At 43.5% G+C, this 230,686-nt stretch carries 195 protein-coding genes, 3 pseudogenes, 3 riboswitches and 2 other annotated features (1 of these 203 cut by a window edge); of the genes and pseudogenes, 122 read left to right on the top strand and 76 right to left on the bottom strand.

Going from position 1 to position 230,686, the window contains the following annotated elements; all coding sequences use genetic code 11:
* Window positions 1–175 precede the first annotated feature (175 nt).
* A complete protein-coding gene (locus IWT5_RS02780; protein WP_089108431.1) occupies window positions 176–1,744 on the bottom strand; it encodes an FGGY-family carbohydrate kinase in 1,569 nt (522 codons plus the stop codon).
* 233 nt (window positions 1,745–1,977) lie between these two features.
* Window positions 1,978–2,754 carry an SDR family oxidoreductase gene (locus IWT5_RS02785; RefSeq protein ID WP_089108432.1) on the bottom strand — a complete coding sequence of 259 codons (777 nt, stop codon included), beginning with the start codon at window positions 2,752–2,754 and terminating at the stop codon, window positions 1,978–1,980.
* Between the two features lie 220 nt (window positions 2,755–2,974).
* Between IWT5_RS02785 and IWT5_RS02790 the strand changes: the two genes are divergently transcribed.
* From IWT5_RS02790 to IWT5_RS02835, 10 genes are all read left to right on the top strand, one after another.
* Window positions 2,975–4,093 carry an ROK family transcriptional regulator gene (locus IWT5_RS02790; RefSeq protein ID WP_089108433.1) on the top strand — a complete coding sequence of 373 codons (1,119 nt, stop codon included), beginning with the start codon at window positions 2,975–2,977 and terminating at the stop codon, window positions 4,091–4,093.
* Between the two features lie 307 nt (window positions 4,094–4,400).
* On the top strand, window positions 4,401–5,855 hold the full coding sequence (locus IWT5_RS02795; protein ID WP_089108434.1) for a glycoside-pentoside-hexuronide (GPH):cation symporter: 1,455 nt from the start codon (window positions 4,401–4,403) through the stop codon (window positions 5,853–5,855).
* A gap of 196 nt (window positions 5,856–6,051) precedes the next feature.
* Window positions 6,052–7,983: an elongation factor G gene (locus IWT5_RS02800; protein WP_089108435.1), complete on the top strand. Its 1,932-nt coding sequence runs from the start codon at window positions 6,052–6,054 to the stop codon at window positions 7,981–7,983.
* A 425-nt stretch (window positions 7,984–8,408) separates the two neighbouring features.
* On the top strand, window positions 8,409–9,353 hold the full coding sequence (locus tag IWT5_RS02805) for a Dyp-type peroxidase (protein ID WP_089108436.1): 945 nt from the start codon (window positions 8,409–8,411) through the stop codon (window positions 9,351–9,353).
* A 164-nt stretch (window positions 9,354–9,517) separates the two neighbouring features.
* Window positions 9,518–10,231 (top strand): glycosyltransferase family 2 protein, encoded by a 714-nt coding sequence (locus IWT5_RS02810; protein WP_089108437.1) that lies wholly within the window; start codon window positions 9,518–9,520, stop codon window positions 10,229–10,231.
* 33 nt (window positions 10,232–10,264) lie between these two features.
* Window positions 10,265–10,771: a plasmid pRiA4b ORF-3 family protein gene (locus IWT5_RS02815; RefSeq protein WP_089108438.1), complete on the top strand. Its 507-nt coding sequence runs from the start codon at window positions 10,265–10,267 to the stop codon at window positions 10,769–10,771.
* 193 nt (window positions 10,772–10,964) lie between these two features.
* Window positions 10,965–11,246, top strand: a complete 282-nt coding sequence (locus IWT5_RS02820; RefSeq protein WP_089108439.1) for a hypothetical protein — start codon at window positions 10,965–10,967, stop codon at window positions 11,244–11,246.
* A 278-nt stretch (window positions 11,247–11,524) separates the two neighbouring features.
* Complete coding sequence (locus IWT5_RS02825; protein WP_089108632.1) at window positions 11,525–11,914, top strand: GNAT family N-acetyltransferase; 390 nt, start codon at window positions 11,525–11,527, stop codon at window positions 11,912–11,914.
* A gap of 12 nt (window positions 11,915–11,926) precedes the next feature.
* Window positions 11,927–12,268, top strand: coding sequence for an iron chaperone (locus IWT5_RS02830; RefSeq protein WP_089108440.1), 342 nt, complete (start codon window positions 11,927–11,929; stop codon window positions 12,266–12,268).
* A 145-nt stretch (window positions 12,269–12,413) separates the two neighbouring features.
* On the top strand, window positions 12,414–12,875 hold the full coding sequence (locus tag IWT5_RS02835) for a DUF8821 family protein (protein WP_089108441.1): 462 nt from the start codon (window positions 12,414–12,416) through the stop codon (window positions 12,873–12,875).
* Between the two features lie 50 nt (window positions 12,876–12,925).
* On the opposite strand, the gene IWT5_RS02840 is transcribed toward IWT5_RS02835, so the two are convergent.
* The 9 genes and pseudogenes from IWT5_RS02840 to IWT5_RS02875 all read right to left on the bottom strand — a co-directional run bounded on the left by IWT5_RS02840 (window position 12,926) and on the right by IWT5_RS02875 (window position 25,568).
* Complete coding sequence (locus tag IWT5_RS02840; RefSeq protein WP_089108442.1) at window positions 12,926–16,315, bottom strand: LamG-like jellyroll fold domain-containing protein; 3,390 nt, start codon at window positions 16,313–16,315, stop codon at window positions 12,926–12,928.
* A gap of 182 nt (window positions 16,316–16,497) precedes the next feature.
* Entirely contained in the window at window positions 16,498–18,120 is a 1,623-nt protein-coding gene (locus tag IWT5_RS02845; RefSeq protein ID WP_191981271.1) for an ABC-F family ATP-binding cassette domain-containing protein, read from the bottom strand.
* A gap of 176 nt (window positions 18,121–18,296) precedes the next feature.
* Window positions 18,297–19,700: a sugar porter family MFS transporter gene (locus IWT5_RS02850; RefSeq protein ID WP_089108443.1), complete on the bottom strand. Its 1,404-nt coding sequence runs from the start codon at window positions 19,698–19,700 to the stop codon at window positions 18,297–18,299.
* A 470-nt stretch (window positions 19,701–20,170) separates the two neighbouring features.
* Window positions 20,171–21,280: a 2-aminoethylphosphonate--pyruvate transaminase gene (gene phnW, locus IWT5_RS12365; RefSeq protein WP_225360211.1), complete on the bottom strand. Its 1,110-nt coding sequence runs from the start codon at window positions 21,278–21,280 to the stop codon at window positions 20,171–20,173.
* Between the two features lie 39 nt (window positions 21,281–21,319).
* Window positions 21,320–22,066: pseudogene (gene phnX / locus IWT5_RS12370) on the bottom strand (phosphonoacetaldehyde hydrolase); the annotation flags it as partial.
* 40 nt (window positions 22,067–22,106) lie between these two features.
* Window positions 22,107–22,961 (bottom strand): PhnE/PtxC family ABC transporter permease, encoded by an 855-nt coding sequence (locus IWT5_RS02860; protein ID WP_225360195.1) that lies wholly within the window; start codon window positions 22,959–22,961, stop codon window positions 22,107–22,109.
* The gene (locus IWT5_RS02865) at window positions 22,958–23,758 is read right to left on the bottom strand and encodes an ABC transporter permease subunit (RefSeq protein WP_089108446.1); all 801 of its coding nucleotides are present in this window, start codon (window positions 23,756–23,758) and stop codon (window positions 22,958–22,960) included. The genes IWT5_RS02860 and IWT5_RS02865 overlap by 4 nt, the downstream gene beginning before the upstream one ends.
* Complete coding sequence (gene phnC, locus IWT5_RS02870; protein ID WP_089108447.1) at window positions 23,748–24,518, bottom strand: phosphonate ABC transporter ATP-binding protein; 771 nt, start codon at window positions 24,516–24,518, stop codon at window positions 23,748–23,750. Before phnC ends, IWT5_RS02865 begins: the two co-directional genes overlap by 11 nt.
* A gap of 24 nt (window positions 24,519–24,542) precedes the next feature.
* On the bottom strand, window positions 24,543–25,568 hold the full coding sequence (locus IWT5_RS02875; RefSeq protein ID WP_089108448.1) for a phosphate/phosphite/phosphonate ABC transporter substrate-binding protein: 1,026 nt from the start codon (window positions 25,566–25,568) through the stop codon (window positions 24,543–24,545).
* A 223-nt stretch (window positions 25,569–25,791) separates the two neighbouring features.
* Between IWT5_RS02875 and IWT5_RS02880 the strand changes: the two genes are divergently transcribed.
* From IWT5_RS02880 to IWT5_RS02915, 8 genes are all read left to right on the top strand, one after another.
* Entirely contained in the window at window positions 25,792–27,129 is a 1,338-nt protein-coding gene (locus IWT5_RS02880; RefSeq protein ID WP_089108449.1) for a dihydrolipoyl dehydrogenase family protein, read from the top strand.
* Between the two features lie 90 nt (window positions 27,130–27,219).
* Window positions 27,220–27,804, top strand: a complete 585-nt coding sequence (locus IWT5_RS02885) for a uracil-DNA glycosylase family protein (RefSeq protein ID WP_089108450.1) — start codon at window positions 27,220–27,222, stop codon at window positions 27,802–27,804.
* A gap of 163 nt (window positions 27,805–27,967) precedes the next feature.
* A complete protein-coding gene (locus IWT5_RS02890; protein WP_089108451.1) occupies window positions 27,968–28,912 on the top strand; it encodes an ABC transporter ATP-binding protein in 945 nt (314 codons plus the stop codon).
* Between the two features lie 7 nt (window positions 28,913–28,919).
* Window positions 28,920–30,431 (top strand): ABC transporter permease/substrate-binding protein, encoded by a 1,512-nt coding sequence (locus IWT5_RS02895; protein ID WP_089108634.1) that lies wholly within the window; start codon window positions 28,920–28,922, stop codon window positions 30,429–30,431.
* A 292-nt stretch (window positions 30,432–30,723) separates the two neighbouring features.
* Complete coding sequence (locus tag IWT5_RS02900; RefSeq protein WP_089108452.1) at window positions 30,724–32,097, top strand: Nramp family divalent metal transporter; 1,374 nt, start codon at window positions 30,724–30,726, stop codon at window positions 32,095–32,097.
* A gap of 71 nt (window positions 32,098–32,168) precedes the next feature.
* Entirely contained in the window at window positions 32,169–32,774 is a 606-nt protein-coding gene (locus tag IWT5_RS02905; RefSeq protein WP_089108453.1) for a TetR/AcrR family transcriptional regulator, read from the top strand.
* Between the two features lie 299 nt (window positions 32,775–33,073).
* Window positions 33,074–33,847, top strand: a complete 774-nt coding sequence (locus IWT5_RS02910; protein WP_191981272.1) for a sulfite exporter TauE/SafE family protein — start codon at window positions 33,074–33,076, stop codon at window positions 33,845–33,847.
* Between the two features lie 180 nt (window positions 33,848–34,027).
* Complete coding sequence (locus tag IWT5_RS02915) at window positions 34,028–34,648, top strand: LysE/ArgO family amino acid transporter (RefSeq protein WP_089108454.1); 621 nt, start codon at window positions 34,028–34,030, stop codon at window positions 34,646–34,648.
* A 108-nt stretch (window positions 34,649–34,756) separates the two neighbouring features.
* On the opposite strand, the gene IWT5_RS02920 is transcribed toward IWT5_RS02915, so the two are convergent.
* A complete protein-coding gene (locus tag IWT5_RS02920; protein WP_089108455.1) occupies window positions 34,757–36,643 on the bottom strand; it encodes a heavy metal translocating P-type ATPase in 1,887 nt (628 codons plus the stop codon).
* A gap of 140 nt (window positions 36,644–36,783) precedes the next feature.
* Between IWT5_RS02920 and IWT5_RS02925 the strand changes: the two genes are divergently transcribed.
* From IWT5_RS02925 to IWT5_RS02940, 4 genes are all read left to right on the top strand, one after another.
* Complete coding sequence (locus IWT5_RS02925; protein ID WP_089108456.1) at window positions 36,784–37,119, top strand: ArsR/SmtB family transcription factor; 336 nt, start codon at window positions 36,784–36,786, stop codon at window positions 37,117–37,119.
* Window positions 37,120–37,285: 166 nt separating this feature from the next.
* Window positions 37,286–37,657: a cupredoxin domain-containing protein gene (locus IWT5_RS02930; protein WP_089108457.1), complete on the top strand. Its 372-nt coding sequence runs from the start codon at window positions 37,286–37,288 to the stop codon at window positions 37,655–37,657.
* 35 nt (window positions 37,658–37,692) lie between these two features.
* Window positions 37,693–39,621, top strand: coding sequence for a copper-translocating P-type ATPase (locus tag IWT5_RS02935; protein ID WP_089108458.1), 1,929 nt, complete (start codon window positions 37,693–37,695; stop codon window positions 39,619–39,621).
* A gap of 290 nt (window positions 39,622–39,911) precedes the next feature.
* Window positions 39,912–41,228 carry a Na+/H+ antiporter NhaC family protein gene (locus IWT5_RS02940; protein ID WP_089108459.1) on the top strand — a complete coding sequence of 439 codons (1,317 nt, stop codon included), beginning with the start codon at window positions 39,912–39,914 and terminating at the stop codon, window positions 41,226–41,228.
* Between the two features lie 81 nt (window positions 41,229–41,309).
* Here the strand turns inward: IWT5_RS02940 and IWT5_RS02945 are convergent, their stop codons facing one another.
* Window positions 41,310–42,716, bottom strand: coding sequence for a C69 family dipeptidase (locus IWT5_RS02945; protein ID WP_089108460.1), 1,407 nt, complete (start codon window positions 42,714–42,716; stop codon window positions 41,310–41,312).
* 196 nt (window positions 42,717–42,912) lie between these two features.
* On the opposite strand from IWT5_RS02945, the gene IWT5_RS02950 reads away from it, so the two are divergent.
* Together IWT5_RS02950 and IWT5_RS02955 are read left to right on the top strand one after the other, a co-directional pair.
* Entirely contained in the window at window positions 42,913–43,764 is an 852-nt protein-coding gene (locus IWT5_RS02950) for a YitT family protein (RefSeq protein ID WP_089108461.1), read from the top strand.
* 105 nt (window positions 43,765–43,869) lie between these two features.
* A complete protein-coding gene (locus IWT5_RS02955; protein ID WP_089108462.1) occupies window positions 43,870–44,100 on the top strand; it encodes a hypothetical protein in 231 nt (76 codons plus the stop codon).
* Between the two features lie 142 nt (window positions 44,101–44,242).
* Here IWT5_RS02955 and IWT5_RS02960 read toward each other — a convergent pair whose 3' ends face one another.
* Entirely contained in the window at window positions 44,243–46,984 is a 2,742-nt protein-coding gene (locus IWT5_RS02960) for an HAD-IC family P-type ATPase (protein ID WP_089108463.1), read from the bottom strand.
* A 343-nt stretch (window positions 46,985–47,327) separates the two neighbouring features.
* On the opposite strand from IWT5_RS02960, the gene IWT5_RS02965 reads away from it, so the two are divergent.
* The 7 genes from IWT5_RS02965 (at window position 47,328) to ribH (ending at window position 55,106) form a co-directional block, all read left to right on the top strand.
* Window positions 47,328–48,899 carry an Nramp family divalent metal transporter gene (locus IWT5_RS02965; RefSeq protein WP_089108464.1) on the top strand — a complete coding sequence of 524 codons (1,572 nt, stop codon included), beginning with the start codon at window positions 47,328–47,330 and terminating at the stop codon, window positions 48,897–48,899.
* A 13-nt stretch (window positions 48,900–48,912) separates the two neighbouring features.
* Complete coding sequence (locus IWT5_RS02970; protein WP_089108465.1) at window positions 48,913–49,350, top strand: universal stress protein; 438 nt, start codon at window positions 48,913–48,915, stop codon at window positions 49,348–49,350.
* A 281-nt stretch (window positions 49,351–49,631) separates the two neighbouring features.
* Window positions 49,632–51,437 carry a heavy metal translocating P-type ATPase gene (locus tag IWT5_RS02975; RefSeq protein WP_089108466.1) on the top strand — a complete coding sequence of 602 codons (1,806 nt, stop codon included), beginning with the start codon at window positions 49,632–49,634 and terminating at the stop codon, window positions 51,435–51,437.
* A gap of 71 nt (window positions 51,438–51,508) precedes the next feature.
* Window positions 51,509–51,665, top strand: a riboswitch (FMN riboswitch).
* A 124-nt stretch (window positions 51,666–51,789) separates the two neighbouring features.
* Window positions 51,790–52,833, top strand: coding sequence for a bifunctional diaminohydroxyphosphoribosylaminopyrimidine deaminase/5-amino-6-(5-phosphoribosylamino)uracil reductase RibD (gene ribD, locus IWT5_RS02980; RefSeq protein WP_089108467.1), 1,044 nt, complete (start codon window positions 51,790–51,792; stop codon window positions 52,831–52,833).
* A gap of 2 nt (window positions 52,834–52,835) precedes the next feature.
* Window positions 52,836–53,438 carry a riboflavin synthase gene (locus IWT5_RS02985; protein ID WP_089108468.1) on the top strand — a complete coding sequence of 201 codons (603 nt, stop codon included), beginning with the start codon at window positions 52,836–52,838 and terminating at the stop codon, window positions 53,436–53,438.
* Window positions 53,435–54,643 carry a GTP cyclohydrolase II gene (gene ribA / locus IWT5_RS02990; protein ID WP_089108469.1) on the top strand — a complete coding sequence of 403 codons (1,209 nt, stop codon included), beginning with the start codon at window positions 53,435–53,437 and terminating at the stop codon, window positions 54,641–54,643. Before IWT5_RS02985 ends, ribA begins: the two co-directional genes overlap by 4 nt.
* A 1-nt stretch (window position 54,644) precedes the next feature.
* Window positions 54,645–55,106: a 6,7-dimethyl-8-ribityllumazine synthase gene (ribH, locus tag IWT5_RS02995; protein WP_089108470.1), complete on the top strand. Its 462-nt coding sequence runs from the start codon at window positions 54,645–54,647 to the stop codon at window positions 55,104–55,106.
* Window positions 55,107–55,207: 101 nt separating this feature from the next.
* Here ribH and IWT5_RS03000 read toward each other — a convergent pair whose 3' ends face one another.
* Window positions 55,208–55,897 carry a GTP pyrophosphokinase gene (locus IWT5_RS03000; protein WP_089108471.1) on the bottom strand — a complete coding sequence of 230 codons (690 nt, stop codon included), beginning with the start codon at window positions 55,895–55,897 and terminating at the stop codon, window positions 55,208–55,210.
* 50 nt (window positions 55,898–55,947) lie between these two features.
* Window positions 55,948–56,262, bottom strand: a complete 315-nt coding sequence (locus IWT5_RS03005) for a winged helix-turn-helix transcriptional regulator (RefSeq protein ID WP_159459269.1) — start codon at window positions 56,260–56,262, stop codon at window positions 55,948–55,950.
* A gap of 197 nt (window positions 56,263–56,459) precedes the next feature.
* Between IWT5_RS03005 and IWT5_RS12170 the strand changes: the two genes are divergently transcribed.
* From IWT5_RS12170 to IWT5_RS03020, 4 genes are all read left to right on the top strand, one after another.
* Window positions 56,460–56,627 carry a hypothetical protein gene (locus IWT5_RS12170; protein WP_159459270.1) on the top strand — a complete coding sequence of 56 codons (168 nt, stop codon included), beginning with the start codon at window positions 56,460–56,462 and terminating at the stop codon, window positions 56,625–56,627.
* A gap of 162 nt (window positions 56,628–56,789) precedes the next feature.
* Window positions 56,790–59,540 (top strand): cation-translocating P-type ATPase, encoded by a 2,751-nt coding sequence (locus IWT5_RS03010; RefSeq protein WP_089108636.1) that lies wholly within the window; start codon window positions 56,790–56,792, stop codon window positions 59,538–59,540.
* 434 nt (window positions 59,541–59,974) lie between these two features.
* Window positions 59,975–61,177 carry an SAM-dependent methyltransferase gene (locus IWT5_RS03015; RefSeq protein ID WP_089108473.1) on the top strand — a complete coding sequence of 401 codons (1,203 nt, stop codon included), beginning with the start codon at window positions 59,975–59,977 and terminating at the stop codon, window positions 61,175–61,177.
* A 153-nt stretch (window positions 61,178–61,330) separates the two neighbouring features.
* Window positions 61,331–62,143: a hypothetical protein gene (locus IWT5_RS03020; RefSeq protein ID WP_089108474.1), complete on the top strand. Its 813-nt coding sequence runs from the start codon at window positions 61,331–61,333 to the stop codon at window positions 62,141–62,143.
* A gap of 89 nt (window positions 62,144–62,232) precedes the next feature.
* Here IWT5_RS03020 and IWT5_RS12175 read toward each other — a convergent pair whose 3' ends face one another.
* Both IWT5_RS12175 and rpsN read right to left on the bottom strand, forming a co-directional pair.
* The gene (locus IWT5_RS12175; RefSeq protein ID WP_089108475.1) at window positions 62,233–62,355 is read right to left on the bottom strand and encodes a putative metal homeostasis protein; all 123 of its coding nucleotides are present in this window, start codon (window positions 62,353–62,355) and stop codon (window positions 62,233–62,235) included.
* An 18-nt stretch (window positions 62,356–62,373) separates the two neighbouring features.
* Window positions 62,374–62,643: a 30S ribosomal protein S14 gene (rpsN, locus tag IWT5_RS03030; RefSeq protein ID WP_089108476.1), complete on the bottom strand. Its 270-nt coding sequence runs from the start codon at window positions 62,641–62,643 to the stop codon at window positions 62,374–62,376.
* 220 nt (window positions 62,644–62,863) lie between these two features.
* Window positions 62,864–62,961: riboswitch (TPP riboswitch) on the top strand.
* Window positions 62,962–63,036: 75 nt separating this feature from the next.
* Here rpsN and cytX point away from each other — a divergent pair.
* Together cytX and thiW are read left to right on the top strand one after the other, a co-directional pair.
* Entirely contained in the window at window positions 63,037–64,221 is a 1,185-nt protein-coding gene (gene cytX / locus IWT5_RS03035; protein WP_225360196.1) for a putative hydroxymethylpyrimidine transporter CytX, read from the top strand.
* Window positions 64,222–64,266: 45 nt separating this feature from the next.
* Window positions 64,267–64,773 (top strand): energy coupling factor transporter S component ThiW, encoded by a 507-nt coding sequence (thiW, locus tag IWT5_RS03040; RefSeq protein ID WP_089108477.1) that lies wholly within the window; start codon window positions 64,267–64,269, stop codon window positions 64,771–64,773.
* Between the two features lie 59 nt (window positions 64,774–64,832).
* On the opposite strand, the gene IWT5_RS03045 is transcribed toward thiW, so the two are convergent.
* Window positions 64,833–65,777, bottom strand: a complete 945-nt coding sequence (locus IWT5_RS03045; protein ID WP_089108638.1) for an FAD:protein FMN transferase — start codon at window positions 65,775–65,777, stop codon at window positions 64,833–64,835.
* A gap of 495 nt (window positions 65,778–66,272) precedes the next feature.
* Here IWT5_RS03045 and IWT5_RS03050 point away from each other — a divergent pair, with 495 nt between their 5' ends.
* From IWT5_RS03050 to IWT5_RS03070, 5 genes are all read left to right on the top strand, one after another.
* The gene (locus tag IWT5_RS03050; RefSeq protein WP_089108478.1) at window positions 66,273–66,707 is read left to right on the top strand and encodes a GNAT family N-acetyltransferase; all 435 of its coding nucleotides are present in this window, start codon (window positions 66,273–66,275) and stop codon (window positions 66,705–66,707) included.
* A 158-nt stretch (window positions 66,708–66,865) separates the two neighbouring features.
* Window positions 66,866–67,468: a hypothetical protein gene (locus IWT5_RS03055; protein ID WP_089108479.1), complete on the top strand. Its 603-nt coding sequence runs from the start codon at window positions 66,866–66,868 to the stop codon at window positions 67,466–67,468.
* Window positions 67,469–67,868: 400 nt separating this feature from the next.
* Entirely contained in the window at window positions 67,869–69,545 is a 1,677-nt protein-coding gene (locus IWT5_RS03060; RefSeq protein WP_089108480.1) for an alpha-glucosidase, read from the top strand.
* Window positions 69,546–69,571: 26 nt separating this feature from the next.
* On the top strand, window positions 69,572–70,957 hold the full coding sequence (locus IWT5_RS03065; RefSeq protein ID WP_089108481.1) for an SLC45 family MFS transporter: 1,386 nt from the start codon (window positions 69,572–69,574) through the stop codon (window positions 70,955–70,957).
* A 64-nt stretch (window positions 70,958–71,021) separates the two neighbouring features.
* Window positions 71,022–72,029, top strand: coding sequence for a LacI family DNA-binding transcriptional regulator (locus IWT5_RS03070; protein WP_089108482.1), 1,008 nt, complete (start codon window positions 71,022–71,024; stop codon window positions 72,027–72,029).
* 52 nt (window positions 72,030–72,081) lie between these two features.
* Here the strand turns inward: IWT5_RS03070 and IWT5_RS03075 are convergent, their stop codons facing one another.
* The gene (locus IWT5_RS03075; RefSeq protein WP_089108483.1) at window positions 72,082–72,903 is read right to left on the bottom strand and encodes a hypothetical protein; all 822 of its coding nucleotides are present in this window, start codon (window positions 72,901–72,903) and stop codon (window positions 72,082–72,084) included.
* Window positions 72,904–73,108: 205 nt separating this feature from the next.
* On the opposite strand from IWT5_RS03075, the gene IWT5_RS03080 reads away from it, so the two are divergent.
* Both IWT5_RS03080 and IWT5_RS03085 read left to right on the top strand, forming a co-directional pair.
* Entirely contained in the window at window positions 73,109–74,533 is a 1,425-nt protein-coding gene (locus IWT5_RS03080; protein WP_089108484.1) for a class II fumarate hydratase, read from the top strand.
* A gap of 1 nt (window position 74,534) precedes the next feature.
* A complete protein-coding gene (locus IWT5_RS03085) occupies window positions 74,535–75,932 on the top strand; it encodes a flavocytochrome c (protein WP_089108485.1) in 1,398 nt (465 codons plus the stop codon).
* 124 nt (window positions 75,933–76,056) lie between these two features.
* Here IWT5_RS03085 and IWT5_RS03090 read toward each other — a convergent pair whose 3' ends face one another.
* Together IWT5_RS03090 and IWT5_RS03095 are read right to left on the bottom strand one after the other, a co-directional pair.
* Entirely contained in the window at window positions 76,057–76,440 is a 384-nt protein-coding gene (locus IWT5_RS03090) for a hypothetical protein (RefSeq protein ID WP_089108486.1), read from the bottom strand.
* Window positions 76,440–76,661: an AbrB/MazE/SpoVT family DNA-binding domain-containing protein gene (locus IWT5_RS03095; protein WP_089108487.1), complete on the bottom strand. Its 222-nt coding sequence runs from the start codon at window positions 76,659–76,661 to the stop codon at window positions 76,440–76,442. Before IWT5_RS03095 ends, IWT5_RS03090 begins: the two co-directional genes overlap by 1 nt.
* Before the next feature lie 217 nt (window positions 76,662–76,878).
* Window positions 76,879–77,116, top strand: a binding site (T-box leader).
* A gap of 161 nt (window positions 77,117–77,277) precedes the next feature.
* On the opposite strand from IWT5_RS03095, the gene brnQ reads away from it, so the two are divergent.
* The 5 genes from brnQ to IWT5_RS03120 all read left to right on the top strand — a co-directional run bounded on the left by brnQ (window position 77,278) and on the right by IWT5_RS03120 (window position 84,386).
* The gene (brnQ, locus tag IWT5_RS03100) at window positions 77,278–78,684 is read left to right on the top strand and encodes a branched-chain amino acid transport system II carrier protein (protein WP_089108488.1); all 1,407 of its coding nucleotides are present in this window, start codon (window positions 77,278–77,280) and stop codon (window positions 78,682–78,684) included.
* 189 nt (window positions 78,685–78,873) lie between these two features.
* Entirely contained in the window at window positions 78,874–80,193 is a 1,320-nt protein-coding gene (locus tag IWT5_RS03105; RefSeq protein ID WP_089108489.1) for a replication-associated recombination protein A, read from the top strand.
* Between the two features lie 45 nt (window positions 80,194–80,238).
* Window positions 80,239–80,538 (top strand): hypothetical protein, encoded by a 300-nt coding sequence (locus IWT5_RS03110; RefSeq protein WP_089108490.1) that lies wholly within the window; start codon window positions 80,239–80,241, stop codon window positions 80,536–80,538.
* Between the two features lie 585 nt (window positions 80,539–81,123).
* Window positions 81,124–83,418: an SH3 domain-containing protein gene (locus tag IWT5_RS03115; protein WP_089108491.1), complete on the top strand. Its 2,295-nt coding sequence runs from the start codon at window positions 81,124–81,126 to the stop codon at window positions 83,416–83,418.
* Between the two features lie 128 nt (window positions 83,419–83,546).
* A complete protein-coding gene (locus tag IWT5_RS03120) occupies window positions 83,547–84,386 on the top strand; it encodes a hypothetical protein (protein WP_089108492.1) in 840 nt (279 codons plus the stop codon).
* Window positions 84,387–84,489: 103 nt separating this feature from the next.
* On the opposite strand, the gene IWT5_RS12375 is transcribed toward IWT5_RS03120, so the two are convergent.
* The 5 genes from IWT5_RS12375 to IWT5_RS03145 form a co-directional block, all read right to left on the bottom strand.
* The gene (locus tag IWT5_RS12375) at window positions 84,490–84,666 is read right to left on the bottom strand and encodes a hypothetical protein (RefSeq protein WP_225360213.1); all 177 of its coding nucleotides are present in this window, start codon (window positions 84,664–84,666) and stop codon (window positions 84,490–84,492) included.
* Entirely contained in the window at window positions 84,591–85,256 is a 666-nt protein-coding gene (locus IWT5_RS12120) for a hypothetical protein (protein ID WP_225360215.1), read from the bottom strand. The genes IWT5_RS12375 and IWT5_RS12120 overlap by 76 nt, the downstream gene beginning before the upstream one ends.
* A gap of 126 nt (window positions 85,257–85,382) precedes the next feature.
* Window positions 85,383–85,928, bottom strand: coding sequence for a helix-turn-helix domain-containing protein (locus tag IWT5_RS03135; RefSeq protein WP_225360197.1), 546 nt, complete (start codon window positions 85,926–85,928; stop codon window positions 85,383–85,385).
* Between the two features lie 130 nt (window positions 85,929–86,058).
* Window positions 86,059–87,000, bottom strand: coding sequence for a hypothetical protein (locus tag IWT5_RS03140; RefSeq protein WP_089108494.1), 942 nt, complete (start codon window positions 86,998–87,000; stop codon window positions 86,059–86,061).
* Window positions 87,001–87,228: 228 nt separating this feature from the next.
* Window positions 87,229–88,074: a hypothetical protein gene (locus IWT5_RS03145; RefSeq protein ID WP_089108495.1), complete on the bottom strand. Its 846-nt coding sequence runs from the start codon at window positions 88,072–88,074 to the stop codon at window positions 87,229–87,231.
* A 355-nt stretch (window positions 88,075–88,429) separates the two neighbouring features.
* On the opposite strand from IWT5_RS03145, the gene IWT5_RS03150 reads away from it, so the two are divergent.
* The 4 genes from IWT5_RS03150 (at window position 88,430) to IWT5_RS03165 (ending at window position 90,897) form a co-directional block, all read left to right on the top strand.
* Window positions 88,430–88,873 carry a hypothetical protein gene (locus IWT5_RS03150; RefSeq protein WP_143443077.1) on the top strand — a complete coding sequence of 148 codons (444 nt, stop codon included), beginning with the start codon at window positions 88,430–88,432 and terminating at the stop codon, window positions 88,871–88,873.
* 17 nt (window positions 88,874–88,890) lie between these two features.
* A complete protein-coding gene (locus IWT5_RS03155) occupies window positions 88,891–89,277 on the top strand; it encodes a hypothetical protein (RefSeq protein ID WP_089108497.1) in 387 nt (128 codons plus the stop codon).
* A gap of 25 nt (window positions 89,278–89,302) precedes the next feature.
* Window positions 89,303–89,902 carry a GH25 family lysozyme gene (locus tag IWT5_RS03160; protein ID WP_159459271.1) on the top strand — a complete coding sequence of 200 codons (600 nt, stop codon included), beginning with the start codon at window positions 89,303–89,305 and terminating at the stop codon, window positions 89,900–89,902.
* A gap of 92 nt (window positions 89,903–89,994) precedes the next feature.
* Window positions 89,995–90,897 carry a hypothetical protein gene (locus tag IWT5_RS03165; protein WP_089108499.1) on the top strand — a complete coding sequence of 301 codons (903 nt, stop codon included), beginning with the start codon at window positions 89,995–89,997 and terminating at the stop codon, window positions 90,895–90,897.
* Between the two features lie 214 nt (window positions 90,898–91,111).
* Here the strand turns inward: IWT5_RS03165 and IWT5_RS03170 are convergent, their stop codons facing one another.
* From IWT5_RS03170 to IWT5_RS03180, 3 genes are all read right to left on the bottom strand, one after another.
* A complete protein-coding gene (locus tag IWT5_RS03170) occupies window positions 91,112–91,804 on the bottom strand; it encodes a hypothetical protein (protein WP_089108500.1) in 693 nt (230 codons plus the stop codon).
* A gap of 62 nt (window positions 91,805–91,866) precedes the next feature.
* A complete protein-coding gene (locus tag IWT5_RS03175; RefSeq protein ID WP_225360214.1) occupies window positions 91,867–92,229 on the bottom strand; it encodes a helix-turn-helix domain-containing protein in 363 nt (120 codons plus the stop codon).
* Between the two features lie 211 nt (window positions 92,230–92,440).
* Window positions 92,441–93,622, bottom strand: coding sequence for an MFS transporter (locus tag IWT5_RS03180; RefSeq protein ID WP_089108640.1), 1,182 nt, complete (start codon window positions 93,620–93,622; stop codon window positions 92,441–92,443).
* Window positions 93,623–94,252: 630 nt separating this feature from the next.
* Here IWT5_RS03180 and IWT5_RS03185 point away from each other — a divergent pair.
* Window positions 94,253–95,761 carry a KxYKxGKxW signal peptide domain-containing protein gene (locus tag IWT5_RS03185; protein WP_089108502.1) on the top strand — a complete coding sequence of 503 codons (1,509 nt, stop codon included), beginning with the start codon at window positions 94,253–94,255 and terminating at the stop codon, window positions 95,759–95,761.
* A 41-nt stretch (window positions 95,762–95,802) separates the two neighbouring features.
* The gene (locus tag IWT5_RS03190; protein ID WP_143443078.1) at window positions 95,803–97,068 is read left to right on the top strand and encodes an LPXTG cell wall anchor domain-containing protein; all 1,266 of its coding nucleotides are present in this window, start codon (window positions 95,803–95,805) and stop codon (window positions 97,066–97,068) included.
* 114 nt (window positions 97,069–97,182) lie between these two features.
* On the opposite strand, the gene IWT5_RS03195 is transcribed toward IWT5_RS03190, so the two are convergent.
* From IWT5_RS03195 to IWT5_RS03205, 3 genes are all read right to left on the bottom strand, one after another.
* Window positions 97,183–97,749 (bottom strand): ferritin-like domain-containing protein, encoded by a 567-nt coding sequence (locus IWT5_RS03195; RefSeq protein ID WP_089108504.1) that lies wholly within the window; start codon window positions 97,747–97,749, stop codon window positions 97,183–97,185.
* A 13-nt stretch (window positions 97,750–97,762) separates the two neighbouring features.
* Window positions 97,763–98,008 (bottom strand): heavy-metal-associated domain-containing protein, encoded by a 246-nt coding sequence (locus tag IWT5_RS03200; RefSeq protein WP_089108505.1) that lies wholly within the window; start codon window positions 98,006–98,008, stop codon window positions 97,763–97,765.
* Between the two features lie 80 nt (window positions 98,009–98,088).
* On the bottom strand, window positions 98,089–100,005 hold the full coding sequence (locus IWT5_RS03205) for a heavy metal translocating P-type ATPase (protein ID WP_089108506.1): 1,917 nt from the start codon (window positions 100,003–100,005) through the stop codon (window positions 98,089–98,091).
* A 160-nt stretch (window positions 100,006–100,165) separates the two neighbouring features.
* Between IWT5_RS03205 and IWT5_RS03210 the strand changes: the two genes are divergently transcribed.
* From IWT5_RS03210 to IWT5_RS03220, 3 genes are all read left to right on the top strand, one after another.
* Complete coding sequence (locus IWT5_RS03210; protein ID WP_225360198.1) at window positions 100,166–101,332, top strand: DUF998 domain-containing protein; 1,167 nt, start codon at window positions 100,166–100,168, stop codon at window positions 101,330–101,332.
* Window positions 101,333–101,670: 338 nt separating this feature from the next.
* Window positions 101,671–103,290 carry a peptide ABC transporter substrate-binding protein gene (locus IWT5_RS03215; protein ID WP_225360199.1) on the top strand — a complete coding sequence of 540 codons (1,620 nt, stop codon included), beginning with the start codon at window positions 101,671–101,673 and terminating at the stop codon, window positions 103,288–103,290.
* A 346-nt stretch (window positions 103,291–103,636) separates the two neighbouring features.
* Window positions 103,637–104,563: a DMT family transporter gene (locus tag IWT5_RS03220; RefSeq protein WP_089108508.1), complete on the top strand. Its 927-nt coding sequence runs from the start codon at window positions 103,637–103,639 to the stop codon at window positions 104,561–104,563.
* A gap of 33 nt (window positions 104,564–104,596) precedes the next feature.
* Here the strand turns inward: IWT5_RS03220 and IWT5_RS03225 are convergent, their stop codons facing one another.
* Together IWT5_RS03225 and IWT5_RS03230 are read right to left on the bottom strand one after the other, a co-directional pair.
* The gene (locus IWT5_RS03225) at window positions 104,597–105,964 is read right to left on the bottom strand and encodes a uracil-xanthine permease family protein (protein ID WP_089108509.1); all 1,368 of its coding nucleotides are present in this window, start codon (window positions 105,962–105,964) and stop codon (window positions 104,597–104,599) included.
* A gap of 910 nt (window positions 105,965–106,874) precedes the next feature.
* Complete coding sequence (locus tag IWT5_RS03230; protein WP_089108510.1) at window positions 106,875–107,714, bottom strand: aldo/keto reductase; 840 nt, start codon at window positions 107,712–107,714, stop codon at window positions 106,875–106,877.
* A 183-nt stretch (window positions 107,715–107,897) separates the two neighbouring features.
* Between IWT5_RS03230 and IWT5_RS03235 the strand changes: the two genes are divergently transcribed.
* From IWT5_RS03235 to IWT5_RS03245, 3 genes are read left to right on the top strand one after another with little or no spacing between them, the layout of a single operon-like run.
* Window positions 107,898–108,818 (top strand): ABC transporter ATP-binding protein, encoded by a 921-nt coding sequence (locus IWT5_RS03235; RefSeq protein WP_089108511.1) that lies wholly within the window; start codon window positions 107,898–107,900, stop codon window positions 108,816–108,818.
* Window positions 108,805–110,424, top strand: coding sequence for an ABC transporter permease (locus tag IWT5_RS03240; RefSeq protein WP_089108512.1), 1,620 nt, complete (start codon window positions 108,805–108,807; stop codon window positions 110,422–110,424). The genes IWT5_RS03235 and IWT5_RS03240 overlap by 14 nt, the downstream gene beginning before the upstream one ends.
* Before the next feature lie 16 nt (window positions 110,425–110,440).
* The gene (locus tag IWT5_RS03245; RefSeq protein WP_159459273.1) at window positions 110,441–111,094 is read left to right on the top strand and encodes a TetR/AcrR family transcriptional regulator; all 654 of its coding nucleotides are present in this window, start codon (window positions 110,441–110,443) and stop codon (window positions 111,092–111,094) included.
* 216 nt (window positions 111,095–111,310) lie between these two features.
* On the opposite strand, the gene IWT5_RS03250 is transcribed toward IWT5_RS03245, so the two are convergent.
* Window positions 111,311–111,973 carry a DUF6198 family protein gene (locus IWT5_RS03250; RefSeq protein WP_501193765.1) on the bottom strand — a complete coding sequence of 221 codons (663 nt, stop codon included), beginning with the start codon at window positions 111,971–111,973 and terminating at the stop codon, window positions 111,311–111,313.
* An 835-nt stretch (window positions 111,974–112,808) separates the two neighbouring features.
* Between IWT5_RS03250 and IWT5_RS03255 the strand changes: the two genes are divergently transcribed.
* From IWT5_RS03255 to IWT5_RS12180, 7 genes are all read left to right on the top strand, one after another.
* A complete protein-coding gene (locus IWT5_RS03255; protein WP_439959077.1) occupies window positions 112,809–113,873 on the top strand; it encodes a methionine ABC transporter ATP-binding protein in 1,065 nt (354 codons plus the stop codon).
* Window positions 113,873–114,544, top strand: coding sequence for a methionine ABC transporter permease (locus IWT5_RS03260; RefSeq protein WP_089108515.1), 672 nt, complete (start codon window positions 113,873–113,875; stop codon window positions 114,542–114,544). The genes IWT5_RS03255 and IWT5_RS03260 overlap by 1 nt, the downstream gene beginning before the upstream one ends.
* A 12-nt stretch (window positions 114,545–114,556) precedes the next feature.
* Window positions 114,557–115,417 (top strand): MetQ/NlpA family ABC transporter substrate-binding protein, encoded by an 861-nt coding sequence (locus IWT5_RS03265; RefSeq protein WP_089108516.1) that lies wholly within the window; start codon window positions 114,557–114,559, stop codon window positions 115,415–115,417.
* 27 nt (window positions 115,418–115,444) lie between these two features.
* A complete protein-coding gene (locus IWT5_RS03270; protein WP_089108517.1) occupies window positions 115,445–115,918 on the top strand; it encodes an S-ribosylhomocysteine lyase in 474 nt (157 codons plus the stop codon).
* Between the two features lie 21 nt (window positions 115,919–115,939).
* Window positions 115,940–116,710, top strand: coding sequence for an acetoin reductase (locus IWT5_RS03275; protein WP_089108518.1), 771 nt, complete (start codon window positions 115,940–115,942; stop codon window positions 116,708–116,710).
* Window positions 116,711–117,192: 482 nt separating this feature from the next.
* Complete coding sequence (locus IWT5_RS03280; RefSeq protein WP_089108519.1) at window positions 117,193–118,044, top strand: NmrA family NAD(P)-binding protein; 852 nt, start codon at window positions 117,193–117,195, stop codon at window positions 118,042–118,044.
* A 453-nt stretch (window positions 118,045–118,497) separates the two neighbouring features.
* Window positions 118,498–118,662 carry a hypothetical protein gene (locus IWT5_RS12180; RefSeq protein ID WP_159459274.1) on the top strand — a complete coding sequence of 55 codons (165 nt, stop codon included), beginning with the start codon at window positions 118,498–118,500 and terminating at the stop codon, window positions 118,660–118,662.
* Between the two features lie 180 nt (window positions 118,663–118,842).
* Here the strand turns inward: IWT5_RS12180 and IWT5_RS03290 are convergent, their stop codons facing one another.
* Complete coding sequence (locus tag IWT5_RS03290; protein ID WP_089108521.1) at window positions 118,843–119,739, bottom strand: 3-hydroxyacyl-CoA dehydrogenase; 897 nt, start codon at window positions 119,737–119,739, stop codon at window positions 118,843–118,845.
* A 142-nt stretch (window positions 119,740–119,881) separates the two neighbouring features.
* On the opposite strand from IWT5_RS03290, the gene IWT5_RS03295 reads away from it, so the two are divergent.
* Window positions 119,882–120,580 (top strand): FadR/GntR family transcriptional regulator, encoded by a 699-nt coding sequence (locus tag IWT5_RS03295; protein ID WP_089108522.1) that lies wholly within the window; start codon window positions 119,882–119,884, stop codon window positions 120,578–120,580.
* A 237-nt stretch (window positions 120,581–120,817) separates the two neighbouring features.
* On the opposite strand, the gene IWT5_RS03300 is transcribed toward IWT5_RS03295, so the two are convergent.
* Window positions 120,818–121,282 carry an RrF2 family transcriptional regulator gene (locus tag IWT5_RS03300; RefSeq protein ID WP_089108523.1) on the bottom strand — a complete coding sequence of 155 codons (465 nt, stop codon included), beginning with the start codon at window positions 121,280–121,282 and terminating at the stop codon, window positions 120,818–120,820.
* Between the two features lie 217 nt (window positions 121,283–121,499).
* Here IWT5_RS03300 and IWT5_RS03305 point away from each other — a divergent pair, with 217 nt between their 5' ends.
* Together IWT5_RS03305 and IWT5_RS03310 are read left to right on the top strand one after the other, a co-directional pair.
* Window positions 121,500–122,663 (top strand): alpha/beta hydrolase, encoded by a 1,164-nt coding sequence (locus tag IWT5_RS03305; RefSeq protein ID WP_089108524.1) that lies wholly within the window; start codon window positions 121,500–121,502, stop codon window positions 122,661–122,663.
* Window positions 122,663–122,968 (top strand): YciI family protein, encoded by a 306-nt coding sequence (locus tag IWT5_RS03310; RefSeq protein ID WP_159459275.1) that lies wholly within the window; start codon window positions 122,663–122,665, stop codon window positions 122,966–122,968. The genes IWT5_RS03305 and IWT5_RS03310 overlap by 1 nt, the downstream gene beginning before the upstream one ends.
* A gap of 154 nt (window positions 122,969–123,122) precedes the next feature.
* On the opposite strand, the gene IWT5_RS03315 is transcribed toward IWT5_RS03310, so the two are convergent.
* Complete coding sequence (locus IWT5_RS03315) at window positions 123,123–124,289, bottom strand: ISL3 family transposase (protein ID WP_225360200.1); 1,167 nt, start codon at window positions 124,287–124,289, stop codon at window positions 123,123–123,125.
* Between the two features lie 372 nt (window positions 124,290–124,661).
* Here IWT5_RS03315 and IWT5_RS03320 point away from each other — a divergent pair, with 372 nt between their 5' ends.
* A complete protein-coding gene (locus IWT5_RS03320) occupies window positions 124,662–125,099 on the top strand; it encodes a hypothetical protein (RefSeq protein ID WP_089108527.1) in 438 nt (145 codons plus the stop codon).
* A 615-nt stretch (window positions 125,100–125,714) separates the two neighbouring features.
* Here the strand turns inward: IWT5_RS03320 and IWT5_RS03325 are convergent.
* Both IWT5_RS03325 and IWT5_RS03330 read right to left on the bottom strand, forming a co-directional pair.
* On the bottom strand, window positions 125,715–125,855 hold the full coding sequence (locus IWT5_RS03325) for a terminase small subunit (RefSeq protein WP_089108528.1): 141 nt from the start codon (window positions 125,853–125,855) through the stop codon (window positions 125,715–125,717).
* An 86-nt stretch (window positions 125,856–125,941) separates the two neighbouring features.
* Window positions 125,942–126,649 carry a hypothetical protein gene (locus tag IWT5_RS03330; RefSeq protein WP_089108529.1) on the bottom strand — a complete coding sequence of 236 codons (708 nt, stop codon included), beginning with the start codon at window positions 126,647–126,649 and terminating at the stop codon, window positions 125,942–125,944.
* 571 nt (window positions 126,650–127,220) lie between these two features.
* On the opposite strand from IWT5_RS03330, the gene IWT5_RS03335 reads away from it, so the two are divergent.
* Window positions 127,221–128,312 (top strand): zinc-dependent alcohol dehydrogenase, encoded by a 1,092-nt coding sequence (locus tag IWT5_RS03335; protein WP_089108530.1) that lies wholly within the window; start codon window positions 127,221–127,223, stop codon window positions 128,310–128,312.
* 56 nt (window positions 128,313–128,368) lie between these two features.
* Entirely contained in the window at window positions 128,369–129,838 is a 1,470-nt protein-coding gene (locus IWT5_RS03340) for a DASS family sodium-coupled anion symporter (protein WP_225360201.1), read from the top strand.
* A gap of 63 nt (window positions 129,839–129,901) precedes the next feature.
* On the opposite strand, the gene IWT5_RS03345 is transcribed toward IWT5_RS03340, so the two are convergent.
* The 4 genes from IWT5_RS03345 to IWT5_RS03360 form a co-directional block, all read right to left on the bottom strand.
* The gene (locus IWT5_RS03345) at window positions 129,902–130,735 is read right to left on the bottom strand and encodes a helix-turn-helix transcriptional regulator (protein WP_089108532.1); all 834 of its coding nucleotides are present in this window, start codon (window positions 130,733–130,735) and stop codon (window positions 129,902–129,904) included.
* A 170-nt stretch (window positions 130,736–130,905) separates the two neighbouring features.
* Window positions 130,906–131,997 carry a recombinase RecA gene (recA, locus tag IWT5_RS03350; RefSeq protein ID WP_089108533.1) on the bottom strand — a complete coding sequence of 364 codons (1,092 nt, stop codon included), beginning with the start codon at window positions 131,995–131,997 and terminating at the stop codon, window positions 130,906–130,908.
* 192 nt (window positions 131,998–132,189) lie between these two features.
* Complete coding sequence (locus tag IWT5_RS03355; RefSeq protein ID WP_159459276.1) at window positions 132,190–132,621, bottom strand: hypothetical protein; 432 nt, start codon at window positions 132,619–132,621, stop codon at window positions 132,190–132,192.
* Between the two features lie 68 nt (window positions 132,622–132,689).
* Window positions 132,690–133,190 carry a DUF2798 domain-containing protein gene (locus IWT5_RS03360; RefSeq protein WP_089108535.1) on the bottom strand — a complete coding sequence of 167 codons (501 nt, stop codon included), beginning with the start codon at window positions 133,188–133,190 and terminating at the stop codon, window positions 132,690–132,692.
* A gap of 211 nt (window positions 133,191–133,401) precedes the next feature.
* Here IWT5_RS03360 and IWT5_RS03365 point away from each other — a divergent pair, with 211 nt between their 5' ends.
* Window positions 133,402–135,534, top strand: a complete 2,133-nt coding sequence (locus IWT5_RS03365; protein WP_089108536.1) for a hypothetical protein — start codon at window positions 133,402–133,404, stop codon at window positions 135,532–135,534.
* Between the two features lie 152 nt (window positions 135,535–135,686).
* On the opposite strand, the gene IWT5_RS03370 is transcribed toward IWT5_RS03365, so the two are convergent.
* Window positions 135,687–136,208, bottom strand: coding sequence for a hypothetical protein (locus IWT5_RS03370; protein WP_089108537.1), 522 nt, complete (start codon window positions 136,206–136,208; stop codon window positions 135,687–135,689).
* A 190-nt stretch (window positions 136,209–136,398) separates the two neighbouring features.
* Here IWT5_RS03370 and IWT5_RS03375 point away from each other — a divergent pair, with 190 nt between their 5' ends.
* From IWT5_RS03375 to IWT5_RS03405, 7 genes are all read left to right on the top strand, one after another.
* Window positions 136,399–137,877: a coiled-coil domain-containing protein gene (locus IWT5_RS03375; protein ID WP_089108538.1), complete on the top strand. Its 1,479-nt coding sequence runs from the start codon at window positions 136,399–136,401 to the stop codon at window positions 137,875–137,877.
* 105 nt (window positions 137,878–137,982) lie between these two features.
* Entirely contained in the window at window positions 137,983–139,455 is a 1,473-nt protein-coding gene (locus tag IWT5_RS03380; RefSeq protein ID WP_089108539.1) for an McrB family protein, read from the top strand.
* A gap of 12 nt (window positions 139,456–139,467) precedes the next feature.
* Window positions 139,468–140,823, top strand: a complete 1,356-nt coding sequence (locus IWT5_RS03385; RefSeq protein ID WP_089108540.1) for a 5-methylcytosine restriction system specificity protein McrC — start codon at window positions 139,468–139,470, stop codon at window positions 140,821–140,823.
* 153 nt (window positions 140,824–140,976) lie between these two features.
* On the top strand, window positions 140,977–143,844 hold the full coding sequence (locus IWT5_RS03390; RefSeq protein WP_089108541.1) for a type I restriction endonuclease subunit R: 2,868 nt from the start codon (window positions 140,977–140,979) through the stop codon (window positions 143,842–143,844).
* Window positions 143,845–143,862: 18 nt separating this feature from the next.
* A complete protein-coding gene (locus IWT5_RS03395) occupies window positions 143,863–145,458 on the top strand; it encodes a type I restriction-modification system subunit M (RefSeq protein ID WP_089108542.1) in 1,596 nt (531 codons plus the stop codon).
* A complete protein-coding gene (locus IWT5_RS03400) occupies window positions 145,455–146,654 on the top strand; it encodes a restriction endonuclease subunit S (protein ID WP_089108543.1) in 1,200 nt (399 codons plus the stop codon). Before IWT5_RS03395 ends, IWT5_RS03400 begins: the two co-directional genes overlap by 4 nt.
* A gap of 141 nt (window positions 146,655–146,795) precedes the next feature.
* Window positions 146,796–147,713, top strand: coding sequence for a site-specific integrase (locus IWT5_RS03405; protein ID WP_089108544.1), 918 nt, complete (start codon window positions 146,796–146,798; stop codon window positions 147,711–147,713).
* 43 nt (window positions 147,714–147,756) lie between these two features.
* Here IWT5_RS03405 and IWT5_RS03410 read toward each other — a convergent pair whose 3' ends face one another.
* Window positions 147,757–148,305 (bottom strand): restriction endonuclease subunit S, encoded by a 549-nt coding sequence (locus tag IWT5_RS03410; protein WP_089108545.1) that lies wholly within the window; start codon window positions 148,303–148,305, stop codon window positions 147,757–147,759.
* 5 nt (window positions 148,306–148,310) lie between these two features.
* On the opposite strand from IWT5_RS03410, the gene IWT5_RS03415 reads away from it, so the two are divergent.
* Together IWT5_RS03415 and IWT5_RS03420 are read left to right on the top strand one after the other, a co-directional pair.
* A complete protein-coding gene (locus IWT5_RS03415; RefSeq protein WP_089108546.1) occupies window positions 148,311–148,901 on the top strand; it encodes a restriction endonuclease subunit S in 591 nt (196 codons plus the stop codon).
* A gap of 109 nt (window positions 148,902–149,010) precedes the next feature.
* A complete protein-coding gene (locus IWT5_RS03420) occupies window positions 149,011–149,997 on the top strand; it encodes a restriction endonuclease (protein WP_089108547.1) in 987 nt (328 codons plus the stop codon).
* Window positions 149,998–150,125: 128 nt separating this feature from the next.
* Here IWT5_RS03420 and IWT5_RS03425 read toward each other — a convergent pair whose 3' ends face one another.
* Complete coding sequence (locus IWT5_RS03425) at window positions 150,126–150,959, bottom strand: DNA-binding domain-containing protein (RefSeq protein WP_089108643.1); 834 nt, start codon at window positions 150,957–150,959, stop codon at window positions 150,126–150,128.
* Window positions 150,960–150,962: 3 nt separating this feature from the next.
* Entirely contained in the window at window positions 150,963–152,261 is a 1,299-nt protein-coding gene (locus IWT5_RS03430) for a sensor histidine kinase (RefSeq protein WP_089108548.1), read from the bottom strand.
* A gap of 106 nt (window positions 152,262–152,367) precedes the next feature.
* Here IWT5_RS03430 and argF (IWT5_RS03435) point away from each other — a divergent pair, with 106 nt between their 5' ends.
* The 9 genes from argF (IWT5_RS03435) (at window position 152,368) to IWT5_RS03475 (ending at window position 162,584) form a co-directional block, all read left to right on the top strand.
* Window positions 152,368–153,366, top strand: coding sequence for an ornithine carbamoyltransferase (gene argF, locus IWT5_RS03435; protein WP_089108549.1), 999 nt, complete (start codon window positions 152,368–152,370; stop codon window positions 153,364–153,366).
* 12 nt (window positions 153,367–153,378) lie between these two features.
* A complete protein-coding gene (gene arcC / locus IWT5_RS03440; protein WP_089108550.1) occupies window positions 153,379–154,329 on the top strand; it encodes a carbamate kinase in 951 nt (316 codons plus the stop codon).
* A 93-nt stretch (window positions 154,330–154,422) separates the two neighbouring features.
* A complete protein-coding gene (locus IWT5_RS03445; RefSeq protein WP_089108551.1) occupies window positions 154,423–155,964 on the top strand; it encodes a YfcC family protein in 1,542 nt (513 codons plus the stop codon).
* A gap of 489 nt (window positions 155,965–156,453) precedes the next feature.
* Window positions 156,454–157,689, top strand: coding sequence for an arginine deiminase (arcA, locus tag IWT5_RS03450; protein ID WP_089108552.1), 1,236 nt, complete (start codon window positions 156,454–156,456; stop codon window positions 157,687–157,689).
* 16 nt (window positions 157,690–157,705) lie between these two features.
* Complete coding sequence (argF, locus tag IWT5_RS03455) at window positions 157,706–158,734, top strand: ornithine carbamoyltransferase (RefSeq protein ID WP_089108553.1); 1,029 nt, start codon at window positions 157,706–157,708, stop codon at window positions 158,732–158,734.
* A 167-nt stretch (window positions 158,735–158,901) separates the two neighbouring features.
* Window positions 158,902–159,864 carry a carbamate kinase gene (arcC, locus tag IWT5_RS03460; protein ID WP_089108554.1) on the top strand — a complete coding sequence of 321 codons (963 nt, stop codon included), beginning with the start codon at window positions 158,902–158,904 and terminating at the stop codon, window positions 159,862–159,864.
* Between the two features lie 41 nt (window positions 159,865–159,905).
* Complete coding sequence (locus IWT5_RS03465) at window positions 159,906–160,595, top strand: Crp/Fnr family transcriptional regulator (protein ID WP_089108555.1); 690 nt, start codon at window positions 159,906–159,908, stop codon at window positions 160,593–160,595.
* 31 nt (window positions 160,596–160,626) lie between these two features.
* Complete coding sequence (arcD, locus tag IWT5_RS03470) at window positions 160,627–162,099, top strand: arginine-ornithine antiporter (protein ID WP_089108556.1); 1,473 nt, start codon at window positions 160,627–160,629, stop codon at window positions 162,097–162,099.
* A 17-nt stretch (window positions 162,100–162,116) separates the two neighbouring features.
* On the top strand, window positions 162,117–162,584 hold the full coding sequence (locus IWT5_RS03475) for an arginine repressor (protein WP_089108557.1): 468 nt from the start codon (window positions 162,117–162,119) through the stop codon (window positions 162,582–162,584).
* A 236-nt stretch (window positions 162,585–162,820) separates the two neighbouring features.
* Here the strand turns inward: IWT5_RS03475 and IWT5_RS03480 are convergent, their stop codons facing one another.
* Genes IWT5_RS03480 through IWT5_RS03495 form a run of 4 tightly spaced genes read right to left on the bottom strand, consistent with a single transcriptional unit; the run spans window position 162,821 to window position 166,303 of the window.
* Window positions 162,821–163,480: a methionine ABC transporter permease gene (locus IWT5_RS03480; protein ID WP_089108558.1), complete on the bottom strand. Its 660-nt coding sequence runs from the start codon at window positions 163,478–163,480 to the stop codon at window positions 162,821–162,823.
* Window positions 163,473–164,519 carry a methionine ABC transporter ATP-binding protein gene (locus tag IWT5_RS03485; RefSeq protein WP_089108559.1) on the bottom strand — a complete coding sequence of 349 codons (1,047 nt, stop codon included), beginning with the start codon at window positions 164,517–164,519 and terminating at the stop codon, window positions 163,473–163,475. Before IWT5_RS03485 ends, IWT5_RS03480 begins: the two co-directional genes overlap by 8 nt.
* The gene (locus IWT5_RS03490; RefSeq protein ID WP_089108560.1) at window positions 164,513–165,334 is read right to left on the bottom strand and encodes a MetQ/NlpA family ABC transporter substrate-binding protein; all 822 of its coding nucleotides are present in this window, start codon (window positions 165,332–165,334) and stop codon (window positions 164,513–164,515) included. The genes IWT5_RS03485 and IWT5_RS03490 overlap by 7 nt, the downstream gene beginning before the upstream one ends.
* 12 nt (window positions 165,335–165,346) lie before the next feature.
* Entirely contained in the window at window positions 165,347–166,303 is a 957-nt protein-coding gene (locus IWT5_RS03495; RefSeq protein ID WP_089108561.1) for a ketopantoate reductase family protein, read from the bottom strand.
* Between the two features lie 77 nt (window positions 166,304–166,380).
* Window positions 166,381–166,603, bottom strand: a binding site (T-box leader).
* A gap of 345 nt (window positions 166,604–166,948) precedes the next feature.
* Here IWT5_RS03495 and IWT5_RS03500 point away from each other — a divergent pair.
* Window positions 166,949–167,941: a D-2-hydroxyacid dehydrogenase gene (locus IWT5_RS03500; RefSeq protein ID WP_089108562.1), complete on the top strand. Its 993-nt coding sequence runs from the start codon at window positions 166,949–166,951 to the stop codon at window positions 167,939–167,941.
* Between the two features lie 161 nt (window positions 167,942–168,102).
* On the opposite strand, the gene IWT5_RS03505 is transcribed toward IWT5_RS03500, so the two are convergent.
* Window positions 168,103–169,260: an ArgE/DapE family deacylase gene (locus IWT5_RS03505; protein WP_089108563.1), complete on the bottom strand. Its 1,158-nt coding sequence runs from the start codon at window positions 169,258–169,260 to the stop codon at window positions 168,103–168,105.
* A gap of 286 nt (window positions 169,261–169,546) precedes the next feature.
* Window positions 169,547–170,086 (bottom strand): PAS domain-containing protein, encoded by a 540-nt coding sequence (locus IWT5_RS03510; RefSeq protein ID WP_159459277.1) that lies wholly within the window; start codon window positions 170,084–170,086, stop codon window positions 169,547–169,549.
* Window positions 170,087–170,239: 153 nt separating this feature from the next.
* Here IWT5_RS03510 and IWT5_RS03515 point away from each other — a divergent pair, with 153 nt between their 5' ends.
* From IWT5_RS03515 to IWT5_RS03525, 3 genes are read left to right on the top strand one after another with little or no spacing between them, the layout of a single operon-like run.
* Window positions 170,240–171,541: a Y-family DNA polymerase gene (locus IWT5_RS03515; RefSeq protein ID WP_089108565.1), complete on the top strand. Its 1,302-nt coding sequence runs from the start codon at window positions 170,240–170,242 to the stop codon at window positions 171,539–171,541.
* A complete protein-coding gene (locus IWT5_RS03520; RefSeq protein WP_225360204.1) occupies window positions 171,534–171,854 on the top strand; it encodes an acetyl-CoA carboxylase in 321 nt (106 codons plus the stop codon). Before IWT5_RS03515 ends, IWT5_RS03520 begins: the two co-directional genes overlap by 8 nt.
* Window positions 171,847–172,233, top strand: coding sequence for a hypothetical protein (locus tag IWT5_RS03525; protein ID WP_089108567.1), 387 nt, complete (start codon window positions 171,847–171,849; stop codon window positions 172,231–172,233). The genes IWT5_RS03520 and IWT5_RS03525 overlap by 8 nt, the downstream gene beginning before the upstream one ends.
* A gap of 387 nt (window positions 172,234–172,620) precedes the next feature.
* Here IWT5_RS03525 and IWT5_RS03530 read toward each other — a convergent pair whose 3' ends face one another.
* A complete protein-coding gene (locus tag IWT5_RS03530; RefSeq protein WP_089108568.1) occupies window positions 172,621–173,601 on the bottom strand; it encodes an aldo/keto reductase in 981 nt (326 codons plus the stop codon).
* A 292-nt stretch (window positions 173,602–173,893) separates the two neighbouring features.
* Here IWT5_RS03530 and IWT5_RS03535 point away from each other — a divergent pair, with 292 nt between their 5' ends.
* Window positions 173,894–176,026, top strand: a complete 2,133-nt coding sequence (locus tag IWT5_RS03535; protein ID WP_089108569.1) for an AAA family ATPase — start codon at window positions 173,894–173,896, stop codon at window positions 176,024–176,026.
* A gap of 62 nt (window positions 176,027–176,088) precedes the next feature.
* Here the strand turns inward: IWT5_RS03535 and IWT5_RS03540 are convergent, their stop codons facing one another.
* On the bottom strand, window positions 176,089–177,447 hold the full coding sequence (locus IWT5_RS03540; protein ID WP_089108570.1) for a glutamate--cysteine ligase: 1,359 nt from the start codon (window positions 177,445–177,447) through the stop codon (window positions 176,089–176,091).
* 67 nt (window positions 177,448–177,514) lie between these two features.
* Window positions 177,515–178,660, bottom strand: a complete 1,146-nt coding sequence (locus IWT5_RS03545) for an MFS transporter (protein ID WP_159459278.1) — start codon at window positions 178,658–178,660, stop codon at window positions 177,515–177,517.
* A 234-nt stretch (window positions 178,661–178,894) separates the two neighbouring features.
* Between IWT5_RS03545 and IWT5_RS03550 the strand changes: the two genes are divergently transcribed.
* Complete coding sequence (locus IWT5_RS03550) at window positions 178,895–180,508, top strand: FAD-dependent oxidoreductase (RefSeq protein ID WP_089108572.1); 1,614 nt, start codon at window positions 178,895–178,897, stop codon at window positions 180,506–180,508.
* A 144-nt stretch (window positions 180,509–180,652) separates the two neighbouring features.
* Here the strand turns inward: IWT5_RS03550 and IWT5_RS03555 are convergent, their stop codons facing one another.
* The gene (locus IWT5_RS03555; RefSeq protein ID WP_089108573.1) at window positions 180,653–181,501 is read right to left on the bottom strand and encodes a hypothetical protein; all 849 of its coding nucleotides are present in this window, start codon (window positions 181,499–181,501) and stop codon (window positions 180,653–180,655) included.
* 134 nt (window positions 181,502–181,635) lie between these two features.
* Window positions 181,636–182,736, bottom strand: coding sequence for a YdcF family protein (locus tag IWT5_RS03560; protein WP_225360205.1), 1,101 nt, complete (start codon window positions 182,734–182,736; stop codon window positions 181,636–181,638).
* A 180-nt stretch (window positions 182,737–182,916) separates the two neighbouring features.
* Between IWT5_RS03560 and IWT5_RS03565 the strand changes: the two genes are divergently transcribed.
* The 7 genes from IWT5_RS03565 to IWT5_RS03595 all read left to right on the top strand — a co-directional run bounded on the left by IWT5_RS03565 (window position 182,917) and on the right by IWT5_RS03595 (window position 196,051).
* Window positions 182,917–184,320, top strand: coding sequence for a DHA2 family efflux MFS transporter permease subunit (locus tag IWT5_RS03565; RefSeq protein ID WP_159459279.1), 1,404 nt, complete (start codon window positions 182,917–182,919; stop codon window positions 184,318–184,320).
* 341 nt (window positions 184,321–184,661) lie between these two features.
* Window positions 184,662–185,225: a LemA family protein gene (locus tag IWT5_RS03570; protein WP_089108575.1), complete on the top strand. Its 564-nt coding sequence runs from the start codon at window positions 184,662–184,664 to the stop codon at window positions 185,223–185,225.
* A 16-nt stretch (window positions 185,226–185,241) separates the two neighbouring features.
* Window positions 185,242–186,144 (top strand): zinc metalloprotease HtpX, encoded by a 903-nt coding sequence (gene htpX, locus IWT5_RS03575; protein WP_089108576.1) that lies wholly within the window; start codon window positions 185,242–185,244, stop codon window positions 186,142–186,144.
* Window positions 186,145–186,455: 311 nt separating this feature from the next.
* Entirely contained in the window at window positions 186,456–187,379 is a 924-nt protein-coding gene (locus IWT5_RS03580) for an L-lactate dehydrogenase (protein ID WP_089108577.1), read from the top strand.
* Between the two features lie 147 nt (window positions 187,380–187,526).
* Window positions 187,527–188,717 (top strand): MFS transporter, encoded by a 1,191-nt coding sequence (locus tag IWT5_RS03585; RefSeq protein WP_089108578.1) that lies wholly within the window; start codon window positions 187,527–187,529, stop codon window positions 188,715–188,717.
* A 12-nt stretch (window positions 188,718–188,729) separates the two neighbouring features.
* A complete protein-coding gene (locus IWT5_RS03590) occupies window positions 188,730–189,575 on the top strand; it encodes a methyltransferase domain-containing protein (protein ID WP_089108579.1) in 846 nt (281 codons plus the stop codon).
* 284 nt (window positions 189,576–189,859) lie between these two features.
* Complete coding sequence (locus IWT5_RS03595; RefSeq protein ID WP_089108580.1) at window positions 189,860–196,051, top strand: MBG domain-containing protein; 6,192 nt, start codon at window positions 189,860–189,862, stop codon at window positions 196,049–196,051.
* 104 nt (window positions 196,052–196,155) lie between these two features.
* On the opposite strand, the gene IWT5_RS03600 is transcribed toward IWT5_RS03595, so the two are convergent.
* The 3 genes and pseudogenes from IWT5_RS03600 to IWT5_RS03610 form a co-directional block, all read right to left on the bottom strand.
* Entirely contained in the window at window positions 196,156–197,115 is a 960-nt protein-coding gene (locus tag IWT5_RS03600) for a hypothetical protein (RefSeq protein ID WP_089108581.1), read from the bottom strand.
* Between the two features lie 9 nt (window positions 197,116–197,124).
* Complete coding sequence (locus IWT5_RS03605; RefSeq protein WP_089108582.1) at window positions 197,125–199,017, bottom strand: ABC transporter ATP-binding protein; 1,893 nt, start codon at window positions 199,015–199,017, stop codon at window positions 197,125–197,127.
* Window positions 199,017–200,750 (bottom strand): annotated as a pseudogene (locus tag IWT5_RS03610) (ABC transporter ATP-binding protein). Before IWT5_RS03610 ends, IWT5_RS03605 begins: the two are co-directional and overlap by 1 nt.
* A gap of 180 nt (window positions 200,751–200,930) precedes the next feature.
* Here IWT5_RS03610 and IWT5_RS12185 point away from each other — a divergent pair.
* Window positions 200,931–201,068: a hypothetical protein gene (locus tag IWT5_RS12185; protein WP_159459280.1), complete on the top strand. Its 138-nt coding sequence runs from the start codon at window positions 200,931–200,933 to the stop codon at window positions 201,066–201,068.
* 61 nt (window positions 201,069–201,129) lie between these two features.
* Here the strand turns inward: IWT5_RS12185 and IWT5_RS03615 are convergent, their stop codons facing one another.
* Window positions 201,130–201,690, bottom strand: coding sequence for a TIGR01440 family protein (locus tag IWT5_RS03615; protein WP_089108583.1), 561 nt, complete (start codon window positions 201,688–201,690; stop codon window positions 201,130–201,132).
* 236 nt (window positions 201,691–201,926) lie between these two features.
* Between IWT5_RS03615 and IWT5_RS03620 the strand changes: the two genes are divergently transcribed.
* The 5 genes from IWT5_RS03620 to ptsP all read left to right on the top strand — a co-directional run bounded on the left by IWT5_RS03620 (window position 201,927) and on the right by ptsP (window position 207,251).
* Window positions 201,927–203,108 carry a zinc-ribbon domain-containing protein gene (locus IWT5_RS03620; protein ID WP_089108584.1) on the top strand — a complete coding sequence of 394 codons (1,182 nt, stop codon included), beginning with the start codon at window positions 201,927–201,929 and terminating at the stop codon, window positions 203,106–203,108.
* 162 nt (window positions 203,109–203,270) lie between these two features.
* Window positions 203,271–203,711 (top strand): PTS sugar transporter subunit IIA, encoded by a 441-nt coding sequence (locus tag IWT5_RS03625; protein ID WP_369688567.1) that lies wholly within the window; start codon window positions 203,271–203,273, stop codon window positions 203,709–203,711.
* Window positions 203,712–203,754: 43 nt separating this feature from the next.
* Window positions 203,755–204,060, top strand: coding sequence for a PTS sugar transporter subunit IIB (locus IWT5_RS03630; protein ID WP_089108585.1), 306 nt, complete (start codon window positions 203,755–203,757; stop codon window positions 204,058–204,060).
* Between the two features lie 25 nt (window positions 204,061–204,085).
* Entirely contained in the window at window positions 204,086–205,465 is a 1,380-nt protein-coding gene (gene ulaA, locus IWT5_RS03635) for a PTS ascorbate transporter subunit IIC (protein WP_089108586.1), read from the top strand.
* A gap of 61 nt (window positions 205,466–205,526) precedes the next feature.
* The gene (ptsP, locus tag IWT5_RS03640; protein WP_089108587.1) at window positions 205,527–207,251 is read left to right on the top strand and encodes a phosphoenolpyruvate--protein phosphotransferase; all 1,725 of its coding nucleotides are present in this window, start codon (window positions 205,527–205,529) and stop codon (window positions 207,249–207,251) included.
* Window positions 207,252–207,305: 54 nt separating this feature from the next.
* Here the strand turns inward: ptsP and IWT5_RS03645 are convergent, their stop codons facing one another.
* The 4 genes from IWT5_RS03645 to tkt all read right to left on the bottom strand — a co-directional run bounded on the left by IWT5_RS03645 (window position 207,306) and on the right by tkt (window position 212,375).
* Entirely contained in the window at window positions 207,306–208,214 is a 909-nt protein-coding gene (locus IWT5_RS03645) for a metal ABC transporter solute-binding protein (protein ID WP_225360206.1), read from the bottom strand.
* A gap of 133 nt (window positions 208,215–208,347) precedes the next feature.
* A complete protein-coding gene (locus IWT5_RS03650) occupies window positions 208,348–209,496 on the bottom strand; it encodes a glycerate kinase family protein (protein WP_089108588.1) in 1,149 nt (382 codons plus the stop codon).
* Between the two features lie 125 nt (window positions 209,497–209,621).
* On the bottom strand, window positions 209,622–210,344 hold the full coding sequence (locus IWT5_RS03655; protein WP_089108589.1) for a transaldolase: 723 nt from the start codon (window positions 210,342–210,344) through the stop codon (window positions 209,622–209,624).
* A 21-nt stretch (window positions 210,345–210,365) separates the two neighbouring features.
* Window positions 210,366–212,375, bottom strand: coding sequence for a transketolase (gene tkt, locus IWT5_RS03660; protein WP_225360207.1), 2,010 nt, complete (start codon window positions 212,373–212,375; stop codon window positions 210,366–210,368).
* A gap of 501 nt (window positions 212,376–212,876) precedes the next feature.
* Window positions 212,877–212,973, top strand: a riboswitch (TPP riboswitch).
* An 81-nt stretch (window positions 212,974–213,054) separates the two neighbouring features.
* Between tkt and tenA the strand changes: the two genes are divergently transcribed.
* The 3 genes from tenA to IWT5_RS03675 all read left to right on the top strand — a co-directional run bounded on the left by tenA (window position 213,055) and on the right by IWT5_RS03675 (window position 215,199).
* Window positions 213,055–213,720 carry a thiaminase II gene (gene tenA / locus IWT5_RS03665; protein WP_225360208.1) on the top strand — a complete coding sequence of 222 codons (666 nt, stop codon included), beginning with the start codon at window positions 213,055–213,057 and terminating at the stop codon, window positions 213,718–213,720.
* A 65-nt stretch (window positions 213,721–213,785) separates the two neighbouring features.
* Window positions 213,786–214,271: a GNAT family N-acetyltransferase gene (locus IWT5_RS03670; RefSeq protein WP_089108590.1), complete on the top strand. Its 486-nt coding sequence runs from the start codon at window positions 213,786–213,788 to the stop codon at window positions 214,269–214,271.
* Between the two features lie 106 nt (window positions 214,272–214,377).
* Window positions 214,378–215,199, top strand: coding sequence for an HAD-IIB family hydrolase (locus IWT5_RS03675; RefSeq protein ID WP_089108591.1), 822 nt, complete (start codon window positions 214,378–214,380; stop codon window positions 215,197–215,199).
* A gap of 65 nt (window positions 215,200–215,264) precedes the next feature.
* On the opposite strand, the gene IWT5_RS03680 is transcribed toward IWT5_RS03675, so the two are convergent.
* From IWT5_RS03680 to IWT5_RS03690, 3 genes are all read right to left on the bottom strand, one after another.
* Window positions 215,265–215,681 (bottom strand): OsmC family protein, encoded by a 417-nt coding sequence (locus IWT5_RS03680; protein ID WP_089108592.1) that lies wholly within the window; start codon window positions 215,679–215,681, stop codon window positions 215,265–215,267.
* Between the two features lie 149 nt (window positions 215,682–215,830).
* Window positions 215,831–216,439, bottom strand: coding sequence for a LysM peptidoglycan-binding domain-containing protein (locus IWT5_RS03685; RefSeq protein ID WP_089108593.1), 609 nt, complete (start codon window positions 216,437–216,439; stop codon window positions 215,831–215,833).
* Window positions 216,440–216,829: 390 nt separating this feature from the next.
* Window positions 216,830–217,213 (bottom strand): hypothetical protein, encoded by a 384-nt coding sequence (locus tag IWT5_RS03690; protein WP_089108594.1) that lies wholly within the window; start codon window positions 217,211–217,213, stop codon window positions 216,830–216,832.
* Window positions 217,214–217,338: 125 nt separating this feature from the next.
* Here IWT5_RS03690 and IWT5_RS03695 point away from each other — a divergent pair, with 125 nt between their 5' ends.
* Together IWT5_RS03695 and IWT5_RS03700 are read left to right on the top strand one after the other, a co-directional pair.
* Window positions 217,339–218,022: a VIT1/CCC1 transporter family protein gene (locus IWT5_RS03695; RefSeq protein WP_089108595.1), complete on the top strand. Its 684-nt coding sequence runs from the start codon at window positions 217,339–217,341 to the stop codon at window positions 218,020–218,022.
* Between the two features lie 12 nt (window positions 218,023–218,034).
* Window positions 218,035–218,742: a VIT1/CCC1 transporter family protein gene (locus IWT5_RS03700; RefSeq protein WP_225360209.1), complete on the top strand. Its 708-nt coding sequence runs from the start codon at window positions 218,035–218,037 to the stop codon at window positions 218,740–218,742.
* A 96-nt stretch (window positions 218,743–218,838) separates the two neighbouring features.
* Here IWT5_RS03700 and IWT5_RS03705 read toward each other — a convergent pair whose 3' ends face one another.
* Window positions 218,839–220,245 carry an FAD-dependent oxidoreductase gene (locus IWT5_RS03705; protein ID WP_089108596.1) on the bottom strand — a complete coding sequence of 469 codons (1,407 nt, stop codon included), beginning with the start codon at window positions 220,243–220,245 and terminating at the stop codon, window positions 218,839–218,841.
* Window positions 220,246–220,366: 121 nt separating this feature from the next.
* On the opposite strand from IWT5_RS03705, the gene IWT5_RS03710 reads away from it, so the two are divergent.
* Window positions 220,367–221,032, top strand: a complete 666-nt coding sequence (locus tag IWT5_RS03710) for an EAL domain-containing protein (protein ID WP_089108597.1) — start codon at window positions 220,367–220,369, stop codon at window positions 221,030–221,032.
* 217 nt (window positions 221,033–221,249) lie between these two features.
* Window positions 221,250–223,367: a collagen-binding domain-containing protein gene (locus IWT5_RS03715; RefSeq protein WP_089108598.1), complete on the top strand. Its 2,118-nt coding sequence runs from the start codon at window positions 221,250–221,252 to the stop codon at window positions 223,365–223,367.
* A 168-nt stretch (window positions 223,368–223,535) separates the two neighbouring features.
* Here IWT5_RS03715 and IWT5_RS03720 read toward each other — a convergent pair whose 3' ends face one another.
* A complete protein-coding gene (locus tag IWT5_RS03720) occupies window positions 223,536–224,894 on the bottom strand; it encodes an amino acid permease (protein WP_089108599.1) in 1,359 nt (452 codons plus the stop codon).
* 313 nt (window positions 224,895–225,207) lie between these two features.
* Here IWT5_RS03720 and IWT5_RS03725 point away from each other — a divergent pair, with 313 nt between their 5' ends.
* Window positions 225,208–226,152 carry a magnesium transporter CorA family protein gene (locus tag IWT5_RS03725; protein WP_089108600.1) on the top strand — a complete coding sequence of 315 codons (945 nt, stop codon included), beginning with the start codon at window positions 225,208–225,210 and terminating at the stop codon, window positions 226,150–226,152.
* A 373-nt stretch (window positions 226,153–226,525) separates the two neighbouring features.
* Window positions 226,526–227,535, top strand: a pseudogene (locus IWT5_RS03730) (ketopantoate reductase family protein).
* Here the strand turns inward: IWT5_RS03730 and IWT5_RS03735 are convergent.
* Window positions 227,523–228,365: a prephenate dehydratase gene (locus IWT5_RS03735; protein ID WP_089108601.1), complete on the bottom strand. Its 843-nt coding sequence runs from the start codon at window positions 228,363–228,365 to the stop codon at window positions 227,523–227,525. The pseudogene IWT5_RS03730 and the gene IWT5_RS03735 sit on opposite strands and share 13 nt — an antisense overlap.
* A 135-nt stretch (window positions 228,366–228,500) precedes the next feature.
* Between IWT5_RS03735 and IWT5_RS03740 the strand changes: the two genes are divergently transcribed.
* A complete protein-coding gene (locus tag IWT5_RS03740; protein ID WP_089108602.1) occupies window positions 228,501–228,875 on the top strand; it encodes an iron-sulfur cluster biosynthesis family protein in 375 nt (124 codons plus the stop codon).
* 191 nt (window positions 228,876–229,066) lie between these two features.
* On the opposite strand, the gene IWT5_RS03745 is transcribed toward IWT5_RS03740, so the two are convergent.
* Together IWT5_RS03745 and IWT5_RS03750 are read right to left on the bottom strand one after the other, a co-directional pair.
* A complete protein-coding gene (locus IWT5_RS03745) occupies window positions 229,067–229,810 on the bottom strand; it encodes an amino acid ABC transporter ATP-binding protein (RefSeq protein ID WP_089108603.1) in 744 nt (247 codons plus the stop codon).
* A protein-coding gene (locus tag IWT5_RS03750) for an amino acid ABC transporter substrate-binding protein/permease (protein WP_089108604.1) crosses the window boundary here: on the bottom strand, window positions 229,807–230,686 show its 3' portion. The gene runs 560 nt beyond the window's last position; 880 of the gene's 1,440 nt are visible here — the last part of the coding sequence; its start codon lies beyond the right edge, outside the window; its stop codon occupies window positions 229,807–229,809. The genes IWT5_RS03745 and IWT5_RS03750 overlap by 4 nt, the downstream gene beginning before the upstream one ends.

The following is a 230,686-nucleotide window of genomic DNA, read 5'->3' on the forward strand; positions in this document are numbered from 1 at the left end:
GGAAATTTAGAGTAAGAGTACTTTATACCTTGCACATCAAAACTAAAAAAGTCCTAATCACAAAATAGTGATTAGAACTAATTTAAGAAATTTACCAACAACAGTTGTCAAAGAGCCGTTTTTTAATAGTTAAGTTAGTTACGGTTAAAATCGTGCTATAACTTTATCGTTTAAATTAAACGGTTTGTGGTTCTTTTTTGAGTAACTTTTCTGATTCTTTAGTGATTTGGGTGAGCGTGTGCATGTCACCTTCCAGATCGCCGTAGAGTTGACGATAAAGCTTGTAGAACTTGTTGTAGGCTTCGTGCTTCTTTGGATCTGGTTCGATCTTGTCACCAAGGACTTGCCACTTCTGAACGTCGTTAACGTCTAGGATACCAGTACCAAGGCCTGCCAGCATGACATCACCTAAGTTAGCTTCGGCATTGTCGATTGGTGTCCGTACAGCGTAGCCAGTAACGTCAGCAAACATTTGTACCCAGTCAGGTGAGTTCGTTACACCACCGGCAATGACGACGTAATCGCCAAGGTCGCGGCCAGTAGCTTCCATACTGTGACGCAGAGCGTAGCAAACGGCTTCTTGGAAGGCGTGGAACAGATGACCCTTGGTGTGAACTAATGACAAACCAAAGATGGTTCCTTTAGCGTCAGAGTTCCAAACGGGTGCCCGTTCACCCATGAAGTATGGCAAAACAACTAAACCTTCACTGCCAACAGGGATGTCATGTGCTTCCTTGCCTAATGCGACATAAGCGTTATCACCGCCAGCGTTTTGGGCAGCAACTTCTTCTTCACCAAAGGTATCACGGAACCACTTCGTAATGGCACCGGCAGTAGCTGAACCAGAGAAGTTGTAAACTAAGTCTTTAGACTTGTAAGGATATGGCCATACGATCAGGCCTTTACCTTTGATAGGGGTCTTGCTGACAAGAGCAGCGTTCATTGATGAACCAATAGCGGCAACGTAGCGGCCCGGTTCAAAGACGCCCATCCCAACGTTAGCAGCACCAACATCGACACCACCAGAAACAACTGGGGTACCAGCCTTAAGGCCTAAGTCAGCAGCAGCTTCGTTAGTAATGTGGCCAACGATCGTCGTTGAATCAACGATTGGTTCTGGCATCATGCTCTCAGGAATACCCATTGCGTTCAGTAATTCCTTTGACCAAGTATGCGTGTTGATGTCGTACAAACCACCTAAGTTACCAGCAGCAGTATGGTCGATGCAAACAGCACCAGTCAATTGATAGATAGCGTAATTGCTCGGTGGTAAGAACATGTGGATCTTACGCCAGTTTTCTGGTTCGTGGTTCTTGATCCACAGAATCTTCGTGTAACCGTAGTATGGGTCAACTACATCGTCACCAGTGATCTCTGTCAGTTTTTCAGTAGAGATGTTAGCTTTAACCCAGTCGGTTTCTTCTTGTGCACGACGGTCCATCCAGATCAAGTCTGGACGTACAGGTTTCATATCTTTGTCAACTGGTACACCAGAACCACCATAAAGACCGCTAATACCAAGGCCTTTGATGTCTTCTGGGGCAACGCCGGACTTTTTAACAACTGCACGAATTGAATCTTTTACACCTTTAACCCAAACGTCTGGCCATTGTTCAGCCCAAAGTGGCTTTGGGGTTAAAACATCATATTCTTCAAGATCTTGGGCAATTAATTTACCAGTTGTATCCATTAAGATACTCTTGGTACCTGAAGTCCCAATATCTGTACCGATTAAGTATTGCATAGGAATACTTCCTTTCGTTTGTTCAATCATATTTGATAGAGTAGGGAACGCGGGATTAAATGGTTGGGCAAGTGAGAAGTGACTTCCCACTATGCATTTAATCGCTGATATTCCTCAAGGCTAAGACGCGTCCATAAGGTACTTCCGGCAGAAACACCCCATTGCTGGGATGCTGCCGACGCGAGCACCTTATATTTCGGTCCTTAAACGCCTTGTTATAGACATTGTTCTGATTACCAAGCGGTGAAGGCACCGTCAACCAGGTAATCGTCACCAGTTGAGAAGCTGCTGGTATCGCCGGCCAAGTAAACAGCCATACCTTGTAATTCATCAGGACGACCTAAGCGGCCAAGTGGTGCCCAATCGTTCCATGTCTTGATCAATGGCTTCAATGATTCAGAGCTCAAAGTCAAGTCAGTGCCCATGTAACCTGGGCTGATGGTGTTAACACGAACACCCTTTTTAGCCCATTCAATCGCCATTGACTTAGACAATTGGATAACACCGTTCTTAGTAGCGTTGTATGAACATTGTGGTTGTGGACGGTTAACAATGTGAGCAGACATTGAAGCGGTGTTCACGATTGAACCTTTGCCTTGCTTGATCATGTAACGGCCAGCGGCTTGTGAGCAAAGGAAGACGGAGTTCAAGTTCAAGTTAACAACTTTTAGCCAGTCTTCATATGACATTTCTTCGGCTGGAATGTTTAAGCACATGCCAGCGTTATTGAATGCAGCATCAAGGCCACCTAATTCAGAAACAACTGTTTCAACCATCTTTTTAACTTGGTCAGGGTCAGTAACATCAGTCTTAATACCGATCACTTTACGACCAGTGTTCTTTGCGATTTCATCAGCAGTTGTTTTTGCCTTGTCACCGTTGATATCAACGATAGCGACATCAGCACCGGCCTCGGCCAATGCTTCGGCCATTGCTTTTCCTAATCCTTGTGCACCACCGGTAACGTAAGCTTTCTTACCGGTAAGGGCCATACGATCTAAAATACCCATATTTGTTCCTCCTCAGGAATATATAGTTTGATTAAAATTTCGCGGATTTAAAAACGAAAACTATTAAACAAATTCATTTTGTAAAAGTGCTTTATTTAATTCGCGACTAATGTAACCCCTTACAAAATAAATGTCAACACTTTTTGAAAACGTTTTAAAAATTGCAATTTTACCACCATAATGGTAGATTTTAACTATGATGTTACTGGGGGATGAGTGAATGAAACGTGATAATAACAGGCCGTCTGGGCATTATCAGGCGATGTATAAATTAATTTATGAATCCGGTAAAATTTCTAAACAAGAGATTGCAAAAGAGATGGATTTAAGTTTGCCGACTGTAACTCAGACGTTGCATCAGCTAATGGAAGACGAACAAATTATGACGGATGGCAAGTTTTCATCCAGTGTGGGCCGGCGCGCGGTTGTTTATTCGCCAAACAGTGACAAAGCTTACGCAGTGGGGTTAGAGTTATTTGCCAACCATGTCACCGCAACGCTGGTTAACGTTTTGTACGAAGATCTGGGATCAGCTACGATCAACTTACCATTCACCGTTGAACTGGGTTATTTTCAGCAGCTAGGTGACTGGCTACACCAGTTCATTGCCGCACAAAAAATTCCCATGGAAAAAGTTGAAGGTGTGGGGATTGGCATTCAAGGTTTAATCTCTTCCGATGGTAGAACGGTGCTCTATGGTAAGATTTTGAATTGTACGGGACTCACAAGCGGACAATTTGAACGTTCTTTTGGCATTCCGGTAACGCTATTTCATGATGCGGACTGTGTTGCATTGGCAGAACAAACGTTATCCCATAACCATGAGGATGCTATTTACTTGTCAATTGGGGAACATTTAGGTACGGCAATTGTCATTAATGACCGTATCTATACCGGCGAAAAAGGACGCAGCGGCACGATGGAACACATCACGCTTAACACACAAAACGGCCACAAATGCTATTGTGGCAGACGCGGTTGCTTGGAAACCTACAGTTCGCTTAGCGCGTTATTGAGAGGTAACGAGACCATTCAAAGTTTTATGAACCAGTTGAAAGAAAACGACCGGGAAACCGTCCAGCGCTGGCGCAACTATCTGGCTAATTTAGCCGAGGTCATCAATAACCTGCACATGTTCGTTGATAATCGGTTGGTTATTGCCGGTGAACTAGTCAAGTATTTAGATGACGGTGCCATCGAATTTATTAACGATCGCATTAAAAGCATTACTGCCTTCCCTGAAGATCAGCCCTATGTCGAACGAGGAACAGTGCAGGCTAGAGCAGTTTCTTTTGGCGCAACGTTGCCAATTATAAAAAGTGTTTTAGATAATATATAAGTTTTATTAAGCACCATTTTCATTTGGAAAATGGCGCTTTTTTTGTTAAATTAAAAGTTCAAACAATCACAATAATAGGAAATAAAAAAGTTTACTTAAAGAAATTATTGATGATTTTACTGATATAAAGCGCTTTCAAAGGATAGTGAACTGATCACTGTACAAGTGAAGAATAAATCTAACTTGCGATTTGTAACCGGTTACAACTATAATGTAAACCATTAAGTAATCTAGTTTTATAAAACTGGTTATTTGATTGGGCTGCAATAATTAAATTGACATTATCAGTTCGCTAGGAGGGTTTCCTTTGAAAAAATATATTTCTTACGCGCTTGGTGCCTTTGGCCATGATGCGTTTTACAATACGTTAAGTATATATTTTATGATGTTTGTCACCAGTCAGTTATTTACCAATGCTAGTGATGCTAAAATGGTTGGCTTCGTTACAACCCTAATCGTTGTTATTCGGGTTGGTGAAATTATGTTTGACCCAATCATTGGGGGTATTGTTGATAACACGAATACCCGTTTTGGAAAGTTCAAGCCTTGGCTTATGTTTGGATCGATTGTGGCTTCAATCGGTTTGATTTTAATTTTTTCTGATTACTTCGGCTTAACAACCAGTAATCCAATGTTATATCTCATTATCTTTGGGGTAACTTTCTTGATGTTGGATGCTTGTTATTCATTTAGTGATATTGCGTTTTGGTCAATGTTGCCGGCTTTGAGCATGGAAGCAAAGGAGCGGACAAAATTTGGTACGTTTGCCCGTTTTGGTTCAACACTGGGTGCGCAAGGCGTTATTATCATTATCACGCCAGCCATTATGTTATTCTCTCAGCTGTTTTCCGGTGCTAAACCCGGTCAGCAGACGCAAGCCGGTTGGTTAGGCTATGCGATTGTTGTTGCGCTGTTGTGTGTTGGTGGGGCAACGATGACTTGCTTGAACACCAATGAACAGCACAATAAGATTCGCAGCAATACGAAGCATACAGGTGTCCTTGAAGTCTTCAAGGTGATAGCGCAAAACGATCAGTTACTATGGATCGCGTTAGCCTACTTCTTGTTTGCCTTTAGCTACGTCGTTAATAACTCACTACTGATGTACTACTTCCGTTATCGGTTAGGCAACGCCAATGCCTATACTTGGGTTGGGGTCATTACCTGTATCTTGGGCGTTATTTCAGTTGCTTCATTCCCAGCACTTGAAGTTATAGTCCATCGTAAAGCCATTTTCTGTGGTGGTATTGGGGTCATGTTATTGGGTTATATTCTCTTTCTCACTGCCGGAACAAGCTTGCCATTGGCTCTTGTGGCAATTGGTCTGTTATTCTTCCCATACCCGCTGATTTTCCTAGCAACGTTGATGGCAATTACCGATAGTGTTGAATATGGTCAATTAAAGAGCGGTTCCCGGAATGAATCAGTCACACTATCTGTTCGACCCTTGATCGATAAGCTGTCTGGTGCAATTTCAAATGGTGTTGTTGGTATCGTCGCGGTGATGACCGGGATGACCGGGAATGCAAAACCAAGTGATATTTCAGCATCAGGTGTTTTCCATTTCAACATGTTTATGTTCTATATTCCGATGGTATTGCTGGTCATTTCAGCCATCATCTTCTTTAACAAAGTTCAATTGTCCGAAAAGAAACATGCTAAAATTGTTCAAAAACTTGAAGAAAAGCTCGGTGTTGATGATGATACCGATACTGATGCTGATGTCAATATTGATTCCAGCGTGGTTCCCAATCACTCATAAAAGTTAACTTAAATATTAAATTGAAAGCGGTCTCTATTATGAAAGTAGTGGGGACCGTTTTTGTGTATCCAATACCTGACCATGGTAATCATTACCTGGGAAATAATCGGGTTTTAAATCGGGTGGCTCAGCCAGGTTGATTATTAGTGAGAACATGGAATAATAGACTCATTGAGTAAATACAGGAGGAACACGAATGAAGCACATCGTAACGGGAATTATTGCCCACGTGGATGCGGGAAAGACCACGTTATCTGAAGCCATGCTTTATCAGTCTGGCGAACTTTCACAGTTGGGAAGAGTTGATAACGGTGATGCGTTTCTTGATCCTAATGACTTAGAGAAAAAGCGCGGTATCACGATTTTTTCTCATGAAGCAAATCTGCAGTATCAGCAGTTGTCGCTGACCTTACTGGATACACCTGGGCACGCTGATTTTGGTGCTCAGACAGAACAAGTTTTGAGCGTGTTAGATGACGCTATTTTGGTGGTGTCTGCGACCGATGGTGTTCAAGGATATACCCGTACATTATGGCGGCTGTTATCCCGCTACCAGATCCCCACTTTTATTTTTGTGAATAAAATGGATGCGCCTGGTGTTGACCGGGAGGCACTGTTGGCACAGCTTCAGTCTGAATTATCGGCTGGCTGTTTGGCATTTGACGGTGAAAAACTGGCTGATAGCTACGAAGATATTGCCTTGCAGGATGATTCTGCGCTAGATAGTTACATGGCTGACGGCAAGCTGAGTGACGATATGATCCGACAATTGATCGCTCAGCGGAAGGTTTTCCCCACTTATTTTGGTGCTGCGCTCAAATTGGCTGGGGTAGAAGCTTTGATGAGCGGTTTGGAAAACTGGACGATGCCCATGGTACCGGAGACGGCGTTTGGTGCTCGTATATTCAAGGTGTCTCATGATGAAAAGGGTGAACGGCTGACGTGGGTTCGTTTGACTGGCGGTGAACTGCATCCTCGTGACGAGGTTTTACCGGAACAAAAAATTAATCAGTTACGCCAGTATAATGGGGTGAAATATCAAGTCAGCCAGTCGGTAGGTGCTGGCGAAGTGTGCGCCATTACCGGGTTAACGGGAACTCGTCCCGGTCAAGGGTTAGGTCATTTAGCCAATGGCGATGAGCCTGTTTTACAGCCCGTGCTGACCTATAAAGTTGATCCTAAGGGTAATGATCTGCATGCATGTTTGAAAGCTCTTCAGCAGTTAGAAGACGAAGACCCACAGCTTCATGTGACTTGGTCAAATCAGTTGCAGGAAATTCGGGTACAGCTGATGGGAACGATGCAATTAGAAGTTATTCAACAGTTGTTGCAGCACCAATTTCAATTAGATGTGGGGTTTGATGAAGGCAGCATTCTTTATAAAGAAACCATTAGTTCACCAATTGAGGGTGTTGGTCATTTCGAACCTTTGCGGCACTACGCCGAGGTTCATTTGCTCATGGAACCTGCAGAATGTGGCAGCGGGGTCAGCTTTGCGGCTGATTGTTCCCTAGAAGTTCTGGGTAAAAACTGGCAGCATCAAATTATGACAAATTTGTCAGCTAAGCAGCATTTAGGTGTTTTAATTGGTGCACCGATTACTGACATGAAAATGACCTTGATCGGTGGTCGTGGCAGCATTGTGCATACGGTGGGCGGTGATTTCAGGGAAGCAACCTGGCGAGCTGTCCGACAAGGACTCATGATGGCTAAGCAACAAGGTGAGGCTCGGTTGCTGGAACCGTGGTATCAATTCCGGCTTACGGTGACGCAGGATCAGGTTGGTCGGGCAATGAACGACATTCAGCAAATGAATGGCCAGTTTGACGCACCGGAAAACACTGGTGGAGCTATAGTCACATTGAATGGCAGCGCACCAGTTTCTGAGATGCAGGGGTACGCCCAAACGGTGAACGCCTATACTCATGGACAGGGTGCGCTGGAGTGTGTGTTCGATGGCTATCAAGCGTGCCATAACACCGATGAGGTGATTGAGGCAGCCGGCTATGATCCAGTAGCCGACTTAGAGAACACGCCGGATTCTGTATTCTGTGCTCATGGTGCGGGTTATCCAGTCAAATGGGACCAGTTACCGGTTATGGCACACTATCCCTATATGGAAAAATGATTAAGAAAGGGCACCCTTGAGCAATCAGCTTAAGGGTGCCCTTTGAATTGTTTTAGGCTTCTACCCTACATTGAGGGGACGAGTATAAGAAAGATCCACGTAGCAAAGCAGCAGATGAGTAGCAGCATTCCAAAAGCAATCCAAAATAAAGCTTTGTGATGATATTTTTTGCCGAAGTACATCAAGACTAGCATGATCAACGCAACAGTGAAAATAGATGTCGTCATAGGTTTATTCCTCCATTTTAAAAGCGTATCAGCCAGTATTTTTTTGTACAACTCAAAGAGATAATGTTGAGGTATTTTTAAGTTTTAGAAAACGCTTTTATCGTCTTAAAAATGTGGTAAAATAAAATCAGTTAATAATTGTTCTAAAGTAGAACACTTTTTAAATAATGTTGTGTGCTATCGAAGGAGGGGTTCCGTATGGGAATTGATTTAACTGATGTACAGGGTGTTTATAAGGATGCGGGGAGCAATATCATTTTTTCAACCATGGAATTAAAGCGCGAGGATCACGATTCGGATCTGGAAATGGTCCAAGATCTCGCTGAGCACTTGCCAGCTTTCGAAAATTCACTGAATATTCGTTACCCAGATGCCGGGTTAGCCGTGGCGTTTGGTTTCTCCCGTAAGGCTTGGGATTATCTTTTTCCGAACGCTAAGCGGCCTAAAGAACTGGAAGAATTTGAACCAGTCGTTGGGCCGAAATACACGGCACCAGCTACACCTGCGGACCTTTTCTTCCATGTCCGGGCAAAGGATTCGGCCGTTCCTTTTGAGTTAATGACCATGGTTATGGATCGAATTAAAGATAACGTAACGGTACTTGATGAAACCCATGGCTTCCGTTACTTTGAAGGCCGAGCTATTATTGGTTTTGTGGACGGTACGGAAAATCCTAGTGCGCTAGATACCCCGGAATACGCTGTTATTGGTGATGAGGATCCCAATTTTATTAACGGCTCATACGCGTTCGCTCAGAAGTATGCCCACAACATGGCAGCCTGGAACGCACTAAAAACCGAGCAGCAGGAGCAGGCTATTGGCCGAAAGAAGTTCAATGATGTGGAGCTTGAGGATGATCAAAAAGCGCCGAATGCCCACAACATTGCTTCCCAGGATAATGAGGGTGGTGTAGAACACAAAATCGTGCGGATGAACGTGCCGTTTTCAAACCCAACGAAGGATGTCAACGGAACTTACTTTATCGGCTATGCGCGTCATTGGACGGTTACCAAGCGGATGCTGACAAATATGTTCACCAAGTCTGACCGGTTATTAGATTTCTCAACCCCTGAAACTGGTGAAGTCTTCTTTATCCCATCATTTACTGTGCTTGGTAAGATTGCAGACGGTGAGGAATTTTAAATTTTGAAATGAGTTAGGGCCTGTCAATCTGACAGGTTTTTTTTGTTGAAGAAAAGACGTTGGGACATTTGCAGTAGTCATTTGAGGAAGCGAGTGAAGATAGTTGACTATGTCGTGCATTCTGCCATAATGACGGCAAAAACAAAGTATCGGGGTGACCTATCATGACTAAGCTGACATTAGTTGTACCAACTTATAACTTGAGTCATTATTTCGATGAAACGTTGCAAACCATCGCTGATCAAACGGCAGACTTTGAACTCTGGCTAGTGGATGACCATTCAACGGATGGAACGGCGGCCAAGGCGGCAGAATTTGTTAAGGGCATACCAACGTTTCACGTGGAACAATTTGATCGCCATCGAGGTGTCTCGGTCGCACGGAACTTTGGAATTGAACATGCTTCCGGCGATGTGGTTGCCTTCGCGGATGGTGATGATCAATTACACCCAGACTTTGTAAAAACATTGATCAATGGGTTCCAGACGGATACACCTGCGGTTACGGTTGGCTATCGATGGTGGCATTCACCAATGAATCCGCGAGATCAATATGAAACACTTTCTCAGAGGACCATGTTTCAGCAAGCGAGTCAACGGGGTTCCGAAATTGGTGGTTACATTTGGAATAAGGCTTATTCCTTGCCAGCGATTAAACAGATACATTTAAGGTTTGATGAGTCGTTGACAATTGCCGAAGATTATTTGTTTACGGCGACCTTCGTGGTCAATAATCCCGGTGTATATGTCTACGACCCAGCCATTCGATATACGAAGATCAATCGGCCCAACAGTACACTGCGTTCACGAGGATTTTCGGAACGCCGAGTTGAAGATCAGGTATTTGATCAAATCTACCGAATGGGCGAGCGTTTATGAACATTTGTTAGGTGAATTAAATGGGGGTGCATCATGACAGAGAGTAGTATTATGCAACTTAAAGTGACATTAAAAAACGTTAAACCGGATACATGGCGTCGGGTATTAGTTCCCACGAGTATTCGATATGATCAGCTTCATGCTATTATTCAAGTTTTATTTGGTTGGACAAATAGTCATTTGCATAGCTTTTCGCCAGTTGATGATCCAGCTATTGAATATGGGATTGTCATGCAGGATTTAGATATAAGTGATGAAATGTTAAATGAAAATGAAAACTTTGCTTACCCAGATCTTGAGAAGGGTATGGTGACGTACGTTTACGATTTTGGCGCTAGTTGGACGCACCAAATTGAGCTGGAAAAAATGATTACCATGAAGGCATTTCTGCAAGCCAAGCATCACCAGCTCCCAGTGGTGTTGTCAGGGAGGGGTCCGGAACGAATAGAGGCAACGGGTGACCGGGGCAGTGCCTTTAACGCTGAGAAAATCAATGGCTTATTTGGAGAATTTGCTGGTAGTTGGGACGAAGCCTATTAAATTAAGTACGGTAGCATTTTGAAAACGTATTTTTTATTGTTATTAAAGCCAAAATTGTTTCAAATTTTTCTGAGTCGTTAATTCACCTAATTTCTCAACGCTTTCTTAACTCTTTTTCAACGTTCTGTTTAGCTTTCTTTAAATTCTAAGGTTTAAACTGAATGTAGTTTTAAGGATAAGGAGTGTGAGAGACATGCTGCTAGATCACGATTCTAAAATAATTAATATTACTGCTGCGCAAATTACCAAGGTCTTCTATCCTTTTGTCGTAGCAAAAACAGAAAGTGGAAAATATCTCCACATCAATCTTTCAGAAAAAGAGCGTGAGGATCCCTTATTTTGGGATGAATTGCGAAGCATTTTAAAAGCTAAGCTATGGGTACCAATTGGTCGAAAGTATCACCAGTTGTTAGATAATGGTTGGCTGGTCTCAGAGCCACCAATAGCAGACGGCTGGTTAGTACCAGAGTTGTAGTTAAGCAGTCAAACTAGATGAACGGATTGTTAGCAGAGAAGCTGATAATCCGTTTTTTTAGTCTGATACGGTAATGCCATTCAGTTTAGTGATAAGCTAGAAATATCGATTATGATATAATGCTTTTAAATTTAAAGTCAGGATACTAAATTCCAACGCAGTTTAAAATCTAAAAGCTGTTAGTCAATCAACCTAAATCAGATTTGAATGGAGGGGTCACTGTGAAATTAAGTGTGAAGAAAACGTCAGAACTATCAGTTCTCGAATTATTGGAAATTATGAAGGCACGGGTCAAGGTATTTGTTGTTGAACAAGAATGTCCGTACCAAGAAATCGATAATCAAGATGATGACGCGGTCCATATGATTTTGCGTGTGGATGGCGAATTGGCTGCCTATACACGGATTGTTGATAGCCCCAGCCAGGGCTACATTAGTTTTGGCAGAGTATTAGTTGTAAAGAAGTTTCGGAAACAGCATCTAGGCCGTGAAATCGTGAGTGCAACCATTGAAGAAATTAAAGAAGATTTCCCGGGAAATGATATTAAAATTGCTGGCCAGAGTTATTTGTTAAAATTCTACGAATCGTTTGGTTTTAAGCCGGTTTCTGATGTGTTTTTAGAAGACGGGATTCCTCACATTAATTTAGTGCTGAAGGTACAAAGTTAGGGGCTTAAGTAGATGAATGTCATTACAGCTTATATTGCAGAACAACCACAAGAAGTCCAGGGACAGCTGACTAAGTTGTATCGATTATTAAAGCAGACGCTGCCTGAAGCTGAGGAGAGAATCTCGTATAGGATGCCTACTTTTTATGAAAATAAACCCATTATTTACTTTGGTGCTAATAAACACCATATCGGAATTTACCCAACTAGTGAAGGGATAGCATTCTTTGCTGATAAATTAGCTGGTTACGAGACTACAAAGGGGAGTTGGCATTTACCATATGATGAGCCATTACCCGATCAGCTAATTATGATGATGGCAAAGCATCGTTTAGCAGTTGTGCAACGAAGATGAGAAATATTTGAGCACAATTGATCAGTTATAATGGTTACGTCGATGCTGCTATACCGACTGTTATTACGATAGGCATGGACGCTTTAAAGTAAAATCAGTATACTTTGACTTAACCTAGAAAAATCAGATTAAATGGGGGATAAGTATGAGTTATAAAGTCGATTTTAAAAATGTTGAACAGGTAGGCCTTGAGAGCTCACCTGTTGCACCAGCCTTAGCTGGATTACGTGCTAATGAAGCCCGTTATTTTTGGAATAAGTATAAGCATGAATATGTGACTGAACCTGCCAGTGATCATCCTGAATTAGTGGATTATGTAAACGATGTTTTGTCAGAACGTGATTTAAAAATCCAATCCAAACCACTGGAAGTCTCTCAGTTTGAGGTTGAAGGAACTAAATGGACCTATGTGTTTTATGAGAGTGGCCTAGCGATTAACGTGATGTATGCGTTAGATTCTGAAGGCAAGCGCGCAGTTGGTTTTAAGTTGTCTGATGGTATGGAAATACCAGCAGAATTAGCTGATAAATTTAAGTTCGCCCGCCAAAGATCTAAGCTAGCTGGGACCATTCGCGGTAGTTATTTCAAAATCAAACGGGAACATTAAAAAAAACGTCATCTCAATTTTGAGATGGCGTTTTTTACTATAACCCTGAGTTAGCTAAGGGCTTTAATATCGTGTTTATCAGCCGTGATAAAGGTACCGTTTGCTAATTGTAAACGAACTTGATTGTTGCGAACAGAAAGTGTTTTGATTTTCAAGACTTTGTTGGTGCGATAATGTTTGGCTTTGTGATGGGCATTGAAGTCACGGTAAGCATTGATTCCGTGTGCGTTGATCACTTTAATGCGGTTAGGCTTCTTCGTGTATTCAGCAGCGGTGACATAATGCTTGTTAGCTGTGATGTAGCCCACGTGGTTGAAGGTAGCAGACTTCTTGTTAATATCTTTTACTTGATAGCGATATCCTTGTTTAGTATGAACGCGTTTCAAGAATGTAAATTGAGCCCATTTTTGCTGCTTTACAGTCTTAAACCAGTGGAAACGAGTGTTTTTGGAGAAGACTGCTTTCTTATAAAAGCCAATCTTCTTCATCGCGTACCATTTATGACCCTTTACTTCGGTTTTTGCATGGGTAATGTTAGAGTGTGATGAACCTGGCTTGGTCGCATTTGTATTTTCAGACTGGTTAGGTTTATTGACGTCCGTATGATTGTCGCTGTTAGAGCCATTTGAATGGGAGTTATCAGAATTTTCCTGACTGCTGTTATGATGTCCATTGGTATCACCGTGGCCATTACCCGGCTTGGTATCATTGCCGTTTCCTGACTGATCAGGTTTGTTTACATCAGAGTGATTATCGCCATCAGTGCCAGTGGAATTATGATTATCAGAGTGGTCTTGGCCGCCGTTACTATTTTCATCAGTAGTATCATGTGGTGATACTTTGTTGATCAAATCAACCAAAATCTCTTCGCCGTTATCGCTTCCTACCATGGCTTCGCTGATTTTTACCGGATTATCAGCCTTTTTAACTTGTTTAAATTTGATTTTGGCTAAATTGCCGGTATCAGGTTGCTTACTAAAGCCTAAAGTAAGTTTGAGAACGCCATTTTCAACTGTTTGCCGGAGGACTTCAGTACCCTTAGGCGTGTTAATTTGATCAACGGTTCTTCCTGCTAAGTTAATTCTTAAATCTGCAGAACGGAGTTGGTGCTCTGACTTGGTCTTTAATGATAGTTGGGCTTGATGAGGGGTTGATTTTAGTGTGATAGATTCAACATGACGATGCTTTTTCACCAATTCAGTTTGGGGCAAGAAGGCTGAAGAATCGAAGACTTTACCAGTCATTGATTTAGGCTGTTTAACTTGAAGAGCGTGCAGAATTAGAGAACTGATATCTGCGTTGCTGCCACCGTGTAAACGCCGGCCGTTATCAATCGTTTCACCACCAAGGCCGATAAAGATATTGGTGTTAGGTGCTTCGGTATTTTGACCGTGATCTGTTCTCCAGCCACCGTGGTCAGCGTTGGCGATGACTAATGTATCATGTGAATGACCTGTAGCCTCAAGCTTGTCCATGACTGTTTTGAACATATCATCGTATTTGGCATAGTTTTCCCAGTAAGCATCGTTGAACCAGCCGTGGCCGTGGCCTTGATGATCCATTTGGTCACTTTGCATGTAAGTGAGAGCGGTATTGCTAAAGTCATCAGTGTCAATGTAGTTGGCGACATCATCAAAGGATTTCCAGGCTTGTGAGCTGTTTTTATCAACGGTTGCGTCAGGTTCTGTAATCCCGTTTAAGATGTTACCCCACTCAGAAAAAGCGGCCGCACTTTGATTAGGATTAGCAGCCTGTAATACCTTAAAGACTGAAGGGAAAAGGGGCGTTGCTTTGCCAAAATCGTTAAAATAAAACTGTCCTGAGGTTGCATTGGTGTATTTGTAGTCGTCTGGTAAATCACCCCAGGTCAGGCCATGTAACATGGAAATGTAGTTTTGAGCTGAAATGGTTGGGACTACCGCTTCAGCTGTTGTACTCATTGCAAATTGTTTATTAAATAAGTTCATGGTGTAAGTGTTTTGTCGCTTTTTCAAAATGGCTGGATTAGTCGTCCATTCCGGATCCGTATCATTGTTTTTAGCGTAATACATGCCATTTGGATCCCATGGGTTACCACCGCCGTCTGTTGTCAAAACGATCACATGCTTGTATGGCCGAATGACTGATTCTTTAGCGACTTCAGCTTTTTTATCGGCTGGTGCCATGGCGATATCCCCAGCACCGATGATGCCATCGCCGTTGTAGTCATCGGCTTCTCGACCTCGGATTGTGACGGATTGTGTATTACTATCCATTTTAATACCTGAAAGCTGTTTGCCGTCCATAACACCTTTGGTATTCGTAATCTTAAACTGAGCCGTGGTTGTATTACCTGGAGTTAGCGACTTAGCTTTGAACTTTAAGTTAGCCAAACGAGTTTGACTGTAGTCTTTAAAATCGGCAGTTGAAAGTCCCATATAAGTTGTGACATGTAAGAGGCCATCTTTCACTTTTGTCACGAACGAACGTTGCGAATTGAGATTTGAAACATAATCAAATTTGCTGGCATCGTAGTTTATGTCATAGTTAAGAACTTTGATGTCACCCGAATATTCTTGTCTAGTATGGACGTTTAAGTTGTAAGCATGGCCAGCTACTACTTCAGATGGCCCCACTAATTTTGATTCAAAAGGCTGCTCCACATGGTCGGATGATGAAGTGACTTGTGACTGAGCTTGGTTACTAAGTTGAGCGATTTCGCTATCAGTTAATGCGTGATCGTATAATCTTGCAGTGCGAACTTGCCCCGTCATATACGATTCCACGCCGTCACGTGAGTTACTATCACCACCGATAACTAGATTATTGGTATCCTGCGCCCACTTGATTGAACCATTTGTAAAGTCAACTTTCTGGGCGAATTTCCCGTTAACGTAAAGTTTAACTGTTTTATCTTCTTTGTTGATAACACCAACAGCGTGAATCCATTTGCCTTTTTGCAGTGGAACAGTGGGTTGTCGGTATTTCCCGTCCACATGTGCAAAGAAGATTAATTGATCATTTTCAACACCGATGCCAATACCACCGCTTTGTTGATTAGAAAAGATATCGTGTTCACCCGAAGTGTTAGCACTAGGATCATACTTAAAGAAAGTTTCCATAGTTAATCCGTTCGCTAATTTTTTGTATTGATCAGATGAAACAGGTATCTTAAACGCTGATGAGCCGTCCAGAGTTGCAACGTTACCCTTAATATCATGACCTTGGCCGATTTTGGGTTGACCAACGGTTTTAATGGTATTAAAACCACCTTGTAAGTCGGTTACCCGATTATCTTCAAAACTAAAATCAGCATAGCTTTTCGGTAATTCGTTAGGTTTCGACGCTTGTGTAGTAATAGTCACCGATTCAGTTGCTGCAGCTGCAGTAATTGAGGGAACGGCTACCGACATCAAAGTTGCTGAACATAGTAGGACGCTTGCAATAACTCGAGGTTTCAAAAAAATCAACTCCATCTCTAATTTTGTAACGCGTTCGTTACTCATTTAGAGTATCAAGTGCTTGTAAAAATTGGGTTGAGTGTTGTAAAGCTGCTGTATGGATTTCGTTGATTTTGCGTTCAGTTATCGTGTATACGTAATAAAAAAGGCTCAGCCACCTTGAAGGCAGTTGAGTCTTGAGTTTAATAAATATTAGCAACTTGTGCTTGCGCAACTTCATGAGCCATAAAATCATCATACGTCGTGTCAGCGCGGTCAACAACACCTTTAGGACCAACTTCAACGATGTGGTTAGCAATCGTCTGAATAAATTCGTGGTCATGACTGGTGAAGACCATAGAACCCGAAAAATCAATCAAGGCATCGTTTAAGCTGGTGATGCTTTCCAGGTCCAAGTGGTTAGTCGGATCGTCCAGTAAGAGGACGTTAGCCTTGCTCAGCATCAATTTAGAAAGGTAGCTACGTACCTTTTCGCCACCGGAGAGGACAGGGACTTCTTTGAGGACTTCGTCACCCTTGAAGAGCATTTGACCGAGGAAACCGCGAAGGAAGGTATTGTCGCTTTCTTCTTTGCTAGCGTATTGCCGCAGCCATTCTAGAATGTTCAAGTTATCATTATTGAACTCTGGATTGAGATCCTTTGGCATATAAGCGCGATTAGTCGTGACGCCCCAAGTGATTGAGCCGGTATCAGGTTCCATCGTACCTGCCAGTAACTGCATCAGAATACTGGTCGTCACATCGGAACGAGAAATTAAGGCTGTTTTATCACCAGGTCGGAGGATAAAGTTGACGTTATCGAGAACTTTACGACCATTGATGGTCTTGCTGACGTTTTCAACTCGCAGTAAATCATTACCTAGTTCACGGTCCGGCGTAAACTTAATAAATGGGTATTTACGTGAGCTTGGCTTGATGTCATCCAAGGTAATCTTATCTAATTGTTTCTTCCGGGAAGTTGCCTGCTTAGACTTTGAAGCGTTAGCTGAGAAACGGGCGATAAAGTCCTGCAGTTGCTTGATCTGTTCTTCTTTTTTAGAATTAGCTTGATTACGAAGCTTCAGGGCGAGTTCTGAGCTTTGGAGCCAGAAGTCGTAGTTGCCCACGAAGAGTTGGATTTTACCAAAATCAACGTCACACATATGGGTACATACGGCGTTTAAGAAGTGACGGTCATGGCTGACAACTAAAACGGTGTTTTCATAGTCGGCAAGAAAGTTCTCAAGCCAGCTGATCGTTAATGGATCCAAACCATTGGTTGGTTCGTCCAAAAGCAACACGTCTGGTTTTCCAAACAGCGCTTGTGCCAACAACACCTTGATCTTTTCGCTTTCTGGTAAATCTTTCATTAATGCTTGATGGCGATCTTCAGGAATACCCATTGATTGTAGTAATTGACTCGCATCGCTTTCAGCGTTCCAGCCGTCCATTTCAGCAAATTCACCCTCAAGTTCAGCGGCCTTGATGCCGTCTGCATCAGAAAAGTCGGCCTTTGCGTACAGCGCATCCTTTTCGGTCATGACTTCGTAAAGGTGTTCATGTCCTTGGAGAACAGTATTTAAAACGGTTTGCTCATCAAAGGCAAAGTGATCTTGTTTTAAGCTACTCATCCGTTCGTTAGGGCCTAGTGAAACATTCCCAGTAGTAGGGGTCAGCTGGCCCTCCAAAATTTTAAGAAAAGTTGACTTACCAGCCCCGTTAGCACCAATAATGCCGTAGCAATTGCCGGGAGTAAACTTTAAATTAACGTCATCATACAGTTTGCGGTCCGAAAAGCTCATGGACACATTGGTTACAGTTAACAAGTTAGTACCTCACTTTATGGTTGTCGAAATCAAGAAATGTGAATCCGTCCCTACATAGTATCAGATTTATAAGGTATTTTCCATCTAAGGATGATAGGAAATGAATTTCGGACAAAAAAATCACCTGCTGAACGTTTGAATTCAGCAGGCGACTTTGTATTCAAAGGAAATGATGACTAATCTATTGCTTTTTCAGCAGCTTTCTTAGCTTCTTTAGTGGCTTCCTTATGACGCATTTCCATTTCAATTTCTTCCAGCGTCTTTCCACGGGTTTCAGGCACAGCGTAGAGAACGAAGAAGATTGAAACGATAGCGAAGAAACCAAAGACAGCGAATGGTCCGCCAACATTGTTGTGGAAGGCGTTCAGCAGTACTAAGAAAAATTGGGAAACAATGAAGTTACCGATCCAGTTAGCTGCAGATCCAATGGAGTTACCAATACCACGCACATTCAATGGGAAAATTTCACCAATCATTAACCAGCAAATTGGCCCCCATGAAACGGCGAAACCAAAGATATAAATTGCAATCAGAATCATGGTTGGTACCGCAGCTGCTTTAACACTCAATGTGAAGTTCAAGAATGACAAAATGATGATTGAAGTAGCCATAACGACGGAGCCGAAAAGTAAGATCGTGCGACGGTTAAATTTATCCATGATGTTGTAAGCAAGCACCGTGCACAAGAAGTTCACAATACCGATCCCAACTGAGATCCAAATGGCATCACCATCAGCGAAGCCAAACCCTTTGATAAAGACTTGTGGCAAGAAGTAGATAACGGAGTTGATCCCAACCAATTGTTGTAGCAGCATTAAGCCGATTGCAACGAAAACAGCTGGTCGAGCAAAGGTCATTAATTCATGTAAACCGCCTTTAGGTTGGTTGGCAACTGCTTGAATCCCAGCTAATTCTTTATCAGGATCTTCATCAGTTTTTGCACGTAAATCGTGTAAAACTTCTCTAGCTTCATCAATTGATCCCTTTTCAACCAAATATCTTGGTGATTCTGGTAAAACAATTGAACCGATGAACAGCGCAACGGCAGGGATCAAAGCTGATCCCAACATCCAGCGCCAATCACGGATGCCTAAAAGGTTATGACCTAAAAAGCCTAAGTTGGATACGTAAGCAAGTAAAATACCTAAGGTAACCATTAACTGGAACATAGTCCCTAGGGAGCCACGGTGAGGGGCATCAGCAAGTTCCGCCAAATAGGCGGGCGTTAATGCTGATGCAGAACCAACGGCAAATCCTAGGATAATTCGGGCAATAATCATGGAAACAAACCCGGAAGCTGCCATTGACAGGCCGGACCCAAGTAAGAATAGGAGGGAAGCAACTAATAATAACCGTTTTCGTCCAAACTTATCTGATAGAGATCCAATTGATAAAGCACCAACTGAGGAACCAATCAGAACAGATGAGGTAATAAAACCAGTCTGTTCAATGTTTAGCTTGAAACTGGATTCAATCAAAGATGAAGCACCTGAAATAATCCCAGTGTCAAAACCAAATAGTAGGCCACCCAGTGCGCCAAAAGTAAATATAAAAATGGTACTTAAATGACGAACACGCATGACAATCTCTCCTAACTAGTAATTCGTATAATAGCTTCTTAGCAACCCCCATTGTAGTGATTTAGCCAAAAAACGCAAACGTTTACATCCCCTTTATAGCTTGATATAAAGCGTTTTCGCGCTTTGGATAGGGAGGCAATTTTGAGATAAGAGAAAAGTAATCGTTCATGTTAATTTTGTCACATAGGCGCCACTACGCCCATTGTGTTCACAAGTCAACGTTGGGTGTTGTTTAGATCATCAAAAATTATAAAAATTGGTATACACCATAAAAAATAATTTAATTTTTTTATGGATGAGGGGACTAAATTACTTCAACTATGGTTTTGTTTCACGTGAAACAATTTTTTGAGCGATTAATGCTTGGTAAATAAATAGTACCAGCATGGCCTTTAATTAAGACTATGCTGGTACTATTTGAAATTTGTTTTCCGCTGAGGGATTTTTGAATTGCTAACGCGTTAATGGCGTTACTTTTGAACCTGCAATTGCAATTCTTCTGCTGTGTACGTTTTGATTAAATCTAGTAAACGCGAGATATCGTCAGCCGATATTTCACCAATATTGCCAATTCTAAAACTGTCGCATTTTGAAACCTTGCCTGGGTAAATAATGAAGCCACGGTTTTTCAGATATTCGTAAAATGCACGGAAGTTAAAATCAGCTGTCGGAAATTTAAATGACGTGATGATGGGTGATTGCACACTTTCATCAATGACCAGTTCGTAACCGAGTTCCTGCATACCCTTACGTAAGAGCGTTTCATTATTATTGTAGCGGTGAGTTCGGGCGGTGACACCGCCTTCTTGTTCAAGCTCACGTAGCGCTTCTGCGAATGCATAGACAACGTGAGTAGGGGATGTAAAGCGCCATTTACCCGCCTGATTTTCAAAGGTTTGATATTGGGCATATAGATCAAGTGCCAAGGAACGCGCATTACCTTCAGTAGCTTGTAAGGTGTGCTTCTTAGCTAACACAATACTGAAACCAGGAACGCCTTGAACGCATTTATTCGAACTGGTGACGAGGTAGTCGACACGGAGTTTTTCCAAATCAATTGGCACACCACCAAAGCTCGACATCGCATCAACTAGTGTGATGATTCCTTTATCCGCTAAAGTGGGGATGATTGTTTCAATAGGATTTAATATTCCCGTAGTGGTTTCACAATGGACGACTGCAAAGTGGGTGACTTCAGGATGTGCAGCTAACGCTTCCTCGACGGCCGCAAGTGTGACGGTTTGATCCTCGGGCACTTGTAGAACGACATGTGGAATAGCCAGATAATCAGCAATTTCAATCATTCGTTCGCCGTAGGCACCGTTTGCAGCGATTAATAGAGTAGCGTTTGTTTTAGGCACAGCGGTTCCGATAGCAGCTTCTACACCAAAGCTGCCGCTACCTTGCATCAAAACAGCCGTATAATCTTTTTCCGTGGCATTGCCAATGGTGACTAACTCATGACGAACCCATTGAGTGAGCTCTTTATAGTCATCATCCCAGGTGCCGTGATCGACCAGCATCGTTTCCTTAACGGTTTTGCTAGTCGTTAGGGGACCAGGTGTGAGTAGTAAAGGCATGTCATGTTGTTGGTCTTCGATTGATTCAATGAGTGGAATTAAGTCGCCAATGTTATTAATGATTTCGTCGGCACCAGCTTCTTTCAAAGTAGCCGCGGCAATAGTATGATAACGATCGCGGTGTTCGATATCCAACTGACTGAATTCTTCTTCTGATAAGCCGATTAGGTTACCACCGTCCACAACACCAATGGAGATGGTGCCAGCGTTCTTGCCTTCAAGAATGTCGTTAACCGTATCGCCCACTTTGATAACATGAGATGGGTCAGTGATGTTCATCTTCTTCATCGCAAGTTCAACCATGTCCGGTTTTGGCCGACCGACGTGGTTGGTCTGTTCGGAGGTAATATTATAAGCTGGTTTATAGCCTTGTTCAGCGGCTAAAGGTAGCACCTGATCCAGCATAGCTTGTGTGTAGCCTGTGGTGGTCGCCAGTTGGATATGGTGAGCATTAGCAAACTTAATTAAGTCGGTCATACCTGGTTTTAATTGAGCCGTCTCAGCTAATACTTTATTAATTTCGATTTGAAATTGAGCGTAAATTTCTGCCGCAGCTTTTTCCAGTGGCGTATCGGGATGGTTAGCTATCCAGGAGTTTGAGATTTCAGGTTCCTGCAGCATTTTTCGCACGTGAGTCAGTTTATCTAAACCAACATCCTGACGAATAGTATCCTCGCTCAAGTCAATGAAGAAATGGGCAAAGGCATTTTTAAAGGCAATGATGGGGGCTCGACTGCCGTAATCAATCGTCGTGCCTGCCCAGTCTAATACAATGGCTTCAATCATTAGGATCCCTCCAGAATTTATTAGTCAATAGCATTAAAATTTACTGATGTTTCACGGCTCGTAAGCGGTAAGAAATGATTTCCAGCACGAGTGCAAAGGCTAGAATCATATAGACCATGACACCAACTTCGTGGAAGTTAAAATAGAAGCTGCTTGACATGAATAATTGATAACCGATACCGCCAGCGCCCGCTGCTGCGCCGACTGCAATGGCATCAGCAAAGTTGATTTCAAAACGGATAAACGTCCAACTGAGGTAGCTTGGAATGAGGTTAGGGATGATTGCCTGGCGTATAATGGCGCTCTTTTTAAGTCCCATTGCCTGCATCGTTTCGATGATTTCTGGTGATAATTCATCCATGCTATCGGCATAAACCTTTGTTAAATAAGCGACGCTATGGAATGTGATACCAACCACAGCAGCGTTAGCACCTAAACCAAAGACGACACTGTAAATGAGTACCCAAAGAACAGTCGGAATGGCACGAATAACGGCCATAAAACTTTGAATTCCTAGAACTAGGGACGTAGGTGCGAGTCGCCTAGTACTTGCCAAAGCAAAGAAAAAGGCCAGTACGGAGCCAATCAAAGTTGTCAAAAAGGCGAGTAAGATACTTTGCCCTAACACACCTAACAAGGAAATAAAAGTGGTATTGACTAAGCGTGGCTGCAGAAACATAATTTTGATGTTTTCTGCGAAACTCATTAGTGCCTCGGTTAATTTAAAGTGACTGGGTATCATTGTTGGCAAGGTCATTAGGGTGATATAGCCTAGCACAGCCAGTGTTAGCAAAATTGTGACGCGCCGGCGATCCCGAAAACGTAAGGGAATTGAAAGTCTTGGTCCGGAAGGTAATTGGGTGGGAATTGAGATTTGATTTTCGGGTTTGATCATGATAATAACCTCCCAATCAGATTAGAGATAAGCTCAACTGTGACAACTAAAATGATGACTGATAAGACGACGAGTCCAGCGGCGCCATATCTTAGACTTTTAAAGTAGAGGTTGAAGATGAAACCAACACCAGTCCCCGTTAGCAAGCCGACTAAAGTGGCATCACGAACGTTGTTTTCAATCATATAAAGAATCCAAGACATGAGCGCAACAGCAATCTCAGGTAGTAGCCCCTGAAAGATCACTTGCAGATAGGTAGCACCAGTGGCTTGCAACGCCTGGATCTTTTCGGTGCCAAAGTCCTCAATTGTTTCCATAAAAGCTCGGGTGAGAAATCCCAAGGTCATGAAGAAGAGTGCCAGAAAGCCGGTCAGATCATTTTGCTTGAATGAAAAGAGCAGGATCATGGCCCAAGCAACGATTGGAATATTTCGTAACAAAGAGGAGAATCCCCGAATGACCCAGCTGATTGTAATGGCAGGCGTGAGCGTTTTTGCACCGATAACTGCTAAAAAGAGTGAAATAACAGCTGCACAGCTAGTTGCGGCTACTGCGACTAGAAAAGTCCGCAAGAGCTGCTGAACGATTTCATGCCAATACCCCTTGGAGGCCTCATTAGGAATGAAGTTTTGAATTAACCATGCGATACCGTCTTGAATATTGAGGAGTGAATGGGACTGGAATCCTAATCCCATTGAAGCGCCAATGTAGGCAGCACCAAGGATGACGATTAATAGTGTCAGCTTAAAACGCTTTTTGGTGAAGAAGTCGTTCATCTCTTCAACGTTAGAATTCATGAACAAGGCTCCTTTCTGGGACAGCACCTTTTTGATAGATTCCAGTGATAGCAGCATCAGAAAGGGCTTGGGTCCGATCGTCAAAGACGACTTGCCCATTATTGATGCCAATAACGTGATCGGCATATTCTCTAGCAATATCGACTTGGTGGAGATTGATCAGAACTGAAATACCATCATTTATGGCGAGATCTCTCAGGATATCCATGACGGTAATGGTTGATTTAGGGTCTAGCGAGGCAATTGGTTCATCGCACAAGATGATTTTGGGATGTTGCATTAATGCACGGGCAATACCAACGCGTTGCTTTTGTCCACCACTAAGGTTACGGCATTGCTGGTAAGCAAAATCTTTAAGGCCAACTTTTTCAAGCAGTTTCAAAGCCGTTTCCTTTTCTCGGTTGCTATAAAGAGAAAAGATACCGGCTAGATTAGACTTCGTTCCTAAGCAGCCATGAAGGACATTCTCAATGGCAGTTAAGGGTTCAATCAAATTATAATTTTGGAAAATCATGCCGATTCGGCAACGAGCTCGCCGCAACTGCGACCGGTTTAATTGACGCATATCAGTGTCGTCGAACAAAATCTCACCATCATCATCACGAATCAGTTGGTTGATACTACGTAAAATTGTGGTTTTACCGGCACCAGAAGGCCCGATAATGACGGTTACTTCACCAGGATGAACGCTAAAGGAAACATCAGTTAACGACTTTTTTTCGCCATCGTAACTCTTAGCTAAGTGATTCACTGTTAACATAGGGGACCCTCCTTTTGCCAGGGACTATTCGCCGAGTACTTTATGAGTAGGTGCGTACCATTTGTCGGAAATGGCGATGAATTGGGTGTCACCATCTTTTGGCAGTAAACTGTGGACTTTGGCAGTAGATGGCGCAAAGAATTTTTTATCCTTAGCAATTCGAGATGAAGTTAAAGCTTTAATGATCTTCTTAGTATCTGTTTTGCTGAGCATTTTGGCGTTCACAGCAATGGGTTCGTTTTGTACGGGGTATGCTGCTAAAGCGATGCTTTCCTTGCCACGGACACTGTTGAATGGTGCTGGTGCGTTGGCATTGATCTTGAAGTCGGCACCTGCCTTAGTTGAATCGTTGGTGAATTTACCGTAGGAAACCAGATCCATATCATCAAAGGCAGCCACATCGGCGTCACCCTTAAGCAGGTTCACGGCTGAACCCTGATGTGATCCGCCAAACAGTACCTTAGAGAAGAACTTGCCGCTTTGTTGCAGATCGTCCTTGTTTTTAAGCTTGAAACTAGTTTGAATAGCGCCTGCTGGAATAGCAAAACCAGAAGTTGAAGTGTTGGAAACAAATGACATCTTTTGACCCTTGATCTTATCGAGACTGTATTTGCCATTCACTTTGTATTGATTTGCTTTATCCTTTGGTACCATGATGTAACTATGATACTGGGCATCTTTTAGTGTCCCTGATTTACCAGAGTAGGTTAAGATTGGCTCAACGGCAGCGTTTTGCTTATGGGCCTGAATGTAACTGTCTGGTCCCATTAAAGCAATTTGCGCTTTACCCGAGGAAATGGCTTGAATGGCAACGTTATAGTCAGTGGTTGTTTTAACTTCGACCTTTTTACCGGTTGCTTTGTGAATCTCGTTAGCAAGTGCTGTTCGGGCTGGCCCTGCTTCTTTGGCTGAGTCGCCAGGGAGGAAGACAACCGTGAGGGCTTTCGCCTTTTGGTGTCCCCCGTTAGCATTGGAAGAACTGCATCCGGCTGCAGCTAGTGATAAACCTAAGATTCCGGCGGCGAATAAACTTGTCTTTAAAATATGCATGTTAAATAACCCCTATCTAATTTGATAGGCTTAATACTACTGGTTAAATGTAAATACAGGATAAATCCTTCGTAAATGTTTATTCATATCGTGTAAATGTTTGGTAAATAAGTACCGGTATGATATTGGCAGATACTAGAAAAGGGCATAATTTTGGTGTCATTTTACATTTTGTAGTATGTTTGAAAGTGAAATGATAATCAGTAGACAGGAGGAAATCAATATGGCTTTTGATTACGATACGATTGTAATTGGCGGCGGGCCTGGTGGGCTAGCCGTTGCGTATGGTTTGAATAAGCATCAGAAGGTTTTGGTAGTCGAGGGTAATTTATGGGGCGGAACCTGTCCTAATTTTGGCTGTGATCCAAAGAAAATGCTCTACGGTGTTGTTGAAGCAAAACGACAGGTGGCACGTTATCAAACCAGTGGTCTCCCAGCGGAACCAAAAGTGGATTGGTCGGCGATGATGGCCTTCAAACGCGGTTATACTGAAAAAATTCCGACTGGTACTGAAAGTGGTTTAAAGGGTGCGGGGATAGACCATATCAATGGCATAGCGAAGTTTATTGACGGTCACACGTTAAAAGTTGGCAGTCAGCAAATTACAGGTCAGCAAATTGTGATTGCTACGGGTGAGACGCCTAATATACCTGATATTCCCGGTAATAAAGCTTTTAAGACGAGCACCGATTTCTTGGACATGGACCGGTTGCCGCAAAAGATTGGTTTTGTCGGCGCTGGGTATGTGGCAATTGAATTGGCGAATATTGCGGCAGAGGCGGGCGCTGAAGTCCATATTTTCCAGCACAATGACCGGCTGCTTCGAAATTTCCCCCAAAGTTACACTGAACGATTGAAAACCATTTTGACCGATAAAGGAATTCATTTTCACATGAATACCAATGTCACCGCCTTAGAGGCTGGTGCTGATGATCAAGTTAAAGTGGTAACAGACAACGATGATCCGTTAGTCTTAAATGCCATCTTTGCGGCTGCGGGTCGGCGGCCAAACTTAGACCAGCTGAATTTGGATGGCATTGGCATTACTGTAGCGAATCAGGGCGTTAAAGTAGATGAACATTTAAGAACCAACGTACCTTCCGTTTATGCGATTGGGGATGCGATTGCTAAATCGGTGCCCAAATTAACACCTGTTTCAGGTATTGAAGGCCGCTATGTTGCCTCGTTTATTCAAGGTGAAACAACGGCACCAATCCACTACCCAGCAATTCCGCATACGGTGTTTGCTGGACCAGAATTGGCACAAGTTGGGGTGTCACTGGCGGAAGCTAAGAAGGAACCAGAGCGCTATGTGATTAGTGATCATTCTGTGGGTGCATGGTATACCTACCATCGCATTCAGGATAAGGATGCCCATGTGACAACGATCATGGATAAAGCTTCCGGTAAATTAGTTGGGGCGATTGTCCTGGCAGTCAATGCCGAAGAGCTGATCAATGATTTTTCAGAGTTGATTACGCACGGGACTTCAGCCAAGGATGCGACGGATTGGACACCAGTTTATCCCAGTGTGACGAGTGACCTTGGTTACTTTTATTAATCTATTAAGAATAAGAAAACCCCTCGTATGCGTATGCATACGAGGGGTTTGTCATGTTAAAATGAAGTATCAAAAGTAGGAAGTGGAAAAATGGGGAAAGCAGAAGAGATTTACCGGGAAATTATGGCAGATCCACAAAATGCGGCATTTACTCAGCAAGGCATTGAACCGCTATATCATGTGGAACCTGAGGCGAGAATATTGATTATTAGTCAAGCGCCAAGCCGAAAAGGGCAAGCCTCTATGACGTACTGGGATGATCCTAGCGGTGATCGCTTGAGGTCGTGGATGGGCATGAGTCGCGATGAGTTCTACCATTCTGGAAAATTAGGCGTAGTTCCTTTGGACTTTTATTTCCCGGGAAAAGGCAAACAGGGTGACTTGCCACCTAGAAAAGGTTTTGCTGAAAAATGGCATGAACCAGTCCTGGAATTAATGCCAAAGGTTTCGCTGACGTTATTAATTGGCGCATACGCTCAGAAATACTACCTCAAAAAGCGGCGGCAAAAAACGTTAACGGAAACGGTGGCACATTATCGTGATTATTTACCCGAATATTTTCCAATCGTTCATCCATCGCCACTCAATTATGGCTGGATGCATCAGCACCCATGGTTTGAAGATGAGGTTGTCCCAGACCTGCAGGCTAAAATTCGGCAGTTACTTGAAGAATGAAATGACAGAGATTAAAAGGATATCGCCAACAGGACTTTTGATAGTGAGCGATTTGCTGGCGTAAAAAAATCATTAGGTTAATATGGATAACGGCATTCTTTTTAATTAGAGATAAAGAAGACGCCGAATATTAGAAATTGACAGATAAATCGAGGTGATTTTAGTGATTGAACTGCTTAACGTCAATAAGGAGTATGAAGGCCAGCACGCGCTTGATCACTTGAATCTCACCATTAACGATGGTGAACTATTTGTATTAGTTGGGCCATCTGGCAGCGGTAAAACGACGATCTTGAAATCGATCAATCGCTTGGTTGTCCCAACTTCTGGGCAGGTTAAAATTAATGGTAAGGACGTTGCCAACGAAAACTTACAGCAGCTGCGTCGTCAAATTGGTTATGTTTTACAGACGGGTGCGCTATTCCCTAATATGACGGTGGCTGAGAATGCCAGTGTGCAATTAGATAGTTTAAAGTGGCCAACGGCAAAAAAACACGAACGAATAGCCGAACTGATGACTGCGGTGGGGCTTGACCCCGACCATTTTCTTAGGCGGATGCCAAGCGAACTCTCTGGCGGTGAGGCACAGCGTGTTGGGATTGTGCGGGCCTTAGCTTGCAAGCCGGAGCTAGTTCTGATGGATGAACCCTTTAGCGCCTTAGATCCCGTTTCAAGAAGACAATTACAGCAGATTGTCATCAATTTACACCGCAATTTAGATAGTACGATTGTTTTTGTGACCCATGATATGCATGAAGCACTGCGTTTAGCCGATCGAATTGCCGTTGTGCATAATGGCCAGTTGCAGCAGATTGGGACGCCCAGTGAGATTCTAACCGAGCCTGCCAATTCGTTTGTCAGTAATTTCTTTGCGGATGAGCAGCAGACTGACCAGCTATTAGGCCAAGTTTTGGCTTCCGGCTTTGGCAGGCCAGCTCAGCCTGATGAACCAGGAACCAGAATGGTTAAGGGCCAAAGTATTTTTGAGTGGGCGACTGCACTGAAGCAATCGCAGCTGGATCAAATTATTGTGGACAATCAGGTGCTTACTGATCACGACTTGATTGATTACTTAGCATCACTTGGAACGGAAGGTGACAGTCATTAGTCAGTTGATGAGTTATATCAATAAGAATCACAGTGACTTATTACAAGCTTTATGGCAGCATATTTCGATTTCCTTGATTGCTATGATCATTACGATTTTAATTGCTATTCCGCTTGCAATTGCACTTATCGATCATCGTCGCATCGGTGAGGTTTTTCTTCAAATTACCGGTGTCATTCAGACGATTCCAAGTTTAGCCGTTTTAGGGATTTTAATTCCCTTTGTTGGAATTGGCACGGTTCCCGCCATTATTGCGCTCGTGTTGTACGCTATTATGCCGGTTTTTCAAAATACTTATGCTGGATTGACCAACATTGATCCGGTTCTTTTGGAAGCGGCGGATGCACTCGGTGTTTCCCCGCGATTTAAACTCTTCAAGGTGGAACTTCCCTTAGCAATGCCCATGATTTTGTCAGGTATTCGAATTGCAACCGTACTTGTGATTGGGACTGCTACGCTGGCTGCTTTGATCGGTGGTGGCGGTTTAGGGACTTATATTCTTTTGGGGATCCAAACCAATAATAATACAGCGCTTTTAGTGGGGGCTGTCCTTTCAGCTATACTGGCGCTACTGGCTAATTGGCTGATTGAAGTGTTATCCAAAGTACCATTGAAACGTCTTGGAATTGGGACCTTAATACTGGTCATGATTGGCCTTGGTGGTACTTTAGGTTATCAGCTGTTAAAACCGCAAACTGAAACGGTAACGATTGCGGGTAAATTGGGCGGTGAACCAGAAGTTCTGATTAATATGTATCGGGATTTGATTGAAGAACATGATCCAAATGTAAAAGTGGTGCTGAAACCTAATTTAGGCGGTACCAGCTTTCTGTTTAAGGGACTGCAAAGCGGTAAAATCGATGTTTATCCCGAATTTACAGGAACTATTTTGCAGACGCTTGTTAAAGGTGATCGGCACGTCAGCCGAAATCCGCACGTCGCTTACCAAGATGCGCGAGACCAGCTGAAGCAGCAGTTCAAGATGACTTATTTGAAGCCAATGGCCTATCAAAATAACTATGCTGTGGTGGTTCGACAGGATACTGCCAAACGGTACCAGTTAAAGACCATTTCTGACTTAGCTCGAATTGCAAACCAGCTTTCAGGTGCCTTTGATCCCGACTTTTACCAGGAAAGTAACGGTTATCCTGGCTTAAAAAAGACGTATGGCATGCACCTGCAATCGGCAAGGACCATGGAGCCATCGCTACGTTATGAAGCACTGAATAACCGACGAGTGGACGTGACGGATGGCTACACAACTGATCCGCAAATCAGGAAGTATCATTTCGTCGTTCTCAAGGATGATAAAGCCTTTTTCCCAACGTATCAGGGTGCACCATTGATGAAAACGAGTTTTGCTAAGCAGCATCCCGGAATCGTTAAACAGCTGAGTCGTCTAAGTGGTCAGATTTCGGTTACTGACATGCAGACTATGAACTATCAAGTTACCGTTAAACATAAAAGAGCGTCGGCTGTCGCTAGAGCGTATTTAAAAGCCCATCATTATTTGAAATAACGAAAGCACTACCAAATACTGATCCATAGTAATTGGTAGTGCTTTTTAATTTTAGGGAGTCCAAATTAATTCTTCTGATGAGTCAAGTTTTGCTTGTAATTTTAATTTATGGTGGTAATATATGGATTGGAAATTGAGCGGGCGCTCAGTCGAATTTAGTGAATTGCTTTGAATGTTTGGATCAGAGAAATGATAACTTGATATGGAATTAAACAAGTCGCTTAAGTTTATATCAAATTTGGTTTTCTATGACCAACCGAATTTCTAAGCCAATAGAAAAGAAGTTTTAATGATGAAAGAAACAGAGACAGAGAAACACAGCTTCGTCGAAGGGTTAGACAGTGAGGGTAAGAGCCTTGATGAAGTGAATGGTACGGTTGAGGTCCCGAAAAACGCTGGCTTTTGGAAGACTTTAATGGCCTACACAGGGCCAGGAATCCTGATTGCAGTTGGGTACATGGATCCTGGTAACTGGATTACTTCTATTGCCGGTGGTGCACAGTTCAAGTACAAATTACTGGCAGTTATTCTGATTTCTAGTTTGATTGCGATGCTGCTTCAAGCAATGTCAGCAAAACTAGGGATTGTGACTGGTAAAGACTTAGCTCAGCTTACTCGCGAACGCACGAGTAAGGGGATGGGAATCGTTCTTTGGGTGATTGCCGAATTGGCCATCATGGCAACTGATATCGCTGAAATTATTGGGTCTGGTATTGCGTTGCAACTGCTATTCCACATTCCACTAGTCATTGGTATTTTGATTACCGCAGCTGACGTTTTACTGTTGCTGGTACTGATGAAATTAGGCTTCCGAAAGATTGAAGCCATCGTAGCAACGCTGGTAACCGTCATTTTATTGGTTTTCGCATACGAAGTTGCACTCTCGAATCCAAGCATTGCTGGTATTATTGGCGGTTATGTTCCTCGAACCGAAATTATCAGCAACCACTCGATGCTCTATCTATCATTGGGGATCGTCGGTGCCACAGTGATGCCTCATGATTTGTACCTGGGATCATCCATTTCACAAACCCGTCAGCTTGACCGGTCTAATCCCAAGGATATTGCTAGAGCGATTAAGTTCTCAACCATTGATTCTAACCTTCAATTGTTCATCGCCTTCATCGTGAACAGTTTACTGTTGATCCTTGGTGCCGCCTTATTCTTCGGTACTGACAGTTCATTAGGCCGATTTGTCGATTTATTCAACGCGTTAAGTAACAGTCAAATTGTTGGTGCGATTGCAAGCCCAGTGTTAAGTATGCTGTTTGCCGTTGCACTGCTATCTTCAGGCCAAAGCTCAACAATTACTGGGACCTTGGCTGGGCAAATTATTATGGAAGGCTTCATTCGCCTTCGAATCCCACTTTGGGCACAACGGTTAGTTACTCGGTTATTGTCTGTAACGCCAGTGCTGATCTTCGCCATTATCTATCATGGTAATGAAGCTAAAATTGAAGACTTGCTGACTTTATCGCAAGTATTCTTAAGTATTGCCTTGCCGTTTGCTGTGATTCCGCTTGTGGTATTTACCAGCAGTAAAAAGATTATGGGTGATTTCACCAATCGGGCATGGGTCAAATATAGCGCCTGGATCGTAACTGCTGTTCTGATTATTTTGGATGTGTATTTATTGGGACAACAATTAGGACAGATGTTTAGTTAAAAATTTTGAGGCAGATTTCAGTGAGAAATTCAGAAACTGTCTCTTTTTTATACCAAAGCGGGGGCCAAATCATGAGTAAGAGTGAAACTAAAAGCGATCAACATAAAGATAAGATTCTAAAAATTTCCCGGGAAATGTTTGCTGAAAAGGGTTATGAAGCGACTACGACGCGGATGATCAATCAGGCAGCTGGTACTGCTGAAGGATTAATGTACTATTATTTTCCGCACGGGAAACATGAAATATTAGACACGATTGTTTATCAAGGGATCATTAACCGAGCCAATCAGCTTCAGGCTAAGTTTGAGGACTGTACGACTAAAGATGACCTTGAGGAACGTTTAATGCAGATCTTCGAGAATATCTGGCAGGTTTTCCAAGATAAGGAAAACTACCAATCGTTTGTCATTACGATTCACGAACGAACGCTTTTATCCGATGATCAAGCTGACTGGTTATTACAAGTTTTAGAAGGGCTTGTTGATCAGATTGCTGAACAATTACAGACAGCACCGGTTTTAGACGGGCTGTCAAAGGACCAGTATCGACCATTAGCGCGAGTCATTGTTTCTATTTTTCAAAAAGTGATCTACGATGAATTGCTGATCAAAGATAACTGTCAATTGACTGATCAAATGAAAAACCGTATTCGACCGCAATTAGAGGTCGTGCTTTGAAAGCAAAAATGGGGATGTGACACAACTCGGTAGATTCCAGAATATAACCGCAAATAACGTCATTCCGATGGGCTTTATCGGGATGGCGTTATTTGCGGTTATATGGCCGGAATCTGAGTTGTGGAACAGGTTAAGGCTATATTCAAGTAATGGAACTAAAGTAAATTTTAGGCTGTGTAAGTCGAGAAATCAGATTAAATCCTTGTCGACATAGACTTATGTCACAGCCTCATTTTTTTGACTTTTACGTCAGTTTTCTGCGCTATACTAATAGGTAATCGCATTTTTGGGAGGACACTATGCTGCACGTTATTTTGATTACCATTTATCTTGTTTTCGCTGGGGCCGTTGCCGGCTTTTTAAGCTCGGTTGCTGGGCTTGCCTCTTTGGTTTCCTACCCTGTTTTGTTAAGCGTTGGCGTTCCGCCAGTCAGTGCCGACGTCACAAACACAGCAGCGCTGATATTTACGGGTTTAGGGTCGACCTTATCTTCTACCAAGGAACTGAAGGGTAATCGTGCAACAATGTGGCACGTTGGCCTTTTAGCCTCTTTTGGCGGTATTATTGGGTGCTTGATTCTAGCTTTCTTGCCGTCCTCCAGTTTTGAACACGTGGTGCCGTTTTTAATTTTGCTAGCCGCGCTCATGATGATGGCTTCAGGAAAGAAAAAAGCAGTTAGGAAAGCATCGCAGTCAACCAATCTATTGATTTGTGTCTTAAAAAATATTGCCATCTTTTTGGTTGGTATCTACATCGGCTACTTTGGGGCTGCGGCTGGTATTTTAATGCTAGCTATTTTAACGGTCACATTATCGAAACCATTTGTGGTCAGTAATGCTATCAAAAACTTCGCTGCATTACTGACCAATATCATTTCACTCGTGGTTTATGCGTTGACCATTAAAGTTTATTGGTTAATGGCAGTTCCCTTGGCTGCCGGCATGTTTGTTGGCGGTTACGTCGGGCCAGTCGCTATTCGCCACGTGCCCGTTAAACTACTCAGAATTTTGATTACGCTTGCGGCCTTTGGCTTATCAGGCTATCTTTTTTACACGACTTATTTTGGTAAATGACGCCAACTTGACATTTTTACTGGCTTCACGTATGCTTTTTCAAGTTAATTAAATCGCTAATAACTTGGCCATCGTCGGGTGGTCTTGATAGGCAGCTACTCCTAGTCGCAGACGTGGTGTCCCAGAGGCACTTAAGACTAGAGCAGGTGCTTTTTCTTTGCGGGTAAAGGGGAATTAAACATGACGTCAGTCGTATTACGAGGGATGTTGATTAGTATTGCACTGGTCTCGTCAATTGGGATGCAGAATTTATTTGTTTTTAATAGTGCTATGAGTAATCGTTTTCGCCGAGCAATGCTCATTTGTTTATTTGTTTGGCTAGCGGATACGACTTTAACAACGGTCGCTTTTTTGGGTGTTGGTGCGTTTATCAGCCATTATTTGTGGCTCAAGATAGTGATTATGCTGTTGGGTGGTCTCATTGTGATTTGGATGGGATTTGGCATCCTTCGCTCAGCCAGTCAAATTGAATTAGGTAAGAATAATGCACAGCTGCCACTGAAAGAGGCTTTTGCCAGTGCCTGGATCGTGACTTTTGCTAACCCGCAAGCCATCATTGACACGAGTATCACAATGGGCGCTTTGCGCGGACCGTTAAGTGATAATGAAGTTCTGCCCTTTTTCTTCGGTATTATTTTGGCCACTGCAATTTGGTTCTTTGGCATCACACTGATCGTGAATATTCTTAAGAATCGTTTGCCTAAGCGAATTCTGATGTGGATCAATATTATCTCCGGCGTCATTGTCATGGGTTATGGTGTTTTGCTGCTCGTTAATGCAGCGCGCTTAATTCTTGGCTAAAAACAGCTGGTTTCAGCTATTTAAATTCGAAAAGAAGCCTATTCCGACAGCTAGTCAGAATAGACTTCTTTTTGGTTAGTTTCTCGTTTAATCCAAGTTTTTTTGTGGTCAATGTTGGAGTCGCAAAGCATTGAGAATAGCAATCATTGTCACACCAACATCGGCGAAAACGGCTTCCCACATGCCAATCATACCCAATGCACCAAGGATTAGAAAGATGACTTTGATACTGAGCGCAAAGGTAATATTTTCCCAGACGATTCGCTTAGTGGCTTTGGCAATTTGAATGATGGTGGCCACTTTAGAAGGCTTATCGTCCATAATCACGACGTCGGCGGCTTCAATGGCCGCGTCAGCACCAAGACCACCCATAGCGATACCAACGTCGGCACGAGCTAACACGGGCGTATCGTTGATGCCATCACCAACGAAGGCAACCCGATGATTGGTTTGATGAGCGGAATGCGTTAATTTTTCCATTTCGGTCACTTTTTGAGTTGGCAGTAGGTCAGCTTTCACTGTACTTAGTCCAAGTTCGCAGCTGATTTGGTTAGCCACAGCTTGATTATCACCCGTTAGAAGAACGGTCTGCGCAATGTCCAGTTGATTAAGGGTGCGAATGGCGCCCTTAGAATCTGGTTTGGGTTGATCAGCGACTTCAATACTGCCGGCAAACTGTTGATTGATAGCAACGTAAACGGTCGTACAGGCGGCATGTGCTGCGGGCATTGTGACCTGATTTTCCGCCATTGTCTTGGCGTTACCAACGATAATCTGTTGGCCATCAACTACTGCTTTGATGCCGTGCCCAGCAGTTTCGGTGATATCATGGACTTGGAAATGACTTAAATCGGCCGTGAAAGCTGAAGTGATGGAACGGGCAATCGGATGATTAGAGTGCTGTTCAGCTGCTGCCGCGATACCTAATAATTGATGGCTGCTAAGTGGCACTTGAGGACTGATTTTGTTGACTGTGAAGTGACCTTGCGTCAACGTTCCCGTTTTATCAAATGCAACGGTAGTTACCCGTGTCAAAACCTCCAAAAAATTACTGCCTTTGACGAGAATACCGTGTCGGGAAGCCGCACCTATGCCACCAAAGAAGCTAAGCGGTACAGAGATGACCAGAGCGCAGGGACAGCTGATGACTAGGAAGACTAGTGCACGGTTGATCCAAGTCGCCCAGCTACCAAATTGAAGTAAGGGTGGAAAAAGGGCTAGTACTACGGCGAACCCAACAACGACTGGCGTATATATTTTGGCGAAGCGGGTAATGAATTTTTCAGTGACCGTCTTTTTTTGAGCCGCGTTTTGGACAAGATCCAAAATACGGGCAATGGTCGATTCTTGATAAGGTTTGGTGACCTGGATGTCGATGACATCAGTTAAGTTAATGGTGCCGCTTAACACAAGATCGCCGCTTTGGACATCACGCGGCAATGATTCTCCCGTTAATGCTGAGGTATCTAGGCTGGTCTTGCCACGCTTTAATTGACCGTCTAAGGCGACCCGTTCTCCTGGTTTCACCCGGATGGTTTGACCTGGGATAACCTGTTCAGGATCAACGACGTGTTCACCAGTATTGGTAACCACTGTTGCTGTGGTTGATTTTAGCTTTAACAACGCTGAAATCGATTGTCTGGACTGTTGGACAGCAACGTCTTCAAACAAGTCACCAATTTGGTAAAATAGCATCACTGCAATGGCCTCAGGGTAGTCACCCAGTGCAATCGCACCAACTGTTGCCACCGTCATCAAAAAGGTCTCATCAAAGAAGTTGCCATGGATAATATTGGTAAGCGACTGCCAGATAATGGGATAACTAATAATCATATAAGAAGCTAAATACAATATAATTTTTAATGCGGAGACTGGTAAACTGACCGCAATTAATAATATAATAGTTGAACTGGATATCAACAGTAAATCATTTTTATGAGCTAGCAGTCCACGGAACGTTTGACGCGTTCGAGCGGGAACGGTTGCTAATTTCATGTCATCACCTCGATACATATTAACACATGCACATATCTCAATATGTATTGTACCTACTGTTTTAAAAAAAAGCAAATAGACCTGCCATATCGGCTTTATCCGGTTGTGGCAACGAGTATTATGGAGGCACTGAGTAACTAATGGAAGATCCCAAACATTTAGAAATTGTTGAACAGCTCAAAAACCATTTGATCGTATCATCAGAGTTAGAGAACGTGGTCGGACTATTCAAAACTCTGGGTGATGTGACGCGCGTGCGCATTATTTTAGCTCTGGCTGAATCAACCCTCAGCGTGACCGAGTTAACTGAAGTTTTAGACTTGAATCAATCGACGGTATCACATCAATTGAGCTTACTGAAGCAGCAAAATTTGGTTAAGGGAACACGGAATGGCAAAAACATTCATTATGAGCTGTCCGACAGACATATCATGACGATTGTTGATCAAGTCAAGGCCCATGTTTCTGAGCACTAGCCTTAACAATTGAATTTGAAAAAGGGTTTAACCCTTTAAAACTAGGGTCATTTGCGATTTGCAGATGGCTCTAGTTTTTTGTTGACAATTGTAAACGAAGCATTTAAGATATAGTCAGGTTTACAAATGTAAACGAAAAAAGTGAATCCGTCTGGAGGCTGTAAAAATGCTCAAAATAATTGTTTTACTCATTGGCTTAGCGCTGATCAGCTTTATTGCTTGGTGGTTTTTTGGTAAACATGCAGTGGCAACGGAAACGGCGAATGTCACTGACGACATCCAGCAAATTGATATTGATGTTAACGGCGGTTACTCACCTGAAAGCGTCGTTTTGAAGCGTGGGGTACCAGCCGTCATGAACTTTACCCGTCGCGACCCATCAAGCTGCCTAGATCGGGTAGTCTTTCCTGATTTTGGCATTAACCGAGAGTTGCCTAAGGGCGAAAAACAGGCGATTCAGATTGATACAACTAAACCTGGTGAGTTTCATTGGGCTTGCGGGATGGACATGTTCCACGGCAAGCTGATTATTAAGTAAGTTTAACGAAGCAATTTAGAAAGGGGTGAGTAAGCATGTCAATTATGAGTCGGTTTTGGATTTCATTGATCCTGTCATTGCCCATGCTAGCAGAAATGATTTTACATCCGTTTGGTTGGATGCTGCCTGGCGGTGAATGGACAATGTTAGTGCTGACGACGCTGATCATGGCCGTTTCAGCTGGTCCGTTTTGGCAAAGCGCCTGGGCTTCCTTTAAAAAGCATCATTCCAATATGGATACGTTAGTGGCAATCGGAACGGCGACAGCGTATTTTTACAGTGTTTATGCCATGATTACTCATCAAGCGGTTTTCTTTGAGAGCGCCGCTTTTGTGACCACCTTTGTTTTATTGGGACAGGTTTTCGAAGAGCGGATGCGTCATAATGCTTCTAACGCCGTTGAAAAGCTGGTTAATTTGCAGGCGAAAGAAGCCGAAGTTTTGAGAAATGGCGAACTGGTTAAGGTACCGTTGAGTGAGGTTGCAGTGGGCGATTTGATTCGGGTCAAACCCGGCGAAAAAATTGCAGTGGACGGTGTGATTACCAAAGGCAGTTCAGCGGTGGACGAGTCAATGGTGACGGGTGAAAGTATGCCCGTTGAAAAACACGCCGGCGACCATGTGATTGGCTCGACGCTCAATAGTAACGGCACGTTTATGTTCAAAGCCGAAAAAGTTGGCGATGAGACGATGCTGTCACAAATTGTGGCGTTGGTTAAAAAGGCTCAAAACAGTCACGCACCCATTCAAAAGTTAACGGATCAGGTTTCCAATATCTTTGTGCCGATTGTTTTAATCCTATCAGTCCTCACTTTCTTGGTCTGGTACGTTTTCCTCGGAACGAGTGTTGCTAGTGCCTTGATTTTCGCTGTTTCAGTTGTCGTGATTGCCTGCCCATGTGCACTCGGGTTAGCAACACCGACTGCCTTAATGGTGGGAACTGGCCGTTCAGCTAAGATGGGAATTCTCATCAAAAATGGGGAAGTCCTCGAGGCTGTGAATGACGTGACGACGGTGGTTTTTGATAAAACGGGTACCATTACGATGGGGAAGCCTGAAGTGACCGATATCGTCGGAAATCAGGCGCAAGTCTTATCACTAGCTGCTAGTCTTGAAGCTAATTCTGAACATCCGTTGGCTTCTGCGATATTAGCTCAAGCTAAAGCGAAAGGGATCGTTCCCGCTCCCGTAGCCGACTTTCAGGCTATTGAAGGGCAGGGTGTTCAAGCTAACGTGGATGGTCAGCTAGCATTCGTGGGTAATGATAAATTACTGGTAGACTATTCAATCGATGAAGCGTTAAAGAAGCGTGCAGTTAACTTGCAGTTGGCGGCTAAAACGGTTGTTTTCGTTGGTCGAGGTCATCAAGTGATTGGTTTAATTGCTATTCAAGATGCACCCAAGCCAACTTCCAAAGAAGCCATCGCGGCACTCAAAGCCCGCGGGCTGAAAACGGTCATGCTGACGGGTGATAACAAACGGGTGGCAGTGGCAATCGCGGAGCAGGTCGGTATTGATGCTGTGATTGCGGATGTGTTGCCAGCTGATAAAGCGGATCATGTTGCTGAACTTCAAAAGACGGGGAAGGTTGCCTTTGTGGGTGATGGTATTAATGACGCCCCGGCGCTGACCGTTGCGGATGTCGGTATTGCTATGGGGTCTGGTACGGATATCGCCATTGAATCTGGTGGTATTGTATTAGTTAAAAATGACTTACGTGATGTTGATCGGGCACTGGCCATCAGCCAGAAAACCTTTAAAAGAATTAAACTTAACTTATTCTGGGCGTTTGTTTATAACGTTTTGGGAATTCCAGTGGCCGCGGGAATCTTCTATGGTATTGGGCTAACGTTAAGCCCAGAATTAGCGGGTCTTGCCATGGCCTTTAGTTCTCTGTCAGTGGTGACAAGCTCCGTGTTACTGAATCGGGCGAAAATCACCAGTCACGTTAATGAAGCTGTTTAATTGAATTTAATGAATAACGTCATTTCGATGGGTTTTATCGGGATGGCGTTATTTGCGGTTATATGGCCGGAATCTGAGTTGTGGAACAGGTTAAGGCAATAGAACTAAAGTAAATTCTAGGCTGTGTGTGAGTCGAGAAATTAGATTAAATCCTTGTCGATATAGACTTATGTCACAGCCTCGCTTTTACGATTCAAGACAATGTGACAACTCTCAGGATTCTCCCATTTTTCTCAAAAAGCCGACCGGTATAATAGTTTAAGTAAACTTTTTGAAAGCAGGAATCGATCGTGAAATCAAATGAACCATCACCAAAAGGAAATTTTGTCGGTTTACTGCCGCTTATCTTTTTCCTTGTTCTCTACATTAGTTCAGGTATCCTGACCGGCAGTTTTGATAACATGCCACTGCTGGTCGCCATGATGCTGGCTAGTATCGTGGCCTTTTTACTGAAGGGTGACCACCATCAGGAAACTTTTAACGAAAAACTAAGTGTGTTTTTTAAGGGTGCTGGTCAAGAGACCATGATCCTGATGATCATCATTTTTTTGTTAGCAGGTGCCTTTTATTACGTGACTAAATCCATGCACGCGGTGGAGACGATTACTGATATTGGTTTAACCTACTTACCTAAGTCTTTCTTAGTTCCTGGTGTGTTTATCCTTGGCTGCATTCTTAGTTTTGCAATGGGAACTTCTATGGGAACGGTAGCGGCTTTAATGCCAATTGCGGCCAGTATTGCACAGATGGCTCATATCAGCATGCCGCTAATGGCTGGCGTAGTTGTTAGTGGCGCCATGTTCGGCGATGATCTATCGCTCATCTCTGGATCGGCAATCGTGTCGGCTAAAACGCAGGGGGTGACCATTTTTGATAAATTCAAAACCAACGCGATCATGGTTGTGCCAGCGGTGTTGATGACCATTGCGCTCTTAATGACGGTTCACGTTGGTCATGCGGATGTTGGCGGTTTAGGGACAATTCACTGGCTGAATATTCTGCCGTATATCGTTGTTATCGCGTTATCGTTTATGAACATCAACGTCCTCATTGTTCTTTTAATGGGGATTATCACAGCAACCGTGATTGGCATCAGTTCTGGCAGCTTTGATTTTATTGGCGCTCTAGATGCCATTCATAAAGGGATGCTGTCAATGTCAGACATTTCACTCATTTCAATTGTTGTCGGTGGCTTAGCTGCGTTGATGACCCATATGGGTGGCATTCAGTGGCTTTTAAATAAGATAACGAAGCATGCCAATGGTGCATTGGGTGGGAAATTTGCAATCAGTTTTCTGATTTTATTGTTGGATCTAATTACCACCAACAATACCGTTTCAATTATGATTGCCGGCCCGATATCAAAAGATCTATCGGATACCTACCACATTTCAAAGTCGTATACAGCCAGTATTTTGGACGTTTTCTCCTGTGTTGGACAAGGCTTAATTCCATATGGCGGTCAATTGTTAATGGCAGGAGCGATTGCTCAGGTTTCAGCAGCCTCAATTGTGCCGTATAGCTGGTACTGCATGGTCTTAGGCGTTGTTTCAATCGTTTTCTTGATGACCCGCTTTTCACCGAAAGACGAACGTGTCAGAATATAGAATTTAAAAAAAAACGAAAATAGCCTGATTTCCTAATCATTATTGATTAGAAAATCAGGCTATTTTGATATTAATTTAAAATTAGTCGTTCAACTGGAACTTCAATTTCATTTGCGGTTCACCCAAAGCTAACATCTGTCCAAGTAAGATGTTAGAGTTCTTCTGGGCAATATCAGCCATTTGACGGTTAACCTTTTCAAGGTAAGCCGGTAAGTCAGATTGGCTGACGGCCTTTTGATCAGCTTTAATTTGAAGGTTTCGGCACTGTGCAACAGTGTGTCCTTCAAATAAGTTTTCCTGGTCCTCATATAAGGCAAAGTTGTTGTCGCCGATTAACGCTAAAACGTTTGGCAACCAGTACATATTGGTCGGGTCGCAGTCGCCAGTGGTATTCTTATAAGCCGTTGGTGTGTCCGTCACGTTAGCGTAGAAAGGCACCACTGAATTGAAGGTGTTAGGACCGAATGCTAACCAATGAATCCCGGCAATTTCGGCTGGGACGTCATTGCGAATTTGGAGAATGTGCAATTCTTGATTCCGGTTAATACCGATTGGACGGAACTGCTTCTTTTCCGCTTCAGTACCAGTGCCATAAGGATCATATGGTGTGTTTTGGTAATGAGAACTCAAAACAAACTTCATGTCTTCAATGGTGATTTTCTTATCAGTTCGGCAAATGAAGGGGAGGTCCTGATCAATTGGTGTCGTATCAAATTCTGGATTGAAGTACTTTTGACCATACCAAGCTCGTGGGTTGTTGTAACGGGTATCCTTGATCGTTGCGCTACCAAAGATGTGCCGCAGATTAACCTGATCCTTATCAGGATTCATGTGGTATCTGCTAATTAGATGAGAAAGGTCTTTTGAGCACAGCGTATTATCTGAATTAAAGTTAAATTGATCGATGTTTAAACGGTTAGGTGCGATCACATAGGCGTCATCAGGGATACGAACGGCTGCCCAGTGATGGCCGCCGATTGATTCAAAGTACCAAACTTCATCTTTATCGGAGAAGGCCATGGCGTTCATTTCATAAGTGCCATACTTTTCCAATAGGCTACCTAATCGCTCAACGCCTTCGCGGGCCGAGTGACTATAAGGCAGGGTTAAAGTGGTGATGTCTTCTTCACCAATACCGTTCTTAACGAGTGGATCCACACCAAGGATACGGGAATTAGAGGTAATGGTTTCAGTAGCAGTCATCGCAACGTTAGCACTGTTGATACCAGCAGCAGCCCAAGTACCGTGACCGTCAGTTGCTTCTGGTGTTGAGGTGTAACGCAGTGGATCATCGGGTAAGTCGATAGCAATTGAGCTTAAAACTGATTTGTAATGGCGAGGTTGGTCTTCCGGGTTAACCACGACAAATTTTTGTGGGTTCAGTGGACCGGCGCCGTCCTCATTTCTTGCAATTATCGTGGAACCGTCGATTGAGGCCTTTTTACCCACTAACATTGTGGTACAAGAGCCCTTGATTCGTTTAGTCATGCAAACACTCCCTTTAATTTGATTACTTTTCCATTGTATCACGTTCGTTGCCAGCGGCTTTGATTAATGGCAGTAGCAGTGAGTGTTTCACGTGGAACATTTATTGTGAACAACAGGTTGTTTGACAAAGCAACGTAGAGTTATTTTAATTGAGGTTGCTTTCAATTATTGTTATAGCGTAGAGTATATGATAAAGATGTACAAGGAGCGCTTTAAATTGAAATCAATCGTAAAAAACGGCCTGGAAATTATTGCTGGTGCCCTAATCTATGCGCTAGCAATCAACTATTTTTTGATTCCCAATCGAATCGGTGAGGGTGGCGTGACGGGTTTAACCGCACTAGGATACTATACGTTCAGGATCCCACCAGCGTTGACTAATTTTGTCTTGAACGGCATTTTAATTTTAGTTGGCTTCAAATTTTTAAAACGGGAGACGGTTTTCTATTCTCTGTGGGCGGTACTCTGGATCAGTCTTTTTCTACGGGTTCCGGTGTTCTTGCCGTATCATACCAGCCAGACGGTGATTGCGGCAATTGCTGGCGGTGTGCTGATGGGAATTTCTATGGGCCTGATCTTTCGTGCTCAGGGGACGATTGCCGGGAGTACGATTCTAGCCAAAATTGTGAACCGTTATTTAGGGATTCGAAATGGTTCAGCAATGCTGTTTTTTGATTTGATCGTCGCCATTCCATCCGGGATGGTGATCGGCTTTCAAAATATGCTATTAACGGTACTTGAACTTTATATTTCCGCCGTTGTTTTGAATAAGTATTTGGATGCATTAGGGGCTAAACGTTCCGTACTGGTGTTTTCAAAGCATAATCAAGCCATTGGCAAAGCGCTATCGACTAATTTAGGCCAAGGGGTCACAATGCTGAAGGCTACCGGCTTTTATAGTCAACAAGAGATGGACGCGCTGTTTTATATTTGCAGTAATCGTGATTGGACCGCAGTCATGCCCATTATTATGTCAGTGGATCCGGAGGCTTTAGTGGTGACGGATCAAGTTCGAAGCGTTCGCGGTTTTCATTTGCCAGAGCTGTAAGTAAAAATATTTTCGGAAGCGTTGTTGAAAAGACAACGCTTTTTATTGTCAATTAGTTTTAGGCACTCCTAAAATATGTTAGCATATAAGTTGGAGGTGGAAATAATGACAACTATTTACATGCATCCAACGAAAAATGCCGAAATGGTCAATCTATCTGATGGTAGTGAGGCAGTTGTTGAAGCTGTGAAGACAGCTAAAGGACAGCGTTATCTCTTCCGGTTCAATGAGCATAAGCATGCCAATTTCTGGTGTGATCAGCCCATAGAAAATGGTCAAACAGTTAAGGTCACATCAATCGATGGGCCAGAAAAATTTAAAATAGAATTACGTTGATAAGTTGAAACATCGTCATATGTTTGTTGATAATATGTGGAAATATTTCAGATTAGCAGCTAAAGAGTGGGATTATGTCCCGGGAAATCAAAATAGCAGACATATCGGAATCAACCGATACGCCTGCTATTTTGTTGCACTATTAACGGATACGGTTCTTATGAAGGTGATCCCAGTGAAGCCGGAATAGCTTTACCATCTCAGTGATAACAAGTACGATAAAGCCCATGATCATTGGAATACCCCAACCGTACTGGAAGTTAATGGCAGTCGTGTGGAAGACACCTTGCATGAATGGCAGGTAGATGATTGCCAACTGTAGGAGAATCAAAAGGCCAATGATGTAAAAGGCCATTTTATTTTGGAAGAAATATTTTGAAACGATCGGATGGTTATTTCGCAGATTGAATAGGTAGAAAATTTTACCAAAGATGACGATATTCAGTGTCATGGTGCTACCCATCAAAGCTGTAATGCCGTTACCCACCAGCAGATCGTAGGCGAAGATGCCCAAGCCGGCAATCAACAATGAAACGTAGACGACCTCGACGACATCCATTTTTGATAAAATACCGGCTTTGACATCCCGAGGACCGCGGAACATGATCCCTGACTCGACAGGCTCAAAGATGAAGGCAAATTGAATCGTCAGTGCCGACACCATGTTGATCCACAAAAGCTGTGTTGGGTACAGGGGTAGTGACTGGTCCAAGGCAATACTTAAAACGACGATTAAGCCTTCAGCAAAACTGGTTGGAAGTAGGAACCGAATGGTTTTACGAATGTTATCAAAAACGTGACGGCCTTCCTTAACAGCAGCTAAGATCGTGGTGAAATCATCATCTGCCAGTACCATATCAGCAGCACCTTTGGCAACGTCAGTCCCTTTAATGCCCATAGCAACACCAATGTCTGCCTGCTTCAGTGCGGGGGCATCGTTGACACCATCTCCAGTCATCGAGACGACATGGCCGATGGCTTGCTGAGCCCGAACGATACGGAGCTTATCAGCAGGAGTTGTTCTGGCAAATACGGTGTAATTATCAATCACATCGGCTAATTCATCATCTAAGAGCTGGTTTAATTCAGGACCCGTGATGGCTCTTGGTGAATCAGCCAAATTTAGTTGTTTGGCTATGGCTGCAGCAGTTTCTGGATCATCACCGGTAATCATTTTAACTTGAATCCCTGCGTAACGAAGTTTCTTAATAGCGTCAGCAACTTCGGGACGTGGCGGGTCAATGATACCGACTAGGCCAACTAAGGCTAAGCCTTGACCGATCATATCAGGGTCAATCTCACTTATTTCCTGGGAAATAACCTGATAACCCAGTGCAACTACCCGTTTGCCTTGACGTGTAAGTTGACTCATCTGTTCAGCCATGACGCCAGCGTTGACTTCACCACCATGTTTCTGAATCAGCTTGGCTAACGTCTGCGGCGCACCTTTAACCATCAGGACCCGTTTACCGTTATGGTCGACCAAGCGAGCAGAATAACGAAACGCCGAATCGAATGGCAGTGAATCAATTTCATTAACCACTGGATCCGCATGGTTGAGCTTATGAAATAGTGCAGTTAATGCACCATCCGTTGGTTCTCCAGTCAAAACCCACTGACCGTCTTCCTCATTAAAGACCGCGTCTGAAGTTTGGCCAGCAATTTGAACTAACCAGTTCAAATGCTCATTGTGCTGCCAATCAACGGTTTTACCCGCGGTATTTTCAATCTGACCCTCTGAATCATAGCCAACTCCGGAAACTTGGTATTGATGTTCTGGCGTTAAAATATCGGTGACCGTCATTTCATTTTTAGTTAAAGTACCCGTTTTATCGGTATTAACGATATCGACGGCACCAAGCGTTTCAACAGCAGGTAATGTTTTAACGATGGCGTTTTGTTTGGTCAGCTGCCGGGTTCCCATTGCTAGCACAACCGATGTACTGGCTGGCAGGCCTTCGGGCATTGAGCCCACAACCATTGTAATAACGGCGATTAGAAGGGTTGGCAAACTGTAAACGTGAATGACCGCGCCCAAGAGAAAAAGTAAGATTGCGGCAATCACAATGGCGACTGACAGGCCAAAGCCTAAACGGTTTAAGTTTTGCATCAGCGGGGTTGACTTGGCCTTTACTTCTGCGACATCTTGCTGAATCTTGCCGATTTCTGTGCTAGCACCGGTGGCAATAACGACCCCTAAACCGGAACCGCTGGTCACCGCAGTAGAGGCAAAAGCCTGATTTTGTCGTTCAGCTAGTGGGAGATCTGTGGCGTCGATTGCTTCCTCAATTTTTTCCACTGAGTCGGTTTCACCAGTTAAGACCGATTCTTGAATATTTAAATTATCAGCTTCAACTAACCGTAAATCAGCTGGAACTGAATCACCGGCTTCAAGCCGGACAATGTCACCAGGTACCAATTCTCGGGAAGGCAGAGTGATTTTTTGACCATCACGAATCACAAAACTCTCTGAGACGAGTAAGTCTTTGATTTTCGCTAACGCGTTGTCGGCTGAAATTTCCTGGAAATAACCAATAAAAGCGTTGGCTATGATGACCAGGCCGATAACGATTGAATCTGAATAGCGGTGCAGCGTAAAGGTAATAATGGCCGCCGCTAATAAAATATAGATGATACTATTGTTAAATTGTTTGATAAACCGCAACAAATTTGATTCTTTCTTAGCTTCCAACTCGTTGGGGCCATGTTCTGCAAAGCGTTTTTTAGCTTCCACTGTACTGAGTCCGTCTTCACAGTTGGTCTGCCATTTCTGTTCTAGTTCAGAAGTTGATTGGCGCCAAATTTGTTGCTGGTTAGGTCCGGCGTCTTGTTTTTCGTCGGTTGCCGTGGTTGTCGTCTGATTATTATCTGATTGAGTTGCCATAAAATAGTCTTCCTTTCGTGATCAATTGGTAATTAACGGTCTGGTAATGCCAAACTGATAAATAGAGCCCTCAATTGTAATCCCTTCTTTCGTTGTTGTTACCTATTAGATTAAAGATTAAGAATGGAAAATACAAGCTTAAACACCTTAAAATCGGACTAATTATCTAGATTGAAAAAAAAGTTTTAAATTATTTTAGGGATGGCTAAAACGCTTTAACTCATGTATGAAAGCGTGCACATAAGTAGTAGAAAATGTTAAGGAGTGCCTAAAAAGTGTTTTACAAATCCAAAATAAATTGTACAATGAACACGCTTAACAAATCTAAGAAGGGTGGCAATTAATTTTGAAGGATCAAAAAACACCACGCAAACACCATTTGATCGAATATGCCAACGGGAAATCGTTGGAAGAGATCAATGGTTCAATCGATGTTCCAAAGGGGAAAGGCTTTTGGAAAACATTATTTATGTACTCAGGACCTGGCGCACTAGTCGCAGTTGGTTACATGGATCCAGGTAACTGGTCAACATCGATCACCGGTGGTCAAAACTTCCAGTACTTACTGATGTCTGTTATCTTGATGTCAAGTTTGATTGCGATGTTACTACAATACATGGCAGCTAAACTTGGCATCGTGACACAGATGGATTTAGCACAAGCCATTCGGGCACGTACAAGCAAGTCTTTGGGGATCGTTCTTTGGCTCCTAACTGAATTTGCGATTATGGCGACTGATATTGCGGAAGTTATCGGTGCCGCTATTGCGCTGTATCTTTTATTCCATATTCCACTTGTATACGCTGTTTTCATTACCGTATTTGATGTTTTGATATTGCTATTATTAACCAAGATTGGGTTCCGTAAGATTGAAGCAATCGTTGTTTGCTTGATTCTGGTTATTTTACTTGTATTCGCATACGAAGTTGCTTTGTCAAATCCTAACTGGGCCGGCGTTTTTGGCGGCTTAATTCCTACTAAGGATACGTTCTCAAGTTCAATTAAAGCCGGTGGCAGTACACCATTGACTGGTGCCTTAGGGATCATTGGTGCCACCGTTATGCCGCATAACTTGTATTTGCACTCTGCTATTTCACAAACGCGTAAGATTGATCACGCCGATGAAGACGATGTGGCACGTACCGTTCGTTTTACGACTTGGGATTCAAACATTCAATTATCACTGGCATTCGTTGTTAACTCTTTGCTGCTGGTTATGGGTGTTGCCGTCTTTAAGACTGGTGCTGTTAAAGATCCTTCGTTCTTCGGTTTGTTCGAAGCTTTATCTAATTCTTCAATGTTAAGCAATCCTATATTGATCAGTGTTGCTAAGTCTGGGGCACTGTCAGTGCTGTTTGCCGTTGCACTGCTTGCTTCAGGTCAAAACTCAACTATCACCGGGACTTTAACTGGTCAAGTGATCATGGAAGGTTTCATTCACATGAAGATGCCTCTATGGGCACGTCGGTTAGTTACCCGTTTGATCTCAGTTATTCCTGTTCTGATCTGTGTTGGTATGACTAGCGGTGAAACCCCTATTCAACAACACGAAGCGCTCAACACGCTAATGAACAACTCACAAGTCTTTCTGGCCTTTGCCTTACCATTCTCAATGCTGCCGTTGTTAATGATGACGGACAGTAAGATGGAAATGGGTGAACGTTTCAAGAACACTTTAGTGATCAAAGTTCTTGGCTGGTTCTCAGTTATTGCTTTAACCGTCTTGAACATGAAAGGTCTGCCAGATAACATCGAAGGTTTCTTACCTGCCAATGCCTCTGCTGCCGATTTTGCAATGGCTGACGATATTGCCTACTTCCTGGTCGCATGTGTTGTTGCTTTGCTGGTTTGGATGATTTACGATCTGCACCAAGGTAACAAGCGGCTTAAAGCTAAGCTTGGTGTAGTAGATTAATCGGAGGTTTGTGATGACTACAAAAACTGAATTTAAACATATTCTAGTTGGTGTTGATGACTCTGAAGATGCGCTGTTAGCCTTTCAGTACGCCATCGATATGGCTAAACGACGACACGCGGAATTGACCATTGTATCCATTCTTGAAAGCCACGAGCTCAGCGTCTATGAAGCGTTGGATAAAGATTATATCCATGGGGAACGCAGCAAACTTGACGCACATATCAAAACGTACGTTAAGCGAGCCATGGACGCCGGTGTCGAAAAGGTTAATGCACTGGTTTCAGAGGGGAAACCAGGCGAAGTGATCGTCAAAGATGTCATTCCACACGCCAATCCAGATGTGCTCATTATTGGTTCAATTGCTAAAAAAGGGTTTAAACGCCGCTTTGGGTCACAAGCTGCCTATATGGCTAAATATGCACCCATCTCAGTTTTAGTTATTCGTTAAAATTGCGCTGCTTGTAAAAGCTGTGACACGACTCAGCAGATTCTCGAGCTGATGTAAATAATGTCTATTCCGTCATTGTGCGGAATAGGCATTATTTGCGTCTAGAACAAAAAAAGGTAACAATCAATGCTGGCTAATATAGACTTATGACATAGTCGCCGTTGATTTGTGATGAAAATGAGACTTTTCTTCTAATTAATATCACTTTTTGCTTAATTACCAACTGAGCAAACGCCAGTTAATGTATAATAAAGGTAAAACAAACATTGGGAGGTGGCAGCATGCATAAGCTTTCTAATTATCGGCGATTATGGGCAGTGGTTGGTGTTGGTACAGTGTCTTTGGTTTTAGCCTTCGGTCTTCATCAAGCGACTTGGGCGCAACTATTAGTGACTGTTCTCGGTTCCTTAATTGCACTGCTGATGTTTATTGATATGGTTAAAACACTGCGGTCTGGTAAGTTTGGCGTGGATCTGCTGGCCATTACCGCGGTGATTGCGACCTTGGCGATTGGTGAGTACTGGGCGGCATTGATCGTGTTGCTGATGCTAACGGGTGGTGATGCGTTAGAAGATTACGCTGCCCATAAAGCCAATGCAGACCTTCAGTCGCTCTTGGATAAATCGCCCCAGCAAGCTCATTTAATGATTGATGGCACAATCAAATCCGTTTCAGCAGACCAAGTTGAAATTGGTGATCGTTTGCTGGTTAAGCCGGGTGAAGTGATCCCTGTTGATGGGACGGTTGTTGACGGCAGTACTACTTTAGATGAGTCATCACTAACGGGTGAGTCTCGGCCAATCGATAAAGCAACAGGTGACACAGTGATGTCAGGGTCAGTCAATGGTGACGCCTCAATTCAAATGGTAGCCGATCAAAAAGCAACGGACAGTCAGTTTCAAAATATTGTCCGGTTAGTTAAACAGGCGGAAGCACAACCGGCTCATTTTGTTCGGATGGCTGATCGCTATGCACTGCCGTTCACCATTTTAGCTTATCTGATTGCAGGGACTGCTTGGTTCGTTTCGGGCGACCCAGTTCGGTTTGCTGAAGTACTCGTAGTGGCCTCGCCCTGTCCGTTAATTCTAGCGGCACCAATTGCGCTGGTTGCGGGAATGAGTCGGGCAAGTCAAAGCGGGATCATCGTTAAAACGGGGACGACCCTTGAACGACTGGCTAAAATCAAAACGATGGCCTTTGATAAAACGGGTACGATCACGAAAGGGCATTTAAAAGTCAATGAGATTATTACCCAGCCCAACGTGGACCAAAAACAGTTACTAATGCTGGCTGCGGCAACTGAACAGCAGTCAAACCATATTTTGGCACGGTCATTAATGCAGGCAGCACCCGATCAATTGCCAACGGTAAGTGATGTTAAAGAAACCACTGGTGGTGGTGTTCAAGCTAATATTTCCGGTCAGCTGATTCGGGTCGGTAAAGCGGATTTTGCGATGCCTGACGGGTCGATTCAAAAAGTTGAGGATACCGCTGTGTACATGTCCGCTGATGATCACTATTTAGGTTGTGTGACCTTCACGGATGAATTACGTCCCGAAGCAGTGACGACAATGACGGAGTTACATGACCTTGGTATCAAGCAGCTGATGATGATTTCTGGTGATCGTCAATTGATTGCAACCAAAATTGCCAAAGCGGTTGGTATTGACCAAGTACACGCTGAATGCCTGCCTGGTCAAAAAATTGAAGTGCTGAAACAGGTACCGGAAAATGGTCGGCCGGTTGCCATGGTCGGTGACGGGGTAAATGATGCGCCATCACTGGTAACTGCGGATGTAGGAATCGCTATGGGCGCCAGTGGTGCGACCACTGCCAGTGAGTCTGCGGACGCCGTTATTTTAAAGGATGATTTGCGCCGCACCGTGATTGCCGTGAGAATTTCTCGCGCGACGATGCATGTTGCCCGTCAGTCGGTCATGGTGGGGATCATTATCTGTACGGTACTGATGCTGATTGCCAGTTTTGGTGTTATTCCGGCAATCTTCGGGGCAATGCTACAGGAAGTTGTCGATACCGTGGCGATCCTATGGGCACTGCGGGCACGCAGCATTGCCATTAAAGAATAGCTTTACTAAGTCCAGTAATGTTGCTTGCATTTTAAAATCATTCATTGTACGATTACACCTGAAAACTGAATAGATTTCTTCGGGGCAGGGTGTAATTCCCGACCGATGGTGACAGTTAGATTGAACAAGCAATCGCTACATGGCTGAAGTCCGTGACCCACGTTATTCGTGGTTGACCCAGTGAGAGTCTGGGACCGACAGTTAAAGTCTGGATGGGAGAAGAAAAGAACTATTTCGTACCATTGGTGTACACTTTTTTGTGTACCATTACCGTATGAAATCTTGTTTAGCTTATCAATAAAGTAGGCCCCGCATATTAATGCGAGGCCTTTTTTCGTGAGGTGAATAAGGTTTGATCGATTCAAAATTCATGCAACTGGCAGCGGATGCTGCTAGAAAGGGCACCGATACTTGGAGCAATCCTCAAGTTGGCGCGGTCATTGTTAATCAGCACCAAACGTTAGCGGTTGGTTACCATCACCAGTATGGTCATCGGCACGCGGAAATTGATGCGCTTTCACAACTAGACGAAATTAGTCAGGCCAAGGGTGCCACTATGTACGTCACCCTTGAGCCATGCAGTCATTACGGTAAGACGCCGCCCTGTGCCAAACGGTTAGCCGAAGTTGGGATTGCCAGAGTGGTGATCGGCCAGCTGGATCCAAACCCAATCGTCAGTGGTAAGGGAGTCAGAATCCTGCAAGACCACGGGATTCAGGTTAAGGTGCTGAATGATTCACTGGGATTAAATGTGGCCTATAACTTTTTTTATCAGTATCAGCGGCCGTTAGTGACGCTTAAGTACGCCATGTCGTTGGACGGTAAAACAAACGGTCCCAAAAACGAGCGAACCATGTTAACAGCAACCGCCGCACAGCAAGACGTACAGCAGTTAAGAAGCCGTCAGCAAGCTATTTTGGTAGGTGAGCATACCCTCTCAGTGGATGATCCGCGGTTAACGGTTAGGACCTCAGAAATGGTCTTTCCGCCCATTCGAGCAGTGTTAGTTCACCACGTCGATGAGATAGAGCGGCATCGTCATTTGCTGGATCAAGCCGCACCGACGTGGGTCTTCAGCGAGACGCCCTCGACGAGAGAACTGCCGGTCAACGTGCAGGTCTTTACGGATCCGCACTGGACACCAAGAGGGATTGTTCAGTTCTTGGCTAACAAGGGGATTCAATCGCTGTTGGTAGAAGGGGGCAGCCACCTTCAAGCTGACTTTATTGCGGCCAACTTGGTTGATGATGTGGTGATTTACGTTGCGCCTAAGATGTTGGGTGGAACCGGGTTACCAGCAGCAATTGGCCAATCATTAACCGCCCAAACCCACTTTGAAAAACCAACGATCTCGCTGCTGGGTTCTGACGTTCGGATTCAGACAAGGAGGGTGTAGGCATGTTTACAGGCATTATTAAAGGTATCGGCCACGTTGTTTCAATCGAAAGACTGGCAGATACGGCAAAATTAACCATTAAGGCACCGCTAATCAGTCAATTAAAGCCGCAACTGGGCGATAGTTTGGCGATCAACGGTATTTGTTTAACGGTAACGGATGTAGCACCAGACCAGCTCTCCGTTGAAGTGATGCCAGAGACCACCCGGTTGACGAATCTCGGTCAGCTTAAGCAAGCTGACCGGGTTAATTTAGAACCTGCGCTAAAGGCTACCGAACGCTTAGATGGTCATTTCGTTTTAGGCCACGTCGATACGACGGCAAAGTTAATTCAGCAAAGTACGGATCAAAACGCGACCCGATTAACTTTTGAAATCGCACCAGAATACGATGATTACATTGTCAAAAAAGGTTCAGTTGCTATCGATGGTGTCAGTTTAACGGTGACTGAAAGTTCGCCACGGCAGTTTTCAGTGGGTCTCATTCCCTATACGCAAGCTCAAACCACGTTGGGAGACCGACGAGTTGGTGATTTAGTCAATATTGAAACGGATTTTTTAGGCAAGTACATTGTGGGCGCACAGCGAAAGGAAGCAGTCCAATGACAAACCAAGACTTAATTCAAAAAATCGAAGCAGCAGTTGAAACCCTTAAACAGGGGAAATTGATTATTGTGGCAGACTCACTTGACCGAGAAGCAGAAGGTGACATGGTTGGATTGGCTGAATACGTGACGCCTGAAAACGTGAATACCATGGTCACAAAGGCTCGGGGACTTTTGTGTGTACCGATGAGTGAGACTGTCGCAAACCGCTTAAAATTAAAACCGATGGTGACAGACGCCACGGATGCGTACGGTACGGCGTTTACTGTTAGCACGGATGTACGGACGACCACAACCGGCATATCAGCGTTTGATCGTTCAGACACGATTGCAGCTTTAGCTAAAAGTGATAGTGGTTTTGACGATTTCTATCATCCAGGGCATATTTTCCCGTTGATTGCCCGTGAAAATGGTGTGTTAGAGCGCGATGGACACACGGAAGCGGCGGTAGATTTAGCCAAGCTGGCGGGTGTCCAGCCGGTAGCTTATATCTGTGAGATCCTTAAGAAGGATGGCACGATGGCCCGGCGTAAGGATCTTAAGGCCTATGCGGAGGGAACTCAAACCCCGTTGATCACTATTCCGGAGTTGCAGCAGTATCGTCAGATCAAGACGATTGAAACCATTGCTAACGTTGATTTGCCGACGATTTATGGCACGTTTAAATTAAAGGCATTGAAAACGAGTGCGGATGGTGAACCAACCTTACTGATTACTAAAGGGGACATTCGTGGTCAAGCACCGGTTTTGGTCAGACTTCACTCTGAATGCCTCACTGGTGATGTTTTTGGATCAAAACGCTGTGATTGCGGCGCGCAATTAGCGGAGTCATTAAAGCGAATCGAACAGGCAGGCCGCGGAGCCGTATTGTACTTACGTCAAGAAGGCCGCGGCATTGGCCTGGCCAACAAACTAAAGGCGTATGAACTGCAAGAACGAGGCTTAGATACGGTTGAAGCCAACCTTCACTTAGGCTTACCAGCGGATGAGCGCAACTATGGCTTAGCTGCTGCAATCTTAAGGCAAGAGGGCGTCACGACCGTTAATCTCATGACGAATAGCCCAGATAAAATTCAGCAGTTAGAACAATACGGCATCAAGATCAACCATCGAGTTCCGCTTGAGGTTGGCTTGACACAAGAAAATGAAGCTTACCTAAAAACGAAGAAAAACAAGTTTCAACACCTATTAAGGGAGGTAAATTAAAATGGTCATACTCGATCATTCAAGAATCGCCAGCGGATTTAAAGTTGGCATCGTGGTGGCACAGTTCAATGAGCTGGTGACGGATAGATTACAGCAGGGGGCGATCCTACAATTAAAAAAGTATGGGATTAACGATGAAGCGATAACGATTGCTAAAGTCTCTGGTGCTCTGGAATTACCACGAATCGCTAGAAAATTAGCGGACAGTGGCAAAGTAGACGGTATTATTGCCCTGGGTGCGGTGATCCGTGGTGAAACATCCCACTATGACTATGTTTGTGCGGAAACGGCCAGCGGGTTAGCACAGGTTTCGTTGAATGGCCCCGTACCAGTGATGTTTGGCGTGTTAACCACCGATAATCTGGATCAGGCCATTAATCGAGCTGGTGGTAAGGGCGGTAATAAGGGCGCTGATTGTGCTGACGGGTTAATTGAAATGATTAATTTAGAGAAGCAAATTTAACGTCAACAAGCGCTGCTCCCATGTTTTTGCGGAGCAGCGCTTGTTAACCACTTATCATTTAAGAAAAAGTTTCACGTGAAACATTTTGTAGAAGCTAAGTCTTATTCTGTTTGTAAATGATCAAAAATGGCCTGCATATGAGTTTCAATTTGGTTCAGTTCAACAGCGTAACCCTTGAGCTCATCACCATATTTTGCGACTTTGGCTTGATCAACATCAGTTTTATAGCGTAACTTATGTTCCAAGCTGGCCCACAGATCCATACCAACGGTTCGCAGTTGAATTTCCACGGGGGTTGCAACTGGCCCCTCGGCCCGGAAAACGGGAACGGAGACAACCAGGTGTAAACTGCGATAACCACTAGGCTTGGGATGGGAGATGTAATCCTTGCGTTTTAGTAAGGTGACGTCTGACTGATTAGTTAACGCTTTTTCAACGGTGTTAATGTCTTCAAGGTAATTAGTAATGACACGGATACCCGCAATGTCAAAGATGTTGTTCTTAATGGCGTCAAACGAGAAGTCATATCCCTTCCTAGCTAATTTACGGATAAGACTTCGAGGCGATTTCATGCGGGTTTCGATGTGATGAATGGGGTTGTGGTTATCGAGCATTTCAAACTCAGTGTCGAGATTTTCCAACTTAGTGCCAAACTCCTTGGCCCCAGCTTGACACTGCTGATAGTAAACAAAAAATTGACGTAGTTCAGTTGCATCGTAATCACCTAATACGCGGCTCATTTCCTCAGAGATTTGATTAATATTAGGTAAGTTATCACGTTGTAGAATCATGGTCGGACTTCCTTTGATAAGACTATTTGACTTGTTTAACATGATGGTTATTATGAATGGGGTTTTACTGGCAGCGTACGGGTCAGCTGCCGATCTCCCCAGGCACTGAGATTTAGCAGCATTTGCTGCAGGTACTGTCCGTCCAGACTGAGCTGGTACTGGTAATCAACGGCTGAAACAACTAACTTCAAATCAACGAGTTCGTTAAGTTTGATCAGCAAGTTAAACGTTGAAATGCCACGAACAGCGCGGCGTAACTGCATAAAGTCCCGTTGCGAATCCGTTAAGTTGAGTAAAATCAGCGCGTACCATTTGTCTGAAATGACAGCTAATCCTGCTTTAGTGCCAATATTTAAATCTTGCATAGACAATCTTTTCACCACGCCTATTTTGAATTTAATCTCCATTCTAGTGGGTTTGTACAGTGGAGACCAGCATTTACACTTCACCTATATTATAGTAGAAATATGAAAGTGCTAAAAGTAAAGTACTGGGCTTGACTTAATGGGAATTAAGCGTAATATATTCTCCAATTAATGCATGCTTGAAGGGAGCTGGGCATATGAAACGCACTTGGATGATTACAGGAATGAGCAACAATTTTGGACAGCGCTTGATTCAAAACTTGATCAAGAAGGGTAAGCAGGCAACAACGAATGCCCAGAACGAATTAAAGATTAAATCACGTGACCAAGGTCAAGTTGATTTAATGATTAACTTACGTGGCTAACCATTTCATTTGAAGATAATAGTAAGGTTGAATCTTTTAAGGTTCAACCTTTTTTTATTTATCGGAAATGGTGAACAAAGGGTGGTTAAGATGTACTATGTATGTGAATAAGTAAACAATTCAGTATAGGCTCAATGAGTGAAAGGAAAGTCGGTGATCATCATGAAGAGCGAAAATAAGGCGGCAACGATGCCCTTAACCCAACTTTTAAGTGATTTGAAAACGAGCGATCAAGGTCTGAGTGAAGACGTGGCAGCTGCGCGATTGAAGACGGTTGGTCAAAATACGATTCACCGGCAAAAACAGCAATCGCAATTACTGATTTTCTTGAAGAATTTTACGAGTTTAATGGCGATTTTACTATGGGTCAGCGGCATCATTGCGATGTTAAGCGGCTCGGTCGAACTGGGAATAGCGATTTGGGCGGTCAATATCATCAATGGTGTTTTTAGCTATTGGCAAGAACACCGAGCCGCTAAGGCAACTGATTCACTAATGGCAATGCTGCCAACCTACACGCGCGTTCATCGGGATGGTAAAGTCAAGCAGATCAATGCGTTAGACCTTGTCCCAGGCGATGTATTTGACTTGCAGGCCGGTAATGCCGTTCCGGCAGACGCCCGGTTACTAGAAGCAACTTCGGTACAGGTCGATCAATCGGCACTGACGGGTGAAACCGTTCCGGAATCAAAAAGTGTTGAATTTACCCCTGGAGAGGGAAAGTACGCCGAATCGAACATTGTTTATGCAGGTACTGCTGTTGGTGCAGGGACAGCGAAAGCCGTGGTCATTGCCACGGGAATGGCGACCGAATTTGGTAAAATTGCGTCGTTAACTGAAAAACAGAGTAATCTGACGAGCCCATTAACTTTGGAACTGAATCGATTGACGAAGCAGATTTCGATCATCGCCATGATTATTGGGTTGCTGTTCTTCCTAACGGCCACTTTCTTCGTGCACTATCCAGTCAATCAATCGTTTATTTTCGCCCTGGGAATGATCGTCGCGTTTATCCCAGAAGGACTGTTACCCACCGTGACACTTTCGCTGGCTAGGGGGGTCCAAAAAATGGCCAAGCGGCATGCATTAGTCAAAGATTTGAATAGTGTGGAGACCCTCGGCGAAACAACGGTGATTTGCTCAGATAAGACCGGGACGCTGACTCAAAATCAGATGACGGTTAACCATATTTGGGTGCCCACGGGAGAGTTCACCGTTTCTGGTCAAGGCTTCGTTAATAATGGTCAAGTTGAGAAGGACGGCCAGCCGGTTTCAAAGGTGGGTACACCAGACTTGAATCGGCTGATTTCGATTGCAGCGTTGAATAACGACACCCAAGTTGAAAATAATGGGAAATTAAAAAAGCCCAAGATCTTGGGGACACCGACCGAGGCGGCATTGGTCATCCTTTGCCAAAAAGCCGGTTTCGATACGGCAGCACATTTGAAAATTATGCCACGGGTTAAGGAGCTGCCCTTCGATTCCCGCCGTAAAATGATGACCACGGTTCATCGTGAGGGTAACCAGCTTGATATTTACGTTAAGGGGGCGTTAAGTGATCTGCTTGGACAATGTACCCAAATTCAGGTCAATGGCATTTCCCGGGAAATAACGGCTGCAGATAAAGAAAGTATTGATGCTGCTAACGAAAAATACGCTGCTCAAGGATTGCGCTCCCTCGCTTTTGCCTACCGGTCAATTCCGTTTAAAAATCAGACTCAAGTTGATGGGTTGGAAATTGCTAATGCCGAGAAACAGCTGATTTTTGTGGGCTTAACGGCAATGTCAGATCCGCCACGGCCAGAAATTTATGGCGCCGTGAAAAAATGTCACGAGGCTCAAATTAAAATTATTATGGTTACCGGTGATAGTCAGTTAACTGCCAAGTCAATTGCGATGCAGATTGGTTTGACCTCTGATAAAGCACGGGTGATCACTGGTGCTGAGTTGGATACCCTAAATGATCATGACTTGAAAGAAGCCCTGCAGGAGGAAATTATTTTTGCCCGGGTCGCGCCAGAACAGAAGTATAAGATTGTTTCGACGTTACAGAGTATGGGTGAAGTGGTGGCCTCGACTGGTGACGGGGTCAACGATGCCCCAGCTTTGAAGAAGGCCAATATTGGGGTAGCCATGGGGGTCACTGGTACGGACGTTGCAAAAGACGCGGCCAATATGATCCTAACCGATGATAACTTTGCTTCGATTGTGGCAGCCATTGAAGAAGGCCGGGTCGTCTATAGTAATTTGCAAAAGTTTCTGCTTTACATTCTCAACTCTAATATGCCAGAAGCGGTCCCCTCAGCACTGTTTCTGTTTAGTCGAGGATTGATCCCGTTACCATTAACGATTATGCAAATCCTAACGGTTGATTTAGGCACTGATTTGCTGCCTGCTCTAGGACTAGGGTCTGAGGCAGCAGAGCCTGGCGTGATGCAGCAACCGCCACGTGCTAAAACCGCGCACTTATTGAGTAAGCGGATCCTTTGGAAGGCTTTTGCGTGGTATGGTGCCATTGCTTCCGTCATTTCGACGTTGGCCTACTTCTTTGCTAATCTGCAAGCAGGATGGCCGAACCGTGCTCTGCTTTCAAGTGGTGTTGGGTACAGTCGGGCGACTACGATGACATTGGCAGCCATCATTTTTTGCCAGATTGCAGCGGCTTTGAACTGCCGAACGGAAGAAGAGTCGATCTTCAAAGTGGGGATTTTCAGTAATCATATTATCTGGGTAGGAATCGTTGTTGAAGTGCTCCTCTTGATGATTCTCTCTTACACGCCGGTATTACAGAGCGTCTTCCATATGACACCGTTATTAGGCCAGGATTGGTTATTCTTGTGTGTGATCCCGATTCCCATTGTCTTAGTTGAAGAGGGCCGTAAGTGGGTTCAGCGGAAACGAAAACGAAGCTAGATATTTTGACAATAACTGAATCAGGGACAGCCTAACTCAAATCTGAGGATTGTTAGGCTGCGGTTGTGCCATAAAGCGATATCGACAAGGATTTAATCTAATTTCTTGACGTACACACAGCCTAAAATTTGCTTTAGTTCATGACTTAAATATAGCCTTAACCTGCTCTACAACTCAGATTCCGGCCATATAACACCAAACAACGTCATCCCGATAAACCCATCGGAATGACGTCGTTTGGTGTTATATTCTGGAATCTACCGAGTTGTGTCACAGCCTCAAATAACACGTCGCTGTCGCTAGTAATCAGAGGGCGTAACGGTTGACAAACCCTTTATTGACTTGTAGTCTAATCAATTAGTTAGGTAACTTGTCAATTAAGTTAACAGTGACAACTAACGATGGTTAATTTTTGTAAGAGAGAAGGCAGTTACGTGTTAGAGAAAACCGTGTACCGACAATTATTGAGCCGTGCATTTGATATTCCCGTTTCAGTAACATACTGGGATGGTAAGGAAGAAACTTATGGTGACGGCGAACCGGTTGTTAAAATCCGGTTTAATGAAGAACTTCCGTTGAAGAGCTTTACTGACGAGCCAACTTTAACATTAGCCGAAGACTATATGAAGGGTGCCATTGAGATTGATGGCAGCATTCAAGAACTGGTGGCTTCAGCCTTCCGTTCAACTGATAGTTTTTTGACCAATAATCCGTTTATCAAGCATTTTCCGAAAATGTCCCATTCTGAAAAGAAAAGTCAAAAGGACATTCAAAGTCATTATGATATTGGTAACGACTTTTATAAAATGTGGTTAGATAAGACGATGACTTATTCGTGTGCTTACTTTAAACACGATGATGATACGTTGGAAGAAGCCCAGGTTAACAAACTGCACCATATTTTAAATAAACTAAAACCAGAACCTGGTAAACGGCTGCTGGATATTGGTAGCGGCTGGGGGACACTGTTGATCATGGCCGCTGAAGAATACGGCCTCCATGCTACTGGTATCACCCTTAGTCAAGAACAATACGACTACACCCAGCAACAGATCAAAGACCGTCACCTTGAAGGCAAGGTTGATGTCTTGCTGGAAGACTACCGTGAAGTCCATGATCAGTTTGATTACGTGACTTCCGTTGGGATGTTCGAACATGTTGGTAAGGAAAACCTTGGCCTCTACTTTAAAAAGGTTGCCGATTTCATGAAGCCAAACGGCCGTGCTCTGATTCACGGGATTACCGGCCAGCATGAAGGTGCCGGAGTTGATCCATTTATTACGAAGTATGTTTTCCCTGGCGGATACATCCCGAATGTCGCAGAAAACTTACAGCACATTATGGACGCTAAGCTGCAATTTTCTGATATTGAACCGCTGCGTCGCCATTATCAAAGAACGCTTGAAATGTGGTTTAAAAACTACCAAAAAGTTGAAGATAAGACGGCCGAAAAGTATGGGAAAGAATTTGCCCGGATGTGGAGCATGTATCTTCAAGCCTGTGCCGGCTCATTTGAAGGCGGCAACATCGACGTCATGCAGTACTTACTGGTAAAAGCACCCAGTGGCACTGGCCTGCCGATGACCCGTCAGTATGTGTATGATGCTGATAATAAAGAGATTGCGCAAAATGCCTAGCATGCGATAAAGGCTAGAATTTAAAGTTAATAAAGCCTATTCCGGGAAACGTTGTCGGAATAGGCTTTATTTGGATTAAATGGATCGAATCAGTTAACAAACCCACTTTAATATCGCTATGATAGACTTAGGATTATTAATGGAGATGGTAATTTGGTTTCAGTTCAGGTGGTTGAAGCATTTATTCGGGGAAAAGTGAGCGATGAAAAGTGTGAGGACACCATTGTTAATACACCAGACTTTATTGGCATTGTTGATGGTGTCACGAGTAAGTCGAACTTTACGTATCAAGGGAAGACAACTGGCAAGTTGGCTTCCACGTTAATTGCGGGTGTTTTAGAACGGCTGCCAAGGGACGCCAAGCTGACCGCATTGATCGAACAGGTGAATCAAGAATTTGCTGCGTTTTATGACCGAATTCATTTTACAGCTGATCGACGCAGTCAGGGCCTTCAGGCAGTGGCGGTCGTTTATTCACGGTTCCGTAATGAACTGTGGCAGATCGGTGATGCGCAAATTAACTTGGATGGCCGACTACTGACTAATCCTAAACCAAGTGACCTTGTCCTATCGAATATGCGTAGCTTGATTTTGCGCTTGTCTGCAGACGGCCAGCAACAAGATCCCGGTCGTCAGGCCATTTTACCCTGGATTTTAAAGGCCACCCAATTTGCTAATTCAACTGATCGTGAGTGGGGATACGCCATCTTTAATGGCCAATCAATCCCAGCTTCATTGCTGAAGATCTACCCGTTAACTCAAGAGCCACATGAAATCGTTCTAGCCAGTGATGGTTATCCCAGAGCTGCGACCAGTTTAGCTGAATCAGAGGCGGAACTCAGAGCTGTCCTGCAAAATGATCCAGAGTGCAGTCATCAGTATCGGTCAACGAAGGGAGTTGTACCCGGTAATCGCTCGTTTGATGATCGCAGTCTGATTCATTTCAAAGTGACACCAGCAGAATAAACCAAAAAAGCCGCCGGAATATGGCGGATGAACTCAGGGTTCATCTTTCATATCCCAACGGCTTTTTTGGCCTTGAACAGGCTTAAAGGTTATTTTTTGGTGTTAGCTGCGGTGCGCTTAGCATCCCGGATGACTTTCATCGCCCGTTTTCGGGTCTTTAAGCTGGGACTCTTAAGACGACGGTAAGCGCTAGCCAGATCACTTTTTTCCATAGGTAATCTCCTTGTGTTTTACCAAGATGCCTTACGGACGCCAGGAATTTGACCAAGGTGCGCGTATTTCCGAAAATTCAAGCGAGACATATTGAACTTACGCATGTAGCCACGCGGTCGGCCGTCTAAACCATCCCGGTTACGTAACCGGTTAGGATTAGAATCCTTGGGTAGTCGTGCTAAGGCCTCGTAGTCGCCCTGAGCTTTTAATTCACGCCGAATAGTTGCGTATTTGGCGATCAGCTCACGCTGCTTATTGTACTTCGCAATCTTTGATTTCTTTGCCATATTTCCTCCAATGACTTAGTGATGTAGGTGTAACCAACCATTAAGTAATTACTCGGTTAATAGCGTTAGCAGTATTATAATCTGTCACAACAACGGTTCTAATCTACCAATAATTGCTTCGAATTACTACTATTTTGACTTGGTTTAATTAAACTGTAATAATTACGCTTTGCAGCTGATACAGAGCAGCAGTAATTATGGTAAAATGATAACTGAAAATTGAATGCACTAGGGGCGCCATTTGGCTGAGATAGATGAATCTAGTCCCTTCGAACCTGTATAGTTAATACTTGCGAAGGAAAGTGTACGTGAACATCAAAGAAATGATGATCTTTCAGTGCGCGGAACCAACTGCGGCTGGAAGATTTTTTGTTTGGAAAAGGGGCTTTTAGATTGGGTAATACGAAACCGAGCGGGCTATTTCTGCTCTGGATGGGTGCAGCGATTTCAATCGCTGAAATTGTGACGGGGACGTTGATTGCACCATTAGGTTGGAAAAGTGGGCTACTCGCCATTTTGATTGGTCATATTATCGGCTGTTTTGTCTTTTTGTTGCCAGCCGGTTACTTGTCAGCGCAACAGAATCGGACAGCGATTCAAGCCACTCGAACGGTTTTTGGACAACCAGGTGTCTGGCTGTTTTCGTTGCTGAACGCGTTGCAGCTGCTAGGTTGGACGGCGGTGATGATTGTCAACGCCCAGCTGGCGATGAACGGACTTTCGAAGGCGCTGTTCAACTACCGCTCCGTATTAGTAATGTCACTAGTCGTAGCCGTATTGATCGTCGTTTGGCTGTTAATGGATCATAAATGGCTCTTTAAGGTGAACAACGTGATCGTGGTGCTTTTAGCTATCGGAATGGTACTGATGCTTTGGACCATTATTAAAGAGGGCCGGCTGCAAAACAGTGCCAATTTGGCACCATTAAGTTTTGGTGCCGCGGTTGAATTAAACGTCACCATGGCACTTTCGTGGTTACCACTGATCGGCGACTACACCCAGCATACTGATCAACCCTTTAAAACCAGTATGGCCAGTGTTTGCGGCTACTTTATTGCCAGTGTTGCCATGTTTTCCCTGGGGCTGTTCACGGTGATTTTAACTGGGCAAGCCGACTTTACAACGGTGCTGTCCCATTCCAGCATGGGGATGATTGCTTTACTGGTGATTGTTTTTTCAACGGTGACAACGACTTTCATGGATGCCTACTCTGCTGCTACTAACATTGCTAACTTGGTGAAAACCAAGGCCGTGAATCTGGTAGCTATCGGTGTGACGATTTTAGGCTTATTGATTGCGCTATTTGTATCAATGGCCTATTATCAAAACTTCTTAAATGCCATTGGCGCAGTTTTCACACCCTTGTTTGCAATTTTATTTGTCAGCGTCTTTTTGATGCATCAACGGCTTTCATTACCGCTGAACTTTATTTGGTGGCTGATTGGTGTCGTTGGTTATTCGTGGTTGCAAAAGTTAGATTTCTTCTTGGGGACGACCTTCTTCTTGCTACTGGTTCTGGGATTAGGGGTTTATCTGACCGGATTAGTGACGAAGAAATACCCGTTGATGACGGATTAGTTGAGTGAGAGTCGCTTAAGAAGAGCATAGAGAGGAATAACAGTTATGAACAAGAAAGTTTATTATTTAACCTTAACGTCCGTTCTTGTTGCTTTAGGGGTTATCGGTGGCAGTTTGTTTGAGTTCACAGTGGGTGTGGCAAAAGTTGCTCCGATGCAGCATTTGATCAACGTTGTTTCGGGTGCTTTATTAGGCCCGTGGTGGGCAATGACGCAAGCCTTTCTAACGTCATTGATTCGTAATCTGTTAGGAACTGGCACGATTTTAGCCTTTCCCGGTAGTATGTTCGGTGCCTTTTTGAGCGGCCTACTGTTCAGATACACGAAGCGGCTGATTGCGGCGGTGTTCGGTGAATTGATTGGGACTGGTATTATCGGCGCTATTGCAGCTTATCCGATTGCGGCTTGGCTATTAGGCGCTAAGGGGGCCCTCTGGCTATTTGTGCCGAGCTTCTTCCTCAGTGCACTCGTGGGTTCAGTTATTGCCTATGTGTTATTGAAAAGTATCTGGGCAACGGTTATTCAGCCGCAGTTGAATCGAATTAATAAGTAGTGTGAAAAAATAGCGTGCTGACCAGTCGTGAGACTGTCAGACACGCTATTTTTTTGCAGTTAAATAAGGTGGTAATGATCGTCGGTTAACATAAAGCTGTCCTTCAAACCGGATGTAATGGCAACTCTGAAGTCGCGGGTGACAAAAATAGCGTCCAGCCCGGGCTGCTTTTCAATCATGGGAATCCCCTTTTCGATATCTTGGTAGAAAGCTTCAGTAGTCCAAATATCGCCATCAATGGAGAGGTCACTCACAATAGTGACACTCTCCAAATCGTTTTGAATCGGATAACCGGTCTTAGAGTCAAACATGTGATGGTAGTTGTGACCGTTGATAACCAAGTAGCGCTCATAGATGCCAGAGGTGACGATCGATTTTGCGGGGGTGGTTAAAACGCCCAGTGCAACGTGACGTTCTTTTAAAGGGTTCTGAACGCCAATTCGCCATTGGCCATTTGTATGCGCACTGTCACCCACTAACAGGATGTTACCGCCAAGATCGATGATGCCGCTTTTGACACCGCGCGACACCCATAAATCCTTGATAGCATCTGCAATGTAGCCTTTAGCAATGCCACCCAGATCGATTTCCATTCCCGGCTTAGTGAGGAAAACGGTTCGATTCTGATCGTCTAGCTGGATATCGGCAGGATCAATGAGCTGCAGGCGTTCTTTAATGTCTGCATCAGACGGCAGGTTAGCACCATCAAAACCAATTTTCCAGAGCTTGACCAGTGGTCCAATGGCGGTATTAAAGCCCAAGTGCCAATTGCTGACTTCCACTGCACGTTTAACCAGTTTGTAGGTGATTTCTGAGACCTGAACGGGTTTTTGGCCCGCAGCATGGTTGACCGACATCACTTCAGAAACGGGGCGGTTAACCGTCAAAATATCTTCATAGTGCGCAATCAAGTCATTGCCTGCATCGAGATCTGCTTCGGTTGCTGGTTCGTTCACCGAGAGGGTTATGGCTGTTCCTAAGCCATAGTATTTTTTTTGAATCATCAAGGAGTCACGCCTTCCATAAAAAGTCTTATTAAAAGTCTTATTAGTTTAAGATAACACAAAACCGCGTTGACTGAATATAGCAGTCAACGCGGTTCATTACTATCTGAAAGGTCTAACAATTGTGAGAATGAATTTGCATTTCATGAGATACGCGTGATTAGGTGTTACAAAGCTACATGCTTGATGAGGTAAGACGCTCTAGCGGCTCGTAACACCCAAGGACCCTATTGAGTAGTTTCTTTCATACACTATTCCTCCATTTCTACTGTGATGAAAAACTTATGTATACCAATTACGGATGGACAAGGTCACTTCCTTTAATTGGATTGCCGTTACTATAACATTAAATTAAAATGAGTGCAACATTAAGATAAAATTAGATAAAGGTATCAGATCCATACTCAGCCAATGACTCAGAGAACTTGCCATTTAGCCGAGAGCAGCGTAATTTAAAAGGTGTATCAAAGAGATAGAGAGAAGAGAGGGTCAAAATTGAAAGTTGAAAAACTGACAAAGCTGACGGAAACAAATGAGCAGGCACTGATGGCGATTTGGCTTGCGGGAAATTTGGATTCTCACCCGTTTATCGCTGCAAAATACTGGCAGGATCGCGTCTCTGCAGTTTCAAAGCAACTGGCGAAGGCGACGATTTATGTTGTGCTGCAAGACGATCAGATCATTGGTTTTGCGGGAATGATGACGAATTATCTAGCTGGTTTATTTGTTAAACCGGGTTTCCGTGACGAGGGGATCGGCAGTCTTTTGCTGTTCGCGCTGAAATCAGATTATAAACAAATTCGTTTAAGTGTCTATGAAAAAAATAGTAAAGCAGTTCGGTTCTATGAGCGCCAAGATTTCGACAAAATTGACCGTTCATTAAATCCAGAAACCAATGAAGTTGAATTAAAAATGAAATGGAAAGAATAACCGTTATTTGGTCAAAACTAGATGTTGCTGGCTGCTGCTAATATCGCTTTCTCCTAGTCTTACCAGGTGTAAAAGGCTTATAATAGACGTGTGATTTAAAGAGAATTGAACAGTTCAGTCTTGAATTGATAATCTTATGTTTAGGGGGGCACTATCCAATGGGGATTATTTTGGTATTTATATTTGGCATCATGACTATCATGGGGGGATTATCATGGTGGTATGCAGCACATTATAATGGCTTGGTCGGGACAACTGCGATTTTGACCATCATCAGTGTGGCTGGTTTGCTATTCAGCTTTGGTTACGTTTATAAAAATGGTTGGGTGAAGCCAAGACAGGATCAGACAGTTGCTCAAAAGGCCAACGTTAAATCGAACCAATATTTTGCTCAAAAGAGTTCGGAAGCTGCTTCAATTGCTCTGCAGCATAAGGCAGAACAAAACGTCTTGCAGCAGTTACAGAAGTCGTACAGCGAAAAGGTTGGCGATGTTAGTTTTGATCAGGAAACTAAGACGTATACGATCACGCCAACGAATGCTAAGTACGTTAAAGCGGTCAAGACAATGTGGCAATATCCGAAAACCAATGCTAAATCGATCAAGACGATGTCAGACAACTATTTAAAGATGTCACAGTCAATCGACAAATCATTAAAGAGCAGCTACACCCTTCAAGTCAAACAATCAAAGAGTGGACCTGTCATTTTATCAATAAAGGATGGCAAGGCCAGCATCATGAATGAGAGTCAACAGAAATAGAATTACGGTTTTGAAAAGTAATCTGCGAAGCATGGCATAAAATTCAACTGAATTTTATGCCATGCTTTTTTGATGCCCCAAAGTGGACATCCCCTGAAACGGTGGTATGTCTAGCCCAATTGTGCCTTTTTTCACGATCAGCAGGAAGTCATTTAAAAATTAAATAAATTTAGAAACAGCTTGACAGTCTAGATGGAAGGGCTTACATTTAGTTATGCAAACGTTTGTGCAAACGTTTGCACGAAATAACTTCGATTTAATTTGAAACGGAACAGCGACATTTGATTGATTGCAATTATTGATAGAAAGGCTGTTCTGATAAAAAGACACCACTTAATGCCTATCTGGCCAATACCGTTAAGCGATGTTACAAAATCATTTTGTAAAGGGATGTATTGAGATGGAAAAATGGTGGGAAAACGCAGTTGTTTATCAAGTTTACCCTGCAAGTTATCAAGATAGTAACAATGATGGGATTGGCGATTTACCTGGGATCACTGAACGACTAGACTACATCAAAAAGCTGGGTGCCGACATTGTTTGGCTAAGCCCAATTTACAAATCACCACAGGTTGATAACGGGTACGATATTGCGGATTATCAAGCAATCAACCCTGATTTTGGGACGATGGCAGATTTTGATGCGCTGCTGGCAAAAGCCCATGATTTAGGTTTGAAGATTATGATGGACATTGTTGTTAACCATACTTCGGATCAGCATCAGTGGTTCAAAGAAGCCTTAAAGGGTAAGGATAACCCCTATCGTGATTACTACATCTGGAAAGATGGTAAAAATGGAAGCGCTCCCAACAACTGGGGTTCCTTCTTCACCGGTCCTGCTTGGGAAAAGGATGATCAATCTGATCAGTACTACCTGCATTTGTTTGCTAAGGAACAGCCAGATCTTAACTGGGAAAATCCTAAATTACGCCATTCCGTTTACGACATGATGAACTGGTGGGCAGATAAAGGGGTTGATGGTTTCCGGATGGATGTCATTAACTATATTTCTAAGCCAGAAGGTTTGCCAGACGCCAAGAAGAACCCCGACGATCTGTACGCTAACCCTGAACCAATGGTTGCAAACGGCCATCGGATTCATGAATTCCTGCAAGAAATGAATCAAAACGTAATGAGTAAGCACGATGTCGTAACCGTTGGTGAAGCACCATCCGTTACCACTGATGAAGCCAAGAAATACGCCAACTTAAACAACCAAGAGCTGAACATGGTCTTCCAGTTTGAACACATGTGCTTGGATGGCAATGATAATCCAGCTCTAGGGCGTTGGGCTGATAAAAAGGCGAGCTTAAAGGATTTACGGGCTAACTTGTCAAAATGGCAAGAAGCTTTAGCTGGTAAGGCCTGGAACTCTCTCTATTGGAACAACCATGACCAACCTCGTGTTGTATCACGTTTTGGCGATGACAGTACCGAAGAATACCGGGTATTAAGTGCCAAAATGCTGGCAACCATGCTGCACATGCAGCAAGGAACCCCATACGTCTTCGAAGGTGAAGAAATCGGTATGACCAACGCCTACTTCGATAAACTGGATGATTACGTTGACCTTGACTCCATTAATTCTTATCACCAAATCGTTGATCAGCAAAAGCTGGTTGATGGTAAGACCATGATGAAATACATCGCTAAGCACAGTCGGGATAACGCACGGACCCCAATGCAATGGGACAGCAGTAAAAACGCAGGCTTTTCTGACCATCAAACTTGGGAAAAGATGAATCCGCGGTACCACGACATTAACGTCAAGCAAGCTCTGGATGATAAAAACTCGGTTTTCTACTACTACCAAAAGCTGATCAAGTTACGTCATGAGTTACCGGTCATTACCAATGGGACTTATGCGCTAGTTGACGGCAATGATCAGGATGAACAAGTTTATGCCTACACCCGGAAGAATGCTGATACGACCTTGCTGGTGATCTTAAATTACACCAAGGAAAACGTTCAGCGGCACTATGATGTTCCAGCCAATGCCAAAGTGCTGATCAGTAATTATTCAGATGATCAGGGCGATAATATCCGTCCTTATGAAGCAAAAGTCTATCAATTTTAACGGATTAAATGAGGAGTGTGACAAACATGGAAAAAGCTTCAACGGTTTCTTTAAAGAAGGGTAAAAAACCGGAATCAGAACCAGTCGAAACGGTTGCTGACGCCAATTTACCAACTTTACCAATGAAGACGATTTTAGCCATGACGTTTGGCTGTATTGGGGTCAACATGGCGTTTACGTTACAAGGATCGCAAATGAGCCGGATTACCCAAACGATTGGTGTTAATCCTAATAGTTTAGGCTTCTTCTTCCTGTTGCCCCCATTGTTAGGGATGTTGGTTCAGCCATTGTTAGGTAAGTATTCTGATAGTACTTGGACTAAGTTTGGCCGGCGGATTCCTTACTTGCTGGTTGGTGCCCCAATTACCGCCATTGTGATGGTGATGTTACCATTCACTGGATCCTTTGGTTTTGGTTATGGTTCTCTAACGGCGCTGATCTACGCCGCGGTTGCCATTGCCCTGATGGATATGTTTAGTAATATCTGTTTGGCACCATTCCGGATGCTTGCTGGTGACATGGTTAACAACAAGCAAAAGAACTCAGCTTGGTCATGGCAACAGATTTTTGGTTATGCAGGTGGTATTTTAGCTGCACTGCTGCCATACTTACTGACTAAAGTTGGTTTGGCCAACACTGCTGCTAAGGGTAAGGTCCCAGATACCGTTATTTGGGCTTACTTGATTGGGGCTGCTATTCTGTTAGTGACCTGCGCAGTGACTATTTTCAACGTCCATGAATACGATCCAGAAACTTACGCTAAGTATCACCAAATCGCCGTTAAGACGAAAGCAACCTCAGTTAGTCTGTGGCAATTAGTTAAAAAAGCACCACGCTCATTCTGGGAATTAGCAGTTGTTCAATTATTCAGTTGGATCGGGATCATGTACACCTGGACTTACGCAACGGGTGCCATGGCTAAGAACATTTGGAACACCACCAACCCAACTTCAGCCGGCTTCCAAGCCGCTGGTAACTGGTATGGTGTCATGACGGCCTTCTACAGTGTTGCCGCATTGCTTTGGGGCTTCGTTTATGCTAAAACTAAGCCTAATCAGCGTAAATTCTGGTACTCATTTGGCCTATTTGCGGATGCATTGAGCATCATCATTGTTGCCCTGACGCATAATCAGTGGATCGCACTGGCTGCGTTTGCCCTTTATGGTATCGGGAACTTTACCATTAATACTTTACCATTCACAATGCTGACCTCTTCATTGCATGGTGAAAATGAAGGTTCTTACTTGGGATTATTCAATATTGCGGTCTGCATGCCGCAAATCATCGGTTCTTTGCTCAGCTTCTGGCTCTTCCCACTGTTAGGAAACAGTCAACCAATGATGATGATCTTTGGCTTCATTGCAATGATCATCGGTGGACTCTCAGTCGCCATTGTACATGAAGGTAAGTAGACGCGACTTTTAAGTGATGAAGTTGTAAAATTCAAGTGATGACAGGAAAGAAGGGACGGTACCAGTGATTACCATTAAGGACATCGCCAAAAAAGTGGGTGTTGCACCCTCAACGGTTTCACGGGTGCTAGCCAATAAAGCTGACTTTTACACGGCGGAAACCGTTGCGAAAGTCAAAACAGCCGCTCGGGAATTAGGGTATAAAAAGAACCAGTCAGCTGCCGATTTAGTTAAACAGCACAGTAATGTGATTGCGGCGGTAGTAAGTTCCGTTAAGACTAATTTCGCGGGTGAAATCATCGAAGAAATCCAAAAGAAGGCTGCCGAGTACGGCTACAAGTTAATCGTGGTTTACTCGCACAGTGCTGATCCCGTTGAGCAAAAGAGTGCTTTGATGACGGTGATTGAACGTCCTGTCATGGGTGTTTTGCTCTTATCGATGGCGCTGTCAGATGATAACTTAAAGTTGCTGGAAGAAGCACAGACGTCGTTTTGTTTCTTATCAATGGGCTTTGACGACGATCGGCCATTCATTAGTTCTGACGATCTGGCCATCGGTTACCAAGCAACGAAGTACCTGATTGATAAAGGCCATCGGCGGATCGGCTTTGCCGGGCTCGACCGGTACCCCAATACGGGTCGGTTGCGGTTAGCGGGGTATCAAAAAGCGCTAGCTGAAATTGGCGTGACGCCTGAGGATCATTGGGTTCAGTCGGGTGATTACAGCTATGAATCAGGACTTAGAGCCATGCAGCAATACGGCGCAAAGACTGATTTAACGGGTGTGGTTGCCGCCAGTGATATGGTAGCCATCGGGGTTTTAAATCAGGCCCACTTGTTTAAACTAAGCGTACCAGACGACTTATCGGTCATCGGGATTGACGGTACCGAAATGTGTGAAATCGTTCAGCCCCAGTTGACCAGTATCTCGCAAGACTTCTATAAAATGGGCGTTGCGGGTGTTGAACGGCTTCGGCAATTAGATTTGAAACAGCAAGTCGTTAAGAACAAACAAGAATTTGTCCCCACTAAACTGATAGAACGTGGCAGCGTGACTTATGCTGCTGAATAGCTTAAAAGCTCACTGATCGTTAATTTGATCAGTGAGCTTTTTTATACTTCATTTATTCAGCTGAGACGGGTTTTGAGACACCAGCCGTTTTTTGGTGATCATAAATAATCCGGGTGTGCTTGCTGACTCGCGTCAGAATCAAGTAGTGATTAGCGTTTACGGTAGATCGATAACCGCCATAGTAGTGGTAGCCAATTCGACGTGGCTGGACCCGCTTATTGAAGCTGTAATTGGTGAGCGGCAATTCGTTTGCCGTAATAATGTTAGCGTCGCCGTATTGAACCGTTTTGACCGGGTAGAGTTTGAGGCCAAATTGCTCACCGTGTGCCTGTTCAGTGGCTGTGAGCGGGTAGGAGACTGGTTTCGTATATTTGCTAGGATTATTATGGATAGCTTCGTTGATTTTTAAATATTGCTGCAGTGCTTTGATCTGTGATGGATCGCTTTTCGATTTTTGCAGGCGTTTTAAGTCGGCCTTAATGCCGGTGATGGTGTCAGCAACCCGACTTTGCTGTGCCGCTACTCCCGAACGAAAGGCTGTTCGATCTTGCTTCTTGGCCCATTTGATTTGTTCTGCCGTGGACATTTGAGCCAGGTCGCTTAAAGTGACGCGATGTTTCCCCGTTGGCAGCATATAAGTCATTGCCTGACCGTTTTTGAGAACAAATAACGCGCTAACAGTATCCTTATTTGTCACTTGAGTGTGAGATTGCGCAAAATGATACCACACGCGTGGCTTAGACGATTGACCGGATTTAACTAAAGCCAGTTTATGGCTAGGCTGGACCTGGGTTTGTTCATTACCGCAAGCGGTCAGGAAAAGACCAGTTAATAAAATTAATAGACTAAATAATAAGGGCTTAAAGCGGAACAACGGAATTCCTCCTAGAATTAATGCATTAAGACGCATGACGTTAAGCATTCATTTTACTATACTATGGGGAATAATAACATGAATGCAGTTAAATGAAAGCTAAATACTAAAAACAACCGGCTTTTGTCACAACTCCGGCATTTGAGTATACTGGTGATATTAGCACGAGAGTACATAAAGCCACAAACGTAATGGAGGCCAAAATATGACAGATTTTCGAATTGAATCAGACACGATCGGTGAAGTTAAGATTCCCGCTAAGGCACTGTGGGGCGCGCAAACAGAACGCAGTCGGCAGAATTTCCCAACGGGTGAGAAGATGCCGCTAGAAATCATTAAGGCGTTATTGCAAATCAAAAAAGCCGCGGCAACCGCAAATAAGGCACTAAAGACGATTGACGGGGCCAAAGCAGATTTGATCGTGGCAGCTATTGACACGTTACTGGCGCTGAGTGACACGGCCTTACGCAAAGACTTTCCGCTGGTGGTTTACCAGACTGGTTCAGGGACGCAAACCAATATGAACGTCAACGAAGTCGTGGCTCATCAGGCAGCCAAGCTTAATCCTGAGCTGGAGATCCTACCCAATGATGATGTGAATAAGGGTCAAAGTTCTAACGATCTTTTCCCAACGGCCATGAACATCACGGCGGCCAAGGCCGTTAGTAGTCTGGAAACGGCCACGCAACATTTGATTGATGAACTCAAAACTAAGCAAGCAAAATATTGGCGAACGGTAAAAATTGGCCGGACTCACCTGCAAGATGCGACGCCGTTGACTTTCGGCCAGGAAATTTCTGGCTGGGTCAGCGCGTTGACCCATGACCTGGATTACCTACAGACGTTGGGTAAAACGCTGAGTGAGTTGGCAATCGGCGGCACTGCGGTTGGCACTGGTTTGAACGCGGCTCCTGGTTTTGCCGATCGGATTGCTGCTAAGATGAGTGAGATTTACCACTTGCCGTTCACCGCCGACACCAATAAGTTTTACGGCTTAGCTCACCATTCAGGCCTAAATGTGGTCCATGGTGCCATCAAGACGTTAGCGGCCGATTTGATGAAAATTGCTAATGACGTGCGGTTCTTAGCTTCGGGTCCTCGTGCGGGTTATGGGGAATTGAACATCCCGGCCAATGAACCAGGGTCGTCGATCATGCCTGGTAAAGTCAACCCAACGCAAGCTGAGGCCATTACGATGGCTGCTGTCCGGGTCATGGGTAATGACGTGGTGGTCGGCTTAGCCTCAAGCCAAGGTAATTTTGAAATGAACGTTTATAAACCCGTCCTGATTTCAGCCTTCCTCGAATCAGCTGAATTATTAACGGGGACCATGAACGGGTTTGCTGATAAAATGATTCACGGTTTAAGCGTCAACTCAGAGCGGATGGCAGAATTAGTCCACCGTTCATTGATGACCGTGACGGCGCTGTCGCCGCACATCGGTTACCACGAAAGTGCTGCGATCGCTCAAGCAGCTTTGGCAGCAGGCACAGATTTAAAAACAGCTGCTTTGAAGTCCGGTTTGCTGACAGAAGAACAGTACGATGCGTGGGTCGTGCCGATTAAGATGACCAATATTGACCAGCAGAAAGCCACCCATGACGGAACAGATCAAGGACAGGAGGGATAAGATGGCAGCAAAATTTCATTTTCAACCCACCTCGCTGACGAAATTACGGAAGCACTACGACGTCATCGTCATCGGCTCAGGTGCTGCTGGCTTAACGGCTGCTATCCAAGCCCACGAATTAGGTCTATCACCCGTCATCCTTGAAAAAATGCCTCAGTTGGGCGGCAACACCAACCGGGCGTCATCCGGGATGAACGCTGCTGAAACGACAGTTCAATTGAAGCATCGCGTGGTCGACAGTTACGCGGAATTCTACAACGAAACGTTAAAGGGCGGCGGTGGCCGCAACAACGTTGAGTTGCTGAAGTACTTTACGGAACACGCTGTGTTAGCCATTGACTGGTTAGCTGATCACCACATTGTGTTGGATGAACTCACCATTACGGGTGGTATGAGTAAGATGCGAACCCACCGGCCCCATTCTTTAGCGGCTATCGGTGGCTTTTTGGTCACGGAACTGCTGAAGCAAGTGCAGCTCGCCCATATTCCGCTGTTTGCTGGCTTAAGGGTCACCGAGCTGACCACTGATGCAGCTGGTACAGTTACCGGCGTGCGTGCCACGACGGGCAAGCAGAGCGGGCCGCTGACAGCGGATGCCGTTATTTTGGCTACTGGCGGGTTTGGCGCTAATCCAGAGATGCTGACCAAGTACCGGCCGGATTTAAAGGGCATGAAAACGACTAATCAGCCGGGAGCTACCGGTGACGGCATCAAGCTAGCGCGGGCATTAGGCGCCAAGCTGGTGGACATGGATCAAGTGCAAGTGCATCCTACGGTTCAGCAGGATACGCCGCACGCTTATTTGATTGGTGAAGCGGTTCGTGGTGAAGGTGCCATCTTAGTTGATCAACACGGCAACCGGTTTGTTAATGAACTGGACACGCGCAAAAACGTGACAGCAGCCATTGATCAGTTAAATGAAAATGGTGCCTACCTGATTTTTGATCAGGGTATTCGCAATCGCGCTAAAGCCGTTGAGTTTTACGATTCAATCGGCTTAGTCCACACGGGTACGACCTTGACTGAACTCGCTGATCAGTTGGGCTTTGATGCGGCTACACTTCAGCAGACGGTTGCTAATTGGAACCGTGCTGTCGCCACTCAAAATGACGCAACGTTTCATCGGACCACTGGGATGGTACGCGCTATCGCCACCGCACCATTCTTCGCGATTCACATTGCGCCAGCTGTTCACTATACGATGGGCGGCATCGCTACTGATCATCAAACGGAAGTGCTTAACGAGAACGGTGCAGTGATCAAGGGGCTCTATGCCGCCGGTGAAATCGTCGGCGGCCTTCACGGCAATAACCGGATCGGTGGCAATTCCATCGCTGAAACGGTGGTATTTGGCCGCCAAGCTGGCGAGCAGGTTTTTAAGTATGTGAGTGAAAAATAGCCTAATCGTGCTTCAAAGCTCAGATTCCGGCCATTTAACGCAAATAAGGCCCATTCCGGAAGTTCATTGGAATGAGCCTTATTCACGTTAAATTCTGGAATCTACCGAGCTTTGACGCACACTGTTATTTTTGCTTCAAATGCCCATTAAAAATGGTAAACAACTCGGTTGCTTCAACTTCATTCGCATCTACTCGATTAACTAACTCAACCAATTCATCGTTGGTAAAAGTCAGTTCATAATCGTTTAAATCGGCTAAGGTCGCTACGGCAATCGCGGCTGTTTGTAAGTTCATATTCACAAACGGTTTACCGGAAATAATGGCGTCCAGCAAAAAGCCGGTTTTATTGGCGACCATTTCCCGCAGGTTTTGGTCATAGGCGTTAGATTGGGGAACCGCGATCACTTTGTCTAATTGTTCAGAGTGATTGATGCCGGGCTGTTGCCCGCCTCTGATGGCTAAGCGACTGTTGATAGCGACTAATTCATCTGCTGTTAGATAACGCATTAATTGTCACCCCGCATTTGGTTTAACGCACCTTCGAATTGATCGATGACCGTTTCCAAGCTTTGAAAAAATTGAGCATCGAGTTGAATATCATTTCGAAAAGAGACGTCGATGGCATCTCCCTTTTGAACAGCCAATTTACGAGCAATATTTGCGGGAATCGTAATGGCTAATGAATTGCCAACCTGGATGATTTGACGTTGTGATTTGATTTCATTCATGTGCTCAATATTTCCTTTCGTTATAACAAATTCATGATTTTATAGGTAGTATAGCATATTTGAACTATTTCGGCATAATAAGTTGTAAAGGTTACCGCGAACTAGGTAAAAATGAGACTATTTTGAGGAATCAAATCATTATAATGGCAAAAAGATTAAAAAATAATGTTGACATCCTCATTTGAAATGATTATGATTGGTTTTGTTAAATAAATTGCAAAACGCTATGAGAAAGTTAAGTAGCTGTTCAGCACCTGTAAGCGAGCTTCGTTAGGTGAGAGGAAGCCAGAGTTGAACAGTGAACATCCCTTTTGAGCGACGTACCGAAATAAAGTAACGTACGTTGGGCACTCCCATTATCGAGTTAGCGTATCGTCCTTGCGACCGTACGTGAAGAGGTTATTTTAGCGATAAAATAACAAAATAAGGTGGTACAGTGCAGAAGCACCCTTAGTTCACACAGAATGTGGACTGAGGGTGCTTTTTAGTTTTACATAGCGTATCAAACACATAAAGGTGGTGGTTTCCGTGGAAGGTCAGATTGAACACATTAGTCAGCTTCAAATGAATTCTCAATTATTTAGCTATCATACACATATTACGGAGGTCTTCAATCATGGAACAAGTCAAAGATTTAAATCCAAAGCCGTTATCAGTTAAACAATATCTAGTCGTCAGCTCAATGCTATTCGGTCTCTTCTTCGGTGCTGGGAATTTGATTTTCCCCATTCACTTAGGTCAATTAGCTGGTGCTCACTGGGGCATGGCTACGCTTGGTTTCCTAGTTACCGCGGTGCTCTTGCCAATGCTTTCAGTGCTGGCAGTGGCCGTTACCCGTTCAAAAGGGGTTTATGATATCGGTCGTCCCCTTGGTCCAGCGTTCGCACTGGTCTTCATGGTCATGATCCACGCCACTATCGGACCATTGTTCGGGACACCCCGGACAGCCACAATTCCATTTTCAGTTGGGGTTCAGCCACTGCTGCCTGCTAACATGGCACACGTTGGCTTGCTGGTTTTCTCAGTCCTTTTCTTCGGAACCGCTTTTCTCGTTTCGTATAAGGAATCTAACGTCATGACCAGTGTTGGTAAAGTGCTTAATCCAGTCTTTCTGTTGATGCTGTTTGCAGTCTTTGTTATGGGCTTTGCTCATCCAATGGGCACCGTTAGCAAAATGGCCGCTACCACGGCTTACCAGCACGCGTCATTCTTCAACGGTTTCTTACAGGGTTACAACACAATGGATGCTTTAGCCGGCTTGGCCTTTGGGGTTACCGTTGTGACGGCCGTTAACCAACTGGGTAAAACCACACCAAAGAGTAACGCTAAGGTGACGGCTCGCGCAGGGGTCCTTGCTACCAGTATGATCGGTTTGATCTACGTTGGGTTGATCCTATTAGGTGCCACAACTTTAGGTAAATACAAAGTTTCTGCAGATGGCGGGGTTGCTTTTAACCAATTAGTCACTTACTACTTAGGTACCCTTGGTCACGCTTTGCTAGCAACACTTTTGACAGTGACCTGCTTAACCACTGCTATCGGTTTGGTGGCAGCCTTTGCTCAAGACTTCCACAAACATTTCAGCCGTGTTAGTTACCGTCAATGGCTTGCCTTCATGTGTGCCGCTTCATTCTTGACCGCTAACTTCGGCTTGGATACCATCATCGCATGGTCGACACCAATGCTCATGTTCCTTTATCCATTTGCCATGGTACTGATCTTATTGTCAGTCTTTTCACCACTGTTCCATCGTGACGGGGTTGTCTATGCCTTCGTTGTTGCCTTTGCTTCAGTGCCTGCCTTCTTTGATATGATCGGTGCCTTCCCAGCTGTTGTCAGTCAAAGTGCCTTTGGTAAAGCGCTGACTGGTTTCCAGCAAAGCGTTTTGCCATTCGCGAACCTGGGTATGGACTGGGTCGTTCCAGCTGTAGTTGGTTTGGTATTGGGCTTAGGTGTCCACTTCTTACGGCCAGTCTTTGCTGCCCGTCGCAGTGTTGTTTCAGAACAAGTGCATAATCGTTAGAGCGTTTGACATAACTTGGTAGATTTCAGAATGTAACGTAAAAAGCCATTTCGACGTTTTTGGTCGGAGTGGTTTTTTATGTTATCGCTGATGTAGCGTAATATAATAGTAAGGAAATGAAGTAGATTTTGATCCGACGCGTATAATTAAGTTAGCAATGAGTTAAATGAAGGGCAGGTGGCATGAACGATGCATCAAGAATCGCTCTTTTCTAATCAATCGCAAAACGTCCCGCTTGCCAGCCGAGTGCGGCCTAAAGACTTGGACCAGTTTGTCGGTCAGCAGCATCTGTTGGGTGAAGGGAAGATTTTGCGTGAAATTATCGAAACGGATCAAGTTTCCTCCATGATTTTCTGGGGGCCACCGGGTGTCGGTAAAACCACGTTAGCTGAAATTATTGCTCATCAAACACACTCCAGCTTCTTGAGCTTCAGTGCTGTTGACAGCAGTATCAGTAAAATCAAGAAGATCATGAAACAGGCTGAACTAGACCGTGAAGTGGGGCAGCGCACGATGGTCTTCGTTGACGAAATTCACCGGTTCAATAAAGCCCAGCAGGATGCCTTTTTACCCTACGTTGAACGGGGCAGTATTATTTTAATTGGTGCTACGACTGAGAATCCTTCATTTGAGATTAATTCAGCGCTGCTTTCCCGCTGTAAGGTGTTCGTGCTGCATGAACTGAAGCAAGACGACATTGTGACGCTGCTCAATAACGCGCTCAGTAATCCAGCTGGTTACGGTAATCGAACAATTAAGATTACCAAAGATGAGATTCAGGCGATTGCGAACTTTGCTGATGGGGATGCCAGAACCGCTCTCAATACGTTAGAGATGGCGGTGCTGAACGGTGATAAGCAGGGTAATGAAACCACTGTTACGATGGCTGATCTCAGTCAGTTAATTACCAGAAAATTCTCCCTTTATGATAAGAATGGCGAGGAACACTACAACATTATTTCAGCCCTGCACAAATCCATGCGGAATAGTGATGTGGATGCTGCGATTTATTGGCTGTCACGGATGCTGGCAGGTGGCGAGGACCCGTTATACATTGCCAGGCGATTGGTGAGATTTGCCAGTGAAGATATTGGCTTAGCGGATACCAACGCCCTTAACGTGGCCATTAACGTCTTTCAGGCCTGTCAATTTCTTGGCATGCCAGAATGTGATGTTCATTTGGTAGAAGCCGTGACCTACCTCTCATTAGCGCCGAAATCCAACGCCATCTATAAAGCACGGCTGGCAGCGGCTAAGGATGTGAAACAAACGGCCAATGACCCAGTGCCGTTGCACATCCGCAACGCGCCAACTAAGCTGATGAAGGACCTAGGTTACGGTGAGGGTTACGAACTGGCGCATAACGCCAAGGATAAGCTGACCACAATGAAGACTATGCCGCCATCTGTGGATGGGCATGAATATTATTTGCCAACTAGTGAAGGCCATGAAAAACGGTTTAAAGACCGCCTGAATCAAATTAAGGCTTGGCACAAGCAAAATGGGTAAAAGGTTGTGTATAATAGACTTACTCATTACAGGGAGGGGTAGCCGATGCCACTGTTAGCCATTATCGTCGATGTGATTACCGCTTTTACTTATTTGTTTCAGGTCAAGTCAGGCTCAACGGGAGTTTATGTATTGGGAATCATCGTTCAAGCCGTCGCAACACTGCTGTTACTCGTTTGGGCTTTGACGTACCGACGGAAGAAGTATCGTAATCCCGTTATTTTTGGTTTTTTCACGGCCACATTTTCTTACGGCATCATCTTAATTTCCGTTGTGATCAATGCGTTAGTCTTCGTCTTATATCTGATGAACATTCTTGGGATCAATGGCGTTATTTTCAGTTAAAATAGTATAATTACCGCAGTTTTAAATGAATTGCTTATGAATCATATAACTAAATAGAAACGTGTACTAAAAGGGTTAACATTCATTTGTTAGGCCTTTTATTAGTGTTTTAAAATATTTTTAATAGGAACAATAACTGATATCTAAATCTAGTCAGTAAAGTCCGTGTTATAATCAAAGTGTAAGCGCTTTACTAAAAACGCTTAGCCTATCGTAAAATCTCTCTGATAAGACTATTTGTAATTAGGAGATCTACACGCATAGCGATTTAAATGCTATCTAAACTTCCTTTCATACCACAAACTTATACGCGTGCTCAACTACAACTCTTAATTGTGAGTCGTTTTGCGGGGGGATTTTGCTGTGTCAATAACGGATGATTAAGAGATAAAAACGCGGTAGATTTTCATGAATAATGCCTATTCCACGAAGTTTGTGGAATAGGCATTATTTTCGTGAAATGGCTGGAATCTACCGGTCTTGACGTTGCAACAAATCCGGGACACGGGCAGCGTAAACCTTACTAGAATGGTCACTGTAATCGCGATTGCAGAACCACAATAAAAATAAAGTGAGGTAAAAATTATGCCTATTGATGTTTCAAATACACCTGATATGTATGAAATTGATGCTACTGGCTCATTTACTTTCAACACTAAGGTCGGGGTCCGTAATGATCCCAACATGGATGCCACTCCGATCATCTATTATGAGCCTGGTGAAAGTGTTAATTATTCCCAAAAATTAAAAAATGGTAACCATCTCTGGTTATCCTACGTTGCAGCTTCCGGTGAAACGCATTATGTACCCTACGTCAACACGGATACCGGCGAGTACTTTGGTACTGACAGCAATGCCAGTGTTCAACCTATCGTACCACCAACTAGCACCGGTACAGGAACCGGTACAGAAACTGGTGAATTAGGTAGTTTAACCGGTCAAGCAGGTGCTGATGTTGCTGATCAAACGCCTGATGGCACAACGCTAACTGAATCTGGTCAGTTTACCTTTTCCGAACCCGCTGCAGGCCGAGCCTCAACGGACATGGATGCTGAGCATCTGGATTCATGGTCAATTGGAGAAACGGTCTACTACAATGCCAAGATTAAAGCTGACGGGCATTACTGGTTCCAATACGTAAATACTAACGGATCCACGTATTATGTTCCATACGCAACTATTAGTCCATTCCGTTACTATGGGACGGACTCCAATCCTGGCGACCCAGTTATTCCGCAAAAGGATACAGGGACTACTACAACTGGAACACCACGTTCACATACTGGGGTCGATACGGCCATGCCGGCCATGGATTCTAATCCTGAGCGTGAATATATTGGTGAAGGCGATCAATATATCTATCCAACAGTAGGTTCATTAACGCTTTTGTCTAATGCTTGGGGCCGTGCTAAACCAGTCATGGATCCTAATAATAAAGCTAATCAGATTCGTTTATATGAGAAAAATACTCTAATTAATTATACGGGGAAACTCTTTAACGATAATCATTTATGGGTTGTTCTCCGAAACGGTCAATATTTGCCTGTAAGTACGTATGCTAATGCTGAAGGTAACAACATGCAAGATGATGATGACCCTAAAAATTCATCTTCTTATGGTTATGTTACTGGAGATACAGGAAAAGTTCAACCAATTGAAGAATACTGGCCATACACACTTGTAATGAAACATGGCATGACCGATGTAGCATCGTGGGAAACCGCTGATGAAACTATTACTAATATTGATGCTACACAGGAAGTAATCCCTTCTAATGAAGAAATACAGGCTATGAATCAGTTTGCAGCCGAAATTGATGCGACAGCTACCGATGACAGTGTGTCAATTGCTTATATTACCGATACTCATGTCGATAGTTACAAATCATTAGCATCTGCACGAGTTTTACGTAGTATGCAATTAATGAGTTATTTTGCAAATCATTATGGTGTTGATTTAATTGTACATGGCGGTGATTTAAATGACGGTGTTAAACCAAAAGATCTTTCTGAAGCCGATATTAAACGCGCCATGGATACTTTTAAGCTGTCACATCGACCTTTCATTGTTTTACAAGGGAATCATGATGATAATTCAGGTTATGCACGTGATGAAACCCACTACAATGGCAATCAAGTTATCACCAATAATGAAGCTAAGCCATTACGTTTAGACCAATTTTCTCAATGGCTAAATGTACCTACAGGCAGTGCTAATCCAAACAATGCAATTTTTGGTAGCTATGATGTTCCTAATAGTGATGTTACCGTTCTTGTTTTGGATGGATTTGATATGCCAGATTATACAGATCCAACTCGCGAACAGTTTCGACATGGGCACACGGACTATTCTGATGCTCAACAAAATTGGTTAACTGAAACCCTCGCAGGAATCCCTTCGAATCGAAAAATCGTAGTCTTCGATCATATCGGTTTAGCTGGTATTGGCGCAGACAGCTCTTATGAAAGTCACTGGGAAAATGATATCGATGTTGATACAAGATATGAAAACACACACGCCAAATCTTACCAAGACGGAATTAAACATAGTCGTGCTATGTATGACAAATTAACCAATTATCAAAGTAGTCATCATAATATTTTAGGCTTTTTCGCTGGGCACACACACCGTGACAACTACAAATTATCTGGTAGTATTCAATTTGTTACATCACTATGTGGCATAGCAGATCGTGGCGATGGTAGAGAAAGTCGCCCTCTTGGATCCCTTACGGAGAATGGTTGGGGCGTTATTCAGCTAAATCCAAGTAAAAATCAAGTTATTCGACACCGGTTTGGTCCTATTGGTGAAGATAATCAAATTGCACCTTATACTGATCCTAATTACTTCTTAAAACAGTGGACTATTCCAGATAACTAATATCGCCTAGGTATGCTAAGGCATACCTAGCTACATAAATTCTTATTTAATCTCTTTTAGAAAATTTTACTAAATTGTTTCTCCAAAATAATCTGCTTATAATAAAAGAGCAAAGGGAGGATATTGAAATGAATTTAAAGAAACAACTAGGCTTGTCATTAGTTATCGTCGGTGGTTTGCTATTTGGTTTATCAACCACGCAGACAACGGCCCATGCCAGCACTTATTTACGTTATTACGAGAACATTCCTAATAAGACGGTCTCAGTAACTAACAAGAACGCCTACGTTTATAACAATGGTCGCTTATCACGTAAGGTCGGCACGATGCGTTACTACGGTTCAAAGGTTGAAGAATACTATGCTGCTCACGTAGTTAAGAACGGTAAGGCTTCAATCTACTATAAGTTCCGCATTGGCCACCGTACTGGCTGGGTATGGCATGGCTACTTGAAGTCAATTGCCTCAGGGACTGGGAATACAACTACCACCACGCCAACAAATACTGGTACAACGACTAGCGGTAAATCAATTGCCCCTGGTACTACAGTTGAAAATGAAGACTGGAATGCAATTGCAAGGAGAGATGGAGTCTATTCAGACACAGCTACTATAATGCAAATGTTCCCTGGAACTATTTATAATCGCAAGTTAGACTTTGTAACTGGTGCTTGCTGGAACACGAATGATGAGGCAGACTTTGACGATAGCGATAATAATATAAAGGAAATGTCACTTAGAGAGGGCGTAAATCCCACTGGTTTTGTTGCTATTAGATTCGATGCTTCTACCAATAAACTGGATGATTACGCCGCAATCGAAAAAGCACTCGACCAAGCTGGTTATGACGCTAGCGCGCGTGCTAAGTTTGCTGGCTGGTCAATTGGTGCTCAGTATGAAGAACCAGGAAATACAGATGAAGGCCCACAAGGCGGTATGGGCTTAGTTTTGTTGGTACCAAATCCATAAACTGAATAATTCATTTAGCAATTAATAAATTAAACAAAGATGACCTAATTGCACTTGGCCCTGTCAAGTTGACAGATGAAATAATATAAAATTCTGTGTATCTCTAAACGGCTTCACTCCAGTACTCATCTGGGGTGAGGCCGTTTCTTTGTGCTGAACGATTGTGATGATTGAAATATTCGATTCCCTTCTCAACCATCCTTACTAGATCCCGATACGTTTTCGGCATTGGCTGGCGTTCCATCCAACGCAATTTAAATTCATTCCACCAACGCTCCATTGGTGCGTTATCGTAAGGCGTTCCTGGTCGAGACATACTTCTGCTGCTGAGGTTTCTGTGGCACTCAGATTATATGCCAACAGGCGGCGTCCATAGAGATCAAGTACACCACTGAACCGTATCTTGTACTCACCATTTACACCGTAGGTTAATTCAGTTGAGTCCGACAACCAGACTTGGTTGGGCGTCTCTACATCAAAGTTTTGATTTAAAATGTTGTCCAGAATATGTTGCTCACTTTCCTTGCGACGCTTTCGTTTCTTAACGCGAATCTGACAGTGAATGTCCAGTTCTTGTTGCACGCGACGAACCATCTTGACGGTGACTGGAAACTTGATCTCATCGTCATGCTGCAGGGCAATGAGCAGGTTATCAGCTCCAATGCCTTGGTGATGAAAGTCGTACCAGTACTGCGTGCGTTTCTTAAGCAACACATCGTGTTGCTCCCAAGTTGTTTCGGTACGGTTCAGTCCCTTGTAGTACGCCTGTCGGCTTACACCGATCAACTTTAAGAGTGTGGCAACTGCGCCACGTTTACCTTGACTGACCTCTCTGATTGCGATGTAGGCCAGACGATGTCGTTTGTTCACCCCCTGCGCTGAAGTTCCTGCAATTTTTTTGCGAATTCCTCAATGAGTTCTTTATCTGCCAGCTCGGCCTTAAGTCGTCTGACCTCTAAGCGGAGACGTTCGTTCTCGGTCAGCTCTGACTCATGCTTATGGATGGCCACGATTATCTACTAAAGCTTCGTAACCACCATTTTTGGCCTTGAGTACCCAAGAACGGGCCTGCTGATAGGAAACCTGAAAGTATTCTGCTGCCTCGGCATAAGAGTGTCTGTCTTGAATCACATACTCAACTACTTTAATTCGCTCTTCAAACGTTGTCTTTCGACTCATAGTGGGGACCTGCTTTCTCGACGGCGATACCGTCAAAGGTTTGTCCTCATTATACTTGATAACCCAGTTTTGTAGTTGTGTTTCTGAGCGTAGCCCAAATCGGAGACTTAACTCACCGAGAGTACCCTCACCGGCTAGATAGGCAAGCACTGCTGCTTGCTTAAGTGCCACGGGGTATTTCTTATTCTTAGTTGCCTCATTGAGACCCTCAAGGCCATCGCAATCATATCGTTCCTGCCACCGCTTTAAGCGACGTCGTTCAAGGTTGTGTAGTTTCGAAAATTTACTGGCAGAGAGACCCGAGTGTTTGAACTGTTCAAGCAGATCCAGTTTCTCTAGTGCTGTGTACTTAGATCTAGGCATACAAAAAATCCCTCCATAGTCATCAGATGAATTATTGTATTTCATCTGACAACCCTAAAGGGATTATCGCAAATCCTGATAGTGAAAGGATTAGGTCATCTCTGTTTAGATAATTACTGATTTGATTTTATTATTGTACATCAGGTGGTAATAATAGTACTACAAATGAACCATAGCCCATGGTATCAGATTCGCCTGCGCCCTTAGGGTAACTACCAATACCAATCTTCCAACCCGAGTACTGAGTCGGGAAGTTATTAAGTTCATAGTACTTTGAGACATCATACTTGTGTACGAATGTTGTACCAGGATTCAATGCAGGATCGACCGCTTTGGCGTTATCGTTCATTTCCTGCTTAAAGTAATTCAGCCAAGAAGTCTTTCCAGATTGTAACTCGCTTAAGATGTCACTGTCATTGCTGAAAGAAGGATCAATTTCTAAAAGTTGAGCCTTCTGATTTGATGATAACTGCGACATGATTTCATCATTGATGTTATCACGAGTATCCATATCATCAGTAGTGTTAAGTTCAGTTGAATTCATCAGCTGATCAGCCATTTTCATTAGCGTTGGATCTTGGACTGAATTTGGGAACAGTGCCAAAATCTGATTATTTTGTGCAGTTGCCTCCGCCCGTAACTTAGCATCGCTTGAGGTCGAAGTTGGGATGCTATTGTCGCTATTGTTAGTTGTATTATTTGTTGTGGTACTGGTTGGTGTAGTACCCGTGCTTGAAGCGATTGACTTCAAGTAGCCGTGCCATACCCAGCCTGTACGGTGACCTACACGGAACTTGTAGTAGATCGAAGCCTTACCGTTCTTAACCACGTGAGCGGCGTAGTATTCTTCAACCTTTGAACCGTAATAACGCATCGTGCCGACCTTACGGGATAAGCGGCCATTGTTATAAACGTAGGCGTTCTTGTTAGTTACTGAGACCGTCTTATTGGGAATATTCTCGTAATAACGTAAATAAGTGCTGGCATGTGCTGTTGCCTGAGTGGTTGATAAACCGAATAACAAACCTCCGCCGACAACTAACGACAAGCCTAGTTGTTTCTTTAAATTCATCTCAATATCCTCCCTTTAGGAACTACTACATTATAGTCCTTTCATAAACCTTTCGTATTTTACGAACTTTTTTAAAACAACAAAATTTCGTAAAACTAAAGACTCATGGCTAGAATCAAAAATGACCCAATCTGACGTGTACCCCCAAAGTTGTTTCCAACTTTGGGGGTACACGTCAGATTGGGTCATTTTTGTTTAATTCATTAAATATTAAATGAGTAACTTAGTTTATGGGTTTGGTACCAACAAAACTAATCCCATACCGCCTTGTGGACCTTCATCAGCATTTTCTGGAGACATGTATTCAGCACCAATTGACCAACCAGCAAACTTAGAACGGGCATTGGCATCATAACCAGCCTTTTCAATTGCTTTTTCAACTGCAGTTTTGTCATATGGTGCAGCGGCATCAAAAGTAATGGCCTTGAAACCTGTTGGATTCGCACCGGCAGAAGTTAACTGGCTCTTCCAACCTGCCATATTATACCAAGAACTAAAATCAGCTGAGTCATCTGTATCCCAAGCATATTCAGCAGCCTTTTCAACCTTTGTATTGTAAACAGTACCAGGGAATAGTTGCATAATATAACCTGCCATCGGATCTACCCCTTCAGTTTTTGAAAGTGTTGGGATATTAATGTTTTCTACGGGAGTTCCTGTAGGAATTTTACCGTTAGTCGTTGTACCAGTATTTGTTGTGGTATTAGTTGGCGTGGTAGGTGTAGTCCCTGTGCTTGAGGCGATTGACTTCAAGTAGCCGTGCCATACCCAACCTGTGCGGTGGCCAATGCGGAACTTATAGTAGATTGAAGCCTTACCGTTCTTAACCACGTGAGCGGCGTAATATTCTTCAACCTTCGAACCGTAATAACGCATGGTACCCATCTTACGGGATAAACGACCATTGTTGTATACGTAAGCGTTCTTGTTAGTTACTGAGACCGTCTTATTAGGAATGTTCTCGTAATAACGTAAATAAGTGCTGGCATGGGCTGTTGTCTGAGTGGTTGATAAACCGAATAACAAACCTCCGCCGACAACTAACGACAAGCCTAATTGTTTCTTTAAATTCATAATAATATCCTCCCTTTAGGAACCACTACATTATAGCCTTGTTATTAAAACGGAACAAGATAACTGCAATTTTTGCTTAGCGGTTCTTCCTAGATTAATGATTTCTCAAATTAACTATCCAAAACATTAAACATTTATCGTAAAATGGCTTGAATTAAAGGGAACGTGTGTTCTATAATCAACCTTGAACACCCGTTATCTAAGAACCTTTTAGTAGCAATACAATCATGTTTACTATAAATGTTTTAGAAATATAAGGGGACCTATAAGGAGACCGAAAAATCAATATATATTGCAACAAATCCGAAACGCACTGTTTCCCCAATTAATTAAAATAGGTTTTGAGTTCAACGTAATGCATGAATGGATTGCTTTTATAAACTATAAATTTGAGGTGATTTTGATGAATGACTATGAACGTCAACATTTAGAACGTATTTTATGTGATTACCCAAAGATTGATAAATATATGACTGTGAGAATGGCTGAACTTTCATATCCTTATCAAGGACACAGTCACGTATTATCTAAACTAGCAGTGGGTACCATGCTGTTTGATGATTGTATTGGTACTGATCGCTGTTTGGCTCAACTGGAGGTTAATAAGAAGTGTATCCAGTTTTGTTTGAAACACTCTGATAAGGAAACACAGACAATTATCGATCGACTATATTTTAGCCATGAGAGGAATCTGACTTTAGAAGGCGTCGGAATGGTTTTAAATATGAGTAAGTCCACTGTCAGCCGTAAGCGAGCAGCTTTCCTAGAATTTTTAGGTCAAGAATTGGGTTATTTTTAGTGAAAGGAGATTTTAACATGACGACAGGAACGTTAGATTTTGCGTCAATCGTAACTTTAATTTGTACCACTATTCCAGCGGTTTATAAGCTTTTACATCCTTTTATTACCGAAAAAGTGGCTACTGAAAAGAACCGACAAGTTCAACAGTGCTTGCAGATTGCTGATAATTTAGCTTATTCAGCCGTAGCTGCGATGGCTAATTACGCGGCATTATCTAAGAGTGAACGAAAAGTCCAAGCAGTAGACTATGTATTACAGCATATGGCAAAAACAGCTGGGAATATTTCTAAAGACGTTGTGGCCGATAAGGTTGAACTAGCTTATCAGGAATACAAGCACGTCACTTTGGGTGATAATCACGAAGCGGTTAAAGTTGATGAAACTGCTGCTGATCCAGATTGATTAACTGCGAATGGGGGTAAATGAAATGACAACTGAATTTGCTGACATTAGTTCGTTTCAGCCAGATACTTTAGATTACATGCGGAAGCTACATAACCACGCAACGGGTCTATTCGTTAAGCTAACTGAAGGTTCTGAAAATGGCTCACACTATTTGAATCCTAAGGCTGGTATGCAACTGTTAAACGGTTTTGAATTTTTCAAGTCGATTGGTGTCTATCACTATTTTAGAGGTAACAGTCAGCGCTATGGAATGAACGACCCTGTAAATGAAGCTAAATGGTTCGTTAAAAACATCATTAAACTTGGTCTAAACAGGGATACTGTGTGTGCCATTGATGTTGAGGATCAGTCTTTACAGTATAATGTGACCGCTGATATTAATCTATTTTTAGATTACGTGTATCAGCAAGGATTTCATTACTTGGTCGTCTATGCCTCAGCCAGCTGGTTTAATAGTCAGCGAATTAAACGTACGCAGCTAAAGTATCAGCCGGCAATTTGGGTTGCTTCTTACGGTGTCAATCAGCCCGGAGTAGATAATGCCCAGGCTTGGCAATATACTAATAACGGGTATCAGTTAAAAACGGATTTTAATTATGATTTTGCTGGAATCTTACAATAAAAAAGTTGTCGAATTCTTCGGCACATTGACTTTATTGTTTTACGAATGGGGGAGACTTATAATAAGTTTGTACATAAAGGGAGGATATTGAAATGAACTTAAAGAAACAGCTAGGCTTGTCATTAGTTGTTGGCGGTGGTTTGCTATTCGGTTTATCAACCACTCAGACAACAGCACATGCCAGCACTTATTTACGTTATTACGAAAACATTCCCAACAAGACAGTCTCAGTAACTAACAAGAACGCCTACGTTTATAACAATGGCCGTTTATCCCGTAAGATGGGTACCATGCGTTATTACGGTTCAAAGGTTGAAGAATACTATGCTGCTCACGTGGTTAAGAACGGTAAAGCTTCGATCTACTACAAGTTCCGTGTGGGTCACCGTACTGGCTGGGTATGGCATGGCTACTTGAAATCAATTACTTCAAGCACTGGGACTACACCTACTACCACGCCAACTAGTGGTGAAACCACTCCTACTAACACTACAACAGTTGGTGGCAAGTCAACTGCACCTGGCACAACAGTTGATAATATGAATTGGTCGGCTATTGAAAAACGTGATGTTTTAGATAGTACACAGGAATACATTATGCAATTGTTCCCAGGCACCATATATAACCGTTCAGTTGAACTGGCTGCTCAACAACTTTGGAGTGCCGGGTCAATAGATGGCGTAGATTTTAACGAAAGTCAGCAATCCTTACAGAGATGGCTAAGTACCACTCATTTCATAAGTGGAGACTATGGTCATATTGTTAGTTCATCTAAAACAATTAACAGTACCGGCTTTGTTGGGATTCCCTTCACGGTCAAAGCACCATATGATCATGCTGCAATTTTAAGAGCACTCGACCAAGCTGGTTATGATGCTAACGCCCGTTCTAAGTTTGCTGGTTGGTCAATTGGCGCTGAATATGAAGAACCAGATAATACAGATGAAGGGCCACAAGCGGGTGATGCTTTAGTTTACTTGGTGCCAAATCCATAAACTAAGTTACTCATTTAATATTTAATAAATTAAACAAAGATGACCTAATCCTTTTACTATCGGGATTGGGTCATTGTTTGTCTAACTAGAGTTATAAAATATTCTTAGTATGTGAGAGCAAAAAGTAACTGCTAAAATTCAAAAAAGCGCCTCAACCAGATTGGTTGAAGCGCTTTTGCGTAAACAAGTACTTATTTTGGGTTCAAATTAGATATTAAGCAAAACCTGCGGGTGTATAGAAAAAGTTGTTGCTGTTACCAACTGAGTATTTAAGCGCTGAATTGTTGGTATCTACACCAAGGCTACCAGCTGATGAACCATAGAAATGAACCGTTAAACGATAGCGATAATTACCCTTATTGCTGATTTTCTGATCAGGTAATTTGAGCATGTTGTTCTTAGCGTAAACATAAGTTGTTTCACCAGCAGCACTTGATTTTGTGACTTTAGTTGATGAAATCGGTTTTGTATTCGCCTTGTCATTCTCAAAATATTCTACATAACCATCTGTGGTAAAGCGAATCGTGGCATTCTTATATTGAGTGCCTTTCACAGTCGTTTTGGGTTTTGACATGAAATCCAATCCATCCATTGCAACCTCTTTGGATGCTTTAAAATTATGGTTGACACGAACTTTAAGATATTTTGCTGATGTTTCATGTCGAATACGATAACGTAAAGTGCCTAATTCAATGTTAGCATATTGCTTGTTATTTTTCTTTGAAAAATATGAAACATATACACGCGTATTGGCAGGAATAGTGACTTTGCCAACTTTAACAGTCTTTGTGACTATTCTGTAATTACTTTTAGCAGGTGTTTTAGTAGCCGCGTTAGCAGTACCAGCAAAGCCAGCTACTCCTATTGCTAAGGTCAGACCGGTAATGATTAATTTGGTTAATTTCATTGTCCTCTCCCCCTTCAAACAAAGTATACCCCCCAATAAGAGTTGTTAATAGTGTTATTCATTTAAAAGAAGAAGATACCGATTATAGTAATGAGTGCGATAACAGTCCACCAGTATTGTGCCAGAAAATCCCAAAAGTTCATCACACCGCGGCGACGCTCATACAGGCCAGTGGTTGGATTATAGACGAAAACTGAAGAATCAATGTGATCACCGTTGGCTGGTTTTGTGCCGAGAACCAAGGTATCTAAGCTAACATTCAATACCTCAGCTAATTTAACTAGCGTTTTAAGATCGGGTGTTCCATCGCCATTTTCCCATTTTGAGACAGCTTGGCGGGAGACAAAAAGCTGCGCTGCCAAGTCGTCCTGTGATAAATGTAACGCCGTGCGTAGCGTTTTAAGTTGTTCTGCAAATTTCATGATCAGGCTCCTCTCTGTTTTGACTAGTTTGATTATGCTCGTAAGTGAAGTTAAAAACACGCAAAGAAGGGATAAATCATGCTCGAATCAACCCATATTTGCGCAACCTGGGGTGGCAAAACGTGTGTAATTCCCGATTATATAAGGAATGACGTAGTTGCGACGAAAAACTCGCGCTAATCTGCCATATCGACAAGCAAGCGCGAGTCTATTTTTAATCATGCAGTTTTTCGGGTTCTTTCAAAGTTAAGTGACCAAGCAGTGCGATAACTAAGAAGACGACAGCCACGAGGCAAACGCCATTCCATTTGGCAACACTCCAAGCCCAAGTCGCGGACAAGGTTCCCAGCGAACCACCAAGGAAGTAGCTGAACATGAAGATGGAGTTGTTGCGGCTGCTTTCTTTACGGTTCAGTGATTGGACAATGGCCTGATTGGAAACTTGGCTAAATTGGGTCCCCAGATCCAGCAAAATAATGCCGATGATCAAGCCAATCATCCAGTGGCCGATGAGCCAGAATAGCAGGAAGGCTAAACTGGAGAAGAAGACTGATAGCCCAATCGTTAACCGTGGTGAACGATGATCGACTAGATCACCAATGTATGGCGCAGCTAAAACGCCGGCAATTCCGAGTAGGCCTAAGAGTCCGGCAACGTTGCTGCCTAAATGATATTGGTCAGCAAGGTAGAAGGCGATGGTTGACCACATGACGTTAGAGACCGCGAACATGGTAAAGCCATTGAGGGATGAACCTTGAAGTCGACGCTGAGTCACGAACAGGCGGGGGAGTGATTTAATCACGTTGAGATAGCTCAAGTTTTGATGACCACGAGGATCTCGTGGCATTGCCCGATGGACGATGAACAGTAGCATGAGGTCCATGATTGCGGCAATTAAATAGATATATTGCCAGTCAATGACACTACCAAGCAAGCCGCTAAAGGACCGTGATAGCAGAATCCCAGTTAGGAGACCACTTAAGACGGTGCCCAGGACTTTTCCGCGTTGCATGGCAGGCGCCAGAAAGCCGGCATACGGAATAATGATCTGCGGTGCCACGGAGGTAATGCCAATTAAGGTAGTGGCAATGGCGAAAATCATCGCGTTGGGTGACAGAAACGCTGCTAGTAGAGCGATGATTGACAGTACCATCATGAATTGAATCAGGTGATAACGGTCAAAAATATCACCAAGTGGCACGATGAGCAACAGTCCCACGGCATACCCCATCTGGGTCAGCATGGCCAGCACACCGACAATGGCTTTTGAAAGGTGGAAATCGTTGGCGATTAACCCTTCAATGGGTTGGATAAAGTTCAGGTTAGCGACGATTACACCAGTGGCAATCGCCATAAGTAAGACGGTTTTGCGTGAAATTGATTGTGGTTCTTTCATCATATAAAGAAGCTTCTTTCAAATAGAATAGAGTGCGAAAGCGGGCGTTAAGGGACTGGAGCCTAAGAGCGGACTGACAAAAATCCCGATTCTGGATTTTAGTCAGTTCACCCTTAGGTGCAAGTCTCTGCCCGCTTGAGCACGTTTAGGCTAGGGAGCAGGAAAGCTGTGACAAAAATCCCGGTTTTGGATTTTAGTTAGTCCGTTCTTAGGTGCAAGTCTCTGCCTGCTTGAGCACGTTTAGGCTAGGCAACAGGCATCTCTATTCAAAATAAGAAAGGACTCTCTGTCCTCACAATCAACCAATGGAAAATTTGGTATGTCATAGTTAGCTTCCTCAATTCTCTCATTCTGATATGTTGAACACGAATAGCAGGTTAGCTATGTTTCATGTGGAACAATTTCTTTACCTACTTTTAATTAGTGCCCAATTGTTAATTATACGACAACCAGCTATTATTTTAAAAATAGAAAAAATCCCACACCATTTCTGGTATCGGATTTGGTTACTTATTCTGCTTGAATCGTCAATCATGCATTATTAGAGCATTATGAGTATAATTGACACAATTACAAGTTTAAGATTATTGAATAATCTTTTTATACTATATAGTTAAAGGAGAATGTCTTATGTCTAGTAATAATCAAGGGTCCCCATTCATAAAATCAACGTATCGAGTAAAGATGTACAAAAGAGGTACTCAATGGGTAGTAGCCGGTATCACAGCTTTTTCTTTAGCAGGCATACTAAGCATTGCCTCAACGAATACAGCGGATGCGGCGACCGAATCAACGGCTTCCCCTGTTGCAGCTGTGTCAAATGCTGAAGGTAGAGATGCCTCTCAAGTTAAATTACGAAGTGCTCAAACAGTGTCAACAGCTCAGCCTAACACTCAGCAGGCTGATGCAGCGGTGATTACACCTACGAAGACGACTGCTCCTGCTTCAAATAGTACTGCCTCAGCAAATCCCGTGGAGACCCAAACGTTATATGAGCCTACCAACGAAGAACTGACCACTGCTAAGCAGCAAGCAAGTCAAACTTATCAGCAAACTGGTATTCCTCAAACAATCAACGCAATAGCTGATACTGCACCAGTGACCCAGTTACCTGATGAGACAACGAACGTTGAGTTGTTTCTCACTGCAGTTAAGGGTGATCAGCCAATTAATCTACAATCTGAGATACAATCTGATTTTAGAGATCCTAATATTTCTGGTACTGAAGTTAATCAACAAGTTAAAACCGTTAATGATCTGTTTAAGTACTTTGACCACTACAATGTGCAAGATGAATTACGTCCGTGGCGCTCTGGTGACGAGTCTTCTATAGACAATTACCGATACAATGGTACCCTTGGAACATTAGCACAGGATTTTGTCCGTGCTAATGATAGTAACTATGCCTCGAATAACACCTTTATTACTAACTTGAAAGGTTACAGTATCGATGAGCAAGCTCTGCAAAACGAAGTGGATCAACCCGTTAACTATCAATTTGATGATGCAACTCAGACCTATCGTGCTACTATCAATATTCCACTCGTTAAAAACGACAGTACAATAACGATTAAATACGTTTATACAGCGGATGCCGAAGAGTATGCGCAACAGAATCCTACTTATACTTTGCCGTCTTTACCAGCTGATAAGGTTCTTAGTGGTTTGAAAGGTAACTTTGTTCGGACTGATTTTGACGATGTTGATTCCTCACAATTGCCTCTTGTCCCTGCTCAGCAGGCTTGGGCTGAGGGTGTATTCAATGGTAGTAATCAAATTATTACAGTGCCACTGAATATTACTAATGCTGTTAGTTACACGGAATCAAATGATGGTGAAGTAGAAGCTAAGACTCAAGTTAATGGTTCCTCAGCATTGAATGATGTTTATCGAGATGATTATGGTAGTAATAATTCTCTATTTAGTTTATCCGATGCCCCAGTTTATCCAGGGAAAACAACGTATCGTGATATTGTTCAATATCCTATGTTCTTACCAGAAGGGATAAGCCCAATTGCATTAGCTGAAAACGAGGACAAGGGTATTTTGGGCAAAATTATGTCATTGAATCAAATGGTCAGCTTGCACCGCAGAGTAAGACAGGTATTCCCCAGTATTTGCAAGTTGTTGTGGCCTTAAATGATTATAAAACAGGGCGAATTACTGCAAACGAATTAGCAATGGATTATGCGAATTTGGGTGCTAATTTGGACTACTCCGCTGTGACTGGGGCCGATCAGCAAATCTTTCATGATTTTTACAAAAAGTATTTTAACGTGGATAATACTCGCCAGCTCAATGACCTGATGGCACAGGAAATGATTAATACTTATCATCAGCAACCAGGTGCAGCATTGGTTGGTGCTTCTACCATGCAAAATTATTTCCCCGGCACTGAAGGCATGACCATTGATTATCAGAAGTTGCAGCAAAACCTTGATCAGCCAATTCAATTTATTAATTTGACTAAGCAAGCTGATGGCACATATTCTGCCGATGGCGTGAAGCCATTAGTGATTCCCTTTACCAACATCGACTCAGATGTCACTATCCATTACGCCATCGCCGGTGGCAGTTCATTGCCAGCTGGTGAGACGTTACCAGCGGATCAAACGGTTAAGGGTTATTTAGGTGAACCCGATGTAACCGTTGATGTTCCCGCAATTCAAGGACTCACACCTGATCAAAATAGTGTTCAACTAAAATTTGACGGGACTATTGGCAAGCAAAAGATTACGGTCACGTACTATGGCCCATTAAGCCTCACCGTAAAATTTGTTGATAATGATAATCAAGGGGCTACTGTTGGTACTCCTCAAAAGTTAACCGGGACGATCAATACGAGTGTTGACTGGTCAGCAGGAACAATTCCGGCTGGCTATCAGCTGGCACCGGGACAAGTCACCAGCGGCCAATATAGTTTCACGGGATCAACTAATCCCGAGATTAATATCCATCTTGTTCACAAGAATGCGCCTACCGGTGGTGTCAGCGATGGCGGACATAGTTCTAATCAGACTGGGCAGCCAACCAATAACGTGCCAACTCCTAACACTCCTGAACAATCTCAGGAGCCTAGCCAGGCAGTAGTAACGACTCAGCCTAACCAAGTGGCAGCCGTCAATGGAACAGCCACATCAAAGACTGCGAATACAACGTTAACGGAAAGTACACCACAAGAAACACGTGCGAGTGGGACGTCAAAGAATCAACAGCAAAAGGTAACCAGAGTGGCTAATAGCGCCAATTCAGTGGTAGGTAATTCTGCTAATGCTAAGCCGGTTTCAGTAGCCAACTCAGCAACGACCGAAACGACCTCAAGTAAAAACCAATTACCGCAAACGGATGAAAATACTCAAGCCACTCGCAATCTTAGTTTCTTAGGCATAGTGATGACGAGTCTGTTAGGCTTACTTGGTATCACCAAGAAACGCCGTCACAATTAATAGAAAATAGGTTATAGAAAAAATCCGACACCATTTCTCTGGTATCGGATTTTTCTTTAAAGCAGTGATTAAATCGGCCACTCGCGGTCAGCCATTTAATTTAATCGGCTTTTTTTAGTCATCGTCATCATCATCGTCTTCTTCAACTAAGCCTTCCCAGGCCGTCTTGCCTAAGAGAGCTTGCAACTGTTGAATGGCGTGGTTGTTTTGCTTTAATAGGGTGGTTAACGTAGCAGCTAGTGCTGGCCGGTCTTCCTTTTCGGCTAACTTGATGGCCCGGGTTACGAATAAGTTCTCAGTGTTGTAATCGTGAGCGGTAATGTCGACCATTTCGGAAGTGGTGAGGTACTTGTTACGGCCGTCTTCGTCCAGCATCTTGTAGTTGCTGTATTCTTCAGTTGTCGAAGGTGGCAGCTCGTTTTCGTCTAAGAGGGCTTCAGCAACCATGTCATAATCTTTGCGGGCTTGATCGATCAAGTCGTCATACAATGGGCGAACAGCAGCAGCCTCAAAGCCCTTCATGAACCATTTTGCTTGGTGAAGTTTCACATCCAAGATGCGTAAGTTGGCAACGATGTGGCCGGTCATAGCACCCGCGGTTGGGGTGTGGTGATCTATGTCAGCTTGCTTAACTTCAGCTTGGTACTTTTCTTCTACTAAATCTTTAACATCTGTCGTCATATCGTTATTCCTCCTAGTTGGCTGCTACTTCGTCTTTAACTTTGATCTTCTTAACTTCGTAACCTAACTTATCAACCACTTGGCCTAACTCTTCAGCGGAGACCTTGCTGTCGTCGAAGTCGGCTTTAGCTTTGCTGGCGTTGAACAATACCTTAACCTTTTCAACACCTGGTTGATGTGCCAGAGCACTTTCAATCTTGGTCATGCATGATGGGCAGGTCAAACCATCTAATTGTAAAATCGCACGTTTGTTTGTCATAATAATGATCTCCTTTTGAGTTATTCTTGTTTGCTTTGATTATCTATAGTTTAGTCGCTTTATCTGGATTTGAAATTGATCTAAATCAAGTGAGCGGAAGTTTTTTGAGTTGCCGCTTGTTGTGCTTGAGTGGGCATCTTGCCGTAGCTGATCAGACGCATTGCGTTGAAGATAACGACTAAGATACTTGCTTCGTGGACGAACATCCCACTGGCCATGTAAATGAAGCCGAGAATCAAACCAATCAGCAGGAAGATAACGACGCCAATAGCAATGGCGATATTTTCCTTCGTGTTAATAACGGTCTTCTTAGATAGTGAGTAAGCGTGAACTAACGCTTCAAAACTGGACTGCATGAGGACAACGTCAGAAGTTTCGATGGCAACGTCAGTCCCGCTGCCCATTGCGATACCGATTTGAGCGGTGGCAATTGCTGGGCTATCGTTGATGCCATCACCAACGAAGGCAACGGTACGGCCTTGATCTTTGAACTTCTTAATGTATTCAACTTTTTCTTCTGGTAAGAGTTCGGCGTGAACTTCGTCGAGGCCGATTTGTTCAGCAACGTATTGAGCGGTGATCTTGTTATCACCAGTTAACATGACTAAGTGCTTAGCACCGTGATCACGCAATGCCTGTAACTGTGCTTTGATACCTGGACGGATGGTGTCGGATACACCGAGGATTAATTTCAATGCGCCGTCCACAGCAACCATCACCACTGAACTACCAGTGTGCTGAACGTCTGTTAAATCAGCTTTTTGCGTGTCGGTCAAAGCAATGTTGTTAGCGTTCATCATCTTCAGGTTACCAACAAGTACGTGGTGATCATCGATGGTAGCGGTGAGGCCTTGACCTTTAACCGTGTCGTTGTCAGCGACGTCTAATTGCTCAAAAGAAACTTTTTCATGCGTTGCGTAATCGGTAATCGCTTTGCCCAGTGGGTGATCGGATAACCGTTCAGCCCGGGCAACCAATGCTAATGCTTCATTAGAATCATCGGCGTAGTTCTTAACAGCAGAAACGGCGGTGTTACCAAGGGTCAACGTACCGGTTTTATCGAAAACAAAGGTATCAACTTTAGCGAAATCGTCCATGACGGCACCACCTTTAAGCAGGATGCCGCGCTTGGCACCGTTACCGATACCAGCCACGTTAGAAACGGGAGCACCGATAACCAGGGCACCAGGGCAGCCAAGCACTAGAACGGTGATGGCAGTTGGAAAATCACGGGTGAAGATGTAAACCAAGGTTGCAATAATTAAAACGGCTGGCGTGTAGTACTGTGCGAATTTATCAATGAAGGATTCAGCAGGGGATTTGGCATCCTGAGCGTCTTCAACCAATTCAATAATTTTACCGAACGTTGTGTCTTCACCAACTTTAGTGGCTTCAACGGTCAACGTCCCGTTGCCTAAGATTGAGCCAGAGAAGACTGAGTCGCCAGTGGTTTTGGCAACTGCCTTAGATTCACCGGTGATGACGGATTCGTCCAAATAACCTGAGCCGGAAACAACTTTACCATCGACTGGAACGGATGCACCGGTCTTCACCATGATGTGGTCGCCTTCGTCAACGTCATCGATATCGACTTCTTCTTGGGTGCCATCTTCATGGAGGATAACGGCCGTTTCAGGTGCCATTTGCGTTAATGACTTGATGGATTCACGGGTCTTGGATAAGGTCCGCTGCTCGAGGTAACTCCCGAATAAGAAGAGGAAGGTCACGATAGCAGATTCGTTATATTCACCAATGATGAATGCACCGACGACCGCGATGCTGACAAGCAGTTCAATGCTGATCACCTTTACGCGAAGTGACTGGTAAGCATGAATCATAATTGGTACGGCTGCAATGATTGAGGCTAAGATAAACGCCCAGTCGTAAACCACCGTTGAGTTTAGGAGATACTTACCTGCAAAACCAAGTGCTATCAGAATGGCACTGGCTAGTGTGATTTGATTTTGGTGTTTTTGAATATACCGTTGAAACTTCATATCGATCGCTCCTTTAATCATTTGATTATCTATAGTTTAGAGCGAATTGGCCTAGCGTTAATTGACAGAGGTCAAGTTCGGTAAAAAAATTAAAAGAACTTGCCAATTATTCCGAATTATCCCAAAATGAATGAAGATAATAAACTTTGGGAGAATGAATATGAAAATTGAGTTACCAGATAAGGTAGTGGAACAGCTTCAAGTCAAAGGTGCTGATAGCGTCAAAATAGAGCTGCGCAATAATGATGCATTATTGACCACTAAGGCCAGTGAGATGTCGTTGTTTCAGCAAATATCGCTGTGGTGGTATCTAGCACCCGCAGTCATCAGTGCGCTTGCCTTTAACCTCTTTTTTGCGATGAAAAATAAGAATCAAATCCCATTGAGTGGGAATACCTCGTTGGGGACCACTGTGATCTTGGGTGGGGTTGTGATTGGGACGCTGCTGTTCGCCGTTTTCTTCATTCGCGAACGGCGCAATCAAACCAATACCTTTTCGGCCAATATTTACTGGCGGAATTTCCCAGTAGTGATCCTTTCCTTCGCGGTTATTCTAGGCTTAGCACTGCTAGGTGTTTTTTGGCTTTTAGGAACGATCTTTACCGGCGCAACGTTTGATCGCCTAACGTCCACCATTATTTTCTTTATTTTTGAGAGTATGATCAATTATCTGATGATTTACGCCGCTTTCTCGATTTCCTCGCGGACACTGGTCCAACTCTTCACGCTGGTGATCATTAGCGGCGCGGTGATTGCAATGGCAACGAACAGTACTCATAGATGGTGGCAGTATAATCTCAGCTTTTTGGGAACTGATTTAGCTAGCAATAGCTGGCAGTTTAATATTACGTTGATGTTTTCAGCTTTGATCTTGATAGCGTTGGTCGACTATATCTTCGTTTCATTAAATGCCATTTACCCGCGTTCGCCACGCTTACTGATTTTGCGGGTATTGCTAACGGCGATGGCTGTTGACCTGGGTGCGGTAGGCTTCTTCCCGAATAACGCGGCATCACACGTAATCCATGATCGGCTGGCTTCGTTTTTGGTGTACTTCATCATTGCTTTAATAGTAGGCATTCGCTGGCTGCTGCCAAAGATTCCAAGCGCGTTTTTACAGATGTCGTATGCAGTGGGCCTGATTTTAGTGGTTGCTGAAGTCCTGTTTAAAGTAGTAGGTTATTTGTCGTTGACTGCCTACGAAATTATTGGTTTCACCTTAGCCTTTGGCTGGGTCATTTTGCTGCTGCAATTCTTGCAGGAACTGATTGATCGGGGGACGAGGGTGTTTTATGTGAAGGTAAAGAGTGCGGATCAAGGCGATTAGAGAGAGTGTGAACCAAGGCGTTTAGAGACCGGAGTATAACAGCGCCCCACCATAAATCCCGAACCTGGATTTGTGGTGGGGCGCTGTTATATGCAGGTCTCTGCCTTGGTGAGCACGTTTAGGCTAGGTAACAGCAAGGCGCAAAATCCTGAACTTGGATTTATGGCGGGGGCTTGTTCTGTGCAGGTCTCTGCCTTGGTGAGCACGTTTAGGCTAGGTAACAGCAAGGCACACACTAAAAAGTGATGATTTAATAAACGTTCTTCTAGCAATTTACCCCCAAATTACGTACTATAAGAGCAGTCGAACCGAATGCCTTAAGAAATGAGGGGATTCAATTGAAGAATAGATCTAGGTGGTTGCTGGGCACCTTTGCTTTGGTGACCGCAATTGTGTTAGCTGGCTGCGGCAACAGCAGTAGTCAGGGGAGTCAAAAGAGTATTTCGCTGATGCAGACTTCAGATTTAACGAGTCTGGATAATACGAATCAGGCCACGATGCCTGAATTCAATACCCTAACGAATATTTCCGAAGGCTTGTACCGGTTGAATGCCAAGGATCAGCCGGTGCCTGCGATGGCGACTAAGCTTGAGAAGCCAACGGATAATGGCACTAAGTACACGTTCCAAATTCGTAAAAATGCCAAATGGAGTAACGGTGATCCCGTTACTGCTGCGGATTTCGAGTATTCATGGAAGCGGTCATTAAACCCGAAAAATAATCCGGTTTATACCTATGTCTTTAGTGGTATTAAGAACGCGGATGCGATAATTGCGGGTAAGAAGTCTTATCAAACATTGGGGATCAAAGCGACTGGTGACAAAACGTTGACCATTACGCTGGATCATCCAATGGCTTATTTCAATAAGTTAGTTGCCATGCCAGTTTTCATGCCGCAAGATAAGAAGTTTGTGGAGAAAGTCGGTACCAAGGCATACGGCACCTCTGCTAAGAATACGGTGTCTAACGGGGCCTTTAAGATTACTGGCTGGACTGGGACTAATTCTCAATATACGCTGAAGAGGAATTCTCATTACTGGGATCAAAAGGCCATCAAGTTGGATGAGATTAAGTATCAAACGGTAAAAGATGCCAATACGGCGCACAATCTGTTTACCAGTGGTAAGCTGGATGATGCCACGATTTCAGGTGTTACGGCTAAGAGTTTGCAGAAGAATAAGAATCTCAAACGTGTACCGAAGGCCTGGACGTACTATTTACAGCTTAACCAGCGTAACGGACAGCCAATGGCCAACCAGAAACTGCGTGAGGCTATTTCATTAGTGATCGATAAGCAGCAACTGGCTACTAAGGTATTAGCCGATGGCTCAACACCAGCCAGCAGTTTCGTGAGTCCGGGAACGGCAACTGACCCGACGACTGGTCGTGATTTCAGCAAGGAGACCAGCACAACTTATAAGCCAAACGTGAAAAAATCCCAGCAGTTATGGACTGAAGGCTTGAGAGAAACGGGTGCTAACGGCACTGTCAAAATGTCGATTATTGGCGATGATCAGGATGTGACCAAGAACGTGGCGCAATTTGTTCAAAGCCAGATTGAGGAGAATCTCAAAGGTGCCAAGGTCGATATTAATAATTTGCCAGATAAGGGCTTTGCAGATCGCAAAACCAATGGAAAGTTCACGATGAGTCAGTGGTACTGGCTGGCGGACTTCGCGGATCCAATCAACTATCTGGGAATTTTGACTTCCGGAAATGCAATGAATCCGGGGCACTATAACGACAAAACTTACGATAATTTAGTCAATAAAGCAAAAACTGCCTCCACTCAAGCAAGTTACTGGAAGTATCTCCGTCAGGCGGAGGAGCGGGTGCAGAGTCAAACGGGCATCATCCCACTGTATTACGTTAAAGAATCCCACTTAGTGAATCCCAAACTGAGCGGCGTGGAATATCATGTTGCGGGGTTTGCGGATTATACGAGAAGTGCGAAGTAGAGAGTGCGGATCAAGGCGTCTAGAGACCGGCGCGTAAGGGGACCCCACCATAAATCCCGAACTTGGATTTGTGGTGGGGTCCCCTTACGCATAGGTCTCTGCCTTGAGGAGCACGTTTAGTCTAGATAACAGCAAAGCGCAAAGCCCCCGAACTTGGATTTGTGGTGGGAGCTTCTTCTATGCAGGTCTCTGCCTTAGTGAGCACGTTAAGGCTAGATAACAGCAAAGCACGGACCCCCCAATCTACCAAACACTTCTCCGCAGATTAAATGCCCCACCTATTTACATTAGCCCCCAACTTCTCTAAGATAATATTCAGTAACTTTTAATCTGAGGAAGAGGGTCAATGAATGTGACCGATAAGCATAAGGGGTTAACTTTTGTCATTGCCGGCACTACGTTGTGGGGGATGTCCGGTGTTGGTGCACAATACTTATTTTCTCATCAAGCAGTTGAACCAGGCTGGCTAGTCGGTGTCAGGTTAGCGATTGCTGGCGTTTTACTCGTCATCTGGGGAGCTTTCAGTAATTTTCGCGCACTGATTTCAATTTGGCGGGACCGTTCGGATTGGCTGTTACTGATTGTGTTCGCGTTATTCGGGATGATTCCGTCGCAGTTCTCCTATTTTATGGCGGTCAAATATGGCAATGCACCAACGGCAACGATTTTGCAATTCCTTGGCCCAGTTTTCATTATCATCTACCTTGCGTTGCGACATTGGCGACTGCCACGGCGAATTGATGTTATCTCCATGTTGATCGCACTGCTGGGCACCTATTTGCTGGTGACTAAAGGCCGGTTTGACAGTTTGCAACTCGCACCAGCTGCAGTGTTCTGGGGAGTCATGGCTGGGGTGGGTCAAGCGCTATACACGCTGATTCCCATTCGATTGCTCAAAAAGTATGATCCTAAGATCATCACCGGTTGGGCGATGCTGATCGGCAGTTTAGTTTTCATGCCGCACATTGTCACCACGCCGATACCAAGGCTAGATGTTCTGGAATGGTCCGCGGTGTTATTCGTGGCAACTTTCGGGACCATGTTTGCTTATTTGCTGTATCTGACGAGTTTAAATTACATTCGGCCAACCACTACGGGGATGTTAAGTTCTTTTGAACCCCTAACGGCAACCTTCCTATCCATTATCATTTTACATACTGCGTTTGGTTTGCCCGAAATGTTAGGCGGTGCCATGATTTTAGCCACTGCCTTCTTGCAGGCGTTCGCCGTTCGACGACCCCGGCAAGCAATCAAAAAAGCGTCCCACCAATAAAGGTGAGGCGCTTTTGACGTTTTTAGTCCACGGTTACCGGCCAGTTGGAGCTTGTGCAGCTTCAGAATGCTTGGCTGGCACCGTTTGTCTTTTTGACATTAATAGATTTAAAATGATCGCGCTAATGGCAGCAATCGTAATCGGTGACCCGAGCAGATATTGCAGCATTTGCGGTGCTTCACTGGTGACCTTGGATGGTAATAAGACCATCGCCATGGTTAAGACGATTGGCACGCCAATGATATAAATGGCACTTTCGCCAGTCTTTAAGTAACGAACCACGTTAAGGCCATTCAGCATAATAATGACACAGATAATGGAATAAACACCGCCGATGACTGGAGCAGGGACCGCCGCGAAGAACGCTGACAGCTTGCCGCAGAAACCGAGGATGATGAACCAGAAGCCAGCTGAGATGAAGACCCGTTTGCTGGCAACACCAGTAACGGAAACCACACCAGCGTTGGTTGAATAGCCGGTCATCGGGGTGGCACCCAGTAGCGCTGCGAGCAGGCAGCTGAGTCCTTCACCAATGATCCCCATGTTCCATTGTTTCTTAGTGATCTTTTCACCCGTAACGGCACTCATAGCAAACCAAGTACCAGTCGTTTCAGTTGTTAGCACTAAGTAAATGACAACAAACGTTAAAATAGCGGGAAGTGAAAAATGCATACCATAGTGGACCGACGTAAATTGAGGCAAGCTAAACCATGGTGCGGCTTTAACAGTTGACCAATCGAAGCGGCCCATTAAGGTGGCCACTGTAGAACCGATGATCAGTGCAATGATGATTGAACTGACCTTCAAAGCCTTCCTTAACTGCGGTACCTTGGTACTTAAAATAATTGCGATCAGCATGGTAATCCCCGTTGCTGCGGCAATGGTCATGTTGGCATTAATATTGCCTGGGGCATCAAAGATATTGTCGTTTAAAGCGCCTGGTAACAGCGATAAGCCCACACAAGTGATAATCGTACCGCCAACGATGGCGGGGACTAACTTAGAGATGACTTTCTGAAAGACACCAGTTACGCCTAATGCAATCAGTAAAAATGATCCCACAACTAACGACCCTAAAACGGTCGCCATCCCACCGTGCGCACCGCCATTTGCCAGATAAATCCCAGCAACGGCGCCGACAGGAACGAAGGATGGCCCCTGTGAAACGGGCAATTTTAGAAAGAACCGAGTTTGTAGAATAGTTCCCAGCCCACAGGCGATGAAGGCTGCCTGTAAAAAGCCGCTCTTTTGAGCCACGGACATCGATAATAAACCGGCCATGATAATGGGTGCCACGTACACGTCCATTGCAAGCACGTGCTGCAAACCTAAGAAGCCAGCCTGCGTGTAGGGTACTTTATCTTCTGGGCCGTACAATAAGCCATTTTGTTTGCGATCCATAATATTGGTTATTCTCCCTTTGAATTGACTTGAGTTCCTTGAACATCATCAACCGTCTGCTTAGTCGTTTGATATATCGGTTATGTCAAAGATTGGCAACACTGTCAGGTGGAATAGAGGGTGGGCAGTGAAACCAGTTTTAAGGCGGCTAAGTAGCCAAGTATGATTTTCCTCCTTGGCATTTAGGTAGTGGCTGTTACACCATACCTAGTCAATACTTCGCTAAGTTTGCGACAAATGTAACCACCTCACTTTACGATTTAGTTTTCAAAAAACGTTGAAAAAGAACGAATGTTGTATATTAAACGGTTCGCATTATTCGTCTCAATGTCTTGTCAGTTATTATAGGCACTTCAGACCGGCGTTTCAATGGAATTTTACGAACTATTTAAACTTTAATGTGGGGCATGACAATATGCAGGTTGGCAAAAAGATTGTTACCGGTTTCGTTACTGCTAGTAAGGATTTGGCCAGTATGCAGTTGGATGATAAATAATCGCTGGATGAATGATTATTCAAATTAGATTATAGAAAATCCTCATTGAAATCTAATTATTGGTCTACATAGCCGAATCGTGCTCAGCAACTCAGGCTCCGGCCATATAAGCAACAAAAAAACAGGTATTCCAAGTGCAGGAATACCCATTTTTTTGTTGCTTATATTCTGGAGCCTACCGAGTTGCTTCGCACACTACACAAAAAAGCCCCACGAATAGATTTCGTGGGACCCTCTCTTAAGTATCAGCTAGTTAACTGAAGTCTCCGTAGCTGATGCTTTAAGACTTATTCCGTAACTCAAAGCATCACCCCCTTTTTTGATTGTGGCTATAATACAATGATATTTGCGAAATGTCAACACCTTGCGTAAATCGCTTAACAGCGGTGTTTGTAGCCAATCTTAAAATTGAAATTAATCGAACTCCTCGTACTCATTCGGGTCTTGGCTTTCGGTTCTGCCATCTGGTTTATCCAAGAAATTGATGGCCTGAATTTCAGTATCCGTTAGCTTAAAATCGAAAATATCCAGGTTTTGCCGTTGATGAATCAGACTGCTGGACTTAGGAATGGGGACGACACCCCGTTGCGTGTGCCAGCGTAAAATAATTTGTCCCGTATTCTTATCGTACTTTTTGGCCAACTTTTGAATAATCGGTTCCTTTAGCGAGTTGCTGCCACGGCCCAGCGGACTCCATGCTTCGGTGGCGATTCCCCGTTCTTTATCAGCCTGTAAGTTCGCTTCGTTGATCCAGTACGGATGAATCTCAATTTGGTTCACAGCAGGAGTAACACCGGTTTCGTTGATCAAACGATCCAAGTGTTCAGGCATGAAGTTGGACACGCCAATCGTATGAATTAAACCAAGCTTTTGCGCGGTAATCATAGCCCGCCAAGCCTCCACGTAGTGATCACGCTTAGGCAATGGCCAGTGAATTAAGAACATGTCGAAGTAGTCTAATCCCATCCGGGCCAATGATTCGGTAATGGCGTTCAGCGCGTCATCATACCGGTGATACTTGCCAGGTAATTTAGAAGTCACAAAGAATTGGCTGCGAGGGATACCACTTTGGCGAATGGCTTTACCCACGATCCCTTCATTGTCATAATTCGTGGCACTGTCCAGTGACCGGTAACCATCGTGAATGGCCGACAGGATTTGGTCGAAACCTTGGGCACCGCGAATTTGATACGTTCCTAGTCCCAACATTGGCAGCTGGTGACCATCATTTAGTAAGACGTTTGGAATTGTCATTAACTGATCCTCCTTCATGATATTGCCTTTATTATAAGGGTTAGAGTTTGCTCTAAGTCAAACATTAACCGTTATATTTTATATTGACCCGCTAGTCATTGACTTACTGGTCAATAGGGGATATACTCTGTGTGAAATTAAAAGCAGCCCATATTGAGAGTCACTGATAAGGAGGGGACAACGATGACACAAACAGTCGTAAGCATCAATCATTTACAGAAATCGTTTGGTAAGTTTCAGGCATTAAAGGACATCACTTTTGATGTGAACGCCGGGGAGGTATTTGGCTTCATTGGGCCAAACGGGGCTGGTAAATCTACCACGATTCGGGTATTACTGGGGATTCTAAAAGCCAGCGGCGGGCAAGCCACCGTGTTTAACGAAGACGTGTGGCAGCAGGCCGTTTCCATCCATAATCGGATCGCCTATGTGCCAGGTGACGTTTATCTGTGGCCTAACTTAACCGGTGGTGAGATGATTGATTTTCTGCTCAAACTGAATCATCAAAAGCACACGGCTAAAACCGATGAGCTGATCAAAGAATTTGAGCTGGATATTAAGAAAAAATCACGGGCGTATTCGAAGGGGAATCGCCAAAAGGTGGCGTTGATTGCGGCACTATCTACGGAGGCTGATCTATACATCTTTGATGAACCGACTAGCGGGTTGGATCCCCTCATGGAAGAAGTCTTTCAAAAGCACGTGTTAGCTTTAAAACATTTAGGCAAGAGTGTCTTACTCTCAAGTCACATTCTGTCCGAAGTGGAACGGATGTGTGATCGAATCGGCATTATTCGAGCCGGTGAAATTGTTGAAACTGGGACGCTGGATCAGATGCGGCAGCTAACACGAACGCAGGTGATCGTTCAAACCAAACAGCCGCTATCAGGTGTTGAATCATTACCAGGGATTCACGGCTTCAAGCGCGATGAACAGCTGGAAAACAAAGCGGTGTTTGCTGTCGATACGGCCCAAATCGGTGCGGTGATGGCTGAACTGGCTAAGTGCGAAATCGTGGCCTTACAAACCACGCCGCCAACCTTGGAAGATCTCTTTATCCGTTACTACAATACAGAGGGGGCGCAGGGTGATGACACAAAGTAATCAAACTGCTCAAACTGGTTATCTGACACGGATGTATCTGCGTCACGACCAGTTTGCGATTATCATTTGGCTGCTGGGTATTGTGAGCATGGTGGGCTCCGGGGCCAGTAAGATTATTGGCCTGAGCGGCAGTGACAAGCAGGTCGCTTCGCTGGTAACGACCCTTGATACACCATCAATGGCTGCCCTGTTCGGACCCTTCACCGCGGTGAAGCCTTATACGACGGCGGCTATCTTTGCGGCCACCATGATGGTGTTCACCGGGTTACTCATGGCCATCATGAACATTTTCTTTGCGGTTCGTAACACGCGGACGCAAGAGGATAACGGTGTGTTGGAAATGGTCAGAGCTCACAGTGTCGGCCGTCAAAGTCCTCTGCTAGCCACCATTTATGAACTGCTGCTGATCAATTTATTTGCCGGCATTCTTTCCGCTGTGACGCTGCAAGCCATCAATATGACTGGCGCGGATGCCACTGGTGACTGGCTGTTTGGCATGGGCCTCGCTGCGGTGGGGATCATGTTTGGGGCCTTTACCCTGTTTTTAGCTCAGCTGGCTAGTAACGCGCGCGGCGCCACGACTATGAGTTATGGTTTGTTGGGCCTGCTATATATATTGCGGGCGTTGACGGATGTTCAAAACGTGAAGTACACGTGGTGGACCATTTTTGGCTGGGTAGAAAAGGTGGATCCTTATGGTAAAAACCGTGTATCCTCAATTTTATATATGGTGGGTTTAGCGGTGATCGTGCTCGGACTGACGTTGGTAATCAGCGCTGAACGTGATCTTGGCGCTGGTCTGTTACCAGATCGGCCGGGACGGGCACACGCGAGCGCGATGCTTGCTGGGCCAACCACGTTAGTCTTTCGGCTAGAACGAACCAGTATGCTTGCTTGGTTCGTAGGCTTGGCAGTGTATGGGGCTAGTATGGGAACGTTATTTGATACTGTTGGTGACATGATGAAAAATAGTCCAATGGTTGCTAAAATTATTGGTCCCGCGGCGGCTGCTTCAGCGGGCCGCACCGCTACCTTGCAGTTTGCTGCCATGATGAGCGTGGTCATGGCAATTGGTGCCAGCGTTCCCGCCATTGCCACCATGTTGCGGCTCAACAGTGATGAACGGAAGGGCTGGCTGGAATCAGTCCATGCGCGCAGTGTCTCCCGGTGGCACTTATTCAGTGCGTACACCTTAGTCAGCACGGTTGCTGGCCTGCTCACCTTATTCGCTGGTACGTTTGGCATGGCGCTGGGGAGTCAGGAAGCCAAACAGGCCTTTGATATTGGTCGGCTCATGCGGTCATTTTGGGCTTTTGCCCCCGCCGTGTTGGTTGTTGTCGGTGTGGTTGCTGTCGTGCTTGGTCTACTGCCACGTTATCAGCAAATTGCTTGGATCATTCCCATCTACGCTTTGCTCTCGATTTACCTTGGCGGGTTACTCGATTTTCCAGAGTGGACTAAAAAATTGACCCCGTTTGGCTGGATCAATAAAGTACCGTTAAAAACCGTTCAATGGAATCAAGCCGGTTGGTTAGTGCTCCTGAGTATTGTGTTAATATTAGTGGGTTATGCTTTATACAAGCGACGTGATTTGGTTGAAAATTAAAGGGAGGGAGACTTATATGCTTGAATTAAATCCCGACATCCCAAAGGATCCGGAAAAAGTAGCGCGGATCATGGCCAGTGCGGTTAAAATTTTTGCTCAGCACGGTTATTTACAGGCGAAAACCGCCGAAATTGCGAAGAATGCTGAGGTGTCAAAAGGGATCGTTTTCCGCTATTTTGGCGACAAAGGCCACCTCTATTTAGCGACTGTCGCTTACGTCATCGACCTGCTGACTAAACGCGCCGATTTTAGTGTTTGGACGGAAGCTAGGGATCTAGGTGATATGATCGAACGGGCAGTTCGGTATAAGATTCAGTTGCAGCTGGAATATCCGGACGAGTTTCGCTTGTCCGTGCAGTCATTTGGTGAAATGAACGTGTTGCCGGAGGAAATCCGGCCAGCAATCGGTGAACTTTGGCAAAAACAAACAACGACTTCGATCGCCACACTAGAGAAGCCAGTATTGGCGCGGATGAAATTACGGCCAGGCGTGGACAAAGCAGTTTTGGAGAAGCTATTGACGGCGATCGGCAACGCGGTGTTTGCGGATGCCCAAGTCTTTATGAAAGCTCATCCGGACGCCAAGATAGAAGATTTTGAGCCGATTATCAGTCAGATACAAGCGGAGTATGATATTTTGGAACATGGTTTTGAAGCTGAGAGTGTGTGACAGAACTCGGTAGATTACAGAATTTAACGCAAAAAAGACTAATTCCGGCGAACTTTGTCGGAATTAGTCTTTTTTGCGTTAAATGGCCGGAATCTGAGTTCTGGCGCATGATTGGGCTATATTGAAGTGTCGGACCAAAGGCTAATCTTAACGAATTTTGTTAATAGATGGATTGAAATACTGACCAATATAGCCTTGTGGCACAGCTTCTTTATTTTATACTGCTGTTTTCGCTTTAAAGTTATGCGTGAGGTGCGGCCAAATATAGCGGTCGGCTGCAGCAATGATGACGCCGTTGAACAGGATGGAGAAGAGGGTCGCCAAATTAATGGAGTCAACTCTGCCCGTTGGGAAATAAGCGATGGCACAAACAATCAGCGGTGGCAGGAAGTCCAGCAGTTGTGACGCCGTGGCGTTCCCTTTCAGATACATGAACCGCAAGATGTTAGTGGTGTCATCGTTAGGGTGCATCACGATGTTAGCCCGCTGGTAGAGTGAGATGCCCACGCAAAACAGGCTGATACCCGTACAGCTGAGGACTAGGCGCCACATGATGGGCGCGGTGTTCACACCGATGGAATCAAACCAGCGCACGAAGTACTGTACGAACGTCCCAAAGAACATGACGAACAAGACTTCACCGAAGAACCGCTTGGCATCCCAATGGTGAATCAGAACTTGGTTGGTCGTCGCGTTGATCACACCAATGCAAAATAGCAGAACCCCTAGACCAATACCGGTCCAGTTATGTAAGTTAACCGCGGAAGCTGACCAAACGCCGCTTCCCATATTGCCGGCAATGGATAGCGCATTGCCAAAAGCATTTAAAATTAGACCGGCAATCAAGCCGATCCACCGTTCCTTCAAAGTATTCTTCACTTTCTCCGCCTCACTTCTTGATTAGTTTAGCATGATTTAGCAAAGAATGTAATGGGGGCGATTTAATTAGGAAGGCTGATCCAGCAGACTTCTTGGTAGAATCGAACTAATGACTTGTGAAAATTAATTGGTTGTTAAGGATCGGGCTGCGAGTTATAGAATCAATTTATGAATCACTTGTTTTAAAATGGTGAAAAGTGAGTACCAAATGATAATTTTATTAGCATATTTTTTGATTGACTATAAACGCCTAGTTGTCGGTGTTTGCAAGCAAGAATAATTAACGGAAAATGAGAATAACGGTTAAAAAATACTCATTTAATCTTGACAGCCGTTATTTTGAGTTTCATACTAGGCACCAGTTATTAATACGAAGCAAGCGACAAGATGAGTAAGTCTTGCGTGGCCTTAAGAGAGTTATCGGTTGGTGAAAGATAACGGCGGCGCAGTGCTGAATATGGTCTTGATAATCGCTCTACTGCTGAGCCAGTTGGCTAGGTGGTGGCGGGAACTCCCGTTATAGAGTTAGGGTATGCACTGATAGCAGTAAGTACTGAACCGCCGTTAGTTAGTACCCGATGAGGAATATTTCCGCGAGGGGTATTCGAACTAAGGTGGCAGCACGATTAAATCGTCCTTTTATTTAGAGATAAATAGGGGGCGGTTTTTTTTATACCTAGGTGCGGAAGCAGGCGGTTAGAGACTGAAGTGTAACGAAGTCTGGGCAGAAATCCCGAACTTGGATTTGGGACCGGAATTCGTTACACGCAAGTCTCTGCCTGCTGGAGCCCGATTAAAGAAGTAGCGAAGGAGCGACAGACATATGAGCGAAACAGTGACAAACGCAATTGAACTAAATAATATTTCAGTGAACTTTCAAAACCATGATCAAGAGATTGACGCCGTAAAGAACGTCGACCTGCAGATCAAACGCGGTGACATTTACGGTATTATCGGCTACTCCGGTGCCGGTAAGAGTACCTTGGTGCGGGTGATCAACCTGTTGCAGCAACCGACTCAGGGTTCAGTCATCGTCAACAACCAGGAGATCCTCAAGTTAAAGCCGGTTGAATTACGGCAAGCGCGTAAAAAGGTCAGCATGATCTTCCAGCATTTTAACCTGATGAAATCCCGCACGGTTCAGGGTAACGTGGAATATCCGCTGCTAGGAACCAAGATCAGTAAGGCTGACCGGCAGGCGAAAGCTGAGAAATTGCTGAGACTGGTTGGCCTCAGCGAATACGCGGGAACTTATCCCAGCCAGCTATCCGGTGGTCAAAAGCAGCGGGTGGCCATTGCTAGGGCATTAGCTAGTGACCCGGAAATCCTTATTTCAGATGAAGCGACCAGCGCCTTGGATCCGAAAACCACGAAATCAATTTTGGAGCTGCTCAAACAGCTGAATCGGGATTTAGACCTTACCATCGTACTGATCACCCACGAAATGCAGGTCATCAAAAGTATCTGTCATAACGTAGCGGTCATGGATGCCGGTGAAATTATTGAACGCGGGCCCGTGGCGAAAGTCTTCACGGAGCCGCAGCAAAAATTGACCACCGACTTCGTGGAAACCTCGACTAACGTGAAGGAAGCCATTGAACGCATTACCAGCACGATTAAGATCAGCGAGTTTAAGGACAATCAAGAGCTGATGTACTTCAACTTTATCGGTAATTCAACTAAGCAAGGAGTTGTATCAGAGTTCTCACAGAAGTATGGCATCGACGTGAACATCCTGTTCGCCAATATCGATCAGATCGATGGTGAAAACGTCGGCTATATGATTGCCGTCATTACAGGTGATTTAGCCGTTTTCAACGCCGCAATTCAAAGATTAAGCAGTGAAGGCGTTAAAACTAGAATCTTGACGAATGATGTTTTGGAAGGGGGTGCGGCTTAATGACAGCGATCATACCAAACGTCATCGCGATGAAGGGTGAGTTTATTCAAGCCACTTGGGAGACCATCTACATGACGTTGATGTCAGCCATTGTTTCAGCGGTGCTGGGGCTGCTGGTGGGGGTGTTGCTGGTGGTGACTCAGCCAGGCGGCATTCTGGAAGATAAGCTGACCTATTCAGTAGTTGATAAATTAGTGAACCTGCTGCGATCCATCCCGTTTATCATTTTGCTGGCGGTGATTTCACCACTGACGAAGTTCTTGATCGGGACAACGGTTGGGACGACGGCTTCACTAGTACCATTGATTTTCGGCATCTTCCCGTTCTACGCTAGGCAAATTCAAAACGCTTTGCTGGACGTGGATCACGGGGTCATTGAAGCAGCCGAATCGATGGGCTCCAGCCCCTTGGAAATTATTTTTCGAATCTACCTTCGCGAAGGGCTGGCCGATATTCTCCGGGTCTCCATCGTGACGGTTATCAGTCTGATCGGGCTAACCACAATGGCTGGTGCTATTGGTTCAGGTGGTCTCGGGGATGTGGCCATTAACATTGGCTACGCCCGTTTCGAAAATGATATTACGTTTACAGCCATGATTATTATTTTAGTGTTAGTGTTTGCAGTCCAGCTGTTTGGGGACTGGGTCGTCAGAAGAGTTGAACATCAGTAAGGAGTGTTGTATATGAAGAAAAGCGCTTATTGGTTAATTGGTATCGTGGTCGTGGTGGTTCTAGCCGGATTTGGGATTCACAGTATTTCCAGCTCGCAGGCTTCTAACAAGAGTCATTCGAGTTCAATCTTGATTGGCTCCGAAGGCTCTGATATTGATATCTGGCAACACATTGCCAAGACGGATGACGCTAAGAAATTAGGGTTGAAGATCAAGGTAAAAAATATCGCGGATGGGGTTCAGCTGAACAAGGCAACCGCGGATGGTGACGTCGACGTGAACGCCTTTCAATCCTGGTCATACTATTTGACCTATAACCAGCAGAATAAGGCCAACAAGTTAACGGCGTTAGGGACCACCTACTTGGAACCGATGGGGATCTATTCTAAGAAGTACAAGAACGTTAAGGATATCCCAGCTGGTGCGACAATTGCGATTGCCAATAATCCGTCACAAGCTGCTCGTGGTTTGATTCTTTTACAAAAGGCCGGTTTGATCACGCTGGATAAGAACTTTGGTTACGTTGGGACGCTCAAGGATATCAAGAGTAATCCGAAGCACTTTAAGTTCAGACAGATCGATGATACGACTGGTCCACGAATCATTAACGATGTGGACGCCGTGCTCATTTCCAACACGGTGGCACTGGAAGGCCATCTGCACGTGCTGACGGATTCCATTTACCACGAAAAAGTGGATCAATCCACCAAGGACAACATCAACATTCTGGCTACTTCTGAGAAGAACAAGGATAACGCCAACTACAAGAAGCTGGTTAAGCTCTATCACCAGAAGGATATTCAGAAGTACATCAAGGATAAGTATTATGGCACCAAGATAGAAGTTAACAAGCCACTCAGTTATTTGAAATAACAGACAATACAAAGGAGATCATTGATTATGGCTAAAGTTGAAAGTTTTACATTGGATCACACAAAGGTTAAAGCACCCTACGTTCGGTTGATTACTGAGGAACACGGGGCAAAGGGCGACACCATCAGCAACTATGATTTACGGCTCGTTCAGCCTAACGAAAATGCCATTCCAACTGCCGGGCTGCATACCATTGAACATCTATTGGCTGGCCTGTTGCGTGACCGGTTGGACGGTGTGATCGACTGTTCACCATTTGGCTGCCGGACGGGATTTCATTTGATCACATGGGGCACGCATTCCACCACGGAAGTTGCCAAGGCCTTGAAAGGGTCGTTGGACGAAATCGCAAATAAGATTGAATGGAAGGACGTACAGGGGACCGACATTTATAGTTGCGGTAACTACCGTGACCACTCGCTGTTCTCAGCAAAGCAATGGTCTCACGATATTCTGGAAAAAGGAATTAGCGACGATCCTTTCGAACGGCACGTCATTTAGGTTAGCAAGGGGGTTGTTAGCATGGCTAAATTAGCGATTGTAACGGGTTCAGGACAAGGTATTGGTGAAGGAATTGCGCACCGCTTAGCGAAGGATGGTTACGCTATTGCCGTAGCTGACATCAATGACACAACGGCCGCAAAAGTGGCACAGGATCTGCAGAGTGCGGGGTATAGCGCCAAAGCCTACCACGTGGATGTGGCCCATCGCGACGAGGTGTTTGACCTTGTGAATGCAGCGGTCAAAGATTTAGGGGAATTGGCTGTGTACGTCAACAACGCAGGGGTTGCCTTTATTGAAAGCTTTATCGATTCAGATCCAGCACAGGTTGAACGATTATTAGATGTGAACTTAAAGGGGACTTACTGGGGCATTCAAGCGGCTGGTAAGAAATTTAAGGAACAGGGACACGGCGGCCGAATCGTCAACGCTGCTTCACTGGCAGGGTATGAAGCTTCAGCTCTGCAAAGTGCCTATTCGGCATCGAAGTTCGCCATTCGCGGACTGACGCAGTCGGCAGCCAAGGAATTCGCCAAGGATAAAATTACCGTGAACGCCTATAATCCAGGCATTGTCCGCACGAAAATGCGTGACGCTATCGATAAAAAGACGGCGGCAATCAAGCACAAGACGATCCCGGAGCAGCAGGCCGATTGCCTGACAGAAATTGCCATTGGCAGGGAAGCCACCCCAGCCGATGTAGCGGAAGTGGTTGCCTGGTTTGTGAGTCCGGGAGCTGGTTATGTCACCGGACAGAGTTTGCAAGTTGATGGGGGAATGAGATTTCATTAGAGTGTGAGGCGAGGCGGTTAGAGACCGGAGTGTAAGGGTGCTTTACCAGAAATCCTGGTCTTGGATTTGTGGTGAAGCACCCTTACATGCAGGTCTCTGCCTCGGCGAACACGTTTACGCTAGGTAAAATCAAATAGCTTGAACCAAATACCAATAATAACAAGGCAACCAATTGCCACTCCAATTCGAGTGACAATTGGTTGCCTTGTTGTCTCTGTTCTAAATCTGCTTACACGTATTCATAAAAATTCACAATCTCGTTGATCTAGTAAACTACTTATCTGATTTAGAGCAGAACAATATTAACAGAAGTTGCCTATATCACTCAAACACAGTCAAATCATACTTTTAAAGCGGAATTCAAATAAACTGAATATTTTTCACAAGACGTGACACTTTCAAGCCAAATGTAACTAAATCTAGCACGGAAAGCGGTTACAATATAATTGTTAAATCAAATACATCTTGATGGAGGTATCATTATGATTTTAGTAACTTCTGCATGTGGTCATTCTGGTTCAGCAATGGTGAAAGGGTTAGTAGACGCTGGTTATGATGTGATTGCATCAGATATCAACCCTAAAGTTAAGGACTTGCCTGGAATCAAAAAAGCAATGGTTGGTGATCTGACCAACGTTGATTTCCAAAAGGAACTGATTGATAGCTGTGATCAGATTGTTTACGTGCCACCGCTGTTCAACGCTCAAGAAGAATATATTGGTAAAGCAATGATTGATTTGGCCGTCAAAGCACATTTGAAGCAGTTCGTCTTTGTTTCAGTTATTCACCCAATCTTGACGACGTTGTTACAACACGTGGACAAGCGAAACATTGAGGAACACCTGTTATACACTGCGATGAATGAAGACCTGCCATACACCATTTTGCAACCAACTCACTACATGCATAACTTTACACCAAAAGAAATCATGAAGAACGGTGAATATAAGATGTTCTTTGATTTGGATAAGAAGAGCGTAGCGTGGGTTGATGAAGCGGATGTTGCTGAAGTTTGTGCCAAAGTAGTTGGCGATCCTCAAAAGTATAACAAGGCTGACTTAGAGTTGGTAGGGACTGAACGGCTGACACTTAACGAATGCATGGATATCTTTAACGAAGTTACGGGTAAGGATTACAAAGCGATTTACCAACCAATCGATGAATGGCTCGATGATCTTGGTGCCAAAGATCTATACTTCCGTGAAGGGTTCAGACACTTAGCTAACACCTATAACAACTGGGGATTAGACGGGAATACCAGCGTGCTTGAATGGCAATTGGGTCGCAAACCAACGACGATGCATGAGTATATCAAACGCGAATTGAATCTATAATCATTAAAAACGTAAAAAACCTCTGATTTTTAAAGTCAGAGGTTTTTTAGCGCCAAGCTTAAATTGGGTGAATTTTGAAGCAACCATATTCTGGTTGAAATCCTTTGTGACAGGCTTAATTAGAGCGTAAAATAATACACGTAAGAAATGCGATAGAGAGAAGCCAGTTAGATGACCGTTCAGTTAAAATCGGCAAGACCGTCAAAACAGATGTATCAAAATAACGAAGTATATGCATCGACACACTATAAATACATGAGTGGCGCGACTACTAAAGTTAAGCACCCACTAGTTGAACCTCAGGAGAAAGCCAGTGTAGAGACACGTACTGTCAAGAAGAAAAAAAGCTCTTGGTGGGTTACTATAGGGACAGGCTATCTATTCTTAAAACTTGGTATTTGGGTGTGGCCGTACATAGAGTCCTGGGTGATAGCTCTGGGAATGCTATTCTTCATGTTATTGGGGTTGTTCTTACTGTACCTATTCTGTGTATGGCTCGACAACAAAACAGGTGGTGGCGGTGGCTACTCGGGTGATCCGTACGATGATAGTTACGATGCCGGCTGGTTTGATTCGTGGGCATTTCATAATGATGATCATAATGATAATTTGTATTAGAGCGTGTGAAATAAGTCAAAATCAGTGAGCAAAATAGACTAACTTAAAATTAATACTTCATAAATAATAAAATGGCTCTATCCATAATAAATACCGGGATAGAGCCATTTTGTTCATAATAGTTAGACAGAAATCTAACTTGCTTGCTGCACCTCACAATGGTGTTGTACTTAAAGAAAGCTACTTAGTTAAAAAATCGGGCGCCATAAATTCAGGATTCGGCCAGTGATAAAAGCCTTCACCAGTAGTTGGTCCCAATTTGTTTGCATCAATCCGTTCCTTCATCTTCTTAGCAACTAACCGTAAATCATCGTTATCAGTGGCTTCAGCTTCGGACACAACAATGTTGTAATGCGTCTTCATACCGATAGCATCCAAGACAGCAAATGGTCCCACTTGAACGCCTAAATCAATCATCCACGTTTTATCAATCGTGGTTGGCTCTGCGACACCTTTAGCCCACAGAACTAAAGCTGAATTTAGCCACGGAATCAGCATCGAGTTTAGCACATATCTTGGCTGTTCCTTTTTCAGTGGGATTGGAACCATGCCAATGGTTTTGGCAAAATCAACGACTTGATCAAACACATCTTTTGAAGTTTCAGGCGAGCCCATAACTTCAGCAGTATTGCGACTCCAAATCTGGTTTGCAAAATGAATGTGTAAGTAAAGTTCTGGTCGACCAGTAAAATCTTTTAACTGACTAGGTAATAGGGTTGATGAATTGCTGGCAAAAATTGTTTTTGCTGGGGCAACTTTAGCTAATGATTCATAAAACGTTTTCTTGATGTCTAATTTTTCTGGAATGGCTTCAATGACTAAGTCTGCATTCTTAGCAGCGGTAGCCAAATCAGTTGTATAACTCAGCTGTTGGAGTCCTTTTTCAAAATCTTTATCGGTAATCTTCAAATCGCGCTGATAAGCTGTTCTTAACTGTTCAATATGTTTCTTTGCAGTTTTCATCGCATCATCATTAATATCGTAAAGGACCACTTTTAGGCCTTTAAAGGCAGTTTGATAAGCAATTTGGCTACCAAGAACTCCGCCGCCAATTACAGTAACATTCTTAATTGTCATAATTAATCCCTCCAGATTTTATAGGTTATCTAAAGGGTATAAAATTTCTGCTTGTGCGTAAATACACAATAATCCTTTTCTTGAATTCTTGTGATAAAATCATCTTTGGTATCTGGTATGACCAGTACAAGGAGGCAAAATAATGAAATTCAAACCGATTGAAGCACCTAGCGCTACAGAATTATTAGTCACACAAATCAAGAATGCTATTATCACAGGACAATTAAAGCCAGGTGACAAGCTGCCTCATGAACGTGAATTGGCACGGCAAATGAATGTCAGCCGATCCGTCATTAATAGTGGTTTAAACCGATTACAGCAGCTTCACTTCATCCATATTCGTCCGCGCCAAGGTGCTTTTGTTGCTGACTATCACAGTGAAGGTAACCTAGAAACACTCAATCAGGTGGTTGATTTTGATGGGGGTTATTATCAGACCTCATTGCTTCAATCGATTTACGAATTTCGTCTTGTTACTGAGGAAAACATCGTGACCTTGGCAGCACAAAGGCAAGATAAGCCCAGTTTGAAATTAGCACAGCAAGCCCTGAATCAATTTAAACAAGCAGTCAACGTTCAAGAATGGTCTACTACAACTTTCAACTTTTTTCATGCCCTCGCGTTAGCTTCCCAAAATCAAGTTTATCCGCTGATTATTAATAGCTTCCGGCCAATGTACCTAAAATTGGCGGAATGGAATAGTAAGGATGGCGGCAATTCTGAGATTATTCAGCGTAATCAAGATTTGCTAGAGGCTATCAGTCATGGCAACGTTAAACTGGCCGTTGACCTTGATCACGCTTTGATTGAATGGAGCTTTCGAGATCTCATGCGGGCTTAATTCCATAGGCTAGTTTACTTAATAGAACATAAAAAAGTGTGGTTCATGTGTACCAGATTTGTTAAGTAAATAGCTAAAGTACTACAACTTCTTTAATTTTCAAATAATGTAACAAATGGCATCGAGGCAGAACTGCCACTCAGATAAGTACCATTTCAAAATGGGTTTTTGGAACCACTAATTGAATAAACCACTGGCGAGCTACTTTAAATGAGTAGCTCGTTTTTTTGGTCTTCTTTATTTGTCAGCAAGCGTTCGCCAGTCCACATAAGCGGAAGCCTCGTCGCTAAGCAAATCAGCGATGGACAATCGGCTCAAGGTTTCTTTGTATTTAGCCTCAGCACGTTCAAACTGTAGACTGACCTGGTCGAATTTTTGATCAAATGCAGCCTGATCAAGCCGCAGTACTTGATCGCGCAAGTTATTCCAAGAGGCAAACGACTCATCGCCTTCAATTGCAGTAAAAATATCCAGCAGCGAAATCTCACTAGTTGGCCGTGCTAAGGTGATCCCACCGGTTTTGCTGGCATCAGTAGCAACGATGCCATGTACGGCCAGCTGATGCGTAATTTTATGCAGATAAGAATCAGATACTTGTAGGATTTGACTAAGCAATTTACTTTTTAGTGGCTGTTGATCCTTTTGACGCGCTAGAATTACTACCACGTAGATTGCTTGTTCTACTCCAATTTTAAATTTCATGTTATTCCTCCTACGGCCATTCAGCCGGTCATAATAGTCTGTAAAACAACTTTAAAACTAGTCTCGCCTAGATGCAAACAGCACCGTCAAACTCCAAAACCTTGTCTTTGGTAAGCTATTAAACTTTTTGATTATCAGTTGACTTTCTCGGAGCAAGTTGTAAAATAGCTTTAATCTTTGGATAATTATTATCTATAGATAAAAGGAGATTTTAAATATGACAGACGACTCAACCATTGTTGATAAAAAAGTATCAGAGTTAGCACGCTTAACACCGCAGCTCAGCCGAGCAATCACTAACACTGGTAAAGAACTGAACGATAACGCAATCATCGGCGACCGCCAGTGGGCAATGAATACCTTGGCAATGCTGATTGGCATGGGCGATATGGACGGTCAGCTTCAAGTTTATACAAAGGCTGCTCAGCAAGCCGGCGCAACAGATGATGAGATTCAAGATGTGATCAATTTAGCTAGCATTTATGCCGGCAATCCCCGCGCCGTTAACGCCGCCCGGTTAATTGCGCCTTACCTGCAAAGTGAACAGCAACGCTTACGGCCAAACGTCACTGAAGAATTAGTAAACGTTGGCGATCATGAAACGATGGTTTGGGACAACCACGGTGAAGGCTTCCCTATCGTCTTGATTCACTGCTTGGCACTGGATCACCGCACTTGGCGTGAAGTTTACCCCCAACTGGCTAAAACTGGTGCGCGGGTCATCGCGTATGATATTCGTGGTCACGGTTGGGCTCGCAATGCGCCAATCACTACGAGTTTGGATCAATTAGCTGATGATTTGCACAAGTTGTTGGGTAAACTTGGTATCAAAAAAGCGGATATTTACGGTGCTTCATACGGCGGTGCGGTTGCACAGGCCTTGGCTGCCGACTATCCTGAAGACATACGCTCATTAGCTTTAATTGCCACTGGTCTTAAAGGATTCCCAGTGTTGGCTGCCCGTGCTGATGCTGCTGAAAAAGAGGGTATGGAAGCACAAGTTGCAGTATCCTTGATTCGCTGGTTCACACCTGAAACCATTGCCCGTAATCCTTGGGAAGTCCGCTATGGTCGCGAGTGCGTTCGCCATATTAGCGTGGCTAACTGGGCCGCAGCTTGGCGTGCAATGGCCGCAGGCGATGCAATGGAAACAGCACCGAACATCAAAGTGCCAGTATTGGCTTTAGGCGGTAAACAGGATGCTTCTGCGGTCCCTGCCCTCATGCAGCAAATGGCAAATGCCTATCCAAATTCTAAGCTAGTCACCTTGGACCCCGGTACCCATATGATGCCGATGGAACAACCACAGGCTGTCTCTGATGCGTTAGCCGCATTTTACCAATCAGTTGATGCCCGAACTTTTAAAAAGGATGAAAAATAGTGACCAAAAGACAATACTTTGTGGTGACTTACACCCATGATAATATCGTTGGCTGGACCAAGTACGTTCTGGCCCACGTAAAATATCTCAAAGAACAAATTAAAATCGGCAATTTAGTAGTTTCCGGCCCAAGTCAGGGTGATCACAAGCGCCAGGCAATTTTGATTTTTCATGTAGCAGACCGCGATGCTTTGATGACCATTATCAAGCAAGATCCATACTATATCCATGACTTGATAATTTCGATGACCATCACGCCATGGAAGCCACAGTTTGGCGATTTAGATGAAAGCAATTTTGAATGAATTTATCAACAACAGTTGCCAAAGAACCGTCATTTACTGGATTTGAGAAAAACATCATCAAACTAAAAAAGGGAGTGCTGAATAAATGGGTCATCGTCAAATCGTATTGGTGATGCCTTATAAGAACAGTCACATTTTGTGGCTGTTCTTTTTTCTATTTATGGATTAGTGAAATGCGGTTAAAGAAATTATTGAGATTACGGAAGCCATAACAGTTACGTTTTAACGTCTTAATCTTACGATTAATACCTTCTAAGGGACCATTTGAGTTTTTACATTGACAGGCATTCAAGATGGCCTGACGATTCTTTCTAAAAGTGTTCATGACAGTATCCATACTGGTTCGATTACGTTGATAATGGTCAATTAAGGCAGCTAATTGGGTAACATTTCGCTGTTTAATTGCAGTTAAAATCGTTTGATAAATCGCATAAACGGCAGCGAAGCGTGGAAAAGCTGATAGAATTAAGTCGATGGCGTTCTGTTGCGTCATATATTCGTTAATACCACGTAAATAGACAGATTTAACATCGTTGATGGTGTCCTGATTTTGGTGGAATAAGCGCCAATGAGATTTCAATATGCGATAGAGGCGTGAGCGGTGATCGGGAATGGTCTGAAAAGCTTGAATACGAGCTTGATCAAGTGCTCGTCCAGCCAGTTGAATAATGTGAAATCGATCGATTACGATTTCAGCATTGGGAAAGATCCGCTTAATAAAGTGACAGTATTGAGCGTTTAAATCAACTACCACACTTTGAACTCGCTGACGCTCAGTTAAAGAATACCGGTTGATGAAGTAATCCATGATTTGAGTCGTTAACCTACCTGGCAACGTCGTTACCAGGTGGTGAGCCAGTGCAGCGCAACAGATAAATGACATGTGATGATTAGCTGAACGAAATTCGTCAAAACAGAGTTGAGTTGGCAACTCTTTAAGGCGATAAGGACGCTGGGCGTGTTCATTAATGATCCGACTTACACTCGCATCAGAGATCCCCAGCAGTTTAGCTATTTCGGTGGCCGTTAATGAGTCTTTAGCCAGTTCCATCACTGCTTGGTGAACCGCCGGAGTCAATGTGTGATTAAAGAATAAATTGGATGATGTGGCACCGCAAGTGGTGCCACAAGTTTTACACAGATAACGCTGTTTATGAAGCTTTAACACGTACTTACCGCCGTTAACAGGTGTCAATCGGGCATTAACCTGATGAGTACCATTCTTAATTAAAGTTGGATACCCGCAATTAGGGCAATGACTCAAGGGATAAGTTAGTTCCGCCTCAATAACTTCAGTAATGCGAGTCAGTTGTTTAACCACCGACCTTTCTTCATAAATCTGGGTAATCTGGATATTAGGGTCTGTTATTTTGAAGAGCTTTAAGATAGAATCATTACTTAGGGACACGCTGTTTTCCTCACTTTCGGTTATCTTTGGCGATTTAATCGTAACATGTGAGGACCTCGTGTCCTTTTATAATTTCCTAAAACCAATCAAAAAAAATGGCATTGGTTATTCACCAATACCAGAAATTGTAGACCCGGTAAAATCAAAATAAAGCATATAAAACGCTTGATAAACTGTAGCCAATAACAGCCTATCAAGCGTTTTATTTTGAATTATTTATGTAACAACTTTAATAAGAGAGTAAAATTAGAAAAGCAGAGAATAAATCGGAAAGAAGCAGGCCAGATGACCGTTCAGTTAAAATCGGCAAAACCGTCACAGCAGACGTACAAAAAATTAGCTTCGCCCGCACCAATTCATTATAAATACGTGATTGGTGCCACAACTAAAGTGAAGCACCCGCTGGTTGAACCGCAGGCACAGCAAGAAGCGAAGCGCCCAACTAAGAAAAAACGGTCATGGATCGCCACGATTGGTACGTGGCTACTCATTATTAAGGTTGTGAAGTGGGTCTGGCCGTATGTGGAATGGCCAATCATAGATATTCTTATGATAGTCGGTATGCTATTGGCACCATTTCTGATGATTGCATTCTTTACCTGGCTTGATAACAAATTAGGTGGTGGCGGCTACTCAGGTGATTCATATGATGATAGCTACGATGCCGGCTGGTTTGATTCTTGGGCGTATCATAATAATGACCATAATGATAATTTGTATTGAACTATGCAAGGAGAGTACAGGATTTGAACCTGCAGTCGTTAACCACAGTATGACGGTGCTTTAACATGGGAAATGCTAGTTGTACACCATTTGTGCACTATGTAAAAATAGGTGTGTTTGCATATTTTCCAGCTATTGTGTGTAGTATTTAAACATCTTTCCTTTAATTTCATCCCTTGAGACTTCGTTATTTGCATGCTAATGATTTCATCTACTTGTTCATGAGCCAGTATTCCAAAACGGGTTAATCGGAATATACTATAATTTTGCCTTTCCCCTTCAAAGCAGTCTACATACACGCTATTAATTGGGGGAAATTCATAAAACGATGGGCAATAGTGACAGTATAGCTATCAGAAACATCGACTGTAAAACCGCTTATCTCTTGTTTGTGGTGCCTCATCAGGGACATCATCAATAATTCTTACTGTTTCAGCAGTTTTAACTCTGTCAGTAATTTTAGCCGGCACTTCAACAATCATTCCTGATGGCGTTACTATTTTTTTAATTTCGCCCCGGCGAACTGATGATAAAAGCTCAATAATAATATCTTAATGTGAATCGACCTTTACAGATTGCAGCTCTTGAGTTCTTCTTTCAAGAGCTTTCATAATATCAGGTTTTATAAAACTTTTCATTTCCAGTTTGTGCAGCTGCCTTCTTAGAATAGCCTGCTTCAATGGCTGCCTGTGTAGCATTACCACTGACAATATATGATTCAATGAATTTTCGTTGTTTGATTGTTAGTTTTGCCACCTCACAGGCCTTTTTTCAGTTTACAGATTAAAAAAGTTCAATAAACAAATGATAAAAAAACGTCATCTTTAACTCAAAATCGGTTCCTACAAAAAGCGATGCATTGAATGAAATATCTGAACGTAATAGCTTTTTTTATTACTACTTGGCTTTAATATCAATTCGAGCTTATATATTTTACCAGCGTACCTCATAAACGTTGCAATAACTTTTAACTTCTTTTTTGACAAGAATTTATTTACAATCCTAGTATTTTCAAAAGCCATTCTGGCTAAATTATCGATTAAATAAGCTTGTGGAAATTGTTGAATTTCTAAATTTTCGTAAGGATCTACCTTTTTTATTCTACCGTCTTTTGTACCAAACATTTCTTCAGGAGTGGTCAATAACATATTCATTAAATTATCTCTTACATTGACCATTTGAGGTTTAAAGCTTTCGATGATCCACTTCCGAGAAGGAATTAAATAGTTTAAAAAATTAATAAACAATGTTTTTATTAAACTTTCTTTCCATCGAATTCCCATAAATACAAATGCACTAGGAACCGCACTAATATTCAAAGCCGAGAAAGTCCATCCGTTTGAAACTATCGTTACACCTTCACTCTCTTTGGTAATGCTTTGTGAAACATTTATGCCTAAGTCAACTCTATTATCTTTGTTATAGTATCTAATCGTGAAAAAAATAGCCAAAATGGTGCCAATGGATCCGACCCACTCCGCCAAATCACCTATCGCTATACCTGTAATTCCGAATTGCATTTCATTCACATCCCCTAACCCTAAAAGCATAACAAAACCCCGGTATTACTGCTAGGACTTCATCCGGTTAATTTAGTAATTCAGGAAGACGAAAAAATATATTTGGAAATATCTTTAGTTCGGACATTTGAGAACTGCTTTAGGACATTATTTGGAAATATCGTTTAGCCCATCAATGCAAAAAATCATTACGCTTAGTTCATTGATAGCCTTACGTTCGTCACGGCGAATAGTCTTCTCATCGTAGTTGAACCGTTTAGTTAATTTTAACCGAGTTATTGATTGTAGTTGAATGTAGAATCTTTTTTTCAAGTTTATGAAATGTGATTATTTGCTCAAACTTTTTTATGGAGACTAATTTATCGGTATTCTTAGTTGCTAAAATGAAATAATTTTTTGGCTTTTTAAAGATATACTAATAGGTGTCAAAGGGGAAAATCCTTAAAGACGGCACGTTAACGTGATTTTAGCTTAATCCAATTGTATTCAGTAAATGTTTTAAAAAACAGTTTATTTTTAAAATTACATGCTCATTATTGAGCGAACAAAGTGACGATTAATCAGATTATGGAAATTAAAATACACGATAGGAGACGATCTTATGACTAAGACTAGTGAAAAATTTAAAATTCCAGAAACGATGAAAGCAGCAGTTTTGTTTGGCCCTGGAGATATGCGGGTCGTTGATAAACCAGTTCCAACTCCGGCTTCAGATCAAGTATTAGTTAAAGTGGCCGAATGTGGTATGTGCGGTACGGATTTGAAAATCTATGATGGACATTTTCCTCTAACCCCTCCATTTGGGAAATTCACACCTGGACATGAATGGACTGGAACAATCGTTGGCTTAGGAGACTCAGTTGATGAGTTTGAGATTGGAGATCGTGTTTGTATCGAGGCTCATCATGGCTGTGGGAGATGCGAAAACTGTTTAGCTGGTAAATATACAATGTGTCTGAATTATGGTAATCCAGAAAAGGGCCAATGGGCTTCAGGTATGACTGCCGATGGGGGCTTTGCAGAGTATGTAGTTCACTCAGTTTCTTCTGTATACAAAATGAATGACAGTTTAACCTTCGATGATGCAGTGGTTTTAACTACTGCTGGTACTGGCTTGTTTGGAATTGATACAATTGGCGGTTATCTACTCGGAGAGGATGTTTTGATTTTCGGTGGCGGTCCTGTGGGCCTGATGACTGTACAACTTGCTAAGCAGTTAGGTGCTAAAAAGGTTATTTTAGCTGATTTAATTCAGAGTCGTCTGGATTTAGGCAAAAAGTTAGGTGCCGATTACGTGATTAATTCTGGAGAAGTGAAAGACGTTCCGAAAAAAGTCAAAGAATTAACTGGTGGCGAAGGTGTGCATGTAGCAATTGATGCTGCCGGAGCAACAATGATTCCACAACAACTTATTGAAGCCACACGTCGGGGCGGGCAAATTTTGTTAATAGCATTTTATGGCAAGCCTGTAACCTTAGATTTAGCTTCTGCTATTCGTCAGGGTATTCAGATTCATACGAGTAGAGGAGAAGGCGGAGGTAATGTTGCACGGGCAGTCTCCCTTGCTGAAATGGGTCGTTTGACCTGTGGTGAATTAGTAACCAACCGATTCCCGCTAGAAAAGATAAACGAGGCTTTAGGCATCGTTCGCTCACATGAAGGTGATCCAATTAAAGTAGTTATTCAATTTTAATAATTTACTTTCACTTTTGAGTAAGCGTGATTAAGCTTCACGAGGAGATGGTTATTTTGGATGAGAATGATAAAGTAAGCCAAGATCCAATTATCAGCTGGATAGCAACCTTTAAACATAATCCAAAGTTATGGGTAAAGTGGTTAGTACCCATTATAGTTGGATTGATTATTTGGTTTATTCCTGCACCAGCTGGAATTAAAATTCAAGCTTGGCACCTATTAGCGATCTTTATTGGAACTGTTGTTGGCATCATTACAGGGCCCTTACCAATGGGTGCCGTTTCAATGCTTGGTTTAGTACTGGTATTAGTGACCGGAACATTGACAACAGATGTTGCATTCACAGGTTTCTCGCAAAGTACAGTGTGGATGATTGTAGCGGCATTCTTTATTGCCCGAAGCATAATTAAGTCGGGGCTGGGTTCACGGATAGCTCTCTTTCTGGTATCCAAACTTGGTTCGCGCGTGCTAGGTGCATCATATGCACTAGCACTTACTGATTTAATTCTTGCACCAGCTACGCCAGCGGCAGTTGCCCGTGGTGGTGGTGTAATCATGCCTATTCTTCGATCAGTGTCGGGTGTTTATGGCAGTGAGCCAAACTCACCGTCATCAAAGAAAGCAGGGGAGTTCTTAACAATCACGGCCTTTCAGGTAAACGTCATTACTCCAGCGATGTTTTTAACGGCGTTATCGGCGAATCCTTTAGCTGCTCAATTGGCTGGGCAGCAGGGAGTGGTGATTACCTGGGGAAAATGGGCACTAGCAGCATGTGTACCCGGAATTGTATCGCTACTGGTTATTCCATTTCTTTTATATAAATTATATCCACCGACTGTAAGCAAATCTCCTGAAATTGCTGCTCATGCAAAAGATGAATTGCATAAAATGGGAAAAATTACACCTTCTGAATGGGTAACAATCGCTACAGTTGTGATTGTCTTAGGGCTATGGATGATTGGTGATCCACTATTTGGACTTGATTCAACTACGGTTGGCTTTATTGGAATGGCGGTCTTAATTCTCAGTGGTGCCTTAACTTGGAACGATGTTAAGTCTGAAAAGCAAGCTTGGGACACATTCTTTTGGATGGGTAGTCTGGTTATGATGGCTACTGAATTAAGTAAACTTGGCCTGATTCCTTGGATTAGCAAACACATTGTTGGGCTAATCGGCGGTATGGGCTGGATCCCAGCGTTCTTAATTCTTTGCGGTGTTTATTTCTTCAGTCATTATTTAATTGCATCAAACGTTGCTCAAGTTTCAGCAATGTATGCAGCTTTCTTAGCGGCAGCAATTGCAGTAGGAGTACCGCCTCTATTTGCTGCTTTAATTTTAGGCTTTATTTCATCGCTTGATAGTGGGATTACACATTATTCAAATGCTACTGCACCATTAATGTTTGGTATGGGATATGTTTCAGTTGCAAAATGGTGGGTTGCAGGTTTGATTTGTGCTATTGTAAATATTGTTATTTGGATGAGTGTTGGGAGCCTATGGATGCATGTGATTGGTCTTTGGTAGATAGCCAAAGGAAGATGCTTTAATAACAAAAAAACGGTAAGCCGACGAGCTTACCGTTTTTTGTTAGAATTGGCGTTCTTCGAATTCTTTTTTATCAATTTTAATACGAAATTGTTGTGGCGATACACCTGTAAATAATTTAAAGTTGCGTTGAAAATAGTTGGGGTTGTTGATACCAACATGCATTGCTACCTGCGTGATTGACCAATCAGGATTTTCCAACAATAAACGTTGTGCCTCGCCCATACGTCTAGACATTAGATATTTAATTGGAGTAGTCCCTATATTTTCTCTAAATTTTTTATCTAAGTACGTATGACTAACTGATAGATTTTTACAGATATCTTGAACGTTGATAGATTTTTCAAAGTTCTGATTGATAAATGATTCGGCACGACTAACGATGGCTGGTGTTGTTTTTTTAATATGTTCATGAGCAGATACCTTTTCATTTATGAAGGGCATCAGACTAGCTATAATCAGATTGTTAGCCAGTTCATGTGAGTCAATATCCTCACGTTTCATTAATTCAAAGGCGGTTTTAGTAATTCTTTCCATGATTGAAAATACTTTTGAATCGAAATGGAAAACGGGGATGGTTGCGGGATCAATTAGAGAGGGTATATGAATGCCTATAATTAGCGATGGTAAAATATCACCTAAAGAGTGCAGTTTCTGAGCATTTATTACAACAAGGTCATGTGCATGAACCTCATAAAAATTATCATCGATGTAATATTTGCTGGATCCAGACCGAATTAAAGACACTTCAGTAACTTTTTCATGTTCATGAAGACCACGTCGGTATACTTCATCAATAGTTCGAAAATTTTCAATGTAATCTAGGGATATAGTTGTTGAGTCATGTGGTTTCCATTCGCATGTAATTTTTCGCATTTATATCCTCCCCTAAAAATGAACTGAATGATTGCGTTGATAATTTAATTATACTGTATTTTTTTATTTGTACCTATGATATAAGGAGAAGCTTTCTTAAAGAGTTGAGTTCTTAGAATAGACGAAAGAGCGCCGATTAATTCGATCAGCGCTCTTTTACGTACAATGGATTAAACAGTTTCCGTATGCTTGCCGATTGACTTATCATCCTTATCAACCGGTGCATCCTTCTCCTCGTCGCTCCACATTTCTTTAATGTCTCTTTCGATTTTATCCTGAATATCTTGGTGTTGTTCCAGATATTCAATTACTTTCGGCTGGCCTTGGCCAAGCCGTTCGTCTTTGTAGGAATACCATGAACCGGATTTTTGCACTATATCATTGTCCACAGCAATGGTCAGCAAATCACCCGCATGAGAGAGTCCCTTACCAAAGAAGTTTTGAACTTCGACTTGTTTGAATGGTGGGGCAACCTTGTTCTTAGTAACCTTGATCTTAACGTTGGTTCCAATGATATCCTGACCCTCTTTGATGTTATCGCGGCGACGAATCTCTAGTCGAATGGTCGAATAGAATTTCAAGGCACGGCCACCAGGAGTGACTTCCGGACTACCAAACATCACACCAACTTTTTCACGAATTTGGTTGATGAATAATAGGGTGGTTTGCGTTTGGTTGGCCAAACTCGTCAAACCACGCAGTGATTGTGACATTAAACGTGCCTGCAACCCCACATGGTTGTCACCAATTTCACCATCAATTTCAGCCTTTGGCAGCATCGCAGCAACGGAATCGAAGACAATCATATCCACCGCGCCACTTTGAATCAGTTCGTGAGCGATGTTGAAGCCATCTTCGGCAGTTCCTGGCTGTGACAGTAACAGTGAATCCAAGTCAACACCGAGATTTTTGGCATAGGTTGGATCCAGTGCATTTTCAAAATCGATGTAGGCCACAATGCCATTTTCCTTTTGAAGTGCAGCAACGGCGGTTAACGCCAACGTTGTTTTCCCAGAAGATTCGGGCCCATAGAGCTCCATGATTCGGCCGTACGGATAACCGCCACCGATGGCGTGATCCAGTGATAATAAACCGGATGAAAAACGTTTAAGGTCAAGGTTGGGCTTGTCACCCATGCGCATTAAGGCACCTTTACCAAATTTTTTATCAATCTTTTTTAATGTTTCGTCTAACGCCTGTTTGCGTTCCTTGGAATCATTCCGCTGTGACGGATGACCGGGTTCGAATAATTGTAAGGCCATACGGCAATCCCCCTTATTTCGAACGTACGTTCCTAAACTACATTATCATTGTAGTCTTCTTTGCCGGATAAACAAAGCGAAAGGGCAGAATTACTGTCGATTGTTCCATGTGAAACAATTAGTTCGTTCACAATTAAAATTAAAAACGCTCTCACAGCAATTAAATACTGTGAGGACGTTTCCGTTCGAATGTCACAAACTAATCAAAATATAGCCACAAACCACGCCTAGCGCGATGACCATGTTGAGCTTGTCTAATTGATGCCCACGGTCATAGTAGCTCTTACATTTATCGTACAGAGGTTGATCTGCTTGCGATAGCTGCTTGTTGTCTTTAGCCATGAATAGTTTAAATTGTGCCAATGCTCTGTTTTGCCGATTAACTTTGCCAAACATTAAGATGATGGTGATTCCAATAACGGTAAGCACCGCATAAAACAGCCAGTTCGAGGCTTGCACTGATAATAAGTCTTTGCCGCCAATCAGGCCGTTGACCACCGTACCGCCCAATGCTAATACGAAGATAACGGTGTTAAAGATTTCTGATCGCCAGTACGAACGCAGATAGCGATGATAATAGTTTAATTCTTTTTCCATAGTCGTTAAGTCCTTTTTAAAATTCAAGGTTACTCTGACATTATAGTCGATTATCTGATTAATGGAAAAGTAATTAAAATGAGTGCTGATTGGATTTACAGATTAGTTTCTTCTGCTTCTTGGCGCAATGTCGCTGCATTATCAGTTGCAGCCTGCATTTTACCCAGAATAAATCTGGCAATGGGACCCACAATCAGGAGTTGAAGTGGTAATGCCACGATGATGTTGAACAGCCAAGCGTGACCATACGCGCCCCAGCTGACGCTACCGGCCATGAAGATGCCGAAAAGCGACATGCAAGTGACCATACCAATTACCATCAAAACTGAGATGGTGAGGCCAATCAGCAAGACATTTTTCTTCATATAATCAGTGATGATGTATTTGAACGCAACACTTTTAGCGATGTTGCCCACAACCAAGAGGTCAAGGATGACGGCGACAGCTAGGCCACCAGGATACTCAGTGAGGGTGTGCAGCAGAAAGTTATTAGTGAAGCCTTCAGCTAAAACAACGTTGTAGCCAACCATAACGAGGACCATTAAACCCGCCATGATGGCGGTAAAAACAATTTCTTCTTTAAAATTACGAGGCATTTTGGATCTCCTTTTCTATTCACAATGTTGGTTAGCATAGCAAATAAGAAGGGTGCTTCGTAAGTTACGTTTTGGTTACGAAATTGGAAGCGGTTGAATGGTTTATGTCTGAGAACAGACTGTCCATTTATTATTCAATTGTTTCTAACTGTTTACGCAATTTATTTTCAAGTATAATAGTCCTATCAAGCAATCGAGGGGGCACATCGAAATGCCGAAACGAATCACAAGAGAATCAGTTCTTGATAAAGCGACTATAGATATAGACAATTTTATCAAAACCAAGTCTTTTCTCAATTACCACGTTCATAATCAGGATAGCAAGCGACTTGCACCAGAATACTTGCAGACGTTTTGTACCCAAATGTATGATATTTGGGGCCAACATCCCCGTAAATGGACGCAGAAATCAATCAGCACTACTTTGCTTATTTCAAATCCATATTGGCCGTTAGTAACAGCCAAACTGCAGTCAACCGAATGGTTTAACATTCTTACTAAATATGTCTCATATCTCATTGCTAATGGGGAAATCACGACTAATCCTAATCTTGCTAAAAACATAGAACATTATCTTGGTGTTCGCTTAAATCTTGGGGAACCTTTTTCAAGCAGATACTGGTTAGCCAAACTTCGTGAGCTACAAAAAGCACCTGATATCACCTCAAGTGAGCAATTTGAAGACTACGAAATGCAACACGTTAGCGACGTATTACTATTGGCGAATAATACCTCTTTTGCAGAACTTTTCAAACTGTATCGGGAATTGACGGTTTTCCAATTTGATCTTAGTAATGTTGCTGATTATCTGCTTGAGGGTCTTATGAGTATTTATCCCAAAAATAAGACGATCAGAACGTCAACTTTTGAAGATGATTTAGTAGCCCTCTTTGATGGGACCCAAAATCATATCGCTAGTTTACTGGATCGAATCATTATTGTTGCTGATCGAGATAATGTGAACTTACGGCAAAGCGCTTCTAGAAAAGCGTTTTTCAAAAGATACCAAGCAATTCTTGCCTCAATAGCTTCTATTGACCAAATCCAGTCTGAACTCCAAGAAATCCTTAACGGGAAACCAGTTCATGTTATGTCTTTACTCACCCAAAAGACTCCCGTTACTACTACGGCCATGGGTGGCTATAACAGTGGCGACTTTCGCTATCATTTTATAGATGCCAAAAGCGGTAAGCCTAGCTACCTAGCTCCCAATACTATGGAAACCATCACGCACTTGTTTACGGCAAACGAGAAACCTGCTAAAGTTCTTGAAACAACCAAGCAAGTCTTACAGGCCCACTCAAACATCAAATATGCAACTGATTACGCATTGCAAGAAGATATTTTAGTGCCATTTTTATCAAACGAACAGTTTATTATCGAAGTTTTCTTAACCGATTTTCGAAAACATTTTCCTAGCAAGTTGTCTGGCTTCAAAATGGAAATGGACGAAGTTGCCGCCACAATTTACCGTTTCTATAACGATTTATTCATGGAGACGGGGCGTTTACGACGCAAATGGACGGGCAGATCAGTTGCACAAATACTAAACGATCCGAAACTAAAATGGATCAACATGACGCCTCAGCAAGCAAGTGACAGTTACGAAGTTCTAGCACCCTATATTGATTTTCTGATGGAAAACTCGTATTTAACGCCAAGTGAAGCTATCCAGAATGTCCTTTCCGATTACGTCGAGAAGTTAAGCCCGCTACTGGATGATGATAACGACGAGCCCACAGATCAGGATAAACTATTGCGGTTAATGCTCAAGATGACAGCTATCTTTGACGCCTCCGGTCTCACTAATGAGACTGACTTAACTGAATTTTTTGCTACCCATGAAATTGAAGCCACCTTGCTCGCGGAGAATTTCCGTTTGAATGAAATTATCAACTTCAAAGCAAACGCAATCGAGTTCTATTCTCAAGAAGCTTATGATAATTTTTGCTTCAACTGGTTTACATCCTTTGTAAAGCCAACCTACACAAAACCTGTCGCCGCAAAATTAACCGGTATTCCTAGTGTATTGCAGGACGATATTTTCTGGCCACAGGTATTCGAAAAATTAATCACGGCTGAAGACCCATTTCCACGTCAAAAACGGCTTCAGGTTGCACTCCAAATCTACTTAGGACAGTCTGAATCACCCAATAATAAACAGATTCAAGCTTTTGCCACAGAGTTTGATAACTGCCGAAAAATATTGGAAATATCCAAAACAGAGTTTAGAAACCTTTTGGCACCTGATCCGCAATTAGCACAGAAATCAATGCTTACTAATAACATTATTTCTTTAGATGAGGCTCGTAAATTAGCCAAAAAGCGTCATAAAAAACATTAACCATCAAAAATCAGGTACCTAACGTTGAAACTATCATTGCTTTGTTTACGAAAGCCTAGATATTAGCGCGGAAAATTAACCAGTAAATACAAAAACCGTATCTAAACTAGTTTGTTAAAAATTAGCTTAGATACGGTTTTTGAAATCTATGATTATTGATAATAGTGTTCCCCAGAGAAATGATGATTACCTAGTTTATGAGCGGTTCCCTTGCTAGTGTAGAAGTGGTTACCAATCCAGAATTCTGCACCGCCGCCTTCACTTAGCACACGCACTTTTTTATGATGATAAGTTTTAGTTTCAATCTTATATGAACTGCCGTCACCGGCTGATTGGTTCCAACCCATTACGTTAGTCCAAGTGGCTTTACCAATCTGAAAAGTATGACCAACTACCCAAGAATTATGACGTTTTATTTTATCAGGATCCGTGTTGGCATTCCGATAATGTAACGTCGCTGTGGAATGGTACCATTTATGATCGTAATACTGCGCACAGCTCACCTTCTTAGAAGAAAAGTGAACGGTGTCGTATCGACCGTGACCATCATAATGATACCAAGTTCTGTGTAACGATGTTGGAAATGATTTTAGAGTCGTTTTTGCCGATGCCTGTGCTGGTAGAGCGACTAATGATAAGCCCAATATCGCAATAATACTAAGTATAAATTTCATGATTCTTTTCCTGAACATTTAAACATCCCCTCTACCTAAAAAGATTACACTTAACTATCATAGAATTCCATGGCAAGTTAGGTAGATTACCGGTATTAGTTAGTAATGAAAGCAAAACATCCTTTAAAAGCAAACGTATGTTCTTTACAATGGAAGGTAGTAAGATACTTTTGAGAAAGTAGGGGTTGTTATGAACTCTAAAAACTTTATTGCTGGCTATAATCGAGGATTTGAAAACTCACAAAAAACAGAAGATAACCGTAAATCACGTTTAGCAAAATTACGCAAAAAATACAAGAAGCAGGCAACGGGCAAGTCCGTTTCATCACCTAAACAATCACGCCAGTCTGATGGAGATTCAACAACTCACCAACAGGTTAGGACCATTAGGCAGTTGCGCAAGGAAATTAATGAGCTGAGTAAAAAGCGGAAGGCTGATCAACAGAGTCTCAAATCGATTCAACAAGATAATTTTCGACTGAAAGGCCAAGTAAAACGGCTACGTTCGGAACAAGTTGAAACTAATAAACACCTTCAAACTTTGATTGATGAATTGGAACGAGCGAAAGCGGATGTAAGGCAAAACTATATTCCCAAAACAGTTTATACGCAGCAAATTGAAGGAGCGAAAACTAAGGATCAGCAACAACGGACTCAAATTAATAATTTGAAGCAAGGTAATCGTGATCTTCGTAAACGAAATCGGCAGCTATCACACGTTAATGAGGAGACCCGAAAACATTTACATACTAGCCGGGAAGTATTGAAGAACAATCAAGTTGCTACCGATTTACTTCAAGAGCAGAAAAAGAATCAACGGTTGAACTCAGAGTTGACTGATTTTAAAGAAAAAGCCGCTAAAATGGAATCGCAACTCCAATGGTATATGCGTGCCAATGATAATTTAAAGCATAAGTATAGTCGATATAAAATTAAAAAATTGACGAAACACAACAGTGAAGAATTATTGGATTCGGTTAGAGATGATATCTTAGATCAGTATATTAAAGACAATATTACGCTAAGTCAGGCAATTCATGGATTGAATCAGCGAGTTTCAGCCGAGAATGCTAAGCAGACGGAACGCTTACTAGAACCAGTGTTGGACCGGATGAAGGCTTATTTTGATGTCGAAAGTAGCAGATATGTAAATGAATTAACCAAGTTAAATAATTACCGTGAAAAACAAGAGAAGAAGATTGATTTGCAGAAATCACTAGTCAAGCAGCGAAAAGATCGGTTAATCTATTCTACTAACTCGAAAAAGCACAAAGTAAATGCGGAGCAAGCGGCAGCTCGATTAAATATCAGTGTTAATCAAGAATTGGCCAGAAAAGTACTTAAAGGTGCCAAGATAGTTATTATTGACTGGCAGAAGACTTATCCAGTAACCAAAGATTTAACTCGATACGGTGCTGAGGTGATGGCCTTCAATGACGGTAACTATCACTATAACCGGTTGCAGACTGTTTTAAATCGTGAGGATCTTGACCTGATTGTCATTAATCCCAATGGTATGCACCATGAGGTTGGCCTGATTATTAATAATCCCAGTTTTCAGTATCGTAAGCGGGTGTTGAATTTAAATCAATTGAAGGATAGTCATCGAAATGCTTTTGATGAGATTGTCTGGTGGTTGAATGGGATGAGATCGAGGGGAGAAAAGTGAGCATCATTTGTTCACCAAAATAGTTGTGAATCTTTAGCAAGTAATCAACATCTGTCATTGAATTCATAATATAATTGCATTACTAACTATAGAGGAGCTATAAAAATGTCTTTAAAAGAAACATTTGTGGCAGAATTGGAAAATGCTTTGAACGTTGTTGGAGGCAAAGATAGTTCTAAGGATAAGTTGTATATTACGCGCAAGAATGTCAGCGAAAATCTATCTAAGGGTGAAAAAGGGTTCGGATTCATTTCCTTTATCCGTAGCGATCAAGCTACCAGTGGACGTTATTCAGGGCTGTCAGTTAAAGTGAATCCAGGAGAAAATCATTATCGAATTTCTTTAGATATTGGTAATGAGGGATTTGGTGACGATTATCAATTAGCGACTTTGCCAGGAACCCGGCGAAGGTTTTTGAATCTTCAGAAGAATATCATTAGCTATTCGAAAGAAAATGGTGCTGACATAAAGTCGTTTTGTTCACTGGATTACGGCGATGATACACCTAAACGACAATTAAAAGAGCTTGAAAAAGAGTACAAAGGCGACAATATTGATTCACATGCGCAAGATTTATTCGTCGCATTTGTGCCAAATCCTGCTTTAAAAGATGAAGTGCAGGATGAATCTGATAACCAAGAAGATTTTTGGCTGATTTTCAAAGCTGTTGCAGCTATTTATGCTGAATTACGTCAGTGGCCTAACAAGGGTGAAACTAAGGTAGCTGATAAGTTTATCAGTGCACTCTATGGTGATCATGATGAATCCCAAGATATCACGGGAAATATTCAGAAATTATTAGATGATCGTCAATACGTCGTTCTACAAGGTGCACCAGGTACTGGAAAAACGTATTTAATGAATCAACTGAGTCAAAATTATCACTCGATTTTTACACAGTTTCATGCTGAGACATCTTACTCAGATTTTGTGGGTGGGTACCGGCCAGTGACTGATGAGAAGGAGCAATTAAGCTACCAGTATTTTAATGGACCGTTATTGGAGGCAATCAGTGCAGCACAGGAAGATGCTGATCAAAAAGTTCTTTTGATGATTGATGAAATCAATCGGGCTAATCTAAGTAATGTGCTAGGTGAAGCTTTCTACCTATTTGAAAAACAGGATGGTCAACAACGAAGAAAAGTGAAACTAGGTGATCCACAAAAGCCAATTGAGATTGAGGCTTTACCGACTAATCTATATGTTATTGCATCAATGAACACAGCTGATAGATCTCTGGCAGTTGTTGATTTTGCTTTAAGACGACGTTTTGCCTGGTATACGATGTATCCACATTCACTTAAACCATCTGTTAATCAGACTTTTCATTCCAAACAATTTGAAGCTATGGACCGTATTTTCCAAACATACGCCACTAGCGAGGAGCTCATGTTAGAGCCCGGACAAGCTTATTACTTAACTGATTCTGAAAGTGCTGAAGACTTAATGAAGGATCGGTTGGAGTATGAACTCCTGCCACTTATTCGTGAATACCTGGAGAACGGCTTAATGACACAGGCAAAAGATGCTTTGAATCAATTCTTTGTTGACGAGTTAAATCAGACCTTGTTTATTTAAGGAGGTTGTAAAGTGGGAAAAGACAAACATATTTCAATTGTCGAGACTTCAACCTTTACTGATCTGATTTACCATCTACCCAATACGATTCTTAGTGATCGCCGGAACCCTTCAGATTACCAAATGGCTTTTATTGAACTGAATAGAGAGGCCTTCGCATACTTAAACATAGAGGCTTTTCAACTCAGAGAGGAATTGCATTTGATTACTAATGGGTATGTAGGAGCTGTTCCATTACGGATGCCGCAAAAAGGTAGTGGTAAAGCGAGCACTGATCTAATTGTTAAACCCCGATATGGTGCTCAGGAAACTAATTGGTTTGCATGGATGAGCGAACTGTCTGATTTTTCTGGCGTGAACTTAACGCCAGAAACTGATTCAAGATTAAAATTGACTCGTTCTGAAGGTACACCTACGCCGCGTTACTTAATGGCTCAGGAAGTTATTAAAAACATGGTGGCAGTCGTGAAGTCGCGTGATTGGCAAATGTTTAAGAATGAACGAAAACAACTTGAACGGCCAGTGGGTAATGTTGATTGGTCACGGTATGCGCGACAGTCGGCTGACCCACAGAAAAGATTGTTATTTCCAACAAACGTGAATGTGATGACTCAAAATCATACTGAATTTGAGCGAGCTTTAAACGTCCTTTCTGAAGCTGTTCAAATTATCAATAGTCGTCTGACACCAAACCGAATTAAACAAAACTGTCATGAGGATCTGGCTTTCTTGCAGCATCAGATCGCTGTTAGTGGTCATGTGAAACATGAATCAGAACCTTTTCACATTCAGAAGCGTGAAAGCGCGGATGTTCAACAATTAAAAGGCGCTTTAAATGCTTTTATTCAGCAGCAGACGAAAAGAGAATATAGCTGGCGAATTGATTTCTCGATGTTATTTGAGCGTTATGTTCAAAGGTTGCTTGCCAATACAGTAAACCAAGTAGACAACAACATGAGAATTAGTCATACATTAACGCCTCACTATGGTCATCAAGTTTCACAGTTAATGCCGAAATACCTAGAACCAGATATGGTTGCCGAATTTGCAGGTTATAAAATTGTATTGGATGCCAAATATAAATCTTATTTTTATGTACGATATGGTGAAGATTACGAAAGTCAAAAGGAGCGAATCCGACACGATATCCATCAAATCATCGCATACACGAGTTTAATAAATGCTCAAATTGCGATTATCATGGCCCCTGTTGATGGTGATGAAGTTGTTGAGGAAGTTTCTACGTATGACCAAGTAATTATTGGAGTGTTGGGGATACCATTGGATTATAGACATGTTAGGGACTATGAGAATAACATACGATTATTTCTTGAGAAGATTGTGGAACAGAAGATAACAACTAATTAGTGCTCGTTTGCGATGGCAATTCTGTGAGATAATGTTGAAGAATACATTTGTGCTCAGAAGTGGATAAAAGAACTGCTGTTCTATGGAACTCAGATTTAAATATGAGAAAATAAACGTTGTATAAATAATTTAAAATCAAAGGGTTTGAGGAAAATGACAAGAGAGTATCAATCCGAAGCCGAGCTTGAAGACCAACTCATGAAGCGATTGAATGCACTAGGATATCAGACTATCCAGTTACACGATGAAAAAGCAGTTATTTCTCACTTCAGAGATGTTCTTAATCAACGTAATCGAGATCGTTTAAAGGGGAAGGTATTAACTGATACAGAATTTATTCGAGCATTAAATGAATTAACTGGTTCGAAGACAATTTATCAAATGGCTCAGTTATTAAGAGGATCGGATTATCAACCTCACGGGAAAATTGTTATCACCAGGGATGATAACTCAGAATTATATTTGGAATTCTTCGATGGTATCAATTTTGAGAATAATACGTTTGAAATTGCCCATCAAATTACAGTTAACGCAAAATACACTAATCGGTATGATGTGACAATTTTGATCAATGGCCTGCCGGTCGTCCAGATTGAACTAAAACGGCGTGGTGTTGAGTTACCGCAGGCGTTTAATCAAATTATTCGATATCGAAATGAATCTTTCCGTCAACTATTTAGATTTATTCAAATATTTGTCATCTCAAACGGTGAGGATACACGATATTTTGCTAATAATGATGGTAAACTAAATTCAAATTTCATGTTTTATTGGACGGATCAGAAGAATCACTGGTTAAATGAAATCAATGCTTTTGCGGCTTCCTTCTTTAGTCGTCAAAGACTCCATAGTTTAATTGCTCGATACACTATTTTTGATAGTGATGAGCAACGAATGCTAATTATGCGACCGTATCAGGTATATGCGGTAGAAAAAATTATTGATCGCGTGCAAAATCATCCCGGTGAAAACGGGTATATTTGGCATACAACCGGTTCAGGAAAAACCATAACTGCATTTAAGGCTAGTCAGCTTATCGCACGGGATACAGATGCCAAAAAAGTAATCTTCTTGATTGATCGTTCCGATCTAGATACACAAACTGCAGATAACTTTAATGCTTACCTACCTCAAATTAAAACTGAGGGTCGAGCACTAGACCGAATTGATAGTACTGAAATGCTCGTAGAACAGTTACAAAGTAAGAGTAATCCATTAATAGTGACAACAATCCAAAAGCTTAACTATGCTATTAAGAATAATCAGTATAAAAGTCTATTGACTCCCTATCATGATGCTAAGGTGGTATTCATTGAAGATGAAGCTCATCGAAGTCAATTTGGTGAGATGAGAAAGGGTATTAATCGGTGGTTTAAAAACGCTCAGCATATAGGTTTTACCGGGACACCAATTTTTGCGGAGAACGTTGGTCAAGATGGTCGTACTACTGAAACACTTTATGGTGAGTGTTTGCATCAATATTTGATTAAAGATGCCATTAGAGATCGAAATGTCTTAGGCTTTTCCATGCAATATTTGAATACTATTCACGGCAAAGATGTTTTTAAAGATGGCGATGAAATGGTGTCAGGTATTGATAAAAAAGAGGTTATGGAAGCCGATGACAGGTTGAAAATGATCGTACAACATATTTTGTTGAATCACGGTCAGATTACACATAATCGACACTATAACGCTATTTTAGCGGTTTCTAGTACTCGTGTAGCTTTAAAGTACTACAATCTGTTTAAGAAGCTAGATCCAGAACACCAACTGCACGTTACAACCATTTTTACTTGGAAAGCGAACGAAAAAGATAATGAAAAAAAGCAAGATAAAAAAGAAGCACTAACGTCGCGACATGGCCTTGAAAGTGTTATTAAAGATTACAATCAAATGTTTGAAACAAACTTTAGTACAGAAAAATTCAAAGACTACTTCAATGATGTATCAAGAAGAATGAAGCAGTTTAATTATCAGACGCCAGAAAATAATATTGATGTTCTCATTGTTGTTAATATGTTCCTAACCGGTTTTGATTCTCCTAAGCTATCGACGTTATACATTGACAAAAAATTACAATGGCACAATTTAATCCAAGCATTTTCTCGAACTAATCGAATAGAGTTGGATTCTAAACCGTTTGGTAATATTTTGGCTTATCGAAATATGAAACAGGATACTGATGATGCCGTTCGACTATTCTCGGCTGGTTCTTCAAAGTCGCTCTTTGTACCAAGTTATGATGAGTTGCAGAAACAATTTGACGATGCTGTGAAAGACCTCAGACAGATTTCGCCAACCCCACAAAGTGTTGATAGCCTTCATAATTTAGGTAAGGAAGCACTGCAAAAGTTTGTGTTGGCGTTTCGAGAAGTCCTTCGAGTGTATAACAAGATACGTGTTTATGATGAGTTTGATTTTAGTAAAATGATAAACTTTACTCATCAAGATTTGGAATCATATAGAAGCAAATATGCAGATGTTTATCAAGAAATAATTGACGACCCAGAAGACCCTGCTTCTGTACTCGATGATGTTGATTTTGAAATGGAACTCATTGCCGCTGATACAATTGATGTGGGTTATATTGTAAATCTGATTCATGCAATCAATCTGAAAGATGAAGATCAACGTGGACAGGATACTCGAAGAATCAAGAAGATGCTAGTTAATGCAGCTGATCCTGAGTTGAAATTAAAATCAGATCTATTACAAGCGTTCTTGGATGAGATTGTTCCCAAGTTGAAGCCAGAGGACAACGTTGGTAACGCACTTAATCAGTACCTTATTAGGAAACGCGAGGAATCCGTTAAAGAATTCTCTGAGCAGGTTCATCTGCCTGAAGAAGTCATTAGAAAAGAAATGGACGACATTAATTTCTATGGAGAAAACGCGAACACCAAAGCATTGAATGAAGCCTTGAATGCTAATGGTTTGAAGTTCATGGAGAAACGTACAGTTAAGAACCGAGTTAAAATGTTTGTCACTAAAGCATTGAAAAAATTCGTGTTGTCATAGAATAGGAGAATTATCTTAATGTCAGAAACACATATTGAACAAGCACAGCAACAGGCAGACTTACAAAAGCGTCTATGGGCGATTGCAAATGATTTGCGTGGAAATATGGACGCAAGTGAGTATCGGAATTATATGTTGGGACTAATTTTCTATCGTTTCTTATCAGGTAGAGTTGAGGATTATGTTAATAAGCAATTAGCTAATGATGAAATCACTTTTGCCCAAGCATATGCAGATAAGGAGATCGGTCCTGAGCTTACGGATGATGTTACCCAGACACTGGGGTTCTTTATCCAGCCTGATTATCTCTATAGCTCATTAGTTAGTGATATTGAGTCGGGTAATTTTGATATTGAAAAGTTACAAATGGCAGTTAATGAAGTTGAAAATTCAACGATTGGTCGCGAATCAGAAGACGATTTTAGAGGACTATTCGCAGATATGGATCTTACTTCCAATCGACTAGGTTCAACTCCCGCACAGCGTGGCGACCTTATGGCGAAAGTAATGTTGAACTTAGCTGACATACCTTTTGGTGTCAGTGATTTACAAATCGATGTTCTTGGGGATGCATATGAATATTTGATCGGCCAATTCGCTGCTAACGCCGGGAAAAAAGCCGGTGAATTCTATACGCCACAGCAAGTATCTAAAATTTTAGCTAAAGTGGTTACACTGGGCAAGGATAAGTTGAAGACTGTCTATGACCCAACTATGGGGTCTGGCTCCTTACTTTTGCGAGTGGGTAATTCTGCAAAAATTGGTTCTTACTATGGTCAGGAATTGAATGGGACAACTTATAATTTGGCTCGGATGAACTTACTCATGCATGGTGTTAATTACAGTCGTTTTGATGTCTATAACGGTGACACTTTAGAAGACGACCATTTTGATAGCAAAACTTTTGATGCGGTGGTTGCCAATCCGCCATACTCTGCCAATTGGAATCCGGACGGCAAGTTGGAAGATGAACGCTTCCGTAAATACGGTAAAACGGCTCCAAAATCAAAAGCTGATTTTGCCTTTGTTGAGCATATGTTATATCACCTTTCAACTGATGGTACTATGGCGGTTGTGTTACCTCATGGTGTTCTTTTTAGAGGTGCAGGAGAAGGAAAAATCCGTCAGTATATGATTGAAACCGATAATGTCTTAGATGCTGTGATTGGCTTACCAGCCAACTTGTTTTATGGCACATCTATTCCAACTGCCATCCTTGTTTTTAAGAAGAATCGTCAAAATAAGGATATCTTCTTTATCGATGCATCCAGTGAGTTTGAAAAAGGAAAAAATCAGAACAACCTGACCGATGATCAGGTACAAAAAATTGTTGATACGTATGCTAAACGCGAAAATATTGATAAATTTGCACATAAAGCAACTTATGATGAAATTGTTGAAAATGAATTCAACCTTAATATTCCTCGTTATGTAGATACTTTTGAAGAAGAACCACCTGTTGATGTTGATAAATTAGTAGATGATATGAAGAAAACAGACTCTGAAATTGATCAGTTAGAAGCAGAATTTAGTGATATGCTAGGTGATTTAATTGGCCAAAATGCTGACGCTCAACGGCAGCTTACGAAAATTAAGGAGCTGTTTGGTAAATGAGTGATAAAATGACGCCAAATGTGCGATTTAAGGGTTTTGCGGATGCTTGGGAACAGCGTAAGCTTGGAAAACTAATTAAACAATATAGAAGGAAATCTACTAAAAATAATCAATTCCCAGTGTTAACCTCCTCAAGACGCGGTATTTTTCTCCAGAAAGAATACTATGATGGACATCAAGTGGCCTCTAAAGATAATACTGGTTATAATATTGTGCCATTTGGATATTTCACATATCGACATATGTCAGACGATACCACTTTTATGTTTAATATAAATAATATCGTTCCATTTGGGATTGTAAGTACACTTTATCCAGTATTTACTACGAACGAAGAACTAGATTCAGAATTTTTGCACTATGAACTAAATTATGGTGTAGAATTTGCGCGGTATGCAGTTATGCAAAAACAAGGTGGTTCTAGAACTTATATGTATCTAAGTAAACTTGAAAAACTATCCTTGACGATGCCAATAGAAGTAATTGAGCAACAAAAAATTTCAAAACTCTTATGTAGAGTGGATAGCCTTATCGCTCATCATCAGAAAAAGCTTGAAGATTTACAACAGTTGAAAAAGTTATTTCTTCAAAAAATATTTGATCAGGAATGGCGTTTTCAAGGATTTACTGATCCTTGGGAACAGCGTAAGTTAGGAGATATCTCAAGAATCACAAGGGGAGCTTCTCCAAGACCTATACAAGATCCAAAGTGGTTTTCTAATAATTCAGATATTGGATGGTTAAGAATCACTGATGTAACAGAACAAGATGGTAGAATTCGACATCTTTCCCAGCATATTTCAAAACTTGGACAGCAAAAAACGCGAGTATTATTGACACCTCATCTATTACTCAGTATTGCTGCAACAGTTGGTAAGCCGGTAATTAACTATGTAAAGACTGGAGTACATGATGGGTTCTTAATTTTTAACGATTTACAGGCTAATAAAGAATTCATATATCAGTGGCTAGAAATGTTTCGACCGAAATGGAAGCGTTATGGCCAACCAGGTAGCCAGGTTAATTTAAATTCAGAGCTAGTCCGAAATCAATGCGTAATGTTGCCAACGGCGACTGAGCAAGACACTATTGTTAAATTATTAACTGATGTAGACCAGCTTATCGCTCATCATCAGAAAAAGCTTGATCAACTACATCAACTCAAAAAGTGGCTTTTGCAAAATATGTTTGTCTGATTGGAGTTGGTATAGACTTATCCCTTCGCATGTGTTTAGCGAAATAAATTAAGTGAAAATACTAGTCAAACTATTAATATTTCTGTATCAATTAATTAGATAATCTGCAGATTGTCTAATTTTTTGTATGGAGGTGTCATTATGGCACAAGAATTGAAACTGTATGAGTACTTCTTCCAGTGGATTCATCTGTATAAGAAGGATGCAGTACGACCAGTTACGTATCAGAAGTATGAAATGACATATCGCCAACTTGTGGATTTAGCTCCGAATTTATATTTAGCCGATATAACTCGATTAACATATCAACAATTATTAAACGATTATGCAGAAAGCCATGAAAGACAAACTGTAATGGATTTTCACAGGCACGTAAAAAGTGCATTAGTAGATGCTCTTGAGGATAATTTGATTAGTCGTGATCCGACACGAAAAGCGACTATAAAAGGTGTCCAACAGCGTCAGCATAAAATAAAATTTTTGAATCAACATGAAATGCAAAGCCTTTTAAATATACTGAGATTAGATGAGGGAGTTAATTGGGATTATTTTCTTCTGTTGATCGCTAAAACTGGACTACGCTTTGCAGAAGCTTTGGCATTAACGCCCAACGATTTTGACTTTGCTCATCAATATTTGAACGTTGACAAGACATGGGATTATAAGTCAGTTCAAGGTGGTTTTGCTCCAACTAAAAATAAATCATCAGTTAGAAAAGTTCAGTTAGATTGGCAAACAGTGATTCAATTTTCACAATTAACCAAAGGACTGCCTGAAGATAAACCCATTTTTGTCCAAAGAAAGGTATATAACGACACAGTTAATCACTATCTGGAGAGATTATGTAAAAAGGCAGAGATACCTGTAATTTCAGTTCATGGGCTTCGTCATACGCATGCGTCGTTGTTATTGTATGCGGGTGTTAGTATTGCATCAGTAGCCAGAAGACTTGGACATTCAGACATGACGACTACGCAACACACGTATTTGCATATTATTCAAGAGCTAGAAAACCAAGATAATGATAAAATCATGAAGCATTTGGCTAGCCTAATATAAAAGAAAACTTATAAATCATGGATTATATTATATCCATGATTTTTTAATGTCGTTGATGATGAACGATAAGGTCATCATTTTTCTGTAATAGTTGTGCAATCTTATTTTGTTCTTTAATTTGAGGAATGCGTATTCTTATATTCATAAAACTATCATAATTAATATTTAAAAGACCATCCATCCTTGCACCTGAAGAAACCAATTTAGCAAGTTCCTTATCAGGTAATTTAGTTTTAAATAGTAATTCTATAAACTTAGAATTAGCATGATTTTTAACAGTGAAACTATGATAAACCCTGGGGACTAACGCTTCTTCATAACCTTCGAGTTCAAAAACAGTTCCATATTTTGCTAATTTCGAGTTTCCATGATTGTATGATAATTGTCCTTTTTTCAAAAGGGTATAATTCTTTTTTTCTTTTCCTGCAATGCTTTGTGAAAATCTATTTTTTTGATCTAGCCAACCAACACTAGCTGATATTGTTAATGTTGGTAAATTCATTCTTCCATCATTCCCCCGAACTCTTTCTGATACATCCTGCAACTTACGCTGTTCCCAAACAAAAGTATAATTTTTAGTGGAATTTTTAATATTTAATGTATCTTTTTAAGGGCCATGTTTGGGAACAGCGTAAGCTTTCAGAATTGAGTAAAATATTTGATAGTGCAAGAATTTCTAACAGTCTTTGGACAAATAAGGGGGTACCATATCTTCGCTCCAGTGACATCAACACAGAAAGCCGACAAGATGTGTTGAATATTTCTCTCGAACTATTTCAGAAGCTAGATAAACAAACAGGATCACCTAAACAGGGTGACCTTCTGATAGTCAGTGGTGGTACTCCCAAGAGCGTCGGACTAACTTTCTATAAAGACGATAATTCGCCAATATATGTACAGGGCGGTGCGATTCTGTATGCTCAGACATCAAAATCCTCGATAGTAGACGGTAATTTTCTTCATTTCGAGTTTCTCACTAGACGACTCAGAAAATACGTTCATGATGTTATGACTGGCATTTCAATACGCCATTTTACAGTTGATCCAGTTTCAAAGACCTCAATTACTTTTCCTTCAATTACTGAACAACAAAATATTTCAGGGCTTTTTGATTACTTGGATAGTGCTATCGCTCATCATCAACGAGAGTTATTTTCTAGGAAAATAATGGGAATAAAGATATATTAAGAAATAACTTATAGATTTTCCGATAGACTAATCGTTTAGTTTCTGAATTAAATAGTAATCAATATGCTAAAGTATGTAGTAGAACGAAAAGAATAGGTTGGCTAAAAACATGACAAGTATAGATTATCATCAACTTAAGACATCAAAATATGGATTACCAGCTTGGGGTAGCTTAGTAGCACCTGCTATAGAGATAGGTTTACAAAAAGAAGAGTGGCACATTAAAGAATTAGAAGCTAGTGTTGATGATGCGCTGAATCTCCCTGAAAAACTAAGCCGTTTAACTTATGAAAAATACCCTGATACCAGGATTATTATTGATCGAATAGGTTGGGCTCTTTCGGAGGGTGCCACTGCGGGGATATTCGTCAGGCCTAAAAGGGGTGTATATAAAGTTACTGAATTGGGAAAGACGCTTTTTGAACAGTACGGTTACAAATTAGATAGCAAAATTGTCCATACTCAACCGCAATACATTGCCCATAAGAAAGAGGTCCAAGAGAGGAAAAAAGCAAGCGATACGGATAATTCAGAGCTTGACTCAGGAGAATTTTATGGCGTTAATGGAACGGCTCTTGTTGTTAAAGATATCGCAAAACAAATTGATAATTATAATGTCCAAGTAGCTGACGACTTACTTAACCGAATTCGTGAGGCGGAGCCTAAGTTCTTTGAACACCTGGTGGTCGACTTACTAGTAAAAATGGGATACCAAGGTGTTAATGGTAATGCGATAGTAACGCCACAGAGTCATGATGGCGGAATTGATGGTGTTATTAACCAAGATCCGCTCGGAACGAGTACGGTATACTTACAAGCTAAGAGATACCAAGCAAATAACATTGTCCAGCGACCAAGCATCGAACAATTTTATGGCGCACTCAACCGTCTTCATGCCGATCGTGGGGTGTTTATCACCACCTCTAGTTTTTCACAGCAAGCAATCCAGACGGCGAAGAGCTTTTCAATCGTATTGATCGATGGCTTAAAGCTGACAAATCTAATGTTGCAATATCGCGTAGGTGTTGAAACCAAACATCATTTTGACTTATTTACTGTCGACGAGGATTACTTTGATGCTGACGAATTACAATGATTCAGTAAAATAGAATGTCAGTTACGATTCTAGAGCAGTTAACTAATATGTATTCAAATAAGTTAGGCACTGTATCATCATTAAGTGATGATACAGTGCCTATTTTTTGTCCCTATTTCAACAATCATCTACATCTCCTGCACCAACCCATCAAAGAAATGCTGCAGCGATGTTTTACCGCCTGAACTGCGCTTACCCTGTAAATATAACGACTCATTGCGCACATTTTTGTAGCCATAGAGGGTATTAGCGTATTCAATCATGATTTCATCACCCATATCATCCAAACTGATATTCGCTAAATTCGTCAAACCGGTTTTAATCGCACGCCGGATTCGCTGAAAGAGGATCTTCTTTTCGTGATCATCGATGTGATAAATGCTATTAAAATCAATATCACGAAAGTTTACTTTTTGATCCAGCATGATCTGATTGATGGCGATAATATCGGAAGAACCAGCTTCTGAGGTAATACCGAGATACCGCAGGATGGCTAAAACCTGTTCCTTCTTGGACTGCTGCTGATCAACGGGGCGTTCTTCGGTAGCGGGGCCGGCACCCACTAATGACTGAATGTGTTTGAGTTTACCAGCCATTTGAATACTTTGAATAACTTTTTCCGTTACTGTTTTCACTTCAACGAGATTGATCGGCTTATCGATAAAAAATTCGATGCCGGCTTCATACGCCTGCGCTCTTAAGTCGCTGTCCCGTACTTGAGAAATCATGATGAATTTTAGCGCTGGTTTCAGCTGTTTCAGGGTTTTGATCAGCTCAATACCTGATATTTCCGGCATGAGTAAATCCACTAACACGATGTTAACATCGGTCAGCATGATATCTTTGATGGCGGATTTGGCGTTATTGGCTGATCCAACAACCGTGTTATCCATGTTTTGTTCAATGATTTGACGTAAAATCATTGGAATCGATGGATCATCGTCAACAATATAGAAATTCATCATTTATTCCTCCCTTTGGGTCAAGCGCTGCTTATTCAAGATGACTTGAAAGGTGGTGCCTTCGTTAGGAATAGATTGAACACTGATCTTACCGCCAAACTGTTCCTCCACAATAATTCTAACATGTGACAGTCCGATACCACGGTAAACGTCACCCGTATTCTCATCAAACTTCGTGGTAAAACCGGGCTGGAAGATTCTGGATTGTGTCTCTGCATCCATCCCGATGCCATTATCATGAATACTGATGATGATATTCTTTGAATCATCGGCGACTGTTAGTCTAATGAGGCCATTGCTGCGGTCTTTAAGTGCATCGACACTGTTAAACAGCAGGTTTGAGATGATTGAAACCAAGTAGTAATGACTGGGAACAACCAAATCGACTTGGTTATGAACCTCAATCAGAATATCTTGATGCTTATTTTTAATCGTTTCACGGACATACCCAATCACGACTTTCAAAATATCAGCAAGTTGCATATTGGCGTCGTTACTGTCACTGAAGTAATCGCCTAAGCCGCTGATGACGTTTTGATAGTCTTTTTTTATTTCGTGAACGTCTCGGGCGATACTTAATGCCATGTCCTTATCTTTCCTATCAGCGTTAGAATCTGCCTGCAGATTTTGATTGAGAAGGTAGGCGTTCTTCATGACGTTTTCGATTTCCGAAATGTTTTTGCGCATAAAGTAAACTTCACTTTTAACTGAGGCAGCTATCCAGATAAAGTTGTAATATCGTTGTTCATGGCTTTCCTGGCGCATAAGTAAGGTGAAGTAATGATAAAGAAAGGCGAGTAGACAAGCAATCACGCTACGGATCAAAGCGGCTAAGAATAATAGCTGAAAGAGTCGGTAGCTATACCCCTGAAAATTAGTGAGCAAGCCCACTTCTAAGATATTGGAGACATAGTCACAGATAACAATCGTTAAAAAGAACGAACTGTTTGTTCGCTGACCTCTTCGCCAGTAGAGCAGATAATAAACGGCGCCGTAGCAAAGGTAAAAGCCGATTTCGGCCAAAATCAGTTTGATCACTTGCGGTCCAGATTCACCGTGAGTGATCAATAACTGCACACCTCGAAAAATCGGCGATGCAAACGAGATCACCAGCATTAATTTAATGGGATTGATGTCGCCGTTATAGTAAAGAAAAATCGGCATGATCAGCGCCGAAAAAGCCAGGATAAAGCCTGGTATGTAAGTTTGAAAGTTCACTTGCGAAGCTAAAGAAATACAAATGGCAGCAACTAAAATCCGTTGCCATCTGCCGTGCGTAATGAAACGGGCCTGATTATACAAAAGAAGACCTCCATGAAATTTTTTAACAATCTTTTGAAGCTTTTTGAAGCTTTATGAAACCGTTTTCTATACTTGTCATTGTAAATAACAAAGGAGGAAATAACAAATGTTTAATTTACGTAACCGGAGTTTCTTAACTTTACTTGACTTTACACCCAGAGAAATGGGCTATTTACTGCAATTATCAGAGGACTTGAAAAAGGCGAAGTATGCCGGAACTGAACAGCAGAAATTAGCCGGTAAAAACATTGCGTTGATTTTTGAAAAGAGTTCAACTCGGACTCGCTGTGCCTTTGAAGTTGCTGCACACGATCAAGGTGCTCACGTAACTTATCTTGGGCCAAGCGGTTCTCACATGGGGAAGAAAGAAACGGCTAAAGACACGGCTCGTGTATTAGGTGGCATGTTTGACGGCATTGAATACCGCGGGTTCTCACAACGGACGGTTGAAACCTTAGCTCAGTATTCAGGTGTACCAGTCTGGAACGGTTTGACGGATGAAGATCACCCAACTCAAGTACTGGCTGACTTTTTAACGGCCAAAGAAGTATTGAATAAGCCATACAACCAGATGCACTTTACTTACGTCGGTGATGGCCGCAACAATGTTGCCAATGCCTTAATGATCGGTGCAGCCATCATGGGCATGACCTTCCACTTAGTTTGCCCAAAGGAACTGGACCCTACTGAGGAATTAGTTGCTAAAGTGAATGCCATTGCTGCCAAAACCGGTGCAACACTCCTGATTACAGATGACGTTGATGAAGGGGTTAAAGGCTCTGACGTCCTTTACACCGATGTCTGGGTATCCATGGGTGAAGCTGACGAAATCTGGGCACAACGGATTAAATTATTGAAGCCATACCAGATTACTTCGGAAATGATGGCTAAAACGGGTAACCCTAACACTATTTTTGAACATTGCCTACCATCTTTCCATAACGCAGAAACCAAGACGGGTCAGGAAATTGCTGAGAAGTTTGGTATCAATGAAATGGAAGTTACCGATGAAGTCTTTGAAAGTGATGCCTCAGTTGTTTTCCGTGAAGCAGAAAACCGGATGCACACGATCAAAGCGGTCATGGTCGCTACATTAGGCGAATAGGAGATGTCACTTATGGCGAAAATAGTCGTTGCGTTAGGCGGCAATGCGTTAGGTAAATCACCCGAAGAACAGCTGAAACTGGTTAAACATACGGCCACTTCTTTGGTTGGCTTGGTATCGGCTGGACATAAAGTGGTGATTAGCCACGGTAATGGTCCGCAAGTTGGTGCCATTAATCTCGGCATGAATTACGCTGCAGAGCATGGTCAAACAGCTGCTTTTCCCTTCCCAGAATGCGGTGCGATGAGTCAGGGCTACATTGGATATCATTTACAGCAAAGCCTGCAAAACGAACTTCATAAGCAATGGTTACAGAAAAACGTTGTTTCTGTCATCACTCAAGTTGAAGTTAACCCGACTGACACGGCTTTTCAAAATCCTTCCAAGCCCGTTGGTGCCTTTTACAGTAAAGAAGCTGCCCAACAGATCGAACACGACAAGGGATACGTTTTCAAAGAAGACGCAGGCCGTGGCTATCGGCAGGTAGTGCCATCACCGCAGCCAAAATCGATTATTGAATTAAATAGCATTAACGATTTAATTGAAGCTGGCAACTTAGTTATCGCCGGTGGCGGTGGTGGCGTGCCCGTTATTAAAACGGATGATGGTTTGAAGGGCGTCCCCGCTGTGATTGACAAGGACCGCACCAGCGCACTGTTAGCAGATAATATTGGTGCCGATCAGCTCATCATTTTAACTGCGGTGGATGAGGTTTACGTCAATTACGGCAAATCGAATCAAAAGGCCGTGCGTGATCTGACGGTTGCAGAAGCTAAGAAGTATATTGATGAAGGTCAGTTTGCACCAGGAAGCATGCTTCCCAAAATTGAAGCCTGCTTAGACTTCGTTTCAGCCAATGAGCACCGAAAAGCACTCATTACCTCACTGGATCATCTTGACGATGCTTTAGCGGGTAAGGTAGGGACAGTACTCAGCAAACAAGGTGCATTAGTAAAAGAATAGGAAGTTAATTCTGAAACGTGGTCGAACGAATCGAGATTGATGATCGGTTCTTTACGACCACGTTTTTAGTGAAAATGAGATATAGGAGTGAGTATGATGACAGTAGCAAAAAGACATTTTAAATTACGAATGCCTGGTGCGTTCACAATTTTATTTGTGCTGACGATTGTGGCCGTAATTGCAACTTGGGTAATACCAGCAGGCAGCTATTCGAAGCTGACTTATAACAAGCCCACCGCTCAGTTACAGATCAAAAAGCCAAACGGTTCTGTTGATAAGGTCCCTGCGACTCAAAATGAGCTGGATAAACTTGGTGTCAAAATCAATGTTAAACAGTTTACTTCAGGGGGCATCACGCAACCCATTTCGATTCCGAATACGTATCAGAAATTAAAGCAGCGGCCGGCAAAAATCGCCGCGATTCCAACCAGCATGGTCAACGGGGTCGTTGAAGCAATTGATATTATGGTCTTTATTTTCGTGCTTGGGGGATTAATCGGCGTGGTGAAGGCCAGCGGTGCCTTTGAATCTGGCTTAATGGCACTAACTAAGAAAACGAAGGGCCATGAATTTCTTTTGATTTTCCTAGTGGCGATTCTGATGGTTCTAGGGGGAACGCTGTGCGGTATTGAAGAAGAGGCAGTTGCCTTTTATCCGGTATTAGTTCCCGTCTTCATTGCTATGGGTTACGACTCAATAGTCTGTGTGGGGGCGATTTTCCTCGCGAGTTCCATTGGGACCTGTTTCTCAACCATTAACCCGTTCTCAGTTGTGATAGCCTCGAATGCCGCGGGGATTGATTTTACCCAAGGGTTAGATTGGCGTATTGGTGGCGTCATTGTAGCTGCCGCCTTTGTGATTGCTTATTTGCACTGGTACAGCAAAAAGGTCAAGAAAGACCCAACGGCTTCGTATTCATATGAGGATCGTGATTCCTTTGATGCTATGTGGTCGGTGGCTTCAGATGATGGCTCGAGTAAAGTATTCACAGCCCGTAAAAAAATCATTTTGATCTTATTTGCGATTTCGTTTCCAATCATGGTCTGGGGTGTGATGGACAAAGGCTGGGCCTTTCCTAATATGGCCGCTTCCTTCTTAACGTTTGCTATCATTATTATGATCATGACGGCCACCGGGAAGTTCGGTATTGGTGAAAAAGCCGTCGTCGATGCCTTCGTTAAAGGTTCATCTGGTTTAGTGGGTGTTTCGTTGATCATCGGTTTAGCTCGCGGGATCAATCTGGTTTTGAATAACGGGATGATCTCGGATACGATGCTGCAATTCTCATCCAACTTAGTCTCACATATGGATGGACCGGTCTTCATCATTGTGATGCTGTTTATTTTCTTCGTTCTGGGCTTCATCGTGCCCTCTTCATCAGGGTTGGCAGTTCTTTCAATGCCAATTCTGGCGCCATTAGCAGATACCGTTCACATTCCACGGTTTGTGGTTGTCACTGCTTATCAATTTGGTCAATATGCAATGCTATTCCTAGCCCCAACTGGTTTAGTCATGGCCACCTTGCAGATGCTTGATATGAAGTATTCACATTGGCTCCGCTTTGTTTGGCCAGTGGTTGTGTTTGTCCTCGTCTTCGGTGGCGGCATCCTAGTGGCTCAGGTCTTGATTTACTAGAAGTTTAAAAGGAGTCTCAAAGTGCTGAAATGACGGTTGCTTTGAGACTCTTTTATTGACTCGGCGGATGAAAACCAGCCCCTTGCTCAAAGAACCGCATAGACTTGGCTGCTGGCATACAATCCAGCAAAACTAACGATACTCACAATTCGATTATTCACAATTGAATTTATTAGTATACATGTATATTAAAGGGATACCATTCCCAATAGTTTTATACGATAAACGTCCTAAACATTATTATATTGGGCATTAACCAAATTTAATTTAAAATTTAACGGAAATATTATTATTTAATTTTATACATGTTTGGTCGTATAAATACTTAAATTATCCTGAATATTCAAATAAACTGTATAAATGCTCGAAGATATTCAATGTCAAATTAAAGTGTGAAAAAATGTACATTTCAGATGTGAAAGCGCTTTAGAAAACGGTTACAATACAAGGTATGATGATGTTGTTCAAATGAGATAGGAGGTAACACAGATGACAAAACCAATTCACGTCACTTCCGAGATTGGAAAATTGAAAGTTGTGATGTTAAAGCGGCCCGGCGTTGAAGTTGAAAACTTCACACCAGATATGATGCCCCGATTGCTTTTTGATGACATCCCATACTTACCTGTAGCCCAAAAGGAACATGATGCCTTTGCGGATACACTTAGGGATAACGGTGTTGAGGTCTTATATCTTGAAAAATTGGCAGCCGAAGCACTCGATGCTGGCGGTGACCAAGTTAAAGACGCATTTCTTGAACAAATGCTTGCAGAATCTGGCTACGCAGCTGGCGTTTTGCACAACGTTTTGAAAGAATACCTCAACTCAATGTCAACTCAGGATATGGTTATTAAGATCATGGGCGGTGTTCGTAAGAACGAACTTGACTTTGTGCCACGCGACCTTGTCAGTGCGGCCGAAGAAGAGGATTACCCATTCTTCATGGATCCAATGCCTAACCTCTACTTCACACGAGACCCAGCAGCCTCAATCGGTGATGGACTCAGCATTAACCACATGACATTTACGGCCCGTCGTCGTGAATCACTGTTTATGGAAGAGATTATTAAATACCACCCACGTTTTGCTAACCAAGGCGTTCAGGTATGGCGTGATCGTAACCATGATACTCGTATTGAAGGTGGGGACGAATTAGTTCTCAGTGACACTGTACTTGCAATCGGTGTTTCACAACGGACTTCAGCCAATGCCATTGAAGACATTGCTCGTAACCTCTTCAAGAACAAGAGCGGTTATGAAAAGATCATTGCCATTCGCATTCCGCATAACCATGCGATGATGCATTTGGACACTGTCTTTACCATGATCAACAAGGATCAATTCACTGTTCACCCAGGTATCTTAGGTGAAGGTGGCCACATTGATACTTGGACGATCACCCAAGGCAAAGATGGTGAATTAAACCTCGACCACAGAACTGATTTGAAGCAAGTCCTTAAAGACGCACTTCACTTAGACGATCTTGACTTAATTCCAACTGGTGCCGGCGATCCAATCGTCTCAGCCAGAGAACAATGGAACGATGGTTCAAACACGTTGGCAATTGCACCAGGTGTCGTTGTTACTTACAACCGTAACTACGTTTCCAACCGGGTACTTCGCGAACATGGCCTTAAAGTTCTGGAAGTTCTTTCAAGTGAATTATCTCGGGGCCGTGGGGGTCCACGTTGCATGAGCATGCCATTAGTAAGAGAAGATCTATAAAAGGGAGAATTTTAACATGACAGATTTCAAAAATAGTGTATTTCAGGGCCGTTCAGTACTGGCTGAAAAGGACTTTACCGCGGCTGAATTAGAATACTTGATCGATTTTGGTTTGCATTTAAAGGCTTTAAAAAAGGCTGGCATTCCACATCATTATTTGGAAGGCAAAAATATTGCTTTACTGTTTGAAAAGACTTCAACTCGAACACGTTCAGCATTTACGACCGCTGCGATTGATCTTGGCGCTCACCCAGAATTCTTAGGTGCTAACGATATTCAGCTCGGTAAGAAGGAATCTGTCGAAGATACTGCTAAAGTACTGGGAAGCATGTTTGACGGCATTGAATTCCGTGGCTTCAGCCAAAAAGTTGTTGACCAGTTGGCAGAATTCGGCGGTGTACCAGTTTGGAACGGCTTAACCGACGAATGGCACCCAACTCAAATGCTGGCTGACTTCATGACGGTTAAGGAAAACTTTGGTCACTTAAAGGGCTTAACATTAACCTTTATGGGTGATGGCCGTAACAACGTTGCTAACTCATTGTTGGTAACTGGTGCCATCTTAGGTGTCAACATTCACATCGTTGCCCCTAAGGAATTACACCCAACCAAGGAAATCCAAGACTTAGCTAACGGATTTGCCGCTAAATCAGGTGCTCAATTACTCATCACCGATGATCTCGACAAAGGTATGAAGGGTTCAAACATCGTTTATACCGACGTCTGGGTATCAATGGGCGAAAGCAACTGGGAAGAACGGGTCAAATTATTGAAGCCATACCAAGTTAACATGGCTGCACTTAAGAAGACCGGCACCCCAGATGATCAACTGATCTTCATGCATTGCTTACCAGCATTCCATGATACTGATACTGAATATGGTAAAGAAATTCAAGAAAAATATGGTATTACTGAAATGGAAGTTACTGATGAAGTCTTTCGTAGTTCATACGCACGCCAATTCGAAGAAGCAGAGAACCGGATGCACTCCATTAAAGCGATGATGGCAGCAACTTTAGGAAATCTCTTCATTCCAAGAGTTTAATCACTTGCGATAATTGGAATAAAAGACGTTTAACTCCCAATAGATGAGGGGTCGCGCTAGAATAATCTGGTTCAAAGATTATTTAAGTGCGGCCCCTTATCGTGGTGAACTCGAAATTAAACGAGCAAATAAAAATTGGCTCATATAGAAACGAAAGGATGTTTATTATGTCAGGAAGAAAAATCGTCGTCGCACTCGGCGGTAACGCCATCCTATCTAAGGATGCTAGTGCAGCAGCGCAACAACAAGCTTTACTCGATACAGCTCGCTACCTAGTGGAATTTATCAAGCAAGGTGATCATTTGATCATCGCCCATGGTAACGGTCCACAAGTAGGTAATTTATTACTTCAGCAAGCTGCAGGCAGTACTGAAGCCAACCCAGCAATGCCATTGGATACAGCCGTCGCTATGACTCAAGGCAGCATCGGTTACTGGATGCAAAATGCTTTGAGCCAAGTATTAGCTGAAAACGGGATGAATGTGGACGTCGCAACGGTGGTCACTCAAGTTGAAGTGGCACCTGATGACCCTGCTTTCACTAACCCATCCAAACCAATTGGCCCATTCTATAGTAAAGACGAAGTTACTAAGCTTCGTGCCGAACATCCAGACCAAACATTTGTTGAAGATGCTGGCCGGGGTTATCGTAGAGTTGTTCCTTCACCGAAGCCAATTGGGGTTAACGAGTCAAATGTCGTGAATAAACTTGTCGATGCTGATATTATCCCAGTGGCAGTAGGTGGCGGCGGTGTGCCAGTTGTTCGTGATGGCAACCGGTTCGTTGGCCGTGAAGCCGTTATTGATAAAGACTTCGCATCAGAAAAGCTGGCCGAGCTTGTCGGGGCTGACCTGCTGATTATCCTGACTGCCGTAGATAACATCTACGTGAACTTCAACAAACCTGATCAAAAGCAATTAACCAACGTGACTGTCAAGGAATTGAAAGACTACATCAAGCAAGATCAATTCGCTAAAGGCAGCATGTTACCTAAGGTTGAAGCTGCAATCAAGTTTGTTGAACAGCGTCCAGATGCCAAAGCTGTTGTGACATCACTGCAGAACGTTGGTCAATTTCTAAGCGAAGGCAGCGGTACGATTATCACTGCTGCTCCAGTACCCACCAAATAGTCCAGGTACGGCATAGCAAAAGATTGAAAAGGGGACTCGACATGAACAGAACAGACGAACTTGAAAAGTATCGCAAAATCATCCGGCAGCAAGCAGAATTTGCGCCCCTGACTGATAGTGAATTTAATCAGTTGGCAGATCAAATGCAGATCAAAACCTTCTCTAAGGGTCAGGTCTTATTTGATCAAGGTGATCCGCGAACCCGTTTTTACTATGTCCTAGACGGGGTCGTTCGCCTCGAACGGGTGGATGAATCCGGTAGTTTTCCGTTCATTAACTATGTGAGTCCTCACAAAGCTTTTCCGTATCGTGGGTTATTTATTGGTGAGACGTATACCTATGCTGCGATGGCTATGACGACCATCACGATCGCTTCATTTTCGATGGCAACGTTTGAAAAATTGCTGCGCGAAAATAAGCAGATGATGGCCTTACTCATTGCCCAAATGGGTCAAATTATCAACGATACTGAGGATCGGCTGCAACGGATGGTAACTTCCAGTGCTTCGCATCGCGTCAAACAGGCGCTGATACTGATTGCTGAAGATTTGGGGACTCACGAAACGCCGGATAAAACGACGATTCCATACCCCATTACTTTGAAAGAAGTTGCCAGAGTTAGCGGGACGACCCGTGAAACAGCCGGTCAAGTCGTTGGTAAGCTGGTTGATGAAGGTATCGTGAGCTATCAGCATAAGAACTTTCAGTTTAATCCAGAGTCACTGATCTAAATAGATTTTTGAACGAAAGGATGTGTTATTTTTGGAAGAATCACATGAAGGCAAATTAAATTTATTTGAGCTGATTTCATTAGTTGTTGGTTCCATCATTGGTGGTGGGGTGTTCAACCTGATGCATGATATGGCAGCTGGTGCTGGTGCCGGTGCTATCATGATTGGGTGGGTCATTACCGCTATTGGGATGTTAACTTTAGCGAAAACATTCCAAAACTTAACGATGAAACGGCCAGACCTAGATGCCGGTGTTTATAGTTATGCTGAAGCCGGTTTCGGGAAGTACATGGGCTTTAACTCAGCCTGGGGTTACTGGTTGTCAGCATGGCTGGGGAACGTTGGTTACGCCACACTGCTGATGAGTGCGGTGGCCTACTTCTTCCCAATCTTCAAAGATGGCCAAAACCTTTGGTCAATCGCTGCTGCCTCAGTTATTCTGTGGGCCTGCCACTTTATGATTTTGAAGGGTGTCGAATCAGCATCGTTTGTTAACGCTATTATTACTATCGCAAAGCTGATCCCAATTTTCATCTTCTTAGTTATCATGGTTATTTCGTTCCGATTAGGTGTCTTCAGCCACGGATTCTGGTTCACACCAAGCGGCAGTTTCCAATTTGGTAACGTTATGGGTCAAGTTCGTAACACCATGTTAGTAACTGTTTGGGTCTTCATTGGTATTGAAGGTGCCGTTGTCTTCTCAGGCCGTGCTAAGAAGCGTTCTGATGTTGGTAAAGCCACGGTCCTTGGGATCATTACCGTTATCTTGATCTACGCATTGATCACCTTGCTGTCATTTGGTGTTATGCGTCGAGCTGGCTTAGCTAACTTGAGTCAACCCGCTATGGCTGACTTGTTACAAAGTGTCGTTGGTAAGTGGGGCGCCATTGTTGTTAACGGTGGTCTGATTATCTCCGTTGTTGGTGCTTGGTTATCATGGACCATGTTTGCTGGCCAATTACCATACGAAGCTGCCAAGGTAGGGACTTTCCCAAAGATCTTTGCCAAGGAAAATGTGAATGGTGCACCAATCAACTCATTGCTCTTCACGAACGTCTGTGTTGAATTGTTCATGTTCAGTTACTTGATTACCGCATCAGCTTACAACTTCTTCTATTCAATCGCTAGTGCCGCTATTCTGATTCCATACGCATTCTCGGCATTCTATCAATTGAAGTTCACGATGCACGAATCAGCTGGCACACCTGGCCGTACTGGCAACTTAGTTGTTGGTTGGATTGCAAGTATTTACGCTGTATGGCTATTGTACGCATCTAACTTAGGTTACATTCTCTTGATGAGTCTATTGTTCGCTGTTGGTATTCCGGTTTACTTCTTGCTGCAAAAGAACGACAACCATGCCGATAAGATCTTCTCATCTGGCGAACGGATCCTTGCTATCGCAATCTTCATCGTCGCCTTGTTGACCGTCTTTGAACTCTTCCGTTTGGGTGTCAACGGTGTGACCGGTCTTGATTGGAGTCAGATGGGTAAATTATTCTAACGAGTAGGTGAGACAAGATGAAAAAGACTGTTCGCCAAAACAAAATTGAACAGCTGATTAATCAATATGTGATTTCGACGCAAGAAGAACTGATGGAACGCCTGCATCAAGCTGGCATTACCGCGACTCAAGCGACGATTTCACGGGATATCCGCGAAATGCAGATTGTGAAACAACAAGATGCTGGCGGCTCTTCTCGCTATATGATTTATAAAGCAGGTAATCAAAATGAGATGCAGCATTTGTACCGTTCTATTGGCGAAACAGTAACGGAAGTTGATCGTATTCAGTTTCTTAACGTGATTCATACTTTTCCGAGCTACGCGAATATGCTGGCAGCGATTCTTGATGACCTGGATCTCCCTGAAGTTAAGGGATCGTTAGCGGGTCATGACGCAATTATCGTTATCAGTGCAGACGAGATTGAAGCTCAAAAAGTCTATGATCTCTTTAAAAAGCATATGAATGAAACTCTTGCCGAATAAAATCGAGCTGTGACAAAACTCGGTAGATTCCAGAAGTTAACGTGAATAATGCCTATTCCGCGCTTTTTGCGGGATAGGCATTATTTGCGTTAACTGGCCGGAATCTGAGTTTTGGCACGTAATGAGGCTATATTGACGGATAGCACCAAGGTAAAATAACAACGTATTTTGTCTTAAAATTGCTCATAAAAAGGCGCCGATAGCAGCTAACTATCAGCGTCTTCTATGGTTTAAAGTTATTTCGTTAATCGCCGGCTTACAACGTTGCCAATACTTTGGATAACCTGTACTAGAATAATCAGGATCACGATTGAAGTATACATAATGTCTGGCTGGTAGCGCTGGAATCCGTATTGGTAGGCAATGTCACCAAGACCACCGGCGCCGACTAGTCCTGCCATGGCAGTGGCCCCAATCAGGCCAATGGCAGCCAGTGTTAAGCCACGGATGATTCCACTGCGCGCTTCTCTCAGTAAGACGCGGCTGATGATCTTATAATTACTAATGCCCATTGACTGGTAGGCCTCGATGATACCGGGGTCAACGTCCAGTAGGGAAGATTCAATTAACCGTGCTAAGAATGGTGCACAGTAGACAACCAGTGGCAGGATCACACCACGGATACCGATCGTTGTCCCGACCAAAAACCGCGTGATTGGTAAAATCAGAAACAGCAGGATGATGAACGGCAATGACCGCAAAATATTAACGATAGTTTCTAGAGTGGCGTGCAATGACGCATTGGGATACATTCCTTTAACGTTGGTTTCCACTAGGAGAACGCCCAAGGGAACCCCAATGATAACCGTAATAATCAACGTGATAATGGTCATTGTCAAAGTGTCGGTTAAACCGTTGACGATGGTATTACCCCATTCAGCTATGAAATTACTCAACTTGTTCAACCTCCTCTACGATAACGCCCTTATCTTTGAGATACTGGATTTCCGCATCATAACTGTCATTATTTTCAATCGAAATCAGCAGTTTACCATAGGGCTGTTCCTTGAGGTACTCAATGGAACCAGCCATGATGTTGGGTTCAACGTGGAACTGCTTGGTTAACTGTGCGATCACTGGTGTTGAGGCTTCATTACCAATGAATTTGATCAGTAAAACGTGATTGTGCTTTTGAGTCTCAGCCAGTAACGTTGCCGGGACACCTGAAAGATCGCTGGAACCCAAGAACTGACGAGTGACTGCTTTCTTTGGATTAGTGAAAATGTCGATGGTTCGGCCCTGTTCAACCAGTTCTCCCGATTCCATGACTGCTACTTTGTCACAAACGCTCTTAACAACATCCAGTTCATGGGTAATGATGAAAATGGTGATGCCTAGTTTCTGGTTAATATCTTTCAACAGATCCAGGATTGAACTGGTGGTTTCAGGATCTAAGGCACTGGTCGCTTCATCAGATAGGAGGATTTGCGGCTCATGAGCTAATGCACGGGCCACGGCCACCCGTTGTGACTGCCCGCCAGAAAGCTGTGACGGATAACTGTTACGGCGATCCCAGAGGCCCACAATTTTTAAGTATTTTTCGGCACGTTGCTTGATCTCATTTGTGGGCAGCTTTTCTAGTTTCAGCGGAATCGTGATGTTTTGGTAAATCGTGGCGGTCTTTAGCAAGTTGTAGTTTTGGAAGATCATACCGATTTTATGCCGCAACTGTGCCAACTTTTCCTTATTTAGTTTGGTCACGTCTTGATCATCAATCATCACGGAACCCTCAGTTGGCGTTTCAAGACCGTTGATCATCCGAATCAGCGTACTTTTACCAGCACCGGAGTAGCCGATGACACCGAAGATTTCACCTTGATCGACTGAAATCGAAACGTCGTGTACGGCGTGGACTTCCTTAGTTGTGGAAGTACCCTTGAATGTTTTGCTGACGTGATTAAATGTAATAAATGGTGTTTTTGCGTTTTCTACCATTGTGGCACCACAGCCCCTTTAAATTCCTTGTTGATGTAGTTTTTGATGGTCTTAGATTGGTAATACTTCTTAACTTGTTTGATCACTTTATCGTTCTTGTGGCCCTTTTGAACAACGAAGTAGTTAGCGTAAACGTTATGTTTCAAAGGTTCGTGAGCGAGGGCGGTCTTGAGGTAAATGTGGTTGGCCAGCGCGAAGTTACTATTGATAGCTGCCACGGTAATGTCGTTTAATTGCTTAGGCAATTGTGAAGCATCTAGTTCGTAAACCTTGAGGTGCTTAGGGTTAGAAGCAATATCCTTCTTAGTGGCTTTTTCACCGGCACCCTTACGTAACTTGATGATACCGTTCTTTTGGAACAGTTCCAGAGCACGGGTTTCATTAGCTGGGTCGTTTGGAACGGCAATCTTATCGCCGCTCTTCAGGTCCTTTAAGTTCTTGATGGACTTAGAGTAGAGGCCCATGGGAAGGGCAATTGTCTTGAAGGCTTCGTCGAACTTGTATTGTTTATCCTGTTCCTGTTGCTTCAAGAATTGACCTGTTTGATAAGAGTTAGCACCAATATCACCAGAAGAGAGGGCTGAGTTTGGTGTGTTGTAATCGGTAAATGAACGGACCTTGATTGTTAAGCCGTCTTTGGCAGCCAACTTCTTAACTTGGTCTAAAATTTGTTCGTGAGGGCCGGCAGTCACGCCGATCGTAATTTTCTTGGTATCCAATTGTTTGCTTGAGCTGTTGCCACAGGCGGCTAAAGTTGCACTGGTAGCTAAGACTAATCCGGCAAGGCCTAATAATTTCAGTAATCTTTTTTTCATATTAAATTCCCCCTATTTGGCGTTTAAAATGTTATTGGCATGTTCTGCTAAGTGAACGACATCTCTCAAGAAGTCATGAGTAACGGCATTGTAGCCGTTCTTTTGACCCAAATCATACAGGTAACCGTTGATGTAATCGACTTCAGTCGGCCGGTTCTTGCGAATATCTTGGAACATTGATGAGTAGTGGTTCGGTGTCAGATCACGGGTTTCGTGATAAATCAGCTCAGTGGCTTCTTCCTTGGTTTGAATTGGCTTGATACCCGCTGCATCGAAGACTTCATAAGCTTCTTTGACTAACTTATCCACCAAAGTCGGGGCAACGTCAGCTGAAATGAATTGTCCCTGACGTAATCTAAACATTGAACTTAAGGTGTTCACAACCGAGTTATAAATGACCTTGGTCAGCAACGTTCCGATGAAGTTAGTGGTTAGCCCTGGGTTAGTCCCAGCAGCGTCCCATTCGTCGATGACTTTGTGGGTAAAGTCATCTGGTTTTTCGGTTTGGTTAACCAGATGAAGTGAACCGGCGTGCTTCTTACCAATGAAGTCGACTTCGCCAGGTTTAGTCAAAACCGTACCGATCATAGCAGTTCCGGCAATGACGTACTTTGGATCAAAGTACTGGTTGATTTTTTCAATGTGGCCCATGCCATTCATTAAGGTAATGGCATATTGCCCTTCTTGGAAGAAATGAGCACAACGCGTCAGCATTTCTTGCAGGCCCATCTGCTTGCACATAATGATGTAGGCGTCTGGCTTGCCGGTGTAATCTTCTGGGTAACTGATGTTGATGTTGACCAAGTGACGGTTTTGACCATCACGGGTAACATACACGCCACCTTGTTTCTTAATGGCCTCTACTTGAGGATCCCAGTCATCAACAAAATCAACTTGTTGACCCGTTTCCTGAAGTAAAACCCCAAAACGAAGACCCATAGCACCTGAACCTAATACTGTATAATGCATCAATCCCACATCCCTCTTAAAGTTTTCAAAAAATGAAACGCCAAATAAAAAATCCCTGCATCGCATAATATATGCAACACAGGGACGATTTTTAACCGTGGTACCACCCAGATTACTAGTCAATGACTAGTCTCTCTAACACAAATAATGTTCGGGATTATATCGTATCCTCACGAATTATTGGCTTTCACCGCAAATTAAACTCCGAGCTCATCTTCGGCATCTTTCAATCACCCGTTCTCACCAATCGGGGCTCTCTTGAAATTAAAGGGTGCGTACTCTTCTCATCAACGTTTCATTTTTTAATTTATGTGTTGAATAGTAGCAGGTAAATTTGAAACTGTCAAATCTTTTTTAATTTTATTTCAGTTATAGTGGCCGAAATATAGGTGTAATTCCTTTGTACAGTGAATTAAAGTGTTATCTTGAAAAATTAGAAAAAGATTCACTTATTCTCATAAACGTTATTTTGGAACGCTGAAAATCGCCGTTTTACTTTTCGGGATATCATCAAAAACCAATTTGTTTTTAATCCTAATATTGACACTCTTTAAATACTGTTTGATAATTAACGGTATTCAATTATCAACGCATAAACTGGGAGAAATCAATTGATTAAATATTTGGGTAGGGGAATGACAAATAATGACAAAGATTTTGGCTTACAACGTTCGTGAAGATGAGCAGCCCTTTATTGATCAATGGGCAAAAGAACATGACGTTCAAGTGGATAGCACGTTAAAAGAGTTACATGATGATACGGTGGGGATGGTTCAAGGCTATGATGGTGTTGATTTCAAGCAACGGACTGTTGTGACCCAGAGCCCCGATTTTTATAAGCAATTAGCGAGTTACGGCATCATTCAGCTATCAGCTCGTTCTGCCGGTATTGATACCGTGAACTTGAAGTGGGCGAAGGAAAATCATTTGCGCGTGACCAACGTGCCGTCTTACTCACCGGAAGCGGTCGCTGAGTTAGCCTTAACACAGGCTTTACAGCTCATTCGACACATTCCTCAATTTAATGACCGGCTTAGCGACAATAACTATGTCGTGCTCGGCTTGCGGTCACAGGAATTAACTGAGCTGACCGTTGGGATCATTGGCGTCGGCCGCATCGGGGGAACGTTAGCCAGAATTTTCCATGCCCTTGGCGCAACGGTGATTGGCAACGATTTACGGGCTCCTCGAGAAGACTTGCGGGGTGTCATGACTTACGTCAGCAAGGAAGAATTATACAAACGAGCTGATATTATCTCCATGCATGTTTGGGGCGGCGAAGATAACTACCATTTGATTAACGATAAGGCCTTTGCGCAAATGAAATCCACGACTTACTTCATCAACGATTCGCGCGGGCCGGTGGTTGATACGCAAGCATTGATCCGTGCACTGAATAACCAGCAAATCGCGGGAGCAGCACTGGACGTGGTTGAGGATGAAACTAAGATTTTTAACCAAAAGTTTGATGGCCCCACACCAATCGAACATTACAATCAGTTAAAGCAAATGGCTAACGTTCTGTTAACGCCGCACGTGGCGTTCTTCACTGATCATGCGGTGAAGAATATGGTCATGCAGTCGCTGGATGATACGCTGGCGATTATTAGTGGTGGAAAGAGTGAACATGAATTTTAGAGAGCGCGGAACAACACGGATTGATTCCAGAATATAACGACAAAAAGGCAGGTCCATGAATTTGGGGACCTGCCTTTTTGTCGTTATATGGCCGGAATCAGTGTTGTGGAGCGAATTTAGGCTATGTAGCATTAACACGCTAAACCACAACCATTCCAGATTTATTTCTTATTCAATTCCTTCAAATACTTCAAAGCAACTGTCTTATAAACGTCATCCATGACTAAGAACTGGCTTAGTTCAACGTATTCGTTCATCTTGTGGGCATTTTCCCAGTCACCAGCACCCATGACGACGATTGGAAATTGATTTTCTGCTTTACGGTATTCTGAAGCATCGGTAGCGCCATGAATCACTTTTAACTCAACGTCATGTTTGAGTGCCTTGCCGGATTCAGTTTGCGCTAATTGAACCAACGGATCTTCTTTATCAGTAACCACTGGATCAAAGGACATGTCAACGTTGAAGGACAGGTCAGCACCAGGGGCAGAACTCAGGCCACGGCAAATCATGTTCAAGCGCTTGATGACCGCACCGTTACCAAATTCAGGTGTTGCACGAATGTTGCCTTGCAATTCGGCATGACCAGGAATGGTGTTAACTTGGTCGCCACTGTTGAAGACGGTGATACTGTGAACCAGCGGCCCAACTTCCTTGCTAGGCTTAACGTCAGCAAACAGGTCGGCTTCGGCATTCACAAATTTAACCAAGTTGGTCAAAGCGTTTACGCCTTGTTCTGGAATCGAACTGTGGACTGGGGTGCCTTCTGAAGTAACGGTATAATTCAGTGAACCGTTGTGAGCGTAAACCACATCGCCACTGGTTGGTTCACCAATAATCATGCCGTTAACGTCATCAACTTCACCTTGTTCAGTTAATTGTTTAGAACCCAAAGCACCGTACTCTTCACCAACTGTTGCTAAGAGGCGAATCCGGCCAGGAATTTTCGTTTTACTGTCGGCTAAGTCGATCATGGCAATCACCATGGCAGCTAAACTGCCTTTCATATCGGCACTGCCGCGACCGTACAGGCGGTCACCGTGGATTTCAGCTGACAATGGCCCATGTGCCCAGTCATCTAAGTTGCCGAAACTGACAGTATCCATGTGACCGGCAAAGGCGAAGACGGGTGTTGCGTCTGGTTCGCCAAGTTCAGCAATCAAGTTGTTGCGCCCAGTGGCTGTTTCAACTTGCTTAACTGTGATGCCGTGATCCGTGAGTAACTTTTCTAAGTAATCTGCGATCATTTTTTCGTGATCATTAGCCGAATCAATTTGCACCAAGTGCGTTAGGATGTCAATTTTATTTTCTTTATCCATGGTGACCTCCGCTTTCATTTTCAGACTTATACTTTTAGTATAAACGTTTTAACTTCACTTGTCCCCTTTTGCACCTCTAACGGCAGATATGAAAACGCGCTAGATCAGTGCTATGAAAGCTTTTAAATGAATTTTTACCGATTCATTAGTTTGAAGTAAAAGGGAGCTATTTTTAAAATTTTACGGGACTTGTTAGCCTAAAAAAATGCCTATCCAACAAAACGGGATAGGCATTATTCACGTTAAATTCTGGAATCTACCGAGTTGTGTCACACGCTTGCTTTTTCTATTTTTGTGAAGCCCCAGTCGTCGTATCGATGTTGTCTGGCATCTGTGGCTTAACGGAGGCGCTGGTCGTTGCATCAGGATGGTTTGCAGGTTTAGATGATGCGCCAGAGATTGCGTCAAACGCGCCGTTTTCGAACATGGCGATGATCTTATCGGCATTGATCGTACACTCCAAGGTGCCCAAGTAATGGCTGTCATCATCACGCAGTGCGTAGTAGGTCGTCACGATTTTGTGACCCTTTTGCGTGCTGGGAATGGTTAACGAATCACGTTTGCCAGCTTTAAAACTATCGATGACGGATTTGATAGCTGGCAGAATTTGTGCAGGATGAACTTCTGCCAGCGTCTTACCAATTTGATCTTGAGAGCGAACGTGATTGCGGTCCGGCTGATCTGAGTACCAGCCAAAGCGATCATTTGCATCGACTAAGTCTAATTCAAACGGAATCGTTTTAAAGAGTTGCTGAAGCTCAGTCAGTGTTAAAGTTCCGCTGGGAAAAGTGACGTGTGCATCTTTCATAAATGGCTCATCTGACATAAAAATCATCCTCCAATATTCACTTAATAACCCTATTATAGTACGAGCCTGAGGGGACTTCAGTAAAATGCACAAGAAATTTGGAATTAGGGCTTGCCAAATTAGAACATATGTTTGTATAATGAGTACAAACATGTGTTCGAGGTGAGCGTGATGAATTACCAAAATGAACCCCATGGGGTCTTCTTTCTAATCGATAATAAGTCGTTTTACGCCAGCGTCGAAGCAGTCGCGCGGGGGTGGAACCCATTAAAGATTGCACTCGTTGTCATGAGCGAGGCCAGTAACACGAACGGCGGTCTGGTTTTAGCAACGTCGCCGGAAGCTAAAAAGCATTATCATCTGCAAGCAAATGTTTCCCGTGCGAGGGAAGTGCCACAGGATCCGCAACTGGTGGTGGTACCGCCACGGATGAATTTATATATTAAACGTAATTTGCAGATCAACGATATTTTTCGGCGGTTTGTTGCCAACGAAGATTTATTACCGTATTCAATCGACGAATCAATCTTAGATTTAACGCACTCTTGGCGGTTATTTGGTAAAACACCGCGAGAGGTAGCGATTCGGATTCAAAAAACGGTTCGACGGGAATTAGGACTCTATACCACGGTTGGAATCGGTGATAATCCGGTTCAGGCTAAGTTGGCATTGGATTTATATGCTAAACACGATGATGATTTGATTGGTGAGATTCACTATTCAACCGTACCGGAGAAAATCTGGACGGTTGATAAGCTAACGGATGTTTGGGGAATCGCGAACCGAACTGCAACGCACTTGAACCGTTTGGGTATCTATAATATGTACGAATTGGCACACGTGGATCCCTATCAGTTAAAGGGTGAGATGGGACTGATCGGCCAGCAGTTATTTGCGATGGCTTGGGGCATCGATCGGTCTCAATTGAATCAGCGGCGCGGGCCAAAAAATGCGAGTCTGGGAAATTCGCAAGTGTTACCCAGAGATTATGTGCAGCAAAAAGAGATTGAAACGGTGATTAAAGAAGTTGGCGAACAGGTGGCTTCACGGTTGCGTCACCATCATAAACAAGCAGGCTGTGTGTCGTTAGGGATTGGTTTTTCATACGCAGCCAGTGAAGCAGACGGCCGCAGCGGTTTTCATCAAGAGATGCGCATCGCACCAACCGACCAAAACGCTGAAATTGTTGCAGCGGTGATTAGAATTTTCAGACGCAACTGGGAAGGGCAGACCGTACGTAACGTTGCCGTGTATACCAGTCGGCTTTGTGCCTCAACTGGTCTGCAACTGAACTTCTTTGAGTCCGCAAAGGCGCAGATCAAGCGCACCAAAACTGATCATGTAGTTGATGCGATTCGCGACCGGTTCGGGTTCACTCGGTTAGTCTACGCCAGCAGTTTGCAAAAGGGTGGTACCGCCATTGAACGGGCATCCTTAGTCGGTGGCCATAATGGAGGAAATGCTTATGAATAAAGATTTAAAGGTCATTATCGAACGCTTGGATGCGGGCTTTAAACGGTTGCCGCAAACCCGCTATCAAGTTCAAATTACGGATGACCCTTACGATAAAACCTACAATTTTTTTCTAAATTATCAGCATCGGGGTCGACGTTTAAAGTCGCAACCGCTGCATAGTATTCGGCAATATCGGTTAACGTATTTAGAACAGCTGGTTAAAGGGTTAAGAGAGCATACGCAGCTCAGTTTTATCTACGTGGGGTTTACCGGTCAGCGCTGGCCCTCTAATCAGCGACTTATTCAAGGGAAGCGATTGAAAGATGAATAAACTCCGGCAAATTGATGATGATCAGCTAGTTCAACGCTTTTTTGAGCATGATTACCGGGATCGCGGCATTCTCAAGTGGCAAGGCTACTATCTGTCCGACCATACAGCCGCTCTTAAAAAACAGGCCAAGCAGGAGGCCAAGAAGTATCCTGCCAGAACGCAGCAATCTCTGGAAGAAATGTCACAGTTATTAAGTCAAGCCTATGCAAATGGTCAAACGGTCAGTATCCAGTTGAACAACCGTGACTTAGATGGTCATTTCTTGCCTGATTTAGTTGGTAAAGTGATTGGTTATGAGGATGATCGGGTGTATTTGGCAGGACAGAAAGGTGTGGCGTTGGGGGATGTTAGAAATGTAGAGCGTGGAAGCAGGCGTTAAGGGACTGGCGTGTAAGGGGGCGTTTGGTAGAAATCCCGGGTTTGGATTTTTGCCAAACGCCCCCTTACACATAAGTCCCTGCCTGCTGGAGCGCGTTTGGGCTGTGTAGGAGCTGGGCTGTATAACCTCACTTATTTTATATTGCCGAAACGTGTTCCGGTAAGCAGAAACTTGCACCTAAGGCAAAACTGGCAGAATTCCCAAGTTCGGGGAATTCTGCCAGTTCTGCCTTAGGCTCCAGTTTCTAATCGCTTACCTCCACACTCTAACGTGCTCCAGCAGGCAAGGAGCTATGTGTAAGCCAATATTGGCATAAATCCAAAACCGGGATTTTTGCCAACATCACCTTACACGCCGCTCCTTAACCGCCTGCTTACACACTTCTTTCTAATCCGGATCCCTCAACGACTTACCACTCTTCATCTCTTTAAAAGCTTCAAAAGCAGCGTCGATTTGCTTAAATTCTGCATCGCTTAATTTCACATCCAAAGCCTTGGCATTGGCTGCCACCTGTTCCGGCTTCTTGGCACCTGGAATGACGACACTGATCAATGGGTTCTTGATGTACCAAGCTAAAACGGTTTGCGCCACCGTTGCATCGTGCACTTCAGCAATCGGCCGGATCGCATCGACCGCAGTGAGAATTTGGCCGTAACGCGGTTCTTGGAAGTCCGCAATCTGACTACGGATATCATCATCTGGGAAAGTGGTGTCGCGCTGATATTTACCCGTCAATAAGCCACTAGCCAACGGGAAGTACGGCACGAAACTGATGTTATTTTCCTTTAAGTACGGCAGCATATCTGCACCATGGTCTTGATGCAGCAGACTGAATTCATCTTCGACGACATCAACGTACCCGTCAGCGTTAGCTTCCTTAATTTGATCAAGGCTAAAGTTGGAAACACCAATTGCCCGAATTTTACCCTGTTCCCGTAGACGTTGCAGCGCACCCACTGCTTCGGCCTTTGGGGTGTCATGATCTGGGAAGTGCAGGTAGTAAATATCGATGTAATCGGTGCCAAGGCGTTTCAGACTATTCTCAACTTGCTGGGTAATAAACTTTGGGTCGTTACGGATAACTTGCTCACCCGTTGAAAAGTCGTGTGCACCCTTAGTTGCAATCACTAACTGGTGGCGGTCAAAGTCCTTGATTGCTTGACCCACCAGTTCTTCTGAGTGACCCAGTCCGTAAACGTAGGCGGTGTCTAACAAGGTAATGCCGTTTTCAATACCGGTTTTAACAATGTTTAAGCCGTCGTCGTCATTCAAATTAGGGAAGAGGTTATAGCCGCCAACCGCGTTGGTTCCAAGACCTAGTGGCGTTGAGGTCACGTCTGATTTACCAATTTTAACTGTCTTTGTCATCAATGAATCCTCCTTGTAAGCGTTTTAACATACAGCTTTATTATAACCAGTTTAAGTCATAAAAAAAATAAAAATAAAATTAGCACTCTACTTGTAAGAGTGCTAAAAAGGTGCTATTATATAATTGTTGACGGGGATAAGAGAACTATACCAGACATGTGTTTGATATCACTCGATTATCCGCCTCGACTGACTAGACTAACCAACTTAACAGCAATCAGCGAGGCACCGTTAACCAGACGGTGCCTTTGCGTTGCGCTTGGGCGTCAAATCACATGGGGGTGCATGAAATATGGCAAATTATTTTAACAATGATCCATTCTTTAATAACAACATGGATGACATGTTTAACAGCCTTTTTCGACAGATGGGTAACGGTGAAACCGCACGCTATGAAGTTAACGGGCACGAATTAACGCCTGATGAATTTGCCCAATACCGGGCAACGGGGAAGTTACCAGACCGCGAACACGAAATTGAAGTGAACGATGCTGGCGACCACGCCGTCAAAAAGGGCGGTATTTTGGAGAAGTTAGGCCGCAACTTAACGCAAGAAGCGCGTGACGGTTTACTGGATCCGGTTATCGGCCGTGATAAGGAAATTCAAGAAACGGCTGAAATCTTAAGCCGTCGAATCAAGAACAACCCGATTCTTGTCGGTGACGCCGGTGTTGGTAAGACCGCGGTAGTTGAGGGCTTGGCACAGGCGATTGCTGATGGCAAAGTTCCTGAAGCAGTCCAAGGCAAGGAAATTTACTCGATCGACTTGTCGTCACTAGAAGCTGGGACGCAACTGCGTGGTTCATTTGAAGACAATATCAAGAACTTAGTTAAGGAAGTAAAGGCTGCCGGTAACGTCATCCTGTTCTTCGATGAAATTCACCAGATCTTAGGTATCGGCTCAACCGGTGGCGAAGAGAACGGTGGTAAAGGGTTAGCTGACATCATCAAGCCATCACTTTCTCGTGGTGACATTACCGTGATTGGGGCAACGACTCAGGACGAATACCGGAACACCATTTTAAAGGATACGGCGTTAGCTCGTCGGTTCAACGATGTGACGATCAACGAACCATCACCAGAAACGACACTGGCAATCTTGAAAGGGGTCAAAGGCCTCTACGAGAAGCACCATCACGTTAGCTTGCCTGACGATGTTTTGAAGGCCGCGGTGGACTACTCCGTTCAATACATGCCGCAACGAACATTGCCAGATAAGGCAATCGACTTGATCGACATGACCGCGGCTCACTTAGCAGCCGGTAACGCTGGTTCCGATGAAGCGAGCCTGAAAGAACAGTTGAAGGCTGCTCAAAAGACGAAGGATGAAGCCGCTAAAGCTGAAGACTACGAAAAGGCCGCCAAAGCTAAGGAACGCGTCGAAAAACTGGCAGCGCAAATCAAGAACGCTGACGATACCGCTGAAAGTAATGTGGTGGCAACGCCAAACGACGTCGCTGAATCCGTTCAACGGCTGACTGGCATTCCAGTTGCTAAGATGGGAACCAATGATATTCAACGCTTGAAAGGGATTGCTGATCGCCTGAAGTCTAAGGTGATTGGTCAAGACGAAGCCGTTGACATGGTGGCTCGCGCTATTCGTCGTAACCGTGCTGGTTTTGACGAAGGCAACCGGCCAATCGGCAGTTTCCTGTTTGTCGGCCCTACCGGTGTTGGTAAGACGGAACTCGCTAAGCAATTAGCCCTTGATATGTTCGGTAACAAGGATGCCATTATCCGGTTAGACATGAGTGAATACAGCGACCGGACTGCGGTTTCCAAGTTAATTGGGACTAGCGCTGGGTACGTTGGCTACGAAGATAACGGCAATACGTTAACTGAACAAGTTCGTCGTAACCCATACTCAATCGTCCTTTTGGATGAAATTGAAAAGGCTGATCCACAAGTTTTGACCCTGTTGCTGCAAGTCATGGATGACGGGCGGTTGACGGATGGTCAAGGTAACGTAGTCAACTTCAAGAACACGATTATCATTGCTACTTCTAACGCTGGCTTTGGTAATGAAGCATTGACTGGCGATAAGGAAAAGGATATCAGTTTATCCGAACGGCTAGCACCATACTTCAGACCAGAATTTTTGAACCGGTTTAACGGTATCGTTGAATTCAGTCATTTAACTAAAGATGATTTAAGTCAAATTGTTGACCTGTTATTAGTTGATGTTAACAAGACATTGGCTAAGAAGGGCATCACTTTGACGGTCTCTGACGATGCGAAGAACTGGTTGATGCAAGAAGGCTACGATGAAGCCATGGGTGCACGGCCACTTCGCCGGGTTATCGAACAGCAGATTCGTGATAAGGTCACTGACTTCTACTTGGATCACTTGGATGCTAAACAGCTGCAGGCTGACCTAGTAGATGGCACGATTAAAATTAGTGAAAAAACAGCGGTTAAGGCATAATATTGACCGTTGAATAGATAAAAGACGCTCACTTTTTGTGGGCGTCTTTTTGGTCTAAAAAATTATTGTGGTTCCCAACTGCCTTTGAACAGTTCGGTCTTCAAATCTTCAGCAGAAAGTTTCCGTTTTTGGTCGAAGCCTTTAAATGGGCGGATGGTTTCCAAAGCAGAATTTTGATATCGCTTAGCACGAGTCAGGGCATACTCCTCCAATGAGTCGTTTTTAACGTGGGTCATTAGTCGCGCGCTTGGTGTTGTGTATGGATTTTCGATGCGATCTTCCAAATCTTCTAGTTCTTCTTGGTATTCAGGACCAAGCTGAATCTGGTTGGCATACATTTCCAAGCGACGCATCAAAGCCTTGGCCTTAGCTTGAAACTGAGTGACTGAAGTTGGTTCCTCAACGGAGACAATTTCATTCATTTCGTCAGCTCGCTTAATGACCTTTTCGACTTCTTCCGGATGCAGGGCTGGTGTCATGATGAAGTAACTGGCCATTAGCCGTAGGAAACGCAGTGTCCCAGTTCTAACGCCCACTGAACTGCTAGGATCAAGATCTAGCATTCGCAGTTCAAGGTACTTCACGCCGGTTTTAGGTAAGTCTTTCAAATTAGAATTACCTTTCAGCCGAACGGCACCGTGAAACTCATAATCAGAGATCAATGTGCCATCTTTTGCCCCTTTTTCGATCCGGTCGACATAACGCTGAACATTAGTGTAGTCACCGCGGAATTTGGTGCCAAAGCCATATGAACTTTGACGGATGCTTCTGACGGGATGGTGGGGACCCGCGTTTTTATCAAAGTAACCAGTTTCAGCAATCGGACTGGCACCAAAGAGGTAAGTAATCAACCAGCGATAGCGGTTAAAGCCTTGGGCAATGACCGTATAGAGGTAGTTTTCTAATTCAACCCGGGTTTCAAAGCGATCCTTTTGGTGCTCATAAACCAATTCAAACACGTGCTCATCGATACTTAGGTTTATATGGGCGCCACAGGGTGTACCGGCTGAAAAGCCGTGCCGTTTAACCCATTCTTTCAAATAGGCTTCTTTATCTGGACCCATTTTAGCCAGTGGAATAGTTGATTTGTCCTCTGGTAATCGTGGCGGCATTGAAAGCGGCCAGAGCAGCTCACCTGGTGAAAGTGCCGTCCGTAAGGCGTTATTCAAGCTAAATAAATAGTGCATCGCATCCAGTGCGTGACTGGCTGGCGGTGTGACAACTTCCGACATCGTTTCCAAAAAATCATTGGTGATCCAGGGATTAGTTCGTTCATCTCCCGCTCCGGCTGGATAGGGTTCTTGGCTTAATTCTCCAGTTTCATCGACCCGTTGCATTTCAATTTCCAACCCCATGGTAAAATCTTGGGTTTTCGCAACCGCTTCATTATCAAAAATTAGTTGACCGATATCACTAAACATGCAAATCCCCCTATATGTGTATCCAATAAGATTATTAATATTCTATGAGAAAATATTAATCATTAGTCTACACTTTTCGGCGGGCATAGTATAGGGTCAAAATTAAATAACAGCCGGTTAGGCCTAGCAAGGTTTGAAACATGGCGGCGTAACTGGTGAGATCAATGACCTTGCCCAGTAGGTAGGCGCCAATACCCATGCCGAAATCATAACAGTTTAAGAATAAGCCAGTGGCTGATTCACGTTGAGAATTGCCAGCGGTCTTCAATACCCAAGACTGGACGGTTGGGAAAATAGCGCCGTCCGCAGCACCAAAGAAGAAGCCCGCTAGAATGAGTTGCCACTGCTCGTGCAGCATGCATAGGAGTCCTAAACTGATGATCAGGCAAAGCACGCTGGGAAGCAGGACGAAAAAGGGGCCTCGTTGGTCGAACAGATTACCAACCACTGGACGCAGGGCAACGCCAACAATTGCGGCGGTAAAGAAGAACCAGACCGTGCCGTGAACGTGGCGGAGTTCAGCAAATAAGGCAACGTAGGACAGCACCCCGCTCATCACCAGACCAAGGAAGAAGATCAGCAGTGATTGCGGCAAAAACGTCCGCCACCAACCGCTGATTTTTGGCTGTTTCTTAGTCGTCACGGTCTTAGTATGCGGGGTGATAAAGACGAGCAGACTCAGTGCAATCAGCAAGATAATGATGCAGGCTGCAAAGAAGGCGTTAAATGACAGTTTTTGGGCAATGGGCAAGGCAATCAACGGCGCCAAAGAAGCCGTTAACATGCTGCTAACGCCAAAATAGCCCATGCCTTCGCCCAGCCGGCTCAAGGATAATTCGTCAGCAGCAGCCGTGGCAAAGTAGGTTGTGCCTAAGCCGTGGCCGATACCATTTAGCAGTCGAAAGGTGATCAGAACTAAAAACGGCGTAAACAGCGGGTAGCAGATTGACGCGGCCAAGTAGAGTAAGACGGCTGTGATCAATAGCGTTTTTTTATTGAAATACTGCAATAAGCGGCCCGAAAATAGCCGGACCACCATGGCGGCAAACATGATGGTTCCCACAAATAAGCCAATCTGGGAAGCACTCAAGCCCAATGATTTGCCGTAAAGCGGTAAAACGGGCACCTGCATGTTGTAGACCATGAACAACAGGGCGTTACCACCAAAGAGCAGCATAAAGTTTTTTGTCCAAAAAGTGCGTGATGACGCCATTAATAACATCCTTTCCATATAAAAAGCCAGCCAAAATTATTGCTAATCTTGTCTGGCTCATGCCGTCCGATTTTCATCTTATCTCGTCTATTCGACGCTCCGATTTAGTAATTCAAAGTTACCTAAAGTTGCCATTCTTGTCAAGTTGCAAACAGGGCGTATCACTTGCGTATCAAGTGCTTAACCAGTATGCTAAATCCGAAGAAAGCGCTTATATAGAATGGAGGGTTTCCCATGAAAGTCATCGTCATTGGTGGTATCGCCGGCGGACCGTCATTTGCCACTCGGTTTCGGCGGTTAAATGAACAAAACGAGATCATCATCCTCGAACGTGGTGAACATATTTCGATTGCCAGCTGTGCGCTGCCGTACTATCTGGGCGGGGTGATTACTGACCGTGATTCACTGATTGAACGGACGCCAGCGGTTTTGAAGCAGAAAAATAACATTGACGTTCGGGTGAACAATGAGGTCACTGCCATCGATCCAGGCCGTCACGTGGTCAGCGTGAAGGACTTAAATAGTGGTCAGCAGTACGAAGAAGACTACGATAAGCTGGTTCTAGCAACTGGGGCACGGCCAGTTCTGCCACCAATCGACGGTATCGAAAGCGCGACTAACGTGTTTACGTTGCGCAGCCTAGCGGATGGTGATCGGATCAAGGATTATCTTCAAACGGCATCGCCAAAGCAAGTCACGATTTTGGGCGCTGGTGCGGCTGGCGTGGAACTCTCAGAGAACTTCCGCCGGTTAGGGCTTTCTGTAACACTGATCGATCAGGCGGACAAGGTGATGTTACCTTATGATCAAGAACTCACTGGTTTCTTGCAGGATGAATTGGTCAAAAATGGTGTTGAAGTGAAGCTGGGTGAGACGATCGACTCGGTTGAAGACAGCGGTCGTGAGCTTCATTTGTCGGATGGCAATGTTCTAAACACGGATATGCTGCTGGTCGTCACAGGGGTTACACCCAACAGTGAAGTGGCTGAAAGGGCTGGCATTGAGCTTTCAACGGATGGTCACATCGTCGTAAATGGCCAATTTGAAACTTCAGAATCCGATATTTACGCCATTGGCGATGTGATTGAAACCACCAGCCGGATCACGGGCTTACCAATTCCGAGTCTGCTGTCCAGTGCAGCTAACCGGCAAGGACACCTTTTAGCTGACATCCTAAACGGTGAACCATTGCATTATCCCGGTTTTACAGGTGTCAGCGTGGCAAAGGTCTTCAACCTCACCGCCAGCATGGTTGGGTATTCCGAAGAAACGTTGCAGGCAGCTGGTGTTACGAACTACGCCAGCCTGTTTGTCACACCGTTTGACCACGCTTATTTCTATCCGAATGCCAAACGGCTAAATATCAAACTGCTGTACGAACCGGACACTGGGAAAATTCTGGGTGGTCAATTTGTTGGTGAAAATGGCGTGGATAAACGGTCTGGTGAACTTTCAACCGCCATTGCCGGCGGCCTCACCATTGATGAGTTGCCAGGGGTTGAATTACCGTACTCACCGCCGTTTTCAGCACCCCGTGATCCGTTAAACATGGCGGGCTACGTGGGCATTAACCAGCGCCAGCAGGCCAATCAAACGGTGAAATATAGTGACTTAACAGAACCGGAACGGTGGGATGGCACCTTCCTAGATATTCACGAAGAAGGTAAACCAGCCAGCGGCAAAATTGATTCCGATCTGGCAATCCCACTGACGGAACTGCGCGACCGTTTGAAGGAAATTCCAATCGATCACACAGTTTACATTCTCTATCGAAAAGGTCTCGGGCCGTATAATGCCAGCCGAATTTTAGCGGGTAACGGGTATGATGTGAAGATTGTGACTGAATAGATTGATAATGAAAGTACGGCGTGACTTGATACTTTGGGTCTTCTCTCTAGTTTTTTATTGAAATACACCCTAAAGAGCAACCCAATAAAAAAAGTGCTTCAGCATTTGCTGAGCACTTTTTTTGCTTTAAGGATTAATCAAATCTTATTTAGCAGGAACTAAGATTAGGGTTGTCATACCACCATATGCACCTTCATCAGCCCAGCTCTCAGGTTCGATGCTACCACCGATATACCAGCCACTGTACTTAGCTCTAGTGCTTGCATCATAACCAGCCTTTGTCAAAGCTGCGTCAATGTTAGCTTTCGTAAATGGTTCTGGTTCATTAACCTTAGCATGAACAATTACTGGCTCAGTGCCACTAGGTAAGTGCAAATTATTATCAATAGTCTTAGTCATGTCAGGACCAAAGTAACCTACCCGATCTACACCATCGTCTAAGTTGTTGTAACTCTTAGCTGTTGAGTATAGGAAATTACTGAATGTGGTGTTGGGGAACATTTGCATTAACGTTGCATCACCAGCAAAAAGACCATTTGCATTAGTCTTACTCCAGTTGATGTTCTCAACTGGTGCTAGATCGGTGCTAGTTGCACCTGTGTTGGTGGTTGTACCTGTATTTGTTGTGGTATTAGTTGGTGTAGTAACAGCGCTTGAAGCGATTGACTTCAAGTAGCCATGCCATACCCAGCCTGTGCGGTTACCGGCACGGAACTTGTAGTAGATTGAAGCTTTACCGTTCTTAACCACGTGAGCAGCGTAGTGTTCTTCAACCTTCGAACCGTAATAACGCATCGTGCCTACCTTACGTGATAAACGACCATTGTTGTATACGTAGGCGTTTTTGTTAGTTACTGAGACCGTCTTGTTGGGGATGTTCTCATAATAACGTAAATAAGTGCTGGCATGTGCCGTTGTCTGCGTGGTTGATAAACCGAATAACAAGCCACCGCCGATAACTAATGACAAGCCTAATTGTTTCTTTAAATTCATTTCAATATCCTCCCTTTAGAAACCACTATATTATAGTCTAAATTTTCGGGGGGGCAACATACCCGCTTTAAATGCTAAAAATTCATCCGCAACGTTGTGCCAAACTCTTGATTTTAGCGACTGAAATATTAGTCTTACAGATTATCCAGAAATTGCCGAACACCCTGCAGCCACTGAGCAATCCAGTCCGAGTGCAGATTTAAAACGACCAAGAACAGTGAGAAGAGAAACAGTAAAATCACCATGATCAAGTGTAATTTCCGTTGCCGCATGACAATGGCGATATATTCGCGCATCACGGCATTGGGCAGGAAGAAGCCAGCAGTTTTTGAACCAATACCATTAGCTTTTAAACCAGCTTCTTGCGCAAACATAGCTGCTCGAAACGTATGATAGTTGTTGGTGACAAAGATCGTTTTCGGTTTCTTGATGGGTGATTCGTCGATGATTTTTTTGGAAAACCGCATGTTTTCAGCCGTTGTTTTTGAAGCTGTTTCGGCTAGGGCATCGTTGGCGCCCACACCGTGAGCCACCGCGTATTGCCGCATCGCTTCACCCTCTGGCATGGTTTCGTCGCCACCTTGGCCACCGGAGAAAATCATCTTCGGCGCGTGGCCCGTTTTCTTTAGCTGACGTTGGTAGAACTGGATTCCCTTGTTGATCCGTTGTGCTAACAGCGGTGTGACTTGGTCGCCGTTCATCAAACCGGCACCTAACACAATGATGAAATCCTTGTTGTGACGGGGCCAGTAGATTTGGTAGAGCACCAGCACGGTGAGGTAGTTATAAAACCAGAAAACGGCATACAGGATACATAAAACGGGGAAAGTGGTGAATAATTCAGCCCAGAAAGCGGGCAGGTGGGTTCGAATGAGGCCCATGATGAACGGCAATAAAAAAATGACAATGCCTAAATAAAGGGTTAATAAGTTTGCCTGTGAATGGCTCTCCCGTCGCCAGACGATGGCAGCATTCCAAAACAGTAAAACGGATTGAAAGGCAAATGCTAAGCCAATACAAAACAGGACGAAAAGGAACAAGATCCCGACTGGATAAACAATGGCGGGATTTTCCGTTCTCAGGATGGCAATAGCCAGTGACAGCCAAAAACTGTAAAAAAATAGGTTGAACCAAATGCCGTTGCGTAGCCAGGTTCGGTTGTATGTATAACTGATGGCAAAGATGACAAAGAATGCCATGGTGATCAGCCAGGTGAATAAATAATCTCCTTGCAAAGCTAACTCCTCCTTAAACGTTGAATTAATTATACTCTAAAACCCCAAAATACGATGTGATGTAACATCAATTTGGCTTTTACTTCAGAGATGTCTATACTAGAAAGGCTGCTATATGAAGATAACGACATTATCCTTGTTAAAGCATTATTCAATAGGTATAAAGAGAGGATCCTTATTTTGCAAAATCAAACCATTCCGAAAAAGACCATTCTAGCAATCATTGGTGCTGGCATGATGGCGTTCTGCGGTGTTTTAACAGAGACATCCATGAATGTGACCTTCCCAACGCTGATGAAGCAGTTTAGTCTATCCATGAGTGTCGTTCAATGGCTGTCCACCGGTTATTTATTGCTGGTATCGCTAACTATGGCGACTTCGGCGTATATTCAACGACGCTATAAGATTCGCAGTATTTTTATTTTTTCCGGGGTGTCATTTATTATTGGCAGTTTTGTTTGTGCCATGGCACCGAGCTTTGTTGTCTTATTAGTTGGCCGGTTGATTCAAGCCATCGCTACAGGTTACGCGATCCCGTTATTATTTGCCATTATTTTGCAGCAAATTCCCGTTGCCCGGCTCGGTGTTTTTATGGGATTAGGCGGCATGGTAGTTGGTGTTGCACCGTCACTTGGACCGACCTATGGTGGGATGAATACCTTCTTATTTTCATGGCGCGAAATTTTCTGGTTCATTTTACCCGTTGTTGCGATTGCACTTTTACTGGGTGCTTTCACGATTCCGCAAAAAATTAAGACCCGCCGTGACACGTTTGATTTTCTGGGCCTGATTTTGTTAGGGATTTCCTTCTTCTTGATTGCGGAAGGCTTTACTGAAGCCGGTAACTTTGGCTGGCTCAGCATTCAGTTCTGGGGCTTCTTGGTTGCCGGATTGGTCGTTATCGGCCTATTTATCTACCATTCGCTTCACTCGGACCGTGATTTATTAGACCTCACGATTTTTAAATCACCGACCTTTGTGCTGAGCATTATCCCTTATTTTTTGATTCAATTGATGAATATTGGGATTTCGTATCTCCTACCTAATTACAGTCAGCTGGTCTTTGGGGCTAATTCACTGGTTGCCGGTTCTGCCATCCTATTGGGCAGTCTGATCGGCGCAATCGTTCAGCCAATCAGTGGTCGACTTCTGGATTCGCACGGTGCTGGTTACCCAATTCGGATTGGTAGTGTGCTGATCGTTGTGGCAATGGTGTTATTTGCGCTATTTGGTCTGCACTTGACTATTCCACTGATCATTGGCTTCTATTCAATCTTCGGTCTAGGTTTCGGCTTTAGCTTCGGCAACGTGATGACCAATGGGATTCAGCAGGTGCCTGGTAAATTACAGCAGGATGCCAACGCCGCCTTCAATACCAGTCAGCAATATGCCGGTTCAATTGGAACGGCGATCATGGCGGCCATTCTGACCAGCAGCCAACAGAGTGATTCGCACTTGTCACAGGCGGTGTTATCAGCTCGTGGCGGCGATCATGATTTTATTTTGCTCGCTATCTTGGCTGTAACGGCAGTGATGTTGATTTTGATTAATTTCCAAAAACAGGCGAAAACTAGCCAGGCATAATGTAATAGAACGCACAAAGAAGTTGTGATGTCAGTCTATATTGACAAGAATTTAAGCTAGTTTCTTAACTGGAATATGAAAGCCAGTTTATTTTATTCACTACTTCCACATTGTCTAAACGTGCTTCACAACTCAGATTCCGGCCATTCAAGACAAATAAACCCCATCCCGACAAAAGCATCGAGATGAGGTTTATTTGTCTTGAATTCTGGAATCTACCGAGTTGTGGCACACTCTCTAGGTTAAGAAATCCTTTCAATGCATTTCGGGATTAGGCGATTAGGCCTCGAACTGGTAAAATAGAGACAACTTTAAGGTGTCAGTGAAATGGAGGAATGAACATGATTGCAGGGATCATTATTGCAGTGGTTGTCGTTATTTTAATCATTGCTTACGTCAGCGCGTATAACGGTTTGATCAAGGGCCGGACTTACGTACAGGAATCTTGGAGCCAAATCGATGTTCAGTTGAAGCGTCGGAACGATTTAATTCCTAATTTGATTGAAACGGTAAAGGGGTACAGTCATTATGAACAAAGTACCTTGGAAAAAGTCGTCGGTTTACGAAATCAATTGGTGAACAGTTCGGGTGAGGACCACCAGAAGACGATGGCCGTTTCTGATCAACTGAGTAATTCATTGAAGAGTATTTTCGCGGTGGCAGAAGCTTATCCAGATCTGAAGGCTGACCAAGAATACACTAAGTTAATGGAAGAACTCACGAATACTGAAAACAAAATTGCTTATTCACGGCAACTGTACAACTCAAGCGTTGCCAGCTTTAACCTGAAGATTCAATCATTTCCAAGCAACATTGTGGCATCAATTCACCACTTCAAGATCAGCGAATACTTGCAGGTTCCTGAAGAAGAAAAGGCAGCGCCAAAAGTGTCTTTCGATAAATAAGCGGGGATGACAAGAGATGTTATTCGAACAAATTGCGCGGAATAAGCGGCGCACGATTTACGTCCTGACGGGGTTCGTTATTTTAGTACTAGCTATCGGGGCGGCGATTGGGTATGTCTTTTTTGATAGTTACATTGCCGGATTAGTACTAGCGTTGGTTTTTGCGGGCGTGTACGCGGCAATCATGATTGGCAATTCAACCAATATCGTGATGGCGATGAATCACGGCCACGAGATTACTAAGGCGGAACAAGCACCGGAACTTTGGCATATCGTCGAAGACATGGCATTGGTGGCGCGGGTTCCCATGCCAAGGGTGTTTATTATTGACGATCCAAGCCCCAATGCGTTTGCAACCGGCAATAACCCCCAACACGCAGCGGTAGCAGCTACTTCTGGTATCCTTGAACGGTTAAACCGTGAGGAACTGGAAGGCGTCATGGGCCACGAAATGACCCACGTGCGAAACTATGATATTCGCCTGCAGACGATTGCCTTGGCGTTAGCCGCCGCCATTACCGGTATGGTGAACTTAGCCGGTAACTTTTTCTGGTGGGGCGGTGGCAGTCGCCGACGCAGCAGCGATAGCGAGGGTGGTAACATCCTCCAAATTGTGATGCTGATCGTGTCGATCCTGCTGGTCATCTTAGGTCCCATTGCGGCAACGATGGCCCAAATGGCGTTATCAAGAAACCGGGAGTATTTGGCGGATGCCGGCAGTGTAGAACTGACGAGAAATCCCCAAGGCCTGATTTCGGCATTGCAAAAGATCTCAACTTCAGAACCAATGAAGGAAGCGGATCCAAGCAGTGCCGCACTGTATATCTCAGACCCAATGAAAAAGAAAAAGTCATTAACCCACCTCTTTGATACGCATCCCCCGATGGAGGAGAGGATCGAGAGGCTGAGGAAGATGTAGAGCACAGAGCGCAAAAAGGCTCGGGTTGATTCCAGAGTGTAAGTAAATAAGGAAGGGTCTCCCCTGAACTTTGGGGAGACCCTTCCTTATTTACTTACATGGCAGGAATCTGAGCCTTTTTGCGCGTTTCAGCTATATAAGAGGAAAAATAAACTCTTATATGGCAGGAGCCTGAGCCTTTTTGCGCGTTTCAGCTAGGTAAAATCGACCAACTCGCACTCATTCGAAATTTCCCATCGCCACCATCCCCATAACATGTTAATATAATAACAATCCGATTAACAAACAATTAGAAAATAGAGGTGTATAGCATGACAAGAAAAATTGGTGTCATCGGAATGGGTAATGTTGGCGCAACTGCTGCCCACTATATTGTGGCTAACGGTTTCGCTGATGACTTAGTTTTAATCGATATTCGCGAAGATAAGGTGAAGGCTGACGCGCTCGACTTTGAAGACGCAATGCCGAATTTACCAGTACATACTAATATTACAGTTAACGACTACTCAGCATTAGAGGATGCAGATGTGATTATTTCAGCGGTTGGTAACATTAAACTGCAGGATAATCCCAATGATGACCGGTTCGCTGAGCTGCCATTTACCAGCGATGCAGCTAAAAAAGTGGGAGCTAAAATCAAAGCTTCTGGATTCCATGGCAAGATGGTGGTGATTACTAACCCAGTTGACGTGATCACTTCGATCTATCAACAAGTGACCGGATTACCTAAAAACCACGTGGTTGGAACTGGGACTCTGTTGGACTCAGCACGGATGAAGCGAGCTGTTGCTAATGAATTAAACATCGATTCTCGTTCAGTGACTGGTTACAATTTAGGGGAACATGGGAACTCTCAGTTTACGGCATGGTCAACCGTACGCGTGTTAGGTAAACCGATTACTGAAATTGCAGAGGAGCGTCACTTGGACTTAGATGATCTTGATCATCAGGCGCGGGTCGGCGGCTACACCGTGTTCCATGGTAAGAAATACACCAACTACGGTGTCGCGACTGCAGCAGTTCACTTAGCTAATACGATCCTGAGTGGTGCTGAGACGGAAATGCCTGTTTCAAACTACCGTGAAGAATACGGTACTTACCTCTCATATCCAGCAATTGTTGGCCGTGATGGGGTTCAAGAACAGCTACAGTTGAATTTAACTGAAGAAGAGTTGAAGAAGCTTCAAATTTCAGCCGATTATATTAAGACCAAGTTTGCTGAAAGTACAAAATAATCCGTTATGAAGCGAACTAGCAGCTAATCCGTCATTGGATTGGCTGTTTTTTATTGGCCGGAAGGGTGTTAAATGATATCACTAGAGATATCGCCCGAAAACTGATATACTACAATACTTATGACTAAAATCGTGGGAGGGGTTTAGATGACGGGCAAAGTGAAACGTGCCATTCTGATTTTAATTTTAAGTGAATTCTTAGTTTGCCTCGGGATTGGGCTGGTTATTCCAGTGATGCCATTCTTGCGCAATCAACTGCATTTATCAGCTTTTGACATGGGTGTGATGACAGCTTTGTTTTCATTTGCCCAGTTTATTACCTCACCAATCATTGGCCGAATTTCGGATCGGGTCGGCCGAAAGCCAATCATCGCCATTGGACTGGCTCTTTATGCTGTCTCAGAAATTCTGTTCGCACTGACTAATTTACTGGGTATGTTTGATTTTGCCCGGGTGATCGGCGGTATTTCAGCGGCGATGGTGACACCGACCGGGATGGCTTTAGCGGCGGATATTACGACGAAACGCCAACGGGCCAAAGTCATTGGCTGGCTATCAGCAGCTTTTAGCGGCGGTTTAATTCTGGGGCCTGGGATCGGCGGTATTCTGGCTGGATTCAGCTACAAAACGCCATTTTGGTTTGCCGGTGCCTTAGGTCTATTAAGTACGATTGCGTTATTAATCCTATTACCAAAGGATTCTGAAATTGAAAAACCAACGCAAATCAGCGCTCCTGGCGAAAAACCAACGAACGCTATGAATGGCGATTGGCACGACTTGCTGATTAAACCCGTCATTTTATTGTTTGTTTTGATTCTGGTTTCGTCGTTTGGCCTGCAAGGTTTCGAAAGTATCTACAGTCTGTTCGTCAACCAAGTCTTCCACTTTAGCATTGCTAACATTGCGTTAGTTTTGACGTTAAACGGCCTGATTTCGCTCTTCTTCCAAGTTATGTTATTTGACCGATTAGTGATTTACTTTAAGGAAACAAGACTGATTCGAATTTGCTTCTTATTTGCACTGGTTGGGACGCTTTGGATCATCTTTGCCCACAGCAAGATCGAAGTGATCATCGCGACGTTACTCGTCTTCACCGCGTTTGACCTTCTGCGACCGGCGATTACAACTTTGTTAACCAAACTCAGTGCTAAGAACCAAGGCCTGATCAACGGGTTAAACATGTCTTTGACCAGTGTTGGTAACGTCATTGGCCCGCTGATGTCAGGTGCGCTATTAGATATGAACACGCATTACCCGTACGTTGTTGTGGCCGGATTCTTAGCCATCTCGTATTTCTTGGCGTTTGCTGTTAAAATTAAACCACATCATATTGCGTAATGGAGGCTCATTTTGAAGAAAGCAGAATTGGCGAGTCAGTTTGTGAGCCAACATCAACAGCAGTTCCAGTGCCCAGTGTGCGGCGGTGAAATTGATTCTGTGGTTGATCAAACGATTTATTGTGAACATGAACATAGCTTTGATATTTCTAAAAAGGGCACCTTATTTATGATTAACGCGCCCGTGAAAACGGAGTATACGGATGAGATGCTCCGCTATCGGCAACAGATGCTGACAGCCGGATTCTTTGAACCGATGCTAAAGGCGGTATCAGTACAGATCAAGCACGGTGGGTTAGTTTTAGACGCCGGTTGCGGTGAAGGAACGACCACCAAATGGTTAGCGCAGCAAAATCACAACGACGCATACGTTGGCTTAGATATTTCTAAACCAGCCATCAATATTGCAGGCTCGGGTGCAGTGAATGCCCCCCAGCCACTATTTATGGTCGGTGACTTAGCTAAATTACCGTTTGGTGATCAGCAGGTGACGACCATCGTCAACATTTTGTCGCCAGCTAATTATCAGGAGTTTGACCGGGTATTGCAACCTGGCGGTAAGTTGATCAAGGTGATTCCTAACAGCCAGTATTTAAATGAGTTGCGAGCGCTGGTTTATCCGGAAGGTGAGCACGCGACTTACGATAATTCGCCGGTGAAAGACCACTTCATTGCGCATTACGGCAACGTTGAATTTACACCGGCCCATTACCAGTTCGACCTGACGCCAGCCCTGTTTAAGGCACTGTTTGAAATGACGCCGTTGACCTGGCGGGCAGCAGAGCGAAAAGAAAGTATTTTGAAGCAAGGCTTAACGCAGATTACGGCTGATTTTGAGATTGGTGTCGTAACCAAATAAGACAGAAATAGGCTCTAAGAATCAGGCGAAAACGCTGTTGGTTCCTGGGGCCTATTTTTAATAAAGAAGTAGTTGGGATAGTTGCAATCCTAATGAAAAAAAGTAAGGAAAAGTCTGTTTATTACTGTTTTTTTAAAGCATAAATTGTTATACTTAGGGCGAACACTGGTTAGTTAATGGTTATGTTAACTTGGAAATTATTTAATGACGTTAACTGCCTTTGTCAGCATCTCGTGAAGGGGGATGCTGGGAGATAGAATTGAATTTTGCTGGGGGGCAATAAGATGAACAAGCAAGTTATGCAAGATATACAAAAGGAACATAAAAAGGTCCTACAAGATAGTGCTCAAGTCAAAGAACATTATAAGATGTATAAGGTTGGGAAAATATGGCTTTTTGCCGGTCTATTCACGATTTCACTAGGTGCCGGTCTTACGTTTGGGGATCATGTAGATGTACATGCGGCTGTAACGGAAGAAACAGCTCAGAAGGCTACTACACCAACTAATTTACAAGACCAAAACGTTGTGCTTGGCAGTAAAACACAAGCACAGGACTCTGCAACCGAAATGAAAGCGGTTGCGGATACCGCTGAAACGACAGGACAATCCGAGGTACAACCAACAGCTGACCAATCCTCAACTGATGCCAAGACACCTGCAACCAGCGATACGCAAACTGAAACAGCCACCGCTAATGTCCAAACAACTAATTTAGGTGACGTGACTGATCAAAGTACCATTGATCAAGCAAAAGCTGCTGCAGCGCAAGCTTATGCGCAGACTGGTAAAGCACAGGTTATCACAGCGGTTTCTGGCGCTGAAGGAGAGCCGGCAACTGCGGCGGATCCGGTGGAAACTGTTAGTGCAACAGTGGAAGATGCAACGAAGACGTATGACAATAAAACCGATACACCAGCAACCTTTAACGTTAAATTATCTGATAATTTAACGGCACCCACTGGCTGGTTTGTAACTGGTAATAAGGACGAATATCAGGTCGCCGCAGCTTCTGGCGATATCGATTTATCTAACATTAATCAAAACGCTGGTACTGATGACAATGTCATTACGCTAAGCGCCACTGGTTTAGCTCGGATAAATGCCGTTAAAGCTAATCAGGATAAGAACTTGGTATTGACTGCTGCGGATGTTACTGCAGGCAAATTAACGATTAGTAAAGCACCAGTAACAACTGGTTCGGTAACGATTCAGGATACTTCAAAGCTGTACGATAACGATGCCTCAACAGATCCAACTAGCTACAACGTTAAACTTGGCGACGGGTTAATTGCACCAACTGATTGGACGGCGAATAGCGATGGCACTTATACCGTTACTGTAGCTTCTGGTGATATTGAGGCTAATATTGATAGTCAAGAGGCGGGCAGTTACTTAGTTGACTTAACCGAGAGTGCTCTTCAAAAGTTGAATACGGTGAATACAAACTATAATATTACCGCTGATCATGTTACACCAGGAATCTTTAAAATCGAAAGCAACACCAAATTAAGCATTGGAGTTGCAAAGATAACAACGAATGCTTCTTTACCAACAACATTGACGGTATCCATTTCTCGCGAAGAAGTAGTCCCATCCGATTGGACTTCTGGTTATGATAATACTGGCCAGGATGATAAAGTTTATAATGTCCCAATTAACTATTTTGATACTAATTCGGTTGATAAGACCACAATAGGTAATTACACAGTTAATTTAACAGCTACGGCACTTGCTAATTTAAATAGTGCCAATCCAGATCGACAATTAGCAACAACTAATATCAAGCCTGGACAAATTTCGGTAGTAGCAACTAATCCTAGCGTGACACGTTATATATCTAACTTCGGTGGCGGTTTCCCAAGGTCAATGGACGGGAAAGTTCTGGGCGATGGTCAGGGAGTTCAGCTAACTTTGAATTTCTTTTCTGCTGACCAAGGCAATGATTATCAAAACTTTACCGATATTGTGATTGTACCGGCAGGTATGACGATTGCAGATGCATCAACGGCTACGGTGAATGGAAAAACAGTTACGACCTATACGAAATCTACGAATCCTGCTCAAAGCTTTGAGAATCAGGTCAAACCAGCTTTAGATAATAACGGTACAAATTATTACTCTGACTTTAAAGTGACACAGTTAGATAACTATAAAAATCGGCAAGCTTTTGCTGTTCAATGGGGAGACGTCAATACAGTTGGTCACACAGGTGATTCGTTTAAGGTTAACATTATGGTTGATCCTGATGTAAAAGATGTGACAACAGTTGGTTATGGTGATTTGGAGGATGAAAATGATGCAGCTATCCTGTATGCTACCGACGATACTAAATTAACTGGTGGCAAATACAAATTAAGTTATGGGGGAGCATATCCTAGTATTCAACCAGTGGCTACTGCTTTGGGATTGGATAATGCTGTAACTTTGGCAAGCTCGTATGCTGTAAATACAGACGGTTCAAGAAATACGCAATGGGCAGGTCATTTCACAATCGTTCACTACCCAGTTGAAGATACTTATAACCTAACGGATGAATCAGGAACAGTTATTGGAACGGCTGTTACCACACAAGGAAAAGTTGGTGATACGTATAATCCATCCTCAATCTTACCGCTAACAATTACTGCTACTAATGGTACTAAGTACTCCCTTGATGAATCGAGCATTCCAACTGAGCAAAGCTTTAAGGCCAGCACTGCTACTTCTCTGAAGGATGGCGAAACTTTTCTTCCAGGAGCAACTTATACTGCAAAATACAAACAGGTTATTAACACTACAACTAATCAAGCGAAAGTAAGCGACCAAACGATTACCTGGGGCGCAGCCACACCAACTAGCTACACGGTGACGTTGCCTAGCGGCTTAGCAGCACCAAGTAACTGGACAAGTACGGGAAACAACACTTATACAGTTGGTTCCAGTGATGGCGACTTAGATTTATCTAATATTAAAAATCAAGTTGGCAGTTATGATGTTTTGCTTTCAAATCAAGGATTAGCTAACTTAGCGGCTGCCAATCCAGGCTGTCTGTTTGATAACCAGATTAATGGTGTAGGTAAATTAAATGTGACAGCTCGGAATATAATTGTGACAGTTAAAGATACGGCAGGAAAGCAGCTTAAAGACCCACAAACTGTCAGCTTAGGTACGAATCAAACAGTAGCTGGTGCCGATGCAGGTCTTGGAACAGATTACCCAACGAGTCAGTTAAACACCATTACCTTTAACTACGTCGACAATGCGCAAAATACTACTGGAATCAAACAAGCTACATTAGTTGTTAATAAGGCCGATAATACAATCACCCAAACTACCACTTACTTAGACAGTAGTAAGCCAGCTTCAACTACAACAATTACTGCTGCTGAATTAGGTGGTTCTGATGCCGGTGAAGGATTAGCTCTTCTGTTAAATATGGGTGAAATTGGATCCGTCATTGGATTTGGTGTTACACCTCAAATTACGTTTGATCAAGCAACGCCACTCAGTGTTTATTCTTCAGTCAAGGTAGTGTATAACCAAAAAGCAACTGCTACTGTCACTTATGTTGATGATGATAACAATGGCAGCGTGGTTCCTGATACTGGTTCTACTTTGAATGGCTACATTGGAGATGTATTGTCTTCACAAGTGACTATCCCCGAGAACTATATTGCAGCAAGCACCGATGCATTGCCAACTACGGTTACTTTGACTGCGGATGATAGCGATAACCTTACTATTCATTTGAAGCATCAGTTAGTTACTGATGAATCTGGTAAGGTTACCAGTACGCAGACGGTTAACTATGTGATTAATGGCGGCGATTCTAGTAAGACACCGCAACCAAAGTCACAAACGATTACTTGGAATACGGTCACTGATAAAGTCACCGGGACTTCCTATGCAACAGCACAAGCAGGATATGCTGCTGTAAACACGCCTAATATTGCAGGCTATACGCCTAGCAAAACAACTGTCAATGCTGAATATCCAGGTGCGATCAAAACTAGCGATATCAAAGATAGTACTGTGACGGTCACTTATACCCCAGATCAATCTACTACCACTATCACCTTTACAGGTTTGCCAGCAACTAAGACACCTGAAAATAAGACCATTACGACTACCACGGATGAACCTTATACCTTTACTGGTATTCCGACTATCCCTGGTTATACACCAAGCACAACTTCCATTACGGGTATTGGTACATCAACTGGTACTTCAATAACGGTTACTTACAAGGCAGATAACAATTCTGCTAAAGTGACCTATGTCGATGATGTCACTGGTAAGAGTATCGATACAGATGCGATTGAAGGTGTCACAGATAAAACAGGAGATTATACAGTCGTAGTGCCTGCTAATTATGAATTGGCAAAGAATCAGGCAAATATAGTTTCTTACCACATTACCCCTGATGATACTGATAACATCACTGTTCATTTAACTCATATCGTTGACCATGGGACTAAGACCACTAGTCGAGTAATTAACTACGTCATTGATAATCCTGGTGCCGATTCAGTTCCACAAGCGCCAAAAACGGTTACTCAAACTATTACTTGGCATACGTCAACTGATAAGGTGACGGGTGAAACGGTTGCAACCGCTGATAAAGTTCCAGCTCCAGCTGTTGCCATTCAATCTATTGATGGCTACACGGCCACTATTAATGGTAAAAATGCAACCGAGGTTCCTGCATTCTTTGCGGGTGCTACGAATGCTGATGATTTAAAGGATACGGTGGTAACTGTCACCTACAAGCCAAATACTGTCACGGCTAATGTTCAGGTGCCAAGTAACAAGGGCAATCAAACCGTGACGGGTGTATCTGGTACGGTTGATAACCATGTTCAAGTTCCTGTTCCAGATTTACCAGGTTATACGAAGGATAAGAACACTGTGCCAGCAACCGTCAATCCAGATGGCACGATTACCGTGGATGGCCCAAGTGCTAAAACTGGGGATAAGGGTTATGTTGAATACACCCCAGATGCTCAATCCATTAAGGTTCAATTTGTTGATGATACTGGAGCGGATTTAGGTTCTGCCATCGTTATCTCTGGTTTCTCAGATGGTAATATTGATTACAGCAGTGCCTTTGCTAAGGAACAAGAACTGATTAATCAGGGTTACACACCACAAGGTTATATATCATCAACAAATAAGGGTGGTAATAACGGTTTAGCGGGCGCTCCTAAGACTTTTACACAGTACGGTAAAGTTCCAACTTACATTGTGGAATTAGGTCACGTGGAAAGTGTCGAAGTCGATAAAGTGACAACGGATGTCCCATATGCCAACGGTTACACAGTTAACTTTGTCACACCAAATGGCGATGTGGTCGGTAAAACCACGGTTCCGGCAAACCCAGGTGTTGATAATACAGTTGACGTCACACCAAATATCCCAGCTGGCTATGTACCAACGCCAGGTCATGATAAGGTATACGTCAACATTCCAAAGGGTACTGATCCAACTAAGCCGATTACGGTTAATGTCACGACACCAGCTGGCAAAGATGCTGACGGTAAGCAAGTTTGGATCAAAGGTGAAGTGACAACGGATGTGCCATCTACTAACCAATACACGGTTAACTTTGTCACACCAAATGGTGATGTGATCGGTAAGACAACCATAGTAGGCAATCCAGGCAATAATCTCGATATTACACCACACTTACCAAACGGATATGTCCCAACTCCAGGTAAGACTGGCAATATCACGATTACTAAGACTGATGTGCCGGGTGATAGTAAACCAATTATCTTCAACGTCACGACACCAGCCGGTCAAGATGCAGATGGCATTCAAGTTTGGACCAAGGGTGAAGTGCCAACGGATAATATGCCTTCAGCCAACCCGTATACGGTTAACTTCGTCACACCAAATGGAAAGGTGGTTGGTACGACAACCGTCGTAGGTAACCCAGGTAACCGGTTTAACGTTTCTGGTAACGTGCCAAATGGGTATATCTTAAACGGTACGGATGGTGATGTTGAGATTCCAGAAGATCCAACTACACCAATTAAAGTTAGTGTTACTGTTCCTGTAGTGCCAAATAACGGCGGGCCAACTACGGATGTTCCTAGTGGATCAACTGATGAAGGTACAGGCGAGCCAACCGACAATAACAACGAGACACCTACTGGTGATTCGGATAATAATACAATTACCACTGGTGGCGCTGATCACAATACCGTTTCTGGTGATGGTAACAATAGTCATCGGATTTCGACTGGTTCCAGCGAGAACACAGTTGGTCGCGGTTCAAGTGAAGCTAACGGCGGAACTCAAACTGGTTTTAGCCAACAAAGCGGTACTGTGGTAGCCGGCCGAACACAAAGCAACCAGAATGCTAACACTGCTAAAGCTACAACATTGCCACAAACCAATGAGCAAAATACCAGCGTTTGGGCATTGCTTGGCCTTAGTCTCATGAGCTTGCTGAGCCTATTTGGATTCAAGAAACGCGAAGACGAGAAGTAATTTGATAGCCGTTTGACGCCATGAAAATGGCAATACGGCGGATACGCAAAAATAGGTGCCATACCGATTGAATACCGGTATGGCACCTCTTACTGTCTACTGATTTAATGATGCGTGACGTAAATGTAAAGGGTGGTTTTCGAATAACCGAGGTCAAAATCAATACCATTTGACCGAATGGTACTGGTCGTAGTCTGGTTACTGTTCTTTTTGTTTGCTTTGTTAGCAAATCCCTTTAACACGGTATTAGTATCAGCACCAACACTGCCAGTTAGCACAGCGAGTTCCTTCATAAAGGTTCCCGCTGCTTTTTTGGACTTCAATGATGATGTTGGCACCATTAGCGTGGCACCAATGAGCTGACCCTTATCAACGTTACCACGAACCGTAGCGGTGGCTGTTTTCTTGAGGTTATAAACCCCAGTGCGGGCTTTAGCGGTAATGGTATCGTCAGCTACTTGCTGTTTAGCCTTCGCGAATGCGGGTGCCAGCTTAGCCTGAGTTTGCTTTAATTGCGCGCCCTGAGCTTGTAGCTTGGCGCCTTGCTGAGCCAGTGATGCAAGGGTTGCCTGAGCTGATAGATCGCCGGCTTTTAACTTAGCCTGAGCGGCCTTTGAGTCAGCCTTCAACTTGGCACTTTGCTGTTGCAGTTGGGCGCCTTGTTTTTGCAGTTTCATCGCAGCAGCCTGATCCTTTTTGGATAAGACTGAGCCCATCAAAGCCTGATTATAAGCAGCAGTGAATTTGGCGTAGCTCATGATTGCCGGGCTTTTTTTGACCACTACAGAAGCTTTACGGCCGCCGGCATTCAGTTTAACCGTCTGTTTGTAAGGCTTCGCGGGCAAGGTGATGGCATAGCCGCCATCTTTAACTGCCTGCTTCTTTTGCGACCCATTATTGATGCGGTATTGAACCTTTTTTTGATTACTGTGTCCCTTGATAACGGCTGTCATCCCACTAGGAGCGTAACTTTTATGGTCTACTGATAGTGTGGCTTTACCGCATCCCACTAGTACGACGCTAAGCAGGGCAGCGGATAAAATTAAACGGAATTTTCTATTCATAACGTCCTCCTAACTAAATGAGATGCCTTCAGTAAATTGACTGTTGTACAGGTCAGCATAAAACCCGCCCTTTTTGAGCAAGCCTTCATGAGTCCCCGTTTCAACAATCGAACCGTGATTCATCACAATGATGTTATCAGCGTTTTGAATCGTGGAAAGCCGGTGGGCCACCACGAAGCTGGTCCGGTCCTTCAGCAGTAAGCTCATGGCGTGTTGAATCTGAACCTCAGTCCGAGTATCAACGGAACTGGTGGCTTCATCCAAAATGAGAATTTCGGGATCGGCAACGAACGCTCTGGCAATGGTGACTAATTGACGCTGTCCTTGAGAAATGTTGGAGGCGTCTTCGTTCAGCACGGTGTCGTAACCATCTGGCAACTTGCGAACAAATTCGTCCACATGAGCGGCTTTTGCGGCCGCAATAACTTCTTCTTTAGTGGCGTCTTCACGGCCGTATTTAATGTTATCGAAAATACTGCCGGTGAATAGCCAGGTATCTTGCAATACCATGGCGAAGTGTGACCGCAGTTCTTCACGGTCCATGTTGCGCGTATCTTGGCCGTTCAGTAAGATAGCGCCGCCTTTAACGTCGTAAAAGCGTTCAAGCAGGTTGATGATGGTCGTTTTACCTGCACCAGTCGGACCAACGATGGCGACTTGTTGCCCCGGTTTAACCGTGAGATTATAATCCCTCATCAACATTTCGCTGTTTTGGTAGCCAAACTGCACGTGATCCATTTCCAACAGATTGTCCGTTGGCTTAACGGGTGAATCATTCGAGGTATCCTTCATTTCTTCTTGATCAAGCACGTCGAAGACCCGCTCTGCTGAAGCAATGGTGGATTGAATGGTGTTCATCAAGTTAGCCAGTTGTGAAATGGGTTGTGAGAATTGGTTGGTGTATTGCAGGAAGGCCTGCACGTTACCAAGGGTAATGTTACCGTTGGCGACTGAGATACCACCGATGATAGCAACGAAGACGTAGCCAATGTTATTCAGAAACATCATCAAAGGCATGATAATACCCGAAATAAATTGGGCTTTCCAAGCTGACTGATAGTAGACGTTGTTTTGTTTCTCGAAGGAGTCGATGGTGTCTTTTTCCTTGTTGAAACTCTTCAAAACCTGTTGGCCAGAATAGTTTTCTTCCACCTGGTCGTTCATCAGGCCTAAACTCTTTTGCTGGGTCGCGAAGAACTTTTGTGACTTTGGTGCAATGATGCCGACAATGATCAGACTGAGTGGAATGGTGACTAAGGCGATCAGCGTTAGTTTCCAACTGATTGTGAGCATCATCCACAGTGTTCCGATAAAGGTTACCGTGGAGGTTACCGCTTGAGTCAGACTTTGTTGCAGCGTGTTAGCGATATTATCCATATCATTGACCGCTCGACTCATAATATCTCCATTGCTATGAGTGTCATAATAACGGATTGGCACGACGCGCATTTTTTCTTTCATGCGACGGCGTAATTTATAGACCGTTTTTTGCGAAATTAACGTCATGATCCACTGCTGGAGGAAACTGAAAACGGCAGCAGTCATGTACATGAGTCCCACAATAATGATGATGTGGATGATTTTATCGTAATTAATTGGCAGGTGAGAGATTTCAAACCCGGCTTTTTGTTGGGACTGTCCCTTCATGACGCCGGCGAAAATCTCAGTGGTTGCCTGGCCTAAAATCTTAGGCGTCCGGATTTGGAAGACAACACTGGTAATGGCAAAGATCATGACGAGGATCAGGCCCCAAACGCGGTCAGACATGTAGCTCATTAACCGGCGTGTCGTGCCCCAAAAGTTTTTCGGTTTTTCGACGAGGCCGCCGTGACCATGACCTGAACCGTGGCCGCCACCAACGTGGGTAGGACGGGTTGATTGTTTAGATTTAGAATCAGCCATTATTCAGCGTCCCCCTCTCTGATTTGTGACTTGATAATTTCCTGATAAACTTCATTGGTCTTTCGGAGTTCATCATGGGTACCTTTACCGACTAACTAACCGTTATCAAGGACAAGGATTAAGTCGGCATCTGCCACAGTGGCGATTCGTTGTGCCACAATGACGGTGATACTCTTTTGAATGTGCTTATCTTGGCGTAATTCGGCTCGCAAGTCAGCGTCGGTTTTGAAGTCCAGTGCTGAGAAGGAATCGTCAAACACGTAAATAGCGGCTTGCTTAACTAACGCACGGGCGATGGCTAACCGTTGCCGTTGACCACCAGAGAAGTTACCGCCGCCTTGTTCAACAATCATATCAAGGCCGGCTGGATCCTCTTCGACGAACTGACGCGCGCGGGCAATTTCCAACGCGTGCCAAATTTCATCGTCAGTGGCATCTGGTTTACCATAGGTCATGTTTTCTCGCAGTGTACCAGAGAACAGGGTCGCTTTTTGCGGTACTAACGAAACGGCATCCCGTAATTTTTCCGGTGAAAGCTGTGTCGTATCGATTCCGTCAATTTTGATTTGACCCTTTTCAATATCATAAAAACGTGGAATCAAGTTGATCAACGTTGTTTTACCTGAGCCGGTTCCACCAATAATGGCAACTGTTTGGCCGCTCTTAGCACTGAAGTCGATGTCGGTTAAGGCTGACTTTTCAGCGTTACGGTAACGGTAAGAAACGTGGTCGAATTCCAAACTGTGATCAGCTTCAACGGGCAGGTCTTGAGGTTTTTCAGCAACTTTCATCGTCGATTTCAAATCAAAGACCTGCTGAATCCGTTTAGCAGAGGCTTGCGCCCGTGGAATAAAGATCAAGACCATAGAGAGCATCATGAAGGACATCAAAATCTGCATGGCATAAGTCATGAAGGCAATTAAATTACCGACTTGCATGGCCTGGTTACCGATCAAGCGGGCACCAAATAAAATAATGGCAACGTTTGTCCCACTCATGATCAGTGTCATGACAGGAAAAGCTAACGCTAGCAGGGTGTTAACGTTGATAGCGTTTTGCGTATAGTCGACGTTAGCGTCTTCGAAGCGGTCCTGTTCGAATTGGTCTTGCCGGAAGGCCCGAATGACCCGAACGCCGGTTAACCCTTCCCGAAAGATCCGGTTGATGCGGTCAGTTTTAGTCTGCATCGCTTGAAACATTGGCATGGCATACTTCAGCATGATTCCCATGAAAATAGCCAGCAGGGGCAGAGAAACGAGAAACACTGATGTCAGCGTATGATCCTTTGAGTAGGCTAAAAAGCTCGCCCCAACTAACATAATTGGTGCCATGATCATCATTCTTAACATCATGATGGCCACGTTTTGGATTTGAACCACATCGTTGGTGGTCCGGGTTATTAATGAAGAAGTTTCAATTTGATCGTATTCATCAGTCGAAAAGTTCATCACTTTGCGGTAAATATCGCTCCGTAAGTTTTGGCCGAGTTTTTGTGACGTTGTTGAAGCCAGCAGAACGTTACAGATAGCGGCAATGATGCTGAGTAATGAGAACCCAATCATCTTCATACCGACTTTCCAAATGTAGCTGACGTTACCCGTGGCAACCCCGTTGTTAACAATATCAGAGGTTAAACTGGGCAGGTTCAGGTTAGCAATAACCTGGATGGTCATGAATATAATCGCGCCGAAAACGGCTAGATAGGAGACACGACCTTTGGCAATTTTAAGCATTGCAAATCTCCTTTCATGTGTCAAAAATAAGCATGTGCAACCAACTATTGTACACCTATTTGACGAAAACACACGTAAAAAATCTTATTCAAGCTATCGTTGATTGATTGTCAGATTTAAGTTGTAATTTGGAACGTATGTTCGTATAATGAGGGTAACGAAAAGCAGGGGGCACTGATAATGACAAATGAAAACGACGTAGTGATTCATTTACCTCAATCGGTTGATATCAACGAGTTTGCGCATATTTTGGAAGCTGCCTTTGAAGAACATGGCATTGAATCCTACCATGTGAGTTATCAGGCACATGAAAAGTAGCTAAAACGGGCACCCTCATGCGAGGATGCCCGTTTTGAACTTACCTTAATAGATAGATAAATTAACGTTGGTCAGCTGGCATATCATAAACGGCTCTTGGCCCGCCAATGAGTTTTGGCCGTGACGTCAAGAACGTGGTATGAGCAGCACCAATTTCTTTAACAGAAGTTTTAACTGGAATCTGAACCCAACGCACATGCATGCCGATTTGGGTATCACCGATATCCATGCCGCCATCCGCGACGATCCGTTCAACTTCAACGGGGTCTTTGAAGGCTTTATAAGCGGCTACCTGACCCGCACCGCCTGCGTGAAGCTGCGGTACCACGGAGACGATTTCGTAACCGCGGCGATCAGCCGCCTCCCGTTCGAGTAACAGTGCTCGATTGATGTGCTGACAGCCCTGAACCGCTAGATTAAGATGGTGTGCTTTTAGAATTGGCAGCAACGTGTTGATCACGGTATCGCCAATCTCTTGATTGGAGTTTTGCCCCATCCACGAACCCATTACCTCACTTGAACTGAAACCAAGGACAAACAGGCCATTTTCTGGCAGGGTCACTTGGTCAAAGTATTCATTGAGGGCAGTTGTTAATGAGGTCTTAATGTCATCTGAAGTCATGATCGTATTACTCCTTTCAATCCATATGTAAAGTTACTTGTTCATCATACCTTCATAAAGGCCGAATTACAATCAGCCTGCTTTGGTAAGGCGAGTAAATAATAGTAGGTTTCTTTAAAAACGATCAAACGGCTGGTCAATCCGATTTTGCGCGGTCGCTGGTTAGAAATATATGGTACATTATTATTGTGAGATAATCTATAAGTAATCATTAAATCCTTGGGGGAATTCCAATCATGGCAGAAGAACTTAAATACTGTCCCAATTGCGGCGCGGAAATTGCTGCAACAGATGAATTTTGCGGTAAGTGCGGTTTTGATTTGAAGACTTTTCGAACCAGCCACGCGCAGTCAGAAACAGCATCAGTTAAACCATCGTTAGCAACTGATACCACGGCAGAACAGGGGCATCCTAGAGCAACGGTGAAGGCTAAACGAGTGGCAGGGCGTAAGCACCGCAAACGGTGGCCCTGGATTCTCTTTGGCATCGTGCTCTTGTTAGTGCTGTGCTTTGTTGGTGGTTCATGGTACTACAGCAAGGGCAATCAAGCAAGTCGATTAGCCACCGAAGTGACCTCAACGGATGATGATGACATCGCGGATGCCTTAGTTGACGATAACGGCCAAAAAGTCGATGATGATGCTGTTAAACCGCTTCAGAGCCTCTACGAAAGTGACTCAAATGCTAGGGAAACCATTAAACAAGCAGTTAAGTCGATGGATACCAGTAAGGCACCGTTTGAACTGGTGGAAGCGGGTCACCACTTCTTGTTTACCCGCTATGTGCTGCAAGCCAAGGAATATCATTTAACCATCAAAACAAACGTTAAGGATGCCACGATAACTAACAACGGTGATTCAGTCTCTGTTAAACCGGTCAGCGGGGGCTATACGGTTGATGATATGCTTCCTGGACGCTATACCATGCAGATCGCTGGTAACGTGTCTGGCAGCACTCAAAGCGTTACCAAGCTTCTGCCGGCAACTAACATTTACCAGCAGTTAGATAACACGATCAGCGTTAAGGTGAAGGCAGATCAGGATTCGTCTGATCAGGCACCTGCTCAGCAGAACAATAATAGTGATCAGACCAGCGATAGCAATGATGATAATAGCGGTGCTACGGACTATTCGTATGATACTTCACTGCGCAACGATAATACCGATGATGATATTTTAATTGGTGATTGGCGCAGCAGTGCTGGCACCTGGGAATTTAACGATGATGGTACCTATGAAGGCGAAGATACGAACGATAATGATTTAAGCGGTAACTGGGAAGTTGTTTATCATAAGGGCAACTATTGGAACATTAAGTTTGACCATGATGACGGGAAAACCGATGTTGAACCTTACCGTTATGAAAATGGCCAGTTAGTACAGTGTCAATTAAAGCTGCACTGGCATGCAGACGATTAAATCGAAGTTTAATTAGGTTTCATTAAGGTGCCAAGACGATTGTTTTGGCACCTTTTTGCGTGGAATCGTGATTGTAGTTGTGAAATAATTCCTTACCTTATATAATCAAGTCAGTATACAAGTTAGTCGTTGCGACAGGAGGCGGAGATCATACTTGAATTATTGAATGCGCGAACGTTACAAGTCACGGACGGGGCGAACCTCAGCTGGGAAGAAGCCATTGCGCTGGCGGCTCAGCCACTGGTGGATGAGAAGATCATTGAACCAGCTTACATTGATGCAATGATTGGCGTCGTCAAAGAGAAGGGACCCTATATGAATATTGGCCCTGAGATCGTCCTAGCTCATGCTAGGCCTGATAATAGCGTACATGGTATTGGCTTGTCCCTGTTAAAAACCAATTCTGCCGTTAACTTTGTTGATCGGGAACACCCAGTCAAGCTATGGTTCGTTCTGACGGCCATTGATAGTCAAAGCCACCTTGGTGTCATTCAGCAGCTGATGACACTTTTAACGAATAAAGAAGCTGTCAAGCAAGTTCTGGCGGCTGATTCAGTTGACCAGATTTTAGCTATTTTAAAGGGACTAGATGCGTCGCTTTGAGTCTTATTGTTGTCTATTGTTATCTTGATGAGGAGGAATTATCATGAAAATTCTTGCAGTTTGTCAAAGTGGTTTAGGGACCAGCTTTATGGTTCAAATGAATATTCAGGCCGTCTTAAAGGCGGAAAACGTGGATACGAGTGATATTCAAGTGGATCACTCCGATGTTGGCAGTGCCACTCCCGATGCAGCGGATTACTTCTTTGTTGAATCAACGCTGGCAAATACGGTCAGCAGTTTACCAAAAGACCGCGTTGTTTTGCTGAAGTCATTGATCGATAAGCAGGAAACCAAGGCGCACGTCAATGACATTCTTGATAAGGAAGGCATTCAGTACACTGCTGAGTAACCATCTTTAATGGGGGAACGATAATATGAAAGCTATTTTGAATTTATTTGTCAGTATTGCGTCTCAGCCGGCGATCTTAGTTGCTATCATTGCGATGCTGGGCCTCTTTTTACAAAAGAAGAAGACTACTGAAGTCATTCAAGGGACCATTAAGACCTTTGCCGGTTTCTTGGTGCTAACGGGTGGTGCCGGTATCCTGAGCAACTCCTTGCTGCCATTTGCGAAGATGTTTAAGTTTGCGCTGCACGTGCAAGGGGTGGTTCCTAGTAATGAAGCCGTGGTCGCGATGGCACTGGTAAAGTACGGCAGTACCACCGCTTTGATTATGTTAATGGGCATGATTGTAAACGTTTTATTAGCCCGGTTTACGGCCTTTAAATACATTTTCCTAACGGGTCAGGCAATGTTATACATGTCCTGCATGACAGCCGTTATTTTGGTTAGCGCACACCTGGGAACCGGCTTAACGACCATCGTACTTGGCGGTGTCTTTGAAGGCACTTTGCTGACGATCACACCAGCGCTGACCCAGCCGTTCATGCGCCGAATTACTGGCGGCGATGAAGTAGCAATGGGCCACACCGGCAATATTGGTTACGCTACGGCCGGATTAATGGGTAAGTGGTTTGGTAATCCCAAAAAGAGTACTGAAGATTTGGAAATCCCCAAGAGTCTTGGATTTTTGCGTGACTCCACCGTTTCAATTACCCTGCTGATGGGGATTGTTTATATTGTTTTAGCTATTATTGCGGGACCCGGTTTTGTTGAGAAAAATCTCAGTGCCGGATCAAATTATATTATTTACGCGTTAGTTCAAGCAGGGACCTTTGCGGCAGGTTTTGTGGTGGTCTTACAAGGTGTTCGGATGATCTTGGCTGAAATTGTGCCCGCCTTTCAAGGGATTGCCCAAAGGCTGGTACCGGATTCCAAACCCGCGTTGGATGTGCCCATCATTTTTCCATACGCGCCAAATGCTGTATTATTAGGCTTTTTTGTTAGTTTCATCGTTGGGACATTATCCATGTTTGCTATGATTGCGCTGGGAACCACCGTGATTATTCCAGGCGTTGTGGGTCACTTCTTCTGCGGTGCAGCTGCCGGTATCTATGGTAATTCTACTGGTGGCCGTCGCGGTGCGATTATCGGCGCGACTGTGAATAGTTTACTCATCAGCTGGTTGCCACTGTTTATCCTGCCAGTTCTGGGGACACTCAAGCTATCAGCGTCGACTTTCGCCGATACCGACTACTTGATTCCCGGTATTTTGTTGGGCAACCTCGGCAGTTATGGTCAAGCAGGGATCATCACGGGAATTCTGATTTTCGTAATCTGTGTCTTGATTGCCAGTCGAATTGTGACCGTTAAAAATCGCTCTAAGCAAACGACTGACGGTAATCACAACTAGCTGACTGAGTGTCAGTCAGTGTATCTAGTCAGTTAGATTTTTAGGAATAGGGGTAGCTATTTTGTCGATAAAACTTAAAGGAATTGCAGCCAGTGATGGCATAGGCATTGCTAAGGCCTACCTACTAGTCACACCGGATCTGAGTTTTAAAAAGGTGACGGTTGCTGATTCCGATACTGAGATCAACCGATTACACCAGGCACTTGAAACGTCAATTGAGGATTTAAAAACGATCAAAGGCAGGGCTGTTGGTCATTTAGATAAGGAAGTACTGGCCATTTTTGACGCCCATATTGCGCTGTTAACGGATCCAGAAATGATCAAACAAATTGAACAGCTGATTAAAACACAGCACATCAACGCGGAAGCGGGTCTTAAAGCAGTTGCCGATCACTTCATTAATACCCTAGAAGCGATGAAAGAAAATCGGTACATGCAGGAACGGGCCGCTGATGTCAGGGATGTCACTAAGCGGGTCTTGAGTCACTTACTCGGAAAAGAGCTGCCAGATCTAGCTGGAATTGACAGTCCGGTCATTCTGGTTGCCCATGAAGTGACGCCATCCGACACGTCACAGATGAATAAGCAGTATATAAAGGGCATTATCACGGATTTAGGCGGTCGAACCAGTCATTCCGCCATCATGTCGCGGACCTTGGAAATCCCCGCTGTTGTCGGTGCTACTGATGCGACGCAACAGATTAAAAACGGTGACATGCTAATTTTAGACGGGTTAACCGGTGAAGCCATCGGTAGCCCAAGTCAGGCAGAAATTACCGATTATCAGAAACAGGCCCAGTATTTCGAGGCGCAACGGCGAGAGTGGGCCAAGCTAGTTGACGCGCCATCGGTATCGGCGGATGGCAAACAGTTTGAGATTGCCTCAAATATTGGGACGCCAACTGACCTAGGGGATGTGTTAAAAGCTGGTTCAGACGCGATTGGCTTGTTCCGCTCCGAATTTTTGTACATGGATAGCAGTGATCTGCCCACCGAAGAGGCGCAGTTTGAAGCCTATAAGCGGGTGGTCAAAGTGATGAAGGGCAAACCCGTTGTGATTAGAACAATGGATATTGGTGGTGATAAATCGTTAAGTTATCTCCATTTGCCAGAAGAAATGAACCCCTTCTTAGGGTACCGAGCAATCCGGATCTCGCTGCAGCGACAAGAAGTCTTCCGGACACAGTTACGGGCCTTGATTCGGGCATCCCAATTTGGTCAGTTACGGATCATGTTCCCGATGATTGCGACGCTGGAAGAGTTTCGGCAGGCTAAGACCATTTTTACCGAAGAAAAGCACAAGTTGCAGGCGGATGAGCCAGGTATTGGCGATGATATCAAACTAGGTATCATGATTGAAGTACCGGCTGCGGCCATCTTCGCTGAAGCGTTTGCTAAGGAAGTTGATTTCTTCAGCATTGGCACGAACGATTTGATTCAGTATACGTTCGCGGCTGATCGCGGCAATGAATGTGTTTCTTACCTGTACCAACCCTATAATCCTGGGTTATTAAAACTGATCAAGCATGTGATCGATGCCGCTCATCAGGAGGGCAAAATAGCAGCGATGTGCGGTGAAATGGCCGGCGATGCGGTAGCACTACCCTTACTGATGGGAATGGGCCTTGATGAGTATTCAATGAGTTCCAGCTCAGTTCTGAGAACTCGGAGTACGATGAAATCGTTGGATACGGCTAAGTGCGCGCAACTGGTCGATCATGTCTTAGCCAATGCGTTAACTAATGAGGATACGAGAAAAATGGTGAAGGCATTTTTGAATAAGTAATATTAAAGCGCGTGCGGCACGACTCATATTTTGAGTTGTGTCGCACACGCTTTTTTATCGGGCTGCTTTCTGCGCACGTTGAACCTCGTTAAATTGAAGCATCATCCAGGTTTTGTAAGTTGTTCCAGCTGGCTGTGATTCAGTGACGCGAACAATTGGCACGCCGCTTTTCTTGGCTAGTGAAAGTAAATTCGTGGTCATTTTACTGATTTCTTGAGTATTAACAACGAAGAACGCAATTTTATGGTGGCGAATATCAGCTTGCATCTGCTTAATATCTTTAGGGGAAGGGTCGGTGTCATTTTGCACAGCCTGTGCGTAATGGTTGTTATTTTGACGATAACCCATCTCAGTGAGCGAATAATCGAACACCGGCTCACTGACATTGACTCGAGCCTGGCGACTGTTGCGCCGTAGCTGGGCGACTTTTTGGTCCAATGGCTTTAGCGACTGAATGTAACGCTGCGCATTTCGCTTAAAGTAGGCTTTGTTTTGCGGCTGGCGTTTGCCAAATTGCTCAGCCAGCGCATTGGCTAACTTTGGCATTGTTTTCAGATTGTACCAAATATGTTCGTTATCACCATTTTGCTTGTTCATAATGCCTTGGGCAACGTTGATCTTGGTGGTGCCCGTACTATCAGCGGAGAGCCGGTTCATCCAGGTATCGTAGCCTAACCCATTATAAACAATCACGTTGGCTTTGCTGACGAGTTTCGCTGTATTAGTGGTTGGCTCATACTCATGGGGTTCCATGCTGGGCTTATCAATAATCGAAGTGACCGTTCCCTTATCGCCCAGAACGGCTTTGGCGGTTTCACCATAGAAATCTAATGAGGCCACCACGTTGATCTGATGTGAATGTTGTGGTGCGGTGGTCTTTGATGTGCAGCCCGCTAGCATGGTTGCGATGAACGCAAGTGTTAGTAAAGTGCTGAATAATTTTTTGTAACGCTTTAACAGCATCGTGGCTGCCTCCTAAGTTAAATGATAATAGTTACCATTAATATAGAATACCACAATTGAACAGCTTGATTCTAGACAAGCAGTTATTTTAAATGACTTTGCCTAGTGTAGGATGGTATTTACTTCATAGACCTTATTTAATTTGGATACTGTTAATTAAGCGACCAACATTTTCTGCTAACAATGCTAGGTTCTTTGGTCCGTTCTTAATAGCAGCCTCTAAAGTGACAACGCCGGGGACAATTGGAAAAATTGCATCGATGCTACGCTTATCATAGAGACTATCGATTCCCTCGCCAACGTTGCCAGCTAGGACAATAACGGGCGCCGTTGGGGCAACCGACTTAGTTGCCCGCGCGACACCATAGGGGGTCTTACCAAACTTGGTTTGATAATCGATGCCGCCTTCACCTGTAAAGACAAAGTCGGCATTTTGAGCCCGTTGCTTTAAGTGAGAATAGTCAACAACGATGTCGATCCCCCGTTGCATTTCAGCGTTGGTGAAGGCTAATAGGCCTGCACCAAGGCCACCGGCTGCGCCAGCGCCTGGACGATTAGCTAAATCAAGGTGTAGGTCACGGTTGATGATATCAGCATAGTGTTTGAGATTGGCATCCAAGGTTTTTACCATTGCCGGTGTTGCGCCTTTTTGAGGACCAAAGACGGCGGATGCGCCATCTGGTCCAGTTAGTGGGTTGGTGACGTCTGAGGCAATAATGATTTTAGTTGTCGCTATGAATGGTGTAATCGTTGTGGTATCGATTTGGTTTAAACGATGGAGCTGTCCACCGCCAAAGGGTAATTCATGATGATCCTCGTCTAATAATTTAATCCCTAAAGCCTGTGCCATTCCTGCGCCACCATCGTTGGTTGCACTACCGCCAATCCCCAGAATAATTCGCTTAATCCCCCGAGACATCGCGTCCAGCATCAGTTCGCCGGTGCCGTAAGTTGTTGTGATTAGGGGATTATGTGTCTGGTCATTGACAAATTGAAGCCCACTGGCAGCAGCCATTTCAATCACCGCAGTTTCCTGATCACCCAGGATCCCGTAGGTTGCCTGAACGGTTGTCGCCAGCGGTCCTGTGACGTGTTTCCTAATCAGCTGACCATTCGTGGCGTCAACCAGTGATTGAACGGTACCTTCACCACCGTCAGCCATGGGCACTTTTTCGAATTCGGCAGCTGGGAAAACCCGCTGTAGCCCTAATTGAATGGCATCGGCAGCTTCCTTGGCTGTCATGCCACCTTTGAAAGAGTCGGGCGCAATCACAAATTTCATCTTCCGTTCCTCCTGTCGTTGCATGTAGCTCACTATTATAGTCGTTACAATCAGTGCTGTGAAGTTGAGTCAAATAAAAACCGCCTACTAATCAGTAGACGGTTTTTCAGTAATTGTTAAGCTAATTAACCCAAAATCTTCAAACCAGTGGCTTCAATATCAGCGGCGAAGCCCTTAACGGTATTCATCGTTATATCATCGCCGGTTTGACCAGCTTTTGCAACTAATTTATCAATAATGGTCGGTGGCACGGTAATGATGTCTACGCCGTACTGTTCGGCCTGGGTAATGCTGTAAACTTCACGGGTACTTGCCCAAAGCAGTTCAACGTCAGAACGGTCCTTAGTCAAGGCAACGCTTTGTTCGACGAACGGAATTGGGTCGATACCGGCATCAGCAACCCGGCCCACAAAAATCGATACAATGCTTGGCGTACCAGGTACGATAGCGTCAACGCTTTCCTTCACTTGATCGACTGTCGCAATGGCAGTGACGTTAACTTGAACGCCATCGGCTGTCAAATCATGGATGAGATCAGTCGTTGGTTCACCAGAAGTGGTCCGGATTGGAATCTTAACGTAGACGTGCGGGCCAAGGTTATGGAGCATTTTAGCTTCCTTGAGCATCGTGTCGTAGTCGTTACTGAACACTTCAAACGAGATGGCCTCGTCAGGGAAGGTGGCGACGGCTTCCTTAGCAAATGTCAGGTAGTCAGTGACCCCAGCCTTCTTCAGTAAGCTAGGGTTAGTGGTAAAGCCAGTTACAAAATCATTTTTATTGATGGCCTTCATATCTTCCAAGTCAGCGCCATCAGAGTAAATTTTGGTGTTAAATGTTAATTTTGCCATGTTATTATTCACCTCATAAATTTAAGCTTTAGCAGCAGTTTCACTAAATGCTTTTAAGTAGGTTGCAGCCACATTATCAGCAGTGAACCCGAAATGTTTCATGATTGCGTCAGCGTTGCCAGATTCACCGAAACGGTTGTTGATTCCCACCGTTTTACCCTGCAGGCCAACATAGTGTTCCCAGCCGTATGAAGTTCCCATTTCAACGGCAACACGACGGGTCACAGCACTTGGCAGGACTTGTTCACGGTATTCGGCAGGCTGAGCATCGAAAAGTTCAAATGATGGCAGTGAGACTACTGAAACATCGTGGCCGGCATCACTGAGCTGCTTTTGGGCTGCCAGTGCCAGTTGGACTTCAGAACCGGTAGCAATCAAAATCCCTTCAGGTGTAGCGTTCTTTGCGGGTGATAAGACATAGCCACCGCGCTGAACACCCTCAGCTGCCAAAGTATCAGACTGTGGTAAGGTTGGCAGATTTTGACGCGTTAATACAAGCATCGTTGGTGTTTCAGTCGAGGCTAGCGCAACCTTCCAAGCCGCAATGGCTTCATTGATATCTGCTGGTCGAATCACGTTAACGTTTGGCATAGCGCGGAAACTCATTAATTGTTCAATTGGTTCGTGAGTTGGGCCATCTTCCCCAACAGCAATGGAGTCGTGGGTGAAGACAAATGTTGACGGGATTCTCATAATGGCAGCTAAGCGAATCGCGGCCCGCATGTAATCTGAGAACACGAAGAAGGTGCTGGCATAAGGCCGAACGCCGCCATGTAGCATCATACCATTAACGGCAGCGGCTTCTGCAAATTCACGAACGCCGAACCAAACGTTTTTGCCGAGAAGATCATCAGGTTCGAAGGCATCAGCAGATTTGACGTTAGTCTTATTTGATGAGAACAAGTCCGCGCTGCCACCCCAAAAACTAGGGAGCTGTTCTGAAATCGCGGTAATGATCCGTTGACTGGTATTCCGACCGGATTCAGATTCACCGACGTGGCTGACAGGTAGTTGGATGTCAGTTGAAAGGGGCTTCAAACTTTGTAGAAATTGTTCAGCGAGTTCTGAATACTGAGCAGAATAATTGCCAAACAGTGCTTGCCACTGCTGTTCACTGGCGATGCCGCGCTGTTTAACGTTGGTTTCGAAGTTCTGGCGAACATCATCTGGAATATCAAATGGTTCATAGTCCCAGCCGAGTTTTTCACGGGTAGCGGCCATGTTATCACCTAGCGGCTTACCGTGAACACCGTTTGTACCGGCGTTAGGCGCACCGAAGCCGATGATCGTTTTAACGTCAATTAAAGTTGGCTGATCGGTGTTTTGCTTGGCAGCTTCAATGGCGGCGTTAATCGCCTCTGGATCATTGCCATCAGCAACGTGCAGAACCTGCCAGTTGTAGGCTTCAAAGCGTTTTGGTGTATCGTCAGTGAAAGCCATGTCTGTGGGACCATCTAATGAGACACTGTTATCGTCATATAAGACGATCAGTTTGCCTAATTTAAGATGACCAGCAAGGCTGGCGGCTTCGTGTGAGATGCCTTCCATTAAATCACCATCACCAGCAAGAGCATAAGTGTAGTGATCCACGATGTTAAAGCCGGGTTGGTTGTATTGGGCGGCTAAATGCGTTTCAGCCATTGCCATACCAACCGCCATGCCTAAGCCTTGTCCTAAAGGACCCGTAGTGGCTTCGACACCATCCGTCATACCGTATTCAGGGTGACCAGGCGTTTTACTGCCCAATTGTCTGAACTGTTTTAAGTCGTCAATCGTCAGGTTAAAACTTGAAAGGTGTAATAAGCTGTACAGCAAAGATGAGCCGTGTCCGGCTGATAAAATAAACCGGTCGCGGTTAGGCCATTGCTGATCAGTAGGGTTAATGTTTAGCTGTTTAGTCCACAGAGTGTACGCCATTGGTGCAGCACCAAGGGGTAATCCGGGATGGCCAGAATTGGCTTTTTGAATCATATCAACGCTTAAGAATCTTAAGGCGTTGATTGACTTTTGGTCTAGGCTACTATTTTGCAAGTTAATCACGCTCCTATGCCTTAGAAATATAAGGTAACTAACGGGATATGTCAACTCAAGTATACTCAATGGTATAGTTAAAATATCCGGTTGTTTCATTACCTTTTTCATTAAATTTTATTTTCTGGAAAGCTTGAATGAATGGGCTTTTTCGGTCAATAAAAGCAATCAGTTAGATTGCTATGAAAATTTCAGGGCATTAAGCGAAAGTAAGAAATAGTTTTCAATTGCGGCTAAATTCGGGAAACACGTTGAACTTAACTTTGGGAAGGTCTAATAAGTCAAAAAGTTAATGAAAACAAGTTACATAAGGGAAGTCAGACTGAAATCTGGGAAGATAGTCTGTCGTTTTCATGAAAATTTCAACCTATCAGTATTTATTAAAGGAACATTAAAGAAATTATTTGAAAAGTTTAATTAATAGTACCACGTCGACTAGCTTTTACAAGTGAAAATGATACTTTTTTGTGGTTGCAGCGAAAAAACATGCTATACTCAACGTATATTAACTAGGGGCGCAAATTGCTGAGACGGTCATGGACCGAACCCTTCGAACCTGTGAGTTAACCCTCGCGAAGGAAAGTTAACGTGATTTTTTGCGATAAAACTGCCGACCGGGGTCCTATTCCTGGTCGGCTTTTCTATTCAGCAGTTTTCGTCGCTTGAGGAGGTTTTTTTATTGTTTACTGATCAGATTCATCAAGCAGCTGAACCCTTCTGGGAGAAAAGCTTTGAGCACCCGTTTATTCACGAACTGCAGGTCGGTTCACTGCCAAAGGACGTGTTTCGCTACTATTTAATTCAGGATCGTTACTATCTGAGTGAATTTGGCAAATTACACGAATTAATCGCGAATGAAGTCGACGATGCCCACGGCAAACAGTTCCTATTGGAGGGTGCCCAAGGATTGAAGGACGGCGAAATCGCCGTTCGAGAGGGCTTCTTTGAACAGTTAGGGATCACCCAGGATGAAATCGACCGGACACCGATCGCACCCACGGCATACAACTATGTGAACCATATGTACGCGGAACTTTATCGAGGGACACCGCAGCAAGCCATTGCGGGACTGCTACCTTGCTACTGGCTGTATAACCAGATTGGCCAGCACTTAGTTGCTAAAGGGTCGCCCGTGGAGTTGTATCAGCGTTGGATTGAAACTTACGACAGCGACGATTATACCGGCAGTGTTGATCAGATGATTGCGCTGACTAATCAAGAGGCTGATCAATCGGATGCTGAATTGAGAAATAAAATGCAGACGTCATTTGTCCGCAGCAGTGCCTATGAATTAGCTTTTTGGCAGATGGCCATGGACAAGCAAAACTGGCAAGTCTCGGCTTAGCCTTTTCCCATCTTCCTTTAATTGGTATAATGCTAGTCACTAACTAAAAGGAAGATGACATACATATGAAAATTCGAGAAATCAAACCAACGGATGATGCTCAGATGGCAAAAATACTGAGAACTTCTTTGGAACAGCTGCATTTAAACTTACCTGGGACAGCGTATTTTGATCCCTTTGTTGACCATTTGAGCGAATGGTACCAGCAGACGCCAGTTGCTAAATACTTCGTGGCAGTGGCGGACAATGATCAAATTATGGGTGGCTGCGGTGTTGGCCCCATTGATCCGCAACGGGGAATTGCTGAATTGCAGAAACTATACGTTGATCCTGCATATCGGCAGAACGGCGCCGCTACACAATTATTACCGGTCTGCTTTGACTATGCTAAAGAACATTACCAATCACTCTACTTAGAGACGTTTGCTTCCATGACCGCTGCTAACCACTTGTACCACAAGGTGGGTTTTAAACCGTTGCAGCAGCCACTTTCACAGTCAGAACACGGTGCCTGTGACACCTGGTATTTGATGAATTTGCAAGCAGAATAACCGATAAAAGGTTAAGAATAAGGCAGAAATCTGAGATTCACGTGCAGACTTCACCTTTTTTCGTTATCATAAATGATATGGAAAATTTAAGAAGCGGGGTAATGAAATGATCAAAATGGTAGCAGTCGATATGGATGGCACTTTTTTAAATGACCAGCGTCAATATGATAAGGCACTGTTTTTATCGCTATTTAAGCAGATGAAAGCCAGCCACATTCATTTCGTTGCTGCCAGTGGTTCGCAATATCAGCGACTGCGGCACGAATTTGCTGAAGTGGCCGATCAGATGGACTATATTTCCCAAAATGGCGCGATTGTGCACAGTGGGGACAAGCTGCAGCATATTGAAGCCATCAGTGATGAAGAAGTCCATGGTGTGATTCAGCTATTACGGAAAACTTTTGAGCCCGGTTTGATCAATCAGGAAGTGGTTTCTGGTTTGCATGGCACCTACGTTAACCGTGATATGGATCCGGAAGTTTTAAAAATCGTGAAATACTATTACCGGCCAGTGTTTGCGGTGGATAATTTAGCCACCATTGCCGCTAAGAAGGTGAAGGACCAGTTTACCAAGCTGGCCATTAGCTTTACGCCTGGCATTAATTTTGACTTAGCTTCTGCTAAGCTGGCTAAGGTATTGCCAGCAAAACTGACCAACGAAACGTCAGGGTTTAACACTGATTTAGTCGGTTCAGTGAATGCCACGAAACGTTCTGGTATCCGGATTTTACAGGACCACTACCAAGTGGCGGATGACGAACTGATGACCTTTGGCGATAATGAAAATGATTTAAGCATGTTGACCATGACACCGCACAGTTTTGCCATGAAGAATGCAGCGGATAAGATTCGTCAATCTGCCGCTCACGTAACCCAATTTGATAATAACCATAATGGTGTCTTGGAAACTTTAAAGATGGCGCTTTAAACACAAAAAGGCAGTCTAACTGTCAGTCGAGCATGACTGGCAATTAGGCTGCTTTTTAAATCCGGCTATTCGAATGTAATATCCATTGGAATCGCACCCACTAGTGATTCATGAACGGTGCATTTTTTAACGACTTCATTTAAGAAAGCTTGGTGGTCGGCGGGGGTTAAATTGGTTTCAGCGGTGATTTTGATGTTCATGTGAGTGACCTTAGATGTTCCATCACTGAACGTCGCTGTCTCACCGGTAACGTCGACTTTGAATTTTTTAACCTGTAGTGTGTCCCGTGAATTTTCAATATCACGAGCGGTGACACTCATACAGCTGCCAACAGCGCCTAACAGGTACTGAACTGGATTAGGGGCAGCGTCGGTTCCCTTTGCCACTAATGGCTCATCAGCTAGGTAAGTGTGACCACCAGTTTGATTCATCACCTGAGTCCCAGCTGGTCTTAAAGTTGAATGTACGATGTATTTTCCCATTTGTTATTACCTCCAGATGCTATTTGACAATATTGTAGCACAGGAACGGTTAAAAACGGCGCAGACAAGACTCAGCTATCAGTAGGAATTAAAAAACGGGCCGTCACATTTCGTGGCGGTCCGTTTACTTTGTTATTCGTGTTTTAGAATTAACCCACAACGCGAACTTGGATTGATTGACGACCAAATTGCATTGCTTCGGCGTTAGTCATGGAAATGTCTAACTGGTTGGGATTGCTGTAGGCAAAAGTACCAGTATCGTTCACAACACGGTTTTCTGTATGACCATCTTGGAACTTGATTTCTAACTGGGTGCCTTTAGGGTAACGGCTTAAAGCAGCTGCTACACCAGTACCGGTGGGAATTGAAGTGCCTTGCCCACCAGCTGCGACTTCTGGATCGTAAGCTGTTGCGACCATCGTTGTCCAGCCACTAGTAGCTGTTTTAGTTGCTGATTGCTTTGGCTTACTGTTTGAAGTGCTTTCCTTCAATGGCTTGATCTTCAAACTCGTGTGAGCTTTTGAACCAGTAGGAAGGGTTAACTTTTGGTTTGGTAAAATAACAGCGCTAGCGGACTTCAGGGAGTTAGCATTAACAAGCGCCTTAGTAGTGGTGTTGTTGTCTTGAGCGATGCTCCAAAGGCTATCGCCTGATTTGACAGTGTATTCTTTAGCGGAAGCAGAGATAGTAGTAAAACCGAGACCGATTAAAGTACCGAACATGACTAAACTACGTGAAACAAATGATTTTGGTAACATAAAGTGGATAACCAACCTTTCGATGTTATGCGTTAAGCATAGGAACTAGATTAATGTGACTATAAGAAAAGGATTATTTATCCTTGCCACGAGTAATACTATAACATGCGAAATCTGGTTTTCAGTAACAGAATAACTACATTAAATCCGAAATCTGTCATATTTTAGAAACCTTGTCACATTCGTGTAATAATCAGAAATATGAAAGCGCCACGTAACGAGAATGTTTCAAACAATTAAGAAATATATTAAAAAATGAGAGTTAGCAGCTGCACTATTTTAAGTATAATTGTGGAAAGTTTATGAAAATAGATGAAAAAACACCGTTTCTTCATGTTTTGGAAGAGTCGGTGTTTTTCTTTATAGCATGTTCGAAATATTAACAGCATGTTACAAAAGCGCAGCTGCGGCTGTTTCGTCCAGCGATAAGCCGTTGTAGAGAAAGGGATTACGTGTGAACAGCGTGTACTCAGCGGCATTTGTTTTTTTCCAGACCTGTAGTTGTTCTGGTGAAATCGGTAATGGAATGGTTGAATGATCATGATTTAAGTTTAAAACGAAGAACAGCTGGTGGGTGGCATAAGTGAGATTTTCACTCACTAAATCTAAATAGGCCTGACCAAGTTTTTTAGTCAGTCCAGATAATGGGATTTGTTTAAGTTCGTTGAGTTGTGATGTAAAGGCCGAGAGCTGCTGTTTCGAGAGCGGTCCAGCTAAGATTGCATCACGGGTTGCAGCGTATAGTTGGCGAAATTTGGCCACTTTTTCTTCCATAGAAACCTCCAAATATTGACCGTAATCAAAAAAATCTGCAAAAGTATTTTACTTTTGCCTGAAGAGAGTTTAGAATAAGGCTTGTAGATAAGAATAATTCTAAAGTAGAAAGAAGGTTGATATTTATGAAGAAGAAGCAAACTTTAGCACAACGGATCAACATTATGCGTGCGTCTGTTATGGGAGCTAACGACGGTATCTTGTCAGTTGCTGGTATCGTTATTGGTGTTGCTGGTGCTACGACCAACAGTTTTGCAATCTTTATTTCTGGTATTTCAGGAATGCTGGCCGGTACGGTATCCATGGCAATGGGCGAATACGTTTCAGTAAACACACAAAAGGATGCGCAGCGGCGAGCAATCATGAACCAGAAAGAAGCTCTGGCTAATCGTTATGACGATGAATTCAACTTTGTTAAGGCAAAGTACGTTGGCGATGGCATTGATCCACAATTAGCTGAACAGGCGACAAAGGAAATGATGAACCAAGATTCATTGGTAACCACTGTTCGCGAACGGTATGGCTTTGATGTTGGTGAATATACCAGTCCATACGCTGCCGCGATTGCCTCAATGATTTCGTTTCCTATCGGCTCTATTCTACCACTATTAGCAATCACTATGTTACCCACCGCTATCAGAATTTGGGGAACTTTTGCGGCGGTGGTCATTGCACTAGCCATCACGGGCTTCAGTGCTGCTACCTTAGGAAACGCAAAGCGTGGTAACGGGGTTTTGAGAAACGTTGTTTCAGGTGTGCTGACCATGCTAGTGACATACTTGATCGGGACGATGATTGGAAATGTTTAGGGGGGACTTTAAATGAGTGAGATCGTCATGAAACAAAAGAAGAAAAAGTCCACCCAAACGATGGAAGAAAAGTTAAACACGTTACGTGCGGGTGTACTGGGATCTAACGATGGGATTCTAACCGTCGTTGGTGTCCTGTTCAGTGTGGCCGTTGCAACGCCAAATCAGTTTACGATTTTTATCGCGGGATTATCAGATTTACTCGCCTGTGCGTTTTCAATGGCTTCTGGGGAATATGCTTCAGTCAGCACTCAAAAAGATACTGAAGAATCAGTTGTGCGAACTGAAAGCCGGTTACTTAAAACGGACTATCAGGCTGAACTTTCGGCCGTCGTCAACCACTATACCGATCGCGGTGTTACTGAAGCAACGGCGACTAAGATTGCGAATGAACTGATGGCAAAGAAACCACTGGAAACAGTGGTAAACGTCAAGTACGATTTAACACTGAACCATTATATGAATCCGTGGTACGCTGCTTTTTCGTCACTCTTTTCAGCGGCTTCAGGTGGGGTGTTCCCGCTATTAGCCATGACTTTATCGCCAGTTGCCATTCAATGGCCAGCAACGATTTTAGCCGTCTGTGTTTCAGTTGGCATTACGGGTTTGTTAAGTGCCAAATTAGGTAATGGCTTAGTTAAAACAGCGATTATCCGGAACATCATTGTCGGAATCATTACCATGATCATTCACTATGGTGTTGGATTACTTTTGAAGTAAAAGATGGTCATCTTATAGCTAAAAATAAGCACTGCCCGAATATGTTCGGGACAGTGCTTATTTTGTGTTCTATTGAGTTGCTTTACATAAGTTGAATTATAATTTTTGATCTGGTTTTTCGTAGCCAGGCGCAGTAAAGTTCGGTTGAGTTCTACCAGCTGCAGCTTCTTGGTTAATGGCCAACTGTGCCACTTGGTTAACGTAATTGAAGGGATAATCGAAGTTGGGCTGGAACAGCATATCAACGAACGCCAAATCATCAATGGTATTATTGTTTTGAATAGCGACTGAGATGGCGTTAGCCGACTGGGTAATGTCGTGCTTGCTGAGGAACTGCGCGCCTAAAACCCGACGGCTCTTTTTGTCGTAAACAAGGACGATGGTCAGTCGATCAGTAGATGGCATATAATCGGGCCGCCAAGTACCATCGAAGGTGACACTATCGGCTTCAATCCCACGCTTGAGTGCGTGTTTCAGGGTTAAACCGGTAGTTGCTAACGCATGATCGTATAGGGACAAAGCGGAACTGGCTTGTGTGCCGATATAGGGGTGGGTGTGATCAAAAATATTATGGGCAACTAACATCCCTTGCCTGATAGCAACACTGGCGAGAGGCGTATATGCCGGTGTTCCCGTTGGATTAAAGCGCACCATACAGCAGTCTCCCGCTGCGTAAATATCTGGATTTGTTGTTTGCAGGAACCGGTTCGTCAGGAAAGACCCGTGGTGTTCGATCTTAACTTGACCTGCTAAGAGATCGGTATTGGGTGTGAATCCGGTGCTGACAAGGGCAATCTCTGTCTTGAAATTACCATGATTGGTTTCAATCGTAATTTGGTCCGCATTATCATCGCCGGTAAACGCGCTGACTTCCGTTCCTAAGTGGACATCCACACCGTGAGCTTGCAGCTGCTGGACGGCCCAATCAGACATTTGGTCATCCACGTAGTTATTGAGTACCTGTGATCGTGCCTGAAAGAGGGTCACATGGTGGCCCGTTCCGGAAAGCGCCTCAGCAAATTCAACGCCAGCGTAACCAGCACCAATAATGGCAATGTTGTGAAATTTTTGGGCTGCTTGATAAATTTCTTGAGCCTGCTGGTAATTTTTACACAGCAGAACCCTCGTATTATCAATGCCATACAAGGGCGGCACCATGACGGATGAGCCTGTTGTCATGATTAGTTTGTCGTAAGCATCGTTGAAGACCTCGCCAGTTTTCATGTTGGCGACCTGAATGGTATGAGACTTGGCATCAACTTTTAGAACATCATGTTGGTCATGAACGGTGGCTCCCATATCCCTTAATTCCTGAGGTGAAGAATAGAACATATCTTCAAGTTTGTTAACTTTACCTTCAAGGTATAGAGAAATTCCGCAGGATAGGAAAGAGAAGTTATCGGTCCGTTCGTAAATGGTCAGGTCGGTTTCTGGATGATTCTTCAAAATCTCAGTAGCAGCTACCGTGCCAGCGTGTGTACAACCAATAATAATGACTTTCATGCTTACAAACCCTCATTTCGTATACAATTTAGTGAATAATATCAGAATTTTTGCGAATCGGTAAAAAAGCATTTTATAAATGATATAATCAATTTGAAATAAATTTAAGGAGGCAATGTTCGTGTACAGGTACTTTATCCAACCACAACTGAATAAATTCACCAATTCACTGGTTGGTTACGAGATGTTAATTCGTAAGTACGATGATGAACATTGGAGCCTGCCACAAAATTTTGCAGCTATTCCGGTGGATGAGCAGATAAGTTTATTGAAGAAAACGGCTCGCCGGATTGGGCTGAAAGTCGGTTCTATTTCATTTAACCTGAATCGGCGTCAGTTTATTGACCCGCAAATGGAAGCGGAACTGATCGACGTTCAACGGGAAATTTTCCCAGTTAAGTTGATTATAGAGGTTACTGAAGAAGAAAGCGACAAACTTGTCCCCGAAGATAAGCTGCTTGTAACTGCGAGACGCTACGCTCAAAACGGGGTGCAAATCAGCCTTGACGATGTGGGCAGTGGTTGCAATAGCTATGAGAATATCAAGCCACTATTAGCGTATGCCAACGAGATCAAATTTGCGATGCAGAATTTTCGTAATGAGAACAAAGGATCCAAGATTATTGATCAGCTTCATTTTTGGAAAGAAATTGCTGATAAGTACCACATCAGATTAGTCGTTGAAGGTACGGAGTCAGCTGAAGAAGATCAGTTACTTGATAGGCTCAATATCCCCTATCGGCAAGGTTACTTTTATGGTAAACCTCATCTTGTGAAATTGGAATAGGGTAACGCGTTTATCTGTTGAAAGCAGTGATTAGCCCGGTGCTGATCACTACTTTTTTGTACGGATAAATTATGGATATGTAGAAATTATTAATAAACCTATTAAATTGTTTGATTGCTCAACTAATTTTGCAACAATAGTGGTATAGTAATCATGTACATATTTGGAATAAATACCCACTGACTTAAAAACTAAATTTAGAGAGAGGAACTGTCATATGGAAATGTCGAAGAGAGTTGATCAAATGACCAAGGGGCCTTTACGCCAATTTAGGTGTAACAACGAAAAATGCTGGTTAAAAGTCGGCGTTACCACACTAACGCTGATGAGTAGTCTCACACTAAGCATGATGGTCGCTAATGCGCAAACCGCAACAGCTAATGTTGCTCAGACGACGCAAACAAGTGAGAAAGACACACCTGGGACAGTTACTACACAGATACAAAGCAGTAAAAGTGTTGACTCTGCAAGTGTTCCATCTATGAATGCCACTTCTAAGAATAGTGAGGACAGTAGTCATTCAGATGTGTCAGATCCGAATAAGAGAGCTAGTTCAACAACTGAAAATACAGCTGAGGATAATGGTGGCGCGGTAAGTCGAAATGCGGTAACTACTGATTCTGACAATGTGTCTAGTGATTCTAAAACGACTCAATCGACTCAAACTGATACAACTAATAAAATTAAAGACGATGCGTATTTAAAAAGTCTTGGAATTGACGCAGATCATCTAAATTCAACTAATGTTTTAAAAATTGCTTCTCTATTTCATATTTTTGCTAAGCAAGCGAGTTTAAATGCTGATACAAATGGTAATTTAGCGGTTGGGACCTTGAAGAATTCTAATGATTTCGGTACTCGTGGCACCTCTGATAATCTAACTACCGGTGATATTTATTATATTCAAAATTTAGGGTCAAACGTCATCAGCAATGCCTTTAGAAATACTACAGCTAACCATGTTGTTCTTGGAAAAGGGATTCAAGTGGGCACTCAGAACAACAAGGTCACAATCAACGGTGTTCAGATTACCAATTTGAAGCCGGGAGATGTTTCTCAGGATACTAACGGAGAAACATACATTAATTTTGATCAAGTCTTTGCAGCTCTCCTTAAAGAATCAACTGATTTTTCCAGTCAAGTAGATTCTGATGGTGTTAAAAAAGATTTTTCAGATCAAAATCAGCGATATGTCGATGTTACTAACGCAACATCTTCTGATGGCATTGTTTATGTCAATGTGCCGATAAGCAATCTTAGTGCACCGCAGGCTTTCACAATTAAGGGTTTAGATAAAAACAGTCCGACAATCGTAATCAATGTCACCGATATTCCTGCAGAAGGTGTACAAAATATTTCGACTCAGGTTCAGTTAGTATATAGTAGTGATCACACTAAGCAAGAGACCTTAAGTAATGGTGAATCACACAATGAACCCAATCACGTTTTATGGAACCTAGGTACAGGGAATCAAACGTTTAATTTTAATAGCGGTCGATTTATGGGTAGTATTCTTGCTCCTAATGCCACTATTAACGCAGGTGTTAATATCGACGGGAACATCGTTGCAAGTACTGTTAATATCACTGGCGGGGAGTCGCATCGTTGGGATATTCAATCCCAAGTGCCACCAACTGACAACACACATGTGGAATATGGTTTGCCGGATGGCATTCAGGTTAAGATACAGGTACCAACGACGAATGTTCCGCACACGTATGTGCAAGGTGCAGTACCAGATGGTATCCAGGTTAAGACACAGGTACCAACGACGAATGTTCCGCACACGTATGTGCAAGGTGAGGTTCCTGACGGCGTTCGAGTTTACACTAAGGCAGCTGTGGGTCCCGCTCTCGCTGTTGCGTACGCGACAGTACCAAATGACCCAACTCAACCTAGTCAACCCACAACACCCGCTCGGCCGACTACGCCATCAACTCCTCAACCTGCACAGCCGGTACAGCCAACGACACCGGCACAGCCAGAGCCAAATCAAACAGTGACAACTGGTGTTGATGGCGACCACGCTCCTGAGATGATTAAGGCGCATGATCAACCGCAAACTGAAAGCTTGATTGCTGAAGACAGTGAGGCTGAGCCGCAAACTACCACTGAATTACAGGCTACCACTGGATTAGGAAGAAAAGCTTCAGTTGATGGGCAATTCGTTTTTGGCCGCACAGGCATTGGACAATCCAAGCCTTCAGAAATCCAAAATGCCATGCCACAGTTAAATGAAGGTTCAGAAAAGCCGGTTTCAATCTTGGGTTATGCTTTGCTAGCTATCGGCGGCTTAACCAGATGGCTGACATTTAAAGGAAAACGGCAAAATTAGTTAGCTGAACAAGAAAAGACTTTGAGCCCCCAAATGGTGATGAACGCGTCACTGTTATCAAAGTATAATAATCAATGACATCGGATTCCTCTTCGAATCCCAAAAAATAACCGAGAAGATCAAAATCAGATCTTCTCGGTTATTTTATTTATTCTATTGGTTGTTTAGTTAAATGTTTTTGACTTTTCCGTGGAACTTAACGAAATACAGGATTGTCATGAATGCTAAGAAGATGACACCAACCAAGATTGAGACACGGGTTTCAGGGTTAAAGAACATGAAGACCAGCGTCACAAACAAGAAGGCCAGTGTTAAGTAATTAGACCATGGTGATAACGGCATTTTGAATGGATGGTTAGCCATAGAATCCTTGTGTTGCTTTCTAAATTCAAGCTGACTGACCAGAATAACGATCCATGGAATCATACCAGGAAGAACACTGGAACTGTACACCATAACGAAGATGTTGCTTGCATCTTTAAAGAAATATGGTGAAACGAAGTCCAGAACAACCCCTAAGAAAATCCCCAAGGAAATCGAAATGACAGAATAGAACGGTACACCATGACGGTTTAACTTTAAGAAACGCTGTGGTAATTGACCGTTATTCGCTAAGGTGTAAGACATCCGACTAGCACTGTAGATCCCTGAGTTAGAGCCTGACAGTGCCGCAGTGATCACAACGAAGTTAATGATTGAAGCTGCAGAAGTGATCCCAACTTTAGCGAAAGTTTCAACGAATGGCGAACCGACGTTATTCAGTTGATTCCATGGATAAATACTCAAAATAACGAAGATGGCGCCAATGTAGAAAATCAAAATTCTGAAGACGGTTGAACGAATGGCTTTAACCAGTGTCTGTTGCGGGTTCTCAGCTTCACCAGCGGTAACACCGATGAGTTCGATACCTTGGTAGGAAGCAAGCACGATTGATAAGGCAAAGACAAAGCCTTTAAAACCACCGGTAAAGAAACCGTGTGCCCAAATGTTAGAAATACCAATGGGGTGGAGATGATTACCGATCCCAAGGACGATTAGACCAAGACCAACGATAATCATTAAAACGATCGTGACCACCTTAATCAGAGCAAACCAGAATTCCAGTTCACCAAACATCCTAACTGAAATCAGATTGGCCAAACAAAGGAAGGTGATGGCAACAATCCCTGGAATCCAAGCAGGTAATCCGGGCCACCAAAACTTGAAGTAACCACCAATAGCAATCATTTCACTCATACCAACGATCACAAACTGGAAAATGTTACTCCAGGCTGTTAAGTAGCCGACCAATGGGTGAATATATTCGGTAGCAAACTTTGAAAATGAGCCGGTATCCGGATCCACATAAAGCATTTCCCCTAACGCCCGCATAATGAGATATAGGAATATCCCAGCAATGGCGTAAGCAATCAAGACAGATGGCCCGGTCCACTTAATGGTTGATGTAGAGCCCATAAACAGCCCGACACCAATCGTTCCGCCGAGCGCAATCATCTGCATTTGACGCGCACTTAATTTTCGTTTCATAATTTCTAATCCCTTTCACATAAAAACGAGATGTCCCCGAAGAATTAACTAATCGCTATCTTCAATAAGTAGATTAATATTTAATACCAGAATATCAAAGAGGATATTAGTCTTACTTCACTGACGTTTATTAGTTTTGTATGAGAATAATGTTACACGAACTTTGAAGTAAGTGCAAATTAAATCTGAATGATGAATATAGTTACATTTGATTTGAGACAGTCAGCATTGCGCTATCATTCTACTGGCAATGAAATCACAGCATGCCGAAAAGTTGTAGAATAGGAAGAAAAGAACGGATAAGGGGCACGCTATGATTGCACAACATGAGCTTTGGCAGGGCCTAAACTGGATTTCAGTGGATCAGCCTGATACCCACGATTTCAACCAGTTGAGAGAGACCTACCAGATTAAGAAAAAGTATATTGGTTACATGCGAGATATTCGTGAGCGAGCACGATTTGATTACGACACGGAAACTGGCTGCAGTTTATTGATTTTTCGTTCAGTGAACCATGGGGAAGATGGCTTAGATAGCGGCGAATATTTAGAAACGGTTCCCTTTTGTATGATTATTAAGGGCCAAAACTTGATCACAGTCACTCATCCTAGGAATGCTTATGTTTCCGAGTTGTTAAAAGATGTAATCAAGGACGTTAAGACTGAAGCAAAAGAACCGACGGATACGTTGATGATGATTGCCTTCAACTTGATTTTTAGGCTAAATGAAGATTACTTGGACCGCATTGACGAGATGAATAAAGCACGTGAGGCTTTGGAGACTTTTCAGAAGCGACCAAGCAATAAGCAGATCACACAGCTATCTAATTTAGATAAGCGGCTGGTTTATCTAAAAACCGCGGCTAACAATAACGTGATTGCGATTAGGCAGGTACAGGTTATGTCAGATGCTGACGATGACCCGCTGACTTTATCGGACACGGAAATGCAGCACCTCAAGGATTTAAGGGTTGAAGTGGAACAAGGCCGTGAAATGGCTAATATTGCGGCTGAAATCGTTGAACAAGTGGTCAGCAGTTATAGCAACATCTTAGATAACAGCCTTAATAACACGATGAGGTTACTGACAGTCTGGTCACTGGCGCTAGCTATCCCACCTATTTTTTCAAGTTTCTGGGGGATGAACATGCCCTTACCGATGGATAAGCAACCCTGGGGCTGGGTCGTTTCTATTATCATTTCAGTTATCCCAATTGGGTTGTTACTGTGGTATTTAAAAAAACATCACGATATTTAACGCATTTTGGGTTGACGAATTAAAAAACGGGGTATATATTAAAAATACATTAATAATTAATGAGAAAATAAATGTGATGACAAGGAGAGTAACTACTGGTGAATTCTAAGTGAGCCCCGCAAAGTGCGAAGGGGTGTCTGAACCTTTAGCGAAAGTAGCCTTCGAGCAATGAATGCGAAGTTTGAGTGTTCATGGTGTATCCGCCTTACTGGATCAGCGTATCGTCCCGGGACCGTACGTGAGAGGTGACCATCTGTCAAAGGATGGCACGAATTAAGGTGGTACAGCGCACAAGCGCCCTTGATCAAGTGATGAACTTGGTCAGGGGCGCTTTTTTTCTCATTAAAAAATAAAAAAATGGAGTGTGATTCGAATGAAATTTACAATGATCGGTGCAGGCGCGATGGGTTTACGTTATGGTATTTTGCTACAGCAGGCTGGTAACGATGTCACGTTTATTGATACGTGGCAGCCGCACATTGATAAAATTCGTGAACAGGGTGGCGTTTACGTTTCACGGGATCATCAGGACCGACATCTGGTTCCTATCAAGCTGGAAACACCGGAAACGTATCAAGGTGATCCCGATATTCTCATTTTCTTCACCAAGCAAATGCAGCTCGCCGGTTTTCTGAAACGCTGTGAACACTTCTTTAATGACCGGCAATATGCCTTTACTTGTATGAATGGCATGGGTCACATCGAAAAACTGCAGCAGTACTTTGCGGATGATAAAATCATTGCCGGAACAGCACTGATTGCTACCGTTCTTAATGGCCCTGGTGACGTTGATTTCATGGGTAAGAGCGGTGCTGGTAAGATGAACATGGCTAATTTGACTGAGAAACCAGATGAGATGACTCACCGACTATTCGATGAACTTCAAAAAGGCAACATGAACCCAACTCTGACGACTAACTTCAAAGGGACATTGATGACCAAGGTTATTTTTAACTCCGTTATTAATACCCTGTGTACGTTATTTGAAATTCAAATGGGTGAGTTTGGGAACTTCCCCAAGGCGTATGATCTCGGCCGTCAGTTGATTGATGAAGCTTACGACGTTTGCGAACGTGCTGGAATCACGCTGGTGTCAACCCGTGATGAAGAAATGCACGCACTGGACATTAATACCAGGATCGATATGCCGCTGCATTATCCATCCATGTATACCAAGATATGATTCACGACCGGCCAACGGAAGTTGATTATATCAATGGCTACATAGCTGAACTTGGTCGGGAACATCATCATGAAGCGAAAACCCATATTTTCTTGACCAACTTGGTTCACTTATCCGAATATCACCGGGCAAACCAAAAGAAGGCGCAAGAAGCTGAAGAAGCTAAAACTGCTCAGACTAAGGCAGCTCAAAGCGCATAGACACCAAGCGGATGAATCGTATAAACGTCAGCCATCTGCTGAAGCGTCTCAAATAAGACTTGTTTTTGAGCTAACGTGCCAAAAATTTCAATATAAAAGGAGTAAATCCCAATTTTCTGACGCGTTGGCATGGACATAATGGTGACTAGGTTCAAGTGCGTTTTCGCAAAATAGGAAAGGATTCGGTAAAGCACGCCAACTTCTTCAGTTGGCGGTGTGATAAAAAGTGCAGATTTGAATGAGGCAGTACTATCTTCAACCGGTTGTGTTGGTATTTCCAGCATAGCCGGTTTCTTTTTGAAGATAATAAAACGGGTGTTATTATCGGTTTGATCCGCGACATTAGCGAACTGAAACGAGAAATTTTGGCGGGCCATTTGCGATTGCGGCATGATTGCGGCGTCGCCTTGCTGGCCGTCACGTAATTTTTGAACGGAAACCATATTGCTGGATGTCGTGATAATTTGCGCGTTGGGAATTTGTGACAGTATTTTTTGGCATTGCCCTTCAGTTTTAAATTGAACGAAAATCCGTTTGATGTCGGTTAACTGGTTAACTTTGCCGGCTAAGCCAAAGTTAACGGGGACGGTCACTTCACCGATTTCGGTGATGTCTGCAACCTGCAGTCGTTGCAGGGTTGCGAGGACGAAGCCATCAAGCTGATTTTCGACGGGTAATAAACCAATGCCATCTGGTGTGACGGCCTGGTAGACTTGGTCAAAGGTATCGTGGTAATCAATTTCAATATTATCGATTAGATTTGTTGCAAGATATTTTTGGGCTGCAGCATCAGCGAAAGTACCAGCTGGGCCAAGGACGGAAAATTTCATTTCGAAGCCTCCACGATTGTTTTCTTTGATTATAGCTTAAAGTGTATTAGAAACGAAAAAAGATTGTGTGCCATTTAATTGTGTTTTAAACTGTTTCGTGGCAGAATGAATCTATAGTAAAAAGGGGGAACTCGTATGACTACTCTTCAAATGAGTCAAGATGTGCAAGAACGACTCAAGAAACACTTGTTGAACGACAGCGATCAGCTTGTCTTAGATTTTGACGATGGTGTGGGTGCCTATTCAAAAGTGGGTGTCTGCTCGCTAGATGTTAGCTTTCGATTTTTGATTGTTAATAAACAGGGTATTGATGCCGTTTATGATCAAACAATTGCTAGTCCGCTGGGTGATGTCCGGATTAAGGGCTACGCGGATAACTATGTGGATGAAGCACCCGAACTTTATCTCAATAAGTTTGGTCTCATTACCCTTAAAACAGCCGCTGGTATTATTGATACTAACGTTGAAATTCTGGATCATCCAGAAGCAATGACTGAAATGGCAAAATAAATAGGACTCAAATAGCAAAAAAACAAGGTTACCAGTTGAATGGCTGACAGCCTTGTTTTTGTACGCTTATAAACGTGTTCAAACAAGCAAAGAGTTGCAAATAAGGGCACAGCCAACAGAAATCCAAAACCGGGATTTCCCATTAGCTATGCCCTTATTCTCCACTCTTTAAACGCTTGTTTTCACACTCTTTAAACGTTCAATACTTTATTCAAGAAGTTTTGCAATCGAGGATCCTTGGGATGATTAAAGATCTCATCCGGCGTGCCTTGTTCCTGAATGTTACCGTCATCTACGAAGACGACACGGTCAGCAACTTCTTTCGCGAATCCCATTTCATGAGTGACCACGATCATGGTCATGCCTTGTTTGGCCAGCTGTTTCATCACTTCAAGCACATCGCCGACCATTTCGGGATCGAGCGCTGAAGTTGGCTCGTCAAATAACATGACATCCGGATTCATGGCTAATGCCCGAGCAATGGCCACACGTTGCTGCTGACCACCTGATAACGACTGCACGGTGGCATCGTATTTGGATTCCAAACCGACCATGGCCAGCAAATCCTTAGCTTGTTTAGCGGCTTCTGCCTTGGTTTTCTTTTGCAGTTCAACGGGGGCCAACATGATATTTTCACTCACGGATAGGTTACTGAAGAGGTTAAAGTGTTGGAACACCATCCCAATGTTTTCCCGAACCTTATTGATATTAGTCTTAGGGTCGGCAATATCCATATCATCGATGACGATGGCACCGCTGGTGGGTGCTTCGAGACGGTTCAGATTTCTGAGAAAGGTACTTTTTCCCGAACCAGATGGGCCAATGACCACGACCACTTCGTTATCATGCACTTCCAGATTGATGCCCTTTAAAACTTGATTGTCACCAAACGTTTTGATCAAGTGACTGACTTTTACTTTGATTTTTGTGTTCATAGCCGCACTCTCCTTTGAACCCAATTAGATAGCCATGTTAATAGGGTAATGACAATGAGGTAAATAATGGCAACAATTGTCCAAACTTTGAACCCTTCAAGGTTACGGGCGATGATAATCTTACCCGTTTGAGTTAATTCAATAATGCCAATAATCGATAGGATTGAGGTATCTTTCAAGGTAATGATGAATTGGTTGATAAATGAAGGAATCATGATCCGAATCCCCTGAGGTAAGATAACGCGGCGCATGGCTTTTCCAAATGGCAAGCCTAAACTTCGAGCTGCTTCCATTTGACCATCATCAACGGCGTGGATACCACCTTTAACGAAGGCTGCGATGTAAGCTCCTTCGTTGAAGGTTAACGTCACGATACCGGCGATGAAGGCGGGGATTTTTTGCCCGGTTAAGCTTGGAATACCGGTATAAATGAACAGTGCCAGTACCAATAGCGGCAAGCCACGGAAAATGTAGATCAGTGTCGTAGAGACACCGTTAAAGAACTTGCTTGGTACAACACCCATTAAACCTACGATGACCCCAAACAGGGTGGCGAAGAAAATGGCAACAATGGTCAGCCAAATGGTTTCTTCAAAACCGTTTAACAAAGCACCCTTATTTTGCTTTAGTAAGCCTAAGAATGTCCGGTCGGAAGTGGTATCTGAACTCCCTTTGGCACCCAGATAGTGTTTGGTAATACGTGCGTATTCACCGTTAGCTTTCAAGTCAGCTAAACCATTGTTAAACATGCGCAGCAACTTTTGGTTATGTCCTTTTTTAACGGCGAAACCATAAGGACCGCTTAACGCAGGCTTGGTATAAATTTTTAATTTAGTGCCTTGCCGGATTGCGTATTTCATAACGGGCGAGTCTTCG

This window comes from Secundilactobacillus mixtipabuli, assembly GCF_002217925.1.
GTDB classification, from domain to species: Bacteria; Bacillota; Bacilli; order Lactobacillales; family Lactobacillaceae; genus Secundilactobacillus; species Secundilactobacillus mixtipabuli.

Excerpts from the sequence above, each read along its gene's own strand:
- IWT5_RS03320 (WP_089108527.1), top strand. The coding sequence starts at position 124,662 with ATGACCGTTCAGTTAAAATCGGCAAAACCGTCACAGCAGACGTACAAA.
- IWT5_RS03630 (WP_089108585.1), top strand. The coding sequence starts at position 203,755 with ATGAAAATTCTTGCAGTTTGTCAAAGTGGTTTAGGGACCAGCTTTATG.
- IWT5_RS03200 (WP_089108505.1), bottom strand. The coding sequence starts at position 98,008 with ATGACAAACAAACGTGCGATTTTACAATTAGATGGTTTGACCTGCCCA.
- IWT5_RS03080 (WP_089108484.1), top strand. The coding sequence starts at position 73,109 with ATGACAGATTTTCGAATTGAATCAGACACGATCGGTGAAGTTAAGATT.
- IWT5_RS03525 (WP_089108567.1), top strand. The coding sequence starts at position 171,847 with ATGAATAAACTCCGGCAAATTGATGATGATCAGCTAGTTCAACGCTTT.
- IWT5_RS03535 (WP_089108569.1), top strand. The coding sequence starts at position 173,894 with ATGGCAAATTATTTTAACAATGATCCATTCTTTAATAACAACATGGAT.
- IWT5_RS02950 (WP_089108461.1), top strand. The coding sequence starts at position 42,913 with ATGTACAAGGAGCGCTTTAAATTGAAATCAATCGTAAAAAACGGCCTG.
- IWT5_RS02945 (WP_089108460.1), bottom strand. The coding sequence starts at position 42,716 with ATGACTAAACGAATCAAGGGCTCTTGTACCACAATGTTAGTGGGTAAA.
- IWT5_RS03305 (WP_089108524.1), top strand. The coding sequence starts at position 121,500 with ATGACAGACGACTCAACCATTGTTGATAAAAAAGTATCAGAGTTAGCA.
- IWT5_RS03370 (WP_089108537.1), bottom strand. The coding sequence starts at position 136,208 with ATGAAATTTATACTTAGTATTATTGCGATATTGGGCTTATCATTAGTC.
- IWT5_RS12180 (WP_159459274.1), top strand. The coding sequence starts at position 118,498 with ATGTTATTGGGGTTGTTCTTACTGTACCTATTCTGTGTATGGCTCGAC.
- IWT5_RS02970 (WP_089108465.1), top strand. The coding sequence starts at position 48,913 with ATGACTACAAAAACTGAATTTAAACATATTCTAGTTGGTGTTGATGAC.
- IWT5_RS03090 (WP_089108486.1), bottom strand. The coding sequence starts at position 76,440 with ATGCGTTATCTAACAGCAGATGAATTAGTCGCTATCAACAGTCGCTTA.
- IWT5_RS03615 (WP_089108583.1), bottom strand. The coding sequence starts at position 201,690 with ATGACTTCAGATGACATTAAGACCTCATTAACAACTGCCCTCAATGAA.
- IWT5_RS03365 (WP_089108536.1), top strand. The coding sequence starts at position 133,402 with ATGCCGAAACGAATCACAAGAGAATCAGTTCTTGATAAAGCGACTATA.
- IWT5_RS03555 (WP_089108573.1), bottom strand. The coding sequence starts at position 181,501 with ATGAATTTAAAGAAACAATTAGGCTTGTCATTAGTTATCGGCGGTGGC.
- IWT5_RS03270 (WP_089108517.1), top strand. The coding sequence starts at position 115,445 with ATGGCTAAAGTTGAAAGTTTTACATTGGATCACACAAAGGTTAAAGCA.
- IWT5_RS03720 (WP_089108599.1), bottom strand. The coding sequence starts at position 224,894 with ATGAAACGAAAATTAAGTGCGCGTCAAATGCAGATGATTGCGCTCGGC.
- IWT5_RS03745 (WP_089108603.1), bottom strand. The coding sequence starts at position 229,810 with ATGAACACAAAAATCAAAGTAAAAGTCAGTCACTTGATCAAAACGTTT.
- IWT5_RS03290 (WP_089108521.1), bottom strand. The coding sequence starts at position 119,739 with ATGACAATTAAGAATGTTACTGTAATTGGCGGCGGAGTTCTTGGTAGC.
- IWT5_RS03210 (WP_225360198.1), top strand. The coding sequence starts at position 100,166 with ATGAAAATTGAGTTACCAGATAAGGTAGTGGAACAGCTTCAAGTCAAA.
- IWT5_RS03135 (WP_225360197.1), bottom strand. The coding sequence starts at position 85,928 with ATGCCTAGATCTAAGTACACAGCACTAGAGAAACTGGATCTGCTTGAA.
- IWT5_RS03505 (WP_089108563.1), bottom strand. The coding sequence starts at position 169,260 with ATGGATAAAGAAAATAAAATTGACATCCTAACGCACTTGGTGCAAATT.
- IWT5_RS03395 (WP_089108542.1), top strand. The coding sequence starts at position 143,863 with ATGTCAGAAACACATATTGAACAAGCACAGCAACAGGCAGACTTACAA.
- IWT5_RS03695 (WP_089108595.1), top strand. The coding sequence starts at position 217,339 with ATGAAGAAGAAGCAAACTTTAGCACAACGGATCAACATTATGCGTGCG.
- IWT5_RS03220 (WP_089108508.1), top strand. The coding sequence starts at position 103,637 with ATGAATGTGACCGATAAGCATAAGGGGTTAACTTTTGTCATTGCCGGC.
- IWT5_RS12175 (WP_089108475.1), bottom strand. The coding sequence starts at position 62,355 with ATGGAAAAAAGTGATCTGGCTAGCGCTTACCGTCGTCTTAAGAGTCCC.
- IWT5_RS03580 (WP_089108577.1), top strand. The coding sequence starts at position 186,456 with ATGACAAGAAAAATTGGTGTCATCGGAATGGGTAATGTTGGCGCAACT.
- IWT5_RS03295 (WP_089108522.1), top strand. The coding sequence starts at position 119,882 with ATGAAATTCAAACCGATTGAAGCACCTAGCGCTACAGAATTATTAGTC.
- IWT5_RS03335 (WP_089108530.1), top strand. The coding sequence starts at position 127,221 with ATGACTAAGACTAGTGAAAAATTTAAAATTCCAGAAACGATGAAAGCA.
- IWT5_RS02850 (WP_089108443.1), bottom strand. The coding sequence starts at position 19,700 with ATGCGTGTTCGTCATTTAAGTACCATTTTTATATTTACTTTTGGCGCA.
- IWT5_RS03655 (WP_089108589.1), bottom strand. The coding sequence starts at position 210,344 with ATGGCAAAATTAACATTTAACACCAAAATTTACTCTGATGGCGCTGAC.
- IWT5_RS03150 (WP_143443077.1), top strand. The coding sequence starts at position 88,430 with ATGCATGAATGGATTGCTTTTATAAACTATAAATTTGAGGTGATTTTG.
- IWT5_RS03650 (WP_089108588.1), bottom strand. The coding sequence starts at position 209,496 with ATGAAATTTGTGATTGCGCCCGACTCTTTCAAAGGTGGCATGACAGCC.
- IWT5_RS03345 (WP_089108532.1), bottom strand. The coding sequence starts at position 130,735 with ATGCGAAAAATTACATGCGAATGGAAACCACATGACTCAACAACTATA.
- ribH (WP_089108470.1), top strand. The coding sequence starts at position 54,645 with ATGGTCATACTCGATCATTCAAGAATCGCCAGCGGATTTAAAGTTGGC.
- argF (WP_089108549.1), top strand. The coding sequence starts at position 152,368 with ATGTTTAATTTACGTAACCGGAGTTTCTTAACTTTACTTGACTTTACA.
- IWT5_RS03530 (WP_089108568.1), bottom strand. The coding sequence starts at position 173,601 with ATGACAAAGACAGTTAAAATTGGTAAATCAGACGTGACCTCAACGCCA.
- IWT5_RS03705 (WP_089108596.1), bottom strand. The coding sequence starts at position 220,245 with ATGAAAGTCATTATTATTGGTTGTACACACGCTGGCACGGTAGCTGCT.
- arcA (WP_089108552.1), top strand. The coding sequence starts at position 156,454 with ATGACAAAACCAATTCACGTCACTTCCGAGATTGGAAAATTGAAAGTT.
- IWT5_RS03140 (WP_089108494.1), bottom strand. The coding sequence starts at position 87,000 with ATGAATTTAAAGAAACAACTAGGCTTGTCGTTAGTTGTCGGCGGAGGT.
- IWT5_RS03735 (WP_089108601.1), bottom strand. The coding sequence starts at position 228,365 with ATGAAATTTTCCGTCCTTGGCCCAGCTGGTACTTTCGCTGATGCTGCA.
- IWT5_RS03550 (WP_089108572.1), top strand. The coding sequence starts at position 178,895 with ATGAAAGTCATCGTCATTGGTGGTATCGCCGGCGGACCGTCATTTGCC.
- IWT5_RS03725 (WP_089108600.1), top strand. The coding sequence starts at position 225,208 with ATGATTGCACAACATGAGCTTTGGCAGGGCCTAAACTGGATTTCAGTG.
- IWT5_RS03000 (WP_089108471.1), bottom strand. The coding sequence starts at position 55,897 with ATGATTCTACAACGTGATAACTTACCTAATATTAATCAAATCTCTGAG.
- IWT5_RS03260 (WP_089108515.1), top strand. The coding sequence starts at position 113,873 with ATGACAGCGATCATACCAAACGTCATCGCGATGAAGGGTGAGTTTATT.
- IWT5_RS03700 (WP_225360209.1), top strand. The coding sequence starts at position 218,035 with ATGAGTGAGATCGTCATGAAACAAAAGAAGAAAAAGTCCACCCAAACG.
- IWT5_RS02920 (WP_089108455.1), bottom strand. The coding sequence starts at position 36,643 with ATGAAATTAGCAACCGTTCCCGCTCGAACGCGTCAAACGTTCCGTGGA.
- IWT5_RS03400 (WP_089108543.1), top strand. The coding sequence starts at position 145,455 with ATGAGTGATAAAATGACGCCAAATGTGCGATTTAAGGGTTTTGCGGAT.
- IWT5_RS02785 (WP_089108432.1), bottom strand. The coding sequence starts at position 2,754 with ATGGGTATTTTAGATCGTATGGCCCTTACCGGTAAGAAAGCTTACGTT.
- IWT5_RS02835 (WP_089108441.1), top strand. The coding sequence starts at position 12,414 with ATGAGTTATAAAGTCGATTTTAAAAATGTTGAACAGGTAGGCCTTGAG.
- IWT5_RS03240 (WP_089108512.1), top strand. The coding sequence starts at position 108,805 with ATGACACAAAGTAATCAAACTGCTCAAACTGGTTATCTGACACGGATG.
- IWT5_RS03105 (WP_089108489.1), top strand. The coding sequence starts at position 78,874 with ATGCATCAAGAATCGCTCTTTTCTAATCAATCGCAAAACGTCCCGCTT.
- IWT5_RS02860 (WP_225360195.1), bottom strand. The coding sequence starts at position 22,961 with ATGATCAAACCCGAAAATCAAATCTCAATTCCCACCCAATTACCTTCC.
- IWT5_RS03380 (WP_089108539.1), top strand. The coding sequence starts at position 137,983 with ATGTCTTTAAAAGAAACATTTGTGGCAGAATTGGAAAATGCTTTGAAC.
- IWT5_RS02880 (WP_089108449.1), top strand. The coding sequence starts at position 25,792 with ATGGCTTTTGATTACGATACGATTGTAATTGGCGGCGGGCCTGGTGGG.
- IWT5_RS03685 (WP_089108593.1), bottom strand. The coding sequence starts at position 216,439 with ATGTTACCAAAATCATTTGTTTCACGTAGTTTAGTCATGTTCGGTACT.
- IWT5_RS03085 (WP_089108485.1), top strand. The coding sequence starts at position 74,535 with ATGGCAGCAAAATTTCATTTTCAACCCACCTCGCTGACGAAATTACGG.
- IWT5_RS03010 (WP_089108636.1), top strand. The coding sequence starts at position 56,790 with ATGAAGAGCGAAAATAAGGCGGCAACGATGCCCTTAACCCAACTTTTA.
- IWT5_RS03645 (WP_225360206.1), bottom strand. The coding sequence starts at position 208,214 with ATGCTGTTAAAGCGTTACAAAAAATTATTCAGCACTTTACTAACACTT.
- IWT5_RS03520 (WP_225360204.1), top strand. The coding sequence starts at position 171,534 with ATGAATAAAGATTTAAAGGTCATTATCGAACGCTTGGATGCGGGCTTT.
- IWT5_RS03605 (WP_089108582.1), bottom strand. The coding sequence starts at position 199,017 with ATGGCTGATTCTAAATCTAAACAATCAACCCGTCCTACCCACGTTGGT.
- IWT5_RS03545 (WP_159459278.1), bottom strand. The coding sequence starts at position 178,660 with ATGGCGTCATCACGCACTTTTTGGACAAAAAACTTTATGCTGCTCTTT.
- IWT5_RS03420 (WP_089108547.1), top strand. The coding sequence starts at position 149,011 with ATGACAAGTATAGATTATCATCAACTTAAGACATCAAAATATGGATTA.
- IWT5_RS03485 (WP_089108559.1), bottom strand. The coding sequence starts at position 164,519 with ATGGTAGAAAACGCAAAAACACCATTTATTACATTTAATCACGTCAGC.
- IWT5_RS02815 (WP_089108438.1), top strand. The coding sequence starts at position 10,265 with ATGACAGAGAGTAGTATTATGCAACTTAAAGTGACATTAAAAAACGTT.
- IWT5_RS03005 (WP_159459269.1), bottom strand. The coding sequence starts at position 56,262 with ATGCAAGATTTAAATATTGGCACTAAAGCAGGATTAGCTGTCATTTCA.
- IWT5_RS03390 (WP_089108541.1), top strand. The coding sequence starts at position 140,977 with ATGACAAGAGAGTATCAATCCGAAGCCGAGCTTGAAGACCAACTCATG.
- IWT5_RS02935 (WP_089108458.1), top strand. The coding sequence starts at position 37,693 with ATGTCAATTATGAGTCGGTTTTGGATTTCATTGATCCTGTCATTGCCC.
- brnQ (WP_089108488.1), top strand. The coding sequence starts at position 77,278 with ATGGAACAAGTCAAAGATTTAAATCCAAAGCCGTTATCAGTTAAACAA.
- IWT5_RS03515 (WP_089108565.1), top strand. The coding sequence starts at position 170,240 with ATGAATTACCAAAATGAACCCCATGGGGTCTTCTTTCTAATCGATAAT.
- IWT5_RS12375 (WP_225360213.1), bottom strand. The coding sequence starts at position 84,666 with ATGGAGCGTTGGTGGAATGAATTTAAATTGCGTTGGATGGAACGCCAG.
- IWT5_RS12170 (WP_159459270.1), top strand. The coding sequence starts at position 56,460 with ATGAAACGCACTTGGATGATTACAGGAATGAGCAACAATTTTGGACAG.
- IWT5_RS03500 (WP_089108562.1), top strand. The coding sequence starts at position 166,949 with ATGACAAAGATTTTGGCTTACAACGTTCGTGAAGATGAGCAGCCCTTT.
- IWT5_RS03300 (WP_089108523.1), bottom strand. The coding sequence starts at position 121,282 with ATGAAATTTAAAATTGGAGTAGAACAAGCAATCTACGTGGTAGTAATT.
- IWT5_RS03155 (WP_089108497.1), top strand. The coding sequence starts at position 88,891 with ATGACGACAGGAACGTTAGATTTTGCGTCAATCGTAACTTTAATTTGT.
- IWT5_RS03055 (WP_089108479.1), top strand. The coding sequence starts at position 66,866 with ATGGGGATTATTTTGGTATTTATATTTGGCATCATGACTATCATGGGG.
- argF (WP_089108553.1), top strand. The coding sequence starts at position 157,706 with ATGACAGATTTCAAAAATAGTGTATTTCAGGGCCGTTCAGTACTGGCT.
- IWT5_RS03185 (WP_089108502.1), top strand. The coding sequence starts at position 94,253 with ATGTCTAGTAATAATCAAGGGTCCCCATTCATAAAATCAACGTATCGA.
- IWT5_RS03235 (WP_089108511.1), top strand. The coding sequence starts at position 107,898 with ATGACACAAACAGTCGTAAGCATCAATCATTTACAGAAATCGTTTGGT.
- IWT5_RS03715 (WP_089108598.1), top strand. The coding sequence starts at position 221,250 with ATGGAAATGTCGAAGAGAGTTGATCAAATGACCAAGGGGCCTTTACGC.
- phnC (WP_089108447.1), bottom strand. The coding sequence starts at position 24,518 with ATGTTAACAGTGAATCACTTAGCTAAGAGTTACGATGGCGAAAAAAAG.
- rpsN (WP_089108476.1), bottom strand. The coding sequence starts at position 62,643 with ATGGCAAAGAAATCAAAGATTGCGAAGTACAATAAGCAGCGTGAGCTG.
- IWT5_RS03120 (WP_089108492.1), top strand. The coding sequence starts at position 83,547 with ATGAATTTAAAGAAACAACTAGGCTTGTCATTAGTTATCGTCGGTGGT.
- arcC (WP_089108550.1), top strand. The coding sequence starts at position 153,379 with ATGGCGAAAATAGTCGTTGCGTTAGGCGGCAATGCGTTAGGTAAATCA.
- IWT5_RS02905 (WP_089108453.1), top strand. The coding sequence starts at position 32,169 with ATGAGTAAGAGTGAAACTAAAAGCGATCAACATAAAGATAAGATTCTA.
- IWT5_RS03045 (WP_089108638.1), bottom strand. The coding sequence starts at position 65,777 with ATGATTCAAAAAAAATACTATGGCTTAGGAACAGCCATAACCCTCTCG.
- IWT5_RS03205 (WP_089108506.1), bottom strand. The coding sequence starts at position 100,005 with ATGAAGTTTCAACGGTATATTCAAAAACACCAAAATCAAATCACACTA.
- IWT5_RS03375 (WP_089108538.1), top strand. The coding sequence starts at position 136,399 with ATGAACTCTAAAAACTTTATTGCTGGCTATAATCGAGGATTTGAAAAC.
- IWT5_RS03190 (WP_143443078.1), top strand. The coding sequence starts at position 95,803 with ATGGATTATGCGAATTTGGGTGCTAATTTGGACTACTCCGCTGTGACT.
- IWT5_RS02930 (WP_089108457.1), top strand. The coding sequence starts at position 37,286 with ATGCTCAAAATAATTGTTTTACTCATTGGCTTAGCGCTGATCAGCTTT.
- IWT5_RS03360 (WP_089108535.1), bottom strand. The coding sequence starts at position 133,190 with ATGCCTCGTAATTTTAAAGAAGAAATTGTTTTTACCGCCATCATGGCG.
- IWT5_RS03095 (WP_089108487.1), bottom strand. The coding sequence starts at position 76,661 with ATGAATGAAATCAAATCACAACGTCAAATCATCCAGGTTGGCAATTCA.
- IWT5_RS03065 (WP_089108481.1), top strand. The coding sequence starts at position 69,572 with ATGGAAAAAGCTTCAACGGTTTCTTTAAAGAAGGGTAAAAAACCGGAA.
- IWT5_RS03510 (WP_159459277.1), bottom strand. The coding sequence starts at position 170,086 with ATGTCAGATGAGCCATTTATGAAAGATGCACACGTCACTTTTCCCAGC.
- IWT5_RS02810 (WP_089108437.1), top strand. The coding sequence starts at position 9,518 with ATGACTAAGCTGACATTAGTTGTACCAACTTATAACTTGAGTCATTAT.
- IWT5_RS03330 (WP_089108529.1), bottom strand. The coding sequence starts at position 126,649 with ATGCTTTTAGGGTTAGGGGATGTGAATGAAATGCAATTCGGAATTACA.
- IWT5_RS02910 (WP_191981272.1), top strand. The coding sequence starts at position 33,074 with ATGCTGCACGTTATTTTGATTACCATTTATCTTGTTTTCGCTGGGGCC.
- IWT5_RS02915 (WP_089108454.1), top strand. The coding sequence starts at position 34,028 with ATGACGTCAGTCGTATTACGAGGGATGTTGATTAGTATTGCACTGGTC.
- ribA (WP_089108469.1), top strand. The coding sequence starts at position 53,435 with ATGACAAACCAAGACTTAATTCAAAAAATCGAAGCAGCAGTTGAAACC.
- IWT5_RS02790 (WP_089108433.1), top strand. The coding sequence starts at position 2,975 with ATGAAACGTGATAATAACAGGCCGTCTGGGCATTATCAGGCGATGTAT.
- arcC (WP_089108554.1), top strand. The coding sequence starts at position 158,902 with ATGTCAGGAAGAAAAATCGTCGTCGCACTCGGCGGTAACGCCATCCTA.
- IWT5_RS03600 (WP_089108581.1), bottom strand. The coding sequence starts at position 197,115 with ATGAATAGAAAATTCCGTTTAATTTTATCCGCTGCCCTGCTTAGCGTC.
- IWT5_RS03180 (WP_089108640.1), bottom strand. The coding sequence starts at position 93,622 with ATGAAAGAACCACAATCAATTTCACGCAAAACCGTCTTACTTATGGCG.
- IWT5_RS03490 (WP_089108560.1), bottom strand. The coding sequence starts at position 165,334 with ATGAAAAAAAGATTACTGAAATTATTAGGCCTTGCCGGATTAGTCTTA.
- IWT5_RS02985 (WP_089108468.1), top strand. The coding sequence starts at position 52,836 with ATGTTTACAGGCATTATTAAAGGTATCGGCCACGTTGTTTCAATCGAA.
- IWT5_RS03570 (WP_089108575.1), top strand. The coding sequence starts at position 184,662 with ATGATTGCAGGGATCATTATTGCAGTGGTTGTCGTTATTTTAATCATT.
- IWT5_RS02960 (WP_089108463.1), bottom strand. The coding sequence starts at position 46,984 with ATGGCAACTCAATCAGATAATAATCAGACGACAACCACGGCAACCGAC.
- IWT5_RS03495 (WP_089108561.1), bottom strand. The coding sequence starts at position 166,303 with ATGCATTATACAGTATTAGGTTCAGGTGCTATGGGTCTTCGTTTTGGG.
- IWT5_RS02875 (WP_089108448.1), bottom strand. The coding sequence starts at position 25,568 with ATGCATATTTTAAAGACAAGTTTATTCGCCGCCGGAATCTTAGGTTTA.
- IWT5_RS03405 (WP_089108544.1), top strand. The coding sequence starts at position 146,796 with ATGGCACAAGAATTGAAACTGTATGAGTACTTCTTCCAGTGGATTCAT.
- IWT5_RS03445 (WP_089108551.1), top strand. The coding sequence starts at position 154,423 with ATGATGACAGTAGCAAAAAGACATTTTAAATTACGAATGCCTGGTGCG.
- IWT5_RS02830 (WP_089108440.1), top strand. The coding sequence starts at position 11,927 with ATGAATGTCATTACAGCTTATATTGCAGAACAACCACAAGAAGTCCAG.
- IWT5_RS03110 (WP_089108490.1), top strand. The coding sequence starts at position 80,239 with ATGCCACTGTTAGCCATTATCGTCGATGTGATTACCGCTTTTACTTAT.
- IWT5_RS02805 (WP_089108436.1), top strand. The coding sequence starts at position 8,409 with ATGGGAATTGATTTAACTGATGTACAGGGTGTTTATAAGGATGCGGGG.
- IWT5_RS03170 (WP_089108500.1), bottom strand. The coding sequence starts at position 91,804 with ATGAAATTAACCAAATTAATCATTACCGGTCTGACCTTAGCAATAGGA.
- ulaA (WP_089108586.1), top strand. The coding sequence starts at position 204,086 with ATGAAAGCTATTTTGAATTTATTTGTCAGTATTGCGTCTCAGCCGGCG.
- IWT5_RS03585 (WP_089108578.1), top strand. The coding sequence starts at position 187,527 with ATGACGGGCAAAGTGAAACGTGCCATTCTGATTTTAATTTTAAGTGAA.
- IWT5_RS02900 (WP_089108452.1), top strand. The coding sequence starts at position 30,724 with ATGAAAGAAACAGAGACAGAGAAACACAGCTTCGTCGAAGGGTTAGAC.
- IWT5_RS03275 (WP_089108518.1), top strand. The coding sequence starts at position 115,940 with ATGGCTAAATTAGCGATTGTAACGGGTTCAGGACAAGGTATTGGTGAA.
- IWT5_RS02955 (WP_089108462.1), top strand. The coding sequence starts at position 43,870 with ATGACAACTATTTACATGCATCCAACGAAAAATGCCGAAATGGTCAAT.
- IWT5_RS02975 (WP_089108466.1), top strand. The coding sequence starts at position 49,632 with ATGCATAAGCTTTCTAATTATCGGCGATTATGGGCAGTGGTTGGTGTT.
- htpX (WP_089108576.1), top strand. The coding sequence starts at position 185,242 with ATGTTATTCGAACAAATTGCGCGGAATAAGCGGCGCACGATTTACGTC.
- IWT5_RS03145 (WP_089108495.1), bottom strand. The coding sequence starts at position 88,074 with ATGAATTTAAAGAAACAATTAGGCTTGTCGTTAGTTGTCGGCGGAGGT.
- IWT5_RS03475 (WP_089108557.1), top strand. The coding sequence starts at position 162,117 with ATGAAAAAGACTGTTCGCCAAAACAAAATTGAACAGCTGATTAATCAA.
- IWT5_RS03225 (WP_089108509.1), bottom strand. The coding sequence starts at position 105,964 with ATGGATCGCAAACAAAATGGCTTATTGTACGGCCCAGAAGATAAAGTA.
- IWT5_RS03230 (WP_089108510.1), bottom strand. The coding sequence starts at position 107,714 with ATGACAATTCCAAACGTCTTACTAAATGATGGTCACCAGCTGCCAATG.
- IWT5_RS03680 (WP_089108592.1), bottom strand. The coding sequence starts at position 215,681 with ATGGGAAAATACATCGTACATTCAACTTTAAGACCAGCTGGGACTCAG.
- IWT5_RS02895 (WP_089108634.1), top strand. The coding sequence starts at position 28,920 with ATGAGTTATATCAATAAGAATCACAGTGACTTATTACAAGCTTTATGG.
- IWT5_RS02780 (WP_089108431.1), bottom strand. The coding sequence starts at position 1,744 with ATGCAATACTTAATCGGTACAGATATTGGGACTTCAGGTACCAAGAGT.
- IWT5_RS03670 (WP_089108590.1), top strand. The coding sequence starts at position 213,786 with ATGAAAATTCGAGAAATCAAACCAACGGATGATGCTCAGATGGCAAAA.
- IWT5_RS03195 (WP_089108504.1), bottom strand. The coding sequence starts at position 97,749 with ATGACGACAGATGTTAAAGATTTAGTAGAAGAAAAGTACCAAGCTGAA.
- IWT5_RS02820 (WP_089108439.1), top strand. The coding sequence starts at position 10,965 with ATGCTGCTAGATCACGATTCTAAAATAATTAATATTACTGCTGCGCAA.
- IWT5_RS03060 (WP_089108480.1), top strand. The coding sequence starts at position 67,869 with ATGGAAAAATGGTGGGAAAACGCAGTTGTTTATCAAGTTTACCCTGCA.
- IWT5_RS03245 (WP_159459273.1), top strand. The coding sequence starts at position 110,441 with ATGCTTGAATTAAATCCCGACATCCCAAAGGATCCGGAAAAAGTAGCG.
- IWT5_RS03740 (WP_089108602.1), top strand. The coding sequence starts at position 228,501 with ATGACTACTCTTCAAATGAGTCAAGATGTGCAAGAACGACTCAAGAAA.
- IWT5_RS03690 (WP_089108594.1), bottom strand. The coding sequence starts at position 217,213 with ATGGAAGAAAAAGTGGCCAAATTTCGCCAACTATACGCTGCAACCCGT.
- phnW (WP_225360211.1), bottom strand. The coding sequence starts at position 21,280 with ATGCCTTTACTACTCACACCTGGTCCCCTAACGACTAGCAAAACCGTT.
- IWT5_RS03160 (WP_159459271.1), top strand. The coding sequence starts at position 89,303 with ATGACAACTGAATTTGCTGACATTAGTTCGTTTCAGCCAGATACTTTA.
- IWT5_RS03280 (WP_089108519.1), top strand. The coding sequence starts at position 117,193 with ATGATTTTAGTAACTTCTGCATGTGGTCATTCTGGTTCAGCAATGGTG.
- IWT5_RS03465 (WP_089108555.1), top strand. The coding sequence starts at position 159,906 with ATGAACAGAACAGACGAACTTGAAAAGTATCGCAAAATCATCCGGCAG.
- IWT5_RS03425 (WP_089108643.1), bottom strand. The coding sequence starts at position 150,959 with ATGAATTTCTATATTGTTGACGATGATCCATCGATTCCAATGATTTTA.
- IWT5_RS12185 (WP_159459280.1), top strand. The coding sequence starts at position 200,931 with ATGACAAATGAAAACGACGTAGTGATTCATTTACCTCAATCGGTTGAT.
- IWT5_RS02800 (WP_089108435.1), top strand. The coding sequence starts at position 6,052 with ATGAAGCACATCGTAACGGGAATTATTGCCCACGTGGATGCGGGAAAG.
- IWT5_RS02885 (WP_089108450.1), top strand. The coding sequence starts at position 27,220 with ATGGGGAAAGCAGAAGAGATTTACCGGGAAATTATGGCAGATCCACAA.
- IWT5_RS03675 (WP_089108591.1), top strand. The coding sequence starts at position 214,378 with ATGATCAAAATGGTAGCAGTCGATATGGATGGCACTTTTTTAAATGAC.
- IWT5_RS03115 (WP_089108491.1), top strand. The coding sequence starts at position 81,124 with ATGCCTATTGATGTTTCAAATACACCTGATATGTATGAAATTGATGCT.
- IWT5_RS02865 (WP_089108446.1), bottom strand. The coding sequence starts at position 23,758 with ATGAATTCTAACGTTGAAGAGATGAACGACTTCTTCACCAAAAAGCGT.
- IWT5_RS03595 (WP_089108580.1), top strand. The coding sequence starts at position 189,860 with ATGAACAAGCAAGTTATGCAAGATATACAAAAGGAACATAAAAAGGTC.
- recA (WP_089108533.1), bottom strand. The coding sequence starts at position 131,997 with ATGGCCTTACAATTATTCGAACCCGGTCATCCGTCACAGCGGAATGAT.
- IWT5_RS03415 (WP_089108546.1), top strand. The coding sequence starts at position 148,311 with ATGTATCTTTTTAAGGGCCATGTTTGGGAACAGCGTAAGCTTTCAGAA.
- thiW (WP_089108477.1), top strand. The coding sequence starts at position 64,267 with ATGAACAAGAAAGTTTATTATTTAACCTTAACGTCCGTTCTTGTTGCT.
- IWT5_RS02925 (WP_089108456.1), top strand. The coding sequence starts at position 36,784 with ATGGAAGATCCCAAACATTTAGAAATTGTTGAACAGCTCAAAAACCAT.
- IWT5_RS03165 (WP_089108499.1), top strand. The coding sequence starts at position 89,995 with ATGAACTTAAAGAAACAGCTAGGCTTGTCATTAGTTGTTGGCGGTGGT.
- IWT5_RS03540 (WP_089108570.1), bottom strand. The coding sequence starts at position 177,447 with ATGTTTAGTGATATCGGTCAACTAATTTTTGATAATGAAGCGGTTGCG.
- IWT5_RS02825 (WP_089108632.1), top strand. The coding sequence starts at position 11,525 with ATGAAGGCACGGGTCAAGGTATTTGTTGTTGAACAAGAATGTCCGTAC.
- IWT5_RS03620 (WP_089108584.1), top strand. The coding sequence starts at position 201,927 with ATGGCAGAAGAACTTAAATACTGTCCCAATTGCGGCGCGGAAATTGCT.
- IWT5_RS03265 (WP_089108516.1), top strand. The coding sequence starts at position 114,557 with ATGAAGAAAAGCGCTTATTGGTTAATTGGTATCGTGGTCGTGGTGGTT.